This is a genomic window from Xanthomonas sp. NCPPB 3442 (assembly GCF_056725145.1).
Genome location: NZ_CM161514.1, coordinates 3,038,233 through 3,268,918 on the forward strand (window position 1 = coordinate 3,038,233; position 230,686 = coordinate 3,268,918).

The 230,686-nt window shown below is 63.2% G+C and carries 179 protein-coding genes, 6 tRNA genes and 3 pseudogenes (1 of these 188 cut by a window edge); 37 read left to right on the forward strand and 151 right to left on the reverse strand.

Translation table 11 applies throughout. From position 1 onward, the window contains the following. Positions 1–187 precede the first annotated feature (187 nt). Complete coding sequence (locus tag AC1POX_RS13220; protein ID WP_481108583.1) at positions 188–1,186, reverse strand: LacI family DNA-binding transcriptional regulator; 999 nt, start codon at positions 1,184–1,186, stop codon at positions 188–190. Positions 1,187–1,347: 161 nt separating this feature from the next. On the opposite strand from AC1POX_RS13220, the gene ptsP reads away from it, so the two are divergent. From ptsP to AC1POX_RS13240, 4 genes are all read left to right on the forward strand, one after another. Continuing rightward, positions 1,348–3,864, forward strand: coding sequence for a phosphoenolpyruvate--protein phosphotransferase (gene ptsP / locus AC1POX_RS13225; RefSeq protein ID WP_029819649.1), 2,517 nt, complete (start codon positions 1,348–1,350; stop codon positions 3,862–3,864). Continuing rightward, positions 3,861–4,817 (forward strand): 1-phosphofructokinase, encoded by a 957-nt coding sequence (pfkB, locus tag AC1POX_RS13230; protein ID WP_014090420.1) that lies wholly within the window; start codon positions 3,861–3,863, stop codon positions 4,815–4,817. The genes ptsP and pfkB overlap by 4 nt, the downstream gene beginning before the upstream one ends. A 152-nt stretch (positions 4,818–4,969) precedes the next feature. Further along, the gene (locus tag AC1POX_RS13235) at positions 4,970–6,697 is read left to right on the forward strand and encodes a PTS fructose transporter subunit IIC (RefSeq protein ID WP_372356250.1); all 1,728 of its coding nucleotides are present in this window, start codon (positions 4,970–4,972) and stop codon (positions 6,695–6,697) included. A 171-nt stretch (positions 6,698–6,868) separates the two neighbouring features. Continuing rightward, the gene (locus AC1POX_RS13240) at positions 6,869–8,146 is read left to right on the forward strand and encodes a carbohydrate porin (protein ID WP_014090422.1); all 1,278 of its coding nucleotides are present in this window, start codon (positions 6,869–6,871) and stop codon (positions 8,144–8,146) included. 169 nt (positions 8,147–8,315) lie between these two features. Here AC1POX_RS13240 and AC1POX_RS13245 read toward each other — a convergent pair whose 3' ends face one another. The 5 genes from AC1POX_RS13245 to AC1POX_RS13265 all read right to left on the reverse strand — a co-directional run bounded on the left by AC1POX_RS13245 (position 8,316) and on the right by AC1POX_RS13265 (position 12,018). Further along, positions 8,316–8,879: a hypothetical protein gene (locus AC1POX_RS13245; protein ID WP_166745331.1), complete on the reverse strand. Its 564-nt coding sequence runs from the start codon at positions 8,877–8,879 to the stop codon at positions 8,316–8,318. Positions 8,880–8,942: 63 nt separating this feature from the next. Beyond that, entirely contained in the window at positions 8,943–9,455 is a 513-nt protein-coding gene (locus AC1POX_RS13250) for a hypothetical protein (protein ID WP_372172839.1), read from the reverse strand. Positions 9,456–9,521: 66 nt separating this feature from the next. Then, positions 9,522–10,103 (reverse strand): AlbA family DNA-binding domain-containing protein, encoded by a 582-nt coding sequence (locus tag AC1POX_RS13255; RefSeq protein ID WP_372172841.1) that lies wholly within the window; start codon positions 10,101–10,103, stop codon positions 9,522–9,524. Positions 10,104–10,540: 437 nt separating this feature from the next. Further along, complete coding sequence (locus tag AC1POX_RS13260) at positions 10,541–11,155, reverse strand: Shedu anti-phage system protein SduA domain-containing protein (protein ID WP_372356251.1); 615 nt, start codon at positions 11,153–11,155, stop codon at positions 10,541–10,543. 86 nt (positions 11,156–11,241) lie between these two features. Then, positions 11,242–12,018, reverse strand: a complete 777-nt coding sequence (locus AC1POX_RS13265) for a hypothetical protein (protein ID WP_372172844.1) — start codon at positions 12,016–12,018, stop codon at positions 11,242–11,244. Positions 12,019–12,327: 309 nt separating this feature from the next. Between AC1POX_RS13265 and AC1POX_RS13270 the strand changes: the two genes are divergently transcribed. Beyond that, on the forward strand, positions 12,328–12,528 hold the full coding sequence (locus AC1POX_RS13270; protein ID WP_372173636.1) for a phage integrase N-terminal SAM-like domain-containing protein: 201 nt from the start codon (positions 12,328–12,330) through the stop codon (positions 12,526–12,528). Between the two features lie 98 nt (positions 12,529–12,626). Here the strand turns inward: AC1POX_RS13270 and secF are convergent, their stop codons facing one another. The 6 genes from secF to AC1POX_RS13300 all read right to left on the reverse strand — a co-directional run bounded on the left by secF (position 12,627) and on the right by AC1POX_RS13300 (position 19,099). Beyond that, entirely contained in the window at positions 12,627–13,595 is a 969-nt protein-coding gene (gene secF, locus AC1POX_RS13275; protein WP_372356252.1) for a protein translocase subunit SecF, read from the reverse strand. Between the two features lie 89 nt (positions 13,596–13,684). Beyond that, on the reverse strand, positions 13,685–15,529 hold the full coding sequence (secD, locus tag AC1POX_RS13280; RefSeq protein ID WP_218502670.1) for a protein translocase subunit SecD: 1,845 nt from the start codon (positions 15,527–15,529) through the stop codon (positions 13,685–13,687). Between the two features lie 190 nt (positions 15,530–15,719). Then, a complete protein-coding gene (gene yajC, locus AC1POX_RS13285) occupies positions 15,720–16,073 on the reverse strand; it encodes a preprotein translocase subunit YajC (RefSeq protein WP_003489768.1) in 354 nt (117 codons plus the stop codon). Positions 16,074–16,204: 131 nt separating this feature from the next. Further along, the gene (gene tgt / locus AC1POX_RS13290) at positions 16,205–17,350 is read right to left on the reverse strand and encodes a tRNA guanosine(34) transglycosylase Tgt (protein ID WP_031423135.1); all 1,146 of its coding nucleotides are present in this window, start codon (positions 17,348–17,350) and stop codon (positions 16,205–16,207) included. Positions 17,351–17,431: 81 nt separating this feature from the next. Beyond that, positions 17,432–18,502, reverse strand: coding sequence for a tRNA preQ1(34) S-adenosylmethionine ribosyltransferase-isomerase QueA (gene queA, locus AC1POX_RS13295; protein WP_031423137.1), 1,071 nt, complete (start codon positions 18,500–18,502; stop codon positions 17,432–17,434). A gap of 165 nt (positions 18,503–18,667) precedes the next feature. Further along, complete coding sequence (locus AC1POX_RS13300; protein WP_008574410.1) at positions 18,668–19,099, reverse strand: Lrp/AsnC family transcriptional regulator; 432 nt, start codon at positions 19,097–19,099, stop codon at positions 18,668–18,670. A gap of 122 nt (positions 19,100–19,221) precedes the next feature. On the opposite strand from AC1POX_RS13300, the gene AC1POX_RS13305 reads away from it, so the two are divergent. Then, positions 19,222–20,718 (forward strand): aminotransferase class III-fold pyridoxal phosphate-dependent enzyme, encoded by a 1,497-nt coding sequence (locus AC1POX_RS13305; RefSeq protein WP_031423138.1) that lies wholly within the window; start codon positions 19,222–19,224, stop codon positions 20,716–20,718. A gap of 351 nt (positions 20,719–21,069) precedes the next feature. Here AC1POX_RS13305 and AC1POX_RS13310 read toward each other — a convergent pair whose 3' ends face one another. From AC1POX_RS13310 to AC1POX_RS13325, 4 genes are all read right to left on the reverse strand, one after another. Next, positions 21,070–21,777, reverse strand: coding sequence for a glycosyltransferase family 32 protein (locus tag AC1POX_RS13310; RefSeq protein ID WP_008574407.1), 708 nt, complete (start codon positions 21,775–21,777; stop codon positions 21,070–21,072). Positions 21,778–22,145: 368 nt separating this feature from the next. Beyond that, a complete protein-coding gene (locus AC1POX_RS13315) occupies positions 22,146–23,525 on the reverse strand; it encodes a purple acid phosphatase family protein (RefSeq protein WP_057681973.1) in 1,380 nt (459 codons plus the stop codon). Continuing rightward, positions 23,522–24,643: a phytase gene (locus AC1POX_RS13320; RefSeq protein WP_372356253.1), complete on the reverse strand. Its 1,122-nt coding sequence runs from the start codon at positions 24,641–24,643 to the stop codon at positions 23,522–23,524. The genes AC1POX_RS13315 and AC1POX_RS13320 overlap by 4 nt, the downstream gene beginning before the upstream one ends. Further along, positions 24,640–27,198, reverse strand: coding sequence for a TonB-dependent receptor (locus AC1POX_RS13325; RefSeq protein WP_372356254.1), 2,559 nt, complete (start codon positions 27,196–27,198; stop codon positions 24,640–24,642). Before AC1POX_RS13325 ends, AC1POX_RS13320 begins: the two co-directional genes overlap by 4 nt. A 151-nt stretch (positions 27,199–27,349) precedes the next feature. Here AC1POX_RS13325 and upp point away from each other — a divergent pair, with 151 nt between their 5' ends. Next, positions 27,350–27,982 carry a uracil phosphoribosyltransferase gene (gene upp / locus AC1POX_RS13330; RefSeq protein ID WP_008574400.1) on the forward strand — a complete coding sequence of 211 codons (633 nt, stop codon included), beginning with the start codon at positions 27,350–27,352 and terminating at the stop codon, positions 27,980–27,982. 375 nt (positions 27,983–28,357) lie between these two features. On the opposite strand, the gene AC1POX_RS13335 is transcribed toward upp, so the two are convergent. From AC1POX_RS13335 to rsmD, 7 genes are all read right to left on the reverse strand, one after another. Next, complete coding sequence (locus AC1POX_RS13335) at positions 28,358–30,118, reverse strand: glycoside hydrolase family 9 protein (protein WP_218555327.1); 1,761 nt, start codon at positions 30,116–30,118, stop codon at positions 28,358–28,360. A 289-nt stretch (positions 30,119–30,407) separates the two neighbouring features. After that, positions 30,408–32,186 carry a gamma-glutamyltransferase gene (ggt, locus tag AC1POX_RS13340; RefSeq protein ID WP_372356255.1) on the reverse strand — a complete coding sequence of 593 codons (1,779 nt, stop codon included), beginning with the start codon at positions 32,184–32,186 and terminating at the stop codon, positions 30,408–30,410. Then, a complete protein-coding gene (locus AC1POX_RS13345) occupies positions 32,183–32,467 on the reverse strand; it encodes a YfhL family 4Fe-4S dicluster ferredoxin (RefSeq protein ID WP_014090436.1) in 285 nt (94 codons plus the stop codon). The genes ggt and AC1POX_RS13345 overlap by 4 nt, the downstream gene beginning before the upstream one ends. Then, positions 32,458–32,640: a hypothetical protein gene (locus AC1POX_RS13350; protein WP_029819671.1), complete on the reverse strand. Its 183-nt coding sequence runs from the start codon at positions 32,638–32,640 to the stop codon at positions 32,458–32,460. The genes AC1POX_RS13345 and AC1POX_RS13350 overlap by 10 nt, the downstream gene beginning before the upstream one ends. A gap of 58 nt (positions 32,641–32,698) precedes the next feature. Further along, a complete protein-coding gene (locus AC1POX_RS13355) occupies positions 32,699–33,196 on the reverse strand; it encodes a hypothetical protein (RefSeq protein ID WP_005931897.1) in 498 nt (165 codons plus the stop codon). 46 nt (positions 33,197–33,242) lie between these two features. Next, the gene (gene coaD, locus AC1POX_RS13360) at positions 33,243–33,749 is read right to left on the reverse strand and encodes a pantetheine-phosphate adenylyltransferase (RefSeq protein WP_008574388.1); all 507 of its coding nucleotides are present in this window, start codon (positions 33,747–33,749) and stop codon (positions 33,243–33,245) included. Beyond that, on the reverse strand, positions 33,746–34,435 hold the full coding sequence (gene rsmD, locus AC1POX_RS13365; protein ID WP_372357178.1) for a 16S rRNA (guanine(966)-N(2))-methyltransferase RsmD: 690 nt from the start codon (positions 34,433–34,435) through the stop codon (positions 33,746–33,748). Before rsmD ends, coaD begins: the two co-directional genes overlap by 4 nt. Before the next feature lie 172 nt (positions 34,436–34,607). Here rsmD and htpG point away from each other — a divergent pair, with 172 nt between their 5' ends. From htpG to AC1POX_RS13380, 3 genes are all read left to right on the forward strand, one after another. Continuing rightward, on the forward strand, positions 34,608–36,512 hold the full coding sequence (htpG, locus tag AC1POX_RS13370; protein WP_372356256.1) for a molecular chaperone HtpG: 1,905 nt from the start codon (positions 34,608–34,610) through the stop codon (positions 36,510–36,512). A gap of 351 nt (positions 36,513–36,863) precedes the next feature. Continuing rightward, positions 36,864–41,315, forward strand: coding sequence for an RHS repeat-associated core domain-containing protein (locus AC1POX_RS13375; RefSeq protein ID WP_372356257.1), 4,452 nt, complete (start codon positions 36,864–36,866; stop codon positions 41,313–41,315). 30 nt (positions 41,316–41,345) lie between these two features. Next, the gene (locus AC1POX_RS13380) at positions 41,346–41,678 is read left to right on the forward strand and encodes a hypothetical protein (protein WP_372356258.1); all 333 of its coding nucleotides are present in this window, start codon (positions 41,346–41,348) and stop codon (positions 41,676–41,678) included. Between the two features lie 549 nt (positions 41,679–42,227). On the opposite strand, the gene AC1POX_RS13385 is transcribed toward AC1POX_RS13380, so the two are convergent. Then, a protein-coding gene (locus AC1POX_RS13385) for an IS3 family transposase (RefSeq protein ID WP_372356259.1) occupies positions 42,228–43,330 on the reverse strand; the annotation gives its coding sequence in 2 pieces (ribosomal slippage) (positions 42,228–43,072 and positions 43,072–43,330; 1,104 coding nt in all). Between the two features lie 282 nt (positions 43,331–43,612). Between AC1POX_RS13385 and AC1POX_RS13390 the strand changes: the two genes are divergently transcribed. Further along, positions 43,613–44,721, forward strand: a protein-coding gene (locus tag AC1POX_RS13390; RefSeq protein WP_372356260.1) for an IS3-like element ISXca2 family transposase whose coding sequence is annotated in 2 segments (ribosomal slippage) — positions 43,613–43,865 and positions 43,865–44,721 — 1,110 coding nt in all. Because the reading frame shifts where the segments join, the coding sequence is not laid out codon by codon here. A 107-nt stretch (positions 44,722–44,828) separates the two neighbouring features. After that, positions 44,829–45,224 (forward strand): SymE family type I addiction module toxin, encoded by a 396-nt coding sequence (locus AC1POX_RS13395; RefSeq protein ID WP_081029911.1) that lies wholly within the window; start codon positions 44,829–44,831, stop codon positions 45,222–45,224. Between the two features lie 227 nt (positions 45,225–45,451). Here the strand turns inward: AC1POX_RS13395 and AC1POX_RS13400 are convergent, their stop codons facing one another. From AC1POX_RS13400 to AC1POX_RS13430, 7 genes and pseudogenes are all read right to left on the reverse strand, one after another. Next, positions 45,452–47,833: a beta-L-arabinofuranosidase domain-containing protein gene (locus tag AC1POX_RS13400; protein WP_372356261.1), complete on the reverse strand. Its 2,382-nt coding sequence runs from the start codon at positions 47,831–47,833 to the stop codon at positions 45,452–45,454. A 146-nt stretch (positions 47,834–47,979) separates the two neighbouring features. After that, positions 47,980–50,874 (reverse strand): TonB-dependent receptor domain-containing protein, encoded by a 2,895-nt coding sequence (locus tag AC1POX_RS13405; protein ID WP_372356262.1) that lies wholly within the window; start codon positions 50,872–50,874, stop codon positions 47,980–47,982. A 491-nt stretch (positions 50,875–51,365) separates the two neighbouring features. Next, on the reverse strand, positions 51,366–53,681 hold the full coding sequence (locus tag AC1POX_RS13410) for a S9 family peptidase (protein ID WP_372356263.1): 2,316 nt from the start codon (positions 53,679–53,681) through the stop codon (positions 51,366–51,368). Between the two features lie 343 nt (positions 53,682–54,024). Further along, a complete protein-coding gene (locus AC1POX_RS13415; RefSeq protein ID WP_372356264.1) occupies positions 54,025–55,611 on the reverse strand; it encodes a family 43 glycosylhydrolase in 1,587 nt (528 codons plus the stop codon). After that, entirely contained in the window at positions 55,608–59,966 is a 4,359-nt protein-coding gene (locus tag AC1POX_RS13420; protein WP_372356265.1) for an Ig-like domain-containing protein, read from the reverse strand. The genes AC1POX_RS13415 and AC1POX_RS13420 overlap by 4 nt, the downstream gene beginning before the upstream one ends. 396 nt (positions 59,967–60,362) lie before the next feature. Continuing rightward, a pseudogene (locus AC1POX_RS13425) lies at positions 60,363–63,178 on the reverse strand (TonB-dependent receptor domain-containing protein). 489 nt (positions 63,179–63,667) lie between these two features. After that, a complete protein-coding gene (locus AC1POX_RS13430; protein ID WP_372356266.1) occupies positions 63,668–66,025 on the reverse strand; it encodes a glucosidase family protein in 2,358 nt (785 codons plus the stop codon). Between the two features lie 472 nt (positions 66,026–66,497). On the opposite strand from AC1POX_RS13430, the gene AC1POX_RS13435 reads away from it, so the two are divergent. Then, the gene (locus AC1POX_RS13435) at positions 66,498–68,069 is read left to right on the forward strand and encodes a S53 family peptidase (protein ID WP_372356267.1); all 1,572 of its coding nucleotides are present in this window, start codon (positions 66,498–66,500) and stop codon (positions 68,067–68,069) included. A 296-nt stretch (positions 68,070–68,365) separates the two neighbouring features. On the opposite strand, the gene AC1POX_RS13440 is transcribed toward AC1POX_RS13435, so the two are convergent. From AC1POX_RS13440 to AC1POX_RS13500, 13 genes are all read right to left on the reverse strand, one after another. After that, positions 68,366–68,662: a flagellar basal body rod protein FlgC gene (locus AC1POX_RS13440; protein ID WP_031423173.1), complete on the reverse strand. Its 297-nt coding sequence runs from the start codon at positions 68,660–68,662 to the stop codon at positions 68,366–68,368. Between the two features lie 90 nt (positions 68,663–68,752). Next, complete coding sequence (locus tag AC1POX_RS13445; protein WP_372357179.1) at positions 68,753–70,390, reverse strand: DUF5597 domain-containing protein; 1,638 nt, start codon at positions 70,388–70,390, stop codon at positions 68,753–68,755. Beyond that, a complete protein-coding gene (locus AC1POX_RS13450; protein ID WP_372356268.1) occupies positions 70,390–72,729 on the reverse strand; it encodes a S9 family peptidase in 2,340 nt (779 codons plus the stop codon). Before AC1POX_RS13450 ends, AC1POX_RS13445 begins: the two co-directional genes overlap by 1 nt. Next, entirely contained in the window at positions 72,719–74,305 is a 1,587-nt protein-coding gene (locus AC1POX_RS13455) for an APC family permease (RefSeq protein WP_372356269.1), read from the reverse strand. Before AC1POX_RS13455 ends, AC1POX_RS13450 begins: the two co-directional genes overlap by 11 nt. 62 nt (positions 74,306–74,367) lie before the next feature. Further along, entirely contained in the window at positions 74,368–76,245 is a 1,878-nt protein-coding gene (locus tag AC1POX_RS13460; RefSeq protein ID WP_372356270.1) for a DUF885 domain-containing protein, read from the reverse strand. Further along, entirely contained in the window at positions 76,242–78,059 is a 1,818-nt protein-coding gene (locus tag AC1POX_RS13465) for a DUF885 domain-containing protein (protein ID WP_033478832.1), read from the reverse strand. Before AC1POX_RS13465 ends, AC1POX_RS13460 begins: the two co-directional genes overlap by 4 nt. Positions 78,060–78,174: 115 nt before the next feature. Further along, on the reverse strand, positions 78,175–79,374 hold the full coding sequence (locus AC1POX_RS13470) for a M24 family metallopeptidase (protein ID WP_372356271.1): 1,200 nt from the start codon (positions 79,372–79,374) through the stop codon (positions 78,175–78,177). Then, on the reverse strand, positions 79,371–80,987 hold the full coding sequence (locus tag AC1POX_RS13475) for an aldehyde dehydrogenase family protein (RefSeq protein WP_372356272.1): 1,617 nt from the start codon (positions 80,985–80,987) through the stop codon (positions 79,371–79,373). Before AC1POX_RS13475 ends, AC1POX_RS13470 begins: the two co-directional genes overlap by 4 nt. Positions 80,988–81,197: 210 nt before the next feature. Further along, positions 81,198–82,106, reverse strand: coding sequence for a dihydrodipicolinate synthase family protein (locus tag AC1POX_RS13480; protein WP_057682163.1), 909 nt, complete (start codon positions 82,104–82,106; stop codon positions 81,198–81,200). After that, entirely contained in the window at positions 82,103–83,416 is a 1,314-nt protein-coding gene (locus tag AC1POX_RS13485; protein WP_372163950.1) for an FAD-dependent oxidoreductase, read from the reverse strand. Before AC1POX_RS13485 ends, AC1POX_RS13480 begins: the two co-directional genes overlap by 4 nt. Beyond that, complete coding sequence (locus AC1POX_RS13490) at positions 83,409–83,654, reverse strand: 2Fe-2S iron-sulfur cluster-binding protein (RefSeq protein WP_008571374.1); 246 nt, start codon at positions 83,652–83,654, stop codon at positions 83,409–83,411. The genes AC1POX_RS13485 and AC1POX_RS13490 overlap by 8 nt, the downstream gene beginning before the upstream one ends. Beyond that, positions 83,651–84,811 (reverse strand): NAD(P)/FAD-dependent oxidoreductase, encoded by a 1,161-nt coding sequence (locus AC1POX_RS13495; protein ID WP_008571375.1) that lies wholly within the window; start codon positions 84,809–84,811, stop codon positions 83,651–83,653. The genes AC1POX_RS13490 and AC1POX_RS13495 overlap by 4 nt, the downstream gene beginning before the upstream one ends. Positions 84,812–84,927: 116 nt before the next feature. Further along, on the reverse strand, positions 84,928–85,866 hold the full coding sequence (locus AC1POX_RS13500) for a proline racemase family protein (protein ID WP_008571377.1): 939 nt from the start codon (positions 85,864–85,866) through the stop codon (positions 84,928–84,930). Between the two features lie 160 nt (positions 85,867–86,026). Here AC1POX_RS13500 and AC1POX_RS13505 point away from each other — a divergent pair, with 160 nt between their 5' ends. The 4 genes from AC1POX_RS13505 to AC1POX_RS13520 all read left to right on the forward strand — a co-directional run bounded on the left by AC1POX_RS13505 (position 86,027) and on the right by AC1POX_RS13520 (position 90,297). Next, positions 86,027–86,743, forward strand: coding sequence for an AraC family transcriptional regulator (locus tag AC1POX_RS13505; protein WP_007965956.1), 717 nt, complete (start codon positions 86,027–86,029; stop codon positions 86,741–86,743). A 205-nt stretch (positions 86,744–86,948) separates the two neighbouring features. Beyond that, a complete protein-coding gene (gene ftsY, locus AC1POX_RS13510; RefSeq protein WP_372356273.1) occupies positions 86,949–88,577 on the forward strand; it encodes a signal recognition particle-docking protein FtsY in 1,629 nt (542 codons plus the stop codon). A gap of 347 nt (positions 88,578–88,924) precedes the next feature. Then, positions 88,925–89,998, forward strand: coding sequence for an A/G-specific adenine glycosylase (mutY, locus tag AC1POX_RS13515; protein WP_008571380.1), 1,074 nt, complete (start codon positions 88,925–88,927; stop codon positions 89,996–89,998). Between the two features lie 23 nt (positions 89,999–90,021). After that, positions 90,022–90,297, forward strand: coding sequence for an oxidative damage protection protein (locus tag AC1POX_RS13520; RefSeq protein WP_372356274.1), 276 nt, complete (start codon positions 90,022–90,024; stop codon positions 90,295–90,297). 374 nt (positions 90,298–90,671) lie between these two features. Here the strand turns inward: AC1POX_RS13520 and AC1POX_RS13525 are convergent, their stop codons facing one another. Together AC1POX_RS13525 and AC1POX_RS13530 are read right to left on the reverse strand one after the other, a co-directional pair. Beyond that, positions 90,672–92,294 (reverse strand): hybrid sensor histidine kinase/response regulator, encoded by a 1,623-nt coding sequence (locus AC1POX_RS13525; protein ID WP_372356275.1) that lies wholly within the window; start codon positions 92,292–92,294, stop codon positions 90,672–90,674. Between the two features lie 130 nt (positions 92,295–92,424). Beyond that, complete coding sequence (locus AC1POX_RS13530) at positions 92,425–93,036, reverse strand: FG-GAP repeat domain-containing protein (RefSeq protein ID WP_077708967.1); 612 nt, start codon at positions 93,034–93,036, stop codon at positions 92,425–92,427. Between the two features lie 335 nt (positions 93,037–93,371). On the opposite strand from AC1POX_RS13530, the gene AC1POX_RS13535 reads away from it, so the two are divergent. Next, on the forward strand, positions 93,372–93,572 hold the full coding sequence (locus AC1POX_RS13535; protein ID WP_005914053.1) for a KGG domain-containing protein: 201 nt from the start codon (positions 93,372–93,374) through the stop codon (positions 93,570–93,572). Positions 93,573–93,875: 303 nt separating this feature from the next. Further along, a complete protein-coding gene (cho, locus tag AC1POX_RS13540) occupies positions 93,876–94,667 on the forward strand; it encodes an excinuclease Cho (RefSeq protein WP_228729707.1) in 792 nt (263 codons plus the stop codon). A 151-nt stretch (positions 94,668–94,818) separates the two neighbouring features. Here the strand turns inward: cho and AC1POX_RS13545 are convergent, their stop codons facing one another. Both AC1POX_RS13545 and AC1POX_RS13550 read right to left on the reverse strand, forming a co-directional pair. Next, entirely contained in the window at positions 94,819–95,094 is a 276-nt protein-coding gene (locus AC1POX_RS13545; RefSeq protein WP_071117744.1) for a hypothetical protein, read from the reverse strand. A gap of 247 nt (positions 95,095–95,341) precedes the next feature. Continuing rightward, positions 95,342–95,417, reverse strand: a tRNA-Phe gene (locus AC1POX_RS13550). Between the two features lie 182 nt (positions 95,418–95,599). Between AC1POX_RS13550 and AC1POX_RS13555 the strand changes: the two genes are divergently transcribed. From AC1POX_RS13555 to dxs, 5 genes are all read left to right on the forward strand, one after another. Continuing rightward, positions 95,600–96,136 carry a lipocalin family protein gene (locus AC1POX_RS13555; RefSeq protein WP_008571386.1) on the forward strand — a complete coding sequence of 179 codons (537 nt, stop codon included), beginning with the start codon at positions 95,600–95,602 and terminating at the stop codon, positions 96,134–96,136. 114 nt (positions 96,137–96,250) lie between these two features. Further along, positions 96,251–96,727: an LEA/WHy family protein gene (locus tag AC1POX_RS13560; protein ID WP_011347883.1), complete on the forward strand. Its 477-nt coding sequence runs from the start codon at positions 96,251–96,253 to the stop codon at positions 96,725–96,727. A gap of 47 nt (positions 96,728–96,774) precedes the next feature. Next, a complete protein-coding gene (locus AC1POX_RS13565; protein ID WP_372356276.1) occupies positions 96,775–98,568 on the forward strand; it encodes an acyl-CoA dehydrogenase C-terminal domain-containing protein in 1,794 nt (597 codons plus the stop codon). Positions 98,569–98,854: 286 nt separating this feature from the next. After that, positions 98,855–99,511, forward strand: coding sequence for an HNH endonuclease (locus tag AC1POX_RS13570; RefSeq protein WP_011347885.1), 657 nt, complete (start codon positions 98,855–98,857; stop codon positions 99,509–99,511). A gap of 432 nt (positions 99,512–99,943) precedes the next feature. Beyond that, entirely contained in the window at positions 99,944–101,860 is a 1,917-nt protein-coding gene (dxs, locus tag AC1POX_RS13575; RefSeq protein WP_372357180.1) for a 1-deoxy-D-xylulose-5-phosphate synthase, read from the forward strand. A gap of 34 nt (positions 101,861–101,894) precedes the next feature. Here the strand turns inward: dxs and AC1POX_RS13580 are convergent, their stop codons facing one another. The 20 genes from AC1POX_RS13580 to AC1POX_RS13675 form a co-directional block, all read right to left on the reverse strand. Then, complete coding sequence (locus AC1POX_RS13580) at positions 101,895–103,151, reverse strand: glycosyltransferase (RefSeq protein ID WP_372356277.1); 1,257 nt, start codon at positions 103,149–103,151, stop codon at positions 101,895–101,897. After that, positions 103,141–103,752, reverse strand: a complete 612-nt coding sequence (locus AC1POX_RS13585) for a hypothetical protein (protein WP_372356278.1) — start codon at positions 103,750–103,752, stop codon at positions 103,141–103,143. The genes AC1POX_RS13580 and AC1POX_RS13585 overlap by 11 nt, the downstream gene beginning before the upstream one ends. After that, positions 103,730–104,884, reverse strand: coding sequence for a glycosyltransferase family 2 protein (locus tag AC1POX_RS13590; RefSeq protein WP_031423213.1), 1,155 nt, complete (start codon positions 104,882–104,884; stop codon positions 103,730–103,732). Before AC1POX_RS13590 ends, AC1POX_RS13585 begins: the two co-directional genes overlap by 23 nt. Next, positions 104,875–105,834: an NAD-dependent epimerase/dehydratase family protein gene (locus tag AC1POX_RS13595; protein ID WP_008574543.1), complete on the reverse strand. Its 960-nt coding sequence runs from the start codon at positions 105,832–105,834 to the stop codon at positions 104,875–104,877. Before AC1POX_RS13595 ends, AC1POX_RS13590 begins: the two co-directional genes overlap by 10 nt. Further along, complete coding sequence (locus AC1POX_RS13600) at positions 105,831–106,679, reverse strand: MBL fold metallo-hydrolase (RefSeq protein ID WP_122272632.1); 849 nt, start codon at positions 106,677–106,679, stop codon at positions 105,831–105,833. Before AC1POX_RS13600 ends, AC1POX_RS13595 begins: the two co-directional genes overlap by 4 nt. Continuing rightward, positions 106,679–107,746, reverse strand: coding sequence for a 3-oxoacyl-[acyl-carrier-protein] synthase III C-terminal domain-containing protein (locus AC1POX_RS13605; RefSeq protein WP_372356279.1), 1,068 nt, complete (start codon positions 107,744–107,746; stop codon positions 106,679–106,681). The genes AC1POX_RS13600 and AC1POX_RS13605 overlap by 1 nt, the downstream gene beginning before the upstream one ends. 131 nt (positions 107,747–107,877) lie before the next feature. Next, positions 107,878–108,894: a TraB/GumN family protein gene (locus AC1POX_RS13610; protein ID WP_372356280.1), complete on the reverse strand. Its 1,017-nt coding sequence runs from the start codon at positions 108,892–108,894 to the stop codon at positions 107,878–107,880. Positions 108,895–108,985: 91 nt separating this feature from the next. Then, entirely contained in the window at positions 108,986–109,447 is a 462-nt protein-coding gene (locus tag AC1POX_RS13615; protein ID WP_008574552.1) for a cupin domain-containing protein, read from the reverse strand. Between the two features lie 34 nt (positions 109,448–109,481). Then, the gene (locus AC1POX_RS13620; RefSeq protein ID WP_008574554.1) at positions 109,482–110,276 is read right to left on the reverse strand and encodes a WecB/TagA/CpsF family glycosyltransferase; all 795 of its coding nucleotides are present in this window, start codon (positions 110,274–110,276) and stop codon (positions 109,482–109,484) included. 4 nt (positions 110,277–110,280) lie between these two features. After that, on the reverse strand, positions 110,281–111,075 hold the full coding sequence (locus AC1POX_RS13625; RefSeq protein WP_014090472.1) for a polysaccharide pyruvyl transferase family protein: 795 nt from the start codon (positions 111,073–111,075) through the stop codon (positions 110,281–110,283). A gap of 36 nt (positions 111,076–111,111) precedes the next feature. Continuing rightward, complete coding sequence (locus AC1POX_RS13630; protein ID WP_011347895.1) at positions 111,112–112,308, reverse strand: GumK N-terminal domain-containing glycosyltransferase; 1,197 nt, start codon at positions 112,306–112,308, stop codon at positions 111,112–111,114. Positions 112,309–112,371: 63 nt separating this feature from the next. Beyond that, positions 112,372–113,862 (reverse strand): lipopolysaccharide biosynthesis protein, encoded by a 1,491-nt coding sequence (locus AC1POX_RS13635; protein ID WP_014090474.1) that lies wholly within the window; start codon positions 113,860–113,862, stop codon positions 112,372–112,374. Between the two features lie 17 nt (positions 113,863–113,879). Next, a complete protein-coding gene (locus AC1POX_RS13640; RefSeq protein ID WP_029819705.1) occupies positions 113,880–114,929 on the reverse strand; it encodes a glycosyltransferase in 1,050 nt (349 codons plus the stop codon). Beyond that, entirely contained in the window at positions 114,926–116,068 is a 1,143-nt protein-coding gene (gene gumH / locus AC1POX_RS13645) for a GDP-mannose:cellobiosyl-diphosphopolyprenol alpha-mannosyltransferase (RefSeq protein ID WP_372356281.1), read from the reverse strand. The genes AC1POX_RS13640 and gumH overlap by 4 nt, the downstream gene beginning before the upstream one ends. Before the next feature lie 64 nt (positions 116,069–116,132). Then, positions 116,133–117,221 (reverse strand): acyltransferase family protein, encoded by a 1,089-nt coding sequence (locus AC1POX_RS13650; RefSeq protein WP_372356282.1) that lies wholly within the window; start codon positions 117,219–117,221, stop codon positions 116,133–116,135. 13 nt (positions 117,222–117,234) lie between these two features. After that, positions 117,235–118,329: an acyltransferase family protein gene (locus AC1POX_RS13655; protein ID WP_372356283.1), complete on the reverse strand. Its 1,095-nt coding sequence runs from the start codon at positions 118,327–118,329 to the stop codon at positions 117,235–117,237. Next, positions 118,326–119,615 carry a hypothetical protein gene (locus tag AC1POX_RS13660; RefSeq protein WP_029819710.1) on the reverse strand — a complete coding sequence of 430 codons (1,290 nt, stop codon included), beginning with the start codon at positions 119,613–119,615 and terminating at the stop codon, positions 118,326–118,328. The genes AC1POX_RS13655 and AC1POX_RS13660 overlap by 4 nt, the downstream gene beginning before the upstream one ends. Before the next feature lie 94 nt (positions 119,616–119,709). Continuing rightward, on the reverse strand, positions 119,710–121,164 hold the full coding sequence (locus AC1POX_RS13665) for an undecaprenyl-phosphate glucose phosphotransferase (RefSeq protein ID WP_005920304.1): 1,455 nt from the start codon (positions 121,162–121,164) through the stop codon (positions 119,710–119,712). A gap of 243 nt (positions 121,165–121,407) precedes the next feature. Further along, entirely contained in the window at positions 121,408–122,847 is a 1,440-nt protein-coding gene (locus tag AC1POX_RS13670) for a GumC family protein (RefSeq protein WP_029819711.1), read from the reverse strand. Next, positions 122,829–123,527 (reverse strand): polysaccharide biosynthesis/export family protein, encoded by a 699-nt coding sequence (locus AC1POX_RS13675; RefSeq protein ID WP_005914015.1) that lies wholly within the window; start codon positions 123,525–123,527, stop codon positions 122,829–122,831. Before AC1POX_RS13675 ends, AC1POX_RS13670 begins: the two co-directional genes overlap by 19 nt. Here AC1POX_RS13675 and AC1POX_RS13680 point away from each other — a divergent pair. Further along, positions 123,436–123,768, forward strand: a complete 333-nt coding sequence (locus tag AC1POX_RS13680) for a hypothetical protein (protein WP_162483012.1) — start codon at positions 123,436–123,438, stop codon at positions 123,766–123,768. The two genes, AC1POX_RS13675 and AC1POX_RS13680, sit on opposite strands and share 92 nt — an antisense overlap. Positions 123,769–123,997: 229 nt before the next feature. Here the strand turns inward: AC1POX_RS13680 and AC1POX_RS13685 are convergent. The 9 genes from AC1POX_RS13685 to thrS form a co-directional block, all read right to left on the reverse strand. Continuing rightward, positions 123,998–124,074 (reverse strand) — tRNA-Pro (locus AC1POX_RS13685). Between the two features lie 61 nt (positions 124,075–124,135). Then, complete coding sequence (locus tag AC1POX_RS13690) at positions 124,136–124,492, reverse strand: MerR family transcriptional regulator (RefSeq protein ID WP_005995911.1); 357 nt, start codon at positions 124,490–124,492, stop codon at positions 124,136–124,138. Continuing rightward, on the reverse strand, positions 124,473–124,772 hold the full coding sequence (locus AC1POX_RS13695) for an integration host factor subunit alpha (protein WP_002811076.1): 300 nt from the start codon (positions 124,770–124,772) through the stop codon (positions 124,473–124,475). The genes AC1POX_RS13690 and AC1POX_RS13695 overlap by 20 nt, the downstream gene beginning before the upstream one ends. 21 nt (positions 124,773–124,793) lie before the next feature. Beyond that, on the reverse strand, positions 124,794–127,172 hold the full coding sequence (gene pheT / locus AC1POX_RS13700; protein WP_372170277.1) for a phenylalanine--tRNA ligase subunit beta: 2,379 nt from the start codon (positions 127,170–127,172) through the stop codon (positions 124,794–124,796). A gap of 126 nt (positions 127,173–127,298) precedes the next feature. Next, entirely contained in the window at positions 127,299–128,294 is a 996-nt protein-coding gene (gene pheS / locus AC1POX_RS13705) for a phenylalanine--tRNA ligase subunit alpha (RefSeq protein WP_008574581.1), read from the reverse strand. 253 nt (positions 128,295–128,547) lie between these two features. Continuing rightward, positions 128,548–128,907 carry a 50S ribosomal protein L20 gene (rplT, locus tag AC1POX_RS13710; RefSeq protein ID WP_003484828.1) on the reverse strand — a complete coding sequence of 120 codons (360 nt, stop codon included), beginning with the start codon at positions 128,905–128,907 and terminating at the stop codon, positions 128,548–128,550. Positions 128,908–128,917: 10 nt separating this feature from the next. Continuing rightward, entirely contained in the window at positions 128,918–129,115 is a 198-nt protein-coding gene (gene rpmI / locus AC1POX_RS13715; protein ID WP_002811096.1) for a 50S ribosomal protein L35, read from the reverse strand. Positions 129,116–129,361: 246 nt separating this feature from the next. Next, positions 129,362–129,904 (reverse strand): translation initiation factor IF-3, encoded by a 543-nt coding sequence (gene infC / locus AC1POX_RS13720; RefSeq protein WP_077708941.1) that lies wholly within the window; start codon positions 129,902–129,904, stop codon positions 129,362–129,364. 48 nt (positions 129,905–129,952) lie between these two features. Continuing rightward, positions 129,953–131,857 carry a threonine--tRNA ligase gene (thrS, locus tag AC1POX_RS13725; RefSeq protein WP_372356284.1) on the reverse strand — a complete coding sequence of 635 codons (1,905 nt, stop codon included), beginning with the start codon at positions 131,855–131,857 and terminating at the stop codon, positions 129,953–129,955. Positions 131,858–132,179: 322 nt separating this feature from the next. Here thrS and AC1POX_RS13730 point away from each other — a divergent pair, with 322 nt between their 5' ends. After that, positions 132,180–133,301: a LacI family DNA-binding transcriptional regulator gene (locus AC1POX_RS13730; RefSeq protein ID WP_277573959.1), complete on the forward strand. Its 1,122-nt coding sequence runs from the start codon at positions 132,180–132,182 to the stop codon at positions 133,299–133,301. A gap of 124 nt (positions 133,302–133,425) precedes the next feature. Here the strand turns inward: AC1POX_RS13730 and AC1POX_RS13735 are convergent, their stop codons facing one another. From AC1POX_RS13735 to AC1POX_RS13745, 3 genes are read right to left on the reverse strand one after another with little or no spacing between them, the layout of a single operon-like run. Further along, the gene (locus tag AC1POX_RS13735; protein ID WP_065627558.1) at positions 133,426–135,051 is read right to left on the reverse strand and encodes an alpha-amylase family glycosyl hydrolase; all 1,626 of its coding nucleotides are present in this window, start codon (positions 135,049–135,051) and stop codon (positions 133,426–133,428) included. Between the two features lie 47 nt (positions 135,052–135,098). After that, on the reverse strand, positions 135,099–136,577 hold the full coding sequence (locus AC1POX_RS13740) for an MFS transporter (protein ID WP_008574586.1): 1,479 nt from the start codon (positions 136,575–136,577) through the stop codon (positions 135,099–135,101). After that, the gene (locus tag AC1POX_RS13745; RefSeq protein ID WP_372356285.1) at positions 136,574–138,760 is read right to left on the reverse strand and encodes a glucosidase family protein; all 2,187 of its coding nucleotides are present in this window, start codon (positions 138,758–138,760) and stop codon (positions 136,574–136,576) included. The genes AC1POX_RS13740 and AC1POX_RS13745 overlap by 4 nt, the downstream gene beginning before the upstream one ends. Before the next feature lie 243 nt (positions 138,761–139,003). Between AC1POX_RS13745 and AC1POX_RS13750 the strand changes: the two genes are divergently transcribed. Continuing rightward, complete coding sequence (locus tag AC1POX_RS13750; RefSeq protein ID WP_372356286.1) at positions 139,004–141,085, forward strand: glycoside hydrolase family 97 protein; 2,082 nt, start codon at positions 139,004–139,006, stop codon at positions 141,083–141,085. 3 nt (positions 141,086–141,088) lie between these two features. Here the strand turns inward: AC1POX_RS13750 and AC1POX_RS13755 are convergent. Then, positions 141,089–141,414, reverse strand: a pseudogene (locus AC1POX_RS13755) (hypothetical protein); the annotation flags it as partial. Between AC1POX_RS13755 and AC1POX_RS13760 the strand changes: the two are divergent. Continuing rightward, on the forward strand, positions 141,403–144,177 hold the full coding sequence (locus AC1POX_RS13760) for a TonB-dependent receptor (RefSeq protein ID WP_162998413.1): 2,775 nt from the start codon (positions 141,403–141,405) through the stop codon (positions 144,175–144,177). The pseudogene AC1POX_RS13755 and the gene AC1POX_RS13760 sit on opposite strands and share 12 nt — an antisense overlap. Positions 144,178–144,808: 631 nt before the next feature. Here the strand turns inward: AC1POX_RS13760 and AC1POX_RS13765 are convergent. Further along, positions 144,809–146,425: an alpha-amylase family glycosyl hydrolase gene (locus tag AC1POX_RS13765; protein ID WP_057682182.1), complete on the reverse strand. Its 1,617-nt coding sequence runs from the start codon at positions 146,423–146,425 to the stop codon at positions 144,809–144,811. A 215-nt stretch (positions 146,426–146,640) separates the two neighbouring features. Here AC1POX_RS13765 and AC1POX_RS13770 point away from each other — a divergent pair. Both AC1POX_RS13770 and AC1POX_RS13775 read left to right on the forward strand, forming a co-directional pair. Further along, positions 146,641–147,746, forward strand: a protein-coding gene (locus AC1POX_RS13770) for an IS3 family transposase (protein WP_372356287.1) whose coding sequence is annotated in 2 segments (ribosomal slippage) — positions 146,641–146,893 and positions 146,893–147,746 — 1,107 coding nt in all. Because the reading frame shifts where the segments join, the coding sequence is not laid out codon by codon here. A 16-nt stretch (positions 147,747–147,762) separates the two neighbouring features. Continuing rightward, positions 147,763–148,865, forward strand: a protein-coding gene (locus AC1POX_RS13775) for an IS3 family transposase (RefSeq protein WP_372356288.1) whose coding sequence is annotated in 2 segments (ribosomal slippage) — positions 147,763–148,021 and positions 148,021–148,865 — 1,104 coding nt in all. Because the reading frame shifts where the segments join, the coding sequence is not laid out codon by codon here. 406 nt (positions 148,866–149,271) lie between these two features. Here the strand turns inward: AC1POX_RS13775 and AC1POX_RS13780 are convergent. The 14 genes and pseudogenes from AC1POX_RS13780 to uvrB all read right to left on the reverse strand — a co-directional run bounded on the left by AC1POX_RS13780 (position 149,272) and on the right by uvrB (position 164,252). Beyond that, complete coding sequence (locus tag AC1POX_RS13780) at positions 149,272–151,725, reverse strand: VirB4 family type IV secretion/conjugal transfer ATPase (RefSeq protein WP_372356289.1); 2,454 nt, start codon at positions 151,723–151,725, stop codon at positions 149,272–149,274. Positions 151,726–151,829: 104 nt separating this feature from the next. Beyond that, positions 151,830–152,138 (reverse strand): VirB3 family type IV secretion system protein, encoded by a 309-nt coding sequence (locus tag AC1POX_RS13785; protein WP_372356290.1) that lies wholly within the window; start codon positions 152,136–152,138, stop codon positions 151,830–151,832. Beyond that, positions 152,131–152,535, reverse strand: a complete 405-nt coding sequence (locus tag AC1POX_RS13790) for a TrbC/VirB2 family protein (RefSeq protein WP_277573966.1) — start codon at positions 152,533–152,535, stop codon at positions 152,131–152,133. The genes AC1POX_RS13785 and AC1POX_RS13790 overlap by 8 nt, the downstream gene beginning before the upstream one ends. A 321-nt stretch (positions 152,536–152,856) precedes the next feature. Beyond that, a pseudogene (locus tag AC1POX_RS13795) lies at positions 152,857–153,414 on the reverse strand (lytic transglycosylase domain-containing protein); the annotation flags it as partial. Positions 153,415–153,470: 56 nt separating this feature from the next. Then, entirely contained in the window at positions 153,471–154,511 is a 1,041-nt protein-coding gene (gene virB11, locus AC1POX_RS13800) for a P-type DNA transfer ATPase VirB11 (RefSeq protein WP_003490704.1), read from the reverse strand. Between the two features lie 14 nt (positions 154,512–154,525). Continuing rightward, a complete protein-coding gene (locus AC1POX_RS13805; RefSeq protein ID WP_481108608.1) occupies positions 154,526–155,698 on the reverse strand; it encodes a TraB/TrbI/VirB10 family type IV secretion system protein in 1,173 nt (390 codons plus the stop codon). After that, positions 155,599–156,701 (reverse strand): IS3 family transposase gene (locus AC1POX_RS13810; RefSeq protein WP_372356330.1). Its coding sequence is split into 2 segments (ribosomal slippage): positions 155,599–156,443 and positions 156,443–156,701, totalling 1,104 coding nucleotides; the frame shifts between segments, so codons are not numbered across the junction. Before AC1POX_RS13810 ends, AC1POX_RS13805 begins: the two co-directional genes overlap by 100 nt. A gap of 209 nt (positions 156,702–156,910) precedes the next feature. Continuing rightward, the gene (locus AC1POX_RS13815; protein WP_218558380.1) at positions 156,911–157,678 is read right to left on the reverse strand and encodes a TrbG/VirB9 family P-type conjugative transfer protein; all 768 of its coding nucleotides are present in this window, start codon (positions 157,676–157,678) and stop codon (positions 156,911–156,913) included. After that, on the reverse strand, positions 157,675–158,670 hold the full coding sequence (locus AC1POX_RS13820; protein WP_218558381.1) for a type IV secretion system protein: 996 nt from the start codon (positions 158,668–158,670) through the stop codon (positions 157,675–157,677). Before AC1POX_RS13820 ends, AC1POX_RS13815 begins: the two co-directional genes overlap by 4 nt. A 125-nt stretch (positions 158,671–158,795) precedes the next feature. Beyond that, positions 158,796–159,206: a TcpQ domain-containing protein gene (locus tag AC1POX_RS13825; protein WP_005914237.1), complete on the reverse strand. Its 411-nt coding sequence runs from the start codon at positions 159,204–159,206 to the stop codon at positions 158,796–158,798. 332 nt (positions 159,207–159,538) lie between these two features. After that, positions 159,539–161,212: a type IV secretory system conjugative DNA transfer family protein gene (locus tag AC1POX_RS13830; protein WP_277573968.1), complete on the reverse strand. Its 1,674-nt coding sequence runs from the start codon at positions 161,210–161,212 to the stop codon at positions 159,539–159,541. A gap of 36 nt (positions 161,213–161,248) precedes the next feature. After that, positions 161,249–161,491, reverse strand: a complete 243-nt coding sequence (locus tag AC1POX_RS13835) for a hypothetical protein (protein WP_277573969.1) — start codon at positions 161,489–161,491, stop codon at positions 161,249–161,251. Between the two features lie 566 nt (positions 161,492–162,057). After that, positions 162,058–162,132: transfer RNA gene (locus AC1POX_RS13840), tRNA-Val, on the reverse strand. 98 nt (positions 162,133–162,230) lie between these two features. Then, on the reverse strand, positions 162,231–164,252 hold the full coding sequence (gene uvrB, locus AC1POX_RS13845) for an excinuclease ABC subunit UvrB (RefSeq protein WP_014090504.1): 2,022 nt from the start codon (positions 164,250–164,252) through the stop codon (positions 162,231–162,233). A 140-nt stretch (positions 164,253–164,392) separates the two neighbouring features. On the opposite strand from uvrB, the gene AC1POX_RS13850 reads away from it, so the two are divergent. Continuing rightward, on the forward strand, positions 164,393–164,932 hold the full coding sequence (locus AC1POX_RS13850; protein WP_372356291.1) for a GspH/FimT family pseudopilin: 540 nt from the start codon (positions 164,393–164,395) through the stop codon (positions 164,930–164,932). A 46-nt stretch (positions 164,933–164,978) separates the two neighbouring features. Here AC1POX_RS13850 and AC1POX_RS13855 read toward each other — a convergent pair. The 12 genes from AC1POX_RS13855 to grxD form a co-directional block, all read right to left on the reverse strand. Next, positions 164,979–165,055 (reverse strand) — tRNA-Asn (locus AC1POX_RS13855). A gap of 60 nt (positions 165,056–165,115) precedes the next feature. Further along, entirely contained in the window at positions 165,116–165,478 is a 363-nt protein-coding gene (locus tag AC1POX_RS13860; protein WP_372356292.1) for a type IV pilin protein, read from the reverse strand. A gap of 74 nt (positions 165,479–165,552) precedes the next feature. Next, entirely contained in the window at positions 165,553–170,586 is a 5,034-nt protein-coding gene (locus AC1POX_RS13865) for a PilC/PilY family type IV pilus protein (protein ID WP_372356293.1), read from the reverse strand. Positions 170,587–170,588: 2 nt separating this feature from the next. Beyond that, positions 170,589–171,062: a pilus assembly PilX family protein gene (locus tag AC1POX_RS13870; protein WP_218557364.1), complete on the reverse strand. Its 474-nt coding sequence runs from the start codon at positions 171,060–171,062 to the stop codon at positions 170,589–170,591. A gap of 2 nt (positions 171,063–171,064) precedes the next feature. Continuing rightward, positions 171,065–172,321: a PilW family protein gene (locus AC1POX_RS13875; protein WP_277573971.1), complete on the reverse strand. Its 1,257-nt coding sequence runs from the start codon at positions 172,319–172,321 to the stop codon at positions 171,065–171,067. Then, a complete protein-coding gene (pilV, locus tag AC1POX_RS13880; protein WP_218557362.1) occupies positions 172,318–172,797 on the reverse strand; it encodes a type IV pilus modification protein PilV in 480 nt (159 codons plus the stop codon). Before pilV ends, AC1POX_RS13875 begins: the two co-directional genes overlap by 4 nt. Then, on the reverse strand, positions 172,794–173,312 hold the full coding sequence (locus AC1POX_RS13885; protein ID WP_277573972.1) for a GspH/FimT family pseudopilin: 519 nt from the start codon (positions 173,310–173,312) through the stop codon (positions 172,794–172,796). The genes pilV and AC1POX_RS13885 overlap by 4 nt, the downstream gene beginning before the upstream one ends. 283 nt (positions 173,313–173,595) lie before the next feature. After that, positions 173,596–174,981: a nucleotide 5'-monophosphate nucleosidase PpnN gene (gene ppnN / locus AC1POX_RS13890; protein WP_031423299.1), complete on the reverse strand. Its 1,386-nt coding sequence runs from the start codon at positions 174,979–174,981 to the stop codon at positions 173,596–173,598. A 106-nt stretch (positions 174,982–175,087) separates the two neighbouring features. Then, positions 175,088–178,312, reverse strand: a complete 3,225-nt coding sequence (locus AC1POX_RS13895; RefSeq protein WP_031423301.1) for a TonB-dependent receptor — start codon at positions 178,310–178,312, stop codon at positions 175,088–175,090. A gap of 630 nt (positions 178,313–178,942) precedes the next feature. After that, the gene (locus AC1POX_RS13900; RefSeq protein WP_003485603.1) at positions 178,943–179,542 is read right to left on the reverse strand and encodes a YhgN family NAAT transporter; all 600 of its coding nucleotides are present in this window, start codon (positions 179,540–179,542) and stop codon (positions 178,943–178,945) included. Continuing rightward, positions 179,539–180,282, reverse strand: a complete 744-nt coding sequence (locus tag AC1POX_RS13905) for an SDR family NAD(P)-dependent oxidoreductase (protein WP_008570988.1) — start codon at positions 180,280–180,282, stop codon at positions 179,539–179,541. Before AC1POX_RS13905 ends, AC1POX_RS13900 begins: the two co-directional genes overlap by 4 nt. Then, positions 180,279–180,599, reverse strand: coding sequence for a Grx4 family monothiol glutaredoxin (grxD, locus tag AC1POX_RS13910; protein ID WP_003485599.1), 321 nt, complete (start codon positions 180,597–180,599; stop codon positions 180,279–180,281). Before grxD ends, AC1POX_RS13905 begins: the two co-directional genes overlap by 4 nt. A 121-nt stretch (positions 180,600–180,720) precedes the next feature. Between grxD and AC1POX_RS13915 the strand changes: the two genes are divergently transcribed. Beyond that, on the forward strand, positions 180,721–181,299 hold the full coding sequence (locus AC1POX_RS13915; RefSeq protein ID WP_031423305.1) for a superoxide dismutase: 579 nt from the start codon (positions 180,721–180,723) through the stop codon (positions 181,297–181,299). 140 nt (positions 181,300–181,439) lie between these two features. On the opposite strand, the gene AC1POX_RS13920 is transcribed toward AC1POX_RS13915, so the two are convergent. Beyond that, positions 181,440–182,585, reverse strand: a complete 1,146-nt coding sequence (locus AC1POX_RS13920) for a 5-(carboxyamino)imidazole ribonucleotide synthase (protein WP_008570986.1) — start codon at positions 182,583–182,585, stop codon at positions 181,440–181,442. Further along, positions 182,582–183,085: a 5-(carboxyamino)imidazole ribonucleotide mutase gene (gene purE, locus AC1POX_RS13925; RefSeq protein WP_029819740.1), complete on the reverse strand. Its 504-nt coding sequence runs from the start codon at positions 183,083–183,085 to the stop codon at positions 182,582–182,584. Before purE ends, AC1POX_RS13920 begins: the two co-directional genes overlap by 4 nt. Before the next feature lie 58 nt (positions 183,086–183,143). Between purE and AC1POX_RS13930 the strand changes: the two genes are divergently transcribed. The 3 genes from AC1POX_RS13930 to AC1POX_RS13940 all read left to right on the forward strand — a co-directional run bounded on the left by AC1POX_RS13930 (position 183,144) and on the right by AC1POX_RS13940 (position 185,413). After that, positions 183,144–183,413: a Trm112 family protein gene (locus AC1POX_RS13930; protein WP_008570984.1), complete on the forward strand. Its 270-nt coding sequence runs from the start codon at positions 183,144–183,146 to the stop codon at positions 183,411–183,413. Next, positions 183,410–184,297, forward strand: a complete 888-nt coding sequence (gene nadC / locus AC1POX_RS13935; RefSeq protein WP_372356294.1) for a carboxylating nicotinate-nucleotide diphosphorylase — start codon at positions 183,410–183,412, stop codon at positions 184,295–184,297. Before AC1POX_RS13930 ends, nadC begins: the two co-directional genes overlap by 4 nt. 63 nt (positions 184,298–184,360) lie before the next feature. Next, positions 184,361–185,413 carry a DUF2272 domain-containing protein gene (locus AC1POX_RS13940; RefSeq protein ID WP_071118443.1) on the forward strand — a complete coding sequence of 351 codons (1,053 nt, stop codon included), beginning with the start codon at positions 184,361–184,363 and terminating at the stop codon, positions 185,411–185,413. Positions 185,414–185,826: 413 nt separating this feature from the next. On the opposite strand, the gene pnp is transcribed toward AC1POX_RS13940, so the two are convergent. The 25 genes from pnp to tpiA all read right to left on the reverse strand — a co-directional run bounded on the left by pnp (position 185,827) and on the right by tpiA (position 211,777). Next, positions 185,827–187,941, reverse strand: a complete 2,115-nt coding sequence (gene pnp, locus AC1POX_RS13945) for a polyribonucleotide nucleotidyltransferase (RefSeq protein WP_005914260.1) — start codon at positions 187,939–187,941, stop codon at positions 185,827–185,829. Positions 187,942–188,109: 168 nt separating this feature from the next. Beyond that, complete coding sequence (gene rpsO, locus AC1POX_RS13950) at positions 188,110–188,370, reverse strand: 30S ribosomal protein S15 (RefSeq protein WP_003485583.1); 261 nt, start codon at positions 188,368–188,370, stop codon at positions 188,110–188,112. Positions 188,371–188,526: 156 nt separating this feature from the next. Continuing rightward, positions 188,527–189,453 carry a tRNA pseudouridine(55) synthase TruB gene (truB, locus tag AC1POX_RS13955; RefSeq protein WP_218560173.1) on the reverse strand — a complete coding sequence of 309 codons (927 nt, stop codon included), beginning with the start codon at positions 189,451–189,453 and terminating at the stop codon, positions 188,527–188,529. A 79-nt stretch (positions 189,454–189,532) separates the two neighbouring features. Continuing rightward, positions 189,533–189,925, reverse strand: a complete 393-nt coding sequence (rbfA, locus tag AC1POX_RS13960) for a 30S ribosome-binding factor RbfA (protein WP_005914265.1) — start codon at positions 189,923–189,925, stop codon at positions 189,533–189,535. Between the two features lie 144 nt (positions 189,926–190,069). After that, positions 190,070–192,778, reverse strand: coding sequence for a translation initiation factor IF-2 (gene infB, locus AC1POX_RS13965; RefSeq protein ID WP_008570978.1), 2,709 nt, complete (start codon positions 192,776–192,778; stop codon positions 190,070–190,072). Between the two features lie 95 nt (positions 192,779–192,873). Then, positions 192,874–194,385 carry a transcription termination factor NusA gene (nusA, locus tag AC1POX_RS13970; RefSeq protein ID WP_005914268.1) on the reverse strand — a complete coding sequence of 504 codons (1,512 nt, stop codon included), beginning with the start codon at positions 194,383–194,385 and terminating at the stop codon, positions 192,874–192,876. Between the two features lie 4 nt (positions 194,386–194,389). Continuing rightward, entirely contained in the window at positions 194,390–194,980 is a 591-nt protein-coding gene (gene rimP, locus AC1POX_RS13975) for a ribosome maturation factor RimP (RefSeq protein WP_008570977.1), read from the reverse strand. Positions 194,981–195,177: 197 nt separating this feature from the next. Beyond that, a tRNA-Met gene (locus AC1POX_RS13980) sits at positions 195,178–195,254 on the reverse strand. A gap of 200 nt (positions 195,255–195,454) precedes the next feature. After that, entirely contained in the window at positions 195,455–196,915 is a 1,461-nt protein-coding gene (gene nuoN, locus AC1POX_RS13985) for an NADH-quinone oxidoreductase subunit NuoN (RefSeq protein ID WP_031423320.1), read from the reverse strand. 36 nt (positions 196,916–196,951) lie between these two features. After that, the gene (locus tag AC1POX_RS13990; protein WP_031423322.1) at positions 196,952–198,454 is read right to left on the reverse strand and encodes an NADH-quinone oxidoreductase subunit M; all 1,503 of its coding nucleotides are present in this window, start codon (positions 198,452–198,454) and stop codon (positions 196,952–196,954) included. 20 nt (positions 198,455–198,474) lie between these two features. Then, a complete protein-coding gene (nuoL, locus tag AC1POX_RS13995; RefSeq protein ID WP_372356295.1) occupies positions 198,475–200,634 on the reverse strand; it encodes an NADH-quinone oxidoreductase subunit L in 2,160 nt (719 codons plus the stop codon). 7 nt (positions 200,635–200,641) lie between these two features. Next, the gene (gene nuoK, locus AC1POX_RS14000) at positions 200,642–200,947 is read right to left on the reverse strand and encodes an NADH-quinone oxidoreductase subunit NuoK (protein WP_005914274.1); all 306 of its coding nucleotides are present in this window, start codon (positions 200,945–200,947) and stop codon (positions 200,642–200,644) included. Next, entirely contained in the window at positions 200,944–201,606 is a 663-nt protein-coding gene (locus AC1POX_RS14005) for an NADH-quinone oxidoreductase subunit J (protein ID WP_008570973.1), read from the reverse strand. The genes nuoK and AC1POX_RS14005 overlap by 4 nt, the downstream gene beginning before the upstream one ends. A gap of 4 nt (positions 201,607–201,610) precedes the next feature. Beyond that, the gene (gene nuoI, locus AC1POX_RS14010) at positions 201,611–202,099 is read right to left on the reverse strand and encodes an NADH-quinone oxidoreductase subunit NuoI (RefSeq protein WP_003485557.1); all 489 of its coding nucleotides are present in this window, start codon (positions 202,097–202,099) and stop codon (positions 201,611–201,613) included. Between the two features lie 3 nt (positions 202,100–202,102). Beyond that, entirely contained in the window at positions 202,103–203,194 is a 1,092-nt protein-coding gene (nuoH, locus tag AC1POX_RS14015; protein WP_008570972.1) for an NADH-quinone oxidoreductase subunit NuoH, read from the reverse strand. After that, entirely contained in the window at positions 203,191–205,425 is a 2,235-nt protein-coding gene (gene nuoG, locus AC1POX_RS14020) for an NADH-quinone oxidoreductase subunit NuoG (RefSeq protein WP_372356296.1), read from the reverse strand. The genes nuoH and nuoG overlap by 4 nt, the downstream gene beginning before the upstream one ends. Further along, positions 205,422–206,756, reverse strand: a complete 1,335-nt coding sequence (nuoF, locus tag AC1POX_RS14025; protein ID WP_372356297.1) for an NADH-quinone oxidoreductase subunit NuoF — start codon at positions 206,754–206,756, stop codon at positions 205,422–205,424. Before nuoF ends, nuoG begins: the two co-directional genes overlap by 4 nt. A 3-nt stretch (positions 206,757–206,759) precedes the next feature. After that, the gene (gene nuoE / locus AC1POX_RS14030; RefSeq protein ID WP_003485548.1) at positions 206,760–207,287 is read right to left on the reverse strand and encodes an NADH-quinone oxidoreductase subunit NuoE; all 528 of its coding nucleotides are present in this window, start codon (positions 207,285–207,287) and stop codon (positions 206,760–206,762) included. Further along, entirely contained in the window at positions 207,284–208,591 is a 1,308-nt protein-coding gene (locus tag AC1POX_RS14035; RefSeq protein WP_008570969.1) for an NADH-quinone oxidoreductase subunit D, read from the reverse strand. The genes nuoE and AC1POX_RS14035 overlap by 4 nt, the downstream gene beginning before the upstream one ends. Then, entirely contained in the window at positions 208,588–209,340 is a 753-nt protein-coding gene (locus AC1POX_RS14040) for an NADH-quinone oxidoreductase subunit C (RefSeq protein WP_008570968.1), read from the reverse strand. The genes AC1POX_RS14035 and AC1POX_RS14040 overlap by 4 nt, the downstream gene beginning before the upstream one ends. Before the next feature lie 36 nt (positions 209,341–209,376). Further along, positions 209,377–209,931 carry a NuoB/complex I 20 kDa subunit family protein gene (locus AC1POX_RS14045; RefSeq protein ID WP_005914280.1) on the reverse strand — a complete coding sequence of 185 codons (555 nt, stop codon included), beginning with the start codon at positions 209,929–209,931 and terminating at the stop codon, positions 209,377–209,379. Further along, on the reverse strand, positions 209,922–210,278 hold the full coding sequence (locus tag AC1POX_RS14050) for an NADH-quinone oxidoreductase subunit A (RefSeq protein WP_003485539.1): 357 nt from the start codon (positions 210,276–210,278) through the stop codon (positions 209,922–209,924). Before AC1POX_RS14050 ends, AC1POX_RS14045 begins: the two co-directional genes overlap by 10 nt. A 102-nt stretch (positions 210,279–210,380) precedes the next feature. Next, a tRNA-Leu gene (locus AC1POX_RS14055) sits at positions 210,381–210,465 on the reverse strand. A gap of 49 nt (positions 210,466–210,514) precedes the next feature. Beyond that, entirely contained in the window at positions 210,515–210,988 is a 474-nt protein-coding gene (secG, locus tag AC1POX_RS14060; protein WP_014090525.1) for a preprotein translocase subunit SecG, read from the reverse strand. Between the two features lie 33 nt (positions 210,989–211,021). Beyond that, positions 211,022–211,777, reverse strand: coding sequence for a triose-phosphate isomerase (tpiA, locus tag AC1POX_RS14065; protein ID WP_008570966.1), 756 nt, complete (start codon positions 211,775–211,777; stop codon positions 211,022–211,024). Positions 211,778–211,889: 112 nt separating this feature from the next. Between tpiA and AC1POX_RS14070 the strand changes: the two genes are divergently transcribed. Further along, entirely contained in the window at positions 211,890–212,690 is an 801-nt protein-coding gene (locus tag AC1POX_RS14070) for an SDR family NAD(P)-dependent oxidoreductase (protein ID WP_127168187.1), read from the forward strand. A 204-nt stretch (positions 212,691–212,894) separates the two neighbouring features. On the opposite strand, the gene AC1POX_RS14075 is transcribed toward AC1POX_RS14070, so the two are convergent. The 10 genes from AC1POX_RS14075 to trpB form a co-directional block, all read right to left on the reverse strand. After that, on the reverse strand, positions 212,895–213,323 hold the full coding sequence (locus tag AC1POX_RS14075) for a group I truncated hemoglobin (protein ID WP_372356298.1): 429 nt from the start codon (positions 213,321–213,323) through the stop codon (positions 212,895–212,897). Continuing rightward, positions 213,323–214,195, reverse strand: coding sequence for a DUF3034 family protein (locus AC1POX_RS14080; RefSeq protein ID WP_008570963.1), 873 nt, complete (start codon positions 214,193–214,195; stop codon positions 213,323–213,325). Before AC1POX_RS14080 ends, AC1POX_RS14075 begins: the two co-directional genes overlap by 1 nt. Then, on the reverse strand, positions 214,192–216,558 hold the full coding sequence (locus AC1POX_RS14085; protein ID WP_218505873.1) for a putative bifunctional diguanylate cyclase/phosphodiesterase: 2,367 nt from the start codon (positions 216,556–216,558) through the stop codon (positions 214,192–214,194). The genes AC1POX_RS14080 and AC1POX_RS14085 overlap by 4 nt, the downstream gene beginning before the upstream one ends. Next, positions 216,555–217,238, reverse strand: coding sequence for a methylamine utilization protein (locus tag AC1POX_RS14090; protein WP_338339781.1), 684 nt, complete (start codon positions 217,236–217,238; stop codon positions 216,555–216,557). Before AC1POX_RS14090 ends, AC1POX_RS14085 begins: the two co-directional genes overlap by 4 nt. A gap of 188 nt (positions 217,239–217,426) precedes the next feature. After that, positions 217,427–218,365 carry an isopenicillin N synthase family dioxygenase gene (locus AC1POX_RS14095; RefSeq protein WP_011347947.1) on the reverse strand — a complete coding sequence of 313 codons (939 nt, stop codon included), beginning with the start codon at positions 218,363–218,365 and terminating at the stop codon, positions 217,427–217,429. 122 nt (positions 218,366–218,487) lie between these two features. After that, positions 218,488–219,837: a phosphoglucosamine mutase gene (gene glmM / locus AC1POX_RS14100; RefSeq protein WP_014090532.1), complete on the reverse strand. Its 1,350-nt coding sequence runs from the start codon at positions 219,835–219,837 to the stop codon at positions 218,488–218,490. Further along, positions 219,834–220,721, reverse strand: a complete 888-nt coding sequence (gene accD, locus AC1POX_RS14105) for an acetyl-CoA carboxylase, carboxyltransferase subunit beta (RefSeq protein ID WP_008570957.1) — start codon at positions 220,719–220,721, stop codon at positions 219,834–219,836. Before accD ends, glmM begins: the two co-directional genes overlap by 4 nt. A 240-nt stretch (positions 220,722–220,961) precedes the next feature. Beyond that, positions 220,962–221,768 (reverse strand): tryptophan synthase subunit alpha, encoded by an 807-nt coding sequence (gene trpA / locus AC1POX_RS14110; protein ID WP_008570956.1) that lies wholly within the window; start codon positions 221,766–221,768, stop codon positions 220,962–220,964. 43 nt (positions 221,769–221,811) lie between these two features. Continuing rightward, positions 221,812–222,192 (reverse strand): hypothetical protein, encoded by a 381-nt coding sequence (locus tag AC1POX_RS14115; RefSeq protein WP_041469705.1) that lies wholly within the window; start codon positions 222,190–222,192, stop codon positions 221,812–221,814. A gap of 42 nt (positions 222,193–222,234) precedes the next feature. Next, the gene (trpB, locus tag AC1POX_RS14120; protein WP_014090534.1) at positions 222,235–223,452 is read right to left on the reverse strand and encodes a tryptophan synthase subunit beta; all 1,218 of its coding nucleotides are present in this window, start codon (positions 223,450–223,452) and stop codon (positions 222,235–222,237) included. Positions 223,453–223,557: 105 nt separating this feature from the next. Here trpB and AC1POX_RS14125 point away from each other — a divergent pair, with 105 nt between their 5' ends. After that, positions 223,558–224,484 (forward strand): LysR family transcriptional regulator, encoded by a 927-nt coding sequence (locus AC1POX_RS14125; RefSeq protein WP_031423341.1) that lies wholly within the window; start codon positions 223,558–223,560, stop codon positions 224,482–224,484. Positions 224,485–224,675: 191 nt separating this feature from the next. Here AC1POX_RS14125 and AC1POX_RS14130 read toward each other — a convergent pair whose 3' ends face one another. From AC1POX_RS14130 to AC1POX_RS14155, 6 genes are all read right to left on the reverse strand, one after another. Further along, complete coding sequence (locus tag AC1POX_RS14130) at positions 224,676–225,344, reverse strand: phosphoribosylanthranilate isomerase (protein ID WP_008570953.1); 669 nt, start codon at positions 225,342–225,344, stop codon at positions 224,676–224,678. Further along, the gene (gene truA / locus AC1POX_RS14135; RefSeq protein WP_008570951.1) at positions 225,341–226,114 is read right to left on the reverse strand and encodes a tRNA pseudouridine(38-40) synthase TruA; all 774 of its coding nucleotides are present in this window, start codon (positions 226,112–226,114) and stop codon (positions 225,341–225,343) included. Before truA ends, AC1POX_RS14130 begins: the two co-directional genes overlap by 4 nt. A 161-nt stretch (positions 226,115–226,275) precedes the next feature. Next, entirely contained in the window at positions 226,276–226,683 is a 408-nt protein-coding gene (locus AC1POX_RS14140) for a VOC family protein (RefSeq protein WP_372356299.1), read from the reverse strand. Next, a complete protein-coding gene (locus tag AC1POX_RS14145) occupies positions 226,680–228,635 on the reverse strand; it encodes a type IV pilus assembly protein FimV (protein ID WP_481108584.1) in 1,956 nt (651 codons plus the stop codon). Before AC1POX_RS14145 ends, AC1POX_RS14140 begins: the two co-directional genes overlap by 4 nt. Positions 228,636–229,318: 683 nt before the next feature. Beyond that, entirely contained in the window at positions 229,319–230,344 is a 1,026-nt protein-coding gene (locus AC1POX_RS14150; RefSeq protein ID WP_011347954.1) for an aspartate-semialdehyde dehydrogenase, read from the reverse strand. Positions 230,345–230,427: 83 nt separating this feature from the next. After that, positions 230,428–230,686, reverse strand: partial view of a 2-hydroxyacid dehydrogenase gene (locus tag AC1POX_RS14155; protein ID WP_039417773.1) — the end only. Its footprint extends 815 nt past the window's final position; the window shows 259 of its 1,074 coding nt (coding positions 816–1,074); the start codon falls outside the window, past its right edge; it ends in the stop codon at positions 230,428–230,430.

A 230,686-nucleotide genomic window follows, 5' to 3' on the forward strand; every position in this document is an offset into this window, starting at 1 on the left:
GCGGCGATGTCGGCAGGTTGCAGTGATCGGCGCGAGGGCCTCAACAATCACGGCAAGTGACACCTCCGGTTCGCCGGCGTCGCGCAGGTCCGCAATCCACGGCAGACGGTCCTCTTTGTAGGAGCGCACCGGGGCGCGAACGCATTCCCGTCAGACCCAACGCAACCAACAGACCCTCGCCACCGCTCTACACCACGCCCGGCATACGCGCAGCAGTCGACCCACGCACCACGCAACGTCCAGTCATGACCAAGCGGCGGATCGGCAATTGCCGATTGCTTAACCGTTCCAGCAGCAGCGACATCGCCTCCCGGCCCATGTCTTCCACCGGCTGCTCGACCACAGTGATGCCCGGCTCGACCAGATCGGTCCAGCGCTCGTTGTCGAACCCGGCCAGGGCCAGATCCTGCGGCAGGCGCAGGCCGGCGGTGCGTGCAGCCTTCAGTGCGCCCATCAGCAGCAGGCTGTTACTGGTCACGATGGCCTCGGGCCGCTGGTCGTTGGCCAGCCATGCACCCAACTCGGCAATCGCCGCCTCGGCGGTGGGCGCCACTTCGCGGTAATCCGGCTGCAGCCCCTGCGCGCGCATCGCGGCCAGGTAACCATCGCGGCGCTCGGCCGCCGTGGTGCTGGTGCTGCCGAACAGCCCGCCGATGCGCCGGTAGCCCTGTGTCTGCAGATGCGCCACCAGCTCGGCCATGGCCGCGCCGTTATCCAGCACCACACTGTCGTAGCGGCTGCCGGGGCCGGCGCGGTCCACCAGCACGGTGGGGTAATCCAGCGCCAGCTCGTGCATGCGCCCCACCGTGACCCGGGTCGGCGCAAAAATCAGCCCGGTGATGCGTTCTTCCTGCATCAACTCCAGGTATAGCGCCTCGCGCTCGGGATCTTCATCGGTATTGCACAGCGTCACGCGCATACCGGCCCGGTAGGCGACCTCTTCCACCGCACGGATCAGCGCCGTGAAGTACGGGTTGCGGATGTCGGCCACGATCACCCCCAGGATGCCGGATTGCTGGGATCGCAATCGCCGCGCCATCAGGTTGGGCCGATAGCCGGTCTGGCGCACCGCTGCTTCCACCTTGGCACGCACTTCCTCGCTGACCGGGCCGCTGCCCAGCGCGCGCGACACCGTGGACTTGGACACTCCGGCCACGCGGGCCACGTCATTGATGCTGATACTCACTGGGACCGTTCCCGCTCCATTTTGCGCACCCTGACCCAGGCGCGGTGTCGGTCTTGATGCTAACCCGAAAGCACTACAGCGTTTTTGTGCACCGCACATTGACCTGTATCGTGGGAACGTTCCCACTATACTCCCCAGCCCGACCTCATCCGGAGCCCGCCTTGTCCTCTCCGTCGCCCGCCCCCGTCACCCCCGACCTTGTGCGCCTGCGCGCTTCTGCCCGCGACAAGGACGACGCCATCGCCCAGGCCGCCCAGTTGCTGGTCGCGGCCGGCTGCGTCGCGCCGGGCTACGACGCCAGCATGCGGCGGCGCGAAGGCCTGGCCAATACCTTCCTGGGCCACGGCCTGGCGATCCCGCACGGCGTCGGCGAAGACCGCCACCTGGTGCGCCGCGACGGCATCGCGGTGCTGCAGCTCACCGATGGCGTGGAATGGAACCCCGGCCAGATCACCCGGCTGGTGGTCGGCATCGCCGCGCAGTCCGATACCCACATCACCCTGCTGCGCCGGCTGACCCGGTTGATCCAGGACCCGGCCCAGCTCGAAACGCTGTTCAGCACCGACGACCCCGGCGTGATCGTCGCCGCGCTCACCGGCGACCGCGCGCCCGAGACCAATGCCGCGCCGGCCACCGATCTGGCCGAAACATTCGAATGGACCATCGCCTACCCCAGCGGCCTGCATGCGCGCCCGGCCACCCGCTGGGCCGAAACCGCCCGCGGCTTCTCGGCCCGTGCGCAGGTGCGCGCCGGCGACCAGGCCGCCGATGCCAAGAGCCTGGTGGGCTTGCTGCAGTTGGGCCTGCGTGCCGGCGACAGCATCACCGTCTCGGCCGAAGGCAGCGACGCAGCGGAACTGCTCAAGCGCCTGCGCGCCGTCATGGACAGCCTCACCGCGCAGGAAAAGGCCGATGCCGAGCGTGCCGCGCAACGCCGCGCTGCCCCGGTGGCCGGCTGGACGCCGCCGCAGGCGCAGCCGGCCATCGTCGGCATCGGCGCCAGCCCGGGCGTGGCGATCGGCATCGTGCACCGCCTGCGCGCCGCGCAGACCGAGGTCGCCGATCAACCGGTCGGCCTGGGCGATGGTGGCGCGCAGCTGCACGACGCGCTGACCCGCACCCGCCAGCAGCTGGCGGCAATCCAGGACGACACCCAGCGCCGGCTCGGCGCCTCGGACGCGGCCATCTTCAAGGCCCAGGCCGAACTGCTCAACGACACCGACCTGATCACCCGCACCTGCCAGCTGATGGTCGAAGGTCACGGCGTGGCGTGGTCGTGGCACCAGGCGGTGGAACAGATCGCTTCCGGCCTGGCCGCCCTCGGCAACCCGGTACTGGCCGGCCGCGCGGCCGATCTGCGCGATGTCGGCCGCCGCGTGCTGGCCCAGCTCGACCCGGCCGCCGCCGGCGCCGGACTCACCGACCTACCCAACCAACCGTGCATCCTGCTCGCCAGCGACCTGTCGCCTTCGGACACCGCCAACCTGGACACCGCGCGCGTGCTCGGCCTGGCCACCGCGCAGGGCGGGCCGACCTCGCACACCGCCATCCTGTCGCGCACGCTCGGCCTGCCGGCACTGGTCGCGGCCGGCGGCCAGCTGCTGGAGATCGAAGACGGCGTCACCGCCATCATCGACGGCAGCAGCGGGCGCCTGTACATCGACCCGTCCGAGCAGGATCTGGATGCGGCCCGCACCCATATCGCCGAGCAGCAGGCCATCCGCGAGCGCGAAGCCGCGCAGCGCGCGTTGCCGGCCGAAACCACCGACGGCCACCACATCGACATCGGCGCCAACGTCAACCTGCCCGACCAGGTCGCGATGGCGCTGACCCAGGGCGCCGAAGGCGTTGGCCTGATGCGCACCGAATTCCTGTTCCTGGAAAGCGGCCGCACGCCCAGCGAAGACGAACAACATGCCACCTACCTGGCGATGGCGCAGGCGCTGGATGGCCGCCCGCTGATCGTGCGTGCGCTGGATATCGGCGGCGACAAGCAAGTGGCGCATCTGGAATTGCCGCACGAAGAAAACCCGTTCCTCGGCGTGCGCGGCGCGCGCCTGCTGCTGCGTCGCCCCGACCTGCTGGAGCCGCAACTGCGTGCGCTGTATCGCGCCGCCAAGGACGGGGCGCGGCTGTCGATCATGTTCCCCATGATCACCTCGGTGCCGGAACTGGTGGCGCTGCGCGCCATCTGCGCACGCCTCCGCGCCGACCTCGACGCACCGGAGGTGCCGATCGGCATCATGATCGAAGTGCCGGCGGCCGCCGCGCAGGCCGACGTGCTGGCGCGCCACGCAGACTTCTTCTCGATCGGCACCAACGACCTCACCCAGTACGTGCTGGCGATCGACCGCCAGAACCCGGAGCTGGCCGCCGAAGCCGACAGCCTGCACCCGGCGGTGCTGCGCATGATCCGCAGCACCATTGACGGTGCGCGCAAGCACGATCGCTGGGTCGGCGTCTGCGGCGGCCTGGCCGGCGATGCGTTCGGCGCCAGCCTGCTGGCCGGCCTGGGCGTGCAGGAATTGTCGATGACGCCCAACGACATCCCGGCGGTCAAGGCACGCCTGCGCGGCGCCGCGTTGAGCCAGCTGCAACACCTCGCCGAACAGGCGCTGGCCTGCGAAACCGCCGAACAGGTGCGCGCATTGGAAGCCAAGCGCGAGGACAAGGCATGAGCCTGCAGGCCATCACCGTCACGCTGAACCCGGCGATCGACCAGACCATCCAGCTCGAACACCTGCAGCCGGGCGCCGTGCACCGCGCCAGCAGCGTGCGCAACGATGCCGGCGGCAAGGGCATCAATGTGGCCGCGTGCCTGGCCGACTGGGGCAGCCAGGTTGCCGCGCTGGGCGTGCTCGGGGTCGGCAACGCCGGCGTGTTCGAAGCGCTGTTCCGCGAACGCGGCATCGCCGATCACTGCCAGCGCGTGGCCGGCGAAACCCGCACCAATCTCAAGCTGGTCGACGCGCGCAGCAACGACACCACCGACATCAACCTGCCCGGCCTGCGCTTGGGGCCTGCGCACCTGCAAGGCGTGGCCGACCATCTCGCCCCATTGCTGCGCCCCGGCCTGCCGGTGGTGCTGTCGGGCAGCCTGCCGGCCGGGCTGCCGGACGACAGCTGGGCGCAATTGCAGGCCCAGGCCAGCGCGGCCGGTGCGCGCGTGCTGCTGGACACCAGCGGCATGCCGCTGGTGAGAGCGCTGGAAGCCGCGCGCCAGGCGCTGCCGTACGCGGTCAAGCCCAATCGCGACGAACTCGCAGCCTGGACCGGCCGCCCGTTGAACGATCACGGCGCACTTAGCGCCGCCGCGCACGAACTGATCGCCCGCGGCATCCAGCTGGTGGTCATTTCGATGGGCACCGAAGGCGCCCTGTTCGTGCAACGCGACCAGCGGCTGATCGCCCGCCCGCCACGCCTGGCGCACGGCAGCAGCGTGGGCGCAGGCGATGCGATGGTGGCCGGCCTGGCCGCCGCCTCGCTCGATGCCGCGACCACGCTGGAGCAGTGCGCACGGCTGGCCACGGCGTTTTCGATGTGCCGGCTGGAAAGCGGCGACGCGCGCCGGATTACGCCAGAGGGCGTGCGCCGCGCCGCAACCGAGGTCGTGATCGAAATGCTGTCATGAGCCGCCATTGGCCACTGCCGATGCATGCACCCAGGCGGCGTCGGGCCGGCAGTTGCAGACCGCGGCAGATCGCGCGCGTCACCGCCACGCATAACGCTTGAAATTCCCCCCGCCGACAACACCGGCGACCGCAACACAGCAGGAGTTTTGCCATGTCCTCTTCCATCGTGGTCATCGCCGCTGGCGAACGCAGTACCGAAGCCGTCCTGGCGGCCGAAGCGCTGCGCCGCGCGGCCACTGCCGCCGGCCGTCGCGTGACGATCGAAATCCGCAGCGACCAGGGCGTGCTTGGCGCCTTGCCGGGCGAACTCGCCAGCAATGCCGCCCAGGTCCTGGTGGTCGGCGACGCCGAGGCAGACACCACCCGCTTTGGCGATGCGCAACTGGTGCGCCTGAGCCTGGGCGCGGTGCTGGACGACCCAGCCGCTGCGATCGGCAAGCTGGCCGCACACGCCGACCCGGCCGTCGCCGGCAATCCCGGTGGCACCGCTAGCGGCAACAAGCGCATCGTGGCCATCACCTCCTGCCCTACCGGCATCGCGCACACCTTCATGGCCGCCGAAGGCCTGCAGCAGGCCGCCAAGAAACTCGGCTACCAGATGCGGGTGGAAACCCAGGGCTCGGTGGGTGCGCAGGACGCACTCACCGACGAAGAAATCCGCGCAGCAGACGTCGTCATCATTGCCGCCGACCGCGAAGTGGACCTGGCCCGCTTCGGCGGCAAGCGCGTGTTCAAGAGCGGCACCAAGCCGGCGATCAACGATGGCCCGGCGCTGATCAACAAGGCGCTGGCCGACGCCAGCGTGCAGGGCGGCGCGACTCCTGCCACCGGCACCGCGAACAAGGGCACCGGCCGCACCGGCGCCTACAAGCACCTGATGACCGGCGTCTCGTTCATGCTGCCGTTCGTCACTGCCGGCGGCCTGCTGATTGCTTTGGCATTTGCCCTCGGCGGCATCTACGCCGGCGACGATGCGCACCAGGGCACGCTGGCCTGGTCGCTGTTCCAGATCGGCGCCAAGGCCGGCTTCACCCTGATGGTGCCGGCCCTGGCCGGCTATATCGCCTACTCCATCGCCGATCGCCCGGGCATCGCGCCCGGCATGATCGGGGGCCTGGTCGCGGCCAATCTCAACGCCGGTTTCCTCGGCGGGATCATTGCCGGCTTCATCGCCGGCTACGGCGTGGCGGCGCTCAACCGCTATATCAAGCTGCCGCGCAACCTGGAAGGCCTCAAGCCGGTGCTGATCCTGCCGGTGCTGGGCACCCTGCTGGTCGGGCTGGCGATGATGTACGTGTTCGGCCAGCCGGTGGCCGACCTGCTGGCCTGGCTCACCGCCTGGCTGCGCGGCATGCAGGGCAGCAGCGCCTTGCTGCTGGGCCTGTTGCTCGGCGGCATGATGGCTTTCGACATGGGCGGACCGGTCAACAAGGCGGCCTATGCGTTCTCCACCGGCCTGATCGCTAGCCAGGTCTACACCCCGATGGCCGCTGCCATGGTGGCCGGCATGACCCCGCCGCTGGGCATCGCGCTGGCGACCTGGGTGTTCCGCAACCGCTTCACCGTGGAAGAGCGCGGCTCGGCCACTGCCGCCGGCGTGCTCGGGCTGGCCTTCGTGACCGAGGGCGCTATCCCGTACGCTGCGCGCGACCCGTTGCGCACCATCCCGGCGCTGGTGATCGGCTCGGCCGTGGCCGGCGCCATCTCGATGACCGCCGGTGCCGAATTGAAGGCACCCCACGGCGGCATCTTCGTGCTGCTGATCCCCAACGCCGTCACCCACCTGCTCAACTACGTGCTGGCCCTGGTGGTCGGTGTGGTGGTCACGGCCATCGCGCTGCGCCTGCTCAAGAAGCCGGTGACCGACGTCGTTGCCTGAGGCACCTCCGGCGGCACGGACCTGCCGCCGCACCTGACGCGCCCGCGTTTTCCCGCGCGCCCCTGACCTGCTTCACCGCTGCGCGCACCCAGGTGCGCTGCCAGCGGCATGCCCACCCACATGTTGTCGCGTTCGCCACCACGGCCACGCCCTTTTGTCCGGAGTCCTGCCATGACCGCTCTCGCCCCCCGCCGTGCCCGCCCCCGCCTGCTGTGCCTGTCGCTGACCTTGGCACTGACCCCGCTCGCCCACGCGCAGGATGCCGCCGATGCCTTCAAGCTCAAGCTCGGCTACACCGGCGAAGCGGCCTCGATGATCGACGGCGGCCGCAAAAGCGGCGACGCCTACGCCGGCCAGTTGATGGTCGGCACCGATGTCGACATGGACCGCCTGTTCGGCTGGAACGGCGCCACGGTGAAGTTGTACGTCAGCAACCGCCACGGCACCAACCTGGCCAACAGCAGCATCGGCAACAGCACCTCGGTGCAGGAAATCTACGGCGGCCAGGGCACGCGCCTGGCCAACTTCACCCTGCTGCAGAAACTTTTCAACGACCGTCTGGAACTGGAAGCCGGCCGCAGCGTGGCCAACATCCACTTCCTGGGCTCGGACCTGTGCCAGTACTTCCAGGGCAACTCGGCCTGCGGCAACCCCACCTTCGTGTTCCGCACCAGCAACTTCACTTACTGGCCGGTCTCCAGCTGGGCCGCGCATGCCACCGCCTGGGTCACACCGAAGGTCTATCTGCATGTCGGCGCCTACGAGGTCAACCCCATCCAGGCACAGGACGGCCAGCACGGCCTGAACTGGAGCACCAACGACACCACCGGCGTGGTCGTGCCCTATGCCGTCGGCTACAAGAACAAGGGTGGCGACGGCAGCATGGCCGCCATGTACGAACTGGGCGGCTGGCAGGACAACTCCGACTACACCGACCCGCTGCGCGACCGCAATGGCAACCCGGCCGTACTGAGCGGCTTGGGCTATGAAAACAAGCAAGGCCGCTCGGGCATGTTCGCCCGCTTCGAACAGCAGGTGACCAACCCCGACCCGTCGGGTACGCGCGGCCTCACCGTCTTCGGCGCCATGCTCAAGAGCACCGGCGGCCAAGCCATCGAAGACCATTTCATCCAGCTCGGCCTGGTGCAGAAAGGTACCTTCGCCAGCCGCCCGCAGGACAACATCGCTTTCGTGATCACCCAGCAGAAATACAGCGACGAAGCGATCGAAAACCTGCGCCTGGCCCGCGCCTCCGCCGGCGGCACCGGCACCCCAGCCGACAACCAGATCATGATGGAGCTCAGCTACGGCATCCAGGTCACCAAGCGCCTGCGCATCGCCCCGAACCTGCACTACGTGATCAACCCCGACCAGTTCAACGAACCGACCCGCACCAACGATCTGAAGAACGCGCTGATCGCGGGCATGCGGATCGACTGGAATCTGTGAGCCGCAGAGAAGCTGCGCGCGTTGCGCGCATCATTGGCGGGCACCACTGCCTGAGGTGAGTGGCGGGTGCGTTGCATCTGTGTAATGACCCACCACTACCTAACGTTTGAATTCAGCGGCCGCCGGAGGCGGTCCTCTGGAATGATGGGTTCGGCGTCCTTGCGTAGCCCTAAAAGAAAAGCTCGAAGCCCTTCTTGAGCGCGGCACGAAATACCTCGATTGATAAAAACTTCGCACCGCCTTTGAGCCACCGAATTGCCCGCGACGGCCCAATTGAAGCTGCGGGGCTTGCCGAAAGATACTGTTGAATTGCGCCATACAGTTCATGAAACCCATGAACAAGATCAGCGTTTTCAAGTTGCGCAATCTCGACGTCCTCAACTGCTCCCTCTTGCAATCGAAAGAAGACCACACACGGTAGCGTCGCTTGGTCCTTGATGCCGAGTGCGTCAAAGAAATGAGCGTTAAATGCATCAACGGCGGCCTTTGTTCCGGCATGCAAGTAGAAGACGCTCAGTTCTTTACCGGATAGACGGTCAAGCTGTGCGAAGACGCCTTGGTTCTTCAGAACCTCGCGGATGGCTTGATCGGTGAAGTCGTAGAAGATGAATGCGAACGACTTGGCACGGCCTTTAGCGAGATGCTCGACGCAGATTTCATCGAAGCGCCGAAGGAAGGACTGAAGTCCGTGGCCGATACCGTTTCCACTACCTTGTTCGAAGATGGGGATCATGATTGAGACGCCGAACGCCTGAATTAAGCCGAGCCGCGAAGCGGCTTCTGCTTGAATGAATTGTTAGGCCGCGCCGTCGAAATTGCCGGCGGAGATGTGCTGCGCGCGGTACGAAATGGTGCTCGCAAAGTAGGCGCATGCAAGCGATGTAAATAGCCCTAATATCTCTTTTGGTTCAGTGGGGAGCGAGTCTTGCCGTCCGCTTGACGCCGTGCACTTTAAAAGGAACTGGGTGATTGGGAGCAAGTCATCCTCGGACAGTTTGGCGTTGATATTGTGTCCGAACCGATTGCGGATGGAATTCAAGTGTTTGATGACTGGGGGGAAGTTGTACGGCTCCGGGAACTTGAGGCCAGATACGAGCGCAATCTTCTGTGCAAAAGTAAGCCGCGCGCCTTCCCAACCGAAATCAGCGCCGGGATGAGTGGCAAGGAAGTGGTCTAGGTAATGTTCGATAATCAAATGGCAACTCAGCAAGTACCCGAGGGTGTCGTAGTCGATCGCCTCGATTCGTTGCCAGGTTACTTTTCCGTCTGCGAAGCCGCCAACTAGCGGAGGTAGCGAGTGCTGGTTCATGTGCCGCCTAACGCCTGAATTAAGCCGGTCCGCGAAGCGGGTTCGGCCTGAGTAAATTGTTAGACATCATGCGAAGATGCCCAGCAGATGCTTGGCTAGTGCGCCGAGGACTGCGCCAGCGATTGCAATCCCGACTTTGCGAGGGATGGAATTGGCTTTACGGAGCTCCTCGCTCACCTTATCGATGGTCTCAGCTTGCTTTGCTGCATTGGCCGATAGATCAGACAGGGATTTCTCGATCGCCGCATGGGACAGAGAGCTCGATTTAATCTCATCAGCTGTCAGCGGGCGTATGGATGAGCCGTACCTCGCGTAATACCCGCCGGATGAGGCAACCAGCGACGAAGCCTTTTTTATCTTTACGTAAGCGACATCAGCGTTTCCAATCTGCACGATGCCTGACTCTGCCTCAATGTTAGGGCTTACCTTCTTGAGCGCAATGGAGATAGCGTAATTGGCCTTGTTGGGATTGATCCCAACAATTGTCGACGGCTCTTTGATGCCAATTAGAAGAATTCCGCCTTTGGTGTTTGCAAAGGCAGCCAGATGGCTAGCTATCGTGTCAGGGTTTGGTACGGATGCTTTGAGCTCAAGAGTCTCGCTTTCCCCTGCGGATACGAGGCTGGTGATTTCGTTTGGCTGCAACAACGCGGATCCCCCAGTGACGTCTAACGCCTGAATTAAACCGAGTTGCGAAGCAACTTCGGCTTGAATGAGTTGTTAGGCAGTGAGTGGCCGCGAAGGTTGGATGGTGCAACCATGCTCCCCAGCACTGCCGCCTGGACCGAGTGTGCCACAGCTTGCGGGATGGAGCTTGCCCAGCGATGCAGCGGCGCGTGATGCCACCGAAGCCAACCGCAACGAGCGCAGCGCGGGAACGACGTGCCAAAGCGAAGCACGGAACTTACCGCAACCAGAAACGATGATTGCGACGGCCCGGAGCCCACCGCATACGTGCAAGGAACCGATCGAAGCAGGACCCATCGACTGACTTGCTCCAACATCGCCTAACGTAGAGCTAACCGGCGCTGCGCGGCTTTGTCGCGCAGCGTCCAGCCACTGAAAGGAGCGAGGTTGAGCGCCGGTTAGACATTATGCAGCCGTAGGGTGTCACCATATTCACCGTTGTTCTTAGTCCAGCTGTCCCAGGTGTCAAATGAGAGTCGTGGTGACTCTTTCTCTAGGGAATGCCTTTCTTTGCTTACCAAATACTCATCGGTTACTCTTCCGCCAATTACCATACCCTTAAGCCAAACCTCCTTGTTTGGATCGACTTGAAGGGGCTTATTCGGCCCAAGGTATGAGTTGTAGATGGCTTTTCCAGATTCGACATCGCGGCGAATTTCGTGAAACCCCCTTCGGAATAGCTCGTAGTTACTTTCGATTACGCGAAAGCGTTCCCTAACCTGCCTGGCAGCCTCGTTAATATTTGCATTTACTGAGTTGTCTGAATTGAGAAAATTAAAATCTGCACCTTTCACTTCGATTATCACTACAACCATTCTTGAGCGATCTGTAAAAACAACGAAATCAGTTTTTCCTGTGATTATTGGGTATTCCGAAAATGCGATGTACTCGCCTGCGATTGACGACGGCGTACATGCTTCACCCAATAGGTTCAGATTTCCCTTCATGAGTTTTTGAATTTCGTTCTCGCCAGCACCTTTCTGAATCAATTTATTTAGTGCGCCATGTGTCATCCGGCTGTTCCTTGGCAAATGGAGAATGTGAATGTCTAACGCTTGATTAAGCCGAGTTTCGAAGCAACTTCGGCTTGAATGAGTTGTTAGGCGCGCTCACGCCAATGCGCCAAGAAAAGATTGCCGAACTCCACAACGGTCGATGCATCGGAAAGCATCTGCGGGTGAATCAATATTGGCTTCAAGGCTTCGTCTTCGGAGAATGAGTGCAGAAACGCAAAGCATGGCCTGCCAATTGCATCCTGCTCTGCAATTACTTCGTCGAGCTGTTGCCATTGGTGTGCCTGTATCAAACCAGATCGTTGGGCTTCTAGCGCGTTGTAGCGTTCTTGCTCCGCTGGAGTGAGGGTAGCGGGTGGAATATAAAGAGGAATTCTATGTGCCAGGGCGTCCCGGTAGTTCTTGAGGTACTCGGAATGCCACCTGGTCATAGTCTCGGATAGAAGATGCTGTTGGAGCGCCGGTGGAAGAAGCCGCTGTATCCGACTCTTGAACATGTCCACGTTGAGGCGCCCACCCACATCGGCCTCAAGTTGATGCAGATGAACAAAGCTCCAAGCCCAGTTGTCGAATACGCCAATGAGGTTGATGAAGAATGCTTGCAAATTGATCTGCACATCAATGAGCGTTTCTCGATCAAGCTTTCCCTCAGTGGATGGCGGGAAGTGGCTAAACACACTAATCATTGTGTGCCGAATAACGTTGAGTCGGCGGCCCGCACCGTGAAACATGTACTCCTTGACGCGCTCGTTTGGAATGTCATTGCAGCTCAACAAGCAGTCAATTTGGAGCTGCTGAAGCTGAGACGGAATTTCGTCCAGCCCACGCGCTAGTTCTTGGAGGCCTTCTTGGGGATATTGCATAAGCGCTTAACTACTATTGGACCGCCGAAATGCGGTGTTGCACGGAGTATCTTCGATCGCTGGCTCCTTGTGAATGGGAGAAATCCTAGCCGCGATCATGGGGTAGCACGATGGAGAGCGGCCTCGACCATGCAGACGCTTGCCGTGTTATCCGGCAAGGACGCAGGCGTATGAAATACGCCCCAAAAACAATGGCGTAACAGCACGTCCGCCGACGCGGTTGCTCGATCAGGTGCGCGACCGCCTGGGGGTTCGGCACTACAGCCTGCGCACGAGCAGGTCCATCTGCGCTGGATACGGCGGTTCATCCTGGCCAGCGGCAAGCGTTACACGCAGATGGGCCACGTGGAGGTCGAGGCGTTCCTCACCCGCTTGGCGACCGATGCGCAGGTGTCTGCGGGCACACAGAACCAGTCGTTGGCGGCGCTGTTGTTTCTCTACCGCAACGCACTGCGTATCGATCGACATCACGTGCCCGACAAAATCCCTAGCTTTCACAAACTTGAATAACGGCATCGCAGTGCACACCATGCAGTTACGACGCCCAACCCCAGAAACGAAAAAACCGCGCACTGCGCGGTTTTTTCGTCACACCTTTTGCCAACCGATCAAGGACGACGCGCCAGCGCCTCCACGTCCTTGGCCTTGGGCAGCAGGTCCTGCTTGGTCACCGCGAACGGCCCGATGCTCAGCATCGGCACGGCTACGATCACCGAGGAGATCACCACGATCACCGCGCCAATCATGTGCGTCTCGGCCAGGCCTTCCATCGATTCGCCACCGTAGATGTACAGCGCCAGTGCCGACAGGAAGAACATCACCGCGGTGATCACCGTGCGCGAGAGCGTCTGGTTGATCGAGCGGTTGAGCACTTCCAGCGGCTCCACGCGCAGGACGCGGAAGTTTTCGCGCACGCGGTCGAACACCACGATGATGTCGTTGATCGCAAAGCCCATCACCGACAGCAGGCCGGCCAGCACGGTCAGGTCGAACTCGCGGCCGGTCAGCGACACGAAGGCCACGGTGACCAGCAGATCGAACAACGCGGTCAGACTGGCGACCACCGCGAACTTCCACTCGAAGCGGAATGCGATGTAGATCAAAAAGCCTACCAGCATGAACACCGTGGCATACACACCGTTCAACGCCAGATCCTTGCCGACCTGCGGGCCGACGAATTCGCCAGGCTGCACGGTGGCCGGATTCTCATCGCTGGTCACCGCCTTGCGCACATCTTCGGCAACGGTGCGCGCGGCATCGTCGCGATTGTTGTTCTGGCCATGCGGCTGCAGGCGGATCATGACTTCATTGCCGCCGCGGGCGTTCTGCACCTGGGCGTTTTCGAAGCCGGCCTTGGACAGCTTCTCGCGCACCTGGTCCACGTCCACGGTCTTCTGGAACGAGGTCTGCACCAGCGTGCCGCCCGTGAACTCCAGCGCATAGTTGAAACCCTTGCCGACGATGATGCCGACCGAGGCGACTGCCAGCACCAGCATCAAAATCAGCACCGGCTTGCGCCAGCTCATGAAATCGATCTTGGTGTCGTTGGGAATCAGATGAAGCGGAAAAATTTTCATTGAAAGATCTTCCTAAGCAGTCCGCACATGGATGTGCGGGCTCTCGCGAGGGACTCGCATTACAGACGGGCTCTTGCGAGGGACTCGCATTAAATAGCGACAGACTTCAGCTTCTTGCGGCTGCCGTAGATCAACACCGCCAGCGCACGCGAGACCGTGATCGCGGTGAACATCGAGGCGAAAATACCGATCATCATGGTCAGCGCGAAGCCCTTCAGCGGGCCGGTACCGAACGCATACAACGCCACCGCCACGATCAGGCCGGTAAGGTTGGCGTCGAGGATGGTGCCGCCGGCCTTTTCGTAACCGGCCGCGATCGCCGACTTGGCCGGTACGCCCAGGCGCAACTCTTCGCGGATACGCTCGTTGATCAGCACGTTGGCGTCCACCGACAGACCGACCGACAGCGCCAGGCCAGCAAAGCCCGGCAACGTCATGGTGGCGCCGAACAGCGACATCACCGCCACCACGATCAGCAGGTTGAACAGCAGCGCCGCTGAGGTGATCGCGCCGAACACGCGGTAGTAGATGGTGAAGAACACCAGCGTAAACAGGAACGAGTAGACCACCGCCGTGACGCCGCGCTCCACGTTCTCCGCACCCAGGCTCGGTCCGATGACGTATTCCTCGACGAAGTCCATGGGCGCGGCCAGCGAGCCCGATTTCAGCAGCTTGGCCAGGTTCTCGGCTTCGGTCTTTTCCAGACCGGTGGTCTGGAAGTTCTTGCCGAACACGCCGGCAATGCGGGTCGGCGACAAGGCTTCTTCCTTGACCCGTACGCTGCGCACTTCCTTGCCGTCGACCATGGTCACGGTGGGAATGCGCTCGATGTAGACCACCGACATCAGCTTGCCGACGTTGGCGCTGGTGTAGTCGAACATGCGCTGGCCGGCGACGTTGTTGAGCGTCACCGCCACTGCCGGCATGCCGTTCTGGTCGGTGCTGACCGATGCGCTGACCATCTGGTCGCCGGTCACCAGCGCGCGCTTGTTCAACAACACCGGCGCGTTGCTGTCGCGCAGGCGATAGACCTTGGCCTCCGGCGGAATGTTGCCGCTGCGCACGGCATCGTCGGCATTACCGTCGACCACGGCGCGGAATTCCAGCGAGGCGGTGGCACCGATCAGGCGCTTGGCTTCGGCGGTGTCCTGCAGACCGGGCAGTTCAACCACGATGCGGTCCTCGCCCTGGCGCTGGATGGTCGGCTCGGACACGCCCAGTGCGTTGACGCGGTTGCGCAAGGTGGTGAGGTTCTGCTCGATCGCACCGCTGGCGATCTGCTTGAGCTCGGCCTCCGGCACCTTCACGGCGATGTTCTGGCCGCTGACGTCGTAGGTCAGGGTCGGCTGCGCCTTGGCCAGCGTCACGCGCGCGGCGTCGGCATTGGCGCCCTCGCCCAGGTTGACCTGGATACTGTTGTCGGCGCGACGTTCCACCGAGCGATACGGGATACGCGCATCGCGCAAGGTGGTGCGGATGTCTTCGGCAAACCCGTCCAGGCGCTTTTCCAGCGCGGCCTTCTGATCGACCTGCATGGCGAAGTGCACGCCGCCCACCAGGTCCAGACCCAGCACCATCGGCCGGCCGCCCAGCTTGGCCAACCAGTCCGGTACGGTGGAAGCCAGGTTCAGCGCCACGGTGTAGTTCTCGCCCAGCTGCTGACGCAACACGTCGTTGGCGCGTGTCTGCGCCTGCAGCGAAGGCAACCGCACCATCAGGCTGTCGCCTTCTTTTGTGATCGCCTTCGGGGTGATGCCGGCGCTCTTGAGCTCACCGTCGATGCGGCTGCGCAATGCGTCGTCGAGCTGCGCACCGCGGCTGGCGGTGATCTGCACGGACGGGTCCTTCTGGTACACATTGGGCAACGCATACAGCGCGCTGACGGCCAGTACCAGCAGGATCAGGAAGTACTTCCAGCGAGGAAATTCGAGCATTGCGACAGTCCCGCGTGGCACCATCCCGGCGCCGCGCCTAGCAGTGAGAACGACTTCAAGCGACCGGTACAACGTCGCCAATGGTCTTCAGATGGATACGGGCGGTACGGCGGAACCGGTGGGTCACAACCTTCGGTTCCACCTGACGACTGCGCCTGCCTGATAGCGGCGCAGCCGTTGCAAGACGCGTTTAGCTCGCCGACTTCAGCGTGCCCTTCGGCAGCACATGGCCCACGGCGCTCTTCTGCACGCGGATACGCACGTTATCGGCCACTTCCACGCTGATGAAGTTGTCGCCGATGTCGGTGATCACGCCCGCAACGCCGCCGGAGGTGATCACTTCATCGCCGCGCGCCAGCTTGTCCAGCAGCGCCTTGTGTTCTTTCTGACGCTTCATCTGCGGGCGGATCATCAGGAAGTACATCACGGCGATCAGGATGATCGGCAGCGCGAAGGTGGACAGGCCTCCCATCGGGCCGGGTGCCGGCGCGCCGCCAGCGGCCTGCGCCTGGGCAGCGGGGATCAGGAAATCGAGCAGATTCATTCAGTGCATCCTAGTTTGGTGCCAGCGGGCCCATGGGCCCGCTCGCTATTCAGGTACCGCCGGGGCGGAACAGCCGGGAATTATGCCACGCAGGTTCCACGCCGTCCGCGCCGGGGCGCGGACGGTAGGTCTCAGCTGGTTTCCCCCGGCAACGGCGGCGTGGTGGCGCCGCGTGCCGCATAGAAGGACCGCCGGAACTCCACAAAGGTTCCCGAAGCGATCGCCGCACGCATGTCGGCCATCAGTTTTTCGTAGTACCAGAGGTTATGCAGGGTTCCCAGCATCGGCGCCAGCATTTCGTTGCAGCGGTCCAGATGGCGCAGGTAGGCGCGCGTATAGCCGCTGCTGCAGGCATGGCAGCCGCAGCCCGGCTCGATGGTGTCCAGGTCGCGTTCGTACTTTGCGTTGCGGATGCGCACGGTGCCGAAGGAGGTGAAATAGTGGCCGTTGCGCGCATTGCGGGTGGGCATGACGCAATCGAACATGTCCACCCCGCGTGCCACGCCTTCGACCAGGTCTTCCGGGCGGCCCACGCCCATCAGGTAACGCGGGCGCTCGGCCGGCAGGCGCGGATGCAGGTGTTCGAGCATGGCGTTGCGCTCGTGCTCGGGCTCGCCCACTGCCAGCCCGCCGATCGCATACCCGTCGAAACCGATGCCTTGCAGGCCATCCAGCGAGCGGCTGCGCAGGTCCGGATGCACCCCACCCTGCACGATGCCGAACAGCGCCGCATCGTTGCCCAGCCCGTCGTGCGCGTCGCGCGAGCGCTGCGCCCAGCGCAGGCTCAGCTCCATCGAGCGGCGCGCGACGTCCTCGGTGGCCGGGTACGGCGTGCACTCGTCGAAGATCATCACGATGTCCGAATCGAGCACCTCTTGAATTTTCATGCTCTCTTCGGGGCCCAGGAACACCCGCGCGCCATCGGTCGGCGAGGAAAAGGTCACGCCCTGCTCGGTGATCTTGCGGCGATGCGCCAGCGAAAACACCTGGAACCCGCCGGAATCGGTGAGGATGGGCCCATCCCAGCGCGCAAATCCGTGCAGCCCGCCGTGATCGCCGATGACCTCCAGGCCCGGGCGCAGATACAGGTGGAAGGTGTTGCCCAGGATGATCTCCGCACCCAGCGCGCGGATCTGCTCGGGCAGGATGCCCTTGACCGAGCCATAGGTGCCGACCGGCATGAACGCAGGGGTTTCGACCGTGCCACGCGGAAAGGTCAGGCGCCCACGCCGGGCATGCCCGTCGGTGGCTTGGAGCTGGAACTGGAGTCGGGACATTGAGGGGCCGGGAATGGGGAGTCGGGAATCGGGAATGGGAAGAGCGGTTGGCAGGTGGCTGATCGTTCGGCGGGTCCCGCCTTACGATTCCCCATTCCCGACTCCCGATTCCCCGCCCCATAACAACATCGCATCGCCGTACGAAAAGAAGCGATAGCGCTGCGCGATGGCGTGGTGGTAGGCGGCGAAGATGCGCTCGCGGCCGGCGAAGGCGCAGACCATCATCATCAAGGTGCTTTCGGGCAGATGGAAGTTGGTGACCATCGCGTCGACGCTGCGGATGCGGTAGCCGGGCAGGATGAAGATCTGGGTTTCGCCAGCGAATGGCTGCAATTCGCCTTCGGGCGCGGCCTCGGTCTTGCGCCAGGCGCTTTCCAGCGAGCGCACCACTGTCGTGCCCACCGCGATGACGCGGCCGCCGCGGGCGCGGGTGCGCCGCACCTGTTCCACCAATGCGGCACCGACATTCAGCCATTCGGTGTGCATGACGTGCTGGTCGAGCTTGTCCACCCGCACCGGCTGGAAGGTGCCGGCGCCCACATGCAAGGTGACGTGGCCGAACTCCACCCCGCGCTCGCGCAGGCGCGCCAGCAGCGGCTCGTCGAAGTGCAGCCCGGCGGTGGGCGCGGCGACCGCGCCGACTTCGCGCGCGAACACGGTCTGATAGCGCTCGCGGTCTTCGACACCCGGCTCGCGGCGGATATACGGCGGCAGCGGCAGGCGGCCAGCCTCGAGCAGCCAGTGCTCCAGCGGGGTCGGGATCTGGAAACGCAGCAGATAGAACTCGCCATCGCGGCCCAGCACCTCGGCCTGGCCGCCGGCATCGAGCGCGATCACGCTGCCGGCCTTGGGCGACTTGCTGGCGCCGATCTGCACGCGCGCCTCGCGCTCGCCAAGCAGGCGCTCGATCAGGATCTCCACTCGCCCGCCGCTGGCCTTCTGCCCGAACAAGCGCGCCGGAATGACCCGGGTGTCGTTGAAGATCAGCAGATCGCCGGGCTGCAGCAGCTCGGGCAGATCGCGCACCTGGCGGTCGCCGAAGGCCGCTGGCGCCGGCGGCACCACCAGCAGGCGGCTGGCGGCACGTTCGGCCAGCGGCGCCTGGGCGATCAGTGCTTCGGGCAGCTCGTAATGGAAATCGGACTTCTTCAAGGCCGCAGGATCGTTGGCGGAGTAGCCGCATAGTGTAACTGCGGCCGGGAATTGAGATTGGGGATTGGGGATTCGTAACATCCAGGCCAAGCGGCCGGCAGCTTTACTACGTGGGCTGGCCAGCTTTTACTAATCCCCAATCCCGAATGCCCAATCCCGGCTCATTCACCGCTCGAATTTGGTCGACAGGATGATCGCGCTGGTCGTGCGCTCCACGCCGTCGATGGCGCCGATGGCGTCGGTGAGCACGTCCATCTCGTTGACGCCGCCGACCACGCCCAGGGCGACCAGGTCGTAGGCACCGCTGACCGAGTGCAGCAGGCGCACTTCCGGGATATCGCGCAGCGCCTTCACCACGGCCGGCATCTTCTTGGGCAGCACGGTGATCAGGATGTGCGCACGGATGCGGCCCTGTTCGTAGTCGTCATGCGTGCGCACGGTGTAGCCGCTGATCACGCCGTCGCGTTCGAGCTTTTCGATGCGGCTCTGCACGGTGGTGCGCGAGAGCCCGAGTCGCCGCGCGATCTGGGCGGTGGACGCGCGCGCGTCCTCGCGCAGCAGCGACAACAGGCGTTCGTCGGAGGGGGTGATCTTCACTATTGCGCATTCGTTTCGGCGAATCGACGAAAATACCGTACTTCCTGCCCAGATTCACGCTGCCAAACGCCGATCTTCTGCCGATAATAGGAAGGGAACGCCACCTTTGAAGGAGATGCGCCATGTCCGTCCTTGCCCCGCTCGCCCCGCTGCGTGCCCATGCCGGCCGCCGCCTGACCGAAGGCCTGGACGATGCGACCATCGCGCGCCTGGCCGGCAGCCACCCTGACCTGCAGCAGGCCATCCATGCGGCAGCAGCCGAGTACGCGCTGGTGCGCGATGACGCCGCCGACCTGCTGGACCTGGACGAAGAGGCCCAGATCGGCGCGGTGCAGGAAGGTTTCATCAATTTCTATGCCGACGACGCAGTGACGCCTTACGTGGCACTGGCCGCACGCGGGCCATGGGTGGTCACGCTCAAGGGCGCAGTGCTCTACGACGCCGGCGGCTACGGCATGCTCGGCTTCGGCCATACGCCGTCCGCGGTGCTCGAGGCCATGGCGCGCCCGCAGGTGATGGCGAACGTGATGACGCCCAGCCTGGCGCAGCGCCGGCTCGATCGCGCCCTGCGTGCCGAGATCGGCCATAGCCGCGGCGGCTGCCCGTTTGCACGCTTCATGTGTCTCAATTCCGGCTCCGAAGCGGTGGGCCTGGCTGCCCGCATCGTCGATACCAACGCCAAGCTGCACACCGACCCCGGCGCGCGGCACGCCGGTGCCACCATCAAGCGTCTGGTGGTCAAGGGCAGCTTCCATGGCCGCACCGATCGCCCTGGCCTGTATTCGGATTCCAGCCGCAAGACCTACACCAAGTACCTGGCCAGCTATCGCGACGAGGATTCGGTCATCGCGATCGCCCCGTACGACGTGGCCGCGTTGCAACGCGCCTTCGATGAGGCCGCGCGCAATCACTGGTTTATCGAGGCGGTGTTCCTGGAGCCGGTGATGGGCGAAGGCGACCCGGGGCGTGCGTTGCCGGCCGAGTTCTACGCCGCGGCGCGCGCGCTGACCCGTACCCATGGCAGCCTGTTGCTGGTCGATTCCATCCAGGCCGGGCTGCGCGCGCATGGCGTGCTGTCGGTGGTGGACTACCCGGGATTCGAGCAGCTCGACCCGCCGGACCTGGAAACCTATTCCAAGGCGCTCAATGCGGCGCAGTACCCGCTGTCGGTGCTGGCGGTGACCGAGCACGCCGCGCAGGTGTATCGCAAGGGCACCTACGGCAACACCATGACCACCAACCCGCGCGCGCTCGATGTGGCCTGCGCCACCCTGGCGTTGTTCACCCCGCAGGTGCGCGACAACATCCGCATCCGCGGTGCGCAGGCGATTGCCAAGCTGGAGGCGCTGCAGGCCGAACTCGGCGGCTTGATCACCAAGGTGCAAGGCACCGGCCTGTTGTTCTCCTGCGAACTGGCACCGCAATTCAAGTGCTACGGCGCCGGTTCCACCGAGGAGTGGTTGCGCCACCGCGGCGTCAACGTGATCCATGGCGGCGAGAATTCGCTGCGTTTCACCCCGCACTTTGCGATGGATGAAGACGAACTCGATCTGCTGGTCGGCCTGATCGCGCGTGCGCTCAAGGAAGGCCCGCGTCAGGTGCAGGCCGCAGCGGCCTGATTTGCTCCACGCGGCACGCCGGCGCGCATGTCGTCGGCGTGCCGCAGATGGCTGACAGGTCTTCCACCGGCACTCTGCGCGGTGCACTGGAACCGCGATCGGCGCCGGCGACAGTGGCGCAAGTCTTCGGTTGCGTCCAGCCGATCCAGGGTGGGTCATCGGCCATTGTCCCGACTGCGTTGCCTGGTCTGAATTTGCGCAGTACCTGCAACACACGATGCGAAGCCACGAGAACATGCAAGCTTGCGCTTGCATAAATCGCCTGCAGCATGCAGGGCGATGACCTCACCCAGATTCGACCTGAGCGGCCCTGCCCCAGGTCGATTGCCGTATCACCGTGCACGCTGCCACTCAGATCGGCACCGCATTCAACTTGCGGCGCAGGTAGTTGGTGAGCGCACGCCGCGGCGACTTGCCGCGCCACGATGCCCAGCACAGGTGCGAGCCGACCGCGATTTTGCCGCCACGATGGCCAAGCCCGAACCAGGTGCGGTCCGGATGAAAGGCATCGCGTGGCGGGAACAGGATGTCGGCGAACTGCCCACCATGCGCGTTGTAGAAGCGCGTCAGCCCACGCGGGCCCGAAATCATCGGGATCTCGCGGTGATCCTGCAGAGTTTCCGGGGCATGCGCGGTAAAGATGTGCTCGATGAAAGCGCGCCAGAACGGATGCCCGGGCTCGGAGCCAAACACGGCATTGCCGATCTTGAAGTCTTCCTGGCCCGGCGCACCTTCCTCGACGGGCAACACGCAATGCTGCGACAGCACCTGCGCATCGAGCGGTCGTAGCAGTTTGTAGTCGGTGTCGAAGTAGAAGCCGCCATGTGCGTGCATGTACGCGCACCGGGCGATGTCGGCTTTCATCACGCCGAAGCGGATCTGCTCGTAGCGCTGGGCAAACTCGGGGAACGCACGCCGCATCAGTTCTGCGTTATCGGCATCGTCCCAGACGTAACAGGTCCATCCAGGCAACAGGCGCTGCAGGCGATCGCAGATCCTGCGCTCTTCCCACAGCAGCTGCTTGGTGGGTGCGGTCAGGTGAATTAATTGGGGAATCATGGGGGCGACTCGGGCGTGGGGGAACCGAGCCGCCACCGCAGTGCCGCATCGATTCGGCTACCTGGTCGCTGGCCCGGCCGTACCAACCGTAGTCGCACTATCGACGTGACATAAATCGCGGTACATGATGATCGACCGCAAGCTCATAGAAACAATCTATGCAGATGCGAAGTTTTGAAACAACGCGTAAATCCAGTCGAAATCCGGATTAAACCGCTTGCTGCCTTGTCATATTCAAGGCGGCGGTCGGGCACCTCGAAGAAGCTGGCAGCGGACACGCAACCACGTGCAGCTTGCAGACCGTCTACGCACTGCTGCCCAGCCGCCAGTAGCACGGTAATGCCGGGCAGGCTGTTGCCTGCCCTCGCTCATTCCCAGCATCGATCCGCACGCCCTTTGAGCGTTGCACTGCGCGGGCAATTGCGTGGCGCGATGCGTCCCGCCTCGCGTTCGATCAAGCGTTTGCTGCCGTCGCTGTCGCGTTGCAGTTCGAACGCGTCGTAGAGACGCCCGGTGGCCGTGCGCGATTCGTACACCAGATGCTGGCTGTCCAGACGCAGCACCTGATAGAGCTGGGTGTCTTCGCCCACCGGGCGCATGGTGGTGCGCGCCATGTCCGACAGGCGGTACTGCTTGGGCCCGGCGACCGAGACCACGAAGACCGGCGTCGCCTGCCCGGCCGCATCGCCGCGTCGGCCGTAGGTGTGGTCGTGGCCCTGCAACACCAGATCCACCTTGTGGCGTCGGATCACCGGCAGCACCTGTGCGACCAACTTTTCGTTTTCGCGATCGGCACGCGGCGAGAAGAATGGCTGGTGGATCAGCACGATCGACCAGGGATGCGGGTTGTCGGCCAGCACCTTGTCCAGCCACTGCGCCTGCGCGGGGCCGGTCCCCAGGTCCAGCGCCGAGGTGCCGTCGAGCACGGCAATGCGCACGCCCTGGTAGTCGAACCAATAGCTGGTGCGCGCGGTGGCCGAAGGCCCGTTACGCGGCAACGCAAAGGTCACCGGCCAATGACTGCCGAGCACGCGGGTTGCCTGCGGCGTGTCTTCGCCCTCTTCGTGATATTCGTGATTGCCCGGCGCCGGCGCCACTGCAGTGCCTTCCAGCAGCCAGCGCCCGGCCTCGAACCACTCGGCCCATTCGTTGTCGTCCTGGCCGTCCTTGCCGCTGACCAGGTCGCCGGCGAACAAGGCCAGCCGCGCGTCCGGCGCCGAGCGCCAGGCCTGACGGATCACCCGCGAGACCAGACTGAGATTCTTGTTCTGGGTATCGCCGAAATACAGCAAGGTCAGCGGCGTGGTGGCTGTGGCAGCCGTGCGGAAGTGATTCCACGCGCCCCAGGTCCCCTGCCCCTGCACGCGGTACGCGTACATCGTGTCCGGCTGCAGCCCGTCGACATCGGCGCGATGGTGATGCGAACTGCCGTTTTCGCTGGCAAGCGTCAGCGTGCTCGCCCGAATGCGTCGTGGCGTGCCTACATCCGGCGAATCGCCGGCGACCACCAGTTCCAGCCACGGTCTGTCGACGCTGGCATCGGTGCGCCAGGCCACCGCAAACCCTGTGGCCGCGTCCTGCGCCGGCGTGGCGACGATGCGGTCCGGGAAGCCATCGGCAACATAATGCGTCGAACCCGCCGGCACCTGCGTATTGGGTTCGGCAGCACGGTCGGCAGCCGAGGCTGAAACGCTTATGGTTGCGATCGCCGCAAGCAACGCAGAGATCGATCTGCGCGCGGCCATCATGGCGTGCACTCTTTCAGGCGCAATGTCCGCGCGATATCGCGCCAATCGAACGCGGCCACTGCCTGGTCGTCATGCAACGCATAGAACACGCCACCCGGAAAGCGCGTATTGCTGCGTTGATCCAGCCACACGCCATCGGTGTTGGCGGTCACACGGCCGGCAAAGGCGCCGACATGCGCCAGCGTCTTGCGATCGAAGACCTGGAACACGCTGCGGTCCTTGAACTGATCGGTGGCGATCCAGTAGCCGCTCCCGTCGCTGCATGCGAACAAGCTGATGCCCTCGGCCTGCGCCTTGAACAGCCCGGCGCCGACGTTGCGGCCGCGATACCGCCCGTCCATGCCGTAGTCGCGCAACTGCGTGCCCACGGCCACGTCTTCTTCGGCAATCATCAGCCGCGCATTGGCTTCATCGCCGAACACCGATTCGGCAATCCGTACCGCGCCCGCTTCGCTGGTGTCGCCAAAACTCTGCGTCAGTCGTGCCTGCCAGCCCTGCCCTGCAGCATCGAGCTGATAACGCCGAAAGCGCTGGCCAAGCTCGGCCAGCGGCGGCGGCAGATCCTTGTTGGCCGGCGACATGTAGTTGTCGCTGACCACCACCTCGTAGCCGCCCTCGTGCTTGCGCACCCACAGGCCGTAGGGCTCGCGCAATTGGTTCTGGCCAAACGCCGTCACCGGCGTCAGATCGGGCAAGGAGAAGACCTGCACGCGCCGGTTGTCGCGCTCCACCACGAACACCAGGTCATCGACCACCGAAATGCCGTTGGGGCGGTCGAGCTTGCCCAGGGCCTTGCCCTTGCCGCCGACCACGCGCAGCCGCTTGCCGCTGTCGCCGTCGAACACCACCAGCGCATGCGTGTCCTTGGCCGTGGCGATCACCCAACGGCGACCATCCGGCGCCATCCAGCTGGCCGGCGAATCCAGGTTGTCCGCTGGCGTCAGCGCGGTAATGAAGGCTTCCGGCACCACTTCGTGCGCTACGTTGGCCTTGCTGAGCAAGGGATCCTTCAGCAGCGCTTCGTCGGCTTCGCGGCCGGCCGGGGCACTGGCGCAACCGACCAATGCGGCGGCAGCGGACAGCAGCGTGATCTGCACGAAGGTGCGTGGTGCGATCACAGCGCCACCTTCAGGCCAAGCGCGTAGGTGCGGCCGTACTCTTCATTTTGCAGGGTGCGCGAGCGGATGCCCTGATACAGCTCCAACGGCTCGTCCAACAGGTTCTGCGCTTCCAGATACAGGCTGACGTGGCTGTTGAATTGATAGTTCATGCTGAAATCCAGCTGCGTGTGTGGGGCAACGTAGATATCGTACGCACGGCTCTGCCCGATGGTGTCCAGATATTGGCTGCGATACACCGCCGCCACGCGCGCACTGAACCCGTATTTTTCGTAGCCCAGGTGGCCGCTGTAGATGCGCTTGGACGAACGCGGCAGGGTGAAGTCGTCGCCGGCACGATTTTCCAGACCCGGATTGAAATCGCTGTCCAGCACCGTGGCGCTGGCACCAACCAGAAAACCATTCCAGCCCTCGGGCAGGAAGTCCAGGGTCTGCTGCCAATTGAATTCCGCACCGCGCACCTTTGCGGTGTCGCCATTGATCGAGCGTGTGACCTGCAGACCCGGAAATTCCGCATCGTTGGTGTTGATGGTCTGCACGATGTAGTCGTCGATCGACTTGTGGAACACGCCCAGCGAGATCACGCCGGTACTGCCGAGGTATTTTTCGAACGACAGGTCCAGGTTCTGCGAACGGTACGGATCGAGATCGGGGTTGCCCAGACTCACCTCGTTATCGCCACGGTTGATGCTCACGCGTGGCGACACATCGCCGAATGCCGGGCGCGACAAGGTCTTGTTGGCCGCAAAGCGCAGCACCCAATCGTTGCCACTGTCGTAACGCAGATGCAGGCCGGGCAGCACGTTGGTGTAGCTGCTGGAAGCCTCGCGTGGCGTCACCGTGGCGGTGCGGCCATTGGCTGCCACGTCCACCTGGTTGCCGGTGGCATCGAACTGGGTATTTTCCACGCGCACGCCGGCGATCATGCGCAGTGCGCCGATGTCCCAGGTGCCCATCGCATAGGTCGCGAAGACATCTTCGGTGGCCGTGTAATCGTCCTGCAGCGAGGTCTGCAGATTGCCGCCCACATCTTGCGGACGTGCACTGTACAGATCGCCGGAGGTGTTCCAGTAGCGGCGCATGCCGTCCGAGCCGATGCTCTGGCCCAAGGTGCCGCCACGGTGCTCGGGCGCGGCAGTGGTCCAGTCGCTCAGGTCGATGGCCGGCCCACGACGCAGCTCGTTTTCGTCCACGTTCACCCCGCGCTCGCGCCAGCGGCCGAGCACGCCCATCTTCAGGCTGGAATGCTCGCCGTCAAAGCGCACATTGATCTGTGCGCTGCGCTCGCTGTCGTCCACCTGCGTGGGCGCAATCACGAAGCGATCGAACACGAAATCATCGTTGCTCTGCCAGCCGTTGTCGGAGAAGCCCAGCTTCGGAATGCCACTGCGCTGATCCACCGTGGCCGCCAGATCGTCGCCGTCGTAATTGAAGCGCGCTTCCTTTTCATCGTTCACGCGCTCGCGGGTCTTGGTGTAGCCCAGCTTGTAATCCACGGTGGCGGCGCTCAGGCGGTTTTCGCCACCCACGCTCAACGCCATGGTGTCTTCCTTCTTGGTGCGGTAGCGCACGCGCTTGGAAATGCTGTCGGCCGGCAGGTCGTCCACGCGATAGGTGCCGTCGCCATTGGCACTGACCTCGCCATCGCTCAACCCGAAGATGGTGCGCTGACGCGTTTCGGCATCGTCGAAACGGCTGTAGAGCGTGCGCAGGTAGTAGCGGTTATCCGCGTCCGGGCGCCAGTCCAGATTGAGGTTCGCGCCCATGCGGGTGCGTTCGATGAAGTATTTGCGGCGTTGCACTTCGCCGGCGAACAGATCGTCGTCCGCGCCACCGTCAAAGGTGTCGTAGGCCACTTCGGTATTGTCCGATTCGAACTCGCGGTCCTGATAGTTCACGCCCACGGCCACCCCGAAGGTGCCATTGAAGATGTCGCTGTAGTTGAAGGCGCCCTTCGGGCTGGTCTTGCCCGACAGCGACTGGTGGCTGGCTTCGATGGAGCCGCGCAAGGTGCGTCCGTCACGATCGAAGGCGGAGGTGGATTCCACCTGGATCGCGCCGCCGATGGAATCGCCCGGCATGTCCGGGGTCGGCGACTTGACCACCTTCAGGCGCTCGGTGGAATCGGAAGGAATCACGTCCAGCGGTGCCGAACGCGTGCCGTCTTCCGGCGTGCCCATGGTCATGCCGTCGATGGTGACGCTGTTGAGCGACGAATCCAGGCCGCGGATGACCACAAAGCGGCCTTCGCCCTGGTCGCGCGTCACGCTGACGCCGGGCAGGCGCTGCAAGGATTCTGCAACATTCTTGTCCGGGTAACGTCCCATCGCATCGGAGGCGACGGCGTCCTGGATGGCATCGGAGGCGCGTTTGAGATCGACTGCGCGCTCCTGCGCTTCCAGCTGCGGGCGCACCTCCAGCCGCTCCAGGTCGATTGCCGCAGCGCTGGCAGCGCCGCCCGTGGCCGCACCCTGGGCCGCGTGCGTCAGCGGACTCCACGTGGCCGCAGCCAACGTCAGCGTGATCGCCAGGCAGAGCGGAGTCTTGTTCAACACGGGTGCTTCCCCAATCGGTTAAGAATGGGTGGGCACACTATGTCTACGACGTTTCACTGACATGACATATGCATCAGCGATCACACCCGAAGTGTGGCGACACACCGCGCGGCTGCGGCACACTGTGCCCCTCTCCCGCCTGCCGCTGCCCATGAAAATCGTCGAAGTCCGCCACCCCCTCGTCCAGCACAAGATCGGCCTGCTGCGCGATGCCGCGTTGAGCACCAAGGGCTTCCGCGAACTGGTCACCGAACTGGGCACGCTGCTGGCCTACGAGGCCACCGCCAATCTGGATACCGAATCGCACACCCAGCCGGGCTGGGCCGGCCCGGTGACGGTGCAGCGCATTGCCGGCGCAAAGATCACCTTGGTACCGATCCTGCGCGCCGGTCTGGGCATGCTGCCCGGCGTACTGGCACTGATTCCTGCCGCACGCGTGAGCGTGGTCGGTCTGCAGCGCGATGAAGAGACCCTGCAACCGGTGCCCTATTTCGAACGCCTCACTGGCCGCCTGGAAGAACGCGACGCCCTGATCCTGGACCCGATGCTGGCCACCGGCGGCACCCTGATCGCCACCATCGACATGCTCAAGCGCGCCGGCGCACGGCGCATCAAAGGCATCTTTCTGGTCGCCGCGCCGGAAGGCCTGAAGGCGCTCGAAGCGGTGCACCCGGATGTCGAGGTCTATACCGCGGCCATCGACGAACACCTCAACGACAAGGGCTACATCCTGCCCGGCCTGGGCGATGCAGGCGACCGGATTTTTGGAACGCGGCTGGAATGAGTTTAAGCCCCTCTCCCGCCCGGGAGAGGGGTTGGGGTGAGGGTACGGCATGCCAGTGTTCTTGCTGCCGCCTACCCTCATCCAGCGCTACGCGCCAGCTTCTCCCGAAGGCAGAAGGAAATGCCGCAGCGCGTCCGACCTCGATCATGTTGCTGGCATGGCCAAAAGCGTCATTCAGAGCTGCTGGTGACCGAACCTTTGGTACGCAGGCAGCATGAATTGCAGCAGCTTAAGCCCCTCTCCTGCGGGAGAGGGGTTGGATGAGGGTACGGTGTATCAGTATTCCTGCCGACGCCGTACCCTCATCCGGCGCTGCGCGCCACCTTCTCCCGACGGGAAAAGGAACAGCCGCGGCATCGGCTTGATAGCGACGCTTTAGCGCGTCGACGCCTCGATCGCCGCGCTCACATACACCAGCGGCGCATTCCAGTTGATCGCCACTTCGTTGGTGGAGTAGCTGCAGAAGTTGTCCAGGTACGACAACGCCGGCCGTTTGGAGGGGTACGGCACCTTGCACTCCTTGGCATCCTGCTGCCCCGGCTGCGGGCCGCCGACCAGCCAACCCGGCACCGGCGCTTCGATCCCATCGGCCTCGGAGGGGCGATGATGGATATGCATCGGGGTGCGTTTGCCTATCCCGGTCACGAACGACAGCCCCAGCGGATTGCGGCCCAGGATGTAGTCCAGCTGCGATTGCGCCGCATCCAGAAATTGCCGCTGCTGCGTCAGCCGGTAGCCCTGTAGCAGCATCATCGCGCGGTTGAGCACCCCTGCATTGCTGCCCCACACGAAGTCGCTGTCGTTCATCGCCAGCCGCCATGCCGATGATTGCCAGGTGTCGGCCAACTGTTGTGCCAGTCCGGTGATCTCCCGTGCGATCCGCGCGCGATCGGCATGCGGCGTGAGTCGGTCGCGATGCGCGGCCAACGACATCCAGGCCAGCCCACCGACATTGCCCCACGACGGCACGGTGGCCGGCACGTTGCGCGCGATCATCGCGTCGTAGAACCCATCCTCGCCGGTGACGATGTACAACTCGGCCGCCGCCCAGGCGAATTCGTCATCCAGGTGTGCATCGTCGTAACCGCCGGTACGCACGTCGCTGGGCTGCCGGTAGATCACGTCCGGATGCTGCTTCGCCCACGCCCACGCAGCCCGCGAGGCTTTCAACATGCGCGCCGACAGCCCCGGATACTGCTTTTCAAATGGCGCATACACGCGACTGGCGACGGCCATCACCGCAGCGAAGTCCAAGGTCGCGGCAGTGGTCTTCATCACCACGTAGCGTTGCTGGGTGGCCTGATCCGGCATCACCAAGCCATCGAACTGCTTGTCGGTGAGCTTGTGGTACACGCCGCCATCGGCCGGGTCCTGCATGGCGAGCATCCAGTCCAGATTCCACCAGGCCTCCTGCAGGATGCCGGGCACGCCGGGCGCATCGTCGGGAATGGTCAGCGGCTTGGACCTGAAGAACGCCGGATACTGCTCGTAGGCCGCCAGCAAGGTGTAGGTGCTGATGCCGGAATTGACGATGTACTTGTTGTAGTCGCCCGCGTCGTACCAGCCCTTGGGCGCGCTGATCACGCTATCGGTCGGACGCGTTGCAGACGCTGCGGACGGATGGATGCGCACCTGCGTATCCGGGTGCCCGGCCGCGCGCGCATAGCGCCCGGCGTAGCGTGCCGGCAGCGCGGTGCTGGCACGGTTGAAGTAGAACGCCTTCAACGCTGCATCGACCAGGGGCTGATAGGCATGCGCGTTGATGGCGAAGGTCTCCGATGCCGGCAGCCCGTCGACCTTCAACCGATAGGTTCCGACCGCACGCAGCCCGGAAAAATCCGCCACCCGCGCCTGCTGACCGGCCGGCGACCACATCGCGGCCGGCTGCAGGGTTCCCTGCAACACGCTGCGTCCCTGTGCATCTTCGACGGTGAAGCGGTCCGAACGGTTCGCGGTGCCCTGCGGCGGCAGCCCGACGATCGCCATTTTTGCCGAGCCCGGCAGATAACCCAGCTGGTTGACGTGGATGGCGTCGCTGGCCGCCACGGCCTCCTGCCTGCCGGTTGTCTCTGCAGCGCAGGCGAGCACGGGCGAAACGATCATCAGGCTGGTGAGCAGAGTTTTGAAGATAGTCATGCCACGATGGTCGCCGCATTATCTTGCAGCGACAAGTCCAATGCCGGCATAGCCGATGCGTCAATCCGCATCGCTGCAGCAATGCGCCCCTTGCGCGGATTGCCCCGCACGCAGCCATGCCGCGCTCATCATCACCGCATGCCAGCAATCAAGCGCATGCTGGGCGGGCAGCAAACGCGCCAGCCCAGGCAACCACGGTCGCATTGCATCGATGGCGCTTGATCGAAACAACGAACAACGCCCGGCCGCCTTGCCGGCTACCGGGCGTCGACGCAATCGGGTTCACGCCTCAGCGTGCCGTCGCGTCCAACTGCACTTGCGCCTTGCCCACCGGGTTGCGCGGGTCGCTGCCGCCGCTGAGCACGTTGCGGCGCTTGTCCCACTCCACCGTTTGCAGGTTGCCCCACACATGGCTGGAGCCACGGCCGCCTTCGGCGGTGTCGCCTGGCAATTTCAGTGCATGCCCCATCGCTTGCAGGCCCTTGGCGGTCTGCGCCGAAAACGCGTCGGTCTCGGCGTCGATCACGTCCGGCAACCACTGGTGGTGATAGCGCGGCAGCGCACTGACCGCCTGCGCATCCAGGCCGGCGTCGTAGCCCAGGATCCCCAGCAGCACCATGGTGATGATGCGGCTGCCGCCCGGGGTGCCGAGCACGATCGCCTTGTCGGCCGATTCCATGAAGGTGGGTGTCATCGAACTGAGCATGCGCTTGCCCGGCTTGGGCGCGTTGGCGGCGTAGCCCATCACGCCGAACGCATTCGGAGTGCCCGGCTTGAGCGCGAAGTCGTCCATCTCGTTGTTGAGCAGCACGCCGGTGCCCTTGGGAATCAGGCCCGAGCCGTACAGCAGGTTCACCGTCTGGGTGGCACCGACGCGGTTGCCTTCGCCATCGATGATGGAAAAGTGCGTGGTCTCGTCGTCTTCCAGCGGCGTGGGGTTGCCCGACAGCAGATCGCTGGGCGTGGCCTTGTCCGGGTTGATGGTGGCACGCAGGCCTTGCGCGTAATCCTTGCTGGTCAGCACGCGCTGCGGCACGTCCACAAAGTCCGGGTCGCCCAGGAAGAAGGTGCGATCACGGTAGGCGCGGCGCATCGACTCCACCACCAGATGGGTGCGATGCACCTCATCGAGCGTGTTCAAGTCCCAGCCTTCCAGGATCTGCAGCATCGCCGCCAGCGCAATACCACCGGACGACGGCGGCGGCGCAGTGGTGATCTTCCAGCCGCGGTAGTCGAACTGGATCGGCGCGCGCTCCTTGACCCGGTACCCGGCCAGCTCGGCCGCGCTCCACTGGCCGCCGGCCTGCTTCACGCCGGCCAGCAACTTCTTGGCGGTCTCGCCCTTGTAGAACCCGTCGAAGCCCTTGTCGCCGAGCAGCTGCAGCGTCTGCGCCAGTTCCGGCTGCTTGAAGGTGTCGCCTTCGGCAATGGGTTTGCCGCCGCGCAGATACACCTCGCGTGTACCGGGGTAACGCTCCATCACCTCGCGCCGCGAGGCATAGCCCTTGGCCATGCGCGCGTAGACAGGAAAACCCTCCGTCGCGATGCGGATCGAGGGTGCCAGCGACTGCTTCAGCGGCAGCCGGCCGTGTTTGGCAGCCAGCTCCACCAGCGCTGCGGGCAAGCCCGGGATGCCCGCCGACCACGGGCCGTTGACCGAGCGGTCGCGGTCCAGCTCGCCTTTCTTGTCGAGAAACTGCGCTTGGGTGGCCGACGCGGGCGCGGTTTCGCGCGCGTCCAGCATCACGTCCTTGCCGGTCTTGGCGTCGTGCAACAGGAAGAAACCGCCGCCGCCCAGCCCTGAGCTGATCGGCTCGACCACCGCCAGCGTGGACGACACCGCCACCGCGGCATCGAACGCATTCCCGCCCTCGCGCAGGATCTGCAGGCCGGCATCGGTGGCCAGCGCATGGCCGCTGGCGATCGCCGCGCCGGGTGGATGCGCGGCAACCGCTGCGGTGGTGGCCGTCGCCGGCTTGGCGGCATCGGCGCACCAGGCCGCTGGCGCCAGCACAAAGGCCAGCAGCAACACGCCGCGCGAAGAAAAACGTCGGGAAAAAGTGCTCACGGGGCGGGGGGCTCCTGTTCGTACAGTTCGGGGTGATCGCGCTGCAACTGCATCAGCTTGGCCAGCAACTGGTCATGGGTTTCCGGAATGGCCGGATCCGGATCGATGCATTCGACCGGGCACACCACCACGCACTGCGCTTCGTCGAAATGGCCCACGCACTCGGTGCAACGTGCCGGATCGATGACGTAGATGGTTTCGCCCATCGAGATGGCGTGATTCGGGCACGCAGGCTCGCAGACGTCGCAGTTGACGCAGAGCTCGTTGATTTTCAGAGACATATCGGCACTACGATGCGACGCGACGCGGCGCGCTGCAACCGCAGGCGCTGGAACGCAATGTGCTGCTGCAGCCGGGCGCCCATGGCGCGCAGCGGCAGATAGATAGCGCCCTGGGCGCTGTCGGACACCGGCCTGGTGCGGCCGGCTCCGGTGGAGTGCGAACTCGGCAGCATGGTGCATTCCCAGGCTGCGGCCGGATGCGCCCTCCCGCGCATCCGGCCTGCTACGGCATTACTTGGCTTCAACGAAGATGTATTCCGCGCCCTTGGGCTGGACGATGGTCTGCACGCGCGCGTTATCGGCAGCATTGCCGATGAACAGCACGCGCACACCCTTCATCGAGTCCGGTGCCACGTCCTTGAACGCCGCATCGATCAGGTCGGCCATCTTGCTGGACGCCGACGAACCGAAGGCCAGCATGTTGCCCGGCTGCACGCCACGCGCGAGCGCGGTCTTGACGCTTTCCAGCTGACGCTCGTAGCTGCCGGCAAATTCGGCGTCCGACTCCGGCGGCAAGTAGTACAGGAACGGGCTGTTGGTGGTGGTGCCCAGGTTCTGGCCGACCACTTCCTGCAGGTACTTCTTCCAGCCGGCGTTGTCGTCCTTGGCCGGTGCGGTCAACGGGGCCGGTGCGGCGGCAGCGGTCGGTGCCGGCTCTTCCTTCTTGCAGGCGGTGACCGCCAGAGCGGCGATCGAAGCGAGCGCCAGAGCGCGCATGGTGTGTTTCATGAAACTCCTCCCTTTGAAATGCATGTGGTGATGTAACTGCAGATGATCAGGCCTGCGCGCGGGACTGGCGCACCTGCCGCAAGGCCTCGACAACCGATGCCGGCACGAAGCCGGACACATCCCCGCCCAGCCGCGCGATTTCGCGCACCAGCGAGGACGAGATGAAGCTGTATTGCTCGGCCGGGGTAAGAAACAGCGTTTCCACCTCCGGGATCAGATGGCGGTTCATGCTGGCCATCTGGAATTCGTATTCGAAGTCGGACACTGCCCGCAGGCCGCGCAGCAGCACGCCGGCGCCCATCTCGCGCACGAAATGCGCCAGCAGGGTATCGAAGCCGCGCACTTCCACATTGGTATGCGCCGCCAGCGCTTCCTGGGCCAGCGCCACGCGGCGCTCCAGCGACAATGCCGGGCCCTTGGAGGGGCTATACGCCACACCCACCACCACGCGCTCGAACAACGGCGCGGCGCGATTCACCAGGTCGATATGCCCGTTGGTGATCGGGTCGAAGGTACCGGGATAGACGGCGGTGCGGCTGTTGGCAACGCTCATACGGAGACTACCGGGGTCGGATCGCTCTTCAGTGTAGCAGCGGCCCGGCGGTACAGCGCATAGCGCACCTCACGGGTGGCGCCCTCGCGGTGCAGATGCCAGCCGGCCGGCAGCAGCGGCGGCGCATCGGCGGGCGCTTCAAGGTACAGCCAGGCGTCGGCCGCCACATGCGCCGGCAGGTGCTCCAGCACTGCCGGCCACAGCCCGGCCGCGAACGGCGGGTCGACGAAGACGATATCAGCCAGCGCTGCGGGCGCACGCTCCAGCCAGCGCACCGCATCTTCCTGCAGCACCTGCACCTGCGTGGCGGCATCCAGCCGGGTCACGTGCTCGCGCAGCCGCTGCACCAGGCCGGGGTCGCGTTCGATCAGGGTGGCATGCGCAGCGCCGCGCGACACCGCCTCCAGGCCCAGCGCGCCGGAGCCGGCGAACAGATCCAGCACGCGCGCGCCGGGCAGGCGCGGCATCAGCCAGTTGAACAGCGTTTCGCGCACGCGGTCGCTGCTGGGGCGCAGGCCGGGCAAGCTGGGCACCGCCAGCCGCGTATTGCGCCAGCGCCCGCCAACAATACGCACCTGGCCTTCCGCGCCACGCGAGGCCGGGCGCTGCAGGCGGCTCATCGCCCCGCACCTGGCGAGGGCGGGCGGGTGCAGCACGGCAGTAGCGCAGTTGGCGACATGGCTCAAGGCAGGACGAATGGCCGGCCATGATACCGCCGCCATCGCCGCAGCCGCCCTGCCCCGCACCAGCCGCCGCGCGGCACATTCGCGCAGGCCCGCCTTGAAAAATCGGCAGACGGCCGCATCCCCCAGGCCATCGGCCGCGTTGCGGCCTGGACCACCACGGAGCACGACCCCAATGACCGTTGAAACCGACAAGCAGACGCTCGGCTTCCAGACCGAGGTCAAGCAGCTGCTGCAGCTGATGATCCATTCGTTGTACTCGAACAAGGAAATCTTCCTGCGCGAGCTGGTCTCCAATGCCGCCGATGCCGCCGACAAGCTGCGCTTCGAAGCCTTGGTCAAGCCCGAGCTGCTGGAAAGCAGCGGCGAGCTGCGCATCCGCGTCGATTACGACAAGGACGCGCGCACTGTGACCATCGACGACAACGGCATCGGCATGAGCCGCGAGGAGGCGGTCTCGCACTTGGGCACGATCGCCAAGTCCGGCACTGCCGATTTCCTCAAGCACCTCAGCGGCGACCAGAAGAAGGATGCCAACCTGATCGGCCAGTTCGGCGTGGGCTTCTATAGCGCCTTCATCGTCGCCGACCAGGTGGACGTGTATTCGCGCCGCGCCGGCCTGCCGGCCAGCGAAGGCGTGCACTGGTCCTCGCGTGGCGAAGGCGAATTCGAGATCGCCAGCGTCGACAAGCCCGAGCGCGGCACCCGCATCGTGCTGCACCTGAAGGAAGGCGAAGAATCGTTCGCCGATGGCTGGACGCTGCGCGGCATCCTCAAGAAATACTCCGACCACATCGGCCTGCCGATCGAGATGCGCAAGGAGCATTACGGCGAAGCCGCCGACACGCCGGCAGAGCCCGAATGGGAAGCGGTCAACCGCGCCAGCGCGCTGTGGACGCGCCCCAAGTCCGAGATCAAGAACGAGGAGTATCAGGAGTTCTACAAGCACATCGCCCACGACGCGGGCAACCCGCTGGCCTGGAGCCATAACAAGGTCGAAGGCAAGCTGGAATACACCTCGCTGCTGTTCGTGCCCGGCCGTGCCCCGTTCGACCTGTACCACCGCGACTCGGCCAAGGGCCTGAAGCTGTATGTGCAGCGCGTTTTCATCATGGACCAGGCCGAGCAGTTCCTGCCGCTGTACCTGCGTTTCATCAAGGGCGTGGTGGATTCGTCGGACCTCTCGCTCAATGTCTCGCGCGAAATCCTGCAATCCGGCCCGGTGGTCGATTCGATGAAGTCGGCGCTGACCAAGCGCTCGCTGGACATGCTGGAAAAGCTGGCCAAGGACAAGCCCGACGACTACGCCACGTTCTGGCGCAACTTCGGCCAGGCATTGAAGGAAGGCCCGGCCGAGGATTATGCAAACCGCGAAAAAATCGCCGGCCTGCTGCGCTTCTCCTCCACGCACGACACCACCGGCGCACAAAGCGTGGGCCTGGCCGATTACGTGAGCCGTTTGGCAGAAGGCCAGGACAAGCTTTACTACCTCACCGGCGAAAGCTACGCGCAGATCAAGGACAGCCCGCATTTGGAGGTCTTCCGCAAGAAGGGCATCGAAGTACTGCTGCTCACCGACCGCATCGACGAATGGCTGATGAGCTATCTCACCGAATTCGACGGCAAGTCGTTCGTGGACGTGGCGCGCGGCGACCTGGACCTGGGCAAGCTGGATTCGGAAGAAGACAAGAAGGCGCAGGAAGACCTCGCTAAATCCAAGGAAGGTCTGGCTTCGCGCATCAAGGCAGCGCTGGGCGACGACGTGGCCGAAGTACGCGTCTCGCATCGCCTGACCGATTCCCCGGCGATCTTGGCCATCGGCCAGGGCGACCTGGGCCTGCAGATGCGTCAGCTGCTAGAAGCCAGCGGCCAGGCGGTGCCGGAAAGCAAGCCGGTGTTCGAGTTCAATCCGACCCACCCGCTGATCGAGAAACTCGACGCGGAACAGGATATGGATCGCTTCGGCGACCTGAGTCGTGTGTTGTTCGACCAGGCTGCGTTGGCTGCGGGCGATAGTTTGAAGGATCCGGCCGCGTATGTGCGGCGGTTGAATAAGTTGTTGCTGGAGTTGTCGGTGTAAAGCAACAACACTTAGATTAAAAAATAAATAAAAAGACCGGCGCAACGCCGGTCTTTTTATCTAAATAAATACCAGGCAACAATGACTTTATCGCTCTTTAAATATTTTTGCAGCTCAGATAAGGCAGGCCGCAGCAAACAGATTTCACAGAAGCGAAATTTACTCTAGGAGCCCTCTAGGCGCACCTAAGCATTATTAGCGCCTACTGGCAACAAGGGATTTATCTAGCGCAAAAAAGTCAAGTTAGCGAACGATGATCAAGGCAGTTGACGGAAATCTAATTTCGGCAGAGGATCTATGGACTGAGCACCAACCCCATGTACAGCAAAAGCGGCACTTGAAAGGATTAAAGTGAAAATTGAATCGAACGGATATTCGCGTGAGAGATCGTTTGCTGGGGTGCTCCTGATAGTTATTCTATCGCTCTTTATCACAAATAAATCAGCACATGCCGCAGCCCCCCAATTTTGCTACGAAAGTGCATGCTTCTCAAATTTACCGGAAGCTGAAGCGGAAATGCGAAGCCATTTCGGCTACGGAAAATTTCTTGAAAGAGAAGGCACCGAGCCCGCAAACCAATACCTTGCAAATTCAGCCATCACCTTTGTTTATGTAGCTCCCGATCAGCCGCCAATAAAATTCAACCCGCCAAGCTACTCTGTTGGCGGTTGGGACAACAGCTTTTATGCCGGATTTTGCCAACCTGCAGGGGACCCCTACTATCCGAACCGCTGTGCCAGTGAACAAGAAGCAATGGAAAGCATGAAAGCCTACTGGCAACGAACATATCCTACCTGCTCCTTTACGAACTATAGGATTGAGGGTAATTACGGAGAACCCTTTGTTTCGTCCAGAGGTGATGCGGGCTTTGGCTTTCTATCTTTCATGACACCTCAGGATAAATGGTTCAAAAACGATGCATGGTGTCCTGGCTGGGGACAATCGTACCCGGACAAATGGCAGCACCAACTGGTAAAAATTCAAACATTTAATTGCCCATCAGAATATTGGCCGATTTGGGGCTACAACCCAACTTATAATAATACTGGAAATCCAGATTATATTGCACTCTGGCCTTACCTTTGCACCGCAGGCAAGCCGACACATCGAATTTCAAAAATTGATTCAACTGGACCCAAGCAGACTAGCTCTTGTCCAGCCAATGAGAATCCTTGCTTCCCAGCCACGGGGGACAAGATGCGTACCGAGCCTGACCTTAGCTTTGCTGGCCGTGAATTCACCCGGTATTATCATTCCCTTCAAGAAATTCAGATTTCGGGCGCCATCGGGCTTGGCTGGGGCCACACATTCCTAGAAAAAATAATATATAACGGAAATACCAACCGAATCCAATTATTTAGCGAAAAAGGTTATCTCCAAACATTCACCTCAGCAGGCAGCCGCATTTATCGAGGAGATCAAGATCCAACCGATCAACTGCGGTGGATCGATGACGGCTCATGGACTTTGATTAGAGGAAATGGCGAACGCCGCACATATTCTTCAATGGGCGACTTGCAGGAGATATTTTCACCATCAGGTCCGGTCTACGACGTAGCCTTATCATATAGCCGTGGCCGTCTCGCACTGGCTCTAGACGGGGCCGGGAGGGCGCTACGCTTTTCCTATGATGGAAAAGGGCTGTTACAGCGCGTGGCTTTGGATGATGGTACAGGCGTATCGTACGAGCACGACCAAAGTAAGAATCTGACCAAAGTGATCTATCAGGATGGATCGTCAAGATCTTATCGATACGACGAGCCACATCTTGCGCCGGCTAGCATCGGACACTTGCTCACCGGCATTTTCGATAACGATGTTCGCTATGCGACGTTCCGCTACGATGCCCAAGGAAACGTAAGCGGCAGCATGCTGCATTCTGGCTCAAACATGGTAGCAAAGACGGTCATCACGTACGCTGGTGCCGGGCAAGCAACCGTGACGGGCCCATTAGGCGCGGTTTCGAACTACACGCTATCTCTCGGTCCCTTTCCGCAAGTAACGGGGATCACCGACTCTCGCGGCTCGCTTAGTTCCAGCTTCGATGAACGCGGAAGGCCAAGGGGTGGCACGGACCGTAATGGTGTTTCGACGCGTCGGGATTTCGTTGACACGGCGGATTCAGGGTTATTGGTCCGTGAAACCTTATCTTCGCAGGCAGGAGCACTCAGAACGACTGAGGTGACTCGTGGCGCTAGCAACCATATCGCCAGTCGCAACGTCATTTCGACATCCGGCAGAGTCAGCGCCGAAACATCGAAATACAGCGCGCTCGGATTGATCCTCGCATCGTGCCGCTATGACCTTGCGATTGCGGAACCATCGGTATACGAATGCGGCAGTCAATCATCTGCGCCCTCGGGCGTGCGGCAAACCATTTATCAGTACTGTGATGCATCCGGGCAAGTTGGGTGCCCGCAAGAGGGGTTAATCCGTCAGACTACAGAGCGTGGACAAGTCGTCAAGTACACCTACTTCGATACTGATGATGTTGGCTGCAGTTCGCCTGGTGGCATATGCCTGCACCGTAGAATCGACCTCTGGAAAATCACCAATGCCCTAGGCCGCATCACCGAATACCTCGCCTACGACGGCGCAGGTCGCCCGTTGTCCATCAAGGACACCAACGGCATCGTCACCGACTACACCTATCACCCGCGCGGTTGGCTGACCGCCACCAAGGTGCGTGGGGCCGATGCCTCCAGCGAGGCAGATGACCGCATTACCCGCATCGACTACTTGCCCACCGGCCTGGTCAAGCAGGTCACCCAGCCCGATGGCGCGTTCACCGCCTTCACCTACGATGCGGCGCATCGGCTGACCGACATCACCGACAACGCGGGCAGTACCGTCCACTACACGTTGGACAATGCCGGCAACCGCATCAAGGAAGACACCAGCGATGCGTCGGGCACGTTGAAGCGCACGCTCTCGCGCGTCTACAACCAGCTCGGCCAGCTCAACACGCAGGCCACTGCCGCCAGCGACCCGACCGACTTCGCGTACGACGCCAACGGCAATGCCACCACCGTGACCGATGCGCTGGCAACCGCGACGCAGAACGAGTACGACCCGCTCAATCGCCTGTCGCGCACGCTGCAGGATGTCGCCGGCATCAAGGCCGACACGAAGTTCGAATACGACGCACTCGACAACCTGACCAAGGTCACCGACCCCAAGGGCTTGGACACCACCTACGACTACAACGGGTTTGGCGATCTGGTGAAGCTCACCAGCCCGGACACCGGCGTCACCAGCTACACCTACGACAGTGCCGGCAACCGCGCCACCCAGACCGATGCGCGCGGCAACACCACCGCCTACAGCTACGACGCGCTCAATCGCCTGACCAAGGTCACCTACCCCACCACCAGCCTCAACGTTACCTACACCTACGACGTGACCCAGACGGCCTGCACGAGCGGGGAGACCTTCTCCATCGGCCGCCTGACCAGGATGCAGGATGGCGGCGCGATTACCCAGTATTGCTACAACCGCTTCGGCGATCTGGTGCGCAAGGTACAGACCAGCAACGGCACCGCGCTGGTGCTGCGTTACGACTACACCGTCGGCGGCCAGCTGCGCCGCATGACCTATCCAGACGGCGCGGTGGTCGATTACGTGCGCAACGCGCAAGGCCAAACCACCGAGGTCGGCGTGACCCCGGCCGGCGGCAGCCGGCAGGTGCTGCTGAGCAACGCCAGCTACTACCCATTCGGCCCGGCTGCCGGCTGGACCTACGGCAATGGCCGCACCCTCGCCCGCCAGTACGATCTGGACTACCGCCCGCAGGCCATCCAGGACACCCGCCCGGGTGGGCTGAAAGTGGGCTTCGGCTTCGACCCGGCCGGCAACCTCACCGCGCTGACGCCCGCAGGCAATCCCGCGCCGGAGATCGGCCTGGGCTACGACGCGCTGGGCCGCCTGACCGGCCTCACCGATGGTGTCACCGGAACTGTCATTGACGGCTACAGCTATGACGCCACCGGCAACCGCCTCAGCGCCAAGGTCGGCACCACCACGCAGATCTATAGCTATCCGACCGACAGCCACCGCCTCAGCGCCATGGCAGGCGTCGCACGTACATACGATGCCACCGGCAACACCACCGCCATCGGCGGCACCGCCCGCCAATACACCTACGACACCACCGGCCGTATGACCCAGGCCCGCCGCGCCGGCGCGGTGACGATGAATTACCGCTACAACGGCCGTGGCGAGCAGGTGCGCCGCTTCCTCGGCACCACCAACACCTACACGCTCTACGATGAAGCCGGCCACTGGCTGGGCGACTACGACAGCAACGGCGCGCCCAAACAACAGGCGATCTGGCTGGAAGATCTTCCGGTCGGCCTGCTCGCGAACGCCAACAAACTGCACTACATCGAACCCGACCACCTAGGCAGCCCGCGCGTGGTGATCGACCCGACCCGCGATGTGGCGGTGTGGACGTGGAGCTTGAAGGGCGAAGCCTTCGGCAACACCGCGCCGAATCAAGATCCTGATGGGGATGGTGCGGCGCTGGTCTTGGATATGCGGTTCCCGGGGCAAAGATATGACGCTGCAAGCGGGGTCTTTTACAATTATCAGCGTTATCTCGATTCCGGGGTGGGGCGATACGTACAGTCCGACCTCATTGGACTTCGGGGCGGCGTGAGTACTTATGGCTATGCGCTTCAATCCCCATTGATGAATTCTGACCCTTATGGCTTAGCGACTTGGAAAGGATCAACGTATAGCGTAGGGGCCGGTGCTGCATATTATGGGGGTAATATCGATTTTTACCAGGTTACTTCGCCGTGACCCGGCGGCGGATTCGCGTCTGCATATGTAATGGCATTAGCTGCGGCGGGTGGGGTCGGCACGCAGGGGTCCATGACGGGCTCACAAGTTGAGCTTAACGATTCGAACGGCGTGCCTGATCCTGAAATTTTTCGCGGTGCTTATTCGAAAGTAGGCTTCGGATCAATAGCATTTGGACTGGGTCATCAGGTCTATCAAAAAATTTCAATTGGGGGCGCAACTTCAACTTGGTTTAATTTTGGCAATGGTGCTGACTCAAGTGGGTGGAATCAATCTCAAGGCGGATTCGATGCAACGTTGTATGGTGTTGCGGCGGGCTTTACTGTGCTTCTAGAGCAAAAAAAATGTGAGTGCACCCAATGATGCCTTGGATTCAGATGGTTTTAGGGTTGATTGCAGTATGCCTGTTGGCTGTCGGGGGGCTGATTAGATCGGTATCATTTATGATCGCGCCAGAGAAAAAGCCCTTCAGATCCGTGTGGGATAAGAGGGGTTTTTACATTGCGATATCGGGAGCAACCTTGATGCTTGTGACGGTTTTAGCCTCAGATCTTTTTATTCACAAGAAGGTTTAGAGGTAGCGATTTATCACACTGCAACCTTATCTCGCCTACCCTGGAACATGCCGCAATGCGTTACCAGCCGCATAGGCGTGGCAGAACAAGCACTTTTCGCTACGCTACGACAGACTTTGACAATTTGCTTCGATGCGTACACGCCGTTACGAGTAGACCTACTCTGGCATCAGATCAGCTCTTATGCTCCTAAACCAAGCAGTTGACATTCCAAACAACCAGTAGCGACCTCTACCTCAGGGAGCGTAGAAACTCCTCTAGTAGCGGTACCCACCTCCGTCAAACTGGTGGGTTTTTTGTGCCTGCGACGTCCCCCCGCTCTGAGTAGCGGCCGGGTTTAGAGTCCGGAGTTGATGATATCGGTGTTGGCCAGCTGTTGGGCATACGCAGATGGCGTCATGCCGCCAATGGCCTTCTTGGGTCGCTCCTCGTTGTATTCGCGTCGCCAGCGTTCGATCTCGGTACGCGCATGCAGCAGGGTTGGGAACCAGTGCTCGTTGAGGCATTCGTCGCGCAGCCGGCCATTGAACGATTCGACGTAGGCGTTCTGGTTTGGCTTGCCAGGCTGGATCAGCCGTAACTGCACGCCACGCGCATGTGCCCAGGCCACCATCGCTTTGCCGCAAAACTCCTTGCCGTTATCTGTGCGGATCACCTGTGGCAAGCCGCGACTGTGCGCCAGCCGATCCAGCACGCGTGTCACGCCATGGCCCGAGATTGCGCGCTCCACCTCGATGGCGATCGCTTCGTGGGTTGCATCGTCCACGATCACCAGACACTTGATCACTCGGCCTTCGGCGCTGCGGTCGAACACGAAATCCATCGACCACACCTGATTGGCCTGCGATGGCCGCAGCAGCGGCTGACGCTCTCCTATCAGCACCTTTTTGCGCTTGCGGCGCCGGACCTGCAGCTGCTGCTCGCGGTACAACCGCTCCACACGCTTGTAGTTCACGATGCGTCCTTCCTGTCGTAATTTGAGATAGATCATCCCCACACCATAACGGCGATGGCGATGCGCCAACGCACAGATGCGTTCGCGCAGTTCGACGTTGCGATCTTCGCTCGGGCAATATCGCAGCGCACTGGCGCTCATGCCGATCACTGCCAACGCACGACGCTCGCTGGCACCACGCCCGATCCACTCGCGCACCAGCATGCGACGCGCCGGTGCGCTCACCACTTTTTTCGCAGTGCATCCTTGATCAGGTCGTTCTCGAACAGCTGCTCGGCCAGCAACTTCTTCAGCCGCGCGTTCTCGGACTCAAGGTCCTTGAGCCGCTTGGCATCGGGCACGCTCATCCCGCCGAACTTGCTGCGCCACAGATAATAGGAAGCCTCGCTGAAGCCATGCCGCCGGCACAGGTCCTTGATCGCCACACCGGCATCAGCTTCGCGCAGGAAGCCGATGATCTGTTCTTCAGAAAAACGCTTCTTCACGTCCAATCTCCTCGAGTTAGGGAATTGGACTCCAAACTGAGGTGCTACTCAAAATCGGGGGGGCGTCGCCTGCCTGCAGGTACAAACCGACGCGCTGCCTGCGTCGGGAGGGCGGCTAATACAACACTCCTTCGGGAGAAATACGCCCGCCGACTATGCACGGCTTCTAACCTCCCGACATCCCGTCGCCGGCCGACGACGGTGCCTGTGTCGACTCCCCGTAAACTTGATCCAGCCATAACTAGAGGTCTCCGGGCACACTAGCCATCAAGGAGACCACCAATGCGCAAGAGCAAGTTCACCGATAGCCAGATCGTCGCCACGCTGAAGCAGGTCGAGGGTGGCCGCCAAGTCAAGGATGTGTGTCGTGAGCTAGGGATTTCCGATGCGACGTACTACGTCTGGAAATCCAAGTACGGCGGCATGGAGGCCGCTGATGTGCAGCGCCTTCGCGACCTGGAGACCGAGCACAACAAGCTCAAACGCATGTACGCCGAGCTGGCGATGGAAAACCATGCATTGAAGGATGTCATCGCAAAAAAACTGTAGACCCGGCGCACAAGCGCCCGCTTCTGGCCTGGCTCATCGAGCAGCATGGCTGGAGCGAGCGCCGGGCCTGTTCGGTGGTTGGCGTGGCGCGCTCGACGATGCGCTATCAGCGTCGTCCCGATCGGGATGATGAGGTTATCGCGCTGTTGTCCGAGTTGGCCGAGCGTTTTCCTGAGCGTGGATTTGGAAAACTTTTTCAAATCATCCGCCGTCGCGGACATGTGTGGAACCACAAGAGGGTCTGGCGCGTGTATTGCCTGATGAAGCTCAATCAACGTCGTCGCAGCAGGCGCCGGGTACCGACGCGTCATCCACAGCCGCTGGCCTGCGGTGATCGCCCCAATGCTGGATGGTCGATCGACTTCATGTCCGATGCGTTATGGGACGGTCGGCGTTTTCGCACGTTCAATGTCATCGACGATTTCAGTCTGGAAGCCTTGGCGATCGAAGTGGACCTGAATCTTCCGGCCGCCCGCGTCATCCGCACGTTGGAACGCATCGCAGCTTGGCGCGGCTATCCGAACAAGCTACGTTTGGACAACGGGCCGGAATTTGTCGCGCTGGCCTTGTCCGAGTGGGCCGAGCGTAAGGGCATCGCCTTGGACTTCATTGAACCGGGGCGTCCGATGCAGAACGGTTTTATCGAACGCTTCAACGGCAGCTACAGGCGCGGCGTGCTGGACATGCATCTCGTCCGCACGCTGAGCGAGGTCCGCGAACAGACCGAACACTGGCTTGCCGACTACAACCAACAGATCCCGCACGACAGCCTGGGCGGACTAACGCCCGCTGAGTTCCGTGATCAACATCAACCGCAGACCTCTAGTTTTAGCTGGCATTGAATTGCGGGGAGTCGACACCTGTTCTTCGGAGGAGGCGTTGTCATGACAGATGCATCGGTATTGGCTGGTGGGCGTCGTCGCTCCGTGGTGCTGGCGGAGGTGAGGCGATGAGCCGGACGCCACCTTCAACCACCAAGCGATCCAAACCCGCCGCCGAGCGCCCCGCTACCGCGAGGCAGGCGGCCACGCCGGTAAAGGACACGCAGCCCATGCAGCTGGTGCCGTCGCCCACGTTCGATGCGGACAACCTCGCCTTCGACCGTCGCCACAGGCCTCGCGTGGACGATCTGCCGCCGCGGCCACCGCGCAAGGCACGCGCGCCCACGCGCTGCACGGTGGGCTATGCGTTCTACGATGCAGAGCCGGTCCGGCCGCACAGCCAACGGATTCCCAGCGTGCGCTTGCGCGGGCTGTGGCTGGAACGGTTGGGGTTTGCGGTTGGCTGCAAGCTGCGGATCACTGCGCGTAATGGCGAACTGGTGGTGACGGTGGCGGAGGATTAGCTCGCGAGTGAGTAATGCGGCCTTTCTGCACTGCTGAAACCGCACAGGGGGCTTCGCCGCCGTATCCTCACCCCGACCCCTCTCCCGCCGGGAGAGGGGCTTGATGGTGCATGCTTGAGTTCTTACGCGTAGGTGCGGGCGCGGTTTCTTCGCTCTGTGGTGCCATGCGCTCTGCAGAGGTCGCGCGAACACCTCGTCATACTTTCAAGATGCGCTAGCTGCAGCGCTCACGCCGACGCCGACGCCAACACCCAACACCCAAATGCAGGCCCTGCCGAATAACCGGTCTCCGGTTCGATGCGAATCTGCAGGGTGTCGCGACCGGCGACCGCTGCAGGCAAGGCGTAATCCACGTCGACGAACTCCAGGCCGCGGTTGCCGTCAAGGCGTTCGTTGGCGATGAGTTCGCCGTCGGCGAGGAGGCGGAAACGGCGGCGGGTTTCGTCGCCCCAGTAGCGCAGGCGCAGGATGCGGGCCTGGGCGGTATTGCGCAGGATGAAGGCCATGAAGCCGCCAGTACGCACGTCGCGGCCGGGCCGGCGGCGGTAGCTGAGCGGGTTGGAATTTTCCCCCTGCAGTGCATGCGCCTTCTCGGAGGCTTCATCGCCTAGCGCGATGCGATCGAGCGCGCGGGTGTCGAGTGCGTGTTGCCCCGCCGCTACTGCCGCCAGTTCGGTCTGGCGTTGCTGCCATGCGGCGGCGTCGCGGTGTTCCAGGTAGACCGCGCTGCGGCGGTCGAACTGGGCGTAGAACGGGGACAACTGCCACTGCTGCACGCCATCGTTGTAGACGAAGGCTGTCTTGCCCGGCACCGGTTGCAGGCGTTGCAGGATGTCCTGCCCCCCGATCAATGCCGGGGTCTTGCCCGACCAGGGCTTGGAGGCATCGCCCAGATCCACGGCAAGCACCAGCGGCCCGCGCAGCACCGAGACCCAGGCGGGATCGTCCGAGGTCGCTTCCAGGCGCAGCGGCATGTCGAACGCCAGGCTCAGGGTGTCGCCGCGCTGCCAGACGCGCGTGATGCGCAGATAGCCATCGCTGGCGGCGGTATCGACAGGCTGACCATTGAGTTGCAGGCGCGGCTGTTGCGCCCAACCTGGCACGCGCAGTGCGAGGGTGCGTTGCTCGGCCGGCGCGGCATCGATGCGCAGCGAGGCGCTGCCCTGCTCTGGCAAGGCGCTGTGCAAAGTCATGTCCAGGCCGGCAGCATCGTGCACCATGGAGGGCACATACAAATTGACGTAGACGCCCTGCCCGTCCTGCCAGTAGATGGAATCGCCGAATTGCGCGTGCGCTTCCATGCCGCTACCAACGCAGCACCAGAAATCATCGAACGGCGACGACCAGCCACGCGCTTCGCCGGCCAGCAACGGCGTCATATACGTAAACATGCCGGTGCGTGGGTGCTGCTGCGCCATCACGTGATTGAGCAAGGTGCGCTCGTAGTAGTCGAACAACTCAGCCTGCGGGCCCCACTGATACAGGTGACGGGTGAGCTTGAGCATGTTGTAGCTGGCGCAATGCTCGCAGGTCTGCTCGGTGAGGAACTTTGAAATGCTGTCCGGCTGCTGGAAATATTCGCGATCGCCATTGCCACCGATGACATAGGTGTGGTGGTCGGTGACGGTGTGCCAGAAGAAGCGCGCTGCGGCACCGGATGCGGCATCGCCGGTGACTTCGTACTCGCGCGCCAGGCCGATCAGTTTGGGGATATTGGTATTGGAATGCTGGTGGGCCAGCTCGTCGCGCTGGGCGACCAACGGGTCGAGCACGGCGTGGTGATGCAGGCGCTGCGCCAGCGCCAACCATTGCGCATCATTGGTTCGCACATGCAGTTCGACGAACGATTCGTTGAGGCCGCCGAATTCGCACGACAGCACTTTTTGCAATTGCGCCTCGTCTAGCGCGGAGAAGATGCCTTGCAGGTATCCAGCCAAGCTCACCGCCACCTGCAGCGCTTGCGCGTTATCGCAATGCGCATGCACGTCGAGCAGGCCGGCGAACAATTTGTGCCACGTGTACAGCGGTGCCCAGCTGCCGTTGAGATAGAACGGTGCCGGGTCGATCTTGCCGCGTTTGAGCTCGTCGAAGACCGCGCGCCCGCTTTCGATCTGCCCGGCTGCGTTCTTGCGCGTAAAGCCGGCCACGTAGCCATCGCCGGCATGCGCCTGGCAGCGCGCCAGTTCGCTGACGATATAGGCTGCGCGCGTGCGGCATTGCGCGTCGCCAGTTTGTGCGTGCATCAGTGCCAGCGCACTGAGATAGTGGCCGAGCGTATGCCCGGCGATGGTGTCCGCTTCCCAACCGCCATAGGCTGGCGCCTTCGGGTCGAGGCCGGCATACAGCACGAAGTTGTGCAACAGCCGGTCCGGCTGCAGCCGCATCAGATAGCGCCTGTTGGTGTGCAGCGCATCCAGGAACAGCGACGGCGTGAGCCTGACCTGGGCAAGCGGCACCGCGCGCACGCTGCCCGGTTGCGCAGCGCTGGCCTGGGCTGGAAAGCGCAGGAAGCCGGCGGCTACCGCCAGGCTGCTCCAGGCCAGAAAGCGCCGCCGCGACAACGACGGCGTGTGGTTGCAGGTCGATTCGCCTAGGTGTGCTTCCGCCATGGGATCAGCTTAGCTCCTGATGGCGCGCAGGCATGCGCGCAGGGTCGCAACAACATGATCGCCGCTGCGCTGGCAATGCTGGCGTGACGTGGCGTCTGCACAACCGGCCGCAATCGGCCACGCAGCGCAGCGAGACACCAGCGCACTCAGAACTTCACCGTCGCGCGTGCCCAGTAAAAGCGGCCGAGCAGATCGTAAGTGGCCACGTCGGTGTTCGCATTGCCCACATTGTTGGCGTAGTACAGCGGCGGCTGCTTGTTGGCGATGTTGTCCACGCCGACCTCAAAGCGCGTATGCCATGGCTCGACGTTATAGCCAAGCTGCAGGTTGTTGTAGACGTAGGCACCGATATTGCGCACCACGGTCGGTTCGCTGGAATCGGCCGACAGGCTCTGGTCCGGATCCGAGTTGCCGATGGCGGTATGCCCCACATAACGGATGCGCCAGGTGGCGCTCCAGTCATCCAATGCCCAGCTGACCGTGCCCAGTGCGCGCCAGCGTGGGAAGTTGCCGTAGGCCTGGGTGTAGCGGCCTACGTTGTGGATGGTGACCGAGCTGGGGTCGGTGGTGTCGGGCAACACGTCGTAACGGGTGAGATAGGTGCCGTTGAGGCCGGCGGTGACATTGCCCCATGCCATGGCAGGCAAGCGGTAGGTCAGGTTGAAGTCCATGCCCTTGGCCCACAGCTTGCCCAGATTGACGGTGGGCTCGGCGATGTAATTGATGGTGCCGTTGCCGTTGCGATGGATCAACGCGCAGAACGCGCTGGCCGAGTTGGCGAAGCATTGATTCAGCACCGTCTGCGCCGACACCGTGGTGATGGTGTCTTCCAGATCGATGCGCCACCAGTCCGCACTCAACGACAGGCCGTCGATCCACTGCGGGTCGTACACAAATCCGACGTCGTAGGACTTACCGGTTTCCGGCTTGAGCTGGTAGCCGGCGACTGCCGCGCCGGAGACCTTGCCCGACACCTGCCCGTCCGATTGCTGGTAGCTACCATCGGTGGGCACATTGGCGCAGGCCACCGTGTTGCCGCCGGTGTAGCCGTTACACGGGTCGTTGACGGTGGCCGCGTCGCCGGCCACGCCGGCATACAGCTCGTTGATGTTGGGTGCGCGAAACACTTGCGAGACGGTGCCGCGCAACAACAGGTTTTCGACGGGGCGGTATTCCAGCGACAGCTTGCTATTGGTCTTGCTGCCCACCGAGCTGTAGTCGGAAAAGCGCGTGCCCACGGTGATGTTCAGCGCATTGATGCCGGGCAGATCCTTGAGCAGCGGGAACAGCGCTTCGGCATAGGCCTCCTTGACATCGAAACTGCCGCTCAAGCTGGACGAGCAGAATTCGATGACCCCGCACAGGCCGTTTTCATCGCCGGTCCAGAGCGGGTCCGAGGCGGTGGTGGAGCGTTCCTTGCGGTACGAAATGCCAGCCGCCAGACTGGCCTCGCCCGCCGGCAACTCGAACAATGTGCCGTTGGCATTGGCTTCGAATTGCTTGACCGTGTACACGCTGGTGACAATGGGGTTGACCACCATGCCCTGCAACGTGGCCAGGTTGGCGCTGTCGTTGAGGTTGAAGAAATTCAACGGCGTACAGCCGGCAATCGCTGCACCCGCGCTGCCGCACTTGACCACGCCATCGCTATCCAGAAACGAGGGACCGATGGCCTGATTGAACGCGGCATAGTCGAGAAAGCCGTTGTTGATCGACTTCTGCTTGACCTTGCCGTAATTGAACGTGGCATCCCACTGCCAGGAGCTGTCGCCGAAACGGCCGCGCAGACCCGGGCTGATCTGGAAGTTGTAGGTGTTGTATTGGTAGCGGCGGTTGCCCAACACGGTGGCGCGCGTATTGAGGTCGTTGTAGGAGGTGCCGGTGGTGCGATCGGTGCCGAAATTGACGCCGAACGGGTTGTAATAGCTCTGCGCCGACACCAGGATGTTGTCGCCGTTGGAAAAGATCGGAATCGGCGCAATGATCGAGGCCGATTCGGTTTTACTGAACCAGGTATTGACGTAGCCCTCGACGCTGTCGCTGAAGCGATACGTGCCCAGCAGGAAGGCATTCGTGCGTTTTTGCGGGGTCTGCAACAGGTTGAACGGCTGGTAGTTGTAGGAATCTGCAGCAGCGTTATAACAGTGGAAATCGCCAGGACTCGCCCGCCCGCTGACGCCGCTGTTGAGGGTGACGCGCCCGCAACCATTGGATTGTGCGAGCAGCTGCGATTGATCCGAGCCATCGTTGAAGTTCACCGTGCCGGTGGGCGTGGCCGAGGAGCCCTGCTTCACCGGTTGACCATTGGTCAGCGCGAGCGCGTCCTTGGAGTAATCGCGCGCCGCTGCCGAGACGGCATCGATGTTGTGATACGAGAGGCCGCCGATCAGGCTGCCGCGCTCCCAGGTCTTGCCGGCGGTCAAGGTGAAGTTGCGGCGGTTGCCATCGCCTTCGCTGCTGGTGCCGAAGTCGCTGCTGAACTGCACGCCATCAAAGCGCGAGCGCAGGATGAAGTTGACCACGCCACCGATCGCATCGGAGCCGTACACCGCAGATGCACCGTCGCTGAGCACCTCGATGCGTTCGATCATGCTGGAAGGAATGGCGTTGACGTCGTTGTAAGCCAGGCGGATACCATTGACCAGCACCAGCGTGCGCTTGTCGCCCAGGCCGCGCAGCGAGATCGCCGAGGCGCCGGTGCCGCCGCCGTTGTTGGTATACGGGTTGGTCGCATTGCCGGCGATGGACGGCAGTTCCTGCAACAGATCGCCCACGGTCGCCTTGCCAGTGGCAGCGATCTGCTCCTGGCTGACGGTAACCACCGGGTTGGCGGTCTCGGTATCCACCCGGCGCAAACGCGAGCCGGTGACCACCACGCTGTCCAGCGTCTTCGTCGCATCGCCACCGGCAGCTTGCTGCGCAGCCACCGGCGCAACCGAACCTGCCGACAGCGCCAGCAACAGCGCGATGGTGAGCATGCTCGGCAACGGCCGCGTGGTGGCGCTGGTCGTGCGGGTCAGAGGCAACGGCAACATCGGCATGCAAGGCTCCTGAGTGTGACGAAAGACAAACCGTGGGCAATACCTGCCCGTGCCGGCGTACAGCGGCGCAGGGCGACGTAGATGGCAGACGCACTCTGCAACAAACCGCTGGCACGGTCGTGTTGCAGAGGCGCAGACAACGTGCGACGCAGGCGACCGAACAGTCGCGCAGCAACGCGTGTTACCGGAAAGGTGGTGCATTCCACACTGGATGCGCTTATGCGCTCCAGTTTTCATCAGCTGGTCACAATGTGCCTGTGCGCAGACGCCACGTCTTGTCGCATTTGGCGAACGCGCATGCGGAAAACAGCATGGTTCGCAACTGAACGATCACGTGTGGCGGCATGAGCGCGCTCGAGCCCGCACGCATTGGCACCGCTTGCGGCGATGGGAGTGCAGATGAAGCTGACAACGATCGATGCGCGGACGGGGGCATTGGGCCCGATGTGCCGCGCACGTCAACTCGCTGCACGCGACCGGCAGCGCGCGCATCACCGCACCGATGCGGCCGGCGCTGCGACGTTGCGATTCCACTCCGGCGTTGGTGCCTGCTGCATCCAGCGCAGGAAGAAATCCAGCAGGCGGCGCCTGCCGTAGTCGCCACCGGCACCGTGATCGCCGCCCGGCACGACCAGCAGATCGAAATCCTTGCCAGCCTTGATCAGGCGGTCGGCCACCTGGAAGGTACTGGCCGGGTCGACATTCATGTCCATGTCGCCGGTGACCAGCAACAGATGCCCCTGCAGGCGCGCGGCGTTCTCCACGTTCGACGATGCGGCGTACCACCGGCCGACCGGCCAGCCCATCCACTGTTCGTTCCACCAGATCTTGTCCATGCGGTTGTCATGGCAGCCGGAATTGGCCACACCCGCCACATAGAACTCCGGATGAAACAGCAGCGCCCCCAACGCGTTCTGCCCGCCTGCCGAGGTGCCGTACACACCGACACCGCCGCCGATGTCGTACCACGGGTAGTGCGCCGCGGCTGCCTTGTGCCAGGCGATACGATCCGGCAACCCGGCGTCCTTGAGGTTGCGCCAGGCCACATCGTGGAAGGCGCGCGAGCGGTTGTTGGTGCCCATGCCATCGATGGACGCTACCGCAAACCCCATCCCGGTGAGCGATGGTGTGGCGGTGGTAAAGCTCTTGGGAACGAACGAGCCCTGCGGTCCGGCATAGATGTCTTCGACGACCCGGTAGCGCTGCTGCGGATCGAGCTGCTGCGGGCGATGGATGACGCCCCAGATCTCGGTCCTGCCGTCGCGCCCGGTGGTGTGAAACGGCAGTGGCGCCTGCCACCCTGCCGCCAGCAGGCGGGTCAGGTCGGTGCGCTCCACCGTGCGTGCCAGGCTGCCATCTGCGCTGCGCCGCAACTCCAGCACCGGGCCCAGATCCACGCGCGAGTAAAGATCCAGTAGCCAGGTTCCATCCGGCGAATAGCGCACCTCATGATCGGCAGCCAGCGGCGTCAATGCGGTAAGCCCGCGGCCATCCAGCCCGATGCGATAGGCATGGCGATAGTACGGGTCCTCGCCGGGCTGCATACCCGAGGCGGTGAAATACACCTGCCCCGCTGCTTGGTCGATGCGATCGAGCTTGCGCACCACCCAGTCGCCACGGGTGACCTGGCGGATCACCTCGCCGTTGTGGCCGTCGTACAGATACAGATGCTCCCAGCCATCGCGCTCGGATGCCCACACGATCTGCGCGCCATCGTCCAGATCCTGGCGCGCGTGCTTGCCGCCGGTCTCATGCTCGCCACTGAGCTCGGAGTATTCGATGAAGGTGGGCGATGTCTCTTCGATCAGCGTGCGCGCGGCGGCTGTGCGTGCATCCACCTCGATCACCCGGTACAGCTGGTGACCGCGTGCGTTGTATTCGAAGGTGAAACCGCGGCTGTCCTTCCACCAGACCATTTCGCTCAAGGTGAAGGCATTGGGCAGCAAGGTCATCGCCACCGGATGCGCTGCGTGCGTGGCGAGATCGAACAAGACCGGCTGCATCACCGGCAACGCATCGCCTGGCTTGGGGTAGACCTGCTGATGCAACTTCGGCTGCACCTGATCGGTGGGCGCCGACTCGATGTAATAGACCATGCGCGGCGGCGGTGCCTTGACCCGATATGCCGCCAGATGCTGCGAATCCGGCGACCACACCACGCTGTCGAGTGCGTAGTAGTCATCCGTGCTGCCGTCGTGGCTGAGCACGCTGCGCTCGTGACTGCCAACCGGCGCGATGACCAGATTGCCCTGCTCCACCCAGGCACGCCAGCGGCCATCCGGCGATGTCCTCGCCTGGCGTTCGCCCTGCTTGAGCGGCAGGCGCATGTCCATCGATTCGGCCGGCAGGTCGCGTTCGGGCAGGTGCGCGCAGCGATAGCGCAGCAAATCGCATTGCCAGCCCAGTTTCGCCAACTGGAAACTCAGGCGCTGCCGTTCCAGGGTGGGCTCGTCAAGCTGCAGTCGCGCTGCGTCCACCGCCTTGGCACCGGCCTGCGTCAATGCTGCGGCCAGCCGCGCGTGATCGAAGGCCAGTGTGTTGCGGCCACTGGCCGCCTCCACCAGGCGGTATTCGATCGCCGGCTGCTGCGCGCTGCGCGCCACTCCACGCCGATAGAGAAAATGCCCGGCATCCACCCACACCGGCGCCGTAGGCTGCCGGTCCACCAGCGAGGCGTAGTGATCGGACAAGCCCATGGCCTGCGTGTACTGCGCCGGCGTGGGAGCGGAGAGTGGCGCCGCAGTCACCGGCACGATGTGCGCCAGTGCGAGAGACACGCACCAGATTGCGATGGTGCGTAAGCGCATGGAAGGGATGTGTGGCACCTGTGACCTCACCGAAGGTTCGAGAAGACAGCGTGGCGTTGATGGACGATGGCTGGGCCGCTGACTGCAATCGCTGCGCAGACACACACCAGGGACGGTGCGGCAGGCCGTCGGGTAGAGCAGACGCGACGGCTGCACGCGTGCGCCACATCTCCTGGCCATGCGTGGTCATTCACGTCAGCGCGACTGAAACACTTGTGACACGTTCGCAAGGCACGCGCGGCCAGTACGCAAAAGCCGATGTGTCATCCCCACCGGTGCACTCCACTGCCTGCGCACCGTCAGCCAACGTTCGACTGCCGCATGCGGCACTTTGTCGGCTGCTTCACGGCGCATCGCAACGCTGGCTGTCAGCGGCCGTGGCAGAGGGCAGGCGGTGTGGCTGTGGTGCCAGCACTTCCCATTCCTGCACTGCCAGCGCGGCATAGCTGGCCGCGTTGCCAGAGGCGTCCATGACCACACGCACGCAGCGCGTTGTCACCGGCGCGAACGACACCGCTTCTTCGTGATCGGGACGCGTGCCATACCCATCGCGCGGCTGCACGGGCTGCCATCGCCCAGCGTTCCGGTATTCCAGATGCCAACGCGCTGGCGGTGCCACGCCGACGTCGGCACCGGCCGGGTGGTCGGCCCAGAACACGATGCGCGTGCGGTCCACGGTGATCGGTTGCGCCCAGCTGTACTGCAGCCATTGCTGCGGTGGATTGTTGTCCGTCCAGCTGGCCCACATCTCCGGTGGCAATGGATTGGCCTTGACCACGCCGTCGTTGAGCGCGGCAATCCAGTACTGCACCGGAATGTCCGGACCGTTGGACGCGGTGGCGTAGGCCGATGACGCCTGATTGCGCATGGGCGGCGCGGGAGGCGTTGGACGCCGTGTCGGCACCACGGTGCGGATGCTGGCCGGCTGCGTGCTGTCGTCCCATTCCAGCCGGTCGATCGCCACGCTGCGGCGGAAATGCCCGCCGCCCTGTGTGTCGGCGGTGTGATACACCAGATACCACTGCCGCTGAAATTCGACGATGCCCGGATGCGAGGTGGTCGAGGACACCGGCGGCAACACGATGCCGCGGTACGTCCATGGCCCTAGCGGAGTGGGCGCGCTCGCGTAGGCGATGCAGGCGTGATACAGCGTGGGCGTGCATGGCGAAAGACGTCCGGCGTTGTTGGCCGCATATGCCAGGTAGTAGGTGCCCTTGCGCTTGAATAGCCAGGGCGCTTCGAAATACCCGTCCAGCGTGTCTACCAGGACCGGCGTGCCCTTGAAAGTGACCATGTCGCGCTGCAGCTCCACACCGTACAACGCGCCGAAGGTACCCCAATACAGATACACCCGTCCGTCATCGTCGACCATCACGGTCGGGTCGATGTTCTGGATATCGTTGCGGCCCGGCACCGACTGCGAGACCACCGGACCTTGCGGATGCGCATCGGTCCACGGGCCAAGCGGACTGTCGGCCACCGCTACGCCGATGGCGAATGGGTCGGCATTGGGCGAATCGCGCTGCTGCACTGGTGCATACAGGTAATAGCGCCCATCCGGGCCCTGCACGATCTGCGACGCGTAGGCATAGCGCTTGTCTGCCCAGGCGAAGACCTGCTGGGGTCGCAGCAGATCGCGGTAGTGGATCCAGTCGCCGCTGGCCGGATCGCTGCTGACGAACAGTTGCCAGCCAGGCATGACGAACGCATTGAGATTGGGAGCCGCGGTGTCGCGGCCGGCAATGATGTACAGCTTGCCATCGGCCACCAGCGGCGCAGGGTCGGCGGAATATTCACTGCCATCGGCGAGGATGGGATTGCCCGGCGCATGCAACCACGTTCCCTGCGGCGGCTGCATGGCACAGGCCGGAGCGGCAGCCAGCAACAACCCGCACGTCAGCACCAGCGACCGTGAGAACGTACGCGTCATGGCGCGGCCGCCTTGATCTGCACCCCCAGCGGCACCGACACGTTACCGGTGGGTGCACGCCCTTGCGCCATGCCGGTGAGCTGGAGTTCGCCGGGCTGTGCGTAACGCGCGGGCTGCAACGTGGGCCATTGCACCGGCAAGCGTTCACGCGAGCCGTCGTTGTATTGCACCGTGACGAAGCCCGGTAACGTTGGTGCATGCCCGACCACCGCGGTCACCGTCGGCAACGGCTGCACGGTATTGATCTGCCCCGGTGGCGTTGCGCGCACCCAGATGGTGGCCTTGACGGGAATCGCACCTTCGACCAGGCCTTGCAGTTCCACTGCACCTTCGCGGCCCAGGCGGCTGGCGGCAAGCTCGGACCATTGCACGGCCACCGGCAGCACACTGCCATCGGCAAAGAAGGCGGTGATCTCCTGCGGCAGCGTCGGCAGTTGCCCGGGGGCCGTGCGCAGATGGATCGCCTCCACCTGTTTGGGCAGCTCGGACAGCGCCTGCCATTCGTCCACCCCAATGGCGGCGTGTCCGTTGGCGGTGGTCTGGGTCGTCAACACCACGCGCAGCGCGGTGGTGACCACCGGCGCAAAGCTGGCGGTGCTCGCCGCGCCGGTCGTCGCTGCCGCAATCGGGTAGCCGCTCTTGCTGACGATGTCCTGCCAACGTCCGTCCTGCAGCATCTGCAACTTCCAGCCGGCAGGCGCGGCGACTCCGCCGTTGGGCTGGTCGTTCCACAGGTAGAGCGCACTGGAGGACAGCCGCACCGGGCGCGGCCACTGATACTGCAACCACACCGTTGCCGGCTGGTCGAGCCCATAGCTGCCCCAGCGCAGGCTGCCACTGGGGAAGCTGCCTGCCTGCGGGATGAACCCATCGTTCAAGGCCTGCACGCGGTACTGCATGCCGGTGAGTTGCGCACTGACACCGGCCATGGCCTGCAATGGAAGGCTCTGCAGCGGGCGCGAGGCCGGTGCGCTGACCTGTACATCGGCATGCCCCATCAGCGCCCCATCGTTCGCAGCCAGACGCAAGATGTAGTGCCCGGCACGGGTGAAACGCACGGATGTCTGCAGCGCAGCGGCATCGGCAAACACGGCATCGCCGCCTTCCGGCGCCTGCTGCACGCGCCAGCGCACCTGCAGCGTGCCATTGGGCAAGCCGTCATCGCCAACGCGCCCTTGCACCACCACCGCGACATCGGCGCCAGGCGTGTCCAGCTGCCATGCCTGTACCTGCGGCGGCGTGTTGCCCACGGACGCAGGTGCCGGCAAACCGCTGTCGAACAGCTGGATTTCCTTGATGCCGGTGCGCGCCGTACCGGCATGCGTCACCACCACGCGCAGCGCTGCCGCATGGATTGCCGGGAAGCGCACCCGGTTGCGATTGCCCTCCGCCATCGTGGCATCGCGTACCTGCCCGGGAACGTTCTTCCACACACCGCTGCCATCGCGGTATTGCACGGCGTAGATCCACGGTGCCGCGTAGCCAGGCCGCGTCCCGGACGGAAAGCCATTCTGATCCCCGCCCGGCGAGGAACTGCGATAGAAGTACAGCACCACCTGATCCAGCGTGCGCGTGCCGCCCAGGTCCAGCGCGATCCAGTCGCTGGCCGACGGCGAGCCCGCGGTGCCCCAGAACGGCGTACTGGCGGTACTGCCATCCACCGCCGCCGTTGCCGGCAACCCGGCGGCGGCAAAACTGGCGCTGACACGCGCCCCCTGCGCCAGGTTGCGGCTATGTGCTGGCGGCAGCGTCACATCCACACCGGCCTTGGCCAGGATCTGCGCCACCCGCGTGCCCGCAGCGAACGGTACCTGCGTCATCGACGCCAGTGCCGCGGGATGGGCTTGGAGCACTTGCGCTGCGCCATTGCGATTGACCGCATCCGGCGCGGCACTGACCTGCCCGCTGGCCGGGTCGTAGATCACGTGTGCCAGCCGATCCACGCAGAACGCCAGGCGGCCATCGAGATAGACGCTGTAGCCCTTCGGCACACGGCCACCGTAGTGGCTGCCATCACGATCCCAGACGATGCTCAGGTTGCGGTCGCGATAGCGCAGATTGTCGGCGGCGAAATGGTCCCAGCCGATATCGATCGGATACAGCTCGATCTTGTCGTCGCTGCGCGGGCGAAAACCCATTGCATCCTCGATCATGCTGAAGTTGGTCGCGCCCAGCTGGGTATGGTGGATCCAGGAGCGATAGCCGATCTTGCCACCGCGGCCAGCAGTGCCCTTGGCCCAGAATTCGTTCTGGTCCGGATAGCGGTTGTCGCCGTTGATAAAGGGCGCCCAGGCGTTCCAGTAGAGCAATTTGCGATAGCTCTGCGCGTTCAGATACGGGCTGGGGTAATCGCGCAAGGCCGAGCCGAACAAACGAAACGCCACGGTGGCATTGATGGTGGAAAAATTATTGCTGCCCACATCGGCGCCGCTGCCGCGCGCCTGCATGTCCACCTGGTTGGCGGTGTAGAACGGAAACAGCGGGTATTGCGCCGCGTCGGCAAACAGCCGCAACGCGCGCACATACTTGGGATCGTAGTCGGCATCGCCCTGCTTGGGCATCAAGCCCACGCTGAAGGGATAGTAGTTGTTGGTTTCCTTCCAATCGACCGCCAGCCGCGGCCCGTCGGCCTGGCGATGCTTGAGCAGATCGCCGTACAGGCCGACCGAGTCGGGGGCATCGCTGCGATCCTGCCACAACACCTCCAGCACCGCCTTGCGAATGCGGCGCGCGGTGGCCTGCATGCGCTGTGCGGTCGCCGTATCGCCCGCGAGCGTCGCCGCCTGCGCCGCTGCCTGCGCATTGGCGTACACGTAGGCGCTCTCGGTGCGGTCCATGCGGATCTGGCCGTGCTGGTCGGCCCAATCGAACGACACCGCATCGGCATCGTTGCCGGTCATTGCCGCCCAGTCGTATTCGATCAGCCAATTGTGGTTGAGATCGTAGGCCGCCAGCACGCCGTCCACGTCACCGCTGCCATAGCGTGCCAGCTTGCCCGCCAGCGTCGCCGGCCCGCCGTGAATCTGCATCGACCGCCATGCTGCGGCCGTGATGTATTGCGCGTAGGAATTGGACCAGTTCTCCGGCGAGCCAGGGTTGTCGGTGTACTTGCCACCGCCCGCGGTTTCGCCCGCACTGAGCCAGGTGCCATAGGCATACAGCGGATTGCGCAGGTATTTCAGATCGTCCAGGAACATGCCGGCGGTCAGCACGATGGCGTTGTCGTAGCCAAGCACGCCCTCGATGGCGACCGGGAACTGGTAATCGTTGCCGGGCACATTGGCATCGAGGAAGTTGAAGCGCAGTACCCACCAGCGATAGAACAGGCTCTTGCTGATGTTCTCGTTGGGCGTGTCCAGGTATGGCAGGTTGTCCACCCACCAGCGGTTATAGCTGGCCACGTGCTGCTGGTAGGCCTGCTGCGGCGTTTGCGCGGCAATACGCGTGTACTCGGCGCGGGCTTCGGGCAACTCGCGGGTGAGCATGCCGAGCTGCACCTTGACTGGCGCGGTTTCGCCGCTCGCGGGGATGTCGATGTCGCGCACCAGACGCTGCCCCTCGACATGGAAGCCATCGCCGGACAGGCGGGGGAAGACCGTCGTGATGTGGTTGTACGCGTCAAATGCACCGGTCAGCTCATTGCCGTCTGCGTGCGGGGCGATCGGCGAGACTGCTTGCAGCGATACCGTATGCGCCGCACCGTCCAGGCTGGACAGCACCACGCTGGCCACCGCCACGTTCTGCTCGGTGATGTATTTGACCAGCCGCATGCGCACGCCGGCGCCGGCGTCTTCGAACACCGTCGTGAAATAACTCGGCGTCTGCCGCCGCTGCTGCGCACGCTCCTTCCATTGCACATGACGCTTGCCCAGCGTGGCATGGATGTGGAACAGCGCGTCGTAATCGGTGGAGTGCCAATACGCCACCTGCCCGACGAATCCCGGCGCATCTGGCGCGTGATAGCTCAGGTATGCGGCGCGGCCACGGGTAAACAACCAGTCGTTGTGATCGTCGAAACCACCGCCAGTTCCCTCGCGGGCCAGCAGGCGGTCGATCCAGAAATCGTTGCCGGGCGCCTGCCCTGCCCCGTGCGCGACATCGGCCGCGTAGATGCGTGCCAGTTGTCCGCCGGGCGCAAACGGCACCGCGGTGGGAGGCATCGGGTGGTCCAGGCCGCGGAAGAGCGGCTCGCCGATCATTGCGTTGGGCTGGGCGATCGGCGCTTCCTGTGCGACTGCAAGTGACCAGCCCAGCATGATGCATGCCCACAACAGCCCAGCCACGCCGGTGCGCCGCGTCACGCGCAACCAGCGCCGGTGCCGCGCCAGAAACGACTTCCAGCGTAACTCCCTCATGACATCCATCCCATTAACGTGCAAGACAGCGCGATCGATGCGGCGGCTGGCGCGCATCGGACAATAGACAGCTGCGGTACTCCCCGCTGCATCGCAAACCGATGTGATGCAGCCGTCTCACCATAGTTGTTTGCGCTGGCGACACCCGCGTCAACACGAAGTGCAGCGATGCAAAGCGAACCTCGCTGTGCGTGCTTCGCAACCACACGCACCGACTGTTGCAAATGACGCGAACCGCCGGCCGCGCCTGCCGGCTGACGCAGGCCGTGCAGGTCAACTGAAGCTCTCCGCCAGGTCCACGCAGCGTCGCTCGATGCGGCATGTCCCGCGCGTCCACTGCGTTGCAGATGCACCGCCTACTCTGCCTAACCCCTGCCGGCTGCCTTTCTAGACGTGCTAGAACTCCACTCGCAGCCGGCTCCAGACATAGCGCCCGAGCGTGTCGTAGGTGCTCGCTTCGGTATTGGCCGCATTGGAGTAGCTGTAGAACCGTGGCGGCTTGCGGTCGCCCAGGTTGTCGATGCCCACCGCCAGCGTGCTATGCAGCGATGCGATCTTCCGGCTCAGCGAGGCGTCGTGATACACCACCGAGCCAATCGGGAAATACGCGCAACTGCCATCGGCATTGGTGTCGACGCAGAAATTTTCGTACTGGCTACCGTTGACCGTGCGGCCCAGGTAACGGGCGTTCCAGCTCGCATGCCACGGTCCATTGTCCCAGGCCAGATTGGCCACGGCGCGCCAGCGCGGCATGTTGCCCCAGCTGGAATTTTCGCCGACGTAATTATGCGGATCGCCCGCAAAGCGATAGCTGGAGAAGAACGTTGCATCCAGCCCCGTCGCAAACGTGCCCCAGGCGGTGTCGGCCAGCGTGTAATGAATGCCGGCGTCGTAGCCGCGAATATCGACCTTGCCGCTGTTGTACGCGAACGGCACCGACACCCGCGTCAGCTGTCCGGTGGCATCGCGCTGAATCAGCGGACAGAAGGCCGCTTCGCTGCCGTCGAAGCAATCGCTGACGACCTGCTGGTAGCCGACACCGGTCAGCATGTCGTACAGCACGACCCGCCAGCTGTCGACGTTGAGCGATAGCCCGCGCACCTGATCCGGGTCATAGACCAACCCGACATTGTAGGAGCGGCCACGCTCGGGCTTGAGCTTGAAGCCCACGTTATTGGCACCGGAGGTCACCACGTTGAACTGCGCGGTGTTGGTGAAGCTGCCATCGTTGGGCACGTTCGCGCAGGCCGGATTGGGTGCGCCGGTAAAGCCTGTGCACGGGTCCTGGAAATCGCCGGTGTTGTCGATCACGCTGTTGTAGGGCGAGCCATACAAATCGCCCAGCGCCGGCGCCCTGAACACCTGCGAGCCGGTGGCACGCACCAAGAGATTCGCAATCGGCCGCCATTCGATCGCAACCTTGCTGTTGGTGGTGTTGCCCCAGGCGTCGTAGTTGGAATAGCGCGAGCCCAGGTTCAGGTTCAACACGTTTGCGAACGGCACGTCCTTCAACAGCGGCACCAGCAATTCCGCATAGGCTTCCCTGACCGACTCCTCGCGCCCCTGCTTGAGGATGCAGCCATCGTTGTAGTCGCAATTGCCATCGGCATCGGCAGCGGCCACGTCGCTGGTCGTCCCCTGCGCGAACTTGTTGGTGCGATACACCAGGCCGACGGCCGCCTGCACCCTTCCGGCCGGCAGCTTGAACAGATCGCCATTGGCGCTGATATCGACAAAGCGCATCTGGCTTTCGTCGATCAGATCCACCGGCCGCTGCGTGCCACGCAATGCGGCGATGGTGGCCGGGTCGTTGGGGTTGAAAATATTGATCGGCGTGCAGCCGACGATCACGGCGCCCGGCGCGCCGCATTTCACGACCCCGTCGCTGTCCAGGAACGAAGCGCCTACCGCGTTATTCAACGCCGAGGTGATCGAGAAGCCGGTGCGCACCAAGGTGTCCTTGTAGCGCGCATAGCCGGCCGCCGCATCCCACTGCCAGCTGGTGCCATCCACGCGCCCGCGCACGCCGGCCACGATATTGGTCTGGAACATGGTGGAGGTGTAGACGCGCGTGTTGGCCTGCGGCGAGCGCAGATAGTAGGCGTCCAGTTGATCGCCGAACGGGTTGTAGTAGTTGTCTACCGCGTCCGGCATTTCCATCCCGTAGGCATCCAAGCGCGAGACCGTCTTGCTGCGCGTCCAGAACACGTCCATGTAGCCCTGCACGCTGGGGTGAAGTCGAAACTGCCGTGCAGCGAGGCATTGGTGCGCTTGATCGGGGTGATCAGGTACTGCGCGTCGTAGACGTTGTAGCTGTCGGTGGCGCGATTGTAGGGGCGAAAAGCCTCTTCGCCGACCGGACCCGGCGCGACGCCGTCCACCGGCGTCAGCACGCGCCCGTCGGTCAGGAAGGCACGGGTGTTGGCGCCGCGAACCTCGCTGACCTGCCCATCGAGATATTCCACCGCCTTGGCCGCATAACTGCGGTCGCGATTGAACACCGGGTTCATCGAGTTTTGGCTGAGCCCCACGATCAGCCCACCGCGGTCCCAGGTCTTGCCCCATTCCAGCCCGAGCGTGCGTCGATTGGCATCGCCATGCGTACTCTGCGCGTAGTCCGCGGTGGCGGCGAATCCGTCGTACTTGTCCTTGAGGATGACATTGACCACGCCGCCGATCGCATCGGAGCCGTACACCGACGACGCTCCATCGGTGAGCACTTCCACGCGCTCCACCATCGCGGCGGGGATTGCGTTGACGTCCACGCCGGGTGCCGACGCCACGCTGCTGGCAGGCCCTGCCATGCGATGGCCGTTGACCAGCACCAACGTACGCTCGGGCCCGAGATTGCGGAGCGACACCAGCGCGCGGCCGTGACTGAAGTTGGAGTTGAGCGCAGGCCCGGTCTGGAAGCCGGCCATCATCGGCAAGCGCTGCAGCAGCTGCCCCAGCGTGTTCTGCCCGCTGTCTTCGATACGCTGCCGGTCGATCACCACGACCGGGCTGGCGGTTTCGGCGTCGACGCGGCGCAGATGGGTGCCGGTAACGTTGATCTGATCCAGCGTCTGGGTGGCTTCGTCTGCACCATCGCCACGCTGTTGCGCGGCGGCCGGCACGGCGGCGACCGCCAGTGCAAACAGCAGCGCATTGACGAGCCGGGTGGTCTGCAAGACGCGCCGGTTGGGAACAACAGCAGGGCGGCTGGACGACATCGGAAATCCTTGTACTGACACAGGGTACGGCCCACCTTCCTGCATGACCGCGCACGGCCAAGCCGCACCGCCGCGGCGCACAGATGGAGGGAACGATCACGACAGAGACTGCACCGGCCTGCCATCTCAACGGCAGGTCTCTCCGCATGCAAGGACGGCAACTGCAACGACACCGCTCTCCCCTGAGAGCGCATGCTTGGCACACGCGTTACGTTAAAAAAATCTTGCGACAACGCCACTGCGCCGTCTTGACGAATTTAGGCGGGACGCATGCGGAAAATCGCGTGCTTGCGCCTGCTTTCGGGCATGCCTGCATTGCCCAAACAGCGACATCTCGGCACGATCATGCGATGTGCCCTGGTCTCTGTGATCGACCACAGCACCTGCATGCGAACAGCGAAGCGGCACTGCGGTGCGCGCTGTCCAGCAACATTGCAACAACGGCAACAACGGCAACAACGGCAACGCCTGATCATCGCATCGCCGTTGTCAGGCGTACCACGCCTGCACCTTCACCAGTGCAGCAGCGCCAGGCAAGGCCACCCGATCTGCATGCGGGCCCTGCACTCGCGCCGGTCTACCATCGACCAGCACGCGCTGCAGGCGTGTGCCTGCGGGTGTGCGCAAGGTGAGCCAGGTACGTGCAGGTGCGCGTTCCGGCAACTGCACGTCGGCACGGATGCAACGCGCCGCAGTCTCGGTGCGCAGCGTCAAGGTGACCGTGCCCCAGCGCGTTGGCGCTGCAGTGATGCCCACCGGCGCACCGCTGCCCAGCCACGCGCGCGGCAGCGCACGCGCGAGAAACAACTGATCGCCCGCGCCATCGTCGCTGACCAGCATCCAGCGCAGCAGCAAGGGGATGGTCATCTGCGCCGGTATGCAGAACAACGGCATGCCGCCGGTGATGCCGCTGACTTCCCCGGCCGTCCAACTGCCGCGCGTGTGCACCTGATAACGATGCGCGTAGACGAACAACAGATATTCTTCGATGCGATCCAGCCGCAGCAGCTGTTGCGCGTAGCCGTAGGAAATGAAACCGAGCAGATCGCGGCTGCCCGGCTCCGGCGGTGCGATGTTGGCCACCACGCCAATGCTGGTGCCGCCGTGGCCACGCAGGCAATCGATCACCAGGTGGGCCAGATCGTCCGGCAACACATCGGCCTGCAGCAGTTCGGCATATGCACGGTGCGGCCATTGCTGTTCGCTGGGCTTTTCCTGCAGCAACGATTGGCGGAAGGTCAATGTAGTACCGGGCAACGGGCCCACGTACGGCGGGGAGAGGTCGCGACGCACGTTGGCACGCAGGCTGGCTTCCAGCCGCGTACGCAGCTGCTTGGCGCGGCGTTGCCATTGCATGGCCTGGCCAGCATCGCCATCGAGTGCGCTCCACACCTGTGCGATGTCTTCCCAGCCGCGGATGGTCAACGCGCTGTTGGCGTAATACGGTTTCCACCATCGCGATGGATCGGGAAACAGGCAGGCATCGGATTCGTTCCAGCCGTGCAGCAACCCATGCCCATGCGCCGTGCGCGGCAATGCCAGCGCCTGGTCGTGCAAGGCGCACAACACCTGCGCGGTGGCGGCGATCTTGGGCAGCAGACGGCGCAGCCGTGGCGCATCGCCGGTGTAACGCAGATACCGCGCCAGCAACGACAAGGTGAGCCCGAACTGCCCGACTTCCGGCCCGCGCATGTTCGGCAGGCCATCGTCCTGCACGAACTCATCGAAGTAGTTATCGAGTACCGCCGCGGCTTGTGCAAAACGTCCCCACTCAAGATTGGCATACAGCGAGCTGGTCAACGTGTCCTGGAAACCGTCGTATTCGTTGCCGTAATAGTCGCGTTCCACCGCGCCATACTTGGGGTAATTGCCGCCGGGGCGCACCACCAGCTCGCGCGCAAACGCGAACTGCGCCATGTCGTTCCAGCTGGCATCGGGAAATTGCGCCTGCACGGTGCCGTCCAGCGCCTGCTGCCAATACGCAGCAAAATCGATCAGTGCCGCGTAGAACTGTTCGGCGGTGGCGGCGCTGCGCGAGGGCGCAAATTCCGGGTAGCTATGCGTGTAGTGCACCGCGACGATGACGCCGGCTTTCACCTTCATCGTGCGGTGCCAGGTTTGCACCACGAAGCGATCGCGTGCCCGCACGTCGGCAAACACCAGCACGTCGTACCAGCTGTCGGGCTCGCCCTCGCGGCGCATCACCTTGCGCACCGCCGGCATCCAGCCGCCAAGCATGCCTTCTTCGCGGCGTTTGATCAGCGCCTCTTCGCCCAGTTCGGCAAACGCGTGTTCCGGCCGCCAGGTGCGGCTGCGGCCGTTGGGCAGGATGGGCATGGTGTCCAGGCTTTCGCGTGTACCGACGAAGGTGGTCCACGGCCAGCGCCCGCCATTGTCTTTGGGATCGAGCAAGGAGGCGGGCGGCGGTGCCACCTCGCGCACCTGTGCCTCGTCCGGGTCGCCATCGCGCAGCAGGCGGTCGGCCAGCAGGTCGGCTTCGGCCATGGCCACCTGCGCCAGCGGCAGCCCGAAATACGGCGTGCCCGCGGCCGGATACACCGGCTCGGTGCGCTTGTCCAGCCGCAGCATGCCGCTGTCGCTCCACAACGTGAGCTGGCCTTGCGCATCGTCCAGATGCTCGTAGACGGTCCAATGCTGCTGCAGGTGGGTGAAGCTGCACAACGCGCTACCAACATGCGCGGCCGAAGGCAGCGGCTCCAGACGGGGCAGTGTCGGCGCCGGCGGCGTGCTCGCAGCCGGCGCCGTGGCCGGCGTTGCCAGCGCGGCACCTGCACCGACCGCCGCGGTGGCCGCCATGCCCTGACGCAGAAAGGTTCTACGGTCCATCGTTGCTCCCTCGAATGATCGTGGCCCATCGTGCGCGCGTTCATGCACGACGTCTTGTGACAGCGGTCAGACACCCGTGCGGAAATCCGCACATCACGCCCAGGCGGTGACTGCCTGCCGTCGTCCGCGCCGGCGCCCTGGATGCGCCAGGCCGACAGCGCCGCAAGCCACGCGGCCACGCGGCACGCTGTCGCAGGATCTGAGGCGCAGGCAGGCGATGCTGATCTTGCTGCAACCGCTTGCCATTGCGTGCCATTGGCCGATGGCCCACCAATCGATGCGTCCGTGCTTCGTATTGCAGTCCATCGCACGCGGTACCCCGCTGCACAGACAGCTCGCGCATGGCATTGAATGCACACTGCCGTGCTACTGGCAGCCGCGCGTGCCGCGGTGGTCGCGCAGCACGCGCCGGCTACATTTGGATCTGCACCAACCCACTTTGGCTCACCACTTCGATGGAGTTCTCCCCCGCATGCACACGATCCTGGCTGGCAGTGAGCGCCGTATCGCCCCATCCACCATCGAAGCCGGACAACCGCCGCAGGACGAACGCCTGCGCGTCCTGCTCGCGGTGCGGATGCCGGCACTGAATGCCGCTGCCGATGCGCTGCTGCACCTGCAGCCCAATACGCTACCGATTGCGCTCACGCGCGCGGAGTTCAGCGAACGCTTCGCCGCCAGTGCGACAGATCTGCAGGCCGTTGCCGACTTTGCCGCCCGCTACGGCTTGACGATGGAGCACGCGCACGCAGACAGCGGCAACGTGATCCTGGAGGGCACCGTGCAGCAATGCGAGGCCGCATTCCAGGTCAGCTTGCGCGACTATGTCGATGGTGCGATGCGCTATCGCGGACGCACCGGCCCGGTATCGATTCCACAGACCCTGGGCGGCATCGTCACCGCCGTGCTCGGGCTGGACGCACGCCCGCAGGCTCAGACGCTGCCCAGCGCGCCTGAGGCGACTGCATCCTCGCCGCCTGCGCTACAGGCCACTGCACCGGCCGACAGTGAAGATGGTCCGATCATGCAATACACCCCGCCGCAGCTGGCGCAGCTCTACGGCTTTCCCGAGCACGACGGGCAGGGTCAATGCATCGGCATCATCGTGCTGGGCGGCGGCTATGCACGCGCGCAGATGGCCGCCTATTTCGCGCAGCTGCGCGTCCCCATGCCGACACTGGTCGATGTGCTGTTGCCCGGGGCCACCAACACCGTCAGTCGCGGCAATGCAGATGCCGATGTCGAAGCGCAGATGGATATCCAGATTGCCGGGGCAATCGCGCCGGGCGCCAAACTGGTGGTGTATTTCGCGCCCAACACCGACAACGGTTTTCTGGAAGCGATCAACGCCGCCATCCACGATGCAGAGCATTCTCCCGGCGTCATTGCCATCAGCTGGGGTTTTACCGAATCGCAATGGACGCCGCAATCGCGCCAGGCCTACAACTGTGCGTTTCAGGCCGCTGCACTGATGGGCATCACCGTGTGCATTGCCGCTGGCGACGATGGCGCCAGCGACGGGCAGCCAGGATTGAATGTCTGCTTTCCCGCATCCAGCCCGTTCGTGCTCGCCTGCGGCGGCACTCGGCTCCAGGTCACGGCCGACAGCGCCAACGAACAAGCCTGGGCGAACGGCGGCGGCGGAGAAAGCAGGTTCTTTGCACGCCCTGCCTGGCAGAAGGATCTGCGCATCACCGATGCACGGCACCAGTCGCGCCAGCTGGGCATGCGCGGCGTTCCCGATGTGGCGGCCAATGCCGACGCGCAGACCGGTTACTACCTGTCGATCAACGGGCAGCCGGCCGTGATGGGCGGCACCAGCGCCGCCGCGCCGTTATGGGCGGCCTTGCTGGCACGCATCTACGGCGCAAACCGCATGCAACCCCATTTCGTGTTGCCGCGCCTGTACGGTCGACCGGACGCATTCCGCGACATCGTTGCCGGCGATAACGCCGGCTTCCGTGCATCCACCGGCTGGGACGCCAATACCGGCTTGGGCGTGCCCGACGGTGCACGCCTGACGGAGGTGTTGCGACCCGATTGACCGGCGCGTACATCGTGTGAGCGGCCGGGGCAACATGCGGGTTGGCGTTGAGTGCCGATGCACCGGCCGCAAGGGCACCGCTCCACTGCGCAGTCGCATGAAGGCGCTGCATTGGAAACGCGAACGGCGGTGGCGTTACAAGCAATGTATGCGCAGCGCATCCCGACGCGAAACGACGACGGCATGGCGGCCGGACCGCACCAGGTGGCACCAGGTGGCACCAGGCGGGCCATCAAACGGGGACCCGTGCCCCTGGGGCAACGGGTCGGTGGCAGCTTTCATCCACTTCGAACTGCTTAGGTCACCACATCCAGCAAGCTCCCCAGCATCTCGTCGGCGCGCCGCAGCACATTGGCATTCGCCTGGAAATCGTTGCGTGCCGATAGACCTTCGACCAGATCGCCGGCTGGCGCAGATGGATCGGCGTTGGCATTCACCACACTGGCCGCCACGCCGCCATTGGCCTGGGTCGTGGCCGCGACAGACTGACGTGGGCTGCCGTCCACTGGCTGACGGGCCACATTGCTGGCCGCCACCTGCTGGCGCAGCGCGGCGACCTGCATTCCGGAACTTGCGATGCTGCTGATGCTCATGGTGGCTCCGGCGCGGCGGTGAGGATTCGAACAAGGCTCAACCCATTGCAGACAACAGGCCGAAGGCAGCAGCGACACGGTCAGCAAGGCTCAGTAAGTCCCTACCCGCACCCGCAACACCACAGGCACATTGCCGTTTGCATCCACACGCCCGAAGTTGAGGCCGTAGTCGGTCTGGTCGCCGTTGAGCTGCCTTTCCATCTGCCAGCGCCCGTCGACATACCGTCCCTGCTCCACCCGCAACAGTTGTCCATGACGGGTATCGGCCGCGTCGCGAAAAAATTCAATGCGCGCAGCCATACCGGTCACCAGGAATTCCTCCGGCCCCAGTTGGGCCACCAGCAGCCGGCCGGCGTGGTCGTCGTTGCCGGGCAGAATGGGCGGCGCATCGCCCCACATGGGCGCACCGAACAACACCTTGGCCTCCCACTCGCCGAAGCGCAGCGTGCGCTGTGGCGCGCCGGGCTGCTCGGCCACCGCCTGCAGGCGGCCGTCGAAGGCGGCCTGCGCCACGATCCGCTGCATCGGCGCCAGCAGCGTGAAGTTGGCCGCATGGGCTGCAACCGCTGCGCGGTTGGCCTCGCTGTCGTGGTTGCCATCCATGCCGAACACCGAAAAGCCGACCCCGCCCTGCCCCAGCACATGGAACAGATACGGCGCAGTGGCAGCTTCGAAGCCGGTTTCCGAGACCCAGGCCGGATTATCGGGCCGCGCGTATTGGCCGACGACCTTGGTGTATTCGGTGTAGTCGCTGGTGTAGATGTCGGTACCAATGAAATCGATCGACGGCGTGGCCGCGCGCCACAACGCGAATACGTTCACCGTCGCGCCGCCGGACGGATAGTCCATGCCCGGATAGCGCTTGCCCTTGTAGCGCAGCCAGGTGTTGACGTAGAACGGCAGCGGATAGACACGCTTGCCCGCGGCGGCCACCTGTTCGATGTAAGCAGCGGTTGCATATGCGTTGAACGCTTCGGCAGCTTCGGCGCCGAACAGTTGCTGCCAGCTGCCCTGCGGTTTGCCGAGTGCGCGCGCAATCGCGGTTGGTACCGGTTGCGCAAACGCTGCCTCGCCTGCCGGGCCGTGATCGCGCACGGTGCCGATCGCGCCGGGCTCGTTTTCCACCTGCACCAGAATCACCGTGTGGCGGTCGCCATCCACCTTGCGCAGATGCTGCATCAACGCGGTGAACGCCCGCGCATCGGCCTGCATGTTGGCGGCCACATGGGGCGACAACACATCCACCGGCTCGCCATTGGCATCGCGCATGCGCGGGTACGTCGCCTCGTCGCGCTTGATCCATTCGGGCACGTAATGCATCTGGCCGTTCTTCCAGCTACCGAACCACAGGAGCGCGACACGCAGGCCCCGCTTGCGGGCGCCGGCAATCAGCGCGTCCACATTGGTCGTGTCGAAGCGGCCCTGTGCCGGCTCGAACTGCTCCCAGTACACAGGCGCTTCCACCGTATTGGCGTGCAGGGCAACCACATCGTCCAATGCCTTGGGTAATACCGCCGGCCATGCGCTGGAGTTATGCAACTGCGCGGCCAGGATGGTATACGGCGCACCATCGACAAACAGCGCGTGGCGGCCATCCTTGGTGACGAAGCGCGGCAGTTCTTCGGCGGCCGCAAGCAACGGTGCGTTGCCAGCCAGCAATGCCAGCGACCACAGCAGACCCGCCACCCGGCTGCGCCGCTGCGGCTTGAATCGAGCAAGCAAACGCATCATTGCACCTCCGATGGCAGGGAATTCCAGTGCGGCGTAGGCTCGTTGCGCAGGTGGCGCACGAAGAAGTCGTACTGGCGACGTTGCACGTAATCGATCGGCCCGCTGGAGCGGCCAACCGAATGCTCGCCACCCGGCACGGTGAGCAGGTCGAATTCCTTGCCGGCCTTGATCAGGGCATCGACGACTTGTGCGGTGGACGCCGGATCCACATTGCTGTCCTGCTCGCCCACGATCAGCAGCAGGTCGCCCTGCAGCTTGCTCGCATTGACCACGCCCGAGGCTGCGGCGTAGCTGGCATCCACCGGCCAGCCCATCCACTGCTCGTTCCAGCTGATCTTGTCCATGCGGTTGTCGTAGCACCCGGCGAACGCAACGCCCACCTTGTAGAACTCCGGGTGACGCTCGAGCGCTCCCAGCGTGCTCTGCCCGCCGGCCGATGCACCGTAGATGCCGACGCGGCTGATGTCGTAGGACGGGTCCTTGGCCGCCAGCGCACGATGCCAGGCAATGCGGTCGGCAAACCCTGAATCGCCCAGGTTTTTCCACGCGACATCATGAAACGCCTTGGAGCGGTTGGCGGTCCCCATGCCGTCGATCATCACCACGATGAAACCCAGATCGGCCTGCGCCTGCATGCCGATCTGCTTGTCGCCGCCGGAGTGATAACCGAACGGCCAGAACGTCTTGGGCACGAAGGAATCATGCGGCCCCGCATAGATGTTTTCGATCACCGGATAGGTCTTGCGCGGATCGTAGTCGCGCGGACGCACCACCATGCCCCAGATATCGGTGGTACCGTCGCGCCCCTTGGCCACGAAGGTCTCCGGCGCGCGCCAGCCGGCGGCCTGCAGCTTGTCGATCGTGCCACGCTCCACGGTGTGCAGCAGCTGGCCATCGATGGCGTGCAGCTCCATCACCGGCGGCAGGTCCGGACGCGAATAGACATCGACGTAATGCAGGCCATCATCGGCAATGGCCACGTCGTGGTCGGCATCGGCGTGGGTCAGGCGGGTCAACCGGCGGCCGTCGAAATCAACGCTGTAGAGCTGCCGGTCGTACGGGTCCTTGCCCGCCTCCATCCCGCTGGCCGTGAACCAGATGCGGCGTTGCGCATCGTCCACGCGCAGCACTTCGCGCACCACCCACGGCCCGCGGGTGAGCTGGCGCTTCACCTTGCCGCTGCGTCCATCGAACAGATACAGGTGCCGCCAGCCATCGCGCTCGGAGATCCACAGCACCTCATCGCCACGCCCGTCTACGTCGTGGCGAAAGCTGCGGTCGGCATACACGAAGGTGCGGGCGTCTTCGCCGACTGCCACGCGCGCGCGCGCGCTGCGTGCATCCACCGCAATCACGCGCATGCGCTGGAAGCCGCGTTGCACATAGTCGAACGCGACACTGCGCCCGTCGCTGCGCCACTGCAGCGGCGACAACGAATACGGGTTGTCGAACAACGCCGTGTCCACGTCGCGACGTGTTCCGTCCAGGGAGAACAGCACCGGCCGTTCCACATCCACCGCATCGCCCGGCTTGGGATACAACTGGGTGTGCACCACCGGTTGCCCAGCGCCGGCAGGCGCGGCTTCGACGCGGGTGACACGGCGAGCCAGCCCCGGACGCACGCGATACACCGCCAGCTGCCGCGAATCCGGCGACCAGGCAACACTTTCCAGATCGAAATAGTCATCGGCACGGCCGTCACTGCTGAGCCGGGTGACCTGCCCGTCGGCGACACGGCGCAACACCAGGTTCCAACCATCGGCCAACACCTCCCACCTGGCATCCGGCGAGCGACGCGGCGCGGTGTCGGCCGGCACCAGCGGGTCGCGCACCACGCCGAAACCGCGTGGGCGTGAAGTGGCCTGCAGCCGAGCATCGGGCGCGCAGTGGTAGGTGGTCAGCGTGCAACGCCAGGCCGCATCGTCCAGTGCGAAGACAATGGCGCCATCGCTGCGTTCGCCCTCGGTTGAAAACGAAAACTGCTCGAACGGCAGACGCAGCGCCGCATAGGGCTTGCCGGTTGCCGCACTCAGGCCCTGCGCCACGCGTGCCTGATCGAAGGCCGGCTGCTTCTGCACGGTGGCCACATCGGCACTGACAAACGCAAAGCCGCCCGGCACCGTCTTGCGGTAATAGAACCTGCCATTGTCCTGCCATTGCGCCGGCCAGGCGACATTCTCCGTCAGCGTCATCCACTGTTCGCGCAGACCCAGCGAACGTTGGTAATCGGCAACGCTGGGCGCAGCCTGCACAGCACCCGACAACACCATCATGTACCCGGCCAGCGCAGACCATCGACGCAAACCAAATGCGCGGCGGCGCGCATCACTCACCATCGTCCTCCTCCAGCGCAAGCTCGTCGCTGCGCAAACCGCTGCGTGCGCCCCAGTGATAGATGCAGAACGCGATGACCGCCACGCTCAACGTATCGAAGGGATGCGCAATCCAGCCATGTCCACCGAACGTGCCCGCCCACGACACCAGCATCACCAGCACGAAGAACACGATCAGCCACAGCGACGCGCGTACCTGCCGCACCAGGCGCGCGCGGCCCTGGCGCGAAGGCAAGCGAAATAGCACGTAAAGCACGAACGCCAGCACCTGCAAGCCGAGCAACCACGACAAGGTCGGCCAGGTGGACCAGTACACGATCAACGCCGCAACCATGAACGACAGCGGCCCCATCACCGGCAGGCCACGCACGAAAAATGGGCGTGGCAAGTCCGGCGCGCTGCGGCGCAGGGCCGCCACCGTGATCGGCGCCACCGCATAGCTCAGCACCAAGGCGGCCGACACCACCCCGATCAGCGTTTCCCACGAGGGAAACGGCAGCGTCCAGAAGATCGACAACCCCAGGCTCAACCACAGTGCCGGACGCGGGATACCCGACGCCGGGTCCACCCGCGTCAGCACCGGCAAGAACCCGCCACTGCGCGCCCAGCCGTACACCACGCGCGGCGTGGCATTCATGTAGATGTTGCCGGTGCCGCTGGGCGAGGCCATCGCATCGCAGATCACCAGCGCAGCCAGCCACGCCATGCCCAAGGCCAGGGCGATGTCGTGATACGGCAGCGAGAAGGCCTTGTCGATGCCCGCCCAGCCTTGCGCGAGCTGCGCGGCCGGGATGCTGCCCAGGAACGCCAGCTGCAGCAGCACGTAAATCACCGTGGACAGCGCCACCGACAGGATCAGCGCAATCGGAATATTGCGCTGCGGGTCGCGCACCTCACTGGCCACCGACACGATCGGCGTCAACCCCAGATACGCGAAGATGATGCCCCCGGCCGAGATCGCCGCTTCCACACCCGCCATGCCAGAGGGCGCGAACCCATGCACGCTCAGATTGCCGGCATCGAAGTGCTGCATCAGCAGCACGATCACCAGGATCGGCACCAGAAACTTGAAGATGCTGACGATGTTGTTGGCCAGCGCGAAGGTCTTGACGCTGAAATAGTTGAGTACGAAAAACAGCACCAGCAAGGCCAGCTGCACCAGCCAACCCGCCACGCTGGGATGGGTACTGTTCGGCTGGCTCAACCACGGGAACCACGCCGCTGCGTATTGCCGCGCCGCCTCCACTTCGATCGCGATCAGGCTGGAGAACGCGATCAAGGTGATGAAGCCGGTCAGCGAACCGAGCAAGGCGCCATGCGAATACTCCGGGTAGCGCACCACTCCGCCGGCGCGCGGCAATGCCGCGCCGAGTTCGCAATACACCAGCCCGAGCAGCAGCACCGCGATACCGCCGAGTATCCACGACACGATGCCGGCCGGCCCCGCGATCGATGAGACATGGCTGGCCGAAAACAACCACCCGGAACCGAAGATCGAACCCAGCCCGATAAAGGTCAGGTCGGTGAGGCTGAGGCGCTTGTGGAACTTGCCTTGCGTAGTCGCAGCGTGTGTGGTCATACGTCGCCCCGAAGTGTGGAAAGCGCGGTTACTGCACTTAGAGCATCACGTGCGCGCACGTGTCAGTCGCTGGCAGAGGCCTTCGCCTCTGCCGATGCCTCTGCCGATGCCTCTGCCGGGTCATCCGGCGGGTAAGGCGACACGCCGCCATCGGCGATGAAGCGGTCGATGCGCGCTTCCAGCACCGGTAATGGCACCGAACCGGTCTGCAGCACCGCATCGTGGAAGTTGCGCAGGTCGAACTTTTCGCCCAGCGCGGCTTCTGCCTTGCGGCGTAGCTCCAGTATTTTCAGCTCGCCCAAATAATACGACAGCGCCTGCCCCGGCCAGGCGATGTAGCGGTCCACCTCGGTGGTGACTTCGTGCTCGCTGAGCGCAGTGTTGTCGCGCAGGTAGGCCTGCGCCTGCTCGCGCGTCCAGCCCTTGTGGTGGATGCCGGTATCGATCACCAGGCGGCAGGCGCGCCACATCTGGTAGGTCAGGTAACCGAAGCGGTCATAGGGTGTGTCGTACATGCCCATTTCCTGGCCCAGATACTCCGAATACAGCGCCCAACCTTCACCGTAGGCGGAGATGAAGCCGTAGCGACGGAACTCCGGCAAGCCTTGCGCCTCTGCCGCGAGCGGCATCTGCAATGCGTGGCCCGGCGAGGACTCATGCAGTGTCAGCGCGGTCAGGTTGTACAGCGGCCGCGACGGCAGGTTGTAGGTATTGACCAGATAGATGCCCGGCCCACCGCGACCGCCGGTGTAGAACGGCGCCAGCTCCGGCGGCACCGGCTCGATGGCGAAGCGACGGCGCGGCAGCCGGCCGATGTAATCGCCCACCTTGGCGTCCACGCGCTTGGCGATCCAGGCCGCCTGCTTGAGCAACTCTTCCGGCGTCTTGGCGTAGAACTGCGGGTCGGTCCGCAGGAAGTGCAGAAACGCCGGGAATACCGCCTGCCCGGCCGGCGGCTTGAAGCCGCTGGCCGCGATGGTCTGGTCCATCTGCGTGCGCAGCTTGGCCACCTCCTGCAAGCCGATCTGATGGATCTGGTCGGGGCTCAAATCCAGCGTAGTGAACTCGCGAATCTGCGCACGGTAATACGCCTGCCCGTCCGGCAACGCTTCGCCGGCCAGCGTGGTGCGTGCGCGCGGCTGGTAGTCATTGCGGATGAAATCCAGCAGCTTGGCGTATGCCGGAACCACCTGTGTATCGATGGCCTTGACTGCCTGCTGGCGCAGCTGCGCCTGCACATCGGCCGGCAGCGTCGCCGGCATCTGCTTGAACGGCGCGTAGAACGGGTTGGCCTCGCCTTTGGCCTGCGCCACATCGGCGATGGACTGGTCGCGCCCGGTCATCGTGACCCGCGGCTGGGTGAAACCGCGCGCCAGCCCGGCGCGCATATTGTCGGTGTGCTCGGCGAAATAGCGCGGGATGTCGGCCAGCATCTTCAGATAACGCTGGTAATCCTCGCGCGTACGCAGCGTGGCCTCGGCGCTGAAGCCCAGATCGCTCCAGAACGCCGAATCGCTGTTGAACGGCATTTCCCAGGCGCGAAAATGCTGCTGGTCCAGCAGTACCTGCAATTGCTGCCGATACACCTGGTAGCTCACCTGGTCTTCGGCCGACAACTGTGCCTGCGGGATGGCATCCAGTTCCTTCAACACCTGTTGCCAATACGCCGTGCGCTGGTTCTGCGTGGCGACATCGACCTTGGGCAGATGGTCGGCCTGTTGCTCCTGCGTGGCCTGGTTGTCTTCATCCACCGCGCCCGACGCCTGCGCCTGGCGCCAGCGCCACTCGCGTGTGTACAAGGCCTTGAAGCGTGCCGCTGCGGTGTTCTGCGTGGCCGCAGCCGCAGCCTCGGCCGCGTGCACAGGCAGGGCCAGCCCGCCCAGGCAGGCTGCAATCAACAGGGTCAATGTGCTCGCGCGTAACGCGCTGGTGGTGCTCATGGGTGTGCCTCCGGCGCCGCCTTGGCCTGCGCAATCCACTGCCGCACCCGTTGCTGCAACAGTGCCAGCGGCATCGCGCCGCCGCCCAGCACCGCATCGTGGAAGGCGCGCACATCGAAGCGCTCACCGAGTTCCTTCTCGGCTTCCGCACGCAGCGCCAGGATCTGCAGCTGGCCGAGCTTGTACCCCAGCGCCTGGCCCGGCCACACGATGTAGCGATCGGTTTCGGACTGGATGCTGGGCTCGTCATCGGACGGATGTGCGTGGAAGAAATCCACCATTTGCTGGCGGTTCCAGTGCTTGTAGTGCACGCCGGTGTCGAGCACCAACCGGTTGGCGCGCAGCAATTCGCCGGACAGGCGCCCATAGTCGTTGTACGGGTCCTTGAAGAAACCGATCTCCTTGCCCAGGCGCTCGGCATACAGCGCCCAACCTTCGATATAGGCGTTGTAGCCGGCCTGCTGGCGGAACGGCGGCAACGGCAATGTCTGCGCAAGCGAGATCTGCAGGTGATGCCCGGGCACGCCTTCGTGGTAGGCGGTGGTTTCGATATTGATCAACGTGCGGCTGGCGAAGTCGCTGGTGTTGACCTTCACGATCGCCGGCTTGGTGCCTTCCGGATTGCTCTGCCAGTATTCGGCGCCCGGTGCGGTACGCCGGAACGCCGGCATCGCCTGCACTTCCAGCGGGGTCTTGGGCAGATGGCCGAACAACTTCGGCAGCTGCGGTTCCATCGCTGCGATGTACTGGCGGTATTGCTGCAGGATCTGGTCGCCCGAGGTGGCGAAGTGTCGCTTGTCGGTCTCCACGGCCTTGCGGAAGCTGGCCAGATCCGCAAAACCCTGCGCCTTGGCGATCTGCGTCATCTCGCCTTCGATGCGCGCCACCTCCTTCAGACCAATCTGGTGGATTTCCTCCGGCGCCATGTCGGTGGTGGTCTGGGTGTGGATGGCGTAACGATAGCGGCGCTCGCCATCGGGCAGCGACCAGACACCTTCCTGCGCGCGCCCCTGCGCGGCATATTCGTCGCGGACGAACGCGGCCAGCTTTGCGTAAGCCGGGCGCACCTGTTGGTCGATCGCGGCGAGCAGCTGTTGGCGCAGCACATCGCGTTGATCGGCCGGTACGGCGGCGTCGAGCTTTTTCAATGGCGAGGCGAACGGGCTCTGCTCCCCGGTCAAGGCCGCAATCTTGTCGATCTGCTCGGGTAGGCGCTCCAGCAGATAACGCGGCTGGGTGAGGCCCTCCTTCGCCCCCTGCCGCGACACCGCGATCACCTGGTCGATCACCGTCGGAATCGCCTGCAGCCGCTTGATGTAGTCCTGGTAATCCTTGGCATTTTCGAACGGGAAGGCATCGCCGTAGCCGGCCAACGCCAACTGTATGCCGCCGATCGGTTCCAGCGGCATTGCATAGGTTTTCAGGTCGATCCCTTCCAGCTTGTCGCGCAACTGGCCCAGCATCATCTGCAGGCTGAGCTGGCGTTGCTCGTCCAGCGTCTTGGCATCCACCGCTTCGAACTGCTTGAGCAGGTCGGCCGTTGCGCTGCGCTCTGCCTGCACGGCCTCCAGCGAGTAATCGCTCCAGCGGTCGTTGTAGCGCTTGTCGCCGATGATGCTGGCGAACTCGGGGTTGTGCTGCAGTTGGTACTGCCACTGCTTGTCCAGCAGCGCATCGAAGGCCTTGGCAGCCTGCTCGCCGGTCGAGGCGGAGGCAGGTGTAGCCGCCCGCTCCGCTGCGGGCGGCGCCGGCTTGCAGGCGGTGACCAAGGCCGCGGCGAGTAGACCGATGGCAACGGGACGCAGGTGTTTCATGCATTCACTCCAAGATGCAATGGCGGCTGCAGGAGCGCGCCTGAGCGCGACGGCTTCATCGGGACTGCCCGTCGCGCCCGGGTGCGCTCCTACGCGTGCGTGAACCTGTAACGGCTCACGCAAACGGTTGATCGATCGCCACCGACGGCGGCGTGAACCACTGCGCGCCATCGTCGGTCACGTGGAAATGGTCTTCCAGGCGCACGCCGAACTGTTCCGGCACCACGATCATCGGCTCGTTGCTGGCACACATGCCCGGCTGCAACGGCAGCGCATTGCCGCGCACCAAGTAAGGCGCCTCATGAATCGCCAGGCCGCAGCCGTGACCGGTGCGATGCGGCAACCCGGGCAATCGATAGTCGGGGCCGAGCCCGGCTGCCTCCAGCACCTTGCGCGCGGCCTGATCCACCGCCTCGCATGCCACGCCCGGGCGGATCGCTGCGAATGCCGCCGCCTGCGCGGCCTGCTCCAGGTCCCAGATGCGCTGCTGCGCGTCGTTGGCCGCGCCATAGATCCAGGTGCGGGTGATGTCGGAGTGGTAGCCCTGCACGGTGCAGCCGGTGTCGATCAACACCAGTTCGCCTTCGCGCAGGTGCTGCACACCCGGGATGCCGTGCGGAAACGCAGTGGCGTGGCCGTACTGCACGATACAGAAGGTCGATCCGTTGTCGGCGCCCAGCGCGCGATGCGCCTGGTCGATGAAGCGCACCAGTTCATCGGTCCCCATGCCCTCGTGTGCGATACCGGCCGCCAGCCGCTGCACCAGCAAGGTCATATCGCAAGCCTGCTGCATCAATGCCAGCTCGGCCGGCGACTTGCACATGCGGCAGCCATCGATGATCGCGCCGGCATCACGAATGGCCTTGCCCAGATGCGCACGCAGACCGGTATGCACGGCGAACGCAATGCCCGGGTCCAGCGCCAGGGCATGCGCATGGCGCTCGTCCATGGCCTGTACCACCAGTGCGTACGGGTCGTCGTGCTCTTCCCACAGGTATTTGGTCACCGGGATCTTCAGCACCGCATCCAGCGAGCCTTCCTCGAACATCGGGCAGATCAGCACCGGCTCGCCATCCAGCGTCAGCAGCAGGGCCACCAGACGCTCGCTCGCCCCCCACGGCACGCCGGTGAAATAGCGCAGCGACGTGCCGGCACCGATCAACAGCGCATCCACGCCATGCGTGCGCATGAGGGTGCGCGCACGCTCGATGCGGCGCTCGTATTCGTCCGTGGCGATCGACGCGGCGCATTGTGTCCACGGCGTCAGTTGCGCACGCGCTTGCGCAAGCGACAGCCCGCCGATCTGGCTGCTCATGCGCCGGCTCCAAGATCGGCCGTGCTCCATTGCCCATCGACCAGACGTGCCACGCCGCCCGGATTGCGCTGGCGCAGTTCGGCAGGCAGCAGTGCATCGGGCACCGCGTCATAGCTGTGCAAGGCGGCAAAACGGCGGATGGCGCCGGGCATGCCCACCGCCGTGAAGCCCGGATGCCCGGTGCTCGGGAACGGGCCGCCGTGGTTCTGCGCCGCGCTCACGGCCACGCCGGTCGGCATCTTGCTGTTGATCAACCGCCCTACCCGCGCGCGCAATACCGGGGCAATGGTCTGCCACGCCGCATCGTCGCTGCCGTCGGCCGCGCGGTACAACGTGCCGGTCAGGTTGCCTTCGAACGCGGCAGCCACCTGTGCCATCTGCGCCACATCGGCTGCGCGCACCAGCAGGCTCACCGGGCCGAAGGCTTCGGCCTGCAGGGCGTGCGGGTTGGCCAGAAAGGCTTGCGCATCCACGCTCAACAAGGTCGGCGCATAGCGGTAGCCATCCTCGCCGGTGTGTCCGCCGGCCAGCATGCTGGCGCCGGCGGCACGCAGGCTCGCCACACCGCGTTGCACGCCTTCTACACCAGCGGCGGAGAACAGCACCATCGGCATGGCCGCTTCGAAATGCGCCTTGGTGGCCGCAACGAACGCATCGCCAGCCGCGCCATGCGGCACCACCACCACACCGGGGTTGGTGCAGAACTGCCCGCTCCCCAGCGTGCAGGAGGCGAAGAATTCCTGCGCAAGCGCATCGCCGCGTTCGGCCAGCGCGCCCGGCAACAGGAAGACCGGGTTGACGCTGGAAAGCTCGGCATAAAACGGCACGCCCGCCGCGTCTGCGGCCGCCTTCAGTGCCAGCCCACCGGCACGGCTGCCAGTGAAACCGATCGCGCCCAGCCGCGCATCGCCCGCCAAGCGCAGGCCGATGGCAGTGTCGAAGTGATACAGCAGTTGCACCGCCGCCGCAGGCAGACCGGCCCCAACCAAGGCCTGATGCGCGAGCTGCGCCATGCGCTGGCTGGTGGCCGGATGCAACGGATGCGCCTTGGCAATGACCGGGTTGCGCGCGGCAATCGCCGAGGCGAAATCGCTGCCGGCGATCGCATTGAATGCGAACGGAAAATTGTTCGGGCCGAACACCAGCACCGGTTTGCCCAGTGGCGCCAGGTGCGAACGCAGGTCTGCCGCGCTGTCGATGATGGGCTGGGTCCAGCTGTAGCTGCGCACGGCCTGTGCGGCGTGCCGCAGTTGGCCGCTGGTGCGCGGCAGTTCGTTGCCGCGCAAGCGTGTGGGCGCCGGTAACGCCGTCTCGGCATGCGCCAGCGCGACCAGGGTCTCGGCGTCGGCATCCAGCGCGTCGGCATAGCCTTCCAGAAAGGCCGCGATCCGCTCGACCGGTGCGGCCGCCAACTCCGCCGCCACTGACTGCGCCGCAACCACGGCCGCTTCCACATCGTCCGCACCACTGACCGGAAAGTACGGCCCGATCGGCTCGCCGGTGGCCGGGTCGGCAGCGCGGAAACTGCCGGTGGCGGCGCGGCTGGCTTGCCATTGCCCTGCCAGCAGGATCTCGGCTGCGGCCGCGGGAATGGAGTGGTTCGTCTCGTTCATTGCGGCACCTTCGGTGACAGGGAGGCAGGACCTGCGCTCGGTGCGCTGGCGGCAGACCAAAAAGACGATGAGGATGCAGCACTGGATGCCACATCCGCATCGGCCAACGCATCGCGGCGCGCGCAGGCAGGGCGCGTGCTACGAATCGGCACAACTGGCACCTGGCGCTCACCCGCAGGCACGACGGACCAGGGCAGCATCAGTGCGCCATCAAGACAATGTAGGCGCGGTGGCGATGGCATGGTCGATCACCTTCAAGGCGGCATCGCGCTCGGCGCCGGCCACCACCAGGCGCGGCGCACGCACCTGCTCGCTGCCCATGCCGACCTTGGCCTGCACCAGTTTGATCAGCTGCACGAAGGTGGGCACCGTATCCAGGCGCAGCAGCGGCAGGAACCAGTGGTAAAGCTCCCTGGCCGCCGGGTAACCGCCATCGCGGGCGAGTTCGAACAGGCGCACCGATTCCTTCGGATACGCATTGACCAGGCCGGCGATCCAGCCCTTGGCGCCCATGCTCAGGCCTTCGACGATGGCATCGTCCATGCCCACCAGCAGCGCCAGGCGATCGCCCAGCAATTCCTGCAGCGCAGCGAAGCGGCGCACGTCGCCGGAGGATTCCTTCACTGCCTGCAGGTTCGGGAATTCGGCGGCCAGCTCGGCGATCTGCGCCGGGCCGAAATCGGTCTTGTAGGCCACTGGGTTGTTGTACAGGATCACCGGCAGATCGGTTGCGCCGATCACCGCGCGCACATGCGCGCCCATCTCGCGCCAGTCGGTGGAATACACGTACGGCGGCAGCACCATCAAGCCGCCGCAGCCGATGTCCTTGGCCGCCTTGGCCAGCGCGACCGCTTCGCCGGTGGCCAAGCTGGCGATGCCCGGCACCACCGGCACGCGGCCGTTCAGGGCGGTGACCAGTGTGCGCAGGATCGCCAGCTTGTCTTCCACGCTCAAGGTCGCGGCCTCCCCCAACGAGCCCAGCGGCACGATCGCGGTGCAACCGGCATCCACCAGTTGATTTGCGTGCTTGCCGAGGAACTCGTGGTCGATGTCGCCGTTGGCGGTGAACGGGGTGGTGATGGCCGGCAGCACGCCGTGCCAGAACGCAGCATTGCTCATGGATGTTTCCCTTGCGAGTCGGAAGTGAACGAGTCGGCCAGCGCCGCGAGGCGGACCGGGAACAACGGCGGCCGGCGGCCGGCGTCGGTAGAAAGATCGGGCGGGCAGCGCCCCAGTTCGGCCAGCGCAGCGCCGCAGATACGGCCCTGGCAGGCGCCCATGCCGCAGCGCGAGGCGAGCTTGGCGTCGCGCGCATCGTCGAAGCTGTCCAGGGCGGCCAGCGGTACGTCTTCGCAGCGGCAGATCAAGGTGTCCGCCTGCGCCAGCGTGCGGATACGCGGGTCAAGCGCGAAGTGCTGCTGCAGCAGATCGGCAAACGCACGCGCGGCGTCACGCCGTGGCTGCAGACGCAGCGCCGCCTCCGGTGCATCGGCCGCCATGTGTCCGGCCATCGCTCCTTCGATCAATGCGCAATCGCGCCCGCCGATGCCGCAGACTTCGCCGGCGGCAAAGATCTGGTTAACGCTGGTACGCAACAGCGCATCCACCTGCACCTGCTGGTGCGCGCCGCAGGCATGCAGCTGGCAACCCAGCAATTGCGCAAGCTCGGTGTTGGGCACCAGGCCATAGCCCACCGCCAGTTGATCGCAGGCCAGACGCGTGCGGCCGCCGGGCCCGGCGAGCTCCACTTCGCGCAGCTGCGTGTCGCCATGCGCGGCAACCACGATGCTGCCGGCGCGATATGCCACTGCACGCAGCTGCAGGCGCAAGGCCACCGCCTGCGCGGCCTTGCCCGGCCAGCGCCACAACTGCAGTGCGAACTGGCGCAAGGCGGCCGGCGAGGTCTGTTCGTGAATGCCGAGCACCTGCGCGCCATGCCGTTGCAACGTGGCCGCACTGGCCAGCAACAACGGGCCACTGCCGGCCACCAGCACGCGCTTGCCCGCCAGCGGCCAGCCCTGCTTGGCCAGCGCCTGCGCGGCGCCGGCACCGGTGACGCCGGGCAAGGTCCAGCCTGGAAATGGCAACAGCAATTCGCGCGCACCGGTGGCCAGCACCAGGGCGGCGTAATGCAGTTGCAGCGTGCCGTCGGGGCCATCGGCCAGCAGCCAGCCCGGCTGCGCCAGCACAATCTGCGTGCGCGTCAGCACGGTGATCGATGCATTGCCCGCCACCTGCTGCCGCAATTCGCGCGCATCGGCCGGCGCGCCGTGTTGCACATCGCTGCGCCACACCTGACCGCCGGTACGTGGCTGCATGTCGACCACGCCCACGCGCACGCCTTGGCTGGCCGCCGCCTGCGCCGCCGCCAGCCCGGCCGGGCCGGCGCCGATCACCAACACATCGAAATGCAGCACGCGCTCAGCCATCGGTGCGCACCTGCATGCCATCGCATGCGTCCACCAGGCAGGCGCGTTGCTGTCCCACGCCATCGATGCGCACGCGGCATTCGAAACACACGCCCATGCCGCACAGGGGCGCGCGCGCTTGCCCACTGCTCGATTGGCGAAACTGCAACGTCGCCTGCGCCACGGCCGCCGCCACGCTGGCACCGGCCGGCACCTCGACCATGCGCCCGTCCACCTGCAGACGCACCGTCGCGCTCATGCGGGCGCTCCTTGCACGGCACGCGCCGGTGCGTAGGGCGCCGGGTCGATGGCCGGGGTGCGCCCGAGCAGGCTGTCCACGATCAGCCGTGCGCTCCCCAGCGCCGTGGTGACCCCCAACCCCTCGTGACCGGCGGCCACCCAAACATCGCGTCGGCCGGGCACCACCCCCAGATACGGGCGCCCGTCCGGCGTGGCCGGACGCAGGCCGGTCCACACGCGGATCGCCTGCAGCTCGCGCAGGACCGGCAGGTACGCAAAGGCGCGCTGCAACATCTGCTGCAGCACCGGCATCGACAAGGCGCGGTCGTGCTCGCCGAACTGGCGCGAGGAGCCGATCAGAATCTGCCCGGTGGGCCGCGGCTGCACATTGAAGGCCACGCTGGTGTCGTCGGCCCCGTGCGCCGAATCCGCATAGCCCAGTTCCAGCAGCTGATGCCGGATCAGCCCCGGGTGCCGGTCGGTGATCACCAAATGGCCCTTGCGCGGGCGCAGTGCCAGCTCGGGCAGCAACTGCGGCAAGGCCACACCGCTGGCCACCAGCACCGGCCCGGCGAGCGTCTGCCCATCGTCCAGACGCACCGCATGCGCCTGCAGCTGCACCACGCGGCGGCCGGCAAACAAGCGTGCACCGGACGTGCAGGCCACGCCCACCAAATGCCGCGCGACCCGCGGCGGATACACCACGGCTTCATCGGGCACGCGCATGCCGCCAGCCAGCCCGGGCACCAGCTGTGGCTCCAGCGCATACAGCTGCGCGGCATCGATCGCTTCGGCATGCAGGCCGGCCGTTGCCAGGCGCGCGATCTTGGCTGGCACCGCCGCCAGTTCGCGCGCATCGCGGGCCACCCACAGCGTGCCGCAGCGGCTGAATTCGGCGTCGCTGAGCGTGGCGAAGCGTTCCCATAGCCGCAGCGAATACGCCGACAACGCCAGCTCGGCCGGGTCGTCGTCCATCGCCACCAAATGCCCCATCGCCGCGGCGGTGGCGCCGCCGCCGATCGGTCCCGGCTCGACGATCGCCACGCGAAGGCCCTCGCCCGCCGCCGCTTCCGCGCAAGCGGCGCCCACAATGCCGGCGCCGATCACGATCAGGTCGTAACTGCGTCGCGTGTACGCGGCAGACGCGGCGGACCCGGATTCGGCAACCGCACCCAATCCAGGCGCCGCTGCCGACGCAGGCGTTGCAGCAGCAGTTCCTGCCATCGCAGCAGACAGTGCTGCGCCAGACGGCGTGACCGACGCAAGCACCGGTGCGGGCCGCTGGGGTTCCATCAGGCCACGATGCCCCAGGCGAACGGGTCCGCCGGGTCGATCACCAGTTGCGCGCGCGCGGTGATGTACGCCCGCCCACTGATGCGCGGTGCGATGCCACGCCCGCTCAACCGATAATTGCCTTCGAAGGCGCTGCCCAGAATGCCTTGCTGCACCCAGCGCTCGCCTTCGGCCAACTTGCCGTCCGCCGCCAGGCAGGCCAGCTTGGCGCTGGTGCCGGTGCCGCATGGCGAGCGGTCGTAGGCCAAGCCCGGGCACAGCACGAAATTGCGCGCCACGCCGCTACCGTCGGGCGCAGCGCCGTTGACTTCGATATGGTCGATCTCGCCACCTGCCTCGCCAGTGATCCCGGCCGCTTCCAGGGCCAGCCGAACCGCCTCGGTGTAGGCGGTCAGCTCGCGCTGATGCGCCAGGTCCAGCGCGCACGGCGCCTGCTCGGTGATGAAGAACCAGTTGCCGCCCCAGGCCACGTCGCCGCGCACCCGGCCATGCCCCGGCACCTCCACCTCCACCCCGCTGGCAACGCGATAGCTCTCGACATTGTCCACCCACACCGTGCCGTCGTCGGCCAGCTCCACGCCCACCGTGCCGACCGGCGTCTCGATCCGGTGCTGGCCCGGGCCGATGCGCCCCAGCTCGGCCAGCGTGCGGACCACCCCGATGGTGCCGTGCCCGCACATGCCCAGGTAGCCCACGTTGTTGAAGAAGATCACCCCGGTGCAGGCGCCTGGGTCGCGCGGGGGCAGCAACAAGGCGCCCACCATGGTGTCCGACCCACGCGGCTCGCAGGCGATGGCGCTGCGCCAGTGGTCGAACTCGCTGCGAAAGCGTTCGCGGCACTGCGCCAGGTCGCCATCGCCCAGATCTGGAAAACCGGAAAGGACCACGCGGGTAGGCTCGCCAGCCGTGTGGGAGTCGATGACGTCGATGGTGTGCATATCCCATGCTCCCACTGCCGACCTGCGGGCGACTAGCGTTCAATGCCAAGTGAAAATGCGGAAATCCGCACAATCATCAACCCGAATCACAACCGCGCGTTTGCGCTAGGATCATTGCTGGGCTGCACCGTCGTGCAACCGTCTAATCGTGACCGCTACCATGACCCTGATGGACCTCAACCTGCCCGCCCTGGAAATGCAGACGCTGTTCGATGCACTGCCGGATGTGGTGTTCTTCATCAAGGACAGCGAGGGCCGCTACACCCATTGCAACCTGACCCTGGTGCGCCGGTTGGGACGCAAGCTGCGCAGCGAGATCATCGGCCGCTCGCCGCTGGAAGTGTTCCCGTTGCCGCTGGGCGGCAGCTACATGATGCAGGACCGCCGCGTGCTGTGCGGCGAGCTCATCGACAACCAGCTCGAAGTGCATCTGTACCCCAACCGCCTGCCGGGCTGGTGCCTGACCTTCAAACGCCCGCTGTGCGAGGCCAATGAGGTGATCGGCGTGGTCGGCATCTCGCGCGACCTGGGCCAGCCCGACAGCCGTCATTCCGCGTACGAACGCTTGAGCCAGGTGATGGAACACATGCAGGCCAACTTCGGCGACAACCTGCGCGTGCAGAGCCTGGCCGACCTGGCCGGGTTGTCGGTGGCGCAGCTGGAACGCCACTTCCGCCGCGTGTTCCAGGTCACCCCGCAGCAATTGCTGACCAAGTTGCGCATCGAATCGGCGATGCGGCTGCTGTACGGCGACGACAGCATCGCCAGCATCGGGCAACGCTGCGGGTTCGCCGACCAGAGCGCGTTCGCGCGTCAGTTCAAGGCCACCGTCGGCATGACGCCGCGCGATTATCGCGCGCTCAAGGGTCAGTTATAAGGACACAACTTCGCGTTGACACATCGCTGGCACAAATGCCGAATTCGGCAGGATTTGCCATGCGCTGGCGCAGCCGGGGCAGTCGCCAGACCTGCGGGACTGCGCTGCATGCGATGCGCCCGGACGCGGCGCCGCGCTAAAGGCAGCGTCAAGGTGTCAGCAGGCCCGGATGATAGAATTTCGGGTTTCCCCTACTGCGTTGCCAATGGCCAGCTTTTTTCGCCGTAACAAGCCAACCACGCCCGACAGCTCGCGTACCTCTCGCTACAGCCTGGAAGAACTGGCAGCCGCATTCCCCACCGCGCCGTCTGCCGCCACCCCGGCATCGCCGGTCGAGGCGGTGCCGAATGCCGAGCCAGAACGCAAAGCGGCCGCAACGCCGGTTGTTGCGCCTGTCACGCCTGCTCCGGCAGGCGGCGAGCCTGCAGCGCCCGCGGCGCCGATACCGCCGCAGATCACCGCCGCGCCAGCCGACCAGCTGGCGCAGGAGATCGCTGCACGCACTGGCCAGGCGCAGAGTATTGCCGCCGTCCCGAGCGCGCCGGCAGCTCCTGCGGCGCCCGCGCCGACCGCATTGCAGGCGCTGCCAGACCCAATGCCCGCCAGCGCGCCCGGCGCGCCGGTCGTGGTGGTGCCGCCGGTCGTGGCGCAGCCGCAGACCGTTCCAACGCCGCCTCCCGTCGTGCCTGCCCAGCCGGCTACACCTTCGCAACCCGTCGCCCCTGCCGTGGTCGCACCGCCGGTGGCCGCTGCGCCGGTCTCGACGCCTGCACCGGCTGCTGCAGCTCCCGCCAGCGCGCCCCCGACCAGTACCGCGCCGACGGTCACCGCACCGGCCATCGTCAGTGCACCGCTGGCGAGTACGCAGGACGACAGCATCGTCGGCCAGCGCGACGCCCTCCCCGCCGCGCCGGCGGGAAAACCCGGCTGGCGCGAGCGGCTGCGCAACAGCACCTTCGCACGCAGCTTCGGCGGCCTGTTCTCGCGCAATCCCAAGCTCGATGACGACCTGCTGGATGAAATCGAAACCGCACTGATCACCGCCGACGTCGGCATCGGCGCCACCACTGCGTTGATCGACGGCCTGCGCAAGCGGATGAAATCGCGCGAATTCGTCGACGCCCAGGCTCTGTTCAAGGCCTTGCGTGCCGATCTCATCGCGCTGCTGCAGCCGGTCTCCAAGCCGCTGGTGATCGACCGCTCGCTCAAACCGTTCGTGGTGCTCACCGTCGGTGTCAACGGCGTCGGCAAGACCACCACCATCGGCAAGCTGGCCAAGCGCTTCAAGGACGAAGGCAACAGCCTGATGCTGGCCGCCGGCGACACCTTCCGTGCTGCGGCGGTGGCGCAATTGCAGGCCTGGGGCGATCGCAATGGGGTGGCCGTGATCGCGCAGGGGCAAAACGCCGATGCCGCGTCGGTGGCGTTCGACGCGCTGCAGGCCGCCAAGGCGCGCGGCACCGATGTGTTGATCGCCGACACCGCCGGCCGCCTGCACACCCAGACCGGGCTGATGAACGAGCTCGGCAAGATCCGCCGCGTGCTCGGCAAGATCGATGCCGCCGCGCCGCACGAAGTCCTGATGGTCATCGACGGCACCACCGGCCAGAACGCCATCTCGCAGCTGCGCCAGTTCCACGCTGCCGTGGGCGTCACCGGCCTGGTCGTGACCAAGCTCGACGGCACCGCCAAGGGCGGCGTGGTGTTCGCGCTGGCGCGCGAGTTCAATATTCCGATCCGCTTTGCCGGTATCGGCGAGCGTCCGGAAGATCTGCGCGTCTTCGACCCGGTCGCCTTCGTCGACGCGCTGTTGCCCGACGCTTTGGGCGGCTGATCGGAAGATGCCTGCCCGCGTCTGCAACCGCTGCGCGCGCAGGCGCTACAGGCAGGTTGCACGGTGCGCCGGGTGTCATGCGATTGGTTGCAGGCACGATGCGTTCTGGAGGTTGCCCAGCGCTTGCGCGCAGGACGCTGAAGGCAAGGTCGCGCGGATGCGTCAGCGGCCTGCTCCCATGCGCCGACACCACCGCATCGGGCTGGCGATGAAGGATCCTTCTGCGAACGGTGCCTGGGCGGAATGACGTTTGCGCTGCAGCGAAGGGACGCCACGCACGACACGCGCAGCAGATCCACTCCCCCGTCCCGCCACTCTCGCCTCGCCCTCCATCGCCCGCAAAGCTCATGCCAGCCGACCACGCCACTCCCTCCGCCGATGCCTTTGTCGACCGCCTGTTGCACTGGTTCGACGGCCATGGCCGCCATGATCTGCCCTGGCAGCACCCACGCACGCCCTACCGGGTGTGGCTGTCGGAAATCATGCTGCAGCAGACCCAGGTGGCGGTGGTCATTCCGTATTTCCACAAGTTCATGGCGCGCTTCCCCGCGCTGGCCGATCTGGCGGCGGCCGACAACGACACCGTGATGGCGCAGTGGGCCGGACTGGGCTACTACGCCCGCGCGCGCAATCTGCATGCCGCCGCCAAGCAATGCGTCGCGCTGCACGGTGGGCAATTGCCGCGCGACTTCGATGCACTGCTTGCGCTGCCGGGCATCGGCCGCAGCACGGCAGGCGCGATCCTGAGCCAGGCCTGGAACGATCGCTTCGCGATCATGGACGGCAACGTCAAACGCGTGCTCGCCCGCTTCCACGGCATTGCCGGGTATCCCGGCCTGCCGGCGATCGAAAAACAGTTATGGCAACTGGCCACCAGCCATGTTGCGCATGTCCCGGCTGGCCGCCTGGCCGACTACACCCAGGCGCAGATGGATTTCGGCGCCACGCTGTGCACCCGCGCCAAGCCCGCCTGTGTGCTGTGCCCGCTGCAGACCGATTGCATCGCACGCCGCGATGGCCTGGTCGAGGCATTGCCCACTCCCAAGCCCGGCAAGCAGCTGCCCGAACGCGAGGCCACTGCGCTGCTGCTGCAGAATGCCGAGGGCCACATCCTGCTGCAGCGACGCCCGCCAACCGGCATCTGGGCCGCGCTGTGGACGCTGCCGCAGGCCGATACCCACAGCGGCATGCGCGCCTGGTTCGCAGCGCATATCGACGGCAACTACGAGCGCGCCGACGAGATGCCGCCGATCGTGCACACCTTCAGCCACTACCGGCTGCATTTGCAGCCCTTGCGCCTGCGCAAGGTCGCGCTACGTCCGGCGGTGGGCGACAATGACGATCTACGCTGGGTAGCGCCTGCCGATCTTGCATCGCTGGGCCTGCCGGCGCCGATCCGCAAGTTGCTCGACGCGCTGTAAACGCGTGTCCCAAAGGAATCCGCATGTCCCGCACCGTGTTCTGCCACTACCAGCAAAGCGACACCGAAGGCCTGGATTTCGTGCCGTATCCGGGCGAGCTCGGCCAGCGCATTTTCGCGCAGATCGGCAAGACCGCCTGGCAAGCGTGGCTGGCGCATCAGACCATGCTGATCAACGAAAACCGGCTGTCGCCGCGCGACCCAAAACACCGCGCCTTTCTCGAAGCCGAACTGCAGAAGTTCCTGTTCGAGCGCAATGCCGACAAACCCGAAGGTTATGTGGCGCCGGTGGGTGACTGAGCGCGCGGAGGTGGGATCGGCAGCAGTAGTGACTGCCTTTACGGGACCAGTGCGTTTTCGGGAGTGATCGCGGGAACCTGCCTGTGGTGCAGCGCGTGCCGGAACGGCCAGCCACTCACCGACGTGCTATTCACCGATGTGGCCTGGATGTTCTCGCCGCAAGACAAGCCTGGTGATCTGGCCAACGCCCCGTGCAGGACGCGGGTGATCTGGCGGAGGCGACAGGCGCCCAGCTCCGCGGGCCTCACGGCTGCCAGGCTGCTCCCCACGCCTGCGGCTGCGGGCGCCGCGCTGGCGAACTGACGCAATCTTGAAACTGCAATCGCGGCTGCAGTGCGATGCCGCAGCGGCATCGCACTGGCGGTCTGCCGGCCTCAACCAACCCCGGTCGGCCCATCCAGCAACATGCGGATGCGCTTGAGCAGTTCCTTCTGCGTGTAGGGTTTGTCGACCACATCGAATTCGGCGCCGCCCACATCGGTGCGCTGGATGCTCGCATCGGCGTAGCCGGTGGTGAGCAATATCTTGATCTTCGGCAACATGCGGCGCGCCTCACGGGCGAGCATCACCCCGTTCATACCGCCGGGCATGATCAGGTCGGTGAACAGCGCATCCACCTGCAGGGTCTTCTCCAGGATCTCCACCGCCTCGCGTCCGCTGGATGCAGACAGGACGCGGTAACCGGCGTTTTCCAGAAACATCCGCGCCACCACCGCCACGTCCTGCTTGTCTTCCACCACCAGGATGGTTTCGTTGCCCCCCTTGTCGATGGCGCGGCTCTTGGCGGCCTGCAAATCGTTTTCGAATTCGCTGGAGGCGGGGAAATACAGCCGCACCGTGGTGCCTTCGCCCACCTCGCTATAGATGCGCACGGTGCCGCCAGACTGCTTGACGAAGCCGTACACCATCGACAGGCCAAGGCCGGTGCCCTGCCCTTCCTCCTTGGTGGTGAAGAACGGTTCCATCACCCGGCTGACCACCTCCGGCGGCATGCCCGAGCCGGTGTCGGTCACGGCGATGCTGACGTAGCGGCCCGGGGACAGCTGGTGATACATCGCCAGGTCGTGGCCTGAGATCTCCACGTTCTGGGTCTGCACCGTGACTTCCTTGCGTTCTGCCTGCGCCATCGCGTCGCGCGCATTGATCAACACATTCAACAGCGCCACCTCTGCCTGGGTGGTGTCGATCTGGCAGTTCCACAGCCCTTCTTCCAGCGTCTGGCGCAGGGTGACGCCGCCCCCCAGCGCGCGCTCGGCCATGTTGGTCATGCCGGCCACCAGCCCGTTGAGGTTCACGACCCGCCCGCGCAGTTTCTGCTTGCGCGAAAACGCCAGCAATTGCTGGGTCAAGGTGGCCGCCTTGGCAGCGGCGGCCGCCGCGTGTTCGGCACTGAAGGCAATCCGCTCGGCATTCCCCGCGCCGGCGCTGGCCATCATCTGGATCACTTCCAGATGTCCAGACATCACCTGCAGCAGATTGTTGAAATCGTGCGCGATGCCGCCGGTCAGCTGGCCCAGCGCTTCCATCTTCTGCGCCTGGCGCAGCGCATCTTCGGCATCGCGTCGCCGGCTCACATCCAATTGCGAGCCGAAGAAATAGACCAGGTTGCCCTTGTCGTCGAACACCGGCGAGATGAAAAGCGCATTCCAGAACGAGGAGCCGTCCTTGCGGTAGTTCAGCACCTCGGTGGCAAATTCGCTGCGGCTTTCGATCGATGCGCGCACATCGCTGATGCTGGCCGGATCGGTCTCGGGCCCCTGCAGGAAACGGCAGTTGTTGCCGATGACCTCATCGGCGGCATAGCCGGTCATCTCCAGGAACGCGCGGTTGGCGAACACGATGGGGTTATCCGGAAGATGGGGGTCGGTCACCGTCATCGGCATGCGCGTGGTTTCCACTGCGGCAAAGAAAATGTCCGAGCGGTGCTTCTCGACAGGCAGGCCGCGTGTGTCGCTGATCTGAGGCGCCCGCAGCTCTCCGTGACCGGAATCGTTCAAGTGATGTTCTCCGCGGGGCCATTCCCGTGGCTACAGTCTAGTTGGGTCCGGTGAGGCGATTCGTCACATCCATGAGCCTTTCCCGTACGGCCGCGCCCGCCATCGAACCGGATGCGCTGCGATAGCGCCGTCACGGTGCAGGCGTATAGGCAGAGAGCAGGACCGGCTTACGCGGGTCGGCGGCAATTTCCTTGTGCTCGCTCAGGCGCAGCGCTTGGGCATCGGGCGTGTCCTGGGTGTTCATTTCCCATGCTTCGATCACGCGCTTGTGGAACACGAAGACGCCGCGGCGGCGGTCGTAACGAAAGGTGATGTAGTCGGTCCAGTGTTGTCCGCACGCCACCGCGTTTTGCACGGTGAAATACGCGCCCTTCGCGACCAGGCCCTGGTCGCTGTCCAGAAATGGATCGCACTGCCCGCCTTCGTCGGCGTTGAAGATCACCCGCGTGTTGCGCGCGGCTTCCACAAACCCACCGCCGGCGTTTGCAACCAGCACCAGCAGGGTACGCGGCGGTGCTGCATGGCCAGGGCCGCGCAGCGTTTGTTCTGCGGATGCACGCAACGCAACCACGTAATCCTGCCGGCCATCGCCGGTGAGATCGGCGCTAGCGACACTCATCACCGACTGCCCGGCAGGTAACAGTCTGGCAGCACCGGCGGGCAGCGTGGCGGCGCCGGCTGACATGGCCAGCGTCGCGGTCGTTGCCAGCACGGTTGCCCACCATCGGCATCGTGTCGTCATCGCGGTGTCCTGGTCTGCGTCGGGGCTGCCAGCATAGCCGGCCGCTCCTGCCCCGCGCACCGGCATCGGCGCGCAACACGTAGGGGCGTGTCGTCGCACGGTCGCCGCATGCCATTCGGCGCACGCGCACGATGGGGCCGCAATCCTGTCGAGCGTCCGCCGCATTGCGTCGCCACACCGCGTTTTTCGCCAGTGAAGATCGCGCGTCAAGTCCGCTTGCCGGCTCACGCCCGGCTGTCGAAATCCCCACGTCCGATTGATGCCTCCACCGCGATGCTGGCCCTGCACCACGGCGTCCAGTGGTGCATTCCCCAACCGACGAGTGAGAATCTGCAATGGCAAATCAGAACGACAACAAGGGTGGCACCAGCAACCGCGGCTTTGCTTCGATGGACGAGGACAAGCAGCGCGAAATCGCTTCCAAGGGCGGCAAGGCGGCCCACGAAAGCGGCAACGCCCACGAGTTCACCTCGGAAGAAGCACGCGAGGCCGGCAAGAAGGGCGGCCAGGCGAGCGGTGGCGGCAACAACCGCTGAGCTGCGGAACACGGCAGGTACCACGGCGCTTCCGCAAGGGCTGCAGCTCTTCCGGAAGCGCGTTCTTTTCAAGAATCGGGCGGCGTCTCAGCTGATGCGACAGCACATCGGCACGCTGCCGCCCGATGACCACGATGTTCCGCACACACTCGCACCCCACCGTGCATGCAGCAGCGCCAGGCCCCCTGGATGGTTGCGCAGGCTTCGATCCACTGACGCAGCAGCAGACCAAGGTCCGCCGTGGCACGCAGTGAACGCGTTCGCCGCGGGCTCGGTGCGGTCGAATACGCCTACCCCGAGCATTTGCGCAGCACGCTCGAAACCTTGCCGACGACTGCCGGGGTGTATCTCTTCCACGGCCAGGACAGCGAACTGCCGTTGTATATCGGCAAGAGCGTCAACTTGCGGGTGCGGGTGATGGATCACTTCCGCACGCCACGCGAAGCCTCGCTATTGCGCCAGACCCGTCGCATCAGCGTGTTCGAAATGGCCGGCGATCTCGGTGCGCAGCTGCTGGAATCGCAGCTCATCAAATCGATGCGCCCGCTGTACAACCAGAAGCTGCGGCGCGTCCCGCGTCAGTTTTCGATCCGGCTGTATTGCGGCGACGTGTCCATCGTGCATTCGGCCGAGCGCGACCCGGCGGTCATACCGTGGCTGTATGGGCTCTATTCCAGCCCACGCGCCGCCCAGGAAGCGCTGCGGCGGCTGGCCGATCGCGACCGCCTTTGCTACGGGCTGCTCGGCCTGGAACGCGCCACCGATGGTCGCCCGTGTTTCCGCGCCATGTTGAAGCGCTGTGCCGGTGCCTGCCATGGCGCCGAATCGCTGGGCGACCACGAGATGCGTCTACGCGCCGCCCTTGAGCATCTGGAACAGGCCGTCTGGCCGTTTCCTGGCGCGGTGGCGTTGAAGGAAGAGGGCAAGCAGTTGCGTCAATTTCACGTGCTGCGCAACTGGCACTATTTGGGCAGCGCCACCTCGCTGGCTGCGGCCCGCAAACTGAAGACCGCACCCGGCGACTTCGATCGCGATTGCTACCGGATTTTGCGCAAGGGCCTTCAAACGCATTTGCACAACGTGGTGTTGCTGTAGGCACGACATGCGTGGCGTGTTCACTTGGGCACGCGCAGCAGGTGCTGAGTTCATGCGAGGCATCGCGCGGCGTGACGCCAGCCTGTCCTGTTTCCCCACCAACAACGGTCCCGCCGCCTACGCTCTCCAAGCGCATGCGAGAGCCCGCGATTCAGCCACTCTGCATCTCGCAGCTGCGGTATTCCTTGGGGTCCAGAAACTCCGCCAGACAAGAACCGACGCGCAGCGCCTGCTCGCGTGCGTCGCCCCGGTATTCGCCCTGCCCTGCGCCCTCGATCGTGGCTACGGGCGCGGCACGGTCGCGGTGGTAAACGAACGCGGTGGAAAGCCACAGCGTCGCGCCAGGCGCCTGGCTTTCCAGGGTCTCCACGCGGAATTCACCGCAGTAACCGTGGATCAGGGTGCGTCGAAGTGTCTTGTGCGTCATGCGCGCAGTATCGCCATGCGCATTTGAAGACCACGTCGAAATCGATTGCATTGCGTGCACATAGGACCTACGCGGATGAACGGGTGGCCGAACCAACGCGCGAGTCTGCGTCCACGCTGGATCACGTCAGCGCAAGCACGCGCGCATGCAGCACAAAGACTGCGCAGCGCGCGCAAGATCGAGGCAGTGACGGAGGAACAACAGATCCGGTGAGAACCGGGAAGCCTTGCGAACGAAGGCTTGGATATGGTGGCCGAGGACGGAATCGAACCGCCGACACGGGGATTTTCAATCCCCTGCTCTACCAACTGAGCTACTCGGCCACTTAACCTGCAACACGATGCCTGCGTTGCGAGGACGCGCACTATAGCGAGCAGGCGCAGTTTGGGCAAGCGTTGCGAGCAACTTTGTTGCCGGCCGCCGTGGGGGGCCGCGATTCTTGCACCGCTTCACGCCGCGCGGCCGGCGACATGGCCTAGCCTGCGCGCGTTCACCGGAGATTGTCATGCGCCTGCCCCGCCTGCTGTTGTCGTTCGTCGCCCTGCTGCCGCTGACAGCGTTTGCGCAACAACCGGTGCGCGCGGTGCCGCAGCTGGACATCTCGCGCTATGCCGGCCAGTGGCATGAGATTGCGCACCTGCCGGTGTCGTTCCAGAAGAAGTGCCGCAGCGACATTACCGCCAGCTACACCTTGCGCGACGATGGCTTGATCGGCGTGCGCAATGGCTGCCGCACCGCCGATGGCAGCCTGACCCAGGCCGACGGCGTGGCGCGCCCGGTCGCCGGCCAGCCCGGGCAGTTGCAGGTGCGCTTTGCTCCCGAGTGGCTGGGTTGGTTGCCGCTGGTGTGGGCCGACTATTGGGTGATCGCGCTCGACCCGGATTACCAATGGGCGGTGGTCGGCGAGCCGGATCGCAAGTACCTGTGGATCCTGTCGCGCTCGCCACAGATGCAGCGCGCGCAACTGGAACGGCTCAAGGCGCAGGCGACCGAGATGGGCTACGACCTGTCGCCGTTGATTGTGGCCGCGCCGTTATTGTGAGGCTGCGTATCACCTGGCGTAATGATTCGGCACCCGCGCTTCGCGCACTCGGGAGCGGCGACCGTACTGCGTAGTATTCTTGGCGCCGCCTCATTCCGCCAAGGACCCGAGTCCATGCGTCGTGCCTATCGCCTTCTTCTTGTGTCGCTGGCCTGCGGGCTGCTGCTGAGCGCCTGCGGCGGCGCAGTCCGCCGGGTGTCCGAGCCGGCCGCCAGCATCCAGCAACTGACCGTGCGTGCCGACGGCTCCTGGTCGGTGGACCTGCGCCTGCAGAACTACAGCAGCATCCCGATGCAGTTCGAACGCGTGGCACTGGAAATCTCTGCCGGCGATCAACTGGCCGGCAAGCTCGACCAGGCCGTGGGCATGTCGATCGGCCCGGAAACCGCAGACGTGGTCACCGTCACCGTGCAACCCACCTCGCTGGGCCGCATCACCGCGGCCGACGTGCTGGCCGGCGGCCGCTCGTTCCCGTACACGCTCAAGGGCACGGTCTGGGCGACCCCACAGGACAAGAAACAACGCGAGTTCAGTGTGGAATCGCGCAATACGCTCAGCCCGGCTCCCGGCCTCAACGGCGTGCTGCGCTAAGAGTCGCTAAGGCGCACGCCTCCCGTACCCGCTTCCAAGGATCCCGCATGAGCAGCTATACCGCCCCGCTGACCGATTTCCGCTTTGCCCTGCACGACGTGCTCGGCGCGCATGCCCTGTTCGCCCGGCTCGGCTACACCGAGGCCAGCACCGACATCATCGACGCCGTCCTCGAAGAGGCCGGCCGCTTCACCTCGCAGGTGCTGGCGCCGCTCAACAGCGTGGGCGACGAGATCGGTTGCGCGTTCGACAAGAGCACGCACGCGGTGACCACCCCGCCCGGCTTCCGCGCCGCCTACGATCAATTCGTGGAAGGCGGCTGGAACGGGCTCACCGCCGAACCGCAATTCGGCGGCCAGGGCATGCCGCACACGCTGGGCGTGCCGCTGAGCGAAATGATCAACGCCGCCAACCTGGCCTGGGGCAACTTTCCGCTGCTCTCGCATGGCGCGATGGAAGCCCTGCGCCAGCACGGCGAGACCTGGCAGCAGGACGTCTTCCTCAAACCCCTGATCGACGGCCGCTGGACCGGCACCATGTGCCTGACCGAACCGCATTGCGGCACCGACCTGGGCCTGCTCAAGACCCGCGCCGAACCCAATCCCGATGGCAGCTACGCCATCACCGGCACCAAGATCTTCATCACCGCCGGCGAGCACGACCTCACCGACAACATCGTGCATCTGGTACTGGCCAAGCTGCCGGACGCACCGGCCGGCGCCAAGGGCATCTCGCTGTTCGTCACCCCCAAGTTCAAGGTGGGCCGCGACGGCAACGTGGGCGAGCGCAATGCGCTGCATTGCGGCTCCATCGAGCACAAGATGGGCATCAAGGGCTCGGTCACCTGCGTGATGAACTTCGAGGGCGCGCAAGGCTACCTGGTCGGCCAGCCCCACAAGGGACTGCAGGCGATGTTTACGATGATGAATACCGCACGCCTGAGCGTGGGCCTGCAAGGCATCGGGTTGTCCGAGCGCGCCTACCAGAACGCCCTGCGCTACAGCCGCGAGCGGTTGCAATCGCGGGCGCTCAGCGGGGCCAAATTCCCGGACAAGCCGGCCGACCCGATCATCGTGCACCCGGACGTGCGCCGCATGTTGCTGACCATCAAGTCGCTGACCGAAGGCAGCCGCCTGCTCGCGTTGCATGCGGCCAGCCTGGTCGACGTTGCCCATCGCGGCGAGAGCGAACGCGAACGCGCCGACGCCGAGACCCTGGTGAGCTTCCTCACCCCGATCTCCAAGGGCTGCCAGACCGAATGGTCGATCGAGAACACCTACCACGCGCTGCAGTGCTTCGGCGGCCACGGCTACATCCGCGAATACGGCATGGAGCAGCTGGCCCGCGATGCGCGCATCACCACCATCTACGAAGGCACCACCGGCATCCAGGCGCTGGACCTGATCGGCCGCAAGACCGCCGCCAGCCAGGCCGCCGGGCTAAAGCTCTTCCTGGCCGATGTGGAAACCTTCGCCAACGCCCAGGACGGCAACGCTGCGCTGGCCGAGTTCATCAAGCCGCTGCGCGACAAGTGCAGCGAATGGGCGATGCTGACCCGCGATGTGCTCGACCGCGCCGCGCGCAACCCGGACGAACTGGGCGCGGCCAGCCACGACTACCTGTTTTATTCGGGCTACGTGGTGCTGGCGTACTGGTGGGCGCGCAGCGTGGCCGCTGCCGATGCCTCCGCGCACAGCGAGGACTTCAAGCGCGCCAAGCGGGAGACGGCGCGGTTCTACTTTGCCCGCATCCTGCCGCGCACCCTGACCCATGCCGCCGCCATCCGCAGCGGCGCCGCACCGCTGATGACCCTGGAAGCGGAGCTGTTCGGCGAAGGCTGAGCGCCTCGCGGCCAGGTGCGCTCCTACGGCTCACGCCGCGGAATTCTGCCGCTGTCGTAGGAGCGGACCTGGCCGCGACAGAGCGGTATCGCTCGACAAAGCCTCGCGCCCGGGGGCGCTCCTACGGCTCATCAACGCCATCACTGCGTTCGACGAGCGATTCCGCAGCGCGGCGGCACGCAATGGCGGGCAACGGGACTTGCCGAGCCAGTGCTTGAAGACACGCGCCAACGCCATTCGCTGCGATACACAAACTGTCAACGATCGGGTATAAGCTGTTTTCCCGATGGAGACAGACACGCACGTTCGTGATGTGATCGTCCCCGGAGGCAGCGCTGCCCCGGACACGGGCAGCGCTGTCGCCGCAATCCACCAACTCCCCACGCTTCGCCTGCTGTCGCTCGATGCGCATGGCCGCGTGCTGGACTGGATCAACTGGCAAGACGCTGCCTGCCTGTACGCCCGCGATGCGGTGTCGTGGACGCTGGGCGAGCCATGCATGCAGATCCACGGCGGCATCTCGCGGCTGACCGGCGAGCGCAGCACGCTGGAACTGCACCCCATCATCGCCGCGCGCGGGCATGCCCGGTCGCGCGCGCTGGACCCGACCCCGACCCTCAGCAACACCGCGTTATTCGCGCGCGATTCGCAGCTGTGCATGTATTGCGGCCAGCATTTCAGTCGCCCGCACCTGACCCGCGACCACGTCATGCCGGTGTCCAAAGGCGGTCGCGACAGTTGGGAAAACGTGGTGACCGCCTGCTTCCAGTGCAATTCGCGCAAGGCCAACCGCACGCCGCAACAGGCGCATATGCCGCTGCTGGCGGTGCCCTACCGGCCGAGCTGGATCGAGCACCTGATCCTGTCCAACCGCAACATCCTGTCCGATCAGATGGCCTTTTTGCGCGCGCAACTGCCCAAACGCTCCAAGCTGTCGCTGTAAGCCGGCTGGCCACGCGTTGCGCCTGCCGGCTGGTGAGTGGCCGCGCCACCCTTCGGCCGAGTGCCAAGACAACCACGGGCGCTTGGGCCTGGATGCCGTGCGGTTGCCCCACTCGCGCCGCAGCGCTGGCGGCTTCGCTGGCGCACGGGGTGTCCGACGTGACATCGAACCCGGCCACGGCGATCCAACGCATGAGGCACCCGGACACGGCCAAGCGTCCCATCCCACGCAGGCAAGGGCCAAGTGGTCTAGAGGACTCGGCGCAATCGGTCCATCGAACGGTGCGGCAGATTGCCGCAGGTGTGGGTAAGCATCGCGCGCGCCAGGCGTGACGGTGTGTGTGCCCATCACTTCCCGCTGACAGCTGAACCGGTTTGCTTGCCGGGCCTTCGCATGGGGAGGACAATACGGCTTCAGAAGATTGACACGATGATGATCGACACCACCCGCTATCCGCGCCTGTCCCGCATCCAGACTCCCGACGATCTGCGCCGCTTCGACGAAGCCGAGCTGACCGCGATCGCCGAAGAACTGCGCTCCTATCTGATCGAATCGGTGGGCAAGAGCGGCGGGCACTTCGCGGCCGGCCTGGGCGTGATCGAGCTCACCGTCGCCCTGCACTACCTGTATCAGACGCCGGTGGATCAACTGGTGTGGGACGTCGGGCATCAGACCTACCCGCACAAGATCCTCACCGGCCGGCGCGACCAGATCCACACGGTCAAGCAGAAGGACGGCGTGGCGCCGTTTCCCAAGCGCGAAGAGAGCATCTACGACACCTTCGGCGTGGGCCATTCGTCGACCTCGATCTCGGCCGCGCTCGGCATGGCCATCGCTGCGCAGCGCAACGTCGACGACCGCAAGGTGGTGGCGGTGATCGGCGACGGCGCAATGACCGCCGGCATGGTCTACGAAGCGCTGAACCACGCTGGCGGCATGGACCCGGAACCGAATCTGCTGGTGATCCTCAACGACAACCGCATGTCGATCTCCGAAGCAGTGGGCGGGTTGACCAAGATGCTGGGGCGCGCCAGCGGCAGCCGCACGCTCAATGCGATCCGCGAAGGCGGCAAGAAGATCCTCGGCGACAAGAAGAACAACCCTACCGCGCGTTTCGTGCGGCGTTGGGAAGAACACTGGAAAGGCATGTTCGTGCCGTCCACGCTGTTCGAGGAGATGGGCTTCCATTACACCGGCCCGATCGATGGCCACGACCTGCCCAGCCTGGTTGGCGCACTGAAGACCCTGCAGACGCTCAAGGGCCCGCAACTGCTGCACGTCATCACCACCAAGGGCAAGGGCTACGAGCTGGCCGAAGGCGATCAGATCGGTTATCACGCCGTTGGCCCGTTCGATCCGAGCAAGGGCCTGGTGGCAAAGGCCGGCGCCAAGAAGCCGACCTATACCGACGTCTTCAGCGATTGGGTCTGCGACATGGCCGCCGCCGAACCCAAGCTGTTGGTGATCACACCGGCGATGCGCGAGGGCTCGGGCCTGGTGCGCTTCAGCAAGGAATATCCGCAGCGCTATTTCGATGTGGCCATTGCCGAGCAGCACGCGGTAACGCTGGCCGCTGGCATGGCGACCCAGGGCGCCAAGCCGGTGGTCGCGATCTATTCCACCTTCCTGCAGCGCGGCTACGACCAACTGGTGCACGACGTGGCGGTGCAGCAACTGGATGTGCTGTTTGCGATCGATCGCGGCGGCGTGGTCGGCCCGGATGGCGCCACCCATGCCGGCAATCTGGATCTGAGCTTTCTGCGCTGCGTGCCGCACATGGTGGTGATGGCGCCGGCCGATGAGGCCGAATGCCGTCAGATGCTGAGCACCGGCGTGCAGTACCAGGGCCCGGCAGCGGTGCGCTACCCGCGCGGCACCGGCCCGGGTGTGGCGCTCGATGCCTCGCTGGCCACCCTGCCGATCGGCAAGGCGCAGCTGCGCCACAGCGGCACCCGCATCGCCCTGCTCGGCTTCGGCGCGACGGTGGATGCGGCAGAGGCGGTCGGCCGCGAACTGGGGCTGACGGTCGTGAACATGCGCTTCGTCAAGCCGCTGGACAAGGCGATGCTGCTGGAGCTCGCAAAAACCCACGACGGCTTCGTCACCATCGAAGACAACGTGGTTGCAGGCGGCGCAGGTGCTGGCGTGTCGGAACTGCTCAACGCCGAAGCCGTTACCATGCCGATGCTGCACCTGGGCCTGCCGGACAGCTTCCAGCATCACGCCAGCCGCGAAGACCTGCTGGCCGAGGCCGGCATCGACCAGGCCGGCATTCGCGCCGCCGTGCTCAAGCGCTGGCCGCAACTGATGACCAGCAAGACGCCTGCGTTGAACGCTGCGGCAGGCTGAGCGCGCCGACAGATTCGTTGTGGCGCGTGCCGCATTACACCGGCGGCACCGCGCCAGTACGCGCGAAACCCTCCACCAGCTGCGCGATGCGCGCCTGCGATTGGATCAGTTGTAGCGCCGCCTGCAGGCGACGCACGCCATGTGGCACCTCGCCGGCGCCGAGCGCCTGACGCAGCAACGCCGGCAAGCCATCCAGATCGCGCAACCACCAGGCAGCACCTGCCACCTGCAGGCGCGCGGCGTGATCGAACTGGTCGTAATCCAGCGGGTAGACGATGGCCGGCAATCCCGCGGCGAGGCAGGCGTAGAGAATGCCGGCGCCGCCGTGATGGATCACCAAGGCGTAGCGGTGCAGGTGCTGGGCGTAATCCACATAGGGCAGCCGCTGATAGTTGCCCTGCCCCGGCTGCGGCGAAGCGCCGGTGTCGCCGTCGCTGAAATGGAAGACCACCTCCGGGAACTGCGGCGCCAGCGCACGCAACACGCCATCCATGCGCTGCTTGACCCATTGCAGATGCGTGCCCAGCGTCACCAGCACATGCCGGCGACCGTCGACGAAGGTGGGCGCCGGCACCGACGAAGGCGGCGTGCACAACTGCGGCCCGACAAAGCGCACTGCCGTCGGCCAGCGTTGCGCCAGCTCGAACGACGGAACTCCCAGGGCCAGGATGCACTGCGGCGAATACACCGCCTCGCTGCGATCGCGGCGATAGATTGCCGGCAACCCGCACGCGCGCATCTGGCGCCGATAGCAAAGGTGCAGGGTCCGTTTGAAGCCACGTGTGAGCCGGCGTGCCGCTGCATGCCAGACACGCTGCAAGGGTGTGGTCGCAGGCAGCAACCCGCCAAAGTATGCGGGCGGCCCATCCGTGGTTTCGATCACGCATGGAGACGGCATGCTGGTCCACCAGGCAATGCCCATCGTCTGTGCGGCCAGTCCTGCGCTGGGCAGGGTGAAGTCGACGATCACCAGATCCGGCCGCCGCGCGTGCCAGCGCTGCTGCAGCGCTTCGCCGAGCTGCGCCATGAGCCCGAGTGCGCTGTGCAACTGCCGACGCAGGCGCACGGGGTTGTGGCCCACTGCATGCGGCGGGTTGGCGATGGAAAGCAGCAAGCGATCGGCATGCGCATCCAGCACGCTGGCAGCGGCGAGCCCACATGCCTCGATGCGCGCCCGCGCAGCAGGCGTGCTGATGACGCAGACATCGTGCTGCGCGGTGAGCTGTTGCGCGATCGCCAGGATGGGATGCAGATGGCCGCTGTAGGGCGGTGCGATCAGATCAATGCGCATGCGCTGCGCCCTGTCGCATTCGTTCGATCTGCGCGACAAAGCGCTGGCACTCGGCAAGCACCTCGGCGTTGCGCAGGTACGCCATGTGTCCGCACGCAGGTCTGGCATCGACCTGCCCATCGAACAGTGTTCGAGAGATCCAGTCGCTGCGGCCCTGTACCACGCGCAGCTGGCAGAACACTGAGGGCGCATGACACACCGGGCCGTACGCAAAAACCGCCAGGCGTGCACGCAGCGCATCCGGCAACTGCAATGCGGTCAACAGCTGCAGTCCGCAGCTGCCGGCAAGAAGCAGCGTCATCGGCGCCTGATCCAGCAGCGCATGGACACGCTTGCGATCGGCTTCGGCAAGGCGGGCATGTCGGGCCGCAAGATACTGCCGTGCATTGGACAGGCTGGCACGCCACAACGGCGTGCGCCGGTGCGGCGCGCCGTTGCGGCGATACGGGTAATTGCAATCCAGCAGCTGCCGGCCTGCGCCCTGAAGCTGTTGCAGAAATGCGCCCTGCTCCGCACTCAAGGCGCAGCTTGCCGGATCGCTTTGCCCGGTGAGGAAGGCGATCTGCAGCGGCCCCGACTCACTCCGCACGAAAGCACCCATTCGGTAGCACGCGGTAACGCCGCGTGCGCCAGCGGATCGTGCGCACCAGCGCTGCGTGCAGCAGATGCAGCGGCTGCAGGCATTCGGCGCATAGCGACACCAGCAGGCGGTGGCGAACGGCGCCGGTGACGCGCCATTGCACAGCGCACAGCAGCAGCGCGCGCACCAGCAAGACGATCAGCACGCAGAGTGCAGCCGGCCAGGTGTGCTGCATGCAAGCGCAGACCAGCATGGCCACCAGCAGCAACGGCGGCAGCCCCTGCAACACGCCGATGGCACTGCGTACGTGCAGGCGTTGACGGCCTAGCAGGATCGATGCGAACAGCATCCAGCGATGCATCTGGCGCATATAGCCACGCAGGTCGGGCATGGCGGTACGCATCGCCACCGGCGCAGTGGATTGCCAGAGCCGCCCGCCGCGGTCGCGCACCAGGGTGGCGAAGGCCAGATCGTCGGTCAGCTGCTCCAGCAATGCAGTAAAGCCACCCCAGCTGCGCAGCTGTTCGGTACGCGCGGCATAGCACATGCCATTGATGGTCAGCGGCGCTGCGAATGGCAGCCAGCCCAAGTACGTGAGCGCGGCATTGTTGTTGACGAACTGCGCCAACAGGCGCCCGGCCAGCGTGGCGCTGTCGCGGTAATACGGCAGTGCGGTGACCACATCGGCATGCGTGAGGTCCGACAACAGTTGCGACAGCGCATGGCCGCCGAGGTGCGCATCGTCGTCGAGAACCAGGCTGACAGCCGCATCGATGTGCGGCAGCGCGTAATCGAGTTTCCAGGCCTTGGGGTTGATGCCTGGTGGCGCCGCGGGCACGAGAATGCGCGCGATCCGCAGCTGCGGATATTGCGCAACGACAGCAGCGGCAGCGGCGTTTCCCGGGCCATCGTCGGCATCCAGCAACCAGACGAACTGCGCCTGCGGCAATGCCTGCGCGTTGGCAACAAGCACCTCCTGCAAATGCGCATCGCCACCAAGAATAGGCTGCAGGATCGCCACCTCGGCCGGCGTGGCAACGGCACGGCGCGCCGGCCTCGCACGTTCGCCACGCATCACCCACAGCACGGCCGCCGTCTTGACCAGCAGCACGGCCAGATACAACGCCGCCAGGATGGGAACGATCAGGTCCACTGCGCTGCCTGCCAGCGCACGAAGGCGTCCACGCCCTCGTCCAGGCCGACGCTGGGCGGGCCCAGATCGGCAAGCGTGCGGCGCGGATCGAAGGTCTTGGAATATGCGAACACGCCAACGCCGAAGCGCGTGATCGGCGGCTCGCCCCGCAGCCGCAGCCCGCGATACACCGCTTCCACCACGCTGGCCATGCGCAATGCGGTGCCGATGCGCACCTCGCGCCGTGGCAACGGCAGCTGCAGGCGCGCCAGCACCTCCAACAACAACTGCTGCAGGTCCACCGGGTGTGCGTTGGTGAGATTGTAAGCAGCCTGCAACTGCGGCGCGGTGGCCGCGCGGTACAGGTAATCGCACAGCGTATCGATATAGATCAGGTCGCCGATCACCGGCTGGGTCTGGCCGACGAAACGCGGCAATGCACCCTTGCGCGCGGCGGCGATCACGCGCGGAAACAGCACCGTGTCGCCGGGCCCGAACACCGCACGCGGGCGCAACACGCTCTTTTCCCCGGGATAGTCATCCAGCAACGTCTCGCCAAGATATTTGGTTTGTGCGTATGTATTGACGAACGCCGGGCCGATCGGGCTGTCTTCATCCAGGCCGTATTGATGCGCTTCGCGATAGAACACCGAACTGGAGGAGACATATAGCAGGCGCGGGCAGCCGTTGCGCTTGCAGAAGTCGATGAGGTTGGCGGTGGCCTGGACATTGTGCCGCTGAAACTGCGCACGCGTGCCCCACGGCGAGGCCAACGCAGCTGCATGAATCACCACATCCGGTTGCCAGTCCAGCGAGAAGGCCTGGCTCAGATCGATGCGATGGTAGTTGGGCAGGTCGCTGGCGCGGCGGCCGATACCGTGAATCTCGACGCCCGGCTGCCCCTGAAAGCGCCGCAAGAATGCACCACCGACAAAACCGGACGCGCCGGTCACGAGAATGCGCAGGCTCATCGCCACTCCGGTTGATATCGGTCAAGACTCGGCTGGCAATGCGAAGGCAGGATGACCAGTTCCGGATGGGCGTGCGACAAGGCGTGCAAGCGATGCACGGTGTGCTGGAATGCGTGCCAGTCGTGCATCAGCAGACGCGTGGGCCAGGCCGGCCATTGCAGCGTGGCCCAGGTGGCCGAGGACCATACCGCGTCCGCACACAGCAACACCTCGCGGTCGTGCTGGTCGCGTACCCACAGTCCCATCTGGCCGGGCACGTGCCCGGGTAGCGATACCGCGAGCACGCTGCCGTCCTCGAACAGATCGTAGGCCGGGCCGAGCTCCTGCCAGGCTCCAGTCAACGCGCGCTGCGGTGCCCGGTCGGCAAACTGCAGCCGCTGGTCGAAGTCGTCCGGCAGCAGCTGCGGCAGCAAGGCGCGGCGCAACCCACCCATGCGCGAACAGCTGCGCAGCTGCTGGTAATCCGCGCGCAGGCAGAGAAAGCGCGCATTGGGCAGATCGCGCAGGCCGCCGACATGGTCGGCGTGGAAGTGCGAAATCAGGCACCAGGCGATGTCATCCAGCGATACGCCACGTTTGTTCAACTGCGCGCCCAGGGTTTGGTCGGCGGGCAAGCTGACTGGCGTGGTCCAGCGGTACAGGCGCTCCGGCCAGGGATCGGTGGCACGAAAAAAATGCGCGGCATAGCCGGTGTCGTACAACAGCGCGCCACGCTGCGGATGCCGGATCAGCACGCTCAGTGCGGGGAATTCCACCGCATGCCAGTGACCATCTGCACGCACCATGCGTTCGCAATGGCGGCAGTGGCCCACGCGCAGCAGCTCGAGCGACACGCGGACCGGCATCAGTAACGCAACACCATGCCGCCGATGGCAAGCCCTGCCCCGGTGCCGAGCAGCGCGACCAGATCGCCACGCTGCAGGCCCAGGTCGACGCGTGCGTGATGCAGCGCATGCGGCAACGACGCGGCGACCTGGTTACCCGTGTGTTGCAGGATGCGCACCACCTGTTCGGGGCGCAGTCCCAAGGTCTGCACCACATGATCCAGGCCGCCGCCGGAAGCCTGGTGCGGTACCAGGCAACGCAAGGCTGCGGTGGCGGTGCCGGCCTCGTGCAGCAGCTGTTCCCAAAACGCCGGCAGATGCCGCGCGGCGAAACGGTAGGCGCCGCGTCCGTCCATGCAGAACACGCGCGAGGCATCGGGCGCGCTGTCTTCGCCATGCGGGTAACGCGTGCCACCGCCGCGAATGCGGCACAGCTCGGCGCCATTGCCATAGCTGGACAGCCGGCTGGAGAGCAGCGCCGAGCCCTGCCCTGCGTCGCTGCGTCCAACGACCACTGCGGCTGCGCCATCGCCGAACAAGCCGGCCGTGGCCGGCGTCGCCGCATCCAGCCCGGCCGATGCGACTTCGCTGGAGACGATCAGCACGCGCTCGTAGCGACCTAGCGCCAGTGCGTTGGCCGCCATGTCCAGGGCCACCAGAAAACTGAGGCAGGTTGCATTGACGTCGAATGCGGGGATGCCCGAATCGCCGAGGCCGAGCGCGCGCTGGATCAGCACCGCCTGGCAGGGAATCGGCTGCTCCATGACGCTGCAGGCGGAGATCAGGCAATCGATCCGGCTGGCATCGAGCCCGGCGCTGGCCAAGGCCTGCTGTGCAGCGGCTGCCCCCATCGACGATGCGGTCTCGCCCTCGCCCACGTAATGGCGCGTCTCCACGCCGAGACGCGCGAACGTGGTTCCGGCCGGCAACTGCCAGCGCTCGTCCAACTGGTGCGATGTCACTTCCGTCGCCGGAACATGGCGCCCGGTGCCCAGGATGCGCAGCGGCAATGCGTTCAACGCGGAGCTCTCAAGACATGAAGGCGCGCAGCATACCGTGGCCGCATCGGCAGGCCAACCGCCGTGCATGCCGATACACCTTTAAGCGCATGCACCGCGAGGCACGCAGCGCAACAGCCACCTGCCGCATCCATTGCATCTCTGACAGCTGCTGTGCTCCTGCTCTGCATGACGCGCCAGGCGCACGCGGCGACATCGCCTCAAGGCGCTTCCACCTCATAGCCCAGCGCTTGCAGGCGTGCCAGATAGCCATCCGGCGCGGTCAACCGGCTGATCGGCAACACCGCGAACGTGCTGCGATTGCGTTGCAGCGCAGCGGTGGCGATACCCAGCCAATGCTCGCGCATGCGCCGTTCCAGATCGTCGATGCCGCGCTTCCTTGCAGCATCGGAGCTGGCCATTGCGTCCATGCAGGCGGCCTGCGGATCTTCGCGCGGCAGCCGACGCAAGGCCTCGACATCGCCCACCGACCAGGCATTGGCGCGCTCCACCATCGTCGGCAGGTCGCGCTCCACGGCCACCAGAATGCTGCGGAAACATGCGGTATCGTCCATTCCGCCGGCACGGAATTCCTTGAGCGCCTGGCGCGGGTCCTTGATCTTGTAGTCCAGCGCGGTCGGTGTGGGTTTGATGCCGGCACGCTTGGCAGCGCGTTCCACCACTGGCCAAACCACCGGCGAACGGGCCAGGCCGGAGCGCTTGATCGCCGCCTGATACAACTCGCCGGCAGCCAGCATCGGGCGTTTGCGCTCAACGCCGCGGTCGCTGCCGAGATAGCGCGCCTTGGACACGCTCCAGCGCGCATACAGGTCGGCCGGCAAGATGTCGCGCAGCTCGCGCCCGTCTTCGTTCTTCATCGCTTTCATGGCCGACGGCAGCAAGGTCAGCTTGCCGAAGAATCCCATGTCCGCATCCACCTGCACGGTTGGCGCTGCCAGCACCTGCTGGGACTGGCCGATGATGGTTTCCACTTCGGTCGACTGCCACTGCAGCCGCTTCGGCAAGGGCGACAAGGTACCCAGGATCCACAACACATGATCGCCCTTACTGACCTTCCACAAGCCCGGCCCGGGCTGCACGCCGCGCACGACCATGGCCTCCAGATCCACCACTGCTGGTGCCGGCGTCGCCACCTTGGGCGGCACGGCTTCACCGGCGGTCGCCAGCAGCGACACCAGCATCAAACCCATTCCCCATCCCGCGACCTTGCGTTGCATGGTGTCTTGCCCCCTGTTTGAGGCGGACAGTACGCCAAGCCGGCAGCAGCCGCGTTAGGGAAGCGTTCGGACGCGCAAACGCGGTCGATGATTAGCGTGGCAGCAGCGTCGCCAGGCGTGCAGCCAGCGGCGAGGCCTTGTCGAGCAACGCAAAGCCTTCCCAGACGAATCCCGGCGATACCGTGCAGCCCACCAGGGTGAAATCGCCGAGCGAGCGCGCCGCTTGCCAGCAGCCTGCCGGCACCACATGCATCGGCTCACCGCGTTCGGCGGCATCCACGATCACACGCTGCACTTGTTCGGTACAGGTGTCATAGATCAGCAGTTCCAAGGCATCGCCCAGCTGCCAATGCCAGGTTTCTTCCGCATCCACGCGGTGCCACGCACTGCATTCGCCGGCACTCAGCAAAAAACGGATGGCGGTCATTGCCGGGCGGGTCTGGCCGTTGTCGGTCACCTGACGCGCAGAGGCATGGATGCGGCGGTAGTGCCCGCCTTCTGGATGCGGGGCGAGGTCCAGCGAGCGGATCAGGGCGGCGGCGGTCGGATGCATGCAGGCATGCTAGGCCAGACACGCCTGCGCTGCATCAGGGCAGCTGCTTTCCCGCGCGCAAGCAGGTGCGGAAGAACACCAACAAATCCCAGCTATAGCGCTTGAGCAAACGGCGTGGCTCGTTGAGCAGCCGATACATCCACTCCATGTGCAGGCCTCGCACCCACTCGGGCGCACGCTTTGCGGTACCGGACAAGAAATCGAGCAATGCGCCCACCCCGAACACCAGCGGCACGCTCAGCGCATGGCTGTGGTCCAGGATCCAGCGCTCCTGCAGCGGATTGCCGAACGCCACCAGCAGCACATCGGCACCGGAGCGATTGATGCGCTCGGCCAGGCCCTCGCCCGCCGCCGCAAATTCGCCATAACCATCGCACATGCCGACCACCTGCTGCCCCAAGGTCCCGGTCAGCGTCGCCGCAGCGGTCTTGCCCACACCCGGACGGCCGCCCAGCAGAAAGAATTTCAGCGGTTGCGCACTCTCACGGCACAGATACGGAATCAGGTCGGTGCCATTGAGGTTGCCCGCAAAGCGGCGGCCGTGGATCAGCCGCGCAGCCAGATCCATGCCGATCCCGTCGTTGACGATGCGCACGCTGGGCTCGCGCATGCGCGTCCGCAGCGCCTGGCATTGCACGATGAAATTGGTATTGGCAAAGAACACCCGTCGCGGCTGACGGGCGGCCAGCGCGTGGAATAGATCCAACGCAAAGGCTTCCTGCGTGGTGGACAGGACCGGAAAGCCGCCCAACGGAATCACCACACCCGGCGGCGTGGTTCCGCTGGCAATCCCCGTTGTTTCCACATCCACGCGCTGGCCCTGCATCATCGAATCACCAAAGGTCGTAAGGGAAGGCAGCCAACAGCCCGGCCTGCAGCTTTTCCAGATCGAAATCGCCGTTGCCGCCCAGTTGCAGACACTCCTCCACGCTGTTGCCGGAATGCCATTGCATACGCCCGGTGCCGTTGTAGTAGTCGTCGTACTTGAAGCGATCTTCGCCATTGCCCCAATCCAGATACACCGCCGGGATGCCATAGGCTTCGGCAAGGATCAAGCCGTGCAGCGAGCTGCTGATCACCAACTCGGCGCCAAGCAACGCGCTCATGAAGGTTGCGGGCTTGACGTTGGGAAAGACCAAGTGATCCTTGTACGCGCTGTACTTTTCAACCGGCTCGTTGAAGTGCGGAACGATGGCGAACGGGCGCTTGTTGATCGTACCGAGCGCATCGGCCGGGAAGAACATCGGCGTCAGCAGCCCGGGATCGCCATACACTTCCGGCACTGCGATGCCGCGATCGAGCAGAAACTTGCGCGTCTTCGGCCCACGCACTGCACGGACATCGAGCGTACTGAAGGTGTTGCGCTCGGCAGGAATCTTGCCGTTGATGCCACTACCCCAGACGGTATCGCCGTCTTTGGCGAAGTGCAGTACCGAACCGATCGCGATCAGCTTCTTGCTCAGATCCTGCTTTTCGATCAGCGTCTTGTCCTGCAGGGACAGCACGCAGGAGACGATCACCTTGGACAGGTGATCTCCCATATTCACGCCAGCGTTCTTGGGCTGCCACCAGAACAGCGCACGACGTTCTGCATGTTCTATCCATTTCTGCAGCAAGGCGTTGGCCATAACGTGTGAGTCTCCTAAAGAAAAAATGTGCGCGCATCAATGCGAGAGCGCAGCCTCCGACGAGGCATGCACCGCTGCGCTTTGCTGTGGATACAAACGGGTTTCCGGATACGCACTGGGATCCAGCACGCGATCGGTGGTGTCGGACCAATTCAGGCACTGGCGATAGCGCACGCGCGGTGCTTCCAGGGCGCGGCCGATTGCTGCAACGACAGAATCGGCGTTCCCCGGAGTGTAGCCGAAACGCGACTGATACGGCCCCACCACGGCGTTCGGGCACACCGCAGGCAAGCCGAAAAAGTCGTATTGCAGCAACTTCATCGAACTGTCGGCCAGGTAGACCGGCACTTGCTCGGAGGCATACGGCGCAATCCCGAACCGCGCGTGCTTGATATAGCCAATGGTCTCGGCGTGTTTCATCTCGCCATAGACCACCACGTTATCGCCGTAGCCCGGATGCCGGCCCATGCCCGAACCGATCACATGAAACGTCACCTGCGGGAAGGCCTTGCTGGCAACGACGAAGAATTCCGGATCGAACAACATCGAACCGACCGCCACTGCGTGGATGCCCTCCCCGTACGGCGACGGGTCGCCGAGTTGATCCAGGTTGTGATCCACGCCATGGCCAACGTGATAGACATTGTCGCGGCTGGCGATCTCCTCTGCCATTGCCGGCGATACCAGTGCAATCACATCGAGCTTGGGCGCCACGCGGTCGAACTCGCGTTCGATATACGACGCAACATTGATCGTGCTCAATCCGTCCGACGCGCGATAGACCAGCTTGGCTGCAGGATTGACGCGCTTGGCCAGCTCGATGAAAGCGACCGCAATGCCGCTTTCGAACACGATCACATCCGCCTCGCGCATCCAGTCGAGCAACTGGCGCGGCGGATGCGCAGCATACCAACGGAACATCGCATCCTCGACCGACCGCAACCATGGACGACGCGTATTGAACGGATGCACCGTCGTGCGCCACAGGTAGCAGTCGACGCCCTTGTGCGAGACGACCTTGTTCGCGGTTTCGTCGAGCGGCAGCCGCATATCGCCCTTCATGCGCGACAACCGGCTGTAACGCAGCGAGAAGAACCGCGTGGTCCCGCGCAACGCCAGTTGATCGGTGATGAAGTGGATATTGGCGCGCCGCGGCGTGCGGTAATCGTGGGCGGACAAGACCAGATAGCAAGGCCGGCGGATGCCGGAAGCGGCGGCGGGTGTGTCGCTCATGGGCCGTGTCCTATGAATGAGTGAGAGAAAGCATGACCGACTGCAGGCGAAGACAATGTCGACTCATCGACGTGCCTTGGCCTGCGTCAGCAGCTTGCGGATGTTGATGATGGCAATCACATCGCGACGGAATGCAGGCCAGATCGCCAAGGCAAGCAGGCAAACGGCAAGCATCGTCACTGCGCCGACAGCCAGTTGCTCCCACAGCGGGCCGCCAACCGTCATGGAGGCGTAATACGCACAGCCACCTGCCACGCCGTAGGCGACCATGGCGCGCAGCGCATTGGTGAACAGGGCTCCGACCGGCGCGTCTGAAATCTTGCCGATCCACAGCAGCGACAGCGGCCAGGTCAACAACAGACCGAACGAATAGCCGATCGCCACCCCCATTGCGCCCCAGCGCGAGCCGACGAAGATGCAGGCAATCAGCAGGACGCGACTGACCAGCGAATACACCAGCTGCGCGCGCATCAGTCCCCGCGCAAGGAACACCCAATACGTTGCATAAGCGGCCGTCTGGAAGATACCGCCCAGTGTCAGCACCTGGAACAGCGGCACCGCCTCACGCCACTGCTCGCCCAGCACCAGCACAATCAGCGGCATCGCCAGCGCGCAGGCGAACGCAAACAGCGCAAAGATCAGGTGTACCATCACGGTCTGCCCGCGCAACAGAAAGGCACTGAAGCGCTCGCGGTCGTCCTGCAGCTGCGACAACACCGGCAGCGCCACGCTGGTGGCAGGGGCATTGATCTGGTTCAACGGCATCATCAACAACTGGAATGCGCGGTTGTACAAGCCCAGCGCGTCCGGTCCGGTCCGCCAACCGATGATGACCTGGCCCACGTTGCGACTGGCATACCCCAGCAACTGCGCCGCCATCAGGTTCCAGCCGAAACTCATGAAATCGCGCATCGGTGCAGAACGCTGGTAGCCACCCGGCAACCAGCGCGCGCAGCTGGCGGCGATGATGAAATTGACGCCGGCCTGCACCACCTGCTGTACCACCAGCGCCCAGTAGCCCCAGCCCAGCAGCGCAGCAGCAACCGCTGCGCCCAGACCGAGCACCTGCGAGCCCACATCGCTCAGCGCCACCTGCCCGAAGCGCAGCCCGCGGCTCAGATGCGCGCGGTACTGCGTGGTCATGCCGTTGATCAGGAAGGTGACCGCCAGCGCCTGGGAAATCGTCACCAGGGCCGGCTCCTTGTAGAAGTTCGCAATCAGATGCGCCGAGGCGAACACCACCAGCGACAGCAGCAGGCCAATGCCGCTGTTGATCCAGAACAGGTTGTCGCGCTGCTCGCGGCTCACTTGCTTGGCTTGCACAGCCGCGGCCGACAGACCGAAATCGCGCAGGATCTCGGCGGCGCCGACGATGGCGGTCACCATCGCCATCAGACCGTAGTCGTAGGGCGTCAGCAAGCGCGCCAACAGGATGATGCCGCCGAACTGCACCACCATCTTGGCCGACTGCCCCAGCATGGTCACCGCTGCGCCGCCGGCAGCGCGCGACCCCAGGCTGCGCTGTGGCGGTGGCGGCGGTGTGGAAGATGTCATCGTAGGTGTCTCTGCGGTCACAGCGCGGCGTCTCCATCCTTGCCCAACGCTTCCAGATAGGTGCGGTAATGCAACTGCCCGATCCGCGGCCAGTCGCGCTGCGACAGATCCGGTGCCGGGCCGCGTGGCGCAGCACGCACCTTGTCCAGCATGCCGGTCAGCAGCGCGGCATCGAACTCGCCTTCATACAGGAACACCCAACCGGGGCCGACTTCCTCGGCGATGGCCGCGTTGGATTCGCTCCACGGCGCCAGCACCGGGCGCGCCAGCGACAACGCCAGCAGCAAGGTGCCGGAGTTATGCATCTGCCGATACGGCAACACCACCAGTTCGGCCGCGCTGACTTCGCGCGCCAGCACAGGCTCTTCCACGTAGGCCAGCAATGCGCTGATCCGCGGATCCTGCGCGCAGGCGTCCTCCACCAAGCTGCGCATCTGCGGCGTGGCCGGGTTGCCGACGATACGCAGGTTGAGACGCGCATCGTCGACCTCGCGCATGACCTCGATCAAGGTTTCCACGCCTTTGTACGGGCGGATCAGGCCAAAGTGCAGCAGCCGTCCGGGCACCGTGCTGCCCTGCTCCATGGTCGCGAACCAGTCGCGATAATGGCCGTGCAGAATCGTATCGGTGAACGGCGGACGTGGCGGCGTGGTCGCATTGATGCGAATCCAGCGCCGCGTCAGCCGGTCGATCCAGCGCAGCAGGCTACGTTCGCGCCAGCCGCGGTCCTCATGCGGCGCAAGATTGTGCAAGGTGCGCACCACCGGCGTGCCGGTCAGCTGCAGCTTGAGCAACAACAACGCAGCGCAGGCCTGCTTGGCCAACGTGCCGGCAGCGGTCGGATGGCGCAGCAGGTATTCGGGCCAATGAAGATGCAACACGTCGTAACGCGACAGCAATGCATCGCGCATCGAAAAGAAGCGCGGATGCACTGCGGCAGGCAGCGCGTCGTAGAGCTGGGTCAGGTACGGGTTGGTGTTGGCATTGGGCTTTTCAGTGGAAAACAGCACCGTCACCTGCGGCTGCGTTGCCGCATGCGTCATTGACGCAGGAGCAAGCGCGCTCATCGCACAGCCTCCTGCACGCGCGGAATGCCCAACGCATCGTGGTATTCGTCGACGTAGCGCCCGACCACATGCTTCCAGTCATAGCGGCTCACATAGGCCATGGACGCCGCGCGACGGGTGTCGAAATCGCTGTCGGACTGCAACGCAAGCGCCTGCACCTGATCCGCTGCCGCTTCGATTCTGTCGCGGCTGACGATCACGCCCTGCCCCGATTCGCTGGCGAGCCGCACGAATGGCGGGATATCGCTGAGGATCGGAATCAAGCCCGCACTCATTGCCTCCACTGCCGCGATACCAAAGCCTTCATGCCGCGACAGGCACACGAAGAACTGCGCCTGCTGCATCAATGCGCGCAACTGCTCCTGCGAGGGCGACATGCTCAGCTGCACCTTGTCCTGCAGCCCGCGTTCGGCAATTGCCTTGCGCAGATCCGCTTCGTTCAGATCGTACTCGCGGCCGGCAATAATCAGCCGCCAGTGCGGGTCGCGCTTGAGCGCTGCCTGCAACAGCTCCAGGGTTTCGATCAGCCCCTTGTTGACCGACCACCGGCCGAAATACAGCATGGTCCGGCCGGGCGCGGTCGCTCCCTGCCCTGCATATTTCTCTACATCCACCCCGTTTTCGATCACCCGCAGCCGCGCCGGTGCCACCACCTTGGCGAACAGATCGCCATCGTTTTCGCTGGTGGCGATCACCCGTGCATAGGCCAGCGCCGAGGTGCGCGTGAGCGTCTGGAACCACAGCTGCTTCATGCGCGATGCGTAGGCGGTATGGAAAAAACCGCCGTGCGTGGACACCACCATCGGCTTGCCGTGCAGCGGCTTGGTCAATGCCAGATAGTCGTAAAAAAAGTCGATGCCATGCAGATGCACAACGTCGGCCGAACGAATCGCGCCGAGCACCGAGGGCGCCAGCGGGTAGCGCGACGAGCCGCGATAGCCAATCCGCCGGATCGGCAGCCCTTGGTGCGTGTCCTGCGCCGCAAGCCGCGCACCGGGATCGGTGAACACACGATCCAGCGTCACGACCTCGACCGTATCGGCGCTCGTGGCTTGATGTTGGCGGGCAACGTTGAGAACGACCTCTTCCATGCCCCCGATCGAAGGATGGAATTGGCGGACGACATGCACCACTTTCATTACGCCACTCTCCTTTGCCAGCGGCGCGCACTCAGTTGCTGCGACGGCTGATTCTGAAAACTCGTCATTTGCGTTTCAACCCCAACATCCACGGTGCGACCGGCACCAGCACCGCGCGCATCGGCACGCTTACAGCAATCGCGAACGCGCTCAGCCCCAACGCCCAGGCAGGTGTACCGATTGCGCTACGTGCGATCAGGCCCGTACGCGCCACCACGCTGGTGGCCACCAAGAAAACCAGGGTATGCGTGCACAGAATCAGCAAGGTATTGCTACCGATCCATTGCACCCAGCGCAGACGCCGAATGAAATAAGCGACGCAAAACGTCATCGCCGTCCCGAGCAGACTGGCCAGCAGGAAGACGGCCGCCGACTGCCCGAACTGCAGGTTGTTCACGTCCACCTGCCCGTTCCATCTCGCCAGCCACCACCACAGTGCAGCCAACGGCAACAAGGCAAGCGCCCACACCTGCGCGCGCAATGATCGCAACGCATCGGCAAAGCGCGATAGCCAACCGCCGACTGCAATGAAAAACAGCGCCACCGGCAGCACATCCAGCGCGAGCGGCAAGCGCTGCTGCAGCGAAGGGAACCAGCCCGCCCACGCCAGCGCGATCGGCAGGCTGATCGCCGCCACTGCGGCCGCACTCAATCGCGCACGCAACGCAATGTAGGCTAGCGTCGTGACAAAGAGCGCTGGCAGAAACCACAGCGCCGGAAGCACATACAGGCGTGACCCGTTGGCCCACAGCAATCCCGTCAGCGGGTGCCACCACGGGCGCGTCTGCGGATGACCTGCATGCCCATCGATCGCAGCAGTCAACAACCACAGCGCATAGGCCACCATGAAAAAAGCGAGATACGGCACCAGCAGCGTGCGCGCCAGCTTCGCGACGGATGCCCCCGTCAATGCCCGATGCCCGAATCGCTCGCCAACCCAACCCGACAACACGAAAAACAGCGGCACATGGAAGCTGTAGGCGAACAGCTTGTACGCTGGGGGCATGCCGCTGGCATGGCCCAGCACCACCAGCGCGATGGCCAACGCTTTGGCGGCGTCGATCTGCCAGTCACGCGTCGGCGCACGTGCCGTTCTGGCGTCCGCCAAGTGATGCGCACGCGCAGCGTGCGGTGAAGAGGATGTGCCTGTCATGCCAAGGCGCCGCTCATGCCGCCACCCGGCGCGCACCCAGCGCCCACGGAGCGAAGCGCATCAGGATCCAACGCAGCGGCACGCTGGCGGCCAATGCGAACAGCGTGACAAAGACCGCCCAACCCAGCCCCGGACGCGCCCCACCGAATCCACCAGCCAAGGCAGCAACACCGGAGAGCACGAAGAACACCAACATATGCGTACAAAGAATCAGCAAGGTATTGCGGCCGATCCACTGCAGCCACGCCCAGCTCTGTACCAGCCGCGCCGCGCAGATCACCATCAACGAACCAAGCAACGCGCTAACCAGGAACAGCGCGTGGTTACTTCCGAATTCGAGCATGTTGACGTCGATTCGCCCATTGGCGACAGCCAGCCAGGCCACCGCCAATCCCAACACGACCGTCGCCAGGGCGCTGCCGGCCAAGGATGTCGGCAGGCGTGGCGAAACGTGGATCAGCAAGGCGCCCAATGCGTAAAAGCACAGCGACACCGGTAGCACATCCAAACCGAAAAAAATCCGCACGTGCTGTGTCGGGAACCAGTTCATCCAGAACCACGCCACGATCAATGCCAGCCCCGCGATCAGGATCGGCGCCAGCAGGCGGCGCAAGACCATGTAACTCACCACGGTCACCAACATGACGGGCAAGAACCACAGCGGAGGCTGCACATACAGGTCCGGGCCGATGCCGGTGAACATCGCCACGATCGGCTCCCACCACGGGTGACTTCCCCAGCGCGCAGCCTTTTCGCCGATATTGCGGGTCAATAGCCAATAGGCATAGCCAAGCAGATAGAAGGTGACGTACGGCAGCAGCAAGCTGCGTACATGCCTGCCGACTGAGCGCCTGTCCAGCCCAGTCGTGGCCGACGCATAACCCGCTGCCAACCAGCCTGATACCAGGAAAAACAGCGGCACATGGAAGCTATAGGCGAACAAGGTCATGCCATGTGGGACGCCCTTGGCATGACAGAACACCACCAACAGGATCGCAATGGCCTTGGTGGCGTCGATGCGCGGGTCGCGGACGCGACCGCCTGTTGCAACCTGCGCGTCGGCGGCCGGCAAAGCCGACCGCGATGCCGGCATTGCCGACACGCTCATCGTGCTGCTCCCGCAGGCAATGGCAACTGCGCGCCATCTGCCGTTGGATCGTCCTTGATCAAGGCGGTTTGCGCGCCGGACGCAGACCAGGTCGGCAGCATGTGCCACATGCAACCGCAGACAAACCACCACAATGCCGATGTCTTGATCGAGAAGTAACCGTTGGAGACAAGCAGGCTCAAGGCGAACGCAAAGATCGCCAGGTTCTTGAACAGCTGCCCTTCCTTGCTCGGCATCAGCAGCAGGAACGAATAGGCCAGCAGGAAGGCCAGCACGCCCACGATCGATTGCGATGCGATGAAGTACGAAATGCCACTATCGAAGTAACGATACGCCTGCGCAAAATCCAGGCCCATCCAGGATTCGAACGACAGGTTATTCATCGAATAAACGGTGAAGAACACGCGCCCCATCGTGGTGTCCTGGTATGCGGTGATGCCCGTGACCCAGACCAGCAGCCATGCGCTCATGATCACCAGCAGGAACACCAGGAAGGCCAGCCGCTGATCCAACCGTTTCAATAGCGGCGTCAGCAGCACCATCAAGACACAGGTACCCGCCGCCAATCGTCCGTCTGAGGCCACGATCATGAAACCGATCAACCCCACCGACAGGATCAGCGCCGCCGGTCGCATCCAACGCCAGAACACCAGCACGATCGCGGTGAAGAAGCAGATGTAATTACCCATCGTCACCGGCTCGATGAACATCGAAGAGGCGCGCGGCAGATTGGAACCCGGCAGGAAGTTACGCTCGCCCGGCCGTGTTGCGCTGACGAACAGATTACTGTCTTCGTTCCAAAAGCCTTCGGCGCTCATGCCGCGCGCGTTGACGAAGAAGCTCTTCGGATTAATCAGATCGCCGTATTTGACTGGCATCGCCAGCTCGAATGCGGCAACCAGTGAGACGATGATGGTCATGCGGATGAACAGCTTGGGCACCGAGCCCGTGTAGGCAGAGCCAAGCACGACGAAGGCGAACACCACCAGCGCGTCGCGGAAGAACTTGGGGTCGATCTGCCAGTTCACCAAAAACCGCACGAACATCAGCGTGACGATCAACCCAAGCCCGCTGACGATCAGGGCAATGCGCTTGCGGCTCAACGAACCCATGCCAAGCAGGAAGCACGCCGCGTAGACCATGAATTCGACCGCGTAGGTGATCACCGGTCGCACGGTGAACACGTTCGCGTTGATGAACGCCAGCACCAGGTTATAGCCCACGCCGACCAGCAACGTGAGCTCGATCAGCAGGTTATGCCAGCGCACGCGAGTTTCCTCGCTCATTCGAATCAGCATGCAGATGCCCGCTTGAAAGGAGCGGCTGCAATGCAGCCGCCCGCGGCGCCGAACGCGCCAGCTCGCACGCTCCCCACCATCATCAGTACGCGGTCTTCTGTCCGAGCACGCGTACAGCGGTCAGCACGATGATGCGGATATCCAGCCACAACGACCAGCGGCGGATGTAATCGAGGTCGTACTGGATACGCTTCTTCATCGTCCGCAGTTCCGGGGTTTCACCACGGAAGCCGTTCACCTGCGCCCAACCGGTGATGCCAGGCTTGACGTAGTGACGCTGCATGTAATGGTTGATCAGCTTTTCGTAGTGCGTGTTGTGCTGTGCAGCGTGCGGGCGCGGCCCGACGATCGACATGCTGCCACCCAGCACGTTGAAGATCTGCGGCAACTCGTCCAGGCTGCTGCGGCGCAGGAACGCACCGAAACGGGTGATACGTGCGTCGTTCTTGGTCGCCTGCTGGATCGTCGTGCCATGGTCGTCGTGCACACGCATCGAGCGGAACTTGAACATGTAGAACTCGCGGCCACCCAGACCATGACGGCGCTGGCGGAAGAACACCGGGCCCGGCGAGCTCAACTTGACGCCCACGGCAATGGCGGCCATCAGCGGCCACAGGCCAAGCAGCGCGATAACGGCCAGGATCTTGTCCTGCAACGCCTTGGCCACCACGAAGTAATTGTCACGGTCCACCCCGCCCTGGCGCAGATTGATCACCGGCACGTTGCCGATCTGTTCGCCAGACTGATTGAGCAGACCGAAATCGAACAGATCAGGCACCAGCTTGACGTTGATCGGGTAACGGTCCAGGCGCTGCAACAGCTGCTTGATGTGGTCGCGTTCGCCCAGCGGTAGCGAGATCCACACCTGCTCGACCTGGTTTTCCTTCAGATAATCGATCAGCGCGTCCGGCTCGCCCAGGCACGGCAACGACTGACGCTGCTCGGTCACGGCAATGTCGTAGGGGGTACGGAAATAACCGACCAAGTTCATGCCGACCCACGAATTACGGCTCAGGTAGTGGTTGATTTTCATCACCGGGTGACGCAGCCCCACCACCACCACGCGTTGCACGTCCACGCCCTGGGTACGCAAATGGTTGAGGAAGCCGCGCAGCACCGTGCGTGCCGCTACCAGCGAGGCCAGGCCACCGACGAACCACAAGCCGATCCAACCGCGCGACACCTGCTCGCCCACCTGCACGATCAGCGCATGCACGGCAAACAGCGCGAACACACCGCCGAATGCGCCGCCCAGCACCATCAGTTCGCTCAACAGTCCACGGCCGCGCCAGCTGCGGTACAACGGGAACAACGCAAAGCAGATCACCGAGTACAGCAGCGTGGTGGCGATCGCCAGCCGATACGGCGCGGCCGGCACCCAGGAACCAAACACGATGCGATAAGCGACCAGACCGGACACCACAACCATGGTCAGGTCGAAGACGCGCAGAACCAGATCGGCCGCAGCCGAATATTTGGACAACAATCGCGGCGAGGAAGTCGTGTAAGTCGCGCTACTCAAGTCTGCCAAAAGCATGGGGATGTCCTCCAAACTCGATACGACGCATGCGGGGGAACATACGAATCGCACGCGAGCTTTCAATCATCTCCGCCAAGCGATCACCGCGGTAGAACCTACCGACCCCAGATCACTCGACAGCCCTTTGTTTCAACAGAGACAAACTTTCAAACGAAGGAGCCCGAAACATACGGGATCCCACCTTTTCCACGCTGAATCAGTTGTCACTTTAATTAACCATCGTTTTGCAACATCACGATGTCAGTTCGGCCGCGTTTCCTGCACATTGACGCGCAGGAAGTACCGCACCAGAGCCACGGCCAAACCTAGGAATACGCCAAAGATCAGGCCCAACGCGAGGTTCAATTTCAGTTTCGGCGAAGTCTTCGACGTAGGCACATCTGCGGTATCGACGATGGTCACGTTGTTGGCGCCGACATTGCCCGCCACACCGATTTCCTTGTAGCGCTGAAGCAGCGCATCGTAGAGCTGACGGTTGGTGTCGACGTCGCGCTTGAGCATGTTGTAACGAATGCTGCGGCTCTGCAGATCCAGCTCGTTGTTCCGCAAGCCGGCGATGCGCTCGTTGAGCAACTGCTCCTGATGCACCGACGCATCATAGGTCGCCTTCAGCGACTGGCGCACGTTGATGACCTCGCCATTGATCTGCCGGCGCGACTCTTCGATTTGCGCCTTCAGACGCTGCATTTCCGGGTAGTCCGGCTTGAAGGTCGACAGCTTCTGCTGGTACTCGGTGGTGAGACGCACCTGCTCGCTCCGCAGGCTCTGGATCAACGGACTGCTGAGCACCTGAGGCAACGACATGCCATCGCCACTGGATGCCTGACGCCAGGCGGCCTCGGCCTTGATACGGGCGTCCTGCGCAGAAGCCAGCAAGGCGTTGAGATCGGTCAGGTTCTGCGCCGGCAACGAGGGCTTGTCGTCGCCCACCGACACAATCTGCTCGTCGGTGGAGTATGCGACCAGCGACTTCTCCGAATCTTCGACCTTGCTGCGCAACTGCTCCAGTCGCTCGGCAAGGAACTTGGTCGCGAACGAGGACGCCTTCATGCGGCGTTCCTGCGTACTGATGATGAACATCTTCGCGTAAGTGTTGGCGATCTTGGCCGACAGCACGGGGTCCGGCGAATCGTAGTTGACGTAGACCAGGCGCGAATTGAGGATGGGTTCGACCACCAGGCCGGCCAGCAACGTATCGGTGAGGCTGCGCTCGATGATCGCCTGACGCGAATCAACCGATTTGCCTGCTTCGGGATTCTTCGCTGCGGCCTTCTCCAGTGCCTCGTCCACCTGGTCCTTGAACGCCGGCTCCTTGTCGAGCTTGGCTTCGCGGATCACTGCACGTGCCAGTGAACGGCTCTGCAGCAGCTGATACTGGGTCTGGTAGAAATCGCGATCCTGCGGCGACTCCACCGGCATCAGGTTGTCGACGTTCACCACGTTCAGCGAATCGCGTTCGATCTGCAGCGTGCTGGTCGCGCGGTACTTCTCCGGCATCAGCAGCGTGATGGCCAGCGCCAGCAGCAATGCGCCCAGTGCGATTGCGATAATCAACCAACGCTGCGACACCAGGGCGCGCCAGTAGTCGAGCAACCCAACATCGGCGAGTTCGAGATGCCCGTGACGCTGCGACGAAGAGGAACGATTGTCGGAATTCATGCTCATCGGTAAGCGCGCCACACCATCACAAGAGGAGTCAGTTCCAGCATGGTGCGCAACCACACGCGCGCATCCGAGCGGTACACCACCACGATGTCGCCGCCGTAAATCTCAGGATCGGGGTTGGTTCCCTTCTCGATTTCGGTCAGGTCGAACCGCGCGAGCATCTTTTGCCCATTGACCATGCGGAACACGATGACATTGCCGCGGCTGGCGACCGTGCTCACGCCCTTGGCCTGCGCGATGGCTTGCTGCAAGGTCAGGTTGGCCCCGATCACCGGATAAATGCCCGGCTCGTCGACCGCTCCGGTCACGGTGACGCGACGGCCGTTGGATTCCTGCACGAACACCGACACCTGCGGATTTTGCAGGTAGCCGTTGCGGTACCGGTCGGCCACCATCTTTTCCAGCTCGCCGACGCCCATGCCGGCCGCATTTACGTCGCCGATAAGCGGCAACGAAATGTGGCCGTTCTGATCGATACGGACCTGCCGTTCCAGATCGTCGATCTGGAACACCTTGACCAGCAGCAGGTCGCCTGGCGAGAGCCGATACTCGGGCTGCACTGCGGACATTGCGAGCGGGTCAGGCAGTGGCAACGAGGTCGCCATGTCCTTACCGGTGCTGCAAGCGCCCAGTGTTATCGAGCAGATCAACGCCAGGCTGAGCGCTTGGCAAAATCGTCCGATCAGTTTCTTCATGCGTGTGGCTGGCTGCCTCGGTTGGGTGGGACAGGAGCTCGCGCAGCATTCAACCGGCCAAACACGCCAGCACGAACGTACGACAGAGGGTTCATCCCGGGACATCGGGATCACGACAGGTAAGGCGTGTTGCACTGCACTATGGCACAGAAAAATCGCACCGCAAGAGACCGCACGCCATTTTTTTGACAGCGTTGGCCTATTGATTCAAGTTCGTCGATATCGCGTTAACGAACCGTGATCCACGTTTGAATCTGGAGAAAATGTTTCGGAGTGTTTTCGGACACTTAGCACCATTGCGTGATCCAAGTCCATAGCGAACCGGACCGCAAAAAGCCGGCGCTAGTGCGCCGTTCATGCTGCATCGCGATATGCCGATATGCGTATTCGCCCAGGCCGTCGCGGACACAAAAATGCAATGTTGCGACGCAACAAAAAAGCCCATGACCTGACGTCATGGGCTCGTTGTTTGGTCGGGGTAGCCGGATTCGAACCGACGACCACTAGTCCCCCAGACTAGTGCGCTACCAGGCTGCGCTATACCCCGAAGATGCTGCGCTCCGCCGCGAGGGCGGCCTGCGATTATAGCGGCTTTGTGAAACGTTTTCCTAGCGGCGCAGCAGTTGCAGGACTTCTTCCAGCTCCATCCGCACCTGCTTGATGATCTGATTGCTCAGCGCCGACTCGCTCTTGGCGCCATCGCCCTCCAGACGCAAGCGCGCACCGCCGATGGTATAGCCCTGTTCGTACAGCAACCCGCGGATCTGACGCACCATCAGCACGTCATGGCGCTGGTAGTAGCGCCGGTTCCCGCGCCGCTTGACCGGCTCCAGGCTGGGAAACTCGGTTTCCCAATAGCGCAGCACATGCGGCTTGACGTCGCATAGCTCGCTGACCTCACCAATGGTGAAATAGCGCTTGGCCGGGATCGGCGGTAGCTCGCGATTACTGCCCGGATCCAGCATAAGCCTCCACCCGTTCCTTGAGTTTTTGGCCAGGGCGGAACGTCACCACCGTCCGTGCCGAGATCGGAATTTCTTCGCCGGTCTTGGGATTGCGACCGGGCCGTTGGTTCTTTCGCCGCAGATCGAAGTTGCCGAAACCCGACAGCTTCACCTGACGGCCCTGCTCCAGCGCATCGCGCAGCACATCGAAGAACGCGTCGACAAATTCCTTTGCCTCACGCTTGTTCAGACCGACCTCGTCGAACAGACGTTCGGCCATCTCCGCTTTCGTCAATGCCATGCCAATCCCCTGGTTACCGCCTCAACTCCGGATCCGGGCGCGATGCTCGCGCTCGATCACGGCCACCACGTCGGTGACGACCGCATCGACGTCCCGGTCGGTGAGAGTGCGCGAGTTATCCTGCAAAATCAAGCCCATAGCCAGACTCTTGAAACCTGGCTCGACCCCCTGCCCGACATAGCGGTCGAACAATTGCACCTCACGCAACAATGGCCCGACCGTGGTGCGCACGCTGGCCGACACTGCCGCCCAGCTCACCTCGTCGGACACCAGGAAGGCCAGATCGCGGCGCACCGAGGGGAACCGCGACAGCTCGCCGGCGCGCGGCAGGGCCCGCTGGACCAAGGGCATCAGCTGCAACTCGAACGCGATCACGTCCACGTCGATGTCCAGCGCCTTGGCCAGACGCGGATGTACCTGCCCGATCCAGCCGATACAGACGCCGTCGCGATAGATATCGGCCGACCGACCCGGGTGTCCGAACGGCTGCGTCGACGGCTGGAACTCCAGCTGCGCGCCGCTGGCCGCAGCCAGCGCCATCAAGTCGCCCTTCAAATCGTGGAAATCCACCTTGCGCGCTGGCTCGCCCCACTGCAGCGCCAGCGCATCGCCGCACACCGCCGCGGCAACGTGCTGCGACTCTCCGGGTGCCGCACCGGCATCGGCCGCAGCTGCGAACACCTTGCCCAGCTCGAACAAACGCACCCGCCCAGCCTGGCGTGCAGCATTGCGGCCCAACGTGGCGACCAGGCCCGGCAACAGGCGCGGACGCATGATCGCCAACTCCGCACTGAGCGGGTTGGCCAGCGGCACCAGGCCTTCGGTAAGCTGCCAACGCTCCAGCAAGGCCGCATCGACGAAGGCGTAATTGATGGTTTCCTGCAGCTCGCGCGCCACCAGCTGGCGCCGCACGCTGAGCTCGTCCAGCTGGGTTTCGCTCGGCATCGCGATGCGACTGGCGCCACCAGGCAGCGTGGTCGGCACCCGGTCGTACCCGTGGATACGCGCCAGCTCTTCAATGAGATCTTCTTCGATGGCGATGTCGAAGCGACGGCTCGGGGCCATCACTTCCCAGCCTTCGGCAACCGCCTCGACGTGCATGCCGAGCGCCCGCAGCATGCGCACGACGTCGGCATCGTCGATCTGGATACCGAGCACGCGTGCAATGCGCGCACGGCGCAAGCGGATGCGCGCCGGCTGCGGCAGATGCTCCGGCAGCTGCGCATGCACCACCGGGCCAGGCGTACCGCCGGCCAGTTCCAGCACCAGGCGTGTCGCCACTTCAATTGCCTGCGGCGGCAATGCCGGATCCACGCCACGCTCGAAACGGTGCCCGGCATCGGTATGCAGGCCGAGTTTGCGGCCACGGCCCATGATGGCCGCAGGGGCGAAGTACGCCGACTCCAGGAACACATTGCGGGTGGTGTCGGTGACGCGTGTGTCCAGCCCGCCCATCAAGCCGGCCAATGCAACCGGACGCCCGGCATCGGTGATGGTCAGAAAACTCTCGTCCAACGTGACCTGGCGCCCGTCCAGCAACGCTAGCTGCTCACCGCTGCGCGAATGGCGCACGCCGATCGGGCCTTGCAGCGTGTCTAGGTCGAACGCGTGCATCGGCTGGCCCAGCTCCAGCATCACGTACTGGGTGATGTCCACCAGCAACGACACCGGACGCACGCCGCTGCGGCGCAGCCGCTCGGCCAGCCACACCGGCGTCTTGGCGGACGGGTCGATTCCTTCGATCACACGACCGCAATAGCGCGGCGCATCCTTACCGGCGTCCAGTTCCACTGCCAGCGTGCGCGTGGACACCGGCGCCACCATGCCGGCGTCGAACGCCACCACTTCGCTGGCGCACGCGGCGGCCACGTCGAAGGCGATGCCGCGTACGCTGAAGCAATCGGCACGGTTGGGCGTGAGCTTGATCTCGATGCTGGCATCGGGCAGCCCCAGATACTCGGCCAGCGCCTGCCCCACCGGCGCATCGTCGGGCAACTCGAACAGACCCGACGCATCGCTGTCCAGTCCGAGCTCCTTGGCCGAACACAACATGCCGTTGGACGCCACACCGCGCAGCTTGGCCGCAGTGATCGTCAGCTCGCCGATCTTCGCACCGACCAGCGCCAACGGCGCCACCAGACCCGCACGCGCATTCGGCGCGCCACACACGATCTGCAGCAACTCGCCCTGCCCGGCATCGACGCTGCAAACCTGCAGACGATCGGCTTCGGGATGACGCACCGCTTCGACGATACGCGCCACCACCACCTGACCAAGCGACTCGCCCAGCGGCGTGACTTCTTCGACTTCCAGACCGATCGCCGTCAGCGTCGCGGCCAGTTCATCGCGCGTGGCCTGGATCGGAACGTGGCTGCGCAGCCAATTTTCAGAGAATTTCATGAGAGGCCGGGAATCGAGAATTGGGAATGGGGAATCGCAAGAGCAGGGTTGCCGGGCCTTCGGAACCGGACCGATGGAGCCAATGGCTCTTGCGATTCCCGATTCCCAATTCCCGACTCCCCGCCGTCAAGCAAACTGCCGAAGAAAACGCACATCGTTCTCGAAGAACGCGCGCAGGTCGTTGACGCCATAGCGCAGCATCGCGAAGCGCTCCACGCCCAGGCCGAAGGCGAAGCCGGTGTAGCGCTCAGGGTCGATGCCGACGCTGCGCAGCACATTCGGGTGCACCATGCCGCAGCCCAGCACTTCCAGCCAGCGCGTGCTGCCGTCGGGCTGCTGCCAGGCGATATCCACTTCCGCGCCAGGCTCCACGAACGGGAAATAGCTGGGGCGGAAGCGCATTTCGAAATCGCGCTCGAAGAACGCACGCACGAACTCGGACAAGGTGCCCTTGAGGTCGGCGAAATTGGAATGCTCGTCCACCAACAGGCCTTCGACCTGATGGAACATCGGCGAGTGGGTCTGATCCGAATCGGAGCGGTACACCTTGCCGGCCGCGATCATGCGCAGCGGCGGTTTGTGCGCGTCCATGTAACGCACCTGCACGCCTGAAGTATGTGTGCGCAGCAGGCGTCCGTCGCCGAAATAGAACGTGTCGTGCATCGCGCGCGCCGGATGGTGCGGCGGAAAGTTCAGGGCTTCGAAGTTGTGCCAGTCGTCCTCGATCTCCGGGCCGTCCGACAGCTCGTAGCCGAGCCGCGCGAAGATTTCGACGATGCGCTCCAGCGTGCGTGTCACCGGGTGCAGACCGCCGCGTTCGCTTCGACGCCCCGGCAAGGTGACGTCGATGCGTTCACCGGCAAGACGGGCATCCAGCGCGGCGGTTTCCAGCGTGTGCTTGCGCTCGGCCAGCGCTGCAGTCAGCGCGTCGCGCGACAGGTTGATCGCCTCGCCAGCCGCCTTGCGTTGCTCTGCCGGCAACGTCCCGAGCTGCTTGAGCTGGGCAGTGATGCTGCCGCTCTTGCCCAGCAATGCAACACGCAAGGCTTCCAGTTGGTCCGGCGTCTGCGCCGCGGCAACATCGGCCAGCGCGCGCTCGGTCAGGGATTGAATCTCACTCATTGCACTTGCGCCTCAACTGCTAGCCGAACGGTGTTTCCGGATACACCGGAACGCATTGTCACTGCATTGACCTGTCATCGCCCACTTGGCGACTTCGCTAAAACGCAAAAGGGGAAGGACTCGCGCCCTTCCCCCTGCATCTTTGCGTTTCACGCATCGAAAGCATCCGCACCGAGGTGTGACTACTGACGATGACTCGCTTCTGTCAAAAGTCCGCACATGGATGTGCGGGCTCTTGCAGAGGGACCTGCATTTACGCCGCCAGCGCGCCCTTTGCCTTCTCGGCCAGCGCGGCAAAACCGGCGGCGTCGTGCACGGCGATATCGGCCAGTACCTTACGGTCCAGGGTGATGCCAGCCTTGAGCAGGCCATTCATGAAACGGCTGTAGCTCAAGCCGTTGATGCGGGCAGCCGCATTGATGCGGGTGATCCACAGCGAACGGAAATTACGCTTCTTCTGCTTACGGCCAATGTAGGCGTACTGCTGCGCCTTGATGACCGCCTGCTTGGCAACGCGGAAGACCTTGCGGCGAGCGTTGTAGTAGCCCTTCGCCAGGGTCAGAATTTTCTTGTGGCGGCGGCGCGCCTGCACACCACGCTTTACTCGTGCCATGGTTCAGTCCTCAGAGATAGGGAAGCATACGATCGAGACGGCCTGCGTCCTCGGCACGGACGTGGTTCGTCTGCCGCAGGTTGCGCTTCCGCTTGGTCGCTTTCTTCGTGAGGATGTGGCTACGGTTTGCGTGGCCGCACTTGTACTTGCCGGAGGCGGTCTTGCGGAAACGCTTGGCCGCCGCCCGGTTGGTCTTGATCTTGGGCATTGCAATGTCCTTGATGGTGTTTTGTCACTGACACGGGCGGCAGTCTTGCGACCACGCTTTCCATCCTTGCCCTTGCCTGCTTGTAAGTCCTTGATCGAACACGATCCGGACAGGTCCTGGTGCCGCTTGCGCGGCGCCCCGATAAAACCGGGCCGCGCAGTCTACCCGTTGCCGGGAATTGTTGCAAATCGTGGAGCTTGCACTGCAACAGACCTGTCGGGCCCGTTGCAGTGCCGAATCGGATCCTCAGACCTTCTTCTTGGGCGCGATCATCATGACCATCTGGCGCCCTTCCAGGCGCGGACGCGACTCGATGACGATGTCGTCGCCCAGATCGGCCTCGATCCGCGCCGCCATCTCGCGGCCCAGCTCCTGATGGCTCATTTCACGGCCACGGAAGCGGATGTTGACCTTGACCTTGTCGCCCTCTTCCAGGAAACGGCGCATGTTGCGCAGCTTGATCTGGTAGTCGCCCTCGTCGGTGACCGGGCGGAACTTGAGTTCCTTGATCTCGACCTGCTTGGTCTTCTTCTTGGCCTCGTTGGCCTTTTTCTGCTGCTCGAACTTGAACTTGCCGAAATCCATGATCTTGCAGACCGGCGGATCGGCCTGCGGCTGGATTTCGACCAGATCCAGGCCTTCTTCTTCGGCCTTGGCGAGCGCTTCGTCGCGCGACAACACGCCGACCATCTCTCCGTCACTGCCGATCACGCGAACGCGCGGCACACGGATTTCTTGGTTCTTGCGGTTCTGTTTGTTGTCAGGGGTACTGATATTGCAATCTCCCAGAGGAATCGAACCGGCGCATCCGGATCATCCAGACCGGCCGGGGTTGGCTCACGCTGCCTGCTCTGCCTGCAGACGTTCGATGAAGGCCGAGACCGTCATGGTCCCAAGGTCCTCGCCTGAACGGGTCCGCACGGCGACAGCGCCATTTTCCTTCTCGCGGTCGCCGACCACGAGCAGATATGGCACGCGTTGCAGCGTATGCTCGCGAATCTTATAACCGATCTTCTCGTTACGCAAATCTGCGCTGACACGGAAGCCTTGATTTGCAAGGGTTTTCCGCACCGAGTCGACATATTCAGCCTGAGCATCGGTGATGTTGGCGACAACGACCTGCACCGGGGCCAGCCAGGACGGGAAGGCACCGGCGTGATGTTCGATCAAAATGCCGATGAAACGCTCCATCGAGCCGACGATGGCCCGGTGCAGCATGACCGGATGCTTCTTCTGGCTGTTCTCGTCCACGTACTCGGCGCCGAGGCGGCCCGGCATCATGAAGTCGACCTGCATGGTGCCCAGCTGCCAGGTTCGGCCGATGGCGTCCTTGAGGTGGTACTCGATCTTGGGGCCGTAGAAGGCGCCCTCGCCCGGCAACTCCTGCCACTCCACCCCGCACACGCCCAGCGCACTGCGCAGCGCAGCTTCGGCCTTGTCCCAGGTGGCATCGTCGCCCAGGCGCTTTTCCGGGCGCAGCGCGATCTTGATCTGGATGTCGTCGAAGCCGAACGCGGTATAGACCGCCAGCGCCTGCTGGTGGAAGGCGGTGACTTCGGATTCGATCTGCGATTCCAGGCAGAACACGTGCCCGTCGTCCTGGGTGAAGCCGCGCACGCGCAGGATGCCGTGCAGCGCGCCGGAAGGCTCGTTGCGGTGGCAGGCGCCGAACTCGCCGTAGCGGATCGGCAGGTCGCGGTAGCTGTGCAGGCCCTGGTTGAACACCTGCACGTGGCCGGGGCAGTTCATCGGCTTGACCGCGTAGGTGCGCTTCTCCGACTCGGTGAAGAACATCGCGTCCTGGTAATTGTCCCAGTGGCCGGATTTCTGCCACAGCGACACGTCCAGCATCTGCGGGCAGCGCACTTCGCCGTAGCCGCTGTCGCGGTAGACCTTGCGCATGTACTGCTCGACCACCTGCCACAGCGACCAGCCCTTGGGGTGCCAGAACACCAAGCCGGGCGCTTCTTCCTGCAGGTGGAACAGGTCCTGCGCCTTGCCGATGCGGCGATGGTCGCGCTTGTCGGCTTCTTCCATGCGCAGGATGTAGGCATCCAGCTGTTTCTTGTCGGCCCAGGCGGTGCCGTAGATGCGCTGTAGTTGCTCGTTCTTGGCATCGCCGCGCCAGTAGGCGCCGGAGATGCGGGTCAGCTTGAAGGCCTTGAGGAAGCGCGTGTTGGGCACGTGCGGGCCGCGGCACATGTCCACGTATTCCTGGTGGTAGTACAGGCCCATCGCGGTGATGTCCTCGGACATGTCCTCGATCAGGCGCAGCTTGTACTCTTCGCCGCGCTGGGCGAAGACCTCGATCACCTCGGCGCGCGGGGTGACCTTCTTGATCACGTCGTAGTCCTGCGCGATCAATTCCTGCATGCGCTGCTCGATCGCGGCCATGTCGTCCGGCGTGAACGGGCGTTCGCTGTAGATGTCGTAATAGAAGCCTTCGGCGATGACCGGGCCGATCACCATCTTGACCTCCGGGTACAGCTGCTTGACCGCATGCCCGACCAGATGCGCGCAGGAGTGTCGGATGATCTCCACGCCTTCGGCGTCCTTGGCGGTGATGATGCGCAGGCTGGCGTCATGGTCGATGACGTCGCTGGCATCGACCAGCTGGCCGTCGACCTGGCCGGCGATGGTGGCCTTGGCCAGGCCGGCGCCGATCGACTGGGCGACCTGCATGACCGAGACGGGGGATTCGAATTCGCGGCGGCTGCCGTCGGGGAGCGTGATGTTGATCATGGGCAAGAATGAGGTCTGGTCTGGCTGCAGCGGTCGGCTGCCATGGGAGATCTGGCCATCGCTGGTCAGGCTCGGAGGGAAATGCGGGACGAGAGGCAAGACAGCGCCATGCAGGCGCTCTGCGCGCTGGCGCAGGCAAGGATCAGCGGTGGGCGGTGGTAGTGCTCATGTCGCACGCTGGGCCGGCGCGGGGCGCGGGCCACCTTCTCGCAGGGGGTCTTGGGCGTGAATGGTAAACCAATCAGCCGTCCGCTGCGTACGGCGGCGCGGCGCTGGCGGGCGCATGGCATGATGCCGGCCACCTGTCCTGCCGTTGCCGACCATGACCATCAAGGGTAAAGCCACCTCGCTGGATATCGCCTACCTGGCCGGCGTGTCGCAGCCGACCGTGTCGCGCGCACTGCGCGGCAGCCCGATGGTCAACGAGGAAACCCGCAAGCGCATCCTGCGCATCGCCCGCGAGCTGAACTACAAGGTCGACAAGAACGCCTCCTCGCTAAGGCTGCGCAATGCCGGCACGCTGGCACTGCTGTTCTTCGAAGACCCCACTGCCGACGACTCGCTTATCAACCCGTTCTTCCACTCGATGCTGGGCTCGATCACCCGCGCCTGCGCGCTGCAGGGCTACGACCTGCTGGTGTCGTTCCAGCAGTTGTCCAAGGATTGGCAGGCCGATTACGAAGACAGCAACAAGGCCGACGGCATCATCCTGCTGGGCTATGGCGACTATCAGGAATCGCGCCAGCGGCTGCAGCTGCTGGTCGAGCAAGGCACCCACTTCGTGCGCTGGGGCGCGGCCCTGCCCGGCCAGCCCGGCATTTCGATCGGCAGCGACAATTACCAGGGCGGGCTGGACATTACCGACCATCTGCTGGCGCAGGGCTGCCGGCGGATCGCGTTCGTCGGACACGCGTCCAACCACTACCCCGAATTCGAAGAGCGTTACCGCGGCCATGCCGCTGCGCTGGCGCAGCATGGCCTGGTAGCCGACCCGTCACTGCAGTTCGATGCGATCACCACCGAGTTGTCCGGCTACACCGCATGCCTGGCACTGCTGGAGAGCGGCAATGCGTTCGATGCGGTGTGCGCAGCCAGCGATCTGATTGCGATCGGTGCAATGCGCGCCCTGCGCGAGCGCGGCCTGCGGGTGCCGCAGGACGTGGCGGTCAGCGGCTTCGACGATATTGCGTTGGCGGCGTCGGTGGCGCCCGCGCTGTCGACCGTGCAGCAGGACACCAAGCAGGCCGGCACATTGTTGGTGGAGAGCCTGGTCGCCCTGATTCGTGGCGAGGCCGCGCAGAGTCGCACGATTCCGGTGCGTCTGGCGCTACGCGATTCCTCGCGCAGCAGCGGGCTGCAGCCGCCACTGGGATGGGCGCCGTCTGGCGCAGAGACCGGCGATGCGATGACGGGTCGAGCGTCGGATGGGACGGTCAGGCGCTGATTCAGGATTCGGGATAGCGCGCCGGTTGGGTCGCGAGATCTCGCGACCCGCTGCGTGCGGCGCAAGAGCGCAACCGGGCGCGACGGGCGTTAGCGGCAATGCCTGATCGCGCCCAGGTGCGCGCCTACCTGTTGCGCGCGTCGCGTGCAGCCTGCTCGGCCATTTGCAGGTCGAGCTGCTTGCGCAGGGCCGGGTCGGTGATCGGCGCATCCGACAGCAACACGCGCACGCCGTGCGCCGGCACCGCTGTTGCGAAACCACGCTGCACCTGCAACTGCTCGCCACTGACCGCATCGCGCCACGCGCCAGGCTGCAGGAAGCGCGTCACTTGAATGGTGGCTGCGGTATCGGCCTTGTTGAGCAGCACCAATGCGGTCTGGGTTGTACCTGCATGCTGATAGACGCGCAGGAACGCGGCTTGATCGCCGTGTAACCGCACATCGACCTGCACGCCACGCTGCAATGCCGGGGTGTTGCGACGCACCTGGGCGATGCGTTGCAGCGGGCCGAAGATCGGGCTCTGCTGTGCAGTGCGAATGCGCTCGACGCCGAAGTAGTTGCGATTGCCGGCATGTTCGGCACGCCCACGCATGAAGCCGATTTCCGAGCCGTAATAGATCACCGGAATGCCGCGGGCGGTGAACAACCAGTTGTGTGCATCGATAAACCCGGCATCGCTGGCATCCAGACGCGCCATGTCGTGGTTGTCGTAGAAGCTCATCAACTCGTAGGGGTTCGCATAGGGCCCTTGACGCAGGAACAAGGGCACGGCGAGTTTTTCGAAGCCGGCCTGTTCATGACCGAATACCGCGGCAAGCTGCTGCTTGAGCGGGAAATCCAGCACGCTGACGCCGGCATTGCGCGTCCAGGTATGCCCGGCGATCTTGTTGGTGTCGTAATCGAAGGCTTCGCCGAACATGAAAAAACCCGGACGTTTTTCACGAATGCGCGCCACGAAGGCATGCCAGAAGCGATCCGGCATCCAGCCGATGGTATCGATGCGAAACGCATCGGCGCCCTGCTCCATCCACTGCAGGTACGCGCCGGCCAAATAATCCAGCACCGCCGGATTGTTTTCGTTGAGGTCGGACAATTCCGCCAGGCCGCCGCCGGTGTTGTAGAAGGCATGCAATGGGTTGTGCTGCGGATCCAGTTGCGCAGGCGCGAGATTCTGGTGGTCGGCGACCAGGCGCCCCTGTGCATCGTAGAGTTTGCCGAAGCCGGGTTGCGCCTGCGGCATGGTGTAGGCCGGCGAACCGTGGTTGCCCACGATGTCCAATACGACCTTCAGCTTGCTGGCATGCATGGCGCGGGTAAAGCCGGCGAAATCCAGGCCCGGGCTGGGCAGATGTTCATCGAGCTTGTAGAAGTTGACGCCCCAATAGCCGTGATAGCCGGTCTTGCCATGGTCGCTGAGCGTGCTGCCGCAGGTGATCGGCTTGCCGCCGGTGAACGCTTCGTCGGGGTTGTCGACGATCGGGGTGATCCACACCGCCCCGAAGCCCAGGTCGCGGATGTAATCGGCATGCTCGACGATGCCTTTGAAGTCGCCACCGAGATAGCCGATGTTGTCCTCGCTGCCATCGGCGCATGGTGTGGGCACATCGAAGGTGCGATGCGCACCACCCTGATCGCGATGGTCGTTGCCGGTATCGCCGTTGACGAAGCGGTCGGTCACCACGAAGTACACCGCCTCGGCGGCAAACGGCTCCAGGGTGCCGTAGTAGTCCTTGGCTGCAGGCGCCGCCATTGCCGCGCCTGCGTACATCGTCAACGCCACATACATCGCACTGCGCATCACTGCCCTCCCGAGGCCACTGGAACCCGCACCACGCACACGCCTGCAATCAACAGGCTGAGCCCGCCAATGGCCAATGCATAGATCGGCTGCCCGCCCAGCCACACGCGCAGCACAAAGCCCAGCGCGCTGGCGGCGACCAACTGCGGAATCACGATGAAGAAATTGAAGATGCCCATGTACACGCCCATCTTTGGAGCAGGCACACTGTCTGACAGCAAGGCATACGGCAGCGACAGGATCGAGGCCCAGGCGAAACCGACCCCCACCATCGACAGCAGCAACCACTGCGGGTCGCGGATGACCAGCATCGACAACAATCCGGCGGCACCCAGCCACAGGTTGCACAGATGGCCCCAGCGCAAGCCGACCGCACGCACCAGCAGCGGAATCACCACTGCAGCCAATGCAGCAAACCCGTTATAGGCGCCGAACAACACGCCGACCCAGTTTGCGCCATCGTTGTAGGCCGCCGAAGCGGTGTCGTTCGCACCGAAATGCACTTGCGTCACTGCGGCAGTGGTGTAGATCCACATCGCAAACAAGGCAAACCACGAGAAGAACTGCACCCAGGCCAGGCGACGCATCGTCATCGGCATGCTGCGCACGTCCTGCACGATCGCCACCAACATGCTGGTGGCGGGCAACATGCGGGCCAAGGCAAGCAACACGCCGTAGGCAAGACACAACCCGGCCAGCACGTACAGCATGCGGTCGCCGTGCTGCCAGGCGATGGCCGTGGCGAGCAGCACGCCCAGACCGCACCACAGCACGCTTGCCATGGGTGTCGGCGCCATGCCGGTGCGTGCCACCTGTGCGAGAGGCGGATGCGCATCGTCAAAACCGGCCAACTGCTCTGGGCTGTACTCGCGCGTGCGCAGCACCGTCCAGGTGATCGACAGGAACAATACCGCCGCGCCAAGGTAGAACGCGTAGCGCACGCTGTCGGGCAACTGGCCTGGCGGCGCGGTGTTGGCAATGCCCCAATGGGTCAGCAGCCAGGGCAGAAAACTCGCGACGATCGCGCCGATGCCAATGAAGAAACTCTGCATCGCGTAGCCGGTCGGCCGTTGCGACGGCGGTAATTGGTCACCCACCAGCGCACGGAAAGGCTCCATCGAGATGTTGATCGATGCATCCAGCACCCACAGCGTCCCGGCGGCCACCCAGAGCATCGGCGCGTTGGGCATCACCAGCAAGGCCAGCGTGGTGAAGACAGCGCCCACCATGAAGTACGGACGCCGGCGGCCCCACGGGGTCCAGGTGCGATCGGACAGGTAACCGATGACCGGCTGCACGATCAGGCCGGTGAGCGGTGCAGCGATCCACAGGCCTGGCACGTCGTCGACCTGCGCGCCCAGGGTCTGGAAGATACGGCTGGCATTGGCGTTCTGCAGTGCGAAGCCGAACTGGATGCCGAGAAAGCCGAAGCACATGTTCCAGATCTGCCAGAAATTCAAGCGTGGCTTGGCGTTCATGGCGCGGCCTCCACGCGTGCTGCAGGCCCGACCAACAACGCACTGACCTGCGCCGCATTGACCACACCATCACGGCCGCCGCGGCCGCCGTTGTACTGCGCAAAGTGCGCCAATGCGCTCATATTGAAGCCGTTCTCGAGCCGGAACGTACAGGCCTGCCCCGCCACCGCATCGAAAGTCACTTGTGTGGAGAGCTGCTCGCCTACGCTATGCGGCATCACGATGACCTGCGATTGTGCGGGTTTCCCCGGGCACTCCAGCACCAGGTGTTTCACCGCTGCCGTGATCCCGGTATTGATCGGGCCATTGTCATTGCGGTAACGCAGCGATACCCGATGCACGCCTGCATGTGCCGGACGCCAGCTCCAGCGCTGGCTGCCCGGCAACTGCTGCAGTGGGCCGAGCGTCAACGACGGGCTATGCAGCGACTCCAGACCATCGCGCCGCCGGGTCAGGCTGAGCACATGCAGCACGCCATCGTCGGGGAGATCCCAGTGCGCGCTGGCATCGAGTGCGCGGCCGTCCAGATACAGCGTTGTTCCTTCCGGAATATCGATGCGATACGTGTTGCCGATCTGTTGCGCGACCGGCGCCGGTGGCATCTGCGGTGCGAAGACCTGCTTCGGTCGCGGCGGCGGCGTCAGGTCGGCATTGTGCCCAACCAACTGCACCAGCGTGGTCTGCCCCTGCCGTTCGCTGCGTCCTGCCACCAGCAACTCGCCGGCATCGTTCGCCGGGCGCTGCAGCACGTACCGTCGTGCGCCCTGTTCCAGCACGATCTGCTTGGCGTCGCCAAACAACAGGGGCAGCAAGGACCGCGGCAACTTCGGTTGTAGCTTGCCATCGGCCGACAGCCCGAACACACCCTCCTGCACTGCAGACAGGTAGCCCGCCACCGACCACAGCTGGCGTGGCGAGTTCACCACCGGGCCACTGCGCGCGCCCTCTTCCACGTGCACCGCAAGGCGCTGCATCTCGTAGTTTTCCATGTTCGAGCCCGCCAGCGCGCTGCTGCGCATCAGCGATTGCAGCTCCAACGCGATGCGTGGCGCATCGTCCAGCGTGCGTGCAGCGCGTAGCGCATAGGCACTGACGAACGGCCAGACAGCGCGGTTGTGGTAGATCGGCTGCGCGGCCTCTTGCGGCCACACCACCGGGCTGCCGCCCGCAACCATCGGGTAATTGCGCAGCGCAAGGCGCGCCCGCTGCGGCGGAAACACATCGGCCAGTACGCCCAGCGAGAGGCCGAGCAGATCCACCTTGGCGTAGCGCACCGGATGCGCTGCGCTGCCGAGATAGCTGACGTATTGGCTGCTGCGCGCATCCCAGAAACGCCTATCGATGGCCTGGCGGAGTGCATCGGCCCACTGCGCATATTGCACAGCGCGTGCATCGCCCTGCTGGCGCGCCAACTGTTCGGCCAGCCGCAACGCCTGGTAATGCAGCACGTTGGTGGAGAGCGCAAAGGATTCGGCAATGAATCGCACGTCCTCGCGCGTCCAGTCCGGGTAGGTCTGTTCTCGCCAATCTAGGAACGAGGTTTCGCCGCGGTAGAGACCGATCTGCGCATCGAACACGGCATCGCGGTCCTGCGCGATCGTTGCCCGTAGCGCCTGCCACACCTCTTCGGCAAACGGCTTGTCGTCCAGCAAGCCACGGGCGGCAAGGAACCACACCACTCGGTCGCTGCTGATCGGCCAACTGCCGCCGGAGCCGGTGTCCTGCGCCACGAACAGTCCCGGCGTGCGCCCATCGCGTGCGGCCGAGAGCTTGAAGCGCAGTGCATTGCGCGTGCGCTCCGGCTCCAGCTGCGCCAACGCAAGATCGGCCGCAAAGCTGACATCGCGCGTCCAGACGTAAGGCCAGCGTTCGCCGGTTTCGAAGCAGGCGCACGGCACCGGCTTGCCATCGTTGAAGGCGGGGTCGCGGATCGCCTCGACGCGGTCGTCGGCCATTTCCTGCTGTGCCAGCGCGAACAAGGCGTCGAACAGCGGGCTGGCGGTGTGCGTGCGCATCGGTTGTGCCGCAATGCGGCGTTCGCCCTGCGGCCAGCGCAACACGAAGCTGCCGTCGTCCAATGCCTGCGCTTGGGCCCGGCGTCCTTGAAATTCCAGTTCGTCGGCCAGTGCCGGCGAACTTGCCGCAACGCCCAGCGTTGCAGCCATGCAGATCATCTTCAACATCGAAGTGGCAAGACAGCTTGCGCCGTCGGCCTTCCTCCCTCGTTGCACGCGTTGTGGTGCGCGGCACGGACGTGCCACGGGCGCGGACCCTCCCAGGTGCCGTGGCGCCATGGTAGACGCGCACTCTGCTGTTCCGCACCACTGCATACGTATTCATGGGTTTCCAGCAGTGCGCAGCACGGCGCATCCACTGCAAGGCACTGCATAGTCACTGCTTGCGCAACGGTCACCTTGGGAGGGGATATGCCGCTGTCTTCACGTCGAGCGCACTCGACACTGGGCGCCGCATGGATCGCCCAGCTGCTGGTCCTCACGCTGTTCGGCGGTGCCGCGCCGCAGCTGCATGCCGAAGTCACCACCGTCAGCGTGGAGTCGCCGAACAAGGTGCTGCAGGTCAGCCTGGAGGTGGATGGCGGCACGCCTTATTACCGCGTGCAGCGCCTCGGCGAGGCGGTGGTGCAACGCTCGCGGCTGGGGTTCGAGCTACGCGACGGCCGGCTGGACCGCGGCATGGCGGTGCTTGCCCAGGCGCGCCAAAGTCACGATGACACCTGGGAGCAGCCCTGGGGCGAGACGCGGCTGGTGCGCAATCACTACAACGAGTTGCGCGTGAGCCTGGGCGAGCGCGACGGTGCGCAGCGCACGTTCGACGTGATCTTCCGCGTCTACGACGACGGGCTGGGCCTGCGCTATCACCTCCCCAAGCAAGCAGCCATGCGCGAGGCGATCATCGACGAGGAAGTGACCGAATTCGCGATCGCGCAACCGGCCGATGCCTGGTGGATTCCCGCAGGCGAGCCGATCCACTACGAGTATCTGTATCGGCACACGCCGTTGAACCAGGTTGCGCTGGCGCATACGCCGCTCACGCTGCGTACCGACAGCGGGCTGCACATCGCACTGCATGAAGCGGCCTTGGTCGACTACGCCGGCATGTGGCTGCGCCGCACCGACAACCAGCGCCTGCGCGCGCAGTTGTCGCCGGCTGCCGAAGGCTGGAAGGTGCGCCGCAGCCTGCCCTTCGATACGCCATGGCGCACGCTGCAGATCGCCGATCAGGCCACCGGCCTGGTGGAATCCAACCTCATCCTCAACCTCAACGAACCCAATGTGCTGGGCGAGGTGAGCTGGATCAAGCCGTCCAAGTACGTGGGCGTGTGGTGGTCGATGCATCTCAATCAACAGACCTGGGCCACCGGCCCCAAACACGGCGCAACCACCGCGACGACAAAACGCTATATCGACTTCGCCGCAGACCACGGCTTTCGCGGCGTACTGGTCGAAGGCTGGAATCCCGGCTGGGATGGGGAATGGTTCGGCAATGGCGGCAGCTTCGATTTCACCCGGCCCACGCCGGATTTCGACCTGCCAGCACTCAGCAGATACGCCGCAGCCAAGGGCGTACATCTGATCGGCCATCATGAAACCGGGTGCGCAGTGGACCATTACGAAGATCAGATCGCCGAAGCGATGGACTTGTATGCGCGCTTCGGCGTGGACTCGGTCAAGACCGGCTATGTCTGCGACGACGGCCAGGTGGAACGGCGCAACCCCGCGGGCGGCACGCCGCTGCGCGAATGGCACGACGGGCAATGGATGGCACGTCACCACCTGCACGTGGTGCAGGAAGCGGCGCAGCGCCACATTGCGGTCAATGCGCACGAGCCCATCAAGGACACCGGGCTGCGCCGTACCTATCCCAACTGGATCTCGCGCGAAGGCGCGCGCGGCATGGAATACAACGCCTGGGGCCAGCCGCCCAATCCGCCCGAGCACGAAGTCAACCTGGTGTTTACCCGGCTGCTCGCCGGGCCGATGGATTACACGCCCGGCATCGTCAGCCTGAAGGGCCGCAACGGCCAGGCGATTCCCAGCACGTTGGCGCGGCAGCTGGCGCTGTATGTGACGCTCTACAGCCCGATCCAGATGGCCGCCGATCTGCCCGAGCATTATCTGCAACACCGCGATGCGTTCCGCTTCATCGAAGATGTGGCGGTGGACTGGGACCAGACCCGCGCGCTGAATGGCGAAGTGGGCGATTACGTCACCATCGCACGCAAGGACCGGCACAGCCGCGACTGGTTCCTGGGCAGCATCACCGACGAACACGGCCGCCTGCTGCAGGTGCCGCTGGGCTTTCTCGAACCCGGCGTGCGCTACATCGCGCAGATCTATCGCGATGGCGACGGCGCGGACTATGCCAGCAACCCGTTCGCCTTCGTGCGCGAAGAACGTCAGGTCAGCAGTGCCGATACGTTGGAGCTGCGTCTGGCACCGGGCGGTGGTCAGGCCATTCGCTTTGTTCCGATGGGTGGCAAACGCTGACCACGACATCGCTTGGGCGCCAACGCGCACAGCCAGCACGATCGATTGCACGGCGCAGCGGTCATACCGCCGCTGCGCATCGCGCAGCATGTCGTTGCTGAGCGCAATCACCTGGCCGTCGCCGGCATGGCCCTGGGTGGAATCGATTTCATCGCGCAACACCGCAGTGAATACGTATGCAGTGCACGTTTGCACCCAGGTGCCGTGTCTACCATACGTCGCAGTCGTGTGACGTCCATCGTGGCACGCGACGCATGACATCCAGGCAGCCCTGCCGGATCAAAAATCAAAAAACAACATGTACCTGGGAGGGGAAAATGTTGAAGCACAAGCGCTCCGCGCTGAGTATCGCCCTGGCCGTTGCCATGGCACCGACATGGGCCGCCGCGCAAACGGCAACGCCTGCACAAGCAAGCGACGCCCAACAAGGTGCGTCCGAACAGACTGCCGGCGCGGTCACCGACTTGGACAAGGTCCAGGTCACCGGCCTGCGCCACGCAATCGAAGGCGCCATCTCGGTCAAGCGCGATTCCACTTCGATCGTGGAAGCCATTTCGGCCGAAGACATCGGTCGCCTGCCGGACGTCAGCATCGCCGAATCGCTGGCGCGCCTGCCCGGTCTGGCTGCGCAACGCGTTGCCGGCCGTGCGCAGGTGATCAGCGTGCGCGGCCTGTCGCCGGACTTCTCCACCACGCTGCTCAACGGGCGCGAAGTGGTCAGCACCGGCGACAACCGCAGCGTGGAGTTCGACCAATATCCATCAGAACTGGTCAGCGGCGTCACCGTCTACAAGACACCGGATGCCGGCCTGGTCGGTCAAGGCCTGTCGGGCACGGTGGACATGCAGACCGCCCGCCCGCTGAGCTACAACGAGCGCGTGATCGCCATCGGTGGCCGCTACCAGCGCAACTCCTTGGGCAAGGCCGCCAACGTCGACCCTTACGGCAACCGCTTCAATGTCAGCTACATCGACCAATTCGCAGACCGCACCATCGGCCTGACCATCGGTTACGCGCATACCGACATGCCGATCCAGGAAAACCAGGTAGGCCTGTACGAACCGTGGCAGCAGGTCAACGCGCAGCGGCAGCGTCCTGGTGTCGCCGATGGCGTGTATTTCTCCGATGGCATCAAGGCGCTGCGCCGCACCGGCAACCAGAAGCGCGACGGCGTCATGGCCACGCTGCAGTATCGCCCGTCCAATGCCTGGACCAGCACGCTCGATGCCTTCCACACCGAAGCCGAGCAGATCGACACCGCCAACCAGTTCGAGCTCAATCTGAGCAACTACAACGGCGGCTACACGCCTGGCCTGAACATCAGCAACGTGCGCGTCAACGATCGCAATACCTTCATCGGCGGCGATGCCAGCGGCGTCTATCCGTTGGTGCGTGGCATGTACAACAAGCGCGAAGACAAGATCGACGCCTTCGGCTGGAATAACGAAATCACGGCCGGCTCCGTCAAGATCGTCGCCGACCTGAACTACTCCAAGGCCACACGCGACGAACTGAACCTGGAAAACAATCTCCAGCGCGCACCGATGCCGCAGCTGGATACCGTGGGCGTGTCGGTTGTCGGCAACGGCTTCTCGCAGCTGACGCCGGGCATGAATTATTCCAATCCGGACGAGCTGTTCCTCACCAATACCATCTATGGCTCCGGATACGGCAAGGTGCCAAGCGTGGAAGACGTGCTCAAGGGCGCGCGGCTGCAGGCCAGCTTCCCGATGCCCGAAGCGCTAAGCTGGTTCTCGGACCTGGATGTGGGCGTCAACTACGCCAATCGCGAAAAGCAGAAGACCCAGCCCGAAGGCAATATCACCCTGGGCGCGCAAGGCGAGGCCACGGTGGCGGCAGACCTGCAATACGCGCCGGTCAATCTCGGCTTCGCCGGTCTCGGCTCCCTGCCTGCGTGGAATGTGCCGGCCACGGTGGCGCGCTATATGTTGTTCAACCCCAGCGACGACGCCTCGTTCCTGGTGTCCAAGGCCTGGACGGTGGAAGAAAAAATCACCACCGCCTGGCTGCGTGCCAATATCGATACCGAGTGGGGCGAAGTAGGCGTGCGCGGCAATATTGGCGTGCAGCTGCAAAGTGCAGACCAGTCCTCGCAGGCCAACTACTGGGACGCCTCGCAGCCGGCCGGTAGCGAAGTGCGGCCCATCGACGATGGCAAGACCTATCGCGACTGGCTGCCCAGCTTGAACCTGGCATTTCAGTTCCCGTACGAGCAAACGCTGCGCTTCGCTATGGCCAAGCAGGTCGCACGCCCGCGCGTGGATCAACTGCGGGCATCGCTGGAATTCGGTGTCGACACCTCCACCGGGCGCCCCGGCGCCAGCGGCGGCAACCCCATGCTCGATCCATGGCGCGCCAATGCCCTGGACATCTCCTACGAGAAGTATTTTGCCGACCGTGCTTACGTGGCCGCGGCGTTCTTCTACAAGGACCTCAAGAGCTACATCTACACCCAGAGCCGCGACAACTACGATTTCTCCGCACTGGTCGCCGGCTACGTGCCGCCGCCGGGCTCTGCACCGGTGCTGACCACCGGCACCTTCAGCGCCCCGTTCAACGGCAAGGGCGGCACCTTGCGCGGCGTCGAACTCACCGCCTCGCTGCCGCTGGATCTGATCTTCGCGCCGTTGGAAGGCTTTGGCATCCAGGCCAGCGCCACCTTCAACGACAGCGACGTCAAGATCCGCGACCCGGAAAGCGCCTCCAGCGTGGGCGACGGTGAAATCAGCCTGCCGGGCTTGTCCAAGCGCGTGTACAACCTGACCGCGTACTACGAGCACAAAGGCTTCGAAGCACGCGTCAGCCAGCGTCGCCGCTCGGACTTCATCGGCGAAATCGGCAACTTCAACGGCAACCGCACGTTGCGCTACGTGGTCGGCGAAAACATCACCGACGCGCAGATCAGCTACAACTTCAGCGAAGCCAGCAGCCTATCCGGCCTGACCCTGTTGCTGCAGGCAAGCAACCTCAGCAACTCGCCGTATCGCACGTACGCAGAAACCAAGGACCGCCCGCTGGAATACATCGAGTGGGGCCGCACCTTTGTGCTGGGTGTAAATTACAAGTTCTGAGCCATTGCAGGGATAAATGGCGCTGTTAGCCCCTCTCCCTCCGGGAGAGGGGTTGGGATGAGGGTACGGATTCCACGCGAACACCCTCGGCATCCAAAAAGCCCTGCTTTCACCTCCAAATCGATCTCCCGACAGGGGCGATGATCTATTACGCACAACGCAATCACGGCGTCTCGCTCCAGAACTTCGAAATCTCCACCAAGGAAAAGCCGCCGGCTATACACCGGCGGCTTTTCTTTGAACAGCATTTTCCCTTCGAGTCGGATCGTCTGGTACAGGCTGGGAGGAATCGAGCGCAAGGCCCACACGCGCGCACTTCACGCCCTGCAGTTTCCGAGCGCCAGACATCCTCTGAAACGTTAGCCGCGGCATCGCTTGGGAATATGCTTTCGCAATCGATTTTCATCAGGCAGCCGATTCTTCAAATTTGATCGACCAAGAGGAGATACCTAATCCTCTCCTACAGCGGCGCCACTACATAACTCATCTCGATTCGCCTACCAGGCACCGCGCATCGCATGCACGCCAACTCGGATCTAACAACCCACCACAAAAAAGCGAGGCATCCCAAGGGAACGCCTCGCCGGTATCAATCAAACACACCCATCAAGCTTTCTGTGAAGCGGTAGCGTCACTCCCCGCCCATTGCGCAAACGACGGCGTGCCCCGGCAAGCGCACGCGGCCATGCTCGATCACCCCGCGCTCCACCCCCGGCACATCGATCTGGCGCCATGCACCTGCAGGCAGTGCCAGCTCGGTGATGTCGGCAGACAAATTGAACGCCAACAGCATGACCTGGCCGGCATGCTTACGCCGGAACATCAGCACCGGCTCTGCGGTGTCGTAGAATGCGATCGCCCCTTCCCGCAAGGCCGGCATGCTCTTGCGCCAACTCAGAAATGCCCGCACGGCGCTCAGCACAGACTGGACATCGTCCTGCTGCACACTCACCGCAGCCAGACGATGCGGCTCGGACAACGGCAGCCACGGCTTGCCGCTGGTGAAACCCGCCGACGGCGCATCGGTCCACGGCATCGGCGTACGGCATCCATCGCGGCCCTTGAAAGTTGGCCAGAACGTGATGCCATACGGGTCCTGCAGATCCTCGAATGCCACATCCGCCTCGCCCAGCCCAAGCTCCTCGCCCTGGTACAGGCAAACCGAACCACGCAACGAACATAGCAGCGCCACCACCATGCGGGCGAACGCAGGCGACGCATCTTCGCCGCCCCAACGCGTCACCGCACGCACCACGTCGTGATTGGAAATCGCCCAGCACGGCCAGCCTTCCAGCATGGTCGCCTCGAGCCGGCTGACCGTTTCACGGATATAGGCAGCACTGTAATCCTGCACCAACAGCTCGAAGCTGTAGCCCATGTGCAGACGGCCCTTGGCGGTGTACTCGGCCGTGGTCGCCAACGAATCTTCCGAAGAAATCTCGCCCAGGCTTACCGCATTCGGATAGCGATCGAGCAGCGCACGCAGGCGCTCCAGGAACGCCAGGTTTTCCGGCTGCGTGTTGTTGAAGTAGTGGTATTGATAGGCATACGGATTGTCCGCACTGAAGCCACGCCCTACCCGCTTGTCGGCCGGCTTGGCGGGGTTATCTCGCAGCTGCGCGTCATGGAAGCAGAAGTTGATCGCGTCCAGGCGGAAGCCATCCACTCCACGGTCCAACCAGAACCGCACATTGTCCAGGGTTGCCTGCTGCACCTCGGCGTTATGGAAATTGAGGTCGGGCTGGTCGACCAGGAAGTTGTGCAGGTAGTACTGCTCCCGCCGCGGCTCCCACTGCCACGCCACACCACCGAATAGCGACAACCAGTTGTTGGGCGGCGCCCCGTCCTCGCGCGGATCGGCCCATACATACCAATCCGCCTTTGCGTTGGTCCGATCCTGACGGCTTTCCTGGAACCACGCATGTTCGATCGAGGTGTGGCTCAGCACCTGATCGATCATCACCTTCAGCCCGAGCGCATGCGCCTTGTCGAGCAGACGGTCGAAATCGTCCAGCGTCCCGAACAACGGATCCACCGCACGATAGTCTGCGATGTCATAGCCGAAATCGGCCATCGGCGACTTGAAGAACGGCGAGATCCAGATGGCATCCACGCCCAGCCCGGCGATGTAGTCGAGCTTGGCAATGATGCCCGGCAGATCGCCCACCCCATCGCCGTTGGAATCCAGAAAACTACGCGGATAGATCTGGTAGATGACCGCCCCGCGCCACCATGGTGTCTGTAACATGCACGCCCCTCCCGGGCCACTGCGGGCAGCCAACACGGCCGCCGACTAAGGGCGTTAGCCTAGCGGCGTGGCACTCCAACAGCGTGGGCGTGCATACGTATTCATCGCGCTTGCGGACAGATCACTGGTCGCCAATGAGGAATCGTAAGCTCCCCCGATCCGCAGACACCGCATAAGTAGATCTTTCTGGCATCGTTCCCAAGTCAGGAGGTTCCATGCGCACATCGAAGTTCACCGAGACACAGATCATCGCCACGCTCAAGCAGGCCGACGCAGGCGTTCCAGTCAAAGACATCTGTCGCCAAGTCGGCATCAGCACGGCGACCTATTACCAGTGGAAGAGCAAGTACGGCGGCTTGGAGGCGTCCGAGCTGCGGCGGGTCAAGGAGCTCGAGTCCGAGAACGCCAAGCTCAAACGGATGTATGCCGAGTTGGCGCTCGACAACGCGGCAATGAAGGACCTGATCGCAAAAAAACTCTAGGGCCGGCGCGTAAACGCGAGGCGGTGCGGTTCCTTATCGAGGTCCACGCGCGGCCGTTGCGCCGGTCCTGTGCATGCGTCGGGCTGTCGCGTGCCGCTTGGTATGCACCGCCTCTGGACTGGACGGTGCGCGATGCCGAGCTGATTGCCGAGATCGCGCGTTACGTTGAAGCGCACCCCAGTCGTGGCTTCTGGAAGTGCAGCGACTACCTTCGCAAGCAGCAACCAGGTTGGAATCCCAAACGCATCTATCGCGTTTACAAGGCCATGAAGCTCAACCTACGCCGCGCTGCAAAGCGTCGCCTTCCCAAGCGTGAGCGGGTGCCGCTCTACGTGCCGAGGCTGCCAGACACGGTCTGGTCGGTCGACTTCATGAGCGATGCGCTGGCATGCGGACGACGCTTTCGCACCTTCAACGTGGTGGATGACTTCAATCGCGAGGCGCTGCACATCGAGGTTGACACCTCGATCAACTCGCAACGGCTTGTGCGTGTGTTCGAGCAGATCAAACGCGATCATGGCTTGCCGCAGGTGGTGCGCTCGGACAACGGCCCCGAGTTCCTGGGCGAAGCGTTCACCAGCTGGCTCAAGACCAATGGCGTCGCACTACAGTACATCCAGCCGGGAAAGCCAAATCAGAATGCCTTCATCGAGCGCTTCAATCGCACGTTCCGCGAGGAAGTGCTCGACCTGAATCTCTTCGCCTGCCTCGACGATGTGCGCGAAGCCGCCCACTGGTGGATGATCGACTACAACGAAGCAAGATCCCATGATTCGCTCGGCGGAATCGACGCCCCCCCGATTTTGAGTAGCACCTCAGTTTGGAGTCCAATTCCCTAACTCGAGGAGATTGGACGTGAAGAAGCGTTTTTCTGAAGAACAGATCATCGGCTTCCTGCGCGAAGCTGATGCCGGTGTGGCGATCAAGGACCTGTGCCGGCGGCATGGCTTCAGCGAGGCTTCCTATTATCTGTGGCGCAGCAAGTTCGGCGGGATGAGCGTGCCCGATGCCAAGCGGCTCAAGGACCTTGAGTCCGAGAACGCGCGGCTGAAGAAGTTGCTGGCCGAGCAGCTGTTCGAGAACGACCTGATCAAGGATGCACTGCGAAAAAAGTGGTGAGCGCACCGGCGCGTCGCATGCTGGTGCGCGAGTGGATCGGGCGTGGTGCCAGCGAGCGTCGTGCGTTGGCAGTGATCGGCATGAGCGCCAGTGCGCTGCGATATTGCCCGCGCGAAGATCGCAACGTCGAACTGCGCGAACGCATCTGTGCGTTGGCGCATCGCCATCGCCGTTATGGTGTGGGGATGATCTATCTCAAATTACGACAGGAAGGACGCATCGTGAACTACAAGCGTGTGGAGCGGTTGTACCGCGAGCAGCAGCTGCAGGTCCGGCGCCGCAAGCGCAAAAAGGTGCTGATAGGAGAGCGTCAGCCGCTGCTGCGGCCATCGCAGGCCAATCAGGTGTGGTCGATGGATTTCGTGTTCGACCGCAGCGCCGAAGGCCGAGTGATCAAGTGTCTGGTGATCGTGGACGATGCAACCCACGAAGCGATCGCCATCGAGGTGGAGCGCGCAATCTCGGGCCATGGCGTGACACGCGTGCTGGATCGGCTGGCGCACAGTCGCGGCTTGCCACAGGTGATCCGCACAGATAACGGCAAGGAGTTTTGCGGCAAAGCGATGGTGGCCTGGGCACATGCGCGTGGCGTGCAGTTACGGCTGATCCAGCCTGGCAAGCCAAACCAGAACGCCTACGTCGAATCGTTCAATGGCCGGCTGCGCGACGAATGCCTCAACGAGCACTGGTTCCCAACCCTGCTGCATGCGCGTACCGAGATCGAACGCTGGCGACGCGAATACAACGAGGAGCGACCCAAGAAGGCCATTGGCGGCATGACGCCATCTGCGTATGCCCAACAGCTGGCCAACACCGATGTCATCAACCCCGGACTCTAAACCCGGCCGCTACTCAGAGCGGGGGGACGTCGGAATGACCCCGGTCGAGTACCGCAACAAGTACGCCGAAAGCTCTACTTTTGAAGTGCCTGCTTGACGGGGGAGCTAACGGAATCGCGTATGCAGTCACTGTTGCGAGCACCGACTGTCAGCGCCTTAGCGACAATAAAAAAAGAAATGCCCTTTATTGACCTAACTCTGGAACCAGCCTTCGTGGAGCTAGAAGATTTAGGCGTTTGCACCTGAGACAGCGGACTCGATAAAGTCGACGGCGAAGTCCATGCGGACCGCCTGCTTCGAATACGAAGCAGGCCAGGACCTTGAACCACGTCGCTCCAGAGTCAAGCGACAATATCCTACCCAAGTGGCGGCCTGTATGAATCATGGGCCGGATGAAATCCAAAAACTATACGCGATCTTCTACGCTACTGCTATTCGCCTTACGCTTGCCAGAACCCTTACGATTTGCATAGAAATCTTCCAGCCATTGTTCGGGAGTGAGTTGGTCAACACTTACACCCAACCGATTTGCATTACGCGACAAGACATCATGCATAATTTCGATGTTGTCAGTGGAAGAAGAAATCACGGAAAGCGCATCGTCCATGCCTCGCAAATTGAGTTGACACACAGCTGAGGCATGCCCTTGCTTGACTAGGAAGCAGCGTGAACGCTCGTCCAGTGACACCACCACCTGATACTCGGCGTCAGTGAGCTTAAGACCCTCGATATAGTCGTCACGACTAGCGTTAGGGTTAGGCAGCAAAATCATGGTGGCGGTCTGCTCGATGAGCGCCGCAGCAATATCGCTCGCAAGCGCATCCTCTGGGCTTTGGGTCGCAAATATACCCATTCCGTTCTGCTTTCGAATAGTCTTTTGTTTGTTTTTCGCAAACTCCTTCAACCCCCCCTTGCCATCGAGGATCTTCCAGAATTCGTCCATGACATAAATTAGGGGGCGCCCATCTATCAGAGACTCAAGCCTATGCAACAGATAGTTGATAACTGGGGCACGCACCTCAGCATTATCAATCATATCCGTGTAATCAAAGCCAATAATAGAGGCTTTCTGCAGATCGATCGTATCTACCGGGTTGTCGAATACCCAACCAAGCGAGTTGCCGGCCGTCCATCGCCGAAGTCGTGCATAGAGTCCGTCGTCCCCCATATTGGGTAGACTTTTACGAAAATTACTCATGCTACGCAGGTGCATCGGGGTATCCAGCATCCCCTCAACAGCCCTGAAAATATCCTCTTCCTCACGCGAGCTATATTCAGGCTTGCCTCCTAATACCTTAATGAGCTCTGCAAGAAATTGAGTATTCGCCTCGTTCCGTTCACATTGGAATGGGTTGAAGCCAGTCGGCACACCGTTTTCAAGCGCCAAATAATTTCCGCCGCAAGCGCGCACGAAAATCTCGGCCCCCCGATCTTTATCAAAGAAGAAAATGGTCGGAATAGGATCGAACTTCTGAACCTGACTTAACAAGAAATTTATCAGAGCAGTTTTACCAGTACCAGATTTACCAATTACCATTGTGTTAGCAATTGCTTTTTCACCCAATGAATTTTCAGCCGGATGCGTGGCATGGAAATTAAAGTAGTAGGGCTGGCCGTTAGTCGTCTGCAGAGTAGTAACACACTCGCCCCATGGATTATTTCGCTGCTTTCCCTGCGCAAAATTATGCAGCGGTGAAAGGCCCAGAAAATTAAGCGAGCTAAGATTTGCGATACGCGTGCGAAAGCGCCAATTCCCCGGCAACTGTGCATAAAAAGACGAGGCCACGGCCAAATCCTCTTTTGAGGAGACGAAGCCTGCGTTAGACAATTCTGCTCTAGTAGTAGCGATCTGGCGCGCAAGCTTTTCTTGACTATCCGCATAGATCGCGATGGTGAAATGATACTCACCAAGGACAAAGTTACCCGAGGCAACGTCATCCATAGCTATATCTAAGTCACGTATCTGGCTAGACGATTTGTCACCTGATGAAATCATCATGCCTTTGGTACGCTCCAGCACCTTCAATGCTTCATGTCGGCCGACTGGACTGAAGGAGTGGGTCACCACATATTCAAAATCAAGATACTTCAAACCATTGAGGATGCCTGGATATGTACCATCCGCATACTCTTTAACATTGAGGATCGCGCCGAAGTGGTTAATTCCGTCAGGCGTCCTTATAACAAAATCGCCGGTTTTATTTGCAAACATATGCTTGCTTACAGGCAAGTAAGCTTGTACCGGAGCCTGCAACACAGGAACCGGTTCATCGATACGGTTTAGCAAATATCCTAGAAACTCTAGAGTTTCGGAAAAAACAATGCCATTTTTTGCTTCGTACATTCCTAACCGATAAGGCGAATAATCTTTAAGCACCGCCTCAACGTTCGTAGCGAGTTCGATCATTTTTGCAACAGCCTGCTCTTCCTCTGAGCGAATGCGCTCGGGATCGGCAGATTTTTCAACTAACCTTCTACCAGTTATCACTGGACGATAAATCATGCTGAAATAAAGCTCATTTTGCATGATTTTTTGGGAAGACAATGCAGAGTAATATTCGTCAGACAAGTTTTGATTAAATGATTGCTTGAAGCGACTTTCATCTCCAATCTTGCGTCGGCGACGAACATCGTGCACCCAAAATGCAACGTTAGCGAAATCCGGCGCACGCAATGTTTGCAGAAGTCGATTGAACGTATTATGCCGCTGCTCCAGCTCGAATTCGTCCCGCCCAACAAATGGTAGGCCGGCAAGATGCCAGATCAGAAGATAGTCACCTCCTGTTGTCTTAAGAACCGACGGGGCAACATGCGTCGAAATAGAGACAAATTCACTGATCGGGCTATCTGGACTAAACATGACCTTACCAATAAGAGTAAAAAGGCATTGAAAAATTTAGATCATAAAAATGCCAACCCCATGCACCTTTGTGCATGGGGTTGGTCACTCAAGATGTCCTTCTATTAACGTTTCCCAGGAGGCACCTTGCGATACTCATTAGGACTAAAAATCCACATACCCGAATATCGCTGAAGATTTCGAGCACGAAATCTAAACAACCATCGCAACGCCAGCAATCTAAATATCATCTCATCACGCTTAGCCATTTGTTGCATGACGAAGATGATGACTGGGATAGTCAGCAAAAACCAAAGGTTAAAGTACATACCCAGCATGAGTCCACCGCCAGCACCAATGAAAAAAGGGATATAAGGAACCCCTAAAAACATTGCAGGGCGAGTGCAGCCACGGAAGAGTACATCCTTATGCATAATGGTGCAGAGCTTGAAACAAAGCCATCGCTGCCTCGCCTTGGCACTGACTATCGCGCTTACCGATGACCATGTTTGCAATCTGTCCTGCAGCGCCAATTAGAACGCCACCGATCAGAATCGGCGAGACTTCGGAGATTCTCTTGTGAGCGAATGCGATCTGATAACCAGCGACAATCACCGCAATCGTCACAACTGCAACGGAGCCCATGGTGAGCAGCGAATTAATATTATCCAAGAATCCACAGACCTTTTCGTCAGTCTTTGCCAGATCGCCAACCTGCGCACCCGCGCCTCCCGCAACCAGCAGGGCGGAGGTAAAAATTACGGCCTTTAGAGCTTGCATCCCGATCATCTTAGCGTCGGCAACCAATTGCTTATCATTTAACATTTTCATCAATTATCTCCTAGAACAGGGGGACACACAGCCATCCATTGCAGTTTTTCATCCTTGTCAAAACACGAACGCATTATCTACCTGCCCTTTTTGAGAAAGTGTCGACGCTTCAGTCGGGGCGGGTTGCAAAGCAGAATTTGAGGGCCGTGGCTGAGCAGCGGAAGCTGGGACGGCGACGCCATGCCCTTGGCCGGTCGATTGAATGACGTATAGATCGTTAGGGATGGCAGGCGGGGAAGAAGGCTGAGCCTGTCCCTGATCTAAAGCTGTCATTCTTACGTTAGCGTCCGATCTCTGGTCATCACGGAGGGGCCTCTGATTTAAATCTTGAATACGGCGGGAAATAAGAGCGTCAGTCAAATCGGCCGCTGCCTGCCGCACCGGATTCTCCACCTTAATTTTGATTGGCCGATTGGGAATGACACTAATCGGCTCCGCGCCTCCAGCCGCCGCCACTGATTGGCGAATGGACGCATAAATCTTCTGGACATAGCCATGTTTGAAGCCAGTTTCAAAATTTCCAGAATAATAACAGCTAAAAGACTTACCCCAATCTGCACCGGAACGCGAATGACACTCGGCTAAAATCCTAGAGGCCGCAACGAGATTTGGGCATTTAGCAAATGCCATCTCGTAGCTGGTGATGCCGTATTTCAAAAGATTGTATCGATTGACTTGGCCCAGCCCCAGCGAAAAGTTATAACCTTTTTGCTCTAGCATCTTTGCGGTAGCGACAGCTTCTTCCAGTCCTTTGGGCTCTCGCACAAGTCTCCCACCGACTACACCGATCGCGTAGGGATTCCGCGAAGACTCTACCCGGACGACGTGCTGCATCACTTCGCCGGGAACAGCCAATCCAGCGCACCCCATCAGTTCCATACCAGGCAACATAGTGGTTTCCTTAAGCTCATACGTTGCCCACCGGTAACGGCGATCTAGCCGCCCCGAAGGGTTCTAACAGGATCAAAATCGATCCCTGTGATGTACCGCCTACCTGCATGTGCCTTGATGTGTACCACGATGTCGATCGTCATACGCAGTAGGCGCTTGATCACATCAAATTCCAGTCCTGAACCTTCGTTCGAGGCTTTAACCATCAGTGCTAGTTGATCCCAAGTCTGCTCAACACTACCTGCGTGACAACTTGTGATCGAACCAGGATGCCCCGACGCGCAGTTTCTTATGAAATAAAACGATTCATCACCACGCAACTCCGCCAATATGATCCGATCTGGCTTCATGCGCAGACATGCCTCCATGCAGCTCTTGGCCGTCACATTGCTAGCGCTCTGCCCCCCTTTCGAATACAGGAGATGGACAGAATTAGGCTGGCTGATGAATAGCTCACGTGCATCTTCGATAGTAACTAAGCGCTCCTCATTGGGAATGTGATTCACTAGAGCCTTCATAAAAGTGGTCTTACCACTCCCGGTAGCGCCTGCAACCACAACATTCTTTTTATAAAGAACACACTTTTTGAAGAACTCTGAGTAGTCCCTATTGCGCCGAAGATCAAGCAGTTCACGGTCCTGATCACTGACGTCAGCAGCTTGCTCCAAAACCTGATCGAAGAACCCGTCGTGCTTGTATTGCTCGAGAGTCTTGGTGTGCTTCGAAGGCAGCCGAATGGTGATCGACACCTTACCCGCATCGCAGGCCGGGGGGATTACAAATTGTGCACGCTGCCCGGTGGGGAATGTCAACGAAACCACCGGATCAGCGTCAGTAATCCGCTGACCGGTGTTGCTTTCATTTACAACAGCAGTACAGAACTGTCTCGCACGGTCGAAGGTCAAAGAAGGTACATCTATCCGCTGCCAACCGTTGATTGTCTCAAGATAAAGCTCTCCCGGACGATTGATGCAAATCTCCGTAACTTCTGGAGAATTGAGATAATCCAATATCCCGAGCACAGAATATTGATAGTCCAAGAAATCGTTTGAGATCCTCGCGACTGGTGAATCTTCAACTGTCACAGCGTAGCCGTCGTTCACTTCGGCAGCACCGCTGTGAAATCAACGTCTTTGGCGACATAGACATTTAGAACCGTTCCTTGGTTAATCGTAACAGTAGAAGGACGACGTCCAGACTTGGCAACAGCCTGCTCCGCAATATCCTGGATACTGCGCGCAGTATTGCTTTCGAATGGTTGCTGAGTGATAACGCCACTCCCCACACCAACGGTCGTGGTCTGAGGACCATATTCAGCCGCGGCATACTTGAATGCATCACTGAGCATACTTATAAAAAGCGCAGAAGCAATCTTATTACCCCAATGGGCATCGTATTGGCCTGGGTGACCCGCACTACCAAGATTATCGATACCGGGCCCTTCCAGCTTTACGTCGAGCCCGTTTGGCGTTGTGATCCGATCCCATACAACCTGCATGCGAGCAGACGTAGGCTCCTTGGCTGCGTACTGCCCCAGCATCTTCGACCCTTTCGGCAAGAGCAACTTGTGCCCGTTGATCGAGTACACAGGCTCAGTAACAATGCACGAGGTAAACCCATCGAAGTCGCTGATAATGCGCGTCTCCAATATGCACCGTATATAAGTTCCACGAACCAGCAGCCCATCTGGATTACTGATTGGCTTGGCCAAAGTTACTTGATCATCTTCCTGATCTGCAGGCGATTGTGCTCCAAGAAGTCCACTCTTCGCCGAAGCACTAGGAGCGCCGGCCCTCGCGTCTTGTTCAGCAAGAATACGCCTTTCGAGCAATGTAGGTCCCCGCTCTCTCTCAGGGGCAGCTGTAATAGGAGCATCTTTGTACTCGGGCGGCTGCGTCACTGGCAGCGGCGGCGGATACTGCTGCTGAGCAAGCGGTACCGGATCAGGCTCCGCTGTTGGAGTGATGTTTTGAGGAAGAGCGGGCGCTACCACGGTTTCTGCACGCGGCTTCACTACCTCTGCTTTCTTCGAATCGCGCGACACAAGCCAAAAAATCGCGAGAATCAGCAGCAGTGCAACGCCAGCCAGAAAAAATAGTGCTTTACGGTTAAGCCGCTTTAAATCGTTAGATTGAAGAACCGACGTCCCCCCGCCCTGAGTAGCGGCCGCGTTTAGAGTCCGGGGTTGATGATATCGGTGTTTGCCAGATGTTGGGCATAAGCGGACGGCGTCATGCCGCCAATGGCCTTCTTGGGTCGCTCCTCGTTGTATTCGCGTCGCCAGCGTTCGATCTCGGTACGCGCATGCAGCAGGGTTGGGAACCAGTGCTCGTTGAGGCATTCGTCGCGCAGCCGGCCATTGAACGATTCGACGTAGGCGTTCTGGTTTGGCTTGCCAGGCTGGATCAGCCGTAACTGCACGCCACGCGCATGTGCCCAGGCCACCATCGCTTTGCCGCAAAACTCCTTGCCGTTATCTGTGCGGATCACCTGTGGCAAGCCGCGACTGTGCGCCAGCCGATCCAGCACGCGTGTCACGCCATGGCCCGAGATTGCGCGCTCCACCTCGATGGCGATCGCTTCGTGGGTTGCATCGTCCACGATCACCAGACACTTGATCACTCGGCCTTCGGCGCTGCGGTCGAACACGAAATCCATCGACCACACCTGATTGGCCTGCGATGGCCGCAGCAGCGGCTGACGCTCTCCTATCAGCACCTTTTTGCGCTTGCGGCGCCGGACCTGCAGCTGCTGCTCGCGGTACAACCGCTCCACACGCTTGTAGTTCACGATGCGTCCTTCCTGTCGTAATTTGAGATAGATCATCCCCACACCATAACGGCGATGGCGATGCGCCAACGCACAGATGCGTTCGCGCAGTTCGACGTTGCGATCTTCGCTCGGGCAATATCGCAGCGCACTGGCGCTCATGCCGATCACTGCCAACGCACGACGCTCGCTGGCACCACGCCCGATCCACTCGCGCACCAGCATGCGACGCGCCGGTGCGCTCACCACTTTTTTCGCAGTGCATCCTTGATCAGGTCGTTCTCGAACAGCTGCTCGGCCAGCAACTTCTTCAGCCGCGCGTTCTCGGACTCAAGGTCCTTGAGCCGCTTGGCATCGGGCACGCTCATCCCGCCGAACTTGCTGCGCCACAGATAATAGGAAGCCTCGCTGAAGCCATGCCGCCGGCACAGGTCCTTGATCGCCACACCGGCATCAGCTTCGCGCAGGAAGCCGATGATCTGTTCTTCGGAAAAACGCTTCTTCACGTCCAATCTCCTTGGGGTAGGGAATTGGACTCCAAACTGAGGTGCTACTCAAAATTGGGGGGACGTCGGAACAGGCTCGTTCGCGTCCAAGTCTGGAGACTCGGTTGCCCGCTGCCTTGCAAAATAGGGATTACTGTCGTGCTCAGCACGTGTCTGCGCATCGCTCTCTCCGTGGATGCGCTCATCTGAGTTGTTTGGCGGATTTGAGTTCACTTTTGCTTATTCCTTCGCAGACCGACCACATTGTTGCCATGGCGAACCACCAAAAATGGGTAGGTGCCGTGCACGATCAATGTATTTCCTTCCACTGTCGTATTGACCAGAAAATCTTCGCTATGCTCCTTCTCCCGACCAAAAACGGCCGGGAAGTTGCCTGTAGGGAAGCGAGTCAAATCCATATTTATATAAGTGAACTTTCCATCATCATATACCCGACTTGGGACCAACCAGGATTTCTTGGTCCGAGTTGAATAATCATAATCGTAATAATAACGGCGATCCTTCAAGATCTTAGAATTCAGCTGCGGGCCATCCTTTACCGCAACCGCTTCCTCAGCCCCGCTGAAACTGGTGTCTTTAGGGTAAGTAAAAACAACTTTGTACTGCACACCAGCCTGCTTCGCCTGCTCCAGTCGTTGCCAATCGGTTGCGACAACTTTGAGCTCAAGAATATAGGAATGCGTTGCCGTACGAATCATCATATTCGTATCGACGTCGACATTCTTAGGCTTTAAATAAAATACGTTTTCCCGACGAGTCAGCTCCCAACCGCCCGTGAAACCAGTACTGTAGTCCAGAATCTTCTCGTTTGGACTAAGCTCAACCTGGGTTGTAATACCAAGACCGGTTCGGACTGGGTAGATGCGATTTGGCTCGTACTCATACTCTTGCACAACCTGCGCAATAGCAGGAAAAACAAAAAGGAGTAATGGAATCAACGCTGGTAGCGCCATCCTGTGTCGGCTAAAGAATTTCATCTACCGTTCGCTCCATTGACATTATTTGTTGTTCCTTGAGGTTGAACCGCCGGCTGAGCCTGATTTGGGTACATTGCCCCCGGTTGCTGTTGGACTGTTCCCGGTGGCGGAACAGCCTGCTGTAGAGGCACGGATCCTTGTGGTACTGCCCCTTGGACGGGGGGCGCAGCCGTCATCGGCAGTCCTGGTTGCGTGGCAGACATTCCTGGCGTGGCTGTTGGCACTTGGGCCTGAGCTCCAGAAGCTGGAACCGCAGGTAATGCGGAATAGTCATTGTCTACGCGATAGTCAGAAACCCGGAAACCCAGTGGGTTTTCCACCCTCAAGTCGTCGCTCATCTGCAGATTATCTTGATAAGCGAACTCCATCGTCGCGATCTTGTTATCCAGTAGTGTGGATACTGTCGAGCTCTTATCATAAAGGCTACGCTGAAAACGCACGGTAGCCCCCGTGAACGGCTTACCCTTGCCGCCGATAAGTGTGATACTCAAGATGCTGATGCGGATCGCGCGATTTCTTCCATAAACGTTAAAAGGCCTGGCAGCGTTGTTGGCCGCGTGCAGCGCGCGATACTCGGCCAGCACGCCGGTGGTTGCCATGGCTACCACGGTATTCCAATCACGATCGCTTATGTTCGAGGCGTCGTAAGACTCACGCGCAATAATGAAACGCGCGATATTGCTACGCGCCAGCGCCTCGCTGGTACTGATTGTTCGACCACCAAAGTTGGGCTCAAGCTTGGCGATGGTGCTAGTACCCGAATATGCATCTGCCATGACGAGATATGGCACTTTCTCCTTCAACGGCAGCATGTAGTAGTAGCCGCCCGCTGTCATGACGGTGACCAGCATCGACAGCGTCGCCACGATCCAGGCACGCTTTTCGCTGCGGCGCGCGAGGTCCGCAATGCTGACCTCGTAATTCACCGCTTTTTGAACGGCCGCACCTACTTGGGCGGAACCGTCCTTTTCACTGACCTTCTTACGCAACATGTCTAGATCCGTCACCGTGAGGCCTTGTCAGGCCTGAAACCATCGCCGCAACGCGTCGCGGGTACTTGAGAAGGTAGGAACACCGCCGGCTCCATGCCTGAAAGGCATCGAGCAGGAGGCAGTCCTTAGAGCTTGGCGCCAGACGACACCGGCACTGGTTGGACCAGCAACTTGTTGGCAGAAACCGACACCGAAACTCCTTGGGCTGCGTACACGGCACTCAGCTCGGTTGCGGCCTGTTGGACGCTGGTCGTGCTGATTGCGGAAACCGGCCCGATCAAGGTGTAGTCCGATGGCAAGTTGTAGGACAGCTGCATATTGGAATCCGCAGCCCAGCGTTCCAGCATGGTCTTCAGCGTACCGTCCATGGGCGTGGCCTGATACGTGTACGAGGTGTAGAGCGGAATTTCGGTGGGCGCCTCGTCAAAGTGGTTGACGTGCTTCCAACGACCACCAAAGTCAGGAGCAGGCTTGGTCGCGCACGCGCCTACCAATGCTGCAGCCACTAGCACCAACGACAGCTTGGACACATACATCGGATTCACTCTGACTTCTCCAACTCATGAAATTTCGGGCTTAAGACGGACAGCACTAAGCCTCCGCGCACCAGTGGGTACCGGAGGAAACGTGTTATTGATGCGTTTCTCGCGGCTCTACCACCCGCTGGGTCGCCCCAGTTGCGAGTGCGTGCTGCCGAGAAAAATGAATACGCTGATAAACCATCCATAGCCTTACTCCAGTACGGCCCATCCGGCGCCGCTCCCCTACGACCATCTATCTACACCGCAGATTCTTGCTAACTTTGCCCTTAACAAGCAGATCCGTCAAGAATTGCGCACCAGGCACCGCACTGCAAATGTGACATCAATCACACTTTGATGGTAAGCGTTTTCACTTCAGTTTTTGGCAGTAAGCGCGCAGTGAAGTAGCGATCGTCGTAGTAGCGAATCTTGTCGCACTTCACCGGATGCGGGATCCCCTCGTACAGGAACACTTCCTTCTCGTTGCCCATGGCCTTGAGCTCCTGGGGCAACATCAGAGCCCGCCGCTCTTCTGACACGCTATGGGTGGTCTCCCGCCCTCGGGTGACGTTCTTCTTCTTGATGGTGGTGTAACCCAGCATCTCGGAGTAGTCGTTGGCGTCCTGCTGTTCGCGCGGCGCGTAGAGGATCTGCAGGGCGTGGTTGGTGATGATGGTGCGTGACAGATCTTTGCCGTAGGTTGCGTCCAACTGCGCCATGCTCTGGATGATGGGCAGCAGGCGGATGTTGTAGCCGGCCATGTAGGCTACCGCGGTCGCGATGATGTCCACCTTGCCGATCGAGGTGAATTCGTCCATCAGCAACAGGCACTGATATTTGAGCTCAGGGTTGGACTTGGGCAGTTCGCGGGTATTGAGGTTGATGATCTGGCTGAAGAGCAGATTGATGATCAGGCGGCTTTCGGCCAGCTTGTTGGGCTGGATGCCGATGTAGATGGTCATCTTCTTCTTGCGAAGGTCCGTGAGCAGGAAGTCATCCGCACTGGTGGCGGCGTCCAGCACCGGATTGATCCATGCATTGAGCGGCTCCTTCAAGGTGCCCATGATCGAGGCGAAGGTCTCATCCGCCTGGGACAGCAGGTTGGCAAAGGCCGACTTGGCGTTGCTGCTGAGGAACCGCCGCTCTGACAGCGACTTCAGATATTTCTTGAGATCGGTACCGTCGCCCGAGGACAGGCGATAAATCCCGCCCAGCGTGGGCGCCCCTGCCCCACCCGGGAAACCGAGCGACAGCTCCTCGTCCCAGTTCTCGAACAGGTACAGCGCGAATGCCATGAACGCGTTGCGCGCCTGGCTGACCCAGAACTTCTGGTCGTCGGAGCCGTCCGGGTACAGCATCGCCGCGATGCTCATCAGATCCGAAACGCGGAATGCGGGGTCGTTCGACACATAGGTCAACGGGTTCCAGCGATGCGTGCGACGGTCTTCGGCGAACGGGTTGAACAGGAAGACTTCGTGGCCCTGACTGGCGCGCCACCCGCTGGTCAGGTCGAAGTTCTCCTGCTTGATGTCCAGGACGACGATCGACTCTTGATACTCCAAAAGGTTCGGGATCACGACACCGACACCCTTGCCCGAGCGCGTCGGCGCAGCAAGAATCACGAATTGCTGGCCGCTCAGTCGCACCAGCTTGCCATTGAACTTGCCGACGACAATGCCGTTTCCGCTGGGCTTGAACAGCCCATGCTTGGAGAGGTCGGCGGCGCCAGCGAAGCGCGCGTCACCGTGCAGGGCGCGCGCCTTGGGCTTGACGATGAGCACAACGGCAATCGCCCAGACCAGCACCGGCAGGCCAAATCCAAGCGCGCCCGCAATCTTGATCTTGGTCGCGTAAGGCGCCACTTGGGGCAACCCAAGCGCGCTGAAATAGCGGTAGTAGGTGTCCCACCCGTACAGACCGGTGTCGAGCCGCAGCAACAGCAGGGTGAGATAGCCAGACAGGCAGTATCCGACTAGCACCGCCACCAGCGTGGCAATTGCGATGATTTTGGGTTTGGACATGCGCCCTTCTCCTTAGGCTTGCATCACGATGGCGGGCTAGCGACGCACGACCGGCTTATGGTCGACAAGCTCGGACTTGCGTCCGCCGCTCTCGCTCTCCACCAGCGAATCGATCCAGACCTTGGCCTGGTCCAGAGACAAATCCGGCGTGATCCGCGTGCCCGCATCGGTCACGACGGCGTATGCCACGACCGTGTCGGGTGCATACACCTCGTCACGCGTAATCGCCACAACACGATATCCGCCCCTGGTCAGCACGGTGTGCTGATATTCGTCCATCGCCAGCCTTCCTTTCCGTCAGCGCGGTGGCGATGCTAAAGCAAGACGTGTGACGGTGAAAGCGGTATCGGCTAACCGGGCGGCGGTGGGCCGCGCTAACCCGCAAAACAGCCGCACTGAACACTTATTTCCGACACTCGAGGCACTTTCGGTGCGCTTGGGAGGAAGAGAGCGGCATTGGGAGTTCGTCCATCTGGGGGGGCGATACGCCCATGGCATCGCGCATCGTCCGAAACGGGCAGATCAGACAAATGGCGCGGCACGATTCCGCATCGCCGCGCACCTGGCTGGGGACGTTTTGACCGAAGACAGCCAACATCCATATGCGAGCGACATGCTTCAACATTGCCAATCGACACGCAACGCGCAGCGCAGGCAGGCAGACAGGCAGACAGGCAGACAGGCAGAGATGAAAGCACAGGAAGGCCGTGATTCCAGTAACACAGACCCGAACTGACACATGCCAAAGCTGCAAGAGCTTTTGCGTGGGGTCGCTTTGGGGGTCAAGGCAGACGTCGCTGCCGATCTTGAAACCACTCAAGCCTCTGTACCGTCTGGACTTAGAGTGGTGGGCGGTACAGGGTTCGAACCTGTGACCCCTACCATGTCAAGGTAGTGCTCTACCGCTGAGCTAACCGCCCGAATCCTGCGTCAGCATTGCGCTGTGCAGGGCGCGCATTCTAGCGCAGGGTTTTACCGACCACAAGTCCTATCGTGTCTGCAGGGCGAGTCACCCGCCCTATCCCAAGCTGGCAGCCTTCAACTTCTGGATCTGGTCGCGAATCTGGGCTGCGGCCTCGAACTCCAGATCCTTGGCGTGCTGGTACATCTTCTGTTCCAGACTCTTGAGCTTGCCAGCGATTTCCGCAGGCTTCATGGCACGGTAATCGGGCGTCTCCTCTGCAACCTGGCGCGATTTCGAACGGCCCTTGCCCGACTTCTTCTCGGCCGCATCGTCGCGCGCGCCTTCCATGATGTCGGCGATCGGCCGCTCAACGGATTTCGGCGTGATGCCATGCTCCAGGTTGTACTCGACCTGCTTCTCGCGGCGACGATCGGTCTCGTCGATTGCCGCCTGCATCGAGCGCGTTATCTTGTCGGCGTACAAAATGGCCTTGCCGCGCAGATTGCGTGCTGCACGGCCAATGGTCTGAATCAGCGATCCGGTCGATCGCAGGAAGCCCTCCTTGTCGGCATCCAGGATGGCCACCAGCGAGACTTCCGGCATGTCCAAACCCTCGCGCAGCAGGTTGATGCCCACGAGCACATCGAACTTGCCCAGGCGCAGGTCGCGGATGATCTCCACGCGCTCGACGGTGTCGATATCCGAGTGCAGGTAGCGCACCCGAATCCCGTGCTCGCCCAGATACTCGGTGAGGTTCTCGGCCATGCGCTTGGTCAACGTGGTTACCAACACGCGATCGCCGAGCTTGATGCGCTCGTGAACCTCGGACATGAGGTCGTCGACCTGCGTACCAACCGGACGGATCTCCACCACCGGGTCGATCAGACCGGTTGGGCGCACCACCAGTTCCGTGACTTCGCCGGCAGACTCGCGCACCTCATAAGGCCCCGGCGTTGCCGAGACATAGATGCTGCGTGGCGAACGCGCCTCCCACTCTTCGAAACGCAAGGGGCGGTTGTCCAAGGCGGACGGCAATCGAAAACCGAACTCCACCAGCGTCTCCTTGCGCGAACGGTCGCCCTTGTACATCGCGCCGATCTGCGGAATGGTCACATGCGACTCATCGATGACCAGCAGCGCGTCCGGCGGCAGGTAGTCGAACAGGGTCGGCGGCGGCTCGCCGGGCGCCTTGCCGGTGAGATGCCGCGAGTAGTTTTCGATACCGTTGCAAAAACCCACCTCGGCCATCATTTCCAGATCGAATTGCGTGCGCTGCGCCAGACGTTGCGCCTCGACCAGCTTGTTCTGCGCGTAGAGCTGTTCCAGGCGTTCTTTCAGCTCTTCCTTGATGGTGTCCACCGCACTCAACGTGCGCTCACGCGTGGTGGCGTAATGGGTCTTCGGGTACACGGTGTAGCGCTGCAACTTGCGCAAGGTTTCGCCAGTGAGTGGATCGAACAAGGTCAGCTGCTCGATGTCGCCATCGAACAACTCTATGCGCAAGGCTTCGGTATCCGACTCGGCCGGGAACACATCCAACACCTCGCCGCGCACGCGAAAGGCACCGCGCGTCAGTTCGAACTCGTTGCGGGTGTATTGCAGATCGGTGAGATGGCGGATCAACTGGCGCTGATCGATGTGCTCCCCAACCGACAGGATCAGGCGCAGCGATAGATAGTCCTCCGGCGCGCCGAGACCGTAGATTGCCGACACCGTCGCCACCACCAGCGAATCGCGCCGAGACAGCAAGGTCTTGGTCGCCGACAAGCGCATCTGCTCGATGTGTTCATTGATCGAACTGTCCTTCTCGATGAAGGTGTCCGACGACGGCACATAGGCTTCCGGCTGGTAGTAGTCGTAGTAGCTGACGAAGTACTCGACCGCGTTATGCGGGAAGAACGACTTGAACTCGCCGTACAGCTGCGCCGCCAACGTCTTGTTCGGCGCCATCACCAGCGTCGGCTTCTGCACCTGCTGGACCACATTGGCAATGGTGTAGGTCTTGCCCGAACCGGTCACCCCCAATAGCGTCTGTTTGGCCAGCCCAGCCTCAAAGTTGGCCACCAACTTGTCGATGGCCGCAGGCTGGTCGCCCGCTGGCGAGTATGGGGATACGAGCTGAAAACGGTCGGTCATGGAGCGGATCTCGGGGGGAGGCTGCACGAATTTACGGAGGCCAGCATCGGTAGAACCCTGACAGCCACGCAAGGGGAGGCAGGGTTACCTGGCAAGCAACCAATGTTGAGACTGCTTGCTCTACTTCAAGGAGACTCGCAATGGACGCAGCAGGCTATTCGAGCGCGAGAGGGTACACCGCAGTCCAGTTGCTCATCGTGATGGCGATCATCGGAATCGGCGCAGCCATCGGCATGCCCAGCTTCAAAAGCCTCATCGAGTGGCAGCGAGCGACCACGCGCGTGCACCTGCTAACTGCGCACCTTGCAATGGCCAGAAGCCTTGCCGTCACCCAAGGCGGGCCTGTCAGCCTTTGCCCCTCCATGGACGGCACACGTTGCCGAACAGATCGCATCTGGAGCCAAGGATGGATTCTCTTTAAGGATCCAGGGCGCGATGGGCAGCCGCCAAACGCTGCATCCGTGGTCAGAGTGGAGCAGGACTCCACCGGCGGCATCGATATCGTCAGCACAGCTGGACGATCAATCGTTCGCTTCCTGCCGAACGGCCGCAGCGGCGGCACGAACATCACCATCAGCCTCTGCAGCAACGCTAGGCGACTCGCTGACGTGGTGGTCAACAACTCCGGAAGAGCGCGCACTGTGCGCTACACCAGCCCTACCAGCTGCGCAGCCCGATGACCAGGCAAACAAAAAGCCGCGACACGTCGCGGCTTTTTGAACATCTTGGCGCCCGAAGTTGGACTCGAACCAACGACCCCCTGATTAACAGTCAAGTGCTCTAACCGGCTGAGCTATTCGGGCGGGGAGGCGAATCATACCGACCTTTCCCCCCGGCTGCAACACCCTTCCATGCGATTGGCGTTACCAGCAATCGGACGCAGCTGCAGTCTTGCGGGCTGCCTGATCGATGGTCAGCGTCCCACACTTGTCTTTGAGCTGCCCGCCGCGTGGCACGGCCTGGATCGCAAAAGTAGACCGGGTCGGATCACCGGAGAACGACACAGCATAATGAGCTGCTGCAAGCGCACTTGCTTCTCTTGGCGACCAGGAGGCTGGCATTGCATACCCGACATAGGTGTTGTTGACCGTCCTGAAGCGCTCGGCCAACTGCGCGTACTCAACCAGATCGGCTTTTGCCTGACCTCGTCGCGCCTTGCGCACTTGCTCTTGATAAGACGGATAGGCCACCGCAGCCAAGATCGCAATGACTGCAACCACGATCATAAGCTCGATCAATGTGAACCCTCGAGCCCACCGGACACGGGTAGGCGCCAACTTTGTATTCTTGGACATTTAGATCACCTCAACTGTCGCCAAGATTGGCGCCCACACGCACGCAACATAGAAATCGACTTCGTAGGATCACTAGGATCAAGCACCACTTCGCTACAACGAGAATCAGCGGGAGTTCCAGGCGTAACTGGAAGCGAGCATCCTGGCGAACCGGGAGTACAAAAGACTGGTCCTGCGGGGACAGGTCGGGTGATTCCAACACTCTGATTAGGTGCATCTCCGCCTGTCGCAACTGCGCCCGTGCTCGTTCCTCCTGCCGCAGATCCGTCGGGAAGCGTGACGGTACCTACTGCAGCACCTCCCGTCGTTGCGTCCAGGATGTACAACCAGTTTGTACCGCCGGGATTACAGTTAACACTGATACCAGGCACATAGGTGGGGAAGAAGACTCGCCCCCCCTGAATAGAAGGAACACCGATAAAGCGCTCACCCTTTGGATCCTGCCTGTCAACGACCAGATCGATATACCAACCCCGACTGCTTAGATAGTTCACCGGATTACGAGTGATCTCTCGGCTGCCGGCCGTGCTTGCTGAGATTGTCTGTGCAACTAGGCTGGTCCGACCGACCGTAGTCACAGCTGTGCCGTTATCCCAGATGCCATAGAGTGCACCCACGTTGTTACTTCCGTCATCTCCAACCACGAAGTAGCGCCCGGTTCCAAAATACACCATGTACCCGGTTCCCGGCCCCACCGCGACCTCAACGCCACCAGTAATGGGTTGACGATTGCCAAGGCTGTCACGTGCGACAAATAGCGGACGCGGATTTTTCAAGCCGTCTGCATAAGCGACAGCCCATTTGGTTATGTCCGTTCCGCCAAGATTGAACTTCCACATATTGCCATGCAAATCACCTCCGTAGACGGTATCAACCAAGCCATCCCCGTTGGTGTCCACAACAGCGAGATTCCCAAGGCCGTTATAACCAAGATTGGAAATGCTAGTTTCATTTGGATCAAGATCATCCCGAGCTTCGATCTTTTTGATCACCGCACCTGTGGAGAGATTGACTACAAATAAAACTGCCCTTCCACTGGCGCTGTTGTAGCCGTTCCCAAAGATTGCAGCCCAGGTCCCATCCTGGAGAGGAACAATCTGTGGCCTACCCATGGTGAAACCCATGTCGCTGTCACTGAGGCTGTTGAATTCCCAAAGGACATTAGTAGCAGCGAATGTCCCTGGTGTAGTCACATCTAGTGCAAAGATCGAACGTCCACCCGCACCGGTGCCACCCACCAGGACAGATCGCCAACTCCCGCCGACTATGGCGTCACCGAGCGTTAGCTTGCCGTCGACGTAGTAGCGATGCTGATAATTTCGATCTGCTAGGTAGGCGGTCTGGTTCAACACGCCGTTAGGTACATAACTGAATTTCTCGACGCCGGCATCATCAAAAGCGTGCAGCATGCCGTCGTTCGCACCGACAAATACGTGCTCACGTGCGGAAGATGCAGTGCGCGCACTCACAAAATCAGCATACGTACTCCGCACACTAGCCGAAAGCCCGGTGGCAGCAGCCCAACCATAGTTGGCGCGTCGTGTTGCGATAACAGGCGAAGAGTTAATGATGTCACCCAACGGCCCACTACGACGGCGGAAAGGTGCGGTATTAAGGGTTGTGCCCTCCATCGACTTTTCGCCACGCAGATAGTTGACCAACTGCGCGGGCGTCACGGAGCCCCCGAAATTGGCTGTCACCTGCCCCGGCGTGTAACCAAGCCGGTTAAAGATTTCCGACGCGTCAGTTGTGGCATTGCCACTAGAGTTCGCGACCAGTCGAGAAGCTTCGAATGGACGCACAGCAGTTGCTCGATTGGCACTGGTGACATTGGAAAGCGCTGTAAAGATCTTTTTCGCGGCAACGCCAGTGCCATCCGTCGGCATCGCAGTGCTCGCAGTCCAAAGAATGTTGCCCAGCGTGCCGTTCTGACTAACTTGGTACGCATTCAAATTACCCACCCAATCCTGGCCATCACTGGTGGTGGAGTAAGAAGGCACGACCCCAAACGAACCCGACGAGACTCGAGCACCCGCAAGAGCGATTGATCCGCTGCTACCTGCCTGATTTTGAATCGAGTCAAATGCCTTACCGAGCTGATTTCTTAGATCGAGTGGATTGCTTACCAAGAAGTAGTTGGTCGGATTCCCGTCAGTATCCACGGTAACACCCTGGTCGTTACCATACTTAGCGGCATACCAAAGTGGGTCCTTCAACAGCGTGGCACCCGGGGTCGTTCCTACAGAAAATGTACGAGTAGTCGTAGGTGGCAAGCCTGTGCAATCAGAGGGCATAGATGCGGTATTGCAGTAACCTGGCGCACGCCCTGGCGGCGTATTGAATCGGTAAGCCCTCTGATTGGCACAGCTGGCGCGTGTACCATCATTGGCTGTTCCGTCCCGCAGATCACAGACCTCAAGATAAACGCCATCCTGGGTCGTGCCGGAGATGACATAGCCCATGTGCTGGTCGTAGCTACCGGCCGCATACTCAGACCTGAGCGTCACCTGCAATTGATTATTTTGATCGACAGCCAAGGTGTAGAGCGCGATGGCATCCATGTCATGGTCGGCGCCCTGCTCGACGTCTTCGTAATTGATCCGGAATTCCGCATATGGGCGACCACTATTAACACTGGCATCGTAATCTTGACCCGACGCACCGGAGGTATTCGCCACACGCTGCACGTAGAAGTCGACTATCTGATCAGTAGGCTGGAACGCACCGGTTGCCGAGATGTTACCTCCTCCCACTGATTTTGCGAACGGCACGAGAGTCACGCGCCCGTTGCCGACCGGAAAGTCGAACTTGGGCAGCGGTGACGCCAGCGCGACAGAATAGGTACGAACGCGCTTGTCGCCACCGATCTTATTATTCGCACCATAACGCGCAACTGCAGCGGAATAATAAGTACCCTGCTTGCTGGGTTCTTCGGGTGCAAGACCGCGAAGCGTAGACATATTAGTGGCAAGCTTGGGCGTGGGTGCGTTGTCAGCAACACCATTGGATTCACCAATGAAGATCTGACGACTCCCGCCACCTTCGGCTTGCCATATAGCATCTGCTTCCGTCGAGACATTCAACCCCTGCAGAGAGGTTGGATCTCCCGAAGCGCTGATGCTTGACCATTTCGACCCGGGCACCTTGAAATCGTAGGATGGATTGATATCGCTCAGCACGGTCATCGTCGGCTGTGCACATATCGGATACCCGCCACCACCGTCCGACGTCGCCTTGTAAGGCGAACGCCAGGTCGGATTGGAAAGCTGCAGCGTGGCGAAATCTGGGGAACTGGTGCCAATATCGTACTCCGGACGTGGGCCAGTCGCGCCGCCAAAGTAGCGGAGAGTTTCATACATCATCTCGGCGACTGGATTGCCCCACATCCAGCACTCACCAGGATTGACCGGGCGGTCGACGATCCATCCGCATCCGTAGGTATAGTTGCTGTACTGAAAATCCAATGTACGGAAAGTACTTATGGTATGAACGATACCTTTGACATCACCGCCAGGGCACGCGCCATTTAGGCAGAACTGCCCGGTATTCGGATTCACCTCACGGGAGAAGCTCGCCATATTGCTGTGCAGAATACCGCCCGCGGTATTCTTTGCGTAGGAGCCGGTCAACAAGCCGAAGTACATCCGGTCTGTTTCGCCATAATCGTGAAGAATGCCCGTTGGCTTATACGAAGAATTATTGGCATAAACTTTACAAGTGGAATCGCGCAAGGTGGCATCATTTGGGCACACTTCCACGCGCAATGGATAATTATTCAAGGAGCTGGAGCCGCCCTGTGGCGTCCGCCGCCAATAGAGCTGCCAGTTATCGTCTCCTGTGCCTTCCTGGTGGCGAAATCTTACCGTGTATGTACCTCGATTCAACGCGATAGATCCCGAATGCGAGGTAAGCGCAGCTTGGCTGCTGTCCTGACCATGTCCGCCGTACCACCCGGCCACCACTGTACCGGCGATCTGGACCTCAACTGCATCGTCGCCATTGACCGCGAACTCGTAGGTACCAGGGGTAGATACAAATATATTTCCTGAGATTTGTGTCGAATAGTTATCGTTCCGACAGTTATTTTGATTGACGAACGGATTGTTATTTCCACCACTCTTGTCAATTACAGCGACGGTACCAGATCCACAACGGACGCCATTCGTAAATGCATTGAAGTTAGCAGTCATCTCAGCTGCATTATTCGCAACAGTACTGGAACGCCAAGTCGTTATCGATAAACCATTCGGGTAGCTTGCCGCAGGAACCAACTCCCAGCTCTCAGTGGAGGCGAGGCAATTGACCCTGGTGCTATTGACGGTAAAGCAATCGTCACCCGCCACAGGACGTTCAATGGAGACCCAGTTCCAAATCCGGTAGGAGGAATTATTGAGAACGCGCATCTGAGGGATGCCGTTGTCGGATAATGTAGTGACGGCGAAGAGGTGATAACGACCGGAAGCAGGCTGACTGAGCGGCGTATAACTTGAGATATCGTAACCATCCCTAGCAACGCTAGCATACTCCTTACCCCAGCTATGAGCGTCCTGGGGGGTGAAAGAAGCCCTGAGAATGGTTTGCGTCGCGGTGTCGGTATCTCGATAACCGCCAAATAGCACCTTGCGCAAGGCGTCCATACGTGAGGTAGTGACATAATTCAAAAAGTCGCCACTCCACGCACCTGAGCACTGCTTCTTATTGGTTCCCGTTGCTGCAGAAACCGGCTGAAAGAATTCGCCAGTTGCGCGGTAACACACATTGGAATTATAGTAGCCGTAGTAGGTAATTTGATCCGGCTTATAACCAACGTCCAGAACGCGATCGTTATTCAGATCCGATGCATCGTTGTAGGCTTCGTAGTAAAGCTTATGATCGCGCCCCATGACCAGCATGTTGAGGGGCGGAATGACATTGCGCGTAAAAAGGGGAGCTTGCGCAATGTTCAGTGGGCCAGGAGCAGAAATGCCGGCTTGGATCAGAAGACCCGTAGCGACCAGCGCACCAGCCGGGACGAGGTATTTTAATGAACTGATTTTCATGGTCAGGGCCTAACGAAGATCGTGTCGACAGCAGACAGTGACGAGGAGGCTTCTACCGAGTCACGATCCCGGCTAAATACCGTAGTTCTGAACATATTGCAGCCACTTTCGGATTGATCAACGCCGCTTCCGGCGCTGCACTGTTGGGTGCAGATACTGATGTTGCGCGTTCGCACGACTGAGACCACATCATCTCCTACACCTTGCGCCCATGCTGCGGGATCATAGGAAACCTGACAATTCTCGTAGTCGTATTCGAAACCACTGTTGATTGATGCCTCTCGCTCCCGCACGCGCATTTCAGCCTGCTGAAAAGCGGCATTGGCGGCCATGTAATTGGACGACATCCGTTCTTGCATCGTTGCGACCTGCATTCCGACGATGCCAATCAACGCTAATAGAATCAGCATTATTAGCGCGACATACAGTACGGCGCCCCGCTGAGTAGCAACGTGGCTAAGAGAAGGACTTTTCATCGCTAGTTACCGAATAGTCTGTTGCGAAGCGCCACACTCGTCTCGTAGACAGAGCGATATTGCCCGTCCGAAGGCGGAGTAACGGCCAAATCGAGCACCGAAGGCTTCACCGCGGCCTGCTGAGCCGCTGCAGTTTCGGAACTTGCTCCTCGTACGAGCAGACCAATTTGCACGGTACCCACGCGGCGCCATCGCTGTGCATTCGCTATCCCACCAAGGACGTCCGCCGTGTTTGTGGTATTGATGTATCCAGTTGGCGGGCTGGTCAGAGGGGAACTGTCTTCGCCGTAAGCCAACTGCAGCAATTCCACGCCTTCGACCATTTCTTCCGTCGTCGTGGTCAGGCTGGCTGCGCCAGGTGCAGATGTCCATCTTGCACGATAAAGAGAAGGCGCATTGGTTTGGGCATTGAGTGCAACATAGTAGGCAATCGACTCGGCGCGGAAGAGCGACGCATTGCCTGGCCGAAATGCGAGCGCCCCATCGTACGTGCCAAGATAGGACAAGTCGGTCTTGTTCAATCCACCGATTGCGACGCGCATTCCAGTAGCGGTTGGCGCTGAGCTTGCCTGAAAAACGGTGGCACCCTTGCAGTCCGCAACCGCATAGAGTCCCGCGCCTCCGGTCGCTACTTTCGTATTACCTGCCACCGATTCGTCAGGATATGAAATCGATGGATTGCTGGCGGGCGCAAATCCAGTAACCATTTCCTCGATCGGAGAGAAGGTGCGCAGCACGATGATATCACTTCCCTTTATCGGCCCAAGGCCTGCCAATTCGTTGGGTAGCGCAGGGCTCCAATCACCCGCCTGCCCCACGACAGGCGTCCCCGGCAAGGTCAACGCGGCGCCAGGCTGGGTTCCGGCCGCTTCAAAACCCTGTATCGACACGTCAAACCGCAACGGGAAAGGCTGATTGGCGACAGTATTACTGTTGCGATCGGCAGCAGTCAGAAACAACGAGCGAATATTTCCACCGGTTGGCTTACCACTCGCATCAGTACTGAGCAAAACTTGATCGTTGACACAACCCGCATGACCAGCCATGCGTATATCTCGCGTGAGAAAGTCCATGGCAAAACGCCCATTTTCTTGATTACGCGCAATTCCCTGCGAAAGCTGGTATGCCGTTCGTGACGCAGCGAACACTTGAATCACGCCGATCAGGAGAATAGAACTGATCAGGAGCGCAATCATCAGTTCGATGAGAGAAAGCCCGGCGATCGCGGCGTTGGGCCCGCGCCCTGCGTTATTCTTCATAAGCGGCTCGTCACGCTGAGTGCAGTCACTTGCTTGGCAACGTCGGTTTCCCAATGCTGATCGCCCCATCGCACAGTGACGGTGACTTCTCCGTTTGCTTGTAGGCTTACCTGGGCCTTGCCATCCGGAAGCGCCTCTACGACGTCGCATCTCCAGCGCTCCATCAATTTGTTGGGCGAACTGTCAACTGGCCTACCACAATTAGCCCCAGTCACGGAGCCAAAACTGTCATAAGTAATCGCGGTGTAGTAGCCGACCATACTGCGCTGCGAGCGCATCAAATCAATTACCTCGTACGCGAGGTTGCTTGCAATCGTTCGTTGCTGAGCACTCTTGGTAAAACGCACATTTGTTGTCTGCAAGAGCGCAAAGCCTAACAGTCCAACGCCTAAGATTAAGAGTGCAATCAGCACTTCTAAAAGAGAGAAGCCCGATATTTTGCGAGGGGAAAAGGCTTGTCGATTACGCTTAATCATGGGCAGTTGTTCTTCGTGACACGCACGTTGCCGGTGCTGGTAACGGTCAAGGTTCGGACCACTGGCTGGCCTGAGGGGCATAGCGTCGGACGCAGTGTTAGAACTTGGTCTGCACTGGCAACGCGCCGCGCCCTTGAGTCGAACGCGATGACTCCTACTCCAGGCGCATTGACGGTCATCTTCGAGTTGACTTTGGTATAGCGTAAAACCGCCTCACCCGAGTCGTAGCTCCCATTTGCGTTGGCATCGGCCCAGGAGATCCACCCATCTGACCATTGCCCACTGCAGATCAGCCCGTCCGAGCTGGGACAGATGCCGCCGCCACGAGTACTGCGAATCGCCTCGCTTCGGGCCAGCGCGAGAGAGGCAACGAGCTCATTGGCAGTTGTCGCTGCTTGATTGGAGCGGATAACGCCTTGAAACGACGGTAATGCGATGACTGCCAAGACAGCCACAACCGAAATCGTGACGAGAAGTTCCACAAGAGTGAAACCCCGAGCACGCGAGTCATTCATCTATACGCTCCCCAGCGTTTATGGAGGTAGAGTGAGAGACGTTCGACCTGGTGGCAACCCTCCGCTGACAAACGGCAGGAATGGACCGACGGGCGTCATTACCAAGGCAAGAGACCATGGCTGCGGGCACACAGATGTACTGCTGCCCGCAGGCCTATGGCCCTGAACGCGTTTCGCGAGCGATCTAGCGTACTGCCCCATACGCCGCCCGCAGGTTACCTTTTACCAGCTGCACGGACAGTCATGCCATCCTCGCCACGCTAGCCACGCCAAAGCAGTAGACTCAAGTCACCACCCGATAACAAGGCCGATAGTCCCCCGAGATCTTCATCCGGCGCTGCTCAACGAAGCCGCGCAGCAGCGCATCCAGGGCCTGCATGATCTCGGGATCGCCGTGGATTTCGAAGGGGCCGAATTCCTCGATGCGGCGCATGCCGTCTTCCTTGACGTTGCCGGCGACGATGCCGGAGAAGGCGCGGCGCAGGTCGGCGGCCAGGGCCGGCGCCGGGCGGCCGTGGTGCAGGTCGAGCGCGGCCATCGCTTCGTGGCTGGGCTCGAAGGGCTGCTGGTACTCGAGCGGGATGTGCACGGACCAGTTGAAGTAATACGAGTCTTTCTGGTCCTTGCGGTGCGCGCGCACTCCGTGGACCCCTTCGGCCATACGGCGCGCGACGGCGACCGGGTCGCCGACGATGATCTCGTAGCGCGAGGCGGCAGCGTCGCCCAGGGTGAGGCGAATGAAACGGTCGATCTGCTCGAAGTACGGCGCGGCGATGGTCGGGCCGGTGAGGATCAGCGGGAACGGCACGTCCGCGTTTTCTTCGCGTAGCAGGATGCCGAGCAGGTAGAGAATTTCCTCCGCGGTGCCGACACCGCCCGGGAACACTAGGATGCCATGTCCGATGCGGACGAAGGCCTCAAGGCGCTTCTCGATGTCCGGCATGATCACCAGATGGTTGACGATCGGGTTCGGCGATTCGGCGGCGATGATGCCTGGCTCGGTGACGCCGATGTAGCGGGTATTGTGCTTGCGCTGCTTGGCATGCGCGATGGTGGCGCCCTTCATCGGCCCCTTCATGGCGCCCGGGCCGCAGCCGGTGCAGATATCCAGCCCGCGCAAGCCAAGCTCGTAGCCGACCTGCTTGGTGTAAAGGTATTCATCGCGCGAGATGGAATGGCCGCCCCAGCACACGACCAGGTTCGGATCCAAGGGCTGCAGGATGCGCGCATTACGCAGCTGGCCGAACACGGCATTGGTGATGCCTTCGCTGGTGTCGAGATCCGCGCGTTGCGCTTCGAGCTCGATGGCCATGTAAGCGAGATCGCGGACGACGGCAAACAACAGTTCGGCCACGCCGCGGATGATCTCGCCATCGACGAAAGCCATTGCCGGTGCGTTGATCAGATCGATGCGGATGCCGCGATCCTGCTGATTCACCTGGATGTCGAAATCCGGGTAGAGATCGCGCGCAGCGCGCGGGTCGTCCGATGCGCTTCCGCTGGTCAGCACGGCCAGCGCACAGCGGCGCAACAGCTCATGCATGCCACCGCTGGATGCATCGCGCAACCGGGCCACTTCTGCCTTGGACAACACATCCAGACCACCACGCGGGTAGATCCGCGCATCCACCACCGGCAGCGCCCGTGCTGCCGTACTGCTGAGTTCCATAGCATGCTCCTGTCGTATGCACGGAACTTTAGCGTACTCACCCGCACAAAAGAAAACGGCCGGGAGACCCCGGCCGTTTTTGCAAACATCGACACGCTAGCCGGCTTTAGAACTGGTAGCGGAAGCCCAGCTGCAGCGCCCAGCGGGAGATGCCCTTGTCGTCGTAGACGGTCGCGGCATCCGGCTCATTGAAGCGGTAAACATACTTGCCAGTCGCCGCGTCGATACCGCCGTATTCAGCAACACCCTTGAAGCCCGGGAATGCGTACTCATCGACGCGGCCCCACTTCTTGTTGAGCAGGTTGCCCACGTTCATGACGTCGACCCAGATCTGCGCCTTGTTGCCATCGAAGAAGCCAGGAAGCTCCTGCTCGATGTGTAGATCGAACTGGTTGACCCAGGAATTACGTACCGCATTGCGGCCAGCAACCTGGCCCTTGTGCGTGGACAAGTACTGGTCATTGTTGACGTAGTTCCAGAACGCGTTTTCTTCGGCCGCGTTACGGAACAGCACATCGCCGCGCGCCGCCGGGATGTACAACAGGTCATTGGAGCGACCGTCGCCATTGGCATCGTTGTCGAACGTATAGCTGTAGGGACGACCGCTGCGGCCTTGATACACCAGACCGACCTTCGTTGCAAAATCGCCGAAGAAATTATGCTTCCACTGCAGCGTACCCAGGAAACTGTCCTTGATTTCGTATGCCGAGGTTGCATTGACCTCTTCATTCGCCTGGAAGGTTGCGGTGTTGAGCAGCTGCGACCCCGAAGTGGAACTGGTCAGACCGCTGACTTCTTTCGCGTTCGAGTAGGTGTAAGCCAAGCTCCACGACCAGTCGCTGTCGTTGAACGGCTTGTTCAAGCCGACAGTGAAACTTTGCGAGCCACCCTGATCGGTGGGGCGCGCAATGATGGCATCGTTGAAGCTCATGTTGCGACCAGCACGGATATCGGTACCGCTGTTCACACATGACGAACCAGCCGCCACACCCGTTTCGCGGAGACATGCATTACCCAGGGAATTCCAGTTAGCCGGATTGCGGCCATTGGCATTCCAGTAGATATCACGACCATCCTGGCCAACTGCCGTCGGATTACCGAGATTGAGCTGCTGGTAATAAATCGCTTCCTTGACCTTGGTCACCACACCTTCCATCGAGGCGACGATGCCGTACCACGGCAACTCGGTATCGAAGGCGAGGTTTGCTTTCCAAACGGACGGCTGGCTCAGATCCTTGTCAACAAAGTCGACCGACTGCGTGGCGCCCGATGTTCCGCGCGGCTGGTTGTTGATATCCGGCGTGAAGCGGATACCACTGTTGGACGCGTTGTTGAAGTTGTAATCGGTATAAGCCAAACCAGTATTGGAATACGGATTGGACAACCAAACCGACGCGGCAGCACCCTGGAACAGACCAACGCCGCCACGCAGCTGGGTCGGACGATCTGCATCGAAGGTGTAGTTGAAACCAAAGCGCGGCTGCCACAAGCCGTTGCCGTCAATGGTTTCATCATTGCGAAGACCGAATGCGTTGAACGCAGCCTGGTTGAACTGCGGCGAGTTCTTCACCATCGGCTCGTCATAACGCAGGCCGAAGTTCAGTGTCAGGTTGCTATTGACGGCCCAAGAATCCTGCAAGAACACGCCCACGTTCCGCATGCCCCACTTCGCAGCGATATTGTCGATACCGGTGGGCGAATACGAGTAACGATACGCGTTCGGCAAATTTGCCTGGTAATTGGCAACCGAGTTGAAGGTGTAGCTACCGAAAACACGCGGACCATACAAGTTGTAGATGTCGTTGTCTTCGTAGTCGAACCCGAACTTGACCGTGTGGTCATTCAAGAACAACGTGCCGGCGAAGAACGCGTTCCAGGTTTCGGTGCGCAACTCGTTAGCCTGAGTATTGGCTTCAGTACCCAGATTTAAGGTGTTGTTGCCGAAACGCACGGCGATGGCCGGCAACTGCGATGCCGCAGTACGAACTGCCGAGTAATCGCGATAAGACACCTTGGCTTCGGTCGAGAAAGTATCGGTCCAGTCGCTGAACAACTGACCGGTGTAGGTCTCGAGTTCGAAGTCGCGCACATAGTGGTACGAGTTCAACGCCAGCTGATTGTTGCCGAACCCATTGAGATTGGCCGTGCTCTGCTCGGACTTGCCATAGCGAAACGAACCACGATGCTTGTCGCTGATGTTCCAATCCAGCTTGAAGCCCTTCTCTTCTGAATCAGAATCCAATGCCGGCAAGGCCAGGGTCCCAGGGTCGAAGCCATAGACATTGCGCGAGATATCGATCACCTGATCGACCTGCGCCTGGGTAATACCGACTTCATTGCTGGCACCAGAACCGGCTGGACCGTAGCCACTGTTACCGGTAAACACACCCTTACCCTTGTACTTCTCATAGTTGGCGAAGAAGAACAATTTGTCCTTGACGATCGGGCCGCCCAGAGTCAGACCATACGTCGCTTCGTTGTCGAACAGCTGCGGGCGGATGTTGTTCTGATTCTTGCCCGACCAGTCGTTCTCGCGATAAGTGCCGTAGACCGAACCATGGAATTCGTTGGTGCCCGACTTGGTGACGGCATTGATCACGCCACCGGTGCCGCCACTGATCGTCACGTCGTAGTTGGCCACGTCCACCGAGATTTCATCGATGACGTCCATCGAGAACGGCTGGCGCGGGGTCGGCAGGCTGTTGGATTCCAGACCGAAGGCGTCGTTGGTGCTGATGCCGTCGACGCGGATTGCGTTGTAGCGCGGGTTCTGGCCGGCGATGGAGATTTCGTTGCGGGCCTTGTCGGTTTGCGCAACGCGCGGATCCAGACGCACATAGTCCTGCAGGTTACGGTTGATCGACGGCAGCGACTCGATTTCTTCGCGGGTCACGTTGGTGCCGGTACCCATCTTGTTGGCGCTGAAAATGGCCGAGCCGTAATTGCCGGCGATTGCCTGCACAGTGCCCAGCGTCGCCAGATCGCCGCCCAGAGCGGCATCGACCTGATTGACCTTGTCCAGATTCAGATACACGCCTTCGCGGGTGGTGTTGCCAGCGCCCGAAGCGGTAATGGTAATGGTGTACGGCCCGCCCACACGCAAGCCGCGCGCGTTATAGCGTCCGCTGGCATCGGTGGTGGCGCGGCTGACCGTTCCGGACTCCACGTGCGTAATGGTGACTTCGGCGTTCGGGACGGGCTGGCCGCCACTGCCGGTCACCAGGCCGGCGACGCCAGCCGAGGTGCTTTGCGCAAACACAGGAGCGGCGGCGAGCGCGGCGACAAGGCCAAGCGTCAGCTTGGACATGCGGAGATAACGGGGGTGGGTCATTTCGGTAGCCTCGATACAGGTTGGGCAGTGACAAAAAGGCGCAGTCAGCCCAACCGTTCCCGGGGGTGGGCTGCCGATGATCTGGGGTCCCTTGCCGCGCGACTGGTTGCTGCCGCAACGGTTAACAACAGATTAACACGCTAAGCCCTGATTGTGACGGCGGCGTGACAAACTTCGCGCGCTGCTACATGAACTGCGAAGGTCAAGGCGTAATCGCCAGATCATGCAAGGTCGCAACTTGAGCGAGACGCCCATCGCGCCTTTGAAGCTACGAAGTGGCCAAATTGGGTCAAATCGCCCAAACGCTTGCATTCGGCCATGGCGTGCGTGCTGCACATGGGGTTGCCATCTCTGTCGATGCGCCCCACAGAATATGACATTCCACCTGCACTCATGCGTCAGTGACGGATCAACCTCAAGACAGTCGCCAGCGGCCAAGGGCTGCGCCGCCTTTCATCGTCCAGAGCCCATTGCGTCGCACCGCTAGATGTCCGGACGCGACGGCGCGCTGGTTGCCGGCACCATGGACCGTGCGCACGTAACCCACGGCCAGTGCGGGTTGAAACCCCGGGCCATCGATGCGTGTCGACGCACACACGCGGCGCGATCGCCAAGCCGCCCCGAGCTGCGCTAGATCGACACCGGCAGCTTGAAGTACGTGCCCAGGCCGTCCAGGAACATCTGTACCGAGATGGCGACCAGCAGCATGCCCATCAGGCGCTCGATGGCCGTCAGGGCGCGGTGGCCGAGCAGTTTGTACAGCAGCGGCGCGGCGGCCAGGATCGACGAGGCGCCGATCCAGGCGATCATCAGCGCAAGGCTCCAGTCCCACAGCCGCGTGGGCTCGTTGCTGCCCATGAGCATCACCGCGGCCATGCCGGACGGGCCGGCCACCAGCGGGATGGCCAGCGGCACGATGAAGGGTTCGCCGTCGGGAATTTCGCCCATCAGGCCTTCGGGCCGCGGGAAGATCATGCGGATGCCGATCACAAACAGCACGATGCCGCCGGCAATGGCCACCGATTCCTGGCGCAAGTGCATCAGTTCCAGCGCGTACTTGCCGCCCCACAGGAACGCCATCAACACGCACAGCGCGATCAGCAGTTCACGCGCAAGCACGAAACGCTGGCGCTTGGGCGGCAGCGGCTTGAGCACGCTGAGGAACACTGGAATGTTGCCCAGCGGGTCGAGAATCAGAAACAGCAGCAGCGCCGCAGAAAGAATGGTCATACCTGCGGACTCCAGATCGCACCGCGATGCGTCGCCCCTGCGGCTGACAGCATGCTGACGCATGCAGGTGCGTAACGTGCGGCATCGACCGCGTCGTTGTCTTCGTGATGGGTGAAAGCGCGTGCGCGCAATGCGGTGCGCATCGGGCCGGGCTGCATGCCGCCGACGCGCACCGGGCCGGCGGCGGTTTCATGATGCAAGGTGGCGATCAAGCCGCGTTGCGCATGCTGGGCGGCGCCATACGCCCCCCAATAGGCCTGACCCACGCGCGCGGGGTCGTCCACAACGAAGACAGCTGCCGCATCGTCCTGCTGCCGCAACAGCGGCAGGCATGCCTGGGTCAGCCAGGCGCGCGCGGTCAGGTTGACATGCAGGGTGCGTGCGAAATCTGCGGGTGAGACGAGTTCGGTTGGCGTCAGGCCGGAAAAGTCGGCAGCGCACTGCAGCAGACCATGCAGGCCACCAAGCTCGGTCTGCACCCGTTGCGCAAGCGCGGCGTAGTCGTCCGGGGTGGCGCCGGCCAGATCCAGCGGATACAACAGCGGCTCGGCACCCAGCGCTGCAACCGCGTCGTAGACGCGCTCCAGCGGGCGCACCTTGCGACCAAGCAGCACTACCGTGGCGCCTGCAGCCGCGCATGCCTGCGCCGCGGCGGCGCCCAGGCCGCCGGCGGCGCCGGTGATCAGCACGACGCGCCCCGACAAGGCAGCCGACTGCGGCTGGGCCTGCACCGAACTCACGGCTGGTACGCCTCGCTGACGATGCGCTTGAGCTCGCCGGCTTCGAACAGTTCCAGCGTGATGTCGCAGCCGCCGATCAGCTCGCCATGGATGAACAGCTGCGGAAACGTGGGCCAGTTGGAGTAGCGCGGCAGATTGGCGCGCACTTCAGGCTCTTCCAACACGTTGACCGTACGCAGTTGGTCGGCACCGGCGGCCACCAGGGCCTGCACGGCGCGACTGGAAAACTCGCACATCGGAAATTGCGGGGTGCCTTTCATGAACAGCACGATCGGGTGTTGTTCGACTTCGGCCTGGATCCGTTCCATCACCGGCATTGGACTCTCCTGACTGGGAGCGGCAGGCCCGACCGCCGGGTCGGATAGACTTCCGCAAAGGCGCGCATTGTAAGCCTTCAGCGCGACCTGTCGCCGCACTCCCTTCGCTGCCACTGCCATCATGCCGATCGAACACGTTGCACTGCCCTATTCCCGCGCCGCCCTGGAACCGCATCTGTCGTCTGCGACGCTGGAGGCGCATCACGGCGTGTGTCACCGCACTGAGGTCGAACAGCTCAACACACGCCTGGAAGGCAGCGAGTTTGCCGAGCTGACGCTGGAAGACATCATCACGCAGGCGCAGGGCACGTTGTTTCACCTGGCCGCGCAGGTGTGGAACCACAATTTCTATTGGCAGTGCCTGCGTCCGCGCGCTGGCGGGGAGCCGCTTGGGCGGCTGGGCGACGGCATCGCCAAATCGTTCGGCGACTTCGTGCATTTCAAGCAGGAGTTCAATCGCGTGGCCCTGAGCACGTTCGGCTCGGGCTGGGTGTGGCTGGTGCAGCGCCCGGACGGCGCGCTGGCAGTAGTCGCCACACCCAATGCCTCCACCCCGCTCACCGGGCCAGACATTCCGTTGCTCGCCTGCGATATCTGGGAGCACGCGTATTACCTGGACTACCAGCAGGATCGTGCGCGCTATCTGGAGGCTTTCTGGAAGCTGGTCAATTGGGATTTCGTCGCAAGCCGGCTGGGCTGACCTGGCCGCTCAGTTTCCAGCCGCAGATGCGGACCGGCTCATCTGCTGACACATCGCAGAACGGGTCCGCGTCCGACACCGACGCGCCCGCGCAAACGGAGGTGTCGTCGCGCGTGATCGCAACCGAAACGCTGCGCGTCTCACCCTTCGTTCAAACGCGCAACCACCGGCCGAGCTTGCGCATCGCGCTGCAACGCCGCGCCGGCATCGCTCACCGCCAGTGCCAGCGCCTGCGCTGTCTCCGCGCGCAGCGTTGCGTGCCCCACCTTGCGTCCATCGCGCGCTTGCTTGCCGTAGTCGTGCCAATGCCCACCGGGCACCGCCAGAAACGCCCTGGCCTCTGGCATCGCGCCCAGCCAGTTGAGCATGCAGGCGTGGCCGCGCATCGCAGTACTGCCCAGTGGCAAGCCAAGGACGGCCCGCACATGATTTTCGAATTGCGAGGTCTCGGCACCTTCGATGGTCCAGTGCCCCGAGTTATGCACGCGCGGCGCCATTTCGTTGGCCAGCAACTCACCGTCGCGCACGAACAGTTCCAGCGCAAATACACCGACATAGTCGAGCTTTTCCGCCACGGCACGCGCGTGCGATTCGGCCGAGGCTTGAAGGGCCGCCTCCACGCTCGCCGGTGCCAGGCTGGCCGACAGCACACCGTCCACATGCCAGTTTTCGGTCAACGGCCAGGCGCGGAATTCGCCATCGCGGCCGCGTACTGCAACCACGCTGACCTCGCGCTGGAACGGCACGAACGCTTCCACGATCAACCCGACGTGCGCCGCCTGGGCGCCAAGCGCGTCCCACGCTGCATCGGCATCGGCGAGCGTCTTGATCCGGAACTGGCCCTTGCCGTCGTAGCCGAAGCGGCGCGTCTTCAGCACGCAGGGCGTACCGATCCGCGCGAGCGCTGCGTCCAGGCCGACGCGGTCGTCGATCGCGGCAAACTCGGGCACCGGAATGCCGAGTTCGCGGAACAAGGTTTTTTCGCTGAGCCGGTCCTGCGCAACCGCAAGCGCCGCCGGACTCGGAAACACCGGCACCTGCGCGGCAAGTTGCTGCGCGCTGGCGGCCGGCACGTTTTCGAAATCGAAGGTGATCACGTCCACCTGCCCGGCGAATGCGGCAAGGGTCGCCACGTCATCGAACGCGCCAACCTGCAGCGGTGCCACCTGGCCTGCGCAGGCATCGACTGCCGGATCGAAGACCGCAAAGCGTATGCCGAGCGGCGCACCGGCCAGTACCAGCATGCGCGCCAGCTGACCGCCACCGAGAATGCCAACCGTGCTCATTGGCGCGGGTCGTCGCTGGCCATGACATCGTCGGTCTGCTTGGCGCGGAACTGCGCCAGCGCCTGACCGACCTGCGCCTGCTCGGGCGCCAGCATGGCCGCCGCAAACAACGCCGCATTGGCCGCGCCCGCATTGCCGATGGCGAAGGTGGCCACCGGAATGCCTGCAGGCATCTGTACGATCGACAGCAGCGAATCCATGCCGTTCAGCGCCTTGGACTGCACCGGCACGCCAAGCACCGGCACTGCGGTCTTGGCGGCCAGCATGCCCGGCAGGTGCGCCGCGCCGCCGGCGCCGGCAATGATCGCGCGCAGTCCGCGTGCGCTCGCCTGCTCGGCGTAGGTGAACAAGACGTCCGGGGTGCGGTGCGCCGAGACCACCTTGACTTCGTACGGCACGCCCAGCGCGTCGAGCTTCTGAGCTGCATGTTGCATGGTCTCCCAATCCGAACGGGAACCCATCACGATGCCGACCAGCGGCGCGGAGTGGTTGGAGGTCATGGCCCTGCCCTGCGGTAAAGACGTATTCTAGCCAATCTCCACGCAAGACAAGACTTCGATGGATCGCAAATTGCTCGACCTGCTGTGCTCGCCCGACACCCGCCAGCCGCTTTCGCTGCTCGACGGCAAAGGCCTGGAAGCACTCAATGCCGCCATCGCAGGCGGAACCCTGCAGCGCGCCGACGGCGCCGCACAAACCCAGCCGCTGCGTGAAGCGCTGATCACCCGCGACCGCAAGCAGATCTTCCGCGTCGACGACGGCATTCCGGTGCTGCTGGCCGAAGAAGCCATCGCCACCGCACAAATCGCCGACTTCCCCGAGAAGTGAGCCTGTCTCAGCACACCAACCTGCCGGCCGCGCCGCCCGCCGAATCGATCGACGCCGACGTAGCGCGTGCTTTGGCCGAAGACATCGGCAGCGGCGACGTCACCGCCGCACTGCTACCCGACCAAGCCGACAGCGCCTACCTGCTGTGCAAGCAGGACGCGGTCATCGCCGGCCGCCCCTGGTTCGATGCCACCCACCGCGCGCTCGACCCGCAGGTACGCATCGACTGGCACGTGCACGAAGGCCAGCACGTCGGCGCCGGCACGGTGCTCGCGCTGTTGCAGGGGCGCAGCCGTAGCCTGGTCAGCGCCGAACGCACCTCGCTCAATTTCATGCAGACACTGTCTGCCACGGCGACCACCACCGCGGCGTATGTGGCTGCGGTGGCCGGGACGCGCGCGCGCATCCTGGACACGCGCAAGACGCTGCCGGGCCTGCGCGCCGCGCAGAAATACGCCGTGCGCTGCGGCGGTGGTGACAATCACCGCATCGGCCTGTTCGACACGGTGATGCTCAAGGAGAACCACATCCGCGCCGCCGGTTCGCTGAGCGCGGCCGTGCATGCCGCACGCGCGCAGCAACCGCAGCTGCCGCTGGTGGTGGAAGTGGAAACGCTGGAGCAACTGCACGAAGCACTGCAGGTTGGCTGCACGCGCATCCTGATCGACGACTTCGACCAGGCCATGCGCCGAGAAGCGGTGCGTTTCGTTGCTGCGCTACCGCCGGAACGACGCATTCCGCTGGAAGTCTCCGGCAGCGTGGATCTGGCTGGCATTCGCGCAATTGCCGAAGACGGGGTGGACTGCATCTCGATTGGCGGACTCACCAAGCATGTGCAGGCAGTGGATCTGTCGCTCAAACTCGGCCCGCCGCCAGCGCGCTGATTTCACGCGTGCGCGCAGCCGGCTCTGGCAGCCTGCTGCGATTGTTTCCGTGCAGGACCTGCAATGACCGTCAAACCTTGGCCGTGGATCTGCTTCTTGCTGGCAGGTATCGGAAGTAGCGCTGCGGCTGCGGAGGTGTGCGATATCCCGCCACGGTTCGGAACGAGTCCCGCCGCGATCGCCATCGTGCGCAGCGCCTGCAATGAGCATCGGTTGTGGCAACGCCCGTTTATCGATGCCAAGGGCCGCCTGGCCAGCCTGGGCGTCACCGAAGCCGAATCGGGCTATCTCGCCGATCATGGCGTGGTCGCCTGGCAACGCGTTGCAGGCTACTGGCGCGACAGTGGCACGCTTGCGTCGATGGGCGGACGCCCCGGCGCATCGAGCTGCGCGGCACTGGATGGTACGCGCTACACCGCCAGCGACTGCCGCGCATTTCTGATCGACAACCCATGGTCGGCCGCTTTCATCTCCTGGGTGATGACGCAGTCGGGGCTGAGCGGTTTTCATCGCTCCGCGCGCCATCTGGATTACATCCGCAGCGCCTACAACGACGGCACTACCGGACCGTACCGGTTCACCGATCCAGCGGTCGAGAAGCCGGCGCCCGGCGATCTGCTGTGCCTGCTGCGCGGCCGCAGCACCGCATTGGGCTATGCCGGCCTGAAGGCCGCGCTGGGCGGCAGCGCACCGATGCCATGGCAGTCGCATTGCGATGTGGTGGTGGCCGCCAACGTCGGCGGCGATCGCACGCTGTATCTGATCGGCGGCAACGTATTCAACACGGTGATGATGCGCAAGATGCCGCTGGATCGCGCCGGCCGCGTGGTGTTGCCAACACCGCAATCGGACAGCAGCCAGGACCAGAACGAAGACAGCCTGGGCATCGCCAGCGAATGCACGCCGGCGCACGAAGACCTGTGCGACTTCAATCGCCGTGACTGGGCTGCGCTGTTGAAGCTGCGTCCTGATGCGGCGATGGTTGCGCCGCCACCCACTGCGCCGCTGCCGACACCCGACACCACGCCCACAGAACAAACGATGCCGCCGGGCTTCCCGCGCGTCGTGCCGCCGCGCCCGCAAACGCAGCAAGCGCCAACGGAGCAGCAAGGATAGATCGAAGCAGTAACGCCGGGCGTACCCTCATCGGTCCCTGCGGGGCACCTTCTCCCGATGGAAGAAGGATTCAAAGCCCCTCTCCCGCGGGAGAGGGCTTGAGGTGAGGGTACGGTGCGAAGCTCTTGCTCGCCCTCACCCCATTCGGCGTTGCACGCACCCGTCCAATGCTGAGCGCCACCTTCTCCCGAGATGAGAAGGAATCCAAGCCCCTCTCCTGCAGGAGAGGGGTTGGGGTGAGGGTACGGGCAAGCCACTTACGTTCCGAATATCACGAGGCCTTGCACGTACCTCATCCGCCCCCTTTTGGGCACCTTCTCCCAGAGCGAGAAGGGGTCAAGTGCACAACAAAAAAGCGGGCCGAAGCCCGCTCTTTCGTCATGCATCACGCATGCTGCATCAGCACGCCGCGATTACTCGGCCGACGCCTGCACGCCTTCGCCTTCTTCCACTGCCTTGATCGACAGACGGATGCGGCCCTGCTTGTCCACTTCCAGCACCTTGACGCGGACCAGATCGCCTTCCTTCAACTTGTCGCCGACCTTCTCCACGCGCTCGCTGGAAATCTGCGACACGTGCACCAGGCCGTCCTTGCCCGGCAGGATGGTGACGAACGCACCGAAGTCCATGATCTTGGCGACCTTGCCTTCGTAGATGCGGCCCGGCTCCACGTCCGAGGTGATCTGCTCGATGCGCGACTTCGCAGCCTGCGCGGCAATGGCATTGACCGAGGCGATGATGATCGTGCCATCGTCCTGGATGTCGATCTGCGTACCGGTTTCCTTGGTGATGGCCTGGATGGTCGAGCCACCCTTGCCGATCACTTCGCGGATCTTGTCCGGGTGGATCTTGATGGTCAGCAGGCGCGGCGCGTAGTCGCTCAATTCCTGACGCGGGGTGGTCAGCGCATGCGCCATCTCGCCCAGGATGTGCAGGCGGCCAGCCTTGGCCTGCTGCAAGGCCTGCTTCATGATCTCTTCGGTGATGCCTTCGATCTTGATGTCCATCTGCAGCGCGGACACGCCTTCGGCAGTACCGGCCACCTTGAAGTCCATGTCCCCGAGGTGATCTTCGTCACCCAGGATGTCGGAGAGCACGACGAAGTCGTTGCCTTCCTTGACCAGACCCATTGCGATACCCGCGACCGGCGCCTTGATCGGCACGCCGGCATCCATCAGCGCCAGCGAGCTGCCGCAGACCGATGCCATCGAGGACGAACCGTTGGACTCGGTGATTTCCGAGACCACGCGAATGGTGTACGGGAATTCTTCCAGGGTCGGCATCACAGCCAGCACGCCGCGCTTGGCCAGGCGGCCGTGGCCGATTTCGCGACGCTTCGGCGCACCGAAACGACCGCACTCGCCCACCGAGTACGGAGGGAAGTTGTAATGGAACAGGAAGTTTTCCTTGTACTCGCCCGACACTGCGTCGATGACCTGACCGTCGCGCGCGGTGCCCAGGGTGGTGATCACGATCGCCTGCGTCTCGCCGCGGGTAAACAGCGCCGAGCCATGGGTACGCGGCAACACGCCGGCCTTGGCGCTGATCGGACGCACGGTGTCCAGTGCACGGCCGTCGATACGCACCTTACTGCTCAACACCGAACCACGCATGGTCTGGTATTCCAGCTCGCCGAATTCCTTGGCCAGATCGCCGGCAGCCCAGCCTTCGATGGTGGCGCGCGGCGCCAGTGCGCCCAGCACGTCCTTCTTGATCGCCGAAATCGCATCGCGGCGCTGCAGCTTGTCGCGCACCTGGAATGCCGAAGCGAGCTGGTCGCCCACCGCTTCCTTCAGTGCGGCGATCATGCTCTCGTTCTTTGCCGGGGCCACCCAGTCGGACGGCTTGGTGCCGGCTTCGACGGTCAGCTCGTTGATGACGTTGATGACCTTCTGCATCTCGCGATGACCGAACGTCACTGCGCCCAGCATCACTTCTTCGGACAGCAGCTCGGCTTCGGACTCGACCATCAGCACCGCGTTGGCGGTACCGGCCACGACCAGCTCCAGCTGCGAATCCTTCAGCTCGGTCACGGTCGGGTTGAGGATGTATTCACCGTTCTTGTAGCCGACCTTGGCAGCGCCGATCGGGCCCTTGAAGGGGGTGCCGGCCAGCGACAGGGCAGCCGAGGCGCCGATCAGCGCGGCGATGTCGCCGTCGATGTCCGGGTTCATCGACATCACGGTGGCGATGATCTGCACTTCGTTCTTGTAGTCCTCCGGGAACAGCGGACGGATCGGACGATCGATCAGGCGCGAGATCAACGTTTCCTTCTCGGTCGCGCGTCCTTCGCGCTTGAAGAAGCCGCCCGGGATACGGCCGCCAGCGTAGAACTTCTCCTGATAATCGACCGTCAGAGGAAAGAAGTCCTGCCCTTCGCGCGCGCTCTTGGCGGCGACGGCGGTGACCAGCAGTACGGTGTCGTCGAACTTGACGATCACGGCGCCGCCTGCCTGGCGAGCGATTTCGCCCGTCTCAAGAGTGACGGTGTGCTTGCCGTACTGGAAGGTTTTGGTGATTTTTGCCACGGAGGTTTTTTCCCTTAGGTATTGCTGTCTGCGTTGGACCGTCGTCGACCCATGCCGAGAACGGGCGGCCGGGAGGCTCCGGCCCAAGAGTGCGTATTGCTTAAGACGTAGTGCGATTGACCAAAACAAAACCGCGGCGCATCGCTGCGCCGCGGCGGTAGGACTCGATTAGCGGCGCAGGCCGAGCTTCTCGATCAAGGACTTGTAACGCTCGTTGTCCTTCTTTTTCAGGTAGTCGAGCAGGCTGCGGCGACGATTGACCATCTGCAGCAGACCACGACGGCTGTGGTGATCCTTCTTGTGGGTCTTGAAGTGACCGGTCAGCAGCTCGATGCGCGCGGTCAGCAGAGCGACCTGCACTTCCGGCGAACCGGTGTCCTGGGCGCTGCGCTTGTTGTCTTCAATAACTTTCTGGGTGTCGACGGACATGATGTTTTCTCGATAGATGCGTGGTCGACAGGAACGTGCGTGACGCACCGTCGGACTCGCCGTTTGCTTAGGATGAGCGCGCTTGGCGCTGAGGTGCCCCGATCGGGGCCGCGAAATTGTAACGTCGCCCGGCCCAGGGAACAAGTTGACAAAATCTTAACAGGCCGGAATTTCGTTCAGTCCATTGAACAATCGCTGCGGCGACAAGCGCCCGTCGGCGTCGACCAGGCCTAGCCCCGAAGGGATTCCGTCAGGTCCGAATACAGCGACTTGCCCCGGCGGAAATGCGGCATCACGCAGGCGCTGGCCCATGCGAAAACGCGCCGCATGGGTCTGATCGAGCACGATTCGCGCAAAATCGGCCAGGCCGGCCTCGATCGGCAGCAATAGCGTCCGTGCTTCGGTGCCCGCCTCCAGCGTCGCCGACAATGCCTCCAGCGTGATCATCTGTGGAGCGCGAAACGGCGCCACCCACAGCCGACGCAACGAGGCGATGTGCGCTCCACATCCCAGCACCTCGCCCAGGTCACGTGCCAGGCTGCGGATATACGTGCCCGAGCCGCAGGTCACGCGCAGCCGCAGACCTGGGGCGCTGTAGCCCAGCACATCGATCGCCTGCACATCCACCTCGCGCACCGGCGCTTCGATACGTTCGCCGCGTCGCGCCTTGGCATACAGCGGCTCGCCGCCCTGCTTGAGCGCGGAATAAATGGGCGCTTGTTGCTGGATACGGCCGATGAAAGGCGCCAGCGCCGCCTGTAGATCGGCCTCGCTCAGATCCGGCACCGCACGCTCGCGCAGCGGCTCGCCGTCGGCATCGTCGGTGTCGGTGGTGACGCCCAACACGATCTCGGCGTCGTATGCCTTGGCTGAACCAAGCAGCAGTCCGGCGATCTTGGTGGCTTCGCCAAAACAGAGCGGCAACAGGCCGGTAGCCAGCGGATCCAGGCTGCCGGTATGGCCGCCCTTCTCTGCGCGCAATAACCGGCGTGCGGCCTGCAGTGCATTGTTGGAGCTCAGCCCGGCCGGCTTGTCCAGCAGCAGGATGCCGTGCAACGGGCGATAGACGATGCGGGGTTTCAAAAGATCGGTGCTCGAATCAGGCGCAGTGCGCGCCTGCGGGAATCAGGGCCGCGGCAGATGCGGCAGGCCGTGACAGCGCTCAGCGCTGTTCGGCATCTTCATCGCTGGACGTGGCCTCGGGGCCAACGTCGTCCAGGTCACGCAGCAGATTGTCGATGCGTTCGCCGCGATCGACCGAATCGTCGTAATGGAAGTGCAGCTCGGGCACGTGGCGCAGCTTCATCGCGCGCGCCAACTGGGTACGCAGCTGGCCGGCGATTTCCTTGAGCCCCTTGACCGCTTCGGCCGAACGCTCCTGCTGCAGCGCGGTGACAAAGACCTTGGCATGTGCCAGGTCGCGACTGATTTCGACGTCGGACACGCTGACCGACGGCAGGCCATGGTCGCGCACGGCCGCGTGCACGATCGTGCCGAGGTCGCGACGCACCTGCGCGGACACGCGGTCGGTACGATGGAATGATTTGGTTGGCATGGTCGTGGACCTGGTTGATTCGGAGGGCCAGTTGGCACCGAAGCCAAAAAACAAACGCGGGCGGCCATGCCGCCCTCGCCTTGCAGAACCTGCATTGGACAACTCCGCCGAACGGAGTCCGGGGCCGGTAGGCCCCGGCAGCCGTTACAGCGTACGGGCCACTTCGATACGCTCGAAGCACTCGATCTGGTCGCCGGCCTTGACGTCGTTGTAAGCCTTCACGCCGATACCGCATTCGGTACCGTTGCGCACTTCGTCGACGTTCTCCTTGAAGCGACGCAGCGATTCCAGCTCCCCTTCAAACACCACAACGCTGTCGCGGAGCACGCGGATCGGCTTGCTGCGCTTGACCACGCCTTCGATGACCATGCAGCCTGCAACCGCGCCGAACTTCGAGCTACGGAACACATCGCGGACCTGTGCGATACCGATGATCTCTTCGCGGATTTCCACGCCAAGCAGACCGGAGGCCACCTGCTTCACCTGATCGATCACGTCATAGATGATCGAGAAGTAACGCAGATCAATGCCGTTGGACTCGACGATCTTGCGCGCCGAGGCATCCGCGCGCACGTTGAAGCCGATGATCGTCGCCTTGGAAGCAGCGGCCGAATTCGCGTCGGATTCGGTGATGCCGCCCACGCCGGAGTGGATCACGTTGATGCGGATGTCCTCGTTGGACAACGCCACCAGCGACTGCTTGAGTGCTTCCACCGAACCCTGCACGTCGGCCTTGATCACCAGGTTCAGTACCTGCTGACCTTCGCCCTTGCCCATCTGGGCCAGGATGTCTTCCATGCGGTTGGTCGCCGAGGCCACCAGACGCGATTCGCGGCGCTTGGTTTCGCGCTGCTGCGCCACGTCCTTGGCCAGGCGCTCGTCGTCGACGACCACGAAGTCGTCGCCGGCTTCCGGCACGCCGGACAAACCCAGCACCTGCACCGGAATCGACGGGCCCGCCGAGGCCGGCTGATGGCCGGTTTCGTCGAACAACGCACGCACGCGGCCGTACTGGATGCCGCACACCAGATAGTCGCCACGCTTCAGCGCACCCTGCTGCACCAGTACCGTCGCCACCGGGCCGCGGCCCTTGTCCAGCGAGGATTCGATGACGGTACCGCTGGCGCGGCCCTCGGCCACGGCCTTGAGCTCCAGCACTTCGGCCTGCAGCGAAATCGCGTCCAGCAGCGTATCCACGCCGGTACCGACCTTGGCCGACACTTCGATGAACTGGGTATCGCCACCGAACTCTTCGGCCACCACGTTTTCGGCCAGCAGCTCGTTCTTGACCCGCAGCGGATCAGCGCCGGTCTTGTCGATCTTATTGACCGCCACGATCAGCGGTACGCCTGCCGCCTTGGCATGCGCAACCGCTTCCTTGGTCTGCGGCATCACGCCATCGTCGGCGGCAACGACCAGCACCACGATGTCGGTGATCTTGGCGCCACGGGCACGCATCGAGGTAAACGCGGCATGGCCGGGCGTATCCAGGAAGCTGATGACGCCACGACCGGTTTCGACGTGGTACGCACCGATGTGCTGGGTAATGCCGCCGGCTTCGCCGGAGGCGATCTTGGTACGGCGGATGTAGTCCAGCAGCGAGGTCTTGCCGTGATCGACGTGACCCATGATGGTGACCACCGGCGGACGCGACGTGGCCTCGCCCTGCGCATCTTCGGCATGCGCCAGCAGCGCGTCCTCGAAGTCGGCATTGTCGGCACGCACGGCTTTATGACCAAGCTCTTCGGTCACCAGTGCGGCGGTGTCGTGATCGATGCTCTGGGTGATGGTCGCCATGACGCCCATCTTGAACAACGCCTTGACCACGTCGCCGCCCTTGAGCGCGAGCTTCTGCGCCAGGTCTGCCACGGTGATGGTCTCGCCGATCGCCACTTCACGCACCACCGGTGCGGTGGGACGCTCGAACCCGTGCGGGCCGCTGTTGGCCTGGCTGCCGCCACGGCCGTTGTCATTACCACGGCGCGAGGACGACGAACCCGGGCGGCCGGTCGGCTTGCCGCGCACATTGGAACGCCGCGCGCGATCGGCCGCGGACAGATGCAACTGCCCGGCAAAGCGCTTGGTCGCATCGTCATCTTCAACACCGGCCACCATGACGTGCGAACCGCGCGTCTTGTGCTTGGCGGCATTGCTGCGGTCGTCCGCACGTGCCGGCGCTGCCGGACGCGAGGCCGGAGATGCGCCCGCCGGACGTGCCGCACGCGGTGCGGACGACGGCGAAGACGGTGCCCGCGCGGCAGGCGCCGACGGCGTCGGCGCATCAGCAACCGGAGCCGGCGCACTGGCAGCCGCAGCGGCTTCCTCGGCAGCCTTGCGCTCGGCTTCTGCACGGTCCTTGGCGGCCTGCTCTTCCTCGCGCTTGCGCTGAATTGCCTCGTCGCGCACGCGGTCGCTTTCGGCCAGGCGCTGCTGCTCCTCAAGGTTGCGCTGACGCGACTCCTCGAGCTTACGCAAGATATCGGCGCGTTCTTCGTCCGGCGTCATCGGTGCGGCGCGGCCGCTGCCTTCGTTCTCGGACTTCACGTAAGTGCGCTTCTGCCGCACTTCCACGTTGACCGTGGTCTTGGTGCGGCCGGCGTTGACAGTGACTTCCTGCAGCTTGCGCCGGTTGAGCGTGATCTTCTTGGCTGCTTCGCTCGCCGCTTCGGCAGACGTTTCCGCCTTGCCATGCGTGCGACGCAGGAAGCCAAGCAGTTTCATCTTCTCGGTGCTGGTCACGACCTGGTCGGGACCGCTGAACTTCATTCCGGCCTCGGCCAGTTGAACCAGCAGTTTATCGACCGGCGTATTGACCAGTTCGGCAAGCTTGCGGATGGTGGTTTGCTGCGACATTCGGATCCTATGATCTGGTTGGCGCCCCCTCGCCCAGAGCAAGGGATACGCTGATTCTAAGCCCTGATGGGGTCAGGGCGCGGTTCATTGCCGGCTCATTCGCCGCGCTCCAAACGGGCGATCTCCTCGGCGCGGGCTGCCAGGATCAGCGCCGCAGCGCGCTCCTGGGTCATGCCCTCGATGCCGAAGTCGACGATCTCGTCGGCGGCCAGGTCGGACAAGTCCTCGCTGGTACGCACGCCGTGCTCGGCCAGCGCAAAAGCCGTCTCCTCGTCCATCCCCTCCAGCGCCAGCAGGTCCTCGGTGGGCTGAGTTCCTTCCAGGCCTTCTTCCTCGGCCAGCGCGGCGTTGAGCAACGCATCGCGGGCACGGGCGCGCAGTTCTTCAACGATGTCTTCGTCGAAGCCCTCTACCGCCAGCAACTCGCCGACCGGCACGTAGGCGATTTCTTCGACCGTATTGAAACCTTCGGAGACCAGGATCGCGGAGATTTCCTCGTCCACTTCCAGGCGGTCCATGAACAGCTGGCGTGCCGCGGCCTGCTCGGCCTCGGACTTGGCGGCCACCTGGTCGGCGGTCATCACGTTGAGCTGCCAACCGGTCAGGCGGCTGGCCAGACGCACGTTCTGGCCGCCCTTGCCGATCGCCTGCGCCAGGCGGTCTTCCGCCACGGCCAGGTCCATCGAGTGCTTGTCTTCGTCGACGATGATCGACTGCACTTCGGCAGGCGCCATTGCGTTGATGACGAAGTTGGCCGGGTTCTCATTCCACAACACGATGTCCACGCGCTCGCCATTGAGTTCGTTGGACACCGCCTGCACGCGCGAACCGCGCATGCCGATGCAGGCGCCGATGGGATCGGTGCGGGCGTCGTGCGCGATCACGGCGATCTTGGCGCGGTCGCCCGGATCGCGTGCGCAAGCCTTGATCTCGACCAGGCCCTGACCGACTTCAGGCACTTCGAGCTTGAACAGTTCGATCATGAATTCAGGTGCGGCACGGCTGATGAACAGCTGCGGGCCGCGTGGCTCGGAACGCACCTCGGCCAGGTAACCGCGCACGCGGTCGCCGGGACGCAGCACGTCGCGCGGAATGCCCTTGTCTTTCGGAATGAAGGCTTCGGCGTTGCCGCCAAGATCGACAAAAATATTGCCGCGCTCCGCGCGCTTGACCACGCCGGTGATCAACTCACCCACACGATCCTTCCACGCATCCACCACCTGCTGACGCTCGGCCTCGCGCACACGCTGCACGATCACCTGCTTGGCAGCCTGCGCGGCGATACGGCCGAAGTCGGGATTCTCGATCTGTTCTTCGATGTAATCGCCCACTTCCACGCCGTCGGCTTCGTCGATGGCATCCATCAGACGTACCTGGCGGTCAGGGGATTCCATCACCACGTCATCGGCAACCACTTCCCAGCGACGGTAGGTTTCGTAAGTACCGTCCTTGTGATCGATGGTGACGCGGGCCAGCACGTCCTGGTCGGGATAGCGCTTCTTCGCCGCGGAAGCCAGCGCGGCCTCGATCGCTTCGAAGATCACTTCGCGCGGCACGCCCTTTTCATTGGCGACCGCATCCACTACCAGCAAAAGTTCCTTGCTCATTTCGTCACTCCGCGCGCGGCTTGCCAGCCGCCGACTCGTTGGATGGTTTCTTCTTTTCGTGCCCGGGTTTTTTCGGGCCGGGCTTGTTCGGTTTCTGCGGTGCCAGACCCAGCGCAACCCAATCCGGCACGATGCGCGCTTTGTCGATATTGTCGTAGCCGATCTGCACGTCCTTGCCATCGACAGCGAACACCACCGCCTCTGCCTCGGCATCGATGCGCAGGATCTCGCCCTGGAAGCGGCGCCGACCATCCTGCGCCAGCTTCAAGACGATCTTTGCCGACTCACCGGTGTGGCGCGCGAACTGTTCCAGCGTGAACAGCGGACGATCCACACCCGGCGATGACACTTCCAGCGTGTAGTTACCGCTGATCGGGTCTTCGACGTCGAGCTGGGCGGAGACTTCGCGGCTCACGCGCTCGCAGTCGTCGACATTGATGACACGCTCGGGCTGTTCGGCCAGCGGCACGTCGATATATAGGCGCAATGTGGCGCCGCCTGGAGCGGGAAGATATTCCACGCCCAGCAGTTCCAAGCCCAGGGACTCAACCGTTGGACTCAGCAGATTCGCGATTTCGGTCGCTTTTTCGCTCACAGACTGCCCTGATCAGATGATTGCCAGTAGAACCCCGGCAACCGGCAGCAAACTTTCCGGTTCCGGAAAAAACAAGGGGCCCGATGGGCCCCTTGCGTGAAAAAAACCCGACCTCTCAGGGTCGGCGTAAAGACGGGAACATGCGTCCTTACGATCCAAGAAGCTGAATTACTGCGATAAAGCAACAATTCGAAACTTGGTAGCGGGGGCAGGATTTGAACCTGCGACCTTCGGGTTATGAGCCCGACGAGCTGCCAGACTGCTCCACCCCGCAGCAGAAGCGGAATTATGAAGAACTTGAGCGGCAATTGCAAGCCCTAGTTTTTCATCTGTTGGACAGCGTGGCGGCTGTTCAACGTCGCGGCGAATAATACCCGCAATGCAACAAAAACGAAACAGTAAGCGCGGTTTTATTTCAGTGCGACGCCACATGCAGGATGCGACGCCGCAAAACCTAACGCTGGCGCAGCGGTATTAGGCGAGGCCGGCGAATGCGCGCTGGCACCACACCATGATCGGACTCCAGGCCAGACCAAGTGCAAGCAGGGCCAGCGCATTGACGCCGAGCACGGTGCCGAGCACGCGATCGTTATTAGCCGGCAACGGCTCGCCTACCGGCTCGTCGAAGTACATGACCTTGATGACGCGCAGGTAGTAGTACGCACCGATCACTGCGCAGATCACACCGACCAACGCCAGCCACAGCATGTCGCCCTTCACTGCCGCGCCCAGCACCGCCAGCTTGGTCCAGAAACCGAGGAACGGCGGGATACCTGCAAGCGATGCCATGATGCACAGCACCAGACCAGCCATCCACGGATTGCGCGCGTTGAGTCCCTTGAAGTCGTCGATGTTTTCCGCTTCGAACCCGTTGCGCGACAGCGCGATGATGGCGCCGAACGAAGCGGTGGACATGATGGTGTAGCTGACCGCGTAGAACATCGCAGCCGCATAGCCCTCTTCCCCGCCGCCCGCCACGCCCATCAGCAGGAAGCCGATATGCGAGACCGTCGAGTATGCGAGCATGCGCTTGAGGTTGCTCTGCGCAATCGCCATCAGGTTACCCACCACCAGCGAAACCGCCGACAAGCCGCCGATCAGCAGATGCCACTGCGGCGACAACGGACCCATACCGACTTCCAGCAGGCGATAGGCCATACCGAACGCCGCAAGCTTGGGCGCCGAGCTGATGAACAATGCAATCGGCGCAGGCGCACCCTGATACACGTCGGGCAGCCACATGTGGAAGGGTGCAGCTCCCAGCTTGAAGGCGACGCCAGCGATCATGAAGATGGTGCCGGTCATCAGCAACGTGCGTTCGTTCGAGCCTTCGATCGCATCGTGGATGCCGGCCAGGCTGAGCGTACCGGTGGCGCCGTAGACCAGCGACATGCCGTATAGCAGCAGACCCGACGCCAGCGACCCGAGCACGAAATACTTCATCGCCGCTTCGGTGGCCAGGCCATTGTCGCGGTTGGAGGCGACCAGTGCGTAAGAGCACAGCGCCAGCAGCTCCAGGCCCAGATAGACCATCAACAGGCTACCGGCCGACGCCAGCAGCATCATGCCGGCAGTGGCGAACAACACAAGCACCGGGATTTCGCCCTGGTAGAGATTACGCTCGCGCAGGTAGGTCCAGCCATACACCAGGCTCAACCCGCTGACCAGCACGATCACGGTCTTCATGACATCGGCTGCCGTGTCGCGGACGAACATGCCATTGAAGATATCGCCCTGCCCGCCCGTGCCGGTTGCAAGCAACACGAGCACCACGGCAAGCACGGCAACGGAGAACAGGTGGGTCCAGACCTTGTTCCGCTGGCTCACGAACAGGTCGAGCATCAGCAGAGCGAAGGCGCCGCCGATCAGCACCAGCTCCGGTACGAGCGGAGCCAGGTCAGCGGTGGTCAACGGCGCGAGCGTTGGCGTGGTCATCATTAAATCCTGGAAATCAAAACGTACGGCAAGCGGTCAGAGCTTGGTCGCGGCAATCTGGGTCGCCAGCTTGGCGATCGACGGTTCCATCAGATCGGTCAGCGGCTTCGGGTACAGGCCCAGGGCCAGCACGCCAGCAGCGAACACCCCCAGCACGAATGCTTCGCGGCCATTGATGTCTTTCAGCTCGGCCACGTGTGCGTTGGCCACTTCGCCGAAGAACACGCGCTTGTACAGCCACAGCGTGTACGCAGCGGTGATCACCAGCGTGGTGGCGGCGCCGAAGGCAACCAACGGATGCTTCTGGAAGCTGGCCAGGATGACCATGAACTCGCCGACGAAACCACTGGTTCCCGGCAGGCCGGCATTGGCCATGAAGAACAACATGGCGAAGGTCGCGAACCAGGGCATCACGTTGACCACGCCGCCGTAATCGGCGATGCGACGGGTATGCATGCGGTCGTAGAGCACGCCGATGCACGAGAACATCGCGCCGGACACGAAACCGTGCGAGATCATCTGCACCATCGCGCCCTGCAGGCCCAGACGCGCAGCATCGGTGCTGCCGTACTCGCGTACCAGGGTGAAGGCGATAAAGGTACCGAGCGTGACGAAACCCATGTGCGCGATGGACGAATACGCCACCAGCTTCTTCATGTCGTCCTGCACCAAGGCCACCAGGCCGACATAGATCACCGCAATCAGCGACAGCGTGATGACCAGCCAGGCGAACTCATGACTGGCGTCGGGCACGATCGGCAGGTTGAAGCGCAGGAAGCCGTAGCCGCCGATCTTCAACGCAATCGCCGCCAGGATCACCGAACCGGCGGTCGGCGCCTCGACGTGCGCGTCCGGCAACCAGGTGTGCACCGGGAACATCGGCACCTTGACCGCAAAGGCGATCAGGAATGCGAAGAAGATCCAGGTCTGTTCCTTGGCGGTCAGCTGCAGCGCATACAGGTCGGCGAGCTGGAAGCTGCCGCCCTTCAGATACAGATACACCAGGCCCACCAACATCAGCACCGAGCCGAGGAAGGTATAGAGGAAGAACTTCATCGCCGCGTAGATGCGCCGTGGGCCGCCCCAGACGCCGATGATCAGGAACATCGGGATCAGCATGGCTTCGAAGAACACGTAGAACAACATCGCGTCGGTGGCGGCGAAGATGCCGACCGTGACGCCTTCCAGAATCAGGAAGGCAGCGACGTACTGATTGACGCGCTTGTCGATCGAGCGCCAGGCTCCGATCAGGGCCAGCACCGTCACCAGCGTGGTCAGCACGATCAACGCGACCGCGATGCCATCCACGCCCAGGTTGTAGCCGATGTTGTAGGCCGGGATCCAGGCATGCAGTTCGATGAACTGCATGGCGTCATTGGCAGTGTCGTAGCCCAGCAGCGGCAGACTCAGCGCAAAGGTCGCCACCGCTACCGCCAGGGACGCCCAGCGGGCAGTCTCGGCGTTGCGCAACGCAAGGATCAGGGCGCCGCCGATAATCGGCAGCCAGATCAAGATAGACAGTAAAGGCCAGTTCGACACGTTTTCTTATTCCGTACAGTTCAACGCCAGAAATGCATCAGTACCGCCAACAAGGCGATCAAACCGATGATCATTGCGAAGGCGTAGTGATAGAGGAAACCGGATTGCGTGCGACGCAGCAGATTTGCAGCCAGGTCGATCAGTCGGGCAGAACCGTTGACGACAGCGCCGTCGACCACATGGGTATCGACTGCACGTGACGCCTTGCCAAGAACAACGCCACCACCGGCGAAGCCATTGATCCAGAGCTTGTCGAAGCCGTACTTGTTTTCCAGCAACCACACGATCGGCGCGAATGTCTTGCGCGACTTTGTGGCCAGTTCCGGCTTCCACAGGTAGAACAGGGCAGCCAGCAGCAGGCCGGCAATCGTCAGGAAGAACGGAGCGGCCATCATGCCGTGCAGTGCGAAAGCAACCGGGCCGTGGAACTCTTCGGCCAATGCACCAACGGTATCGCGTGCCGGATCGTAGAAATCGACGATGCCAGTGAAGAACGAAACTGCCTGGCCCTGCATAGCGTGTGCTGCATGGTGGCCCTGCCAGTCGGTTCCGAACAACATCGGACCGATCGTGAAGAAGCCGATCGCGATCGAGGGGATTGCTAACAAGACCAACAGCAGTGTTACCACCCACTTGGACTCATGCGGCTCGTGGGCACCATGGTGACCATGTCCATGATCGTCGTGGCCATGCGTGTCGTGGCCATGCGCATCGTGCGAGTGAACCTGCGCTTCGGCATCGGTATGCGCGCTGTCGTGATGCGAATGCGCGTCGTGCGCATGGGCGTCGCGGAACCGCTCCTTGCCGTGGAAGGTCAGGAACAGCAGACGGAAGCTGTAGAAACTGGTCACCAATACGCCGCCAAGCACAGCCCAGTAGCCATAGGTTGCGATCCAGCCATGCGACTCATGCGCATGATGCGCAGCCGCCTCGATAATGGTGTCCTTCGAGTAGAAGCCGGAGAAGAACGGCGTACCAACCAAGGCCAATGTACCGATCACGCTGGTCCAGTAGGTCACCTTCATGTACTTGCGCAGGCCACCCATCTTGCGCATGTCCTGCTCGTGGTGCATGCCGATGATCACCGAGCCGGCCGCCAGGAACAGCAGCGCCTTGAAGAAGGCATGGGTCATCAGGTGGAACACGGCTGCCGAATAGGCCGACACGCCCAATGCCACGGTCATGTAACCCAGCTGCGACAGCGTGGAGTACGCCACCACGCGCTTGATGTCGTTCTGCACGATACCGATCAGGCCGGTGAAGAAGGCTGTGGTCGCACCGATGAACAGGATGAAGTTCAGCGCTGTTTCCGACAGCTCGAACAGCGGCGACATACGCGCCACCATGAAGATGCCGGCGGTCACCATCGTTGCGGCGTGGATCAGCGCCGAGATCGGTGTCGGGCCTTCCATCGAGTCCGGCAGCCACACGTGCAACGGCACCTGGGCCGACTTGCCCATCGCACCGATAAACAGGCAGATGCAGATCAGCGTCATCACGCTCCATTCGTGGCCCGCGAACAGCTGCACCTTGGCGCCGGCCATGGTGGTCGCGTTGGCGAACACGGTGGAGTAATCCAACGAGCCGAACCACAACAGGACGCCGGCGATACCGAGGATGAAGCCAAAGTCGCCGACGCGGTTGACCAGGAACGCCTTCATGTTGGCGAACACGGCAGTCGGGCGCTTGAACCAGAAACCGATCAGCAGGTACGACACCAGGCCCACCGCTTCCCAGCCGAAGAACAGCTGCAGGAAGTTGTTGCTCATCACCAGCGTAAGCATGGAGAAGGTGAACAACGAGATGTAGCTGAAGAAGCGCTGGTAACCCGGGTCCTCTTCCATGTAGCCGATGGTGTAGATGTGCACCAACAGCGACACGAAGGTCACCACCACCATCATCATCGCAGTCAGGCGGTCGACCATGAAGCCGACATGTGCCGAGTAGTTGCCGACATCAAAGAATGTGTAGAGGTTCTGGTTGAACGGGCTGGCGCCCTGCTCCACCAGCTGATACAGCGTCAGGCACGACAGCACGCAGCTGACCGCAACACCGAGGATGGTGACGTACTGCGCGCCCTTGCGCCCGACCTGGCGCCCGAACAGGCCGGCGATGATGCTGCCGACCAGCGGTGCAAGCACCACTGCGATCAACAGACTCTTGGAGAGAGTGATTTCCATCTACAGGTCAGCCCTTCAACGTATCGACTTCGGCCACATTGATCGTGCGGCGCGTGCGGAACAGAGTCACCAGGATCGCAAGGCCGATTGCAGCCTCCGCAGCGGCAACCGTCAGAATGAAGAACACGAACAACTGACCGGCGGTATCGCCAAGCTCGCGCGAGAACGCGATGAAGTTGACGTTGACCGACAGCAACATCAACTCGATCGACATCAGCAGCACGATGACGTTCTTGCGGTTGAGGAAGATGCCGGCCAGCGAGATGCAGAACAGCACCGCGCCCAGTCCAAGCAGGTGGCCCAAGGTAATCAAGACTTCGCCTCCTGTCCGTCGGCCGCGTCGATTTGCGGCGCAACCTGTACCGGCTTTTCAACCGCCATTTTGACCATGCGCAGACGGTCGCCCGCCTTGACCCGGGACTGCTCGCCGGCATTCTGCAACTTGATGCCAGTGCGCTTGCGCAGGGTCAGCATCACTGCAGCCACCACCGCCACCGTCAGGATCACCGCGGCAAATTCGAAAGGCAGCAGAAATTCGGTGTACAGGCTCTTGGCCAACCAGGTCAGGTTTGAACTGTCAGCCGCTTGCGCAGCTGCGTTGTCTGCCGGGAACGGCGTGGCGCTGCGCGCCTTGACACCGATCAACGTGACCATCTGCGCGAGCATGGCCACCGCCACGATGACGCCGAGCGGCATGTACTTGACCCACCCCTCGCGCAAGCGGCTGGTATCGATATCCAGCATCATCACCACAAAGAGGAACAGCACCATCACCGCGCCGACATAGACCAGCACCAGCGTCACGCCGAGGAATTCAGCCCCGACCAGCAGCCAGATGCATGCCATCGAGAAGAACGTGAGGATCAGGCACAACACGGCGTATACCGGGTTGCGCACGCTGATCACCGCACCGGCGGACACGACCGCGACGGCGGAGAAGGCGTAGAAAGCAAGAGTGACCCAGTCCATCATGACCTCAACGGAAGGCGGCATCGGCAGCGCGACGCTCGGCGATCTCGGTCTCTAACCGGTCTCCGATCGCCAGCAGCTGCGGCTTGTTGACAATGTTTTCGCCACGCTTCTCGAAGTGGTACTCGAGGATGTGCGTTTCGACAATCGAGTCCACCGGGCAGCTTTCTTCGCAGAAGCCGCAGAAGATGCACTTGAACAGGTCGATGTCGTAGCGCGTGGTGCGGCGGGTGCCGTCTTCGCGCTTGGCCGAGTCGATGGTGATCGCCAGCGCTGGGCACACCGCTTCGCACAGCTTGCAGGCGATGCAACGCTCTTCGCCGTTGGGATAACGGCGCAGCGCATGCAGGCCGCGAAAGCGCGGCGACTGCGGGAACTTCTCCATCGGATACAGCACGGTGTACTTGGGCTTGAACGTGTATTTCAACGTCAGCCACAAGCCGCCGAGCAGCTCGAGCAGCAGCAAGCTCTTGAAGTAATGGGTGATCTTGTTCATCAATTACACGCCCTTCTGGATCACGCCGTAAAACACCATCAACGCCGTCACTGCAATCCACACGATCGTGAGCGGAATGAAGACCTTCCAGCCCAGACGCATGATCTGGTCGTAGCGGTAACGCGGGAAGCTGGCGCGGAACCAGATATAGGCGCTGGCGAAGAAGAACACCTTCATCAGCAGCCACGGCCAGCCGCCCTTCCACAACCAGTCGATCCACGGCGAAACGTCCGCATTGACCCAGCCCTGGATCGGGCTCAACCAACCGCCGAGGAAGAAGATCGAGATCAGGAAGCTGACCAGGATCATGTTGGCGTATTCGGCCAGGAAGAACAGGGCGAACGCACCGCCGGAATATTCCACCATGTGACCGGCGACGATTTCCGATTCGCCTTCCACCACGTCGAACGGCGCGCGGTTGGTTTCGGCGACGCCAGAAACCCAGTACACGATGAACAACGGGAACAGCGGAATCAGGAACCAGTCGAAGAAACCGGAGTTGCCGGCCTGCGCGAACACGATCTGGCTCAGGTTGACGCTGCCGGAGGCAATCATCACACCGACCAGCGCAAAGCCCATCGCGATTTCGTAGCTGACAACCTGCGCGGCCGAACGCATCGCGCCCAGGAAGGCGTATTTCGAGTTCGATGCCCAGCCAGCCAGGATGATGCCGTACACGCCCAGCGAGGTCATCGCCAGCAGATACAGCAGGCCGACGTTGGCATTGGACAACACCAGCTTCGCATCGAACGGCACCACCGACCATGCGGCGAAGGCCGGCGCCAGTGTCAGCAGCGGTGCGATGACGAACATCGCCTTGTGCGAGCTGGTTGGCTGCACGATTTCCTTGAACAGGAGTTTGAAGACGTCGGCGAAGGCCTGGAAGATGCCCATACCCACGTACATGGGCCCATGGCGCACGTGCATCCAGCCGATCAGCTTGCGCTCCCAGACCACGTAGAAGGCCACCGCCACGATCACCGGCACGGCGATCAGCAGGATCTTCAATACCGACCACAGCACCACGCCGCCATCGCCCAGCCCCAGGAACCACTGGTGCAACGGGTCGACCAGGTTCAACAACAATTCGTTCATGCAGCCACCACCGTTACACGACCGGCACCGAGCGGCGCGGTTGCGCCATGGCCGGATTCGATCCACACCGTGCCCGGTGCGACGCGCTTGTCCAGCACCACCGGCAACGTTGCCTTACCGGCATCGGTACCGACCTTGACCATCTGACCAGCCTGGACCTGCAACTGCGTCGCCTGCTCCGGATGCATCGCCACGCACGGCGCGATGTTGAGCGGATGCGACTGCAGCGCAGCGGCCCGACGCACCACCGCATCGGTGCGGTAAATCGCAGCAGTTGCAGCGACTTCCAGCCCGTTGCTGGCGGCCGCTGGTTGCGCCGACGCCGTTGGCGTCACGTTGCGGTTCTGCATGCCGGCGCGCAGGCCGACCAGGTCGATGAATTCGAAACCGGGCAGACCCAGTTCACCGCCAAGTGCACGCAACACGCGCCAGCCCTCGCGCGCTTCGACCGGCAGGCGGCCAGCAGCACGTGCAGTCTGTACGCGGCCATCGAGATTGGTCAGCGATGCATCGATCTCCGGTAACGCACCGATCGGCAGAATCACATCGGCCACATCGCGCGTCGACGCACAGGCGAACTGGCTGAAGGCAACCACCTTGGCGCCTGCCAGCGCGCTGCGTGCAGCGGCGGCGTCGGCAAAATCCAGGCCTGGCTCGATGCCGTACAGCATGTACGCCTGACGCGGCTGGGCCAGCATGGCGGCGACATCGCGCGCGGTCGGCAGCACGCCCTGCGCCACCAGACCCACGGCATTGGCGCCTTGCGGGATGCGGCACAACGATGCGCCGGTTGCGGCAGCGAAGTCGCGTGCAGCGGCACGCAACGCGGCAGCCTGCGGATGATTTTCGGCCAACGCACCGACCACGATCACGGCGCGGCTTGCAGCCTTGACCGCATCGCGCAGCGTCGCATCGCTCAGTGCACCCGCCAACTGCGACGGCGCCACCACGGTGCGGCTGGCCTGGGTGAAGGCGAAATCGAAGTCGACCGGGTTGACCGAGTGAATCTGCGTACGGTTCTGGATATGCGCCTTGCGCAGACGTGCGTGCAGCAACGGCAGCTCATGCCGCACATTGGTGCCGAACAACACCACCACGTCAGCCTGTTCGATCTCCGCCAGCGGCGTGGCAAACGCTTCGGCTACCGCAGCGTCGGAGAAATCACGGTTGAGCAAACGGTGGTCCAGGTTGCCGCTGCCCAGACCTTCGGCCAGACGCGCGAGCAATGCGCCTTCTTCGTTGGACGTGGACGGATGCACCAACACCCCGAGCTGATCGCCGGCGTTTTCGCGCAGGATCTGCGTGGCGGCGGCCAGACCTTCGGCCCAGCTCACTTCAGTCCACTGCCCGTTAACCTTCTTCAGCGGCTTGACCGCACGGTCTTCGGCATACAGGCCCTGATGCGAATAACGGTCGCGGTCGGAGAGCCAGCATTCGTTGACTGCCTCATTCTCACGCGGCACGGTGCGCAGCACTTCGCCACGACGCACGTGCAGGAACAGGTTCGAACCCATCGCATCGTGGTAACCCAGCGATTCGCGCGCCATCAGTTCCCACGGACGCGCGCGGAACTGGAACACCTTGTTGGTCAGCGCGCCCACCGGGCAGACGTCGATGACGTTGCCGGAAATCTCGGTGGTCAGCGGCTTGCCGTCGTAGGTGCCGATCTGCAGGTTTTCGCCGCGATACATGCCGCCCAGCTCGTAAGTGCCGGCGATATCAGCGGTGAAACGCACGCAACGGGTGCACTGGATGCAGCGGGTCATCTCAGTGGCGACCAGCGGACCGATGTCCTCGTCCGGCACTACCCGCTTGCGCTCGTTGAACCGGCTGACCGAACGGCCGTAACCGAGCGAAACGTCCTGCAGTTCGCACTCGCCGCCCTGATCGCAGATCGGGCAGTCCAGCGGGTGGTTGATCAGCAGGAATTCCATCACGCTGCGCTGGTACTTCAAAGCCTTTTCGCTACGCGTGGTGACCTTCATGCCGTCCATCACCGGCGTGGCGCAGGCAGGCGACGGCTTGGGCGACTTTTCGACATCGACCAGGCACATGCGGCAGTTGGCCGCGATCGGCAGCTTCTCGTGGTAGCAGAAGCGCGGAATCGGGATGCCGGCCTTGTCGGCCGCCTGGATGATCATCGAGCCCTTCGGCACGACCAGACTCTGGCCGTCGATCTCGACGGTCACATGGTCCGGTGGCACGTTCGGGTTCACTGGTTGGGCGCTCATGCAGCCACTCCGACTTGCGTATCGACGATCGAACGACCGTTGACGATGTAGTACTCGAACTCGTCCCAGAACTGGCGCAGGAAGCCTTGAATCGGCCATGCCGCCGCTTCGCCGAACGCACAGATGGTATGGCCTTCGATCTGGCCAGCGACGGTGCGCAGCTGATGCAGGTCTTCCATCGTGGCCTTGCCGGCGACGATGCGCTCCAGCACGCGATGCATCCAGCCGGTGCCCTCGCGGCACGGGGTGCACTGGCCGCAGGATTCCTTGTGAAAGAACTGCGAGATGCGGCAGGCGAAACGCACGCAGCAGACGCTGTCGTCCAGCACCACGATGGCACCCGAACCCAGGCCGGTGCCGAGCGCACGCAAGGTGTCGTAGTCCATCTGCAGGCCAGCCACCTGGTCGGCCTTCAGCACCGGCATCGACACGCCGCCAGGCACCACGCCCTTGAGCTTGCGACCCGGGCGCAGCCCGCCGGCCATTTCCAGCAGTTCGTCGAAGGTGGTGCCGAGCGGCACCTCGAAATTGCCGCCCTTCTGCACGCAACCGGACACCGAGAAGATCTTCGGGCCGCCGTTCTTAGTCTTGCTCAAACCGAGAAACCACTCCGGGCCATTGCGAATGATCGCCGGCACCGACGCATAGGTCTCGGTGTTGTTGATGGTGGTCGGCTTGCCGTACAGGCCGAAATTCGCGGGGAACGGCGGCTTGTAGCGCGGCTGGCCCTTCTTGCCTTCCAGCGATTCCATCAATGCGGTTTCTTCGCCGCAGATGTACGCACCAGCGCCCAGCGCACCGTAGATGTCGATATCCACGCCGCTGCCGAGAATGTTCTTGCCCAACCAACCGTTGGCGTAGGCATCGGCCAGCGCCAGCTCGAAGTTTTCGAACGGCTCGTGGTGGAATTCGCCACGCAGGTAGTTGTAGCCCACCGTCGAGCCGGTGGCGTAGCAGGCGATCGCCATGCCCTCCACCACCGAATGCGGGTTGTAGCGCAGGATGTCGCGGTCTTTGCAGGTGCCCGGCTCGGATTCGTCCGAATTGCACAGGATGTACTTCTGCATCGTGCCCTTGGGCATGAACGACCATTTCAACCCGGTCGGAAAGCCCGCACCACCACGGCCGCGCAGGTTCGACGCCTTGACCATTTCGATAACATCGGCCGGCGGGATCTTCTCTTCGAGGATCTTGCGCAGCGCGGCGTAGCCACCGGTTTTCAGATAGCTCTCATACGACCACGGAGTGTCGTAGTGCAGGGTCGTGTAGACGACCTGATGCGGCTGCGGCGCCGGACCGACCGGGCCTGAGAGTGCGTGATGATGTGCCATGTCTTACTCCAGCCCGTCCAGCAGCGCGTCGACCTTTTCTTTCGTCAGATGCTCGTGATAGTGGCCATTGATGACCATCATCGGCGCCGCGGAGCAGGCAGCCAGGCACTCTTCTTCGCGCTTGAGGTAGACGCGACCATCGGCCGTCGACTGCCCCAGCTTGCAACCCAGCTTCTTTTCCGCGTGGGCCAGCAGATCCTCGGCGCCATTGAGCCAGCAGCTGATATTGGTGCAGAACGCCACGTTATGGCGGCCGACGCGTTCGGTCTCGAACATCGAGTAAAAGCTGGCGACCTCATAAGCCCATACCGGCGGCAGCTCCAGGTACTTGGCTACGCCCACGATCAATTCGTCGGTCAGCCAGCCCTGGTTCTGCTCTTGCGCGGCGTGCAGACCCTGCAGCACCGCCGAACGCTTGCGGTCCGGCGGGAACTTGGTCAGCCAGTGATCGATGTGGGCGCGCGTCTTGTCGCTCAGCACCACCTGCGGATCGACGTCGCGCGCCGCTTCGAAATTACCCGTCGCCTTCATCGGTCAACCTCACCGAAAACCAAATCGTAAGTACCGATCATCGCCACGACGTCGGCCAGCAAATAGCCACGCACCACCGCGTCCATCGACGACAGATGCGCAAAACCCGGCGCGCGCAGATGCACGCGGAACGGCTTGTTGGCGCCGTCGGACATCAGGTAGCAACCGAACTCGCCCTTGGGCGCTTCCACCGCGCTATAGGTTTCGCCGGCCGGCACGCAATAGCCTTCACTGAACAGCTTGAAGTGATGGATCAGCGCTTCCATGTCGTCCTTCATGCCTTCTCGGCTGGGCGGAGCGACCTTGAAATTGGTGACCATGACCGGGCCCGGGTTGGCCTTCAGCCACTTCACGCACTGTTTGATGATGCGGTTGGATTCGCGCATCTCGGCCACGCGCACCAGGTAGCGGTCATAGCAGTCGCCGTTGGTGCCGACCGGGATATCGAAATCCACCGCGTCGTACTTGGCGTAGGGCTGCTTCTTGCGCAGATCCCACTCGATGCCCGAGCCACGCAACATCGGACCGGTCATGCCCCAGGCGCGTGCCAGATCCGGGCTGATGATGCCGACGTCGACGGTACGCTGCTTCCAGATGCGGTTATCGGTCAGCAGGGTCTCGTATTCGTCCACGCGTGCCGGGAAGGTATTGGTGAACTCCTCGAGGAAGTCCAGCATGGTGCCTTCGCGACCGGCATTGCGCTTCTTCAGCGCCCCGCCCTTGTGCCAACGCGACTCCTTGTACTGTGGCATGCGATCGGGTAGATCGCGGTAGACGCCGCCGGGACGGTAGTAGGCCGCGTGCATGCGCGCGCCACTGACCGCCTCGTAGACGTCCATCAGTTCTTCGCGCTCGCGGAATGCATACAGCATCACCGCCATCGCACCCAGATCGAGCGCATTGGAACCGACCCACATCAAATGGTTCTTGATGCGGGTGATCTCGTCGAACATGGTGCGGATGTACTGCGCACGCTCGGGTGCTTCGATCCCCATCAGGGATTCGATCGCGCGCACATAGGCGTGCTCGTTGCACATCATCGAGACGTAATCCAGACGATCCATGTACGGAACCGACTGGTTGAACGGCTTGGACTCGGCCAGCTTCTCGGTGCCACGGTGCAGCAGGCCGATATGCGGATCGGCACGCACCACGGTCTCGCCATCCATTTCCAGGATCAGGCGCAACACGCCGTGCGCCGCAGGATGCTGCGGGCCGAAGTTCATCGTGTAATTGCGGATTTCCTGCTTGCTTTCGACAGGATTGCTCGCGAAGGCATCGGTTGCCTGGCGGAACTCACTCACTTGGCAGTCTCCGACTTGCCCACTTCACCAGCGGCAGTCTCATAACGGGCATCGTCGCGAATGACGCGCGGCACGCCGACGCGCGGCTCGACCGAGGTCACCGGCTCGTATACAACGCGCTTGCGCTCCTCGTCGTAACGCACTTCGACGTTGCCGATCAGCGGAAAGTCCTTGCGGAACGGGTGGCCGACGAATCCGTAGTCGGTCAGGATGCGGCGAAGGTCCGGGTGCCCATCGAACACGATGCCGAACAGGTCGAACGCCTCGCGCTCGAACCAGTTCACGCCCGGCCAGATATCGGTCAACGACGCCACCACCGGCACCTGCTCGTCCGGTGCGTAGCAACGCACGCGCAGACGCTGGTTGTGCTGGTAGGAAATCAGCTGTGCGACCACCGCAAAACGTTGCTTGGGCAGCTGCTGCGGCTGCGCGCCGGAAGAGCTTTCCTGGCTGGGGAACTCGCCCCAGGCGAAACGGCCGACGGCCTTGCCTTCGACGCCGCGACTGAAGCCCTGCGACGACACGTCGGCGGTATCCCACTCGTCGCTGCCGTAGCCCAGGTAATCGACGCCACACAGGTCGCTGAGCTGTTCGAAACCGAGCTCGTCACGCAGTGCAAGACAGGTGGCGTGCCAATCGGCGGCCGCGACTTCCAGCGTCACTTCGCCGCGCGGCAATGCCACGGCAATCTGCGCACCGGCGAAACGTGCCGCAAGTCGGTCAGTGAAGGAGGATGCTTGCTCTGCCATGGGGGCTTGGCTGCTCTCGGTAGAAGAAGACGGGTGTCAGCGCGCGATCGTCTGGGTACGCCAGATCTTCTTCTGCAGCTGCAAGATGCCGTAGACCAGCGCCTCGGCGGTCGGCGGGCAGCCCGGGACGTAGATGTCCACCGGCACGATGCGGTCGCAACCGCGCACCACCGAATACGAATAGTGATAGTAGCCGCCGCCGTTGGCGCAGCTGCCCATCGAGATGACCCACTTCGGATCGGGCATCTGGTCGTAGACCTTGCGCAGCGCCGGGGCCATCTTGTTGACCAGGGTACCGGCCACGATCATCACGTCGGACTGGCGCGGCGACGGGCGGAACACCACGCCGTAGCGGTCCAGATCCAGGCGCGAGGCGCCCGCGTGCATCATCTCGACCGCACAGCACGCCAGACCGAAGGTCATCGGCCACATCGAGCCGGTACGCGCCCAGTTCAGCAGCGCATCGACGCTGGTGGTCACGTAGCCCTTTTCGAGCAACGGGTTTTCGCCTTCCGGGCGCAGGATGTCCTCCACCCGGCCTTCCGGCATCGGGTTGGTCATCAGACTATCCAGGGTCTGAATCACTCCCATTCCAGCGCTCCCTTCTTCCACACGTAGATAAAGCCGAGGAACAACATGCCGACGAACAGACCCATGGTGACCAGCGAACGTGCGCCGATCTCCATGAACACCTGCGTCCACGGCACGATGAAGATGATTTCCAGATCGAACACGATGAACTGGATCGCGATCAGGTAGTAGCGCACATCGAACTTCATGCGCGCGTCTTCGAAGGCTTCGAAGCCGCACTCGTAAGGCGAGAGCTTGCGCGGGTCCGGGCTACGCGGACCGAGGAATCGACCGACCAACATCAGCACGATGCCGATACCGGTGGCGACGATCAGAAACAGCAGACTCGGCAAATATTCGGCCAGCACAGCGATTCTCTCTTGCCTCTGCCCGCACGCGCCGCGTGCCGGCATGGGGTGTAGGCAGACCCCGCGCGCGACAAGCGATGCGCAGGAACTGCAGCCAAACAATGGTGCCCAAGAGGGGACTCGAACCCCTACGACCTAAGTCGCTACCACCTCAAGGTAGTGCGTCTACCAATTCCGCCACCTGGGCATACGTTGCGCCGCTGGGCATCCCAGTGCGCAGCGTATTGTAACCGGCTTCAGCGTTTTTGTGCTGGTTCTGAAGCGTTTTCTTCGCTTGCTGCAGGCGCCGGCTGCGCCGGTGCGGACTGCGCAGGCGCCACTGCCGGGGCAGCGGCCGGAGCCGGCTGCGACGGAGCGGTCGGCACCGCACCTGCGGCCGGGGCCTGCGGCAACGGCTGGGTGAGCTCGCCGGCGGCGGCCGGAGCCGGGGTTGCCGACTGCGACATCACACCCAGGTTCTGATCCGTAGGACGTGCGCCGTGCGTGGCGTACCACGCCATGAACAGGCTGATGCTGAAGAACACCACCGCCAGCCACTTGGTCGACTTGGACAGGAAGTTCGACGCACCCTGCGAACCGAACACGGTGCCGGACGCGCCGGCACCGAAGCCGGAACCGGCCGCCGCACCTGCGCCACGCTGCATCAGTATCAGCGCAATCATCGCCAGGGCGACCAGCACGTAGACCACATTGAGGATCAACATCAGCATTTCGAAATCCGTCCCCGGACAAAACTTAATGGGTTAGCACGCGGCCGCCGCGCGTGCGATGGCCAGGAAATCTTCGGCGACCAGTGACGCGCCTCCGACCAGCCCGCCATCGACGTCAGGCTGCGCGAACAGCTCGCCGGCGTTGTCGGGCTTGACACTGCCCCCGTACAGGATGGGCAGCGAATCGGCGATTCTAGCATCCGCCTTCGCGACTTCGCCACGCAGGAAGGCGTGTACGGCCTGCGCCTGCTCCGGGGTCGCAGTGCGGCCGGTGCCAATGGCCCAGATCGGTTCGTAGGCCAGCACCGCGCCTGCGAAACCGGCGCTGCCGACCAGCGCCAGGACCGGGTCGAGCTGGGCACGTAGGATTGCCTCGGTCTGACCGGCTTCACGCTGTTCCAGCGATTCGCCCACGCACAGCACTGGAATCAGTCCAGCATGGATGGCGGCGGCAAACTTGCGTGCCACCAGCTCGCTGCTCTCATGGTGATACTGGCGGCGCTCGGAGTGGCCGACCAGCCCGTAGCCGGCACCGACATCGACCAGCATGGAGGCCGAGACCTCGCCGGTGTAGGCGCCCTTCTCATTACTGCTGACGTCCTGGGCTCCGAACGACAGGTGATGGGCCTCGAAATCCTCGATCAGGTCGCCGAGGTAAGGCAGTGGCGGCAGGATGACGACTTCGACACCCTCCAGGGGCATGTGCGCGGCCACCTTGGCCACCAGTTCGGTGGCGAAGGCGCGGCTGCCATGCAGCTTCCAATTTCCGGCAACGATCTTTCGACGCATCAGGCGCAGGTTCCTGAGTTGAAGACAGGCGACAGAATAGCCCAAGGGCTGGCAGCAACCGGCACACTTCTGTCCGCCAGATGTCCTTCCCCTCCCCTTACAGGAACCTGCCATGTCCGTTTCGCCTGTCTTCGCCTTGATCACCGGCGCCTCCAGCGGCATTGGCCGCGAGATTGCGCGCGCATACGCCAGGCGCGGCGTGCCGTTGATCCTGACCGCACGACGGGTGGACCGGCTGCAGGCATTGGCCGAGGAATTGCGCAGCACGGTTCGGGTGGAAGTGCTGCCGGCCGATCTGGCCGACCCTGCCGCGGCCGAGGCGCTGGCAACGCAGATCCAGCGCAACGGCTGGACCGTGGGCACGCTGGTCAACAACGCCGGTTACGGCGTGCCGGGCCGCTACCTGCATCACGACTGGGCCACGCATGCGCGCTTCCTGCAGGTGATGGTGGGCGCGGTGTGCGAACTGACCTGGCGACTGCTGCCGATGATCCGTGCCAGCGGCCAGGGCCGCATTCTCAACGTGGCCTCGTTCGCCGCACTGACGCCCAGCGCCGATGGGCAGACCCTGTATGCGGCCAGCAAGAGCTTCATGCTGCGCTTCAGCGAATCGCTGGCGCTGGAAAACGCCGATTGCGCGGTCAAGGTCTGCGCGCTGTGTCCGGGCTTTGCCTGGTCCGAATTCCACGACGTGACCGGCACCCGCGAGGCGATGTCCACCCTGCCCGCCTGGGCCTGGCTGCAGGCCGATGCAGTGGCCGAATATGGAATCGCCGCACTGGAGCGAGGCCAGGTGCTGGCGGTACCGGGCTGGCGCTATCGGCTGGTCAACGCAGCACTGCGGCTGTTGCCGCATGCGTTTGCCCTACGCCTGATGGCGCGCGGCTCGCATCGGGTGCGGCCGCTGGACTGATGCATCGGCAGGCTGCGTGTGCAGGCCATATCGCCTGTGCTCGGCAGCGCTTCGTGCCCGCCTTCGACCCGGGCGACCGGAGGGCTTGCGACGACTACGCAAGCGCATGTATCGAGCGTCAGATGATTTGGATGCACGCGCATGCCAGCGCAAGTCGGCATCAGCTCACGCACCTTCCCGCCAACGCTAAACCACCCGCTTGCTTCAGTGGTTGACGATCTCGCCGTGCATGACCGCCAGACGCGCCAGCAGGCGGTTTTGCGTGCGACGCGGAATCTTGCGCTGATCCATGGCCCAGTTCAGATCCTCGACCAGGGCATTGAAGTCGCCTTCGCGGATGGCCAGGTGCGCGTGCGCCTGCTGCATCGATTTGGCGGTGTCCGGGCATGGGCCGTCGGCGACATGGCAGAACTTCTGCACCAGGCGCTCGTTGAGCATGACGATATTGACGCGCGCGAATTTATCGACGATGCGTGGGTCGTCGGCGATGCGAAAGAGCATGGTTTCCACCAGCGCTTCGATGCCGGCCTGCCCGCCAAGTTCGTCGTACAGCGTCTGCCGCGATTGCGTGCTGGCGCAGGCGCCCGTCAGGCCCAGCACGCAGAGCAGCGACCAGCGCAGCCATCGGTTCATCAGAACGCCACCTGCAAGGAGAGATAAGGGCCGCGCTGATCGGCAAGCGTGGCGATGTCGCCAAGATCGGCGAATGCAGCGGTCAACGAGACATGCTTGCTCGGGAACCAGGCAACGAATGCATCTGCCCACGCTTGCTCGCGCGCAAAGCCGAGGTTATTGGGTTTGTCGCGATATTCCACACCCACTGCCCAGGACGGCGACAGCACGACGGCGGCGCTGACTTCCGGAACCAGGCGATAGCTGTTGCGGCGATCGCCGCCGAAGCCGAGCAAGCCGGCCTGGTTGGCGCGGGTAGCGCGCAAGGTGCCGTTGAGCAGCAGCTGATATCCAGCAGCGCCCTGCAGCAACAAGCGGCTTGCGCTGACATAGATGTCGGTGCCGTGATCGTCGCGCGCACCGATCGCCAACGGCAAGGTGCCGTTGCGCAGGCGTTTGTACTGCACGCCCAGGCTGACTTGTGGCGCATGTCCGTACACAAGGTCGCCGGCCACGCGCACCTTGGCACCGAACACGTCCTGGCCAAGCGCATTCCATGGCAAGCCGAGCCGGTCCTGCAAGGTGCCCAGATCCAGGCGCTGGCGGGCAAGCGACAGTTCCAGCCGATTGCCGACCGTGAGCGCGGCGCCCTGCACGTCGAGACGGTAATCGCCGCTGTCGACATGGGTTGCGAACGCGACGGTGCCAAGCTCGTCGCGCGTACCGTACCCGGACAACGTGGCCCACGGCACGATGCCGCCGCCGCTACTGCCTTCGATCATCGACACGCCGCCGGTGGCGAGCAGGCGCCCGTCGCCGGCCAGGGCATGCAGCGGCGCGAACACGCCGGCCACCGCAGCGGCAACAAGCGCAACACGCAGATGCCCGCTCATCGCTGCACTCCTGCATGCGCTGGCGTGGTGATGCCGAGTTGGCGCATGCACCAGGCCACCAGCGGCGCTTCTTCCAGCGGTGGCGAATACAGATAGCCCTGCACCATGTCGCAGCCGTAGCCGCGCAGCAACGCGAGGGCCGCGGCGTTCTCGACGCCTTCGGCAATCACGCTCAGCCCTAGGTTATGCCCCAGATCGATCGTGCTGCGCACGATGAAGGCATCGTCGGTGCCTTCGGCCAACTGCATGACGAAACTCTTGTCGATCTTCAATTCGTTCACCGGCATGCGCTTGAGTTGTGCCAACGAGGAATAGCCGGTGCCGAAGTCGTCGATGGACAGGCGCACGCCGACACTGCGCAATTGATGCAGCATGTGCAGCGCGAATTCGACATCGCGCATCAGGGCGCTTTCGGTCAATTCCAGTGTGACCGACTGCGCTGGCACGGCATGATGCTCCAGGCAGCCGCGGACGAAGTCGGGCAATCCGGGATCGGACAGATCCAGTGCCGACAGGTTGATGGCCATGCCCAGTTCCAGCCCTTGCTTGCGCCATTGCGCCTGGCAGCGCAGAGCTTGGTCCAGCACGAAGCGGGTGAGCGGATGGATCACGCCGGAGTGTTCGGCAAGCGGGATGAATTCGTCCGGGCCGATCGGCCCTAGCACCGGGTGATGCCAGCGCACCAGCACTTCGACCTGTTCGACATGATCGGTGCGCAGACAAATCTTGGGCTGGAAGCGCAAGGTGAGTTCGTTGGCGCCGATGGCCTGACGCAGATCGCCGGTGAGGCGCAAACGCCGCAAATGCTGTTCGTCCTGGCCCATGCGGTAGACGCTGGCGCCGAAGGCGGCCGTCGTACCGACCTGCCGCCGTGCAATGTCGGCCCGGCGCAACAAGGTGTCGGGGTCGGCGCCGTGCTCGGGAATCAAGGCGATGCCGATGCTGGCTTCGAGCTGGATGCGCGCCTGCGGCAACACCAGCGGGCGGCGCAACTGCAGCAGCAGGCGCTGCGCATCCTGCTGCACGCTGGCCGCATCGGCTTGCGCCACCACCACCATGAATTCATCGCTTCCCAGCCGGCCCACCAGGTTGGGCTCCTGCACGACCTCCACCAACCGACGCCCGGCTTCCACCAATACCTGGTCGGCGAAGTCGTGGCCCAGGCTGTCGTTGAGTTCCTTGAAGCGCTCCAGATCCAGGATCAGCACCGCGGCGGTGCCACCGGATGCCACGGTCTGATCCACCACGTCCTTCAAGCGTTCCAGCAACCAGATCCGGTTAGGCAACCCGGTCAGGGCGTCATGGCGGGCCTGATGCAGGATGTGCTGTTCGCGGCTGGCGATCTGGTGCTGCATGCGCCCGAAACTGTCGGCCAGTTCGGCGAGTTCGCGGCCCGGCGGCACCTGCACGGCGGTGCGGTAATCGCCGCGCTGAATGCGCCGTGCGGCCTGCACCAGTTGCGCCACGGGTTTGCTCACGCTGCGCGCAAGAAAAATCGCCACGCCCAGTGCAGCGACCGTGGCCAAGCCTGCCAGCAGCAGGATCCGCAGCTTGAGGATGCGGTACGGCGCCACGGCGCGATCCAGCGATGCCTGCAAGGCCACCCGCACCTGGCTGTCGCCCTGGATCGATTGCAGCCTGACCAGATAACGCGACTCATCCAGCGTCAGCGGGATCGATGCAGCCTGCACCTTCTCGGCCAGGGGCAGCTGCTGCGCGAATTGGGCGCGCGCCGAGGGCTCCAGGGTGGAGGCCAGCACGCGCACCGGCGGGCCATCGGTAAAGAAGGTCGCATCCAGCCCGGTGGTGGTGCGGAAATCCTGCGCCAGGCCATCGCCGGATTCGTTGCCGATCCCAATCCAGCCGACCCGGTTCGGCGCCAGCACCTGCACCACCGCCAACCGCACGATGTGCTGATTCAGCGCCACCACACCGACCGCGCGTCCATCGCGCTGCGCTTGCTGCAGCAAGGCCTGCACCGCACGCAATTGTTCGGCCTGCGGCACGTCGGCCAGGCCGGTCAAGAATTGGCCATCGGGCGACAGCAAGAGCGCGGTTTGCGCCGACATGCGCGCGGCGTGGTTACGCAAGGCCGACTGCATGGTCGGCACATCGCCGCTTGCAACGGCCGCACGAAACCCGAAATCGTCGGCCAGCACCGACGCCGACTGCAGCAGCTGTTCGTCGCGGCGCACGTTGATGCGTTGCCAGACCCGCTGCCCGATCTCCAGCTCTTCGCCAAGTTGCGCCTTGACGCTGCGCTCGGTCGCCACCTGAACGGCAAGGAAGGTCAGCGCCTGGGTGGCAAGCACGACCAGCACGAGCAAGGCCGCGATGCGGGTATGCAGGCGCATCGGCCTCATGGGCGCGGCTTCTTCGGGTCGGCGTTACGGAACTTGTCCTGCAGGGCGCGCACGCGCGCATCCGGTGGCGCCACGGCCGGCGCGGCGCCGGTGGTCTGCAGGGTCACGCGGCGCTGCACTGGTTCGCGTGCGATCACCAACGGCTCGCTGCTGGCCGCGCCCTTGATGCGCGGGTGCCAGACCCGCAGCGTGTAATTGCCCGCAGGCGCCTCCAGCTGGGCGCGGCCATCGCTGCCGGTCTTGCCGAAATACGGCGTGTCCAGCACCACGATGTACCCCAGCATCCAATCGTGGATGTTGCAGCCGATGGTGACCAGACCCGCCTGGTCGAAACGCACCGGCGTTGCGGTGGTGCCTTGAAACAGCGGCAGCTCGAAGCGCTTGGCCGGAGAGAACGAATACACCTGGTGGCGAATCTGATCGTTGTTCGGAAAGCGCACCAGGGTGCCGGTGCGCACTGCGAGCACGGCAGGCACGAACTGCGAATTGACCTGATCCATCTCCGCAGTCTTGGCCGCGGCTGGCGGAGCCGGCCGCGCCGGCTCCAGGCTCACGACCGCATCGACCAGCACGCCGCCGGCATCGGCGACGGTCACATTGACCGCTGTCGCCGACACCGATCCTGCGCCGGCACAGGCCGCCAGCATCGACACGACACCCAGCCATTTGATCCATCGCATGCGCACGCCCCCAGCCCTGTGCAATCGGCAGCGGGCGCCAGGCGAGTCCGACGTCGCGCTAGCGATTAGCCTCGGTTATCGGCCCGAGTGAACGCAAGCTTTAACCAGACGCGAGCGGAATCTTCTGAACAGAAGTGCGGCACCGGTCACCGGTGGTGTTGCGAGCGCGGCTGTTGCGCAGGCGCAGATCACTTCAGCTTGATCTCGCGCAGACGCTCTTCCAGGAAGCCATGCGCCGTGATCGGCTCCGGATAACGGCTGGGATTGTCGGCGCTGATGCACGAGGGCAGCACGTCGATGAGGAAATCCGGATTGGGATGCAGGAAGAACGGCACCGAATAGCGCGGCTGGCGCGCCTGCTCTCCGGGCGGATTGACCACGCGGTGGATGGTGGACGGATATACATGGTTGGTCAGGCGCTGCAGCATGTCGCCGATGTTGACCACGATGGTGTCGGCGTCGGCAGTGAACGGCACCCACTCGCCATCGTGGGAACGCACTTCCAGGCCGGCGGCACTGGCACCCACCAGCAAGGTGATGAAATTGATATCGCCATGCGCACCGGCACGCACGTTGGGAATGTCGTCGCTGGTGATCGGCGGGTAATGGATCGGCCGCAGGATCGAATTGCCGTTGTTGGTCTTGTCGACGAAGTAGTCCTGCGGCAGGCCGATATGCAGCGCCAGCGCCGACAGCACGCGCGAACCCAGTTGATCGAGCTGCTGGTACAGCTGGTAGCCGCGCTCGCGGAAGCCCGGCACTTCGCTGGGCCACAGGTTCGGCGGCATCACTGCGCGGTACGGCGAATCGTCCGGAATCTCGCGGCCGATGTGCCAGAACTCCTTCAGGTCGAAGTGCTTGGAATCCTTGGCGGTTTCCACGCCGAACGCGGTGTAGCCGCGCGCGCCACCGCTGCCTTCCACGTGATAACGGCGCTTGGTCGCTTCGGGCAACGCGAAGAACGCCTTGAACACGTCGTAGGCGGCGTCGATGTCGGCCTGGGCGATGCCGTGGTTGCGGATGCCGGCAAAACCCCACTGCCGATAAGCCGCTCCGAGCTCGGCGACGAAGGCGTCGCGATCGGTGTCGAAACGGGTGATGTCCAGCGTGGGGATGCGCGCGCTCATACGGATGTCTGCAGTCAAGGTCGAAAGGTCCAGAGAAACCTGCTGATCAGATCAGCAGGCGATACAACAGGTAAAACGTGGCGGCCTTGGCGATGACCACGCACACGCCAATGACGATCGACTCACGCCGCGTCACGCACTGCACCCGAGAGCCGGTCGAGCGTGTCCTGCATCAGGCCGGCGTCGTCAGCTTCCACGGTCACCCGTACCACCGGTTCGGTGCCCGACGGGCGCAGGAACGCGCGGCCGCGCCCTTGCACGGCGGCCTGCGCCTGCTGCAATGCCTGCTGCACGTGGACCGCTTCCACAATGGCCTTGGCGGTGCCGCCATCCAGGCGCACGTTGACGGTCTTCTGCGGCACCTTGCTCAGGCTGGCCAGCGCCTCGCGCAGGCTCTGCCCATCGCGGCCCAGCGCTTCGAGCACCTGCAGCGCACTGACGATGCCATCGCCAGTGCTGGCACGGTCCAGGCACAACAGGTGACCGGACGTTTCGCCGCCCAACGTGCCGCCGCCTTCGACCAGGGCCTGATGCACGTAGCGGTCGCCGACCTTGGCGCGCTGGAATGGGATGTGCAGTGCAGCCAATGCCTGTTCCAGACCGTAGTTGGTCATCAAGGTGCCGACCACGGTACCCGTCAGCCGGCCGCTGGCCTGCCACGAGCGGGCCAGCACATACAGCAGATCGTCGCCATCGACCGGGTTGCCCTGGTCATCGGCCATCAGCACGCGGTCGCCGTCGCCATCGAAGGCGATGCCCAGATGCGCCCCGCACTCGCGTACCTTGGCGGCGAGATTGTCGATATGGGTCGAGCCCACGCCGGCGTTGATGTTGAGCCCGTCCGGCGCGGCGCCGATGACCACCACTTCGGCGCCCAGCTCGCGGAACAGCATGGGTGCGATGTGATAGGTGGCGCCATGCGCGCAATCCAGCACCATCTTCAGCCCGTGCAGGGTGAAACCGCGCGCCACGCTGGCCTTGCAGAATTCGATATAGCGGCCGATCGCGTCACGGGTGCGGATGGCCTTGCCCAATCGCTCCGATTCCACCGTGTGGAACGGCTCGTCCAACGCCGCTTCGATCGCCGCTTCGGTGGCGTCGTCGAGCTTCTCGCCTTCGGCGGAGAAGAACTTGATGCCGTTGTCGTAATGCGGATTGTGCGAGGCACTGATCACCACCCCCGCATCTGCGCGCAGCGTGCTGGTCAAAAAGGCGATGGCCGGGGTCGGCATCGGCCCGATCAGCTGCACGTCGGCTCCGGCGGCAACCAGGCCTGCTTCCAGCGCCGCTTCGAACATGTAGCCGGAAATGCGGGTGTCTTTGCCGATCAGCACCAATGGCCGCTTGCTGCGGCCCTGGGTCAGTACACGGCCAAGCGCATTGCCCAGGCGCAGCACGAAATCGGCCGAGATCACACCCTGCCCGACCCGGCCGCGGATGCCGTCGGTGCCGAAGTACTTGCGTGCGCTCATGCGGCGTCGGCGTCTTGCGGATGCGGCTGCCGCATCATCATCGCGGTGAGCTCGGCGATGCGGTCGCGCAGCTGGCGGCGGTCGCAGATCTGGTCGATGGCGCCGTGGTCGAGCAGGAACTCCGAGCGCTGGAAACCTTCCGGCAGCGTTTCGCGCACGGTCTGTTCGATCACGCGCGGGCCGGCAAAGCCGATCAGCGCATGCGGCTCGGCGATGTTGATATCGCCGAGCATCGCGAACGAGGCCGACACGCCACCGGTGGTGGGATGGGTCAGCACCGAGATATACGGCAGGCCGGCTTCGCGCAGGCGGCCGAGCGCGGCCGAGGTCTTGGCCATCTGCATCAGCGAGAACAGGCCTTCCTGCATGCGTGCGCCGCCGCTGGCGGAAAAGCACACGAACGGGCAGCCCACTTCCAGCGCCACTTCGGCCGCACGCGCAAAGCGCTCGCCGACCACCGACCCCATCGAGCCGCCCATGAAGGCGAAATCGAACGCAGCGGCGACCAGCGGATTGCCCTTGAGGGTGCCGCGCATGGCGATCAGCGCGTCGTATTCGCCGCTGGCCTTCTGGCTGGCCTTGATGCGCTCGCCGTAGCGCTTCTGGTCCTTGAACTTGAGCGCGTCGACCGGCCCGAGCTGAGCGGCGATTTCAGTGGTGGCGGTGTCCGGGTCGAACAGCGAATTCAGGCGCGCGCGGGCGCGGATGGCCATGTGGTGATCGCATTTCGGGCACACCTCGAGGTTTTCTTCGAGCTCCGGGCCGTACAGCGCGCTCCCGCAATTGCTGCACTTTTCCCACAGGCCCTCGGGGACACTGCGCTTCTTGGCCGGGGTGTTTTCGGTGCGGATGCCGGAGGGCATCAATTTGCTGAGCCAGCTCATGCGTGTATGACAATCCATGCAGGGCGGCCTGGCGGGCCGCAGAGGGGCGACAGTCTAACGCGCCGTGGGAATGCCAAGGTAGCCGGGGTCATGAATGCGGGATCTGGCGCAGAGACTTGCGGGCTTGGGCGGCGTGATGTCTCTGCGCAGGATGGCGCGATGCGGCGCAATGGATTGGCTGCACGTGGCTGCGCCCGCCCCCTCGCCCCACTCCCTAGCGCTGAGAGAGACGTTCGGTTCTCATTTCTGGTCGAGCGCCTGGCGCAACGGGGCCAGGAACGCTTCGGCGCGCTCACGGGCGCTGCGGACCTCGCCTGCGTCCGCCAATGCGGCGACCAGGGCACTGCCCACCACCACGCCGTCGGCATCCACGGCCATGGCAGCGGCGCTGGCCGCATCCTTGATGCCGAAGCCGGCCACCACCGGCGCGCCGGCACGCTGGCGCAGCTGGCGCAGGCGATCGCTGGCGGCATGGGTGTCGAGCAGATTGGAGGCGCCGGTGACGCCGGCAAAGCTGACGTAGTACAGATAGCCCTGCGCGGTGCTGCACAGCATGTCCAGGCGCTGCTCGCTGGTGGTGGGCGAGGCCAGTGCGATCAGCGCCAAGCCGACCTCGGTAAAGATGGCGCGCGTTTCGCCGGCTTCTTCCGGCGGCAGGTCGACCAGCAGCACACCATCCACGCCCGCGGCGACCGCGGCTTCGGCGAAGCGTCGCGTGCCATGGATCTCGATCGGGTTGAGGTAGCCCATCAACACCACCGGGGTGGTGGCATCTTCGCGGCGGAACTCGTGCACCGCTTCGAGCACATACGCCAGGCCGGCACCGCGGCCCAGCGCGCGCTCGGAGCTGCGCTGGATGGTGGGGCCGTCGGCCATGGGGTCGGAGAACGGCACCCCCAGCTCGATCACATCGGCACCGGCGCGCACCAGCGCGTGCATCACCGGCACGGTGGCTTCCAACGATGGGTCGCCGGCGGTGATGAAGGGGATCAGTGCCTTGCGCCCATTGGCACGCAGCTCGGCGAAGCAGGAATCGATACGACGCATGAAATCACTCGAACAAGGGAGGAAGGCCAGCTGCCATCTAACCTCAGGTGGCAAAGAAATACCGCATCAGCGCAAAGCACAGCGCAAACAGGTAGCCGTAGGAAAATCGATCGATGCGCAGCACCGGGTCGCCGCGACGCGCACGCCACGCACCAAGCGCGGCCATCAGCCCACCGGCGACCAGCGGCGCGATCAGCAGCGCTGCCAGTCGAGACCCAAAGGTCGCAGTGAGGTGCTGCGGCAGCAGCCAGAGACTGACACCGCCAAGTAACGCGCCCAGGATTGCGTAGCCCACTGCCGCCAGCCAGGGCGAGGGCCTGCGCTCGAACGACTCGGCGACAGAGTGCAGGCCAAGTTCGATCAGCAGCTCGGCCAAGGCCTGCAGGAGCACCTCGGCCACCAACTGGAGCATTCCTTCGAGCATCGCCGCGTCCCTGCATCCGGATAGCGTCAGCCGCCACCACTCTTAAAGAGCGATCCCCTCGCGCGCTGCGATGGTATGCACATCCTTATCGCCACGCCCGGACAGATTGCACAACACCAGCGCATCCCTGGGCAGCTCGCGCGCAAGCTTGATCGACTGCGCCACCGCATGGCTGGACTCGAGCGCGGCAAGAATGCCTTCGGTATGCGCCAGCAGATGGAAGGCGGCCATCGCCTCGTCGTCGGTGATGCCCTGGTACACCGCGCGACCGCTGTCGGACAGGAACGAATGCTCCGGGCCCACACCCGGGTAATCCAGGCCGGCGGAAATCGAATGGGTCTCGGTGATCTGGCCGTCGTCGTCGCAGATCACGTAGGTGCGGTTGCCGTGCAGCACGCCCGGGCGACCTGCGGCGATGGAGGCGGCGTGGCGGCCGGTGGCGATGCCATCGCCGGCCGCTTCGGCGCCATAGATCTTGACGCCCGGATCATTGAGGAAGGCATGGAACAAACCGATCGCATTGCTGCCGCCACCCACGCAGGCACTGATCGCATCCGGCAGCCGGCCATACTCCTGCAGCATCTGTTCGCGCGCCTCGCGACCGACAATCGCATTGAAGTCGCGCACCATGCGCGGGTATGGGTCCGGGCCAGCCACGGTGCCGATGATGTAGAAGGTGTCGCGCACGTTGGTCACCCAGTCGCGCATGGCTTCGTTGAGCGCGTCCTTGAGCGTGGCCGAGCCGGAAGTCACCGGGATCACCGTGGCGCCGAGCAGCTTCATGCGGTAGACGTTGATCTTTTGCCGCTCGATGTCGGTGGCGCCCATGTAGACCACGCATTCCAGGCCCAGGCGTGCCGCCACGGTGGCACTGGCGACGCCGTGCTGGCCGGCGCCGGTCTCGGCGATGATGCGGGTCTTGCCCATGCGGCTGGCCAACAGCGCCTGGCCGATGGTGTTGTTGATCTTGTGCGCGCCGGTGTGGTTCAGGTCTTCGCGCTTGAGCAGGATCTGCGCCCCACCCACTTCACGGCTGAGCCGCTCGGCGTGGTAGATCGGGCTGGGCCGGCCGACGTAATGCTTGAGGTCCTTGTCGTATTCGGCAATGAAACTCGGGTCCTGCCGCGCCTGATCGTAAGCGGCGGACAATTCCTGCAGTGGGCCGATCAAGGTTTCGGCGACGAAACGGCCACCGAACTTGCCGAAGTGACCGGCAGCATCCGGATAGGCGTAAAAGTCACTGATGGGCTGGGCCGACATGGGAATCCTCTGCAGCGATGCGTCATACGAGAGGCATCACTCTAGCGCAGCCGCGGCGCGCGATAAATCGATAAGATTGCCGCAACCTGTGAGCTGGAATCACATATGAGCGCCTTGCTTCCTCCATTGGCGGCGCTGCGTGCGTTCGAAGCTGCCGCGCGCCTGCAGAGCATCAGCCGTGCTGCGCAGGAATTGCACGTGACCCATGGCGCCATCAGCCGGCACGTGCGTTCGCTGGAACAGGCGTTGGGCGCGGCGCTGTTTGCGCGCCAGGGCCGCGGCCTGGTGCTGACCGCAGCGGGCGTTCGGCTTCGCGATGCCACCGGCGAAGGCTTTGGCGTGATTGGTCAGGCCTGGGCGGCATTACAACGCCCGGCCGCCGAAGCGCCGCTGGTGCTGGGGTGTTCGGGCAGCTTGCTGGCGCGCTGGGTGATTCCGCGCCTGGGACTGCTGCAGCAAGAGCTGCCTGACGTGCGCCTGCATCTGTCGGCCAGCGAACAGCCACCTGGTCCGGAGCTGGACGGCTTGGATGCCGCCCTGCTGCTGGACACCCCGCCCTGGCCCAGCGAGTGGCAGGTGCACACCCTCGGCGTGGAGTGGATTGGGCCGGTGCTGAGCCCTCAGCTCGCATCGACCCTGCAGATCGAGGGGAGCAACCCGGCCGCGCTCGGCGATCACGCGCTGCTGCACACCCGCTCGCGCCCGCAAGCCTGGCCGGAATGGGCCCAGGCGCACGGGCTGGCACCTGAGGGGCTGCGCTTCGGTACCGAATTCGAACACCTGGTGTATCTGTTGGAAGCCGCTGCCGCTGGTCTTGGGATCGCGATTGCGCCGCAGCCGTTGGTCGCCGCGGACCTGGCAGCCGGGCGCCTGCTGGCGCCATGGGGCTTCACCGCCACGCGAGGGCGCTGGGTCTTGTGCGCGGCCAAGCGCAACCCCGATCCACGCATCGAACGGCTGGCCGGCTGGCTAGGCAAAGCGCTGGCGACAGACCAGCACACCTCTTCAACCCTGCAGGCAGCGGAGAACTGAGCAGCCATCGCGCGCGATCACCACATGAGCACTTCGCCAGCTGCTGGCGCATCGCGAACACGTGCAAGCGAAAAGGCGCAAGGATCAGGCGACTGTCCAGTGGATCCTGACGCAGCGGTGTTGCAGGCAAGAAGCAGCGCTTGAGATGCCTCGGCATAGCCGCTGCCACGAATCCCGAACCCCAATCACCCTCACGACATGTCGTGACAATCCGCCCGCCGCACTTCCTCGACGAACTTGCGCATCTTGTGGCCGTCCTTGATGCCGGGCGCCAACTCCACGCCACTGGAAACGTCCACGCCCCAAGGCAACGTGGCCACGATGGCGTCGAACACGTTGTCGGCGTTGATGCCACCGGCCAGCAGAAACGGACGGTGCAAGCCGGTGGGCAAGCGCGACCAGTCGAAGGTCTTGCCGGTGCCGCCGCCCGCGCCGGGCGCATGGCTGTCGAACAGAAAGCCAGCGGTATTGGGATACGACAACTGCAGCGTGCGCGCGTTGGCGTCCTCGCCATTCACGCCGCTGCTGCCCATCGGCACCGCCTTGAGATACGGCAGGTTGAAGCTACGGCAGAACGCGTCGTCTTCCTCGCCATGGAACTGCAACAAGGTCGGGCGCACGGTGCGCACCACTTCGCGCACTTCTTCCTTAGAATTGTTGCGGAACAACGCCACCACATCGACCATCGGCGCAGTGGCCTGGCGCATCGCGCGCGCCTCGGCCGGCGCCACGCGCCGGGGGCTGCCATGCGCAAAGATGAAACCTACCGCGTCCACACCCAGCTCGCCGGCCAGCCGGATATCGCCGGCGCGGGTCATGCCACAAAACTTGATACGGGTGCGGTACAGCGATCGATTCATTGGGTCACCTCAGCAGGCAGATGCCACTCTGCAGGATACAGAGGTCCGATAAATACCAGACCTTGTGGCGGCGCTGTCGGGCCGGCCACAGTGCGGTCGCGTCCGGCGAGCAACGTCGCGATCCAGTCGGCCGGCTGCTCGCCGGTACCGACCAAAATCAGCGAACCCACAATATTCCGCACCATGTGATGAAGGAATGCATTGGCCTGGACCTGCACCTCCACCACCTCGCCGATACGCTGCACGTGGATGGCCTGCAGGTGACGGCGCGCGTGCAAGGCCTGACATTGCACGCTGCGGAACGCGCTGAAATCGTTCTCGCCCAATAAGGCCTGCGCCGCCGCATGCATGGCATCGGCGTCGAGCGGGCGACGCTCCCAGCTCAGGGTCTGCCGATACAGGGCTGGGCGAATCTGCCGATTGAGCAGGCGATAGCGGTAACGACGCGCGCGTGCGGAAAAGCGCGCGTGGAAGTCATCGGCTGCCGGCACGCACCAGCGCACGGCGATCGACGGCGGCAGGCGCGCAGTGGTGCCCAGCATCCAGCCACGCGGCTCGCGGCGTGCGTCGCTATCGAAATGCACCACCTGGCATTCGCCATGCACGCCCGCGTCGGTGCGCCCGGCGCAGACCACCTGCACCGGCGCATCGGCGACCGACGACAAGGCCGCCTGCAGGCTGGCCTGCACGCTCGGCCCGCCATGCTCGCCCAACTGCTGCCAGCCCTGGAACTCGCTGCCGTCATATTCCACGCCCAGCGCGTAACGCATCGGTACCTGCCTATAAGTGAATCGATGAAATCGGCGCGCCGGTCATGCCGCCGCCATCGCAGGCGATTGCCAGCACAGCCCCGTCGCTGCAAAGAAGGTGAAGTGTACGAGCCACATTGGCTGGTGCCGAGCCGCGGGACGCGCGTGCGACCAGCGCGCAGTCAGTCGTCGGACGCGACGCTGCGCTCGGACCACACGGCCAACGTGGTGCCGCCGGGCTCGCGGAAATGAAACCGGCTGCCGCCCGGAAAGCCGAAGACCGGCTTGACGATCACCCCGCCTGCGCCACGCACGCGCTCGATCACCGGGGCCAACGCGTCGGCATACAACACCACAAGCGGACCACCCCCGTCCGGCGCCGGCGCGGCTGCACGGTAGAAGCCGCCGTCCAGGCGTCCATCGTTGAAGGCCAGGTAATCCGGACCGTAGGCCTGGAATTGCCAACCGAACACCGCTTCGAAGAACGCACGGCTGGCATCCGGATCGATGGAGGCGAACTCCACATAGTCGATCCGGCGCTCGCGTACGTCACTTTCCTGCGCGGCAAGGCGATCGATCGCCGGGCTCATGCCAGGCGTTCCAGCAGCTCGGCGGCTTCGGCGCGCGTGGCGTCGTCGCCGGTGGCGGCAACTTCCAGCAGCAGGCCGCGCGCGGTGTCCTTGTCGCCCAGGTCCATGTAAGCCACCGCCAGTTCCAGGCGATCGCGCCCGGCCGAGGCGACGTCACGGCTGGCCGAGGGGCTGGGCGCAGCGCTCGGCGCCGCAGGCGGACGCTCGAAATCCAGGCTGTCTTGCGTGGCCGCCGCTACCGGGGAAGCCGTAGACGGGACATCACCGATCGTGGGTGCGACATCTGCGTGGCTCGCCTCCACGGCCTCGAACGCCGGGTGCGGCGGAGCCTGCGCCTCGTCGACGGGGGCGCCGTCCTGCGGCGGCGTTGCCACCACCGGCGGTGCGGCCCGCAGCGCACGCCAATCGTCGCTGTTGACCGCCATGGGCGCAGCAGCCGGCTCGGACGGCAGCGGCTCGCGACGCAGCACGTCCGACAATGGTTGCTGCGCGTCATGGGCGCGCTCTTCGTCGCGCAGATCGGCCTGCTCGAATTCGGTCTCGTGCACCACATCGGGCTCGCTGGGCTCAGTGGCTTGCGTCGCCTCTTGCGGCTCGGCGGCCTGCACCGGCGCGCCAGGCAGGACGAAGTCGAACTGCCGACGCGGCAACGGCGGCAGCGGCGAGGGTTTGCGACGGCGCGCGGCCAGCCACGCCACCACGGCCGCGACGATCAACACCAGCCCGCCGATCAACCACAGCGGAAAACCGCCACCCTGTTGTGCGGCCGCCGGGGTTTCCGACAGGCGCTTCTGTGCAGCCGCCAGGTCGCTGTCCTTCATGGCGATCAGCGCTTGCTGTTGCTGCTTGAGCTTTTCCAGATCCGCCACGCGGGTCCGCAGGTCCTGCAATTCCGCATCGCGGGTGGCGATGTCTTCCTTGGCCTGTTGCAACTGTTGATTGGCCGCCATCTCGCCCTCGCCTTCGGCACTGGTGCCGGACGTGACGCCGGCCTTGTTGGTCTGACTCGCCACTGCAGGGGCGATTTCGAGCCGCGCGCCGTTGCCAGCCGCTGCGGCAGGTGTGGCGGGCGGCGGCGTTGCGGCAGCGGCGGCGCCGGCCTCGGCCGGTTGCGGCACCGCCGATCGCGCCTGCCGCCACTGGGCGGCCTGCTCGCGCACCATGACCGCCGCTTCGGCCGCACCGACCTGGGCAAGCGCGTCTTCCTGCGGCGTGCGCAGCACCGCGCCCTGCTTCAGGCGATTGATGTTGCCGTTGATGAAGGCGTCCGGATTGGTGCGCAGCAACGCCAGCATGGTCTGGTCCAGCGAGTGCCCGCTGGAACGCGCCACCGCCGCGGCGATCTCCGACAAGGTCTGGCCCGCGCGCACGGCCGGCAACGTGTCGCCGGCCTGCGTCGCAGACGCAGCAGACGCACTGCCAGTTGCACGCGCAGCCGGTTCGGCCCTGGCGTTGTCCTGCGCGGCGGGCGCGGCGACCGGCGCCGGCTCGCGTGCAATCGCATTGCTGGAACCGGCACGCGGCGCTTCGATGGCCGGCTCGGCGATGGCGGCCGCGGTGTTGGGCGCATCGACCAAGGCGGAATATTCGCGCACCAGCCGGCCCTGGCCCCACTCCACCTCGATCAGGAAGTTGATCGCCGGCTGGTCCACCGCCTGGCTGCTGGTCACGCGGATCACCGCACGCCCGCGTGCGTCCTGCGCGAACTGGAACTGCAGATTGCTGACCAGCCCTTGCGGGCGCTCCAGGCCGACGCGCGCAAACGTGGTGGCCGATGCCAATGCCACGCGCGCGTTGTCGAGTTCGCCCGGCTCGTTGGAGATGACCGGAATCTCGGCCACCAGCGGTTGCCCGGGCTTGGACAGCACCCGGATATCGCCCAGTCCCAACGCCATTGCAGCGCCGCTGCAGGCCATCAGCAGCAACGCACCTATCCCTTGTATCGGACGCATCGCGCCCCCGCCCCTATGTTTCATGGGCATCAATATAGCCGCTGGATGAGCGAAAAAGTCGGCGCCGTGATGCAGAGCGCTGTGCCAGCGACACTGCCGCAGTGCGGCATGCATGCGTGGCCAATGCAAACCGGCAAGTGCTGATGGGCGCTCTCACTGCGCGAGGTCTCAAGCGCGCAACGGCCTGTCGGCAGATTGCGTGGTGCAAAGTCACGCGCTGCGGGATGCCATGACATGGCGCCAATGGCGTGTCGCCTGAGCAGGCACGGAGTGTGTGCGAGCGGCTGGCGACAGGTCTGCGCACTGCAAGCTGCAAGGTCCTCCAATGCCACATGAGGCGATACGCGCACGTGCGCATGCCCGCAGACGCGCGATGGGCAGCGCGCCTGCAGGTGGAATTCGGCTGAGGTGGAATTCGGTTGAGAATCGAGCCGACGTTCCATGTGTCGGTGCGCACCCTGCCGGAGCGCTCGCGCGTGGTGCGCCTCTCTGGGAAGCATCACCGCGCGCCGGCATGCTCCAGCACGTGCACGGCGGTTGAGAGCGCCAACCGCACGTCGCGAGCCGTCCCCATGCAGGCGCGAACGGCGCGCTCAGCATCGCAGTGGCCGGGTGACGCCTGCTGCACCAGGCGCCGGCCGCGCGCACGCATGGCGGCTGCGCGGTCGTCTTTGTCGTGCTGCTTAGCCTTCCTGTGCGACCAGTTCGGCCAGCTGCACGGCGTTGAGCGCAGCGCCCTTGCGGATATTGTCGGAGACGATCCACAAGTTCAGGCCGCGCGGATGCGAAAAGTCTTCACGGATGCGGCCGACGAACACCGCATCCTTGCCGGAAGCATGCGTGACCGGCGTCGGGTAGCCGCCGGGCTTGCGCTCGTCCACCACTTCCACGCCAGGCGACGCTGCCAGCAGCGCGCGCGCCTGCTCCACGGTGATCTTGTCGCGGGTCTCGATCGCCACCGCTTCGGAATGGCCGTAGAACACCGGCACGCGCACCGCGGTGGGGTTCACCTGGATGCTGTCGTCGCCGAGGATCTTGCGGGTCTCCCAGACCAGCTTCATCTCTTCCTTGGTGTAGCCGTTGTCCTGGAAGTCGTCGATGTGCGGGATCAGGTTGAAGGCGATCTGCACCGGGAACCGCTGCGGGTCGATGTCCTGAAAGCTCAACAACTCGCTGGTCTGCTTGCCCAGTTCTTCCATCGCCGAACGCCCGCCGCCGGAGACCGACTGGTAGGTCGCCACGTTGATACGCTCGATGCCGTACTGGCGGTGGATTGGGCCCAGTGCCACCAGCATTTGCATGGTCGAGCAATTGGGATTGGCGATGATGCCGCGCGGGCGCTGCTTGAGCGCTTCCGGGTTGACCTCGGACACCACCAGCGGCACGTCGTCGTCATAGCGGAAGGCCGAGGAGTTATCGATCACCACCGCACCGGCCGCGGCGAACTTGGGGCCGTATTCCTTGGACACGCTGCCGCCGGCGGAGAACAGCGCGATGTCCACGCCGGCGGGGTCGAACTCGGCCAGGTCCAGCACATCGACCTTGCCGCCATTGAACTCCACCTGCCCGCCCGCCGAGCGCGACGACGCCAGCGCGTACAGGGTGGCGACCGGGAAGTTGCGCTCGGCCAGGATGCTCAGCATGGTCTCGCCGACAGCGCCGGTGGCGCCCACGACGGCGACGTTGAAACGACGGTTTTCGTTGCTCATGAGTTTGTCTTTATCGAAAGGGGAAATGAGGAAGCACTGCGCGCTGGGTTCGGGGAACCTCCAACGCTGGCCGCGGAGGTTCCCTATCGTTTGGTCGAAATGCTGCCGGTGACGCCGTTTTTTTTGGCGTCCACGCCGGTGCCGCCACGTTTGGTAGCGGCAACTGCATCGGCGTTGAGGGCGCTCGGCGGGTTGCCGGCATGCGGGCCCTTGCCCAGCGCAGCGATCAGGTTGTCCACCGCCAGTTGCACCATCGCGCGGCGCGTGGCCAGGCTGGCGCTGCCGATGTGCGGGGTGAGCACCACGTTGTTCAGCGCCAGCAGCTCCGGACGCACATGCGGC

Bases quoted from the DNA above. Each gene is read 5' to 3' on its own strand.
- AC1POX_RS13395 (WP_081029911.1), top strand. From the start codon at position 44,829: ATGAGCCGGACGCCACCTTCAACCACCAAGCGATCCAAACCCGCCGCC.
- secF (WP_372356252.1), bottom strand. From the start codon at position 13,595: ATGAAAATTTTTCCGCTTCATCTGATTCCCAACGACACCAAGATCGAT.
- ppnN (WP_031423299.1), bottom strand. From the start codon at position 174,981: ATGGAACTCAGCAGTACGGCAGCACGGGCGCTGCCGGTGGTGGATGCG.
- AC1POX_RS13625 (WP_014090472.1), bottom strand. From the start codon at position 111,075: ATGGCCAACGCCTTGCTGCAGAAATGGATAGAACATGCAGAACGTCGT.
- AC1POX_RS13860 (WP_372356292.1), bottom strand. From the start codon at position 165,478: ATGATCGTGGTTGCAGTCATTGCGATCTTGGCTGCGGTGGCCTATCCG.
- AC1POX_RS13690 (WP_005995911.1), bottom strand. From the start codon at position 124,492: ATGCTGGATCCGGGCAGTAATCGCGAGCTACCGCCGATCCCGGCCAAG.
- AC1POX_RS13475 (WP_372356272.1), bottom strand. From the start codon at position 80,987: ATGAACGAGACGAACCACTCCATTCCCGCGGCCGCAGCCGAGATCCTG.
- AC1POX_RS13655 (WP_372356283.1), bottom strand. From the start codon at position 118,329: ATGAGCGTGTCGGCAATGCCGGCATCGCGGTCGGCTTTGCCGGCCGCC.
- AC1POX_RS13315 (WP_057681973.1), bottom strand. From the start codon at position 23,525: ATGATGGCCGCGCGCAGATCGATCTCTGCGTTGCTTGCGGCGATCGCA.
- AC1POX_RS13460 (WP_372356270.1), bottom strand. From the start codon at position 76,245: ATGAGCACCACCAGCGCGTTACGCGCGAGCACATTGACCCTGTTGATT.
- AC1POX_RS13750 (WP_372356286.1), top strand. From the start codon at position 139,004: ATGCCGCTGTCTTCACGTCGAGCGCACTCGACACTGGGCGCCGCATGG.
- AC1POX_RS13445 (WP_372357179.1), bottom strand. From the start codon at position 70,390: ATGCGTTTGCTTGCTCGATTCAAGCCGCAGCGGCGCAGCCGGGTGGCG.
- AC1POX_RS13915 (WP_031423305.1), top strand. From the start codon at position 180,721: ATGCCGATCGAACACGTTGCACTGCCCTATTCCCGCGCCGCCCTGGAA.
- AC1POX_RS13405 (WP_372356262.1), bottom strand. From the start codon at position 50,874: ATGCCGATGTTGCCGTTGCCTCTGACCCGCACGACCAGCGCCACCACG.
- AC1POX_RS13735 (WP_065627558.1), bottom strand. From the start codon at position 135,051: ATGGCGGCGCCTGCAGCCAAGGACTACTACGGCACCCTGGAGCCGTTT.
- AC1POX_RS14080 (WP_008570963.1), bottom strand. From the start codon at position 214,195: ATGAGCGGGCATCTGCGTGTTGCGCTTGTTGCCGCTGCGGTGGCCGGC.
- AC1POX_RS14005 (WP_008570973.1), bottom strand. From the start codon at position 201,606: ATGATGGACTGGGTCACTCTTGCTTTCTACGCCTTCTCCGCCGTCGCG.
- AC1POX_RS13870 (WP_218557364.1), bottom strand. From the start codon at position 171,062: ATGAAAAGTCCTTCTCTTAGCCACGTTGCTACTCAGCGGGGCGCCGTA.
- nuoF (WP_372356297.1), bottom strand. From the start codon at position 206,756: ATGGCACATCATCACGCACTCTCAGGCCCGGTCGGTCCGGCGCCGCAG.
- AC1POX_RS13240 (WP_014090422.1), top strand. From the start codon at position 6,869: ATGACCGCTCTCGCCCCCCGCCGTGCCCGCCCCCGCCTGCTGTGCCTG.
- AC1POX_RS13480 (WP_057682163.1), bottom strand. From the start codon at position 82,106: ATGAGCAATGCTGCGTTCTGGCACGGCGTGCTGCCGGCCATCACCACC.
- AC1POX_RS13740 (WP_008574586.1), bottom strand. From the start codon at position 136,577: ATGAACGCCAAGCCACGCTTGAATTTCTGGCAGATCTGGAACATGTGC.
- AC1POX_RS13335 (WP_218555327.1), bottom strand. From the start codon at position 30,118: ATGACTATCTTCAAAACTCTGCTCACCAGCCTGATGATCGTTTCGCCC.
- AC1POX_RS13545 (WP_071117744.1), bottom strand. From the start codon at position 95,094: ATGACGCACAAGACACTTCGACGCACCCTGATCCACGGTTACTGCGGT.
- glmM (WP_014090532.1), bottom strand. From the start codon at position 219,837: ATGAGCGCACGCAAGTACTTCGGCACCGACGGCATCCGCGGCCGGGTC.
- AC1POX_RS13600 (WP_122272632.1), bottom strand. From the start codon at position 106,679: ATGCCGGTCCGCGTGTCGCTCGAGCTGCTGCGCGTGGGCCACTGCCGC.
- purE (WP_029819740.1), bottom strand. From the start codon at position 183,085: ATGACCTCCAACCACTCCGCGCCGCTGGTCGGCATCGTGATGGGTTCC.
- AC1POX_RS13410 (WP_372356263.1), bottom strand. From the start codon at position 53,681: ATGCGCTTACGCACCATCGCAATCTGGTGCGTGTCTCTCGCACTGGCG.
- AC1POX_RS13635 (WP_014090474.1), bottom strand. From the start codon at position 113,862: ATGACATCTTCCACACCGCCGCCACCGCCACAGCGCAGCCTGGGGTCG.
- upp (WP_008574400.1), top strand. From the start codon at position 27,350: ATGAAAATCGTCGAAGTCCGCCACCCCCTCGTCCAGCACAAGATCGGC.
- accD (WP_008570957.1), bottom strand. From the start codon at position 220,721: ATGAGCTGGCTCAGCAAATTGATGCCCTCCGGCATCCGCACCGAAAAC.
- nuoN (WP_031423320.1), bottom strand. From the start codon at position 196,915: ATGACCACGCCAACGCTCGCGCCGTTGACCACCGCTGACCTGGCTCCG.
- AC1POX_RS13505 (WP_007965956.1), top strand. From the start codon at position 86,027: ATGACCCTGATGGACCTCAACCTGCCCGCCCTGGAAATGCAGACGCTG.
- AC1POX_RS14150 (WP_011347954.1), bottom strand. From the start codon at position 230,344: ATGAGCAACGAAAACCGTCGTTTCAACGTCGCCGTCGTGGGCGCCACC.
- AC1POX_RS13790 (WP_277573966.1), bottom strand. From the start codon at position 152,535: ATGAAAATGTTAAATGATAAGCAATTGGTTGCCGACGCTAAGATGATC.
- pilV (WP_218557362.1), bottom strand. From the start codon at position 172,797: ATGATTAAGCGTAATCGACAAGCCTTTTCCCCTCGCAAAATATCGGGC.
- rpmI (WP_002811096.1), bottom strand. From the start codon at position 129,115: ATGCCCAAGATCAAGACCAACCGGGCGGCGGCCAAGCGTTTCCGCAAG.
- AC1POX_RS14045 (WP_005914280.1), bottom strand. From the start codon at position 209,931: ATGGGAGTGATTCAGACCCTGGATAGTCTGATGACCAACCCGATGCCG.
- AC1POX_RS14075 (WP_372356298.1), bottom strand. From the start codon at position 213,323: ATGAACCGATGGCTGCGCTGGTCGCTGCTCTGCGTGCTGGGCCTGACG.
- AC1POX_RS13420 (WP_372356265.1), bottom strand. From the start codon at position 59,966: ATGAGGGAGTTACGCTGGAAGTCGTTTCTGGCGCGGCACCGGCGCTGG.
- uvrB (WP_014090504.1), bottom strand. From the start codon at position 164,252: ATGACCGACCGTTTTCAGCTCGTATCCCCATACTCGCCAGCGGGCGAC.
- secD (WP_218502670.1), bottom strand. From the start codon at position 15,529: ATGCTCGAATTTCCTCGCTGGAAGTACTTCCTGATCCTGCTGGTACTG.
- AC1POX_RS13415 (WP_372356264.1), bottom strand. From the start codon at position 55,611: ATGACGCGTACGTTCTCACGGTCGCTGGTGCTGACGTGCGGGTTGTTG.
- AC1POX_RS13455 (WP_372356269.1), bottom strand. From the start codon at position 74,305: ATGACCACACACGCTGCGACTACGCAAGGCAAGTTCCACAAGCGCCTC.
- AC1POX_RS13825 (WP_005914237.1), bottom strand. From the start codon at position 159,206: ATGTATGTGTCCAAGCTGTCGTTGGTGCTAGTGGCTGCAGCATTGGTA.
- AC1POX_RS13875 (WP_277573971.1), bottom strand. From the start codon at position 172,321: ATGAAGAATAACGCAGGGCGCGGGCCCAACGCCGCGATCGCCGGGCTT.
- pheT (WP_372170277.1), bottom strand. From the start codon at position 127,172: ATGAAATTCTCTGAAAATTGGCTGCGCAGCCACGTTCCGATCCAGGCC.
- AC1POX_RS13895 (WP_031423301.1), bottom strand. From the start codon at position 178,312: ATGACCCACCCCCGTTATCTCCGCATGTCCAAGCTGACGCTTGGCCTT.
- AC1POX_RS13940 (WP_071118443.1), top strand. From the start codon at position 184,361: ATGACCGTCAAACCTTGGCCGTGGATCTGCTTCTTGCTGGCAGGTATC.
- AC1POX_RS13815 (WP_218558380.1), bottom strand. From the start codon at position 157,678: ATGAAATTCTTTAGCCGACACAGGATGGCGCTACCAGCGTTGATTCCA.
- AC1POX_RS13520 (WP_372356274.1), top strand. From the start codon at position 90,022: ATGTCCCGCACCGTGTTCTGCCACTACCAGCAAAGCGACACCGAAGGC.
- htpG (WP_372356256.1), top strand. From the start codon at position 34,608: ATGACCGTTGAAACCGACAAGCAGACGCTCGGCTTCCAGACCGAGGTC.
- truA (WP_008570951.1), bottom strand. From the start codon at position 226,114: ATGCGTTACGCGCTGGGCGTGGAATATGACGGCAGCGAGTTCCAGGGC.
- AC1POX_RS13565 (WP_372356276.1), top strand. From the start codon at position 96,775: ATGAGCAGCTATACCGCCCCGCTGACCGATTTCCGCTTTGCCCTGCAC.
- AC1POX_RS14095 (WP_011347947.1), bottom strand. From the start codon at position 218,365: ATGAGCGCGCGCATCCCCACGCTGGACATCACCCGTTTCGACACCGAT.
- AC1POX_RS13555 (WP_008571386.1), top strand. From the start codon at position 95,600: ATGCGCCTGCCCCGCCTGCTGTTGTCGTTCGTCGCCCTGCTGCCGCTG.
- pfkB (WP_014090420.1), top strand. From the start codon at position 3,861: ATGAGCCTGCAGGCCATCACCGTCACGCTGAACCCGGCGATCGACCAG.
- AC1POX_RS13250 (WP_372172839.1), bottom strand. From the start codon at position 9,455: ATGAACCAGCACTCGCTACCTCCGCTAGTTGGCGGCTTCGCAGACGGA.
- AC1POX_RS13470 (WP_372356271.1), bottom strand. From the start codon at position 79,374: ATGAGCAGCCAGATCGGCGGGCTGTCGCTTGCGCAAGCGCGTGCGCAA.
- yajC (WP_003489768.1), bottom strand. From the start codon at position 16,073: ATGAATCTGCTCGATTTCCTGATCCCCGCTGCCCAGGCGCAGGCCGCT.
- AC1POX_RS13745 (WP_372356285.1), bottom strand. From the start codon at position 138,760: ATGTTGAAGATGATCTGCATGGCTGCAACGCTGGGCGTTGCGGCAAGT.
- AC1POX_RS13570 (WP_011347885.1), top strand. From the start codon at position 98,855: ATGGAGACAGACACGCACGTTCGTGATGTGATCGTCCCCGGAGGCAGC.
- AC1POX_RS13615 (WP_008574552.1), bottom strand. From the start codon at position 109,447: ATGCATCCGACCGCCGCCGCCCTGATCCGCTCGCTGGACCTCGCCCCG.
- AC1POX_RS14070 (WP_127168187.1), top strand. From the start codon at position 211,890: ATGTCCGTTTCGCCTGTCTTCGCCTTGATCACCGGCGCCTCCAGCGGC.
- trpA (WP_008570956.1), bottom strand. From the start codon at position 221,768: ATGCGTCGTATCGATTCCTGCTTCGCCGAGCTGCGTGCCAATGGGCGC.
- coaD (WP_008574388.1), bottom strand. From the start codon at position 33,749: ATGAGCGTTGCCAACAGCCGCACCGCCGTCTATCCCGGTACCTTCGAC.
- AC1POX_RS14085 (WP_218505873.1), bottom strand. From the start codon at position 216,558: ATGAGGCCGATGCGCCTGCATACCCGCATCGCGGCCTTGCTCGTGCTG.
- AC1POX_RS13585 (WP_372356278.1), bottom strand. From the start codon at position 103,752: ATGGGTGCTTTCGTGCGGAGTGAGTCGGGGCCGCTGCAGATCGCCTTC.
- AC1POX_RS13665 (WP_005920304.1), bottom strand. From the start codon at position 121,164: ATGCTTTTGGCAGACTTGAGTAGCGCGACTTACACGACTTCCTCGCCG.
- AC1POX_RS13355 (WP_005931897.1), bottom strand. From the start codon at position 33,196: ATGAAACACACCATGCGCGCTCTGGCGCTCGCTTCGATCGCCGCTCTG.
- AC1POX_RS13345 (WP_014090436.1), bottom strand. From the start codon at position 32,467: ATGTCTCTGAAAATCAACGAGCTCTGCGTCAACTGCGACGTCTGCGAG.
- AC1POX_RS14145 (WP_481108584.1), bottom strand. From the start codon at position 228,635: ATGCGTCCGATACAAGGGATAGGTGCGTTGCTGCTGATGGCCTGCAGC.
- nuoH (WP_008570972.1), bottom strand. From the start codon at position 203,194: ATGAACGAATTGTTGTTGAACCTGGTCGACCCGTTGCACCAGTGGTTC.
- AC1POX_RS13920 (WP_008570986.1), bottom strand. From the start codon at position 182,585: ATGAGCACGGTTGGCATTCTCGGTGGCGGTCAGCTGGCGCGCATGCTG.
- infB (WP_008570978.1), bottom strand. From the start codon at position 192,778: ATGTCGCAGCAAACCACCATCCGCAAGCTTGCCGAACTGGTCAATACG.
- AC1POX_RS13695 (WP_002811076.1), bottom strand. From the start codon at position 124,772: ATGGCATTGACGAAAGCGGAGATGGCCGAACGTCTGTTCGACGAGGTC.
- AC1POX_RS13785 (WP_372356290.1), bottom strand. From the start codon at position 152,138: ATGCATAAGGATGTACTCTTCCGTGGCTGCACTCGCCCTGCAATGTTT.
- AC1POX_RS13260 (WP_372356251.1), bottom strand. From the start codon at position 11,155: ATGACACATGGCGCACTAAATAAATTGATTCAGAAAGGTGCTGGCGAG.
- ftsY (WP_372356273.1), top strand. From the start codon at position 86,949: ATGGCCAGCTTTTTTCGCCGTAACAAGCCAACCACGCCCGACAGCTCG.
- nuoG (WP_372356296.1), bottom strand. From the start codon at position 205,425: ATGAGCGCCCAACCAGTGAACCCGAACGTGCCACCGGACCATGTGACC.
- AC1POX_RS13500 (WP_008571377.1), bottom strand. From the start codon at position 85,866: ATGCACACCATCGACGTCATCGACTCCCACACGGCTGGCGAGCCTACC.
- nuoL (WP_372356295.1), bottom strand. From the start codon at position 200,634: ATGGAAATCACTCTCTCCAAGAGTCTGTTGATCGCAGTGGTGCTTGCA.
- AC1POX_RS13660 (WP_029819710.1), bottom strand. From the start codon at position 119,615: ATGAGCGAGGAAACTCGCGTGCGCTGGCATAACCTGCTGATCGAGCTC.
- AC1POX_RS13630 (WP_011347895.1), bottom strand. From the start codon at position 112,308: ATGAGCGACACACCCGCCGCCGCTTCCGGCATCCGCCGGCCTTGCTAT.
- AC1POX_RS13595 (WP_008574543.1), bottom strand. From the start codon at position 105,834: ATGAGCCTGCGCATTCTCGTGACCGGCGCGTCCGGTTTTGTCGGTGGT.
- AC1POX_RS13885 (WP_277573972.1), bottom strand. From the start codon at position 173,312: ATGAATGACTCGCGTGCTCGGGGTTTCACTCTTGTGGAACTTCTCGTC.
- AC1POX_RS13310 (WP_008574407.1), bottom strand. From the start codon at position 21,777: ATGATTCCCCAATTAATTCACCTGACCGCACCCACCAAGCAGCTGCTG.
- AC1POX_RS13265 (WP_372172844.1), bottom strand. From the start codon at position 12,018: ATGCAATATCCCCAAGAAGGCCTCCAAGAACTAGCGCGTGGGCTGGAC.
- tgt (WP_031423135.1), bottom strand. From the start codon at position 17,350: ATGTCCCGACTCCAGTTCCAGCTCCAAGCCACCGACGGGCATGCCCGG.
- pheS (WP_008574581.1), bottom strand. From the start codon at position 128,294: ATGAGTGAGATTCAATCCCTGACCGAGCGCGCGCTGGCCGATGTTGCC.
- AC1POX_RS13900 (WP_003485603.1), bottom strand. From the start codon at position 179,542: ATGACCATTCTTTCTGCGGCGCTGCTGCTGTTTCTGATTCTCGACCCG.
- AC1POX_RS14140 (WP_372356299.1), bottom strand. From the start codon at position 226,683: ATGAGCCCGGCGATCGATCGCCTTGCCGCGCAGGAAAGTGACGTACGC.
- rpsO (WP_003485583.1), bottom strand. From the start codon at position 188,370: ATGTCCGTCGACACCCAGAAAGTTATTGAAGACAACAAGCGCAGCGCC.
- AC1POX_RS14090 (WP_338339781.1), bottom strand. From the start codon at position 217,238: ATGCGATGGATCAAATGGCTGGGTGTCGTGTCGATGCTGGCGGCCTGT.
- nusA (WP_005914268.1), bottom strand. From the start codon at position 194,385: ATGAGCAAGGAACTTTTGCTGGTAGTGGATGCGGTCGCCAATGAAAAG.
- AC1POX_RS13435 (WP_372356267.1), top strand. From the start codon at position 66,498: ATGCACACGATCCTGGCTGGCAGTGAGCGCCGTATCGCCCCATCCACC.
- AC1POX_RS13605 (WP_372356279.1), bottom strand. From the start codon at position 107,746: ATGCACGGCGGTTGGCCTGCCGATGCGGCCACGGTATGCTGCGCGCCT.
- AC1POX_RS13675 (WP_005914015.1), bottom strand. From the start codon at position 123,527: ATGAAGAAACTGATCGGACGATTTTGCCAAGCGCTCAGCCTGGCGTTG.
- AC1POX_RS13650 (WP_372356282.1), bottom strand. From the start codon at position 117,221: ATGACAGGCACATCCTCTTCACCGCACGCTGCGCGTGCGCATCACTTG.
- AC1POX_RS13640 (WP_029819705.1), bottom strand. From the start codon at position 114,929: ATGAGCGCGCTTGCTCCTGCGTCAATGACGCATGCGGCAACGCAGCCG.
- dxs (WP_372357180.1), top strand. From the start codon at position 99,944: ATGATCGACACCACCCGCTATCCGCGCCTGTCCCGCATCCAGACTCCC.
- AC1POX_RS13780 (WP_372356289.1), bottom strand. From the start codon at position 151,725: ATGTTTAGTCCAGATAGCCCGATCAGTGAATTTGTCTCTATTTCGACG.
- AC1POX_RS13865 (WP_372356293.1), bottom strand. From the start codon at position 170,586: ATGAAAATCAGTTCATTAAAATACCTCGTCCCGGCTGGTGCGCTGGTC.
- gumH (WP_372356281.1), bottom strand. From the start codon at position 116,068: ATGAAAGTGGTGCATGTCGTCCGCCAATTCCATCCTTCGATCGGGGGC.
- rplT (WP_003484828.1), bottom strand. From the start codon at position 128,907: ATGGCACGAGTAAAGCGTGGTGTGCAGGCGCGCCGCCGCCACAAGAAA.
- AC1POX_RS13440 (WP_031423173.1), bottom strand. From the start codon at position 68,662: ATGAGCATCAGCAGCATCGCAAGTTCCGGAATGCAGGTCGCCGCGCTG.
- AC1POX_RS13235 (WP_372356250.1), top strand. From the start codon at position 4,970: ATGTCCTCTTCCATCGTGGTCATCGCCGCTGGCGAACGCAGTACCGAA.
- nuoI (WP_003485557.1), bottom strand. From the start codon at position 202,099: ATGAACAAGATCACCCATTACTTCAAGAGCTTGCTGCTGCTCGAGCTG.
- AC1POX_RS14130 (WP_008570953.1), bottom strand. From the start codon at position 225,344: ATGAATCGATCGCTGTACCGCACCCGTATCAAGTTTTGTGGCATGACC.
- AC1POX_RS13245 (WP_166745331.1), bottom strand. From the start codon at position 8,879: ATGATCCCCATCTTCGAACAAGGTAGTGGAAACGGTATCGGCCACGGA.
- trpB (WP_014090534.1), bottom strand. From the start codon at position 223,452: ATGTCGGCCCAGCCCATCAGTGACTTTTACGCCTATCCGGATGCTGCC.
- AC1POX_RS13820 (WP_218558381.1), bottom strand. From the start codon at position 158,670: ATGTTGCGTAAGAAGGTCAGTGAAAAGGACGGTTCCGCCCAAGTAGGT.
- rbfA (WP_005914265.1), bottom strand. From the start codon at position 189,925: ATGCCAACCAAATCATTCCATCGTACCGACCGCGTGTCCGCGCAGGTG.
- thrS (WP_372356284.1), bottom strand. From the start codon at position 131,857: ATGATCAACATCACGCTCCCCGACGGCAGCCGCCGCGAATTCGAATCC.
- AC1POX_RS13430 (WP_372356266.1), bottom strand. From the start codon at position 66,025: ATGGACCGTAGAACCTTTCTGCGTCAGGGCATGGCGGCCACCGCGGCG.
- AC1POX_RS13400 (WP_372356261.1), bottom strand. From the start codon at position 47,833: ATGGCGGAAGCACACCTAGGCGAATCGACCTGCAACCACACGCCGTCG.
- AC1POX_RS13490 (WP_008571374.1), bottom strand. From the start codon at position 83,654: ATGAGCGCGACGGTGCGTCTGCAGGTGGACGGGCGCATGGTCGAGGTG.
- AC1POX_RS14115 (WP_041469705.1), bottom strand. From the start codon at position 222,192: ATGCTCGAAGGAATGCTCCAGTTGGTGGCCGAGGTGCTCCTGCAGGCC.
- AC1POX_RS13620 (WP_008574554.1), bottom strand. From the start codon at position 110,276: ATGATGCAGGGCCAGCGCGTGGATGTGGAAACAACGGGGATTGCCAGC.
- AC1POX_RS13560 (WP_011347883.1), top strand. From the start codon at position 96,251: ATGCGTCGTGCCTATCGCCTTCTTCTTGTGTCGCTGGCCTGCGGGCTG.
- AC1POX_RS13765 (WP_057682182.1), bottom strand. From the start codon at position 146,425: ATGTTACAGACACCATGGTGGCGCGGGGCGGTCATCTACCAGATCTAT.
- AC1POX_RS13830 (WP_277573968.1), bottom strand. From the start codon at position 161,212: ATGTCCAAACCCAAAATCATCGCAATTGCCACGCTGGTGGCGGTGCTA.
- AC1POX_RS13485 (WP_372163950.1), bottom strand. From the start codon at position 83,416: ATGGCTGAGCGCGTGCTGCATTTCGATGTGTTGGTGATCGGCGCCGGC.
- AC1POX_RS13450 (WP_372356268.1), bottom strand. From the start codon at position 72,729: ATGGTGAGTGATGCGCGCCGCCGCGCATTTGGTTTGCGTCGATGGTCT.
- nuoE (WP_003485548.1), bottom strand. From the start codon at position 207,287: ATGAAGGCGACGGGTAATTTCGAAGCGGCGCGCGACGTCGATCCGCAG.
- secG (WP_014090525.1), bottom strand. From the start codon at position 210,988: ATGCTGATGTTGATCCTCAATGTGGTCTACGTGCTGGTCGCCCTGGCG.
- AC1POX_RS13760 (WP_162998413.1), top strand. From the start codon at position 141,403: ATGTTGAAGCACAAGCGCTCCGCGCTGAGTATCGCCCTGGCCGTTGCC.
- AC1POX_RS13610 (WP_372356280.1), bottom strand. From the start codon at position 108,894: ATGCAACGCAAGGTCGCGGGATGGGGAATGGGTTTGATGCTGGTGTCG.
- AC1POX_RS13850 (WP_372356291.1), top strand. From the start codon at position 164,393: ATGGACGCAGCAGGCTATTCGAGCGCGAGAGGGTACACCGCAGTCCAG.
- AC1POX_RS13380 (WP_372356258.1), top strand. From the start codon at position 41,346: ATGGCATTAGCTGCGGCGGGTGGGGTCGGCACGCAGGGGTCCATGACG.
- tpiA (WP_008570966.1), bottom strand. From the start codon at position 211,777: ATGCGTCGAAAGATCGTTGCCGGAAATTGGAAGCTGCATGGCAGCCGC.
- AC1POX_RS13305 (WP_031423138.1), top strand. From the start codon at position 19,222: ATGTCCGTCCTTGCCCCGCTCGCCCCGCTGCGTGCCCATGCCGGCCGC.
- mutY (WP_008571380.1), top strand. From the start codon at position 88,925: ATGCCAGCCGACCACGCCACTCCCTCCGCCGATGCCTTTGTCGACCGC.
- AC1POX_RS13580 (WP_372356277.1), bottom strand. From the start codon at position 103,151: ATGCGCATTGATCTGATCGCACCGCCCTACAGCGGCCATCTGCATCCC.
- AC1POX_RS13350 (WP_029819671.1), bottom strand. From the start codon at position 32,640: ATGCTGCCGAGTTCGCACTCCACCGGAGCCGGCCGCACCAGGCCGGTG.
- AC1POX_RS13530 (WP_077708967.1), bottom strand. From the start codon at position 93,036: ATGACGACACGATGCCGATGGTGGGCAACCGTGCTGGCAACGACCGCG.
- AC1POX_RS13680 (WP_162483012.1), top strand. From the start codon at position 123,436: ATGTCCTTACCGGTGCTGCAAGCGCCCAGTGTTATCGAGCAGATCAAC.
- grxD (WP_003485599.1), bottom strand. From the start codon at position 180,599: ATGCCGGTGATGGAACGGATCCAGGCCGAAGTCGAACAACACCCGATC.
- AC1POX_RS13465 (WP_033478832.1), bottom strand. From the start codon at position 78,059: ATGAAACACCTGCGTCCCGTTGCCATCGGTCTACTCGCCGCGGCCTTG.
- AC1POX_RS13730 (WP_277573959.1), top strand. From the start codon at position 132,180: ATGACCATCAAGGGTAAAGCCACCTCGCTGGATATCGCCTACCTGGCC.
- AC1POX_RS14040 (WP_008570968.1), bottom strand. From the start codon at position 209,340: ATGGCAGAGCAAGCATCCTCCTTCACTGACCGACTTGCGGCACGTTTC.
- AC1POX_RS14125 (WP_031423341.1), top strand. From the start codon at position 223,558: ATGAGCGCCTTGCTTCCTCCATTGGCGGCGCTGCGTGCGTTCGAAGCT.
- AC1POX_RS13535 (WP_005914053.1), top strand. From the start codon at position 93,372: ATGGCAAATCAGAACGACAACAAGGGTGGCACCAGCAACCGCGGCTTT.
- AC1POX_RS13930 (WP_008570984.1), top strand. From the start codon at position 183,144: ATGGATCGCAAATTGCTCGACCTGCTGTGCTCGCCCGACACCCGCCAG.
- AC1POX_RS13835 (WP_277573969.1), bottom strand. From the start codon at position 161,491: ATGGACGAATATCAGCACACCGTGCTGACCAGGGGCGGATATCGTGTT.